200 protein-coding genes, 7 tRNA genes and 3 pseudogenes (2 of these 210 cut by a window edge) are annotated in these 228,268 nt (G+C 64.4%); 130 read left to right on the top strand and 80 right to left on the bottom strand.

The features are described from left to right. The 9 genes from ACYQ00_RS19600 to ACYQ00_RS19560 all read left to right on the top strand — a co-directional run. Positions 1 to 61: the final stretch of an ABC transporter substrate-binding protein gene (locus ACYQ00_RS19600; protein WP_460033748.1), read on the top strand. Its footprint begins 1,085 nt before the window's first position; 61 of the gene's 1,146 nt are visible here — the last part of the coding sequence; its start codon lies beyond the left edge, outside the window; it ends in the stop codon at positions 59 to 61. 79 nt (positions 62 to 140) lie between these two features. Beyond that, positions 141 to 2,720 (top strand): fused MFS/spermidine synthase, encoded by a 2,580-nt coding sequence (locus ACYQ00_RS19595; protein WP_460033747.1) that lies wholly within the window; start codon positions 141 to 143, stop codon positions 2,718 to 2,720. Between the two features lie 64 nt (positions 2,721 to 2,784). Next, positions 2,785 to 3,663 (top strand): branched-chain amino acid ABC transporter permease, encoded by an 879-nt coding sequence (locus ACYQ00_RS19590; RefSeq protein ID WP_460033746.1) that lies wholly within the window; start codon positions 2,785 to 2,787, stop codon positions 3,661 to 3,663. A gap of 1 nt (position 3,664) precedes the next feature. Beyond that, entirely contained in the window at positions 3,665 to 4,678 is a 1,014-nt protein-coding gene (locus ACYQ00_RS19585) for a branched-chain amino acid ABC transporter permease (RefSeq protein WP_460033745.1), read from the top strand. Next, positions 4,647 to 5,507 (top strand): ABC transporter ATP-binding protein, encoded by an 861-nt coding sequence (locus tag ACYQ00_RS19580; protein ID WP_460033744.1) that lies wholly within the window; start codon positions 4,647 to 4,649, stop codon positions 5,505 to 5,507. Before ACYQ00_RS19585 ends, ACYQ00_RS19580 begins: the two co-directional genes overlap by 32 nt. Beyond that, positions 5,504 to 6,289, top strand: coding sequence for an ABC transporter ATP-binding protein (locus ACYQ00_RS19575; RefSeq protein ID WP_460033743.1), 786 nt, complete (start codon positions 5,504 to 5,506; stop codon positions 6,287 to 6,289). Before ACYQ00_RS19580 ends, ACYQ00_RS19575 begins: the two co-directional genes overlap by 4 nt. A 16-nt stretch (positions 6,290 to 6,305) precedes the next feature. Then, complete coding sequence (locus ACYQ00_RS19570) at positions 6,306 to 7,631, top strand: phenylacetate--CoA ligase family protein (RefSeq protein WP_460033742.1); 1,326 nt, start codon at positions 6,306 to 6,308, stop codon at positions 7,629 to 7,631. 33 nt (positions 7,632 to 7,664) lie between these two features. Then, entirely contained in the window at positions 7,665 to 8,144 is a 480-nt protein-coding gene (locus tag ACYQ00_RS19565; RefSeq protein ID WP_460033741.1) for an HAD family hydrolase, read from the top strand. Between the two features lie 119 nt (positions 8,145 to 8,263). After that, a complete protein-coding gene (locus ACYQ00_RS19560; protein ID WP_460033740.1) occupies positions 8,264 to 8,527 on the top strand; it encodes a FeoB-associated Cys-rich membrane protein in 264 nt (87 codons plus the stop codon). 118 nt (positions 8,528 to 8,645) lie between these two features. Here the strand turns inward: ACYQ00_RS19560 and ACYQ00_RS19555 are convergent, their stop codons facing one another. The 6 genes from ACYQ00_RS19555 to ACYQ00_RS19530 all read right to left on the bottom strand — a co-directional run bounded on the left by ACYQ00_RS19555 (position 8,646) and on the right by ACYQ00_RS19530 (position 15,565). Further along, positions 8,646 to 10,109 carry a small ribosomal subunit Rsm22 family protein gene (locus ACYQ00_RS19555; protein ID WP_460033739.1) on the bottom strand — a complete coding sequence of 488 codons (1,464 nt, stop codon included), beginning with the start codon at positions 10,107 to 10,109 and terminating at the stop codon, positions 8,646 to 8,648. Beyond that, entirely contained in the window at positions 10,090 to 11,688 is a 1,599-nt protein-coding gene (locus ACYQ00_RS19550; protein WP_460033738.1) for an ASKHA domain-containing protein, read from the bottom strand. The genes ACYQ00_RS19555 and ACYQ00_RS19550 overlap by 20 nt, the downstream gene beginning before the upstream one ends. Positions 11,689 to 11,692: 4 nt before the next feature. Then, positions 11,693 to 12,562 carry an EamA family transporter gene (locus tag ACYQ00_RS19545; protein WP_460033737.1) on the bottom strand — a complete coding sequence of 290 codons (870 nt, stop codon included), beginning with the start codon at positions 12,560 to 12,562 and terminating at the stop codon, positions 11,693 to 11,695. A gap of 192 nt (positions 12,563 to 12,754) precedes the next feature. After that, complete coding sequence (locus tag ACYQ00_RS19540) at positions 12,755 to 13,549, bottom strand: ABC transporter ATP-binding protein (protein ID WP_460033736.1); 795 nt, start codon at positions 13,547 to 13,549, stop codon at positions 12,755 to 12,757. After that, positions 13,536 to 14,432, bottom strand: a complete 897-nt coding sequence (locus tag ACYQ00_RS19535; RefSeq protein WP_460033910.1) for an ABC transporter permease — start codon at positions 14,430 to 14,432, stop codon at positions 13,536 to 13,538. Before ACYQ00_RS19535 ends, ACYQ00_RS19540 begins: the two co-directional genes overlap by 14 nt. A 170-nt stretch (positions 14,433 to 14,602) precedes the next feature. After that, the gene (locus tag ACYQ00_RS19530; protein WP_460033735.1) at positions 14,603 to 15,565 is read right to left on the bottom strand and encodes an ABC transporter substrate-binding protein; all 963 of its coding nucleotides are present in this window, start codon (positions 15,563 to 15,565) and stop codon (positions 14,603 to 14,605) included. 172 nt (positions 15,566 to 15,737) lie between these two features. Between ACYQ00_RS19530 and ACYQ00_RS19525 the strand changes: the two genes are divergently transcribed. Beyond that, complete coding sequence (locus ACYQ00_RS19525; protein ID WP_460033734.1) at positions 15,738 to 16,415, top strand: flagellar brake protein; 678 nt, start codon at positions 15,738 to 15,740, stop codon at positions 16,413 to 16,415. A gap of 48 nt (positions 16,416 to 16,463) precedes the next feature. On the opposite strand, the gene ACYQ00_RS19520 is transcribed toward ACYQ00_RS19525, so the two are convergent. Both ACYQ00_RS19520 and ACYQ00_RS19515 read right to left on the bottom strand, forming a co-directional pair. Continuing rightward, positions 16,464 to 16,898, bottom strand: coding sequence for a rhodanese-like domain-containing protein (locus ACYQ00_RS19520; RefSeq protein ID WP_460033733.1), 435 nt, complete (start codon positions 16,896 to 16,898; stop codon positions 16,464 to 16,466). A gap of 23 nt (positions 16,899 to 16,921) precedes the next feature. Beyond that, a complete protein-coding gene (locus ACYQ00_RS19515) occupies positions 16,922 to 17,971 on the bottom strand; it encodes a threonine aldolase family protein (protein ID WP_460033732.1) in 1,050 nt (349 codons plus the stop codon). Between the two features lie 213 nt (positions 17,972 to 18,184). On the opposite strand from ACYQ00_RS19515, the gene ACYQ00_RS19510 reads away from it, so the two are divergent. Then, complete coding sequence (locus tag ACYQ00_RS19510) at positions 18,185 to 19,105, top strand: DUF5684 domain-containing protein (protein ID WP_460033731.1); 921 nt, start codon at positions 18,185 to 18,187, stop codon at positions 19,103 to 19,105. Positions 19,106 to 19,182: 77 nt separating this feature from the next. After that, positions 19,183 to 19,272: transfer RNA gene (locus ACYQ00_RS19505), tRNA-Ser, on the top strand. 143 nt (positions 19,273 to 19,415) lie between these two features. Here the strand turns inward: ACYQ00_RS19505 and ACYQ00_RS19500 are convergent. Together ACYQ00_RS19500 and ACYQ00_RS19495 are read right to left on the bottom strand one after the other, a co-directional pair. Then, the gene (locus tag ACYQ00_RS19500) at positions 19,416 to 21,467 is read right to left on the bottom strand and encodes a sensor histidine kinase (protein ID WP_460033730.1); all 2,052 of its coding nucleotides are present in this window, start codon (positions 21,465 to 21,467) and stop codon (positions 19,416 to 19,418) included. Further along, positions 21,467 to 22,207 carry a response regulator transcription factor gene (locus ACYQ00_RS19495; protein ID WP_460033729.1) on the bottom strand — a complete coding sequence of 247 codons (741 nt, stop codon included), beginning with the start codon at positions 22,205 to 22,207 and terminating at the stop codon, positions 21,467 to 21,469. Before ACYQ00_RS19495 ends, ACYQ00_RS19500 begins: the two co-directional genes overlap by 1 nt. Positions 22,208 to 22,381: 174 nt before the next feature. On the opposite strand from ACYQ00_RS19495, the gene ACYQ00_RS19490 reads away from it, so the two are divergent. The 8 genes from ACYQ00_RS19490 to pal all read left to right on the top strand — a co-directional run bounded on the left by ACYQ00_RS19490 (position 22,382) and on the right by pal (position 29,823). Next, positions 22,382 to 23,860, top strand: coding sequence for a vWA domain-containing protein (locus ACYQ00_RS19490; protein ID WP_460033728.1), 1,479 nt, complete (start codon positions 22,382 to 22,384; stop codon positions 23,858 to 23,860). 301 nt (positions 23,861 to 24,161) lie between these two features. Continuing rightward, positions 24,162 to 24,980: an NAD-dependent protein deacylase gene (locus ACYQ00_RS19485; RefSeq protein WP_460033727.1), complete on the top strand. Its 819-nt coding sequence runs from the start codon at positions 24,162 to 24,164 to the stop codon at positions 24,978 to 24,980. Further along, positions 24,977 to 25,663 (top strand): protein TolQ, encoded by a 687-nt coding sequence (tolQ, locus tag ACYQ00_RS19480; RefSeq protein ID WP_460033726.1) that lies wholly within the window; start codon positions 24,977 to 24,979, stop codon positions 25,661 to 25,663. Before ACYQ00_RS19485 ends, tolQ begins: the two co-directional genes overlap by 4 nt. Positions 25,664 to 25,676: 13 nt before the next feature. Next, positions 25,677 to 26,138, top strand: coding sequence for an ExbD/TolR family protein (locus ACYQ00_RS19475; RefSeq protein ID WP_460033725.1), 462 nt, complete (start codon positions 25,677 to 25,679; stop codon positions 26,136 to 26,138). A 12-nt stretch (positions 26,139 to 26,150) separates the two neighbouring features. Next, a complete protein-coding gene (gene tolA, locus ACYQ00_RS19470; RefSeq protein WP_460033724.1) occupies positions 26,151 to 27,365 on the top strand; it encodes a cell envelope integrity protein TolA in 1,215 nt (404 codons plus the stop codon). Continuing rightward, complete coding sequence (locus ACYQ00_RS19465; RefSeq protein ID WP_460033723.1) at positions 27,362 to 27,820, top strand: TonB C-terminal domain-containing protein; 459 nt, start codon at positions 27,362 to 27,364, stop codon at positions 27,818 to 27,820. Before tolA ends, ACYQ00_RS19465 begins: the two co-directional genes overlap by 4 nt. Further along, on the top strand, positions 27,817 to 29,139 hold the full coding sequence (locus ACYQ00_RS19460) for a translocation protein TolB (protein WP_460033722.1): 1,323 nt from the start codon (positions 27,817 to 27,819) through the stop codon (positions 29,137 to 29,139). Before ACYQ00_RS19465 ends, ACYQ00_RS19460 begins: the two co-directional genes overlap by 4 nt. A gap of 174 nt (positions 29,140 to 29,313) precedes the next feature. Continuing rightward, positions 29,314 to 29,823 (top strand): peptidoglycan-associated lipoprotein Pal, encoded by a 510-nt coding sequence (pal, locus tag ACYQ00_RS19455; protein WP_460033721.1) that lies wholly within the window; start codon positions 29,314 to 29,316, stop codon positions 29,821 to 29,823. Positions 29,824 to 29,916: 93 nt separating this feature from the next. On the opposite strand, the pseudogene nikR reads toward pal, so the two are convergent. The 4 genes and pseudogenes from nikR to ACYQ00_RS19435 form a co-directional block, all read right to left on the bottom strand. Then, positions 29,917 to 30,335: pseudogene (nikR, locus tag ACYQ00_RS19450) on the bottom strand (nickel-responsive transcriptional regulator NikR). A gap of 218 nt (positions 30,336 to 30,553) precedes the next feature. Then, positions 30,554 to 31,390 carry a CDP-diacylglycerol--serine O-phosphatidyltransferase gene (gene pssA / locus ACYQ00_RS19445; protein WP_460033720.1) on the bottom strand — a complete coding sequence of 279 codons (837 nt, stop codon included), beginning with the start codon at positions 31,388 to 31,390 and terminating at the stop codon, positions 30,554 to 30,556. A 14-nt stretch (positions 31,391 to 31,404) separates the two neighbouring features. Next, the gene (locus tag ACYQ00_RS19440) at positions 31,405 to 32,076 is read right to left on the bottom strand and encodes a phosphatidylserine decarboxylase family protein (RefSeq protein ID WP_460033719.1); all 672 of its coding nucleotides are present in this window, start codon (positions 32,074 to 32,076) and stop codon (positions 31,405 to 31,407) included. Between the two features lie 356 nt (positions 32,077 to 32,432). Then, on the bottom strand, positions 32,433 to 32,708 hold the full coding sequence (locus ACYQ00_RS19435; protein ID WP_460033718.1) for a phasin family protein: 276 nt from the start codon (positions 32,706 to 32,708) through the stop codon (positions 32,433 to 32,435). A gap of 224 nt (positions 32,709 to 32,932) precedes the next feature. On the opposite strand from ACYQ00_RS19435, the gene ACYQ00_RS19430 reads away from it, so the two are divergent. From ACYQ00_RS19430 to ACYQ00_RS19415, 4 genes are all read left to right on the top strand, one after another. Next, entirely contained in the window at positions 32,933 to 33,424 is a 492-nt protein-coding gene (locus tag ACYQ00_RS19430) for a YajQ family cyclic di-GMP-binding protein (protein ID WP_460033717.1), read from the top strand. Positions 33,425 to 33,568: 144 nt separating this feature from the next. After that, positions 33,569 to 33,883: a hypothetical protein gene (locus ACYQ00_RS19425; RefSeq protein ID WP_460033716.1), complete on the top strand. Its 315-nt coding sequence runs from the start codon at positions 33,569 to 33,571 to the stop codon at positions 33,881 to 33,883. A gap of 50 nt (positions 33,884 to 33,933) precedes the next feature. Then, positions 33,934 to 34,239, top strand: coding sequence for a hypothetical protein (locus tag ACYQ00_RS19420; protein ID WP_460033715.1), 306 nt, complete (start codon positions 33,934 to 33,936; stop codon positions 34,237 to 34,239). A gap of 49 nt (positions 34,240 to 34,288) precedes the next feature. After that, positions 34,289 to 35,176, top strand: coding sequence for a hypothetical protein (locus ACYQ00_RS19415; RefSeq protein ID WP_460033714.1), 888 nt, complete (start codon positions 34,289 to 34,291; stop codon positions 35,174 to 35,176). A 127-nt stretch (positions 35,177 to 35,303) separates the two neighbouring features. Here ACYQ00_RS19415 and ACYQ00_RS19410 read toward each other — a convergent pair whose 3' ends face one another. Continuing rightward, on the bottom strand, positions 35,304 to 38,171 hold the full coding sequence (locus tag ACYQ00_RS19410) for a hypothetical protein (RefSeq protein WP_460033713.1): 2,868 nt from the start codon (positions 38,169 to 38,171) through the stop codon (positions 35,304 to 35,306). A 141-nt stretch (positions 38,172 to 38,312) separates the two neighbouring features. Here ACYQ00_RS19410 and ACYQ00_RS19405 point away from each other — a divergent pair, with 141 nt between their 5' ends. Next, on the top strand, positions 38,313 to 39,602 hold the full coding sequence (locus ACYQ00_RS19405) for a radical SAM family protein (protein WP_460033712.1): 1,290 nt from the start codon (positions 38,313 to 38,315) through the stop codon (positions 39,600 to 39,602). A 20-nt stretch (positions 39,603 to 39,622) separates the two neighbouring features. Here the strand turns inward: ACYQ00_RS19405 and ACYQ00_RS19400 are convergent, their stop codons facing one another. Both ACYQ00_RS19400 and purM read right to left on the bottom strand, forming a co-directional pair. Then, positions 39,623 to 40,192, bottom strand: a complete 570-nt coding sequence (locus ACYQ00_RS19400) for a PilZ domain-containing protein (RefSeq protein ID WP_460033711.1) — start codon at positions 40,190 to 40,192, stop codon at positions 39,623 to 39,625. 488 nt (positions 40,193 to 40,680) lie between these two features. After that, positions 40,681 to 41,739, bottom strand: a complete 1,059-nt coding sequence (gene purM, locus ACYQ00_RS19395) for a phosphoribosylformylglycinamidine cyclo-ligase (RefSeq protein ID WP_460033710.1) — start codon at positions 41,737 to 41,739, stop codon at positions 40,681 to 40,683. Between the two features lie 113 nt (positions 41,740 to 41,852). Here purM and ACYQ00_RS19390 point away from each other — a divergent pair, with 113 nt between their 5' ends. The 4 genes from ACYQ00_RS19390 (at position 41,853) to ACYQ00_RS19375 (ending at position 44,086) form a co-directional block, all read left to right on the top strand. Then, positions 41,853 to 42,152 carry a hypothetical protein gene (locus ACYQ00_RS19390; RefSeq protein WP_460033709.1) on the top strand — a complete coding sequence of 100 codons (300 nt, stop codon included), beginning with the start codon at positions 41,853 to 41,855 and terminating at the stop codon, positions 42,150 to 42,152. Between the two features lie 30 nt (positions 42,153 to 42,182). Continuing rightward, positions 42,183 to 43,208: an AmmeMemoRadiSam system radical SAM enzyme gene (gene amrS / locus ACYQ00_RS19385; protein WP_460033708.1), complete on the top strand. Its 1,026-nt coding sequence runs from the start codon at positions 42,183 to 42,185 to the stop codon at positions 43,206 to 43,208. A gap of 87 nt (positions 43,209 to 43,295) precedes the next feature. Further along, a complete protein-coding gene (locus tag ACYQ00_RS19380; RefSeq protein ID WP_460033707.1) occupies positions 43,296 to 43,511 on the top strand; it encodes a Nif11-like leader peptide family natural product precursor in 216 nt (71 codons plus the stop codon). Beyond that, a complete protein-coding gene (locus ACYQ00_RS19375) occupies positions 43,508 to 44,086 on the top strand; it encodes a cob(I)yrinic acid a,c-diamide adenosyltransferase (RefSeq protein WP_460033706.1) in 579 nt (192 codons plus the stop codon). The genes ACYQ00_RS19380 and ACYQ00_RS19375 overlap by 4 nt, the downstream gene beginning before the upstream one ends. Here the strand turns inward: ACYQ00_RS19375 and ACYQ00_RS19370 are convergent. From ACYQ00_RS19370 to ACYQ00_RS19350, 5 genes are all read right to left on the bottom strand, one after another. Continuing rightward, entirely contained in the window at positions 44,016 to 44,930 is a 915-nt protein-coding gene (locus tag ACYQ00_RS19370) for an ATP-binding cassette domain-containing protein (RefSeq protein WP_460033705.1), read from the bottom strand. The two genes, ACYQ00_RS19375 and ACYQ00_RS19370, sit on opposite strands and share 71 nt — an antisense overlap. Then, on the bottom strand, positions 44,914 to 45,501 hold the full coding sequence (gene modA, locus ACYQ00_RS19365) for a molybdate ABC transporter substrate-binding protein (RefSeq protein ID WP_460033704.1): 588 nt from the start codon (positions 45,499 to 45,501) through the stop codon (positions 44,914 to 44,916). Before modA (ACYQ00_RS19365) ends, ACYQ00_RS19370 begins: the two co-directional genes overlap by 17 nt. Positions 45,502 to 45,528: 27 nt before the next feature. After that, positions 45,529 to 46,287, bottom strand: coding sequence for a molybdate ABC transporter substrate-binding protein (gene modA, locus ACYQ00_RS19360; protein WP_460033703.1), 759 nt, complete (start codon positions 46,285 to 46,287; stop codon positions 45,529 to 45,531). 12 nt (positions 46,288 to 46,299) lie between these two features. Continuing rightward, entirely contained in the window at positions 46,300 to 46,962 is a 663-nt protein-coding gene (gene modB / locus ACYQ00_RS19355; protein WP_460033702.1) for a molybdate ABC transporter permease subunit, read from the bottom strand. Positions 46,963 to 47,069: 107 nt separating this feature from the next. Continuing rightward, positions 47,070 to 50,111: an ATP-binding protein gene (locus tag ACYQ00_RS19350; protein WP_460033701.1), complete on the bottom strand. Its 3,042-nt coding sequence runs from the start codon at positions 50,109 to 50,111 to the stop codon at positions 47,070 to 47,072. 218 nt (positions 50,112 to 50,329) lie between these two features. On the opposite strand from ACYQ00_RS19350, the gene ACYQ00_RS19345 reads away from it, so the two are divergent. Further along, positions 50,330 to 51,889: a cobyric acid synthase gene (locus tag ACYQ00_RS19345; RefSeq protein WP_460033700.1), complete on the top strand. Its 1,560-nt coding sequence runs from the start codon at positions 50,330 to 50,332 to the stop codon at positions 51,887 to 51,889. Positions 51,890 to 52,048: 159 nt separating this feature from the next. Here ACYQ00_RS19345 and ACYQ00_RS19340 read toward each other — a convergent pair whose 3' ends face one another. Beyond that, positions 52,049 to 52,837, bottom strand: a complete 789-nt coding sequence (locus ACYQ00_RS19340; RefSeq protein WP_460033699.1) for a hypothetical protein — start codon at positions 52,835 to 52,837, stop codon at positions 52,049 to 52,051. 163 nt (positions 52,838 to 53,000) lie between these two features. Between ACYQ00_RS19340 and hrcA the strand changes: the two genes are divergently transcribed. From hrcA to ACYQ00_RS19190, 30 genes and pseudogenes are all read left to right on the top strand, one after another. Next, positions 53,001 to 54,053, top strand: coding sequence for a heat-inducible transcriptional repressor HrcA (gene hrcA / locus ACYQ00_RS19335; RefSeq protein ID WP_460033698.1), 1,053 nt, complete (start codon positions 53,001 to 53,003; stop codon positions 54,051 to 54,053). A gap of 138 nt (positions 54,054 to 54,191) precedes the next feature. Then, positions 54,192 to 54,806 (top strand): nucleotide exchange factor GrpE, encoded by a 615-nt coding sequence (locus tag ACYQ00_RS19330; RefSeq protein WP_460033697.1) that lies wholly within the window; start codon positions 54,192 to 54,194, stop codon positions 54,804 to 54,806. Between the two features lie 150 nt (positions 54,807 to 54,956). Beyond that, positions 54,957 to 56,867, top strand: a complete 1,911-nt coding sequence (gene dnaK / locus ACYQ00_RS19325) for a molecular chaperone DnaK (RefSeq protein ID WP_460033696.1) — start codon at positions 54,957 to 54,959, stop codon at positions 56,865 to 56,867. A 110-nt stretch (positions 56,868 to 56,977) separates the two neighbouring features. Continuing rightward, entirely contained in the window at positions 56,978 to 59,080 is a 2,103-nt protein-coding gene (locus ACYQ00_RS19320; protein ID WP_460033695.1) for an ABC transporter substrate-binding protein, read from the top strand. 33 nt (positions 59,081 to 59,113) lie between these two features. Continuing rightward, positions 59,114 to 59,413: an Asp-tRNA(Asn)/Glu-tRNA(Gln) amidotransferase subunit GatC gene (gene gatC, locus ACYQ00_RS19315; protein WP_460033694.1), complete on the top strand. Its 300-nt coding sequence runs from the start codon at positions 59,114 to 59,116 to the stop codon at positions 59,411 to 59,413. A gap of 18 nt (positions 59,414 to 59,431) precedes the next feature. Continuing rightward, positions 59,432 to 60,937 (top strand): Asp-tRNA(Asn)/Glu-tRNA(Gln) amidotransferase subunit GatA, encoded by a 1,506-nt coding sequence (gene gatA, locus ACYQ00_RS19310; RefSeq protein WP_460033693.1) that lies wholly within the window; start codon positions 59,432 to 59,434, stop codon positions 60,935 to 60,937. A gap of 22 nt (positions 60,938 to 60,959) precedes the next feature. Next, a complete protein-coding gene (gene mnmA, locus ACYQ00_RS19305) occupies positions 60,960 to 62,036 on the top strand; it encodes a tRNA 2-thiouridine(34) synthase MnmA (RefSeq protein ID WP_460033692.1) in 1,077 nt (358 codons plus the stop codon). Beyond that, a complete protein-coding gene (locus ACYQ00_RS19300; RefSeq protein ID WP_460033691.1) occupies positions 62,029 to 63,405 on the top strand; it encodes a radical SAM protein in 1,377 nt (458 codons plus the stop codon). Before mnmA ends, ACYQ00_RS19300 begins: the two co-directional genes overlap by 8 nt. Next, a complete protein-coding gene (locus tag ACYQ00_RS19295) occupies positions 63,402 to 63,989 on the top strand; it encodes a hypothetical protein (protein WP_460033690.1) in 588 nt (195 codons plus the stop codon). Before ACYQ00_RS19300 ends, ACYQ00_RS19295 begins: the two co-directional genes overlap by 4 nt. Beyond that, positions 63,979 to 64,896, top strand: coding sequence for a YicC/YloC family endoribonuclease (locus tag ACYQ00_RS19290; RefSeq protein WP_460033689.1), 918 nt, complete (start codon positions 63,979 to 63,981; stop codon positions 64,894 to 64,896). Before ACYQ00_RS19295 ends, ACYQ00_RS19290 begins: the two co-directional genes overlap by 11 nt. A 12-nt stretch (positions 64,897 to 64,908) precedes the next feature. Continuing rightward, positions 64,909 to 65,160 (top strand): annotated as a pseudogene (locus ACYQ00_RS19285) (DUF370 domain-containing protein); the annotation flags it as partial. A gap of 99 nt (positions 65,161 to 65,259) precedes the next feature. Beyond that, entirely contained in the window at positions 65,260 to 65,883 is a 624-nt protein-coding gene (gmk, locus tag ACYQ00_RS19280) for a guanylate kinase (protein WP_460033688.1), read from the top strand. Then, positions 65,880 to 66,623, top strand: a complete 744-nt coding sequence (gene pyrF, locus ACYQ00_RS19275) for an orotidine-5'-phosphate decarboxylase (protein ID WP_460033687.1) — start codon at positions 65,880 to 65,882, stop codon at positions 66,621 to 66,623. Before gmk ends, pyrF begins: the two co-directional genes overlap by 4 nt. Positions 66,624 to 66,839: 216 nt before the next feature. Continuing rightward, on the top strand, positions 66,840 to 67,619 hold the full coding sequence (locus ACYQ00_RS19270; protein WP_460033909.1) for a tetratricopeptide repeat protein: 780 nt from the start codon (positions 66,840 to 66,842) through the stop codon (positions 67,617 to 67,619). Positions 67,620 to 67,637: 18 nt separating this feature from the next. Then, a complete protein-coding gene (locus ACYQ00_RS19265) occupies positions 67,638 to 68,531 on the top strand; it encodes an HDOD domain-containing protein (protein WP_460033686.1) in 894 nt (297 codons plus the stop codon). Beyond that, entirely contained in the window at positions 68,528 to 70,264 is a 1,737-nt protein-coding gene (recJ, locus tag ACYQ00_RS19260; protein ID WP_460033685.1) for a single-stranded-DNA-specific exonuclease RecJ, read from the top strand. Before ACYQ00_RS19265 ends, recJ begins: the two co-directional genes overlap by 4 nt. A gap of 245 nt (positions 70,265 to 70,509) precedes the next feature. After that, positions 70,510 to 71,148: a hypothetical protein gene (locus ACYQ00_RS19255; protein WP_460033684.1), complete on the top strand. Its 639-nt coding sequence runs from the start codon at positions 70,510 to 70,512 to the stop codon at positions 71,146 to 71,148. Further along, a complete protein-coding gene (locus ACYQ00_RS19250) occupies positions 71,148 to 71,426 on the top strand; it encodes a TM1266 family iron-only hydrogenase system putative regulator (protein WP_460033683.1) in 279 nt (92 codons plus the stop codon). Before ACYQ00_RS19255 ends, ACYQ00_RS19250 begins: the two co-directional genes overlap by 1 nt. A 50-nt stretch (positions 71,427 to 71,476) precedes the next feature. Further along, on the top strand, positions 71,477 to 72,889 hold the full coding sequence (hydG, locus tag ACYQ00_RS19245; RefSeq protein ID WP_460033682.1) for a [FeFe] hydrogenase H-cluster radical SAM maturase HydG: 1,413 nt from the start codon (positions 71,477 to 71,479) through the stop codon (positions 72,887 to 72,889). A gap of 23 nt (positions 72,890 to 72,912) precedes the next feature. Next, entirely contained in the window at positions 72,913 to 74,331 is a 1,419-nt protein-coding gene (locus ACYQ00_RS19240) for an aspartate ammonia-lyase (protein ID WP_460033681.1), read from the top strand. Then, positions 74,321 to 74,734, top strand: a pseudogene (locus tag ACYQ00_RS19235) (radical SAM protein); the annotation flags it as partial. The gene ACYQ00_RS19240 and the pseudogene ACYQ00_RS19235, both read left to right, overlap by 11 nt. 40 nt (positions 74,735 to 74,774) lie before the next feature. Then, on the top strand, positions 74,775 to 75,269 hold the full coding sequence (locus ACYQ00_RS19230) for a hypothetical protein (protein ID WP_460033913.1): 495 nt from the start codon (positions 74,775 to 74,777) through the stop codon (positions 75,267 to 75,269). Continuing rightward, entirely contained in the window at positions 75,191 to 76,474 is a 1,284-nt protein-coding gene (gene hydF, locus ACYQ00_RS19225; protein WP_460033908.1) for a [FeFe] hydrogenase H-cluster maturation GTPase HydF, read from the top strand. The genes ACYQ00_RS19230 and hydF overlap by 79 nt, the downstream gene beginning before the upstream one ends. A gap of 53 nt (positions 76,475 to 76,527) precedes the next feature. After that, complete coding sequence (locus tag ACYQ00_RS19220) at positions 76,528 to 77,805, top strand: [FeFe] hydrogenase, group A (protein ID WP_460033680.1); 1,278 nt, start codon at positions 76,528 to 76,530, stop codon at positions 77,803 to 77,805. Between the two features lie 12 nt (positions 77,806 to 77,817). Next, positions 77,818 to 78,195, top strand: coding sequence for an iron hydrogenase small subunit (locus ACYQ00_RS19215; RefSeq protein WP_460033679.1), 378 nt, complete (start codon positions 77,818 to 77,820; stop codon positions 78,193 to 78,195). Between the two features lie 117 nt (positions 78,196 to 78,312). Continuing rightward, positions 78,313 to 79,425 carry a nickel pincer cofactor biosynthesis protein LarC gene (gene larC, locus ACYQ00_RS19210; RefSeq protein ID WP_460033678.1) on the top strand — a complete coding sequence of 371 codons (1,113 nt, stop codon included), beginning with the start codon at positions 78,313 to 78,315 and terminating at the stop codon, positions 79,423 to 79,425. Positions 79,426 to 79,596: 171 nt separating this feature from the next. Beyond that, positions 79,597 to 80,694, top strand: a complete 1,098-nt coding sequence (locus ACYQ00_RS19205; RefSeq protein ID WP_460033677.1) for an iron ABC transporter substrate-binding protein — start codon at positions 79,597 to 79,599, stop codon at positions 80,692 to 80,694. Positions 80,695 to 80,707: 13 nt separating this feature from the next. Next, positions 80,708 to 81,802, top strand: a complete 1,095-nt coding sequence (locus tag ACYQ00_RS19200) for a FecCD family ABC transporter permease (protein ID WP_460033676.1) — start codon at positions 80,708 to 80,710, stop codon at positions 81,800 to 81,802. Continuing rightward, positions 81,799 to 82,554, top strand: coding sequence for an ABC transporter ATP-binding protein (locus tag ACYQ00_RS19195; RefSeq protein ID WP_460033675.1), 756 nt, complete (start codon positions 81,799 to 81,801; stop codon positions 82,552 to 82,554). Before ACYQ00_RS19200 ends, ACYQ00_RS19195 begins: the two co-directional genes overlap by 4 nt. A gap of 43 nt (positions 82,555 to 82,597) precedes the next feature. After that, complete coding sequence (locus ACYQ00_RS19190; RefSeq protein WP_460033674.1) at positions 82,598 to 83,209, top strand: FmdE family protein; 612 nt, start codon at positions 82,598 to 82,600, stop codon at positions 83,207 to 83,209. 78 nt (positions 83,210 to 83,287) lie between these two features. On the opposite strand, the gene ACYQ00_RS19185 is transcribed toward ACYQ00_RS19190, so the two are convergent. Both ACYQ00_RS19185 and ACYQ00_RS19180 read right to left on the bottom strand, forming a co-directional pair. Continuing rightward, positions 83,288 to 84,553 (bottom strand): HD domain-containing protein, encoded by a 1,266-nt coding sequence (locus ACYQ00_RS19185; protein WP_460033673.1) that lies wholly within the window; start codon positions 84,551 to 84,553, stop codon positions 83,288 to 83,290. Between the two features lie 11 nt (positions 84,554 to 84,564). Next, entirely contained in the window at positions 84,565 to 85,899 is a 1,335-nt protein-coding gene (locus ACYQ00_RS19180) for an SPOR domain-containing protein (RefSeq protein WP_460033672.1), read from the bottom strand. Positions 85,900 to 86,156: 257 nt separating this feature from the next. On the opposite strand from ACYQ00_RS19180, the gene rplM reads away from it, so the two are divergent. The 4 genes from rplM to ACYQ00_RS19160 all read left to right on the top strand — a co-directional run bounded on the left by rplM (position 86,157) and on the right by ACYQ00_RS19160 (position 88,400). Then, positions 86,157 to 86,585, top strand: coding sequence for a 50S ribosomal protein L13 (gene rplM / locus ACYQ00_RS19175; protein WP_460033671.1), 429 nt, complete (start codon positions 86,157 to 86,159; stop codon positions 86,583 to 86,585). Positions 86,586 to 86,612: 27 nt separating this feature from the next. Continuing rightward, on the top strand, positions 86,613 to 87,002 hold the full coding sequence (gene rpsI, locus ACYQ00_RS19170) for a 30S ribosomal protein S9 (protein WP_460033670.1): 390 nt from the start codon (positions 86,613 to 86,615) through the stop codon (positions 87,000 to 87,002). Between the two features lie 205 nt (positions 87,003 to 87,207). Beyond that, positions 87,208 to 87,795: a homoserine kinase gene (gene thrB, locus ACYQ00_RS19165; RefSeq protein ID WP_460033669.1), complete on the top strand. Its 588-nt coding sequence runs from the start codon at positions 87,208 to 87,210 to the stop codon at positions 87,793 to 87,795. Continuing rightward, the gene (locus tag ACYQ00_RS19160) at positions 87,792 to 88,400 is read left to right on the top strand and encodes a hypothetical protein (protein ID WP_460033668.1); all 609 of its coding nucleotides are present in this window, start codon (positions 87,792 to 87,794) and stop codon (positions 88,398 to 88,400) included. Before thrB ends, ACYQ00_RS19160 begins: the two co-directional genes overlap by 4 nt. Before the next feature lie 27 nt (positions 88,401 to 88,427). Here the strand turns inward: ACYQ00_RS19160 and ACYQ00_RS19155 are convergent, their stop codons facing one another. After that, on the bottom strand, positions 88,428 to 89,606 hold the full coding sequence (locus ACYQ00_RS19155) for an acyltransferase family protein (RefSeq protein ID WP_460033667.1): 1,179 nt from the start codon (positions 89,604 to 89,606) through the stop codon (positions 88,428 to 88,430). Between the two features lie 168 nt (positions 89,607 to 89,774). Here ACYQ00_RS19155 and ACYQ00_RS19150 point away from each other — a divergent pair, with 168 nt between their 5' ends. Beyond that, positions 89,775 to 90,854, top strand: a complete 1,080-nt coding sequence (locus tag ACYQ00_RS19150) for a tetratricopeptide repeat protein (RefSeq protein WP_460033666.1) — start codon at positions 89,775 to 89,777, stop codon at positions 90,852 to 90,854. A 15-nt stretch (positions 90,855 to 90,869) separates the two neighbouring features. Here the strand turns inward: ACYQ00_RS19150 and ACYQ00_RS19145 are convergent, their stop codons facing one another. Together ACYQ00_RS19145 and ACYQ00_RS19140 are read right to left on the bottom strand one after the other, a co-directional pair. Further along, positions 90,870 to 91,247, bottom strand: a complete 378-nt coding sequence (locus ACYQ00_RS19145; protein WP_460033665.1) for a diacylglycerol kinase — start codon at positions 91,245 to 91,247, stop codon at positions 90,870 to 90,872. 28 nt (positions 91,248 to 91,275) lie between these two features. Further along, on the bottom strand, positions 91,276 to 92,187 hold the full coding sequence (locus ACYQ00_RS19140; RefSeq protein WP_460033664.1) for a metallophosphoesterase family protein: 912 nt from the start codon (positions 92,185 to 92,187) through the stop codon (positions 91,276 to 91,278). Positions 92,188 to 92,295: 108 nt separating this feature from the next. Between ACYQ00_RS19140 and ACYQ00_RS19135 the strand changes: the two genes are divergently transcribed. Beyond that, positions 92,296 to 93,825 (top strand): sensor histidine kinase, encoded by a 1,530-nt coding sequence (locus ACYQ00_RS19135; protein ID WP_460033663.1) that lies wholly within the window; start codon positions 92,296 to 92,298, stop codon positions 93,823 to 93,825. A gap of 124 nt (positions 93,826 to 93,949) precedes the next feature. On the opposite strand, the gene ACYQ00_RS19130 is transcribed toward ACYQ00_RS19135, so the two are convergent. After that, complete coding sequence (locus tag ACYQ00_RS19130) at positions 93,950 to 94,351, bottom strand: Ros/MucR family transcriptional regulator (RefSeq protein ID WP_460033662.1); 402 nt, start codon at positions 94,349 to 94,351, stop codon at positions 93,950 to 93,952. 323 nt (positions 94,352 to 94,674) lie between these two features. Further along, the gene (locus ACYQ00_RS19125; protein ID WP_460033661.1) at positions 94,675 to 95,787 is read right to left on the bottom strand and encodes an N-acetylneuraminate synthase family protein; all 1,113 of its coding nucleotides are present in this window, start codon (positions 95,785 to 95,787) and stop codon (positions 94,675 to 94,677) included. A 310-nt stretch (positions 95,788 to 96,097) separates the two neighbouring features. Here ACYQ00_RS19125 and ACYQ00_RS19120 point away from each other — a divergent pair. Further along, positions 96,098 to 96,192 (top strand) — tRNA-Ser (locus tag ACYQ00_RS19120). 4 nt (positions 96,193 to 96,196) lie between these two features. On the opposite strand, the gene ACYQ00_RS19115 is transcribed toward ACYQ00_RS19120, so the two are convergent. Continuing rightward, positions 96,197 to 97,141 carry a LysR family transcriptional regulator gene (locus ACYQ00_RS19115; RefSeq protein ID WP_460033660.1) on the bottom strand — a complete coding sequence of 315 codons (945 nt, stop codon included), beginning with the start codon at positions 97,139 to 97,141 and terminating at the stop codon, positions 96,197 to 96,199. 111 nt (positions 97,142 to 97,252) lie between these two features. On the opposite strand from ACYQ00_RS19115, the gene ACYQ00_RS19110 reads away from it, so the two are divergent. Together ACYQ00_RS19110 and ACYQ00_RS19105 are read left to right on the top strand one after the other, a co-directional pair. Continuing rightward, entirely contained in the window at positions 97,253 to 98,509 is a 1,257-nt protein-coding gene (locus tag ACYQ00_RS19110) for a YbfB/YjiJ family MFS transporter (RefSeq protein ID WP_460033659.1), read from the top strand. An 18-nt stretch (positions 98,510 to 98,527) separates the two neighbouring features. Further along, entirely contained in the window at positions 98,528 to 98,740 is a 213-nt protein-coding gene (locus ACYQ00_RS19105; RefSeq protein WP_460033658.1) for a tautomerase family protein, read from the top strand. Between the two features lie 24 nt (positions 98,741 to 98,764). Here ACYQ00_RS19105 and ACYQ00_RS19100 read toward each other — a convergent pair whose 3' ends face one another. The 10 genes from ACYQ00_RS19100 to ACYQ00_RS19055 all read right to left on the bottom strand — a co-directional run bounded on the left by ACYQ00_RS19100 (position 98,765) and on the right by ACYQ00_RS19055 (position 110,017). Next, positions 98,765 to 99,499, bottom strand: coding sequence for a class I SAM-dependent methyltransferase (locus tag ACYQ00_RS19100; protein WP_460033657.1), 735 nt, complete (start codon positions 99,497 to 99,499; stop codon positions 98,765 to 98,767). 9 nt (positions 99,500 to 99,508) lie between these two features. Further along, positions 99,509 to 100,483 (bottom strand): YceI family protein, encoded by a 975-nt coding sequence (locus ACYQ00_RS19095; RefSeq protein WP_460033656.1) that lies wholly within the window; start codon positions 100,481 to 100,483, stop codon positions 99,509 to 99,511. Between the two features lie 4 nt (positions 100,484 to 100,487). Further along, positions 100,488 to 100,982: a PilZ domain-containing protein gene (locus ACYQ00_RS19090; RefSeq protein WP_460033655.1), complete on the bottom strand. Its 495-nt coding sequence runs from the start codon at positions 100,980 to 100,982 to the stop codon at positions 100,488 to 100,490. Positions 100,983 to 101,034: 52 nt separating this feature from the next. Then, positions 101,035 to 103,002, bottom strand: coding sequence for a ribosomal protection-like ABC-F family protein (gene abc-f, locus ACYQ00_RS19085; protein ID WP_460033654.1), 1,968 nt, complete (start codon positions 103,000 to 103,002; stop codon positions 101,035 to 101,037). A 159-nt stretch (positions 103,003 to 103,161) separates the two neighbouring features. Then, positions 103,162 to 104,256: a 3-isopropylmalate dehydrogenase gene (gene leuB, locus ACYQ00_RS19080; protein WP_460033653.1), complete on the bottom strand. Its 1,095-nt coding sequence runs from the start codon at positions 104,254 to 104,256 to the stop codon at positions 103,162 to 103,164. A gap of 196 nt (positions 104,257 to 104,452) precedes the next feature. Beyond that, positions 104,453 to 104,947 (bottom strand): 3-isopropylmalate dehydratase small subunit, encoded by a 495-nt coding sequence (locus ACYQ00_RS19075; RefSeq protein WP_460033652.1) that lies wholly within the window; start codon positions 104,945 to 104,947, stop codon positions 104,453 to 104,455. A gap of 21 nt (positions 104,948 to 104,968) precedes the next feature. Next, positions 104,969 to 106,246 (bottom strand): 3-isopropylmalate dehydratase large subunit, encoded by a 1,278-nt coding sequence (gene leuC / locus ACYQ00_RS19070; RefSeq protein WP_460033651.1) that lies wholly within the window; start codon positions 106,244 to 106,246, stop codon positions 104,969 to 104,971. Beyond that, on the bottom strand, positions 106,231 to 107,760 hold the full coding sequence (locus ACYQ00_RS19065) for a 2-isopropylmalate synthase (RefSeq protein ID WP_460033650.1): 1,530 nt from the start codon (positions 107,758 to 107,760) through the stop codon (positions 106,231 to 106,233). Before ACYQ00_RS19065 ends, leuC begins: the two co-directional genes overlap by 16 nt. A gap of 321 nt (positions 107,761 to 108,081) precedes the next feature. Continuing rightward, the gene (locus tag ACYQ00_RS19060) at positions 108,082 to 109,326 is read right to left on the bottom strand and encodes a diguanylate cyclase (protein WP_460033649.1); all 1,245 of its coding nucleotides are present in this window, start codon (positions 109,324 to 109,326) and stop codon (positions 108,082 to 108,084) included. A 22-nt stretch (positions 109,327 to 109,348) separates the two neighbouring features. Beyond that, the gene (locus ACYQ00_RS19055) at positions 109,349 to 110,017 is read right to left on the bottom strand and encodes an HAD family hydrolase (RefSeq protein ID WP_460033648.1); all 669 of its coding nucleotides are present in this window, start codon (positions 110,015 to 110,017) and stop codon (positions 109,349 to 109,351) included. A gap of 232 nt (positions 110,018 to 110,249) precedes the next feature. On the opposite strand from ACYQ00_RS19055, the gene asnB reads away from it, so the two are divergent. From asnB to der, 16 genes are all read left to right on the top strand, one after another. Next, entirely contained in the window at positions 110,250 to 112,229 is a 1,980-nt protein-coding gene (asnB, locus tag ACYQ00_RS19050; protein WP_460033647.1) for an asparagine synthase (glutamine-hydrolyzing), read from the top strand. 93 nt (positions 112,230 to 112,322) lie between these two features. Further along, positions 112,323 to 112,598, top strand: coding sequence for an HU family DNA-binding protein (locus ACYQ00_RS19045; protein WP_460033646.1), 276 nt, complete (start codon positions 112,323 to 112,325; stop codon positions 112,596 to 112,598). A 108-nt stretch (positions 112,599 to 112,706) separates the two neighbouring features. Continuing rightward, a complete protein-coding gene (locus ACYQ00_RS19040; protein WP_460033645.1) occupies positions 112,707 to 113,246 on the top strand; it encodes a chemotaxis protein CheD in 540 nt (179 codons plus the stop codon). A gap of 100 nt (positions 113,247 to 113,346) precedes the next feature. Then, positions 113,347 to 114,279, top strand: coding sequence for a DUF362 domain-containing protein (locus ACYQ00_RS19035; protein WP_460033644.1), 933 nt, complete (start codon positions 113,347 to 113,349; stop codon positions 114,277 to 114,279). Between the two features lie 15 nt (positions 114,280 to 114,294). Next, a complete protein-coding gene (locus ACYQ00_RS19030) occupies positions 114,295 to 116,079 on the top strand; it encodes a 4Fe-4S binding protein (RefSeq protein WP_460033643.1) in 1,785 nt (594 codons plus the stop codon). Positions 116,080 to 116,147: 68 nt separating this feature from the next. Next, the gene (locus tag ACYQ00_RS19025) at positions 116,148 to 118,619 is read left to right on the top strand and encodes a tetratricopeptide repeat-containing diguanylate cyclase (protein ID WP_460033642.1); all 2,472 of its coding nucleotides are present in this window, start codon (positions 116,148 to 116,150) and stop codon (positions 118,617 to 118,619) included. 104 nt (positions 118,620 to 118,723) lie between these two features. Further along, entirely contained in the window at positions 118,724 to 119,710 is a 987-nt protein-coding gene (locus tag ACYQ00_RS19020; RefSeq protein ID WP_460033641.1) for a TIGR01777 family oxidoreductase, read from the top strand. 70 nt (positions 119,711 to 119,780) lie between these two features. After that, the gene (locus ACYQ00_RS19015; protein ID WP_460033640.1) at positions 119,781 to 121,232 is read left to right on the top strand and encodes an HD domain-containing phosphohydrolase; all 1,452 of its coding nucleotides are present in this window, start codon (positions 119,781 to 119,783) and stop codon (positions 121,230 to 121,232) included. Between the two features lie 72 nt (positions 121,233 to 121,304). Then, positions 121,305 to 122,264 carry an NAD(+)/NADH kinase gene (locus ACYQ00_RS19010; protein ID WP_460033639.1) on the top strand — a complete coding sequence of 320 codons (960 nt, stop codon included), beginning with the start codon at positions 121,305 to 121,307 and terminating at the stop codon, positions 122,262 to 122,264. Positions 122,265 to 122,326: 62 nt separating this feature from the next. Further along, positions 122,327 to 124,072 carry an ARMT1-like domain-containing protein gene (locus ACYQ00_RS19005; RefSeq protein WP_460033638.1) on the top strand — a complete coding sequence of 582 codons (1,746 nt, stop codon included), beginning with the start codon at positions 122,327 to 122,329 and terminating at the stop codon, positions 124,070 to 124,072. A 226-nt stretch (positions 124,073 to 124,298) separates the two neighbouring features. Beyond that, positions 124,299 to 125,747 carry an Asp-tRNA(Asn)/Glu-tRNA(Gln) amidotransferase subunit GatB gene (gene gatB / locus ACYQ00_RS19000; RefSeq protein WP_460033637.1) on the top strand — a complete coding sequence of 483 codons (1,449 nt, stop codon included), beginning with the start codon at positions 124,299 to 124,301 and terminating at the stop codon, positions 125,745 to 125,747. Between the two features lie 37 nt (positions 125,748 to 125,784). After that, complete coding sequence (locus ACYQ00_RS18995) at positions 125,785 to 126,192, top strand: SxtJ family membrane protein (protein WP_460033636.1); 408 nt, start codon at positions 125,785 to 125,787, stop codon at positions 126,190 to 126,192. A 36-nt stretch (positions 126,193 to 126,228) separates the two neighbouring features. Continuing rightward, positions 126,229 to 126,378 carry a DUF5989 family protein gene (locus ACYQ00_RS18990; protein WP_460033635.1) on the top strand — a complete coding sequence of 50 codons (150 nt, stop codon included), beginning with the start codon at positions 126,229 to 126,231 and terminating at the stop codon, positions 126,376 to 126,378. 12 nt (positions 126,379 to 126,390) lie between these two features. Then, positions 126,391 to 128,268, top strand: coding sequence for a carbamoyltransferase family protein (locus tag ACYQ00_RS18985; RefSeq protein WP_460033634.1), 1,878 nt, complete (start codon positions 126,391 to 126,393; stop codon positions 128,266 to 128,268). A 159-nt stretch (positions 128,269 to 128,427) separates the two neighbouring features. Further along, complete coding sequence (mtnA, locus tag ACYQ00_RS18980; RefSeq protein ID WP_460033633.1) at positions 128,428 to 129,528, top strand: S-methyl-5-thioribose-1-phosphate isomerase; 1,101 nt, start codon at positions 128,428 to 128,430, stop codon at positions 129,526 to 129,528. 336 nt (positions 129,529 to 129,864) lie between these two features. Further along, the gene (gene der, locus ACYQ00_RS18975) at positions 129,865 to 131,250 is read left to right on the top strand and encodes a ribosome biogenesis GTPase Der (protein ID WP_460033632.1); all 1,386 of its coding nucleotides are present in this window, start codon (positions 129,865 to 129,867) and stop codon (positions 131,248 to 131,250) included. A 167-nt stretch (positions 131,251 to 131,417) separates the two neighbouring features. On the opposite strand, the gene rpoC is transcribed toward der, so the two are convergent. The 19 genes from rpoC to rpmE all read right to left on the bottom strand — a co-directional run bounded on the left by rpoC (position 131,418) and on the right by rpmE (position 149,368). After that, positions 131,418 to 135,572, bottom strand: a complete 4,155-nt coding sequence (gene rpoC / locus ACYQ00_RS18970; RefSeq protein ID WP_460033631.1) for a DNA-directed RNA polymerase subunit beta' — start codon at positions 135,570 to 135,572, stop codon at positions 131,418 to 131,420. 81 nt (positions 135,573 to 135,653) lie between these two features. After that, a complete protein-coding gene (gene rpoB, locus ACYQ00_RS18965; RefSeq protein ID WP_460033630.1) occupies positions 135,654 to 139,784 on the bottom strand; it encodes a DNA-directed RNA polymerase subunit beta in 4,131 nt (1,376 codons plus the stop codon). A 437-nt stretch (positions 139,785 to 140,221) separates the two neighbouring features. Continuing rightward, a complete protein-coding gene (rplL, locus tag ACYQ00_RS18960; RefSeq protein WP_460033629.1) occupies positions 140,222 to 140,620 on the bottom strand; it encodes a 50S ribosomal protein L7/L12 in 399 nt (132 codons plus the stop codon). Between the two features lie 39 nt (positions 140,621 to 140,659). Further along, positions 140,660 to 141,187, bottom strand: coding sequence for a 50S ribosomal protein L10 (gene rplJ, locus ACYQ00_RS18955; protein ID WP_460033628.1), 528 nt, complete (start codon positions 141,185 to 141,187; stop codon positions 140,660 to 140,662). A gap of 281 nt (positions 141,188 to 141,468) precedes the next feature. Beyond that, on the bottom strand, positions 141,469 to 142,182 hold the full coding sequence (gene rplA / locus ACYQ00_RS18950; RefSeq protein ID WP_460033627.1) for a 50S ribosomal protein L1: 714 nt from the start codon (positions 142,180 to 142,182) through the stop codon (positions 141,469 to 141,471). Between the two features lie 18 nt (positions 142,183 to 142,200). Continuing rightward, positions 142,201 to 142,626 carry a 50S ribosomal protein L11 gene (gene rplK, locus ACYQ00_RS18945; RefSeq protein WP_460033626.1) on the bottom strand — a complete coding sequence of 142 codons (426 nt, stop codon included), beginning with the start codon at positions 142,624 to 142,626 and terminating at the stop codon, positions 142,201 to 142,203. 50 nt (positions 142,627 to 142,676) lie between these two features. Continuing rightward, positions 142,677 to 143,225, bottom strand: coding sequence for a transcription termination/antitermination protein NusG (gene nusG / locus ACYQ00_RS18940; RefSeq protein ID WP_460033907.1), 549 nt, complete (start codon positions 143,223 to 143,225; stop codon positions 142,677 to 142,679). 92 nt (positions 143,226 to 143,317) lie between these two features. After that, complete coding sequence (gene secE, locus ACYQ00_RS18935) at positions 143,318 to 143,668, bottom strand: preprotein translocase subunit SecE (protein WP_460033625.1); 351 nt, start codon at positions 143,666 to 143,668, stop codon at positions 143,318 to 143,320. 145 nt (positions 143,669 to 143,813) lie between these two features. Then, a tRNA-Trp gene (locus ACYQ00_RS18930) sits at positions 143,814 to 143,889 on the bottom strand. Between the two features lie 28 nt (positions 143,890 to 143,917). Then, complete coding sequence (gene rpmG, locus ACYQ00_RS18925; RefSeq protein ID WP_021760442.1) at positions 143,918 to 144,067, bottom strand: 50S ribosomal protein L33; 150 nt, start codon at positions 144,065 to 144,067, stop codon at positions 143,918 to 143,920. A gap of 4 nt (positions 144,068 to 144,071) precedes the next feature. Beyond that, complete coding sequence (gene tuf, locus ACYQ00_RS18920) at positions 144,072 to 145,265, bottom strand: elongation factor Tu (protein ID WP_460031785.1); 1,194 nt, start codon at positions 145,263 to 145,265, stop codon at positions 144,072 to 144,074. A 138-nt stretch (positions 145,266 to 145,403) separates the two neighbouring features. Next, positions 145,404 to 145,479 (bottom strand) — tRNA-Thr (locus ACYQ00_RS18915). A gap of 66 nt (positions 145,480 to 145,545) precedes the next feature. Continuing rightward, positions 145,546 to 145,621 (bottom strand) — tRNA-Gly (locus ACYQ00_RS18910). A 97-nt stretch (positions 145,622 to 145,718) separates the two neighbouring features. Beyond that, positions 145,719 to 145,804 (bottom strand) — tRNA-Tyr (locus tag ACYQ00_RS18905). Positions 145,805 to 145,807: 3 nt separating this feature from the next. Next, a tRNA-Thr gene (locus ACYQ00_RS18900) sits at positions 145,808 to 145,882 on the bottom strand. A gap of 106 nt (positions 145,883 to 145,988) precedes the next feature. Beyond that, positions 145,989 to 146,879, bottom strand: a complete 891-nt coding sequence (gene prmC, locus ACYQ00_RS18895) for a peptide chain release factor N(5)-glutamine methyltransferase (RefSeq protein WP_460033624.1) — start codon at positions 146,877 to 146,879, stop codon at positions 145,989 to 145,991. A 2-nt stretch (positions 146,880 to 146,881) separates the two neighbouring features. After that, the gene (prfA, locus tag ACYQ00_RS18890; RefSeq protein ID WP_460033623.1) at positions 146,882 to 147,955 is read right to left on the bottom strand and encodes a peptide chain release factor 1; all 1,074 of its coding nucleotides are present in this window, start codon (positions 147,953 to 147,955) and stop codon (positions 146,882 to 146,884) included. A gap of 39 nt (positions 147,956 to 147,994) precedes the next feature. Further along, on the bottom strand, positions 147,995 to 149,023 hold the full coding sequence (locus ACYQ00_RS18885) for a DUF1385 domain-containing protein (protein WP_460033622.1): 1,029 nt from the start codon (positions 149,021 to 149,023) through the stop codon (positions 147,995 to 147,997). Positions 149,024 to 149,122: 99 nt separating this feature from the next. Further along, positions 149,123 to 149,368 carry a 50S ribosomal protein L31 gene (rpmE, locus tag ACYQ00_RS18880; RefSeq protein ID WP_460033621.1) on the bottom strand — a complete coding sequence of 82 codons (246 nt, stop codon included), beginning with the start codon at positions 149,366 to 149,368 and terminating at the stop codon, positions 149,123 to 149,125. Between the two features lie 299 nt (positions 149,369 to 149,667). Between rpmE and thiC the strand changes: the two genes are divergently transcribed. Together thiC and gpmA are read left to right on the top strand one after the other, a co-directional pair. Next, positions 149,668 to 150,948 (top strand): phosphomethylpyrimidine synthase ThiC, encoded by a 1,281-nt coding sequence (thiC, locus tag ACYQ00_RS18875; protein ID WP_460033620.1) that lies wholly within the window; start codon positions 149,668 to 149,670, stop codon positions 150,946 to 150,948. Positions 150,949 to 150,980: 32 nt separating this feature from the next. Next, positions 150,981 to 151,727, top strand: coding sequence for a 2,3-diphosphoglycerate-dependent phosphoglycerate mutase (gene gpmA, locus ACYQ00_RS18870; RefSeq protein WP_460033619.1), 747 nt, complete (start codon positions 150,981 to 150,983; stop codon positions 151,725 to 151,727). Positions 151,728 to 151,799: 72 nt separating this feature from the next. Here gpmA and ACYQ00_RS18865 read toward each other — a convergent pair whose 3' ends face one another. Together ACYQ00_RS18865 and ACYQ00_RS18860 are read right to left on the bottom strand one after the other, a co-directional pair. Next, positions 151,800 to 152,207, bottom strand: coding sequence for a hypothetical protein (locus tag ACYQ00_RS18865; protein WP_460033618.1), 408 nt, complete (start codon positions 152,205 to 152,207; stop codon positions 151,800 to 151,802). Between the two features lie 3 nt (positions 152,208 to 152,210). After that, positions 152,211 to 154,394 carry a M1 family metallopeptidase gene (locus ACYQ00_RS18860; RefSeq protein ID WP_460033617.1) on the bottom strand — a complete coding sequence of 728 codons (2,184 nt, stop codon included), beginning with the start codon at positions 154,392 to 154,394 and terminating at the stop codon, positions 152,211 to 152,213. Between the two features lie 128 nt (positions 154,395 to 154,522). Between ACYQ00_RS18860 and ACYQ00_RS18855 the strand changes: the two genes are divergently transcribed. The 4 genes from ACYQ00_RS18855 (at position 154,523) to ACYQ00_RS18840 (ending at position 159,184) form a co-directional block, all read left to right on the top strand. Then, complete coding sequence (locus ACYQ00_RS18855) at positions 154,523 to 157,066, top strand: hybrid sensor histidine kinase/response regulator (protein ID WP_460033616.1); 2,544 nt, start codon at positions 154,523 to 154,525, stop codon at positions 157,064 to 157,066. Between the two features lie 93 nt (positions 157,067 to 157,159). Then, positions 157,160 to 158,011: an AraC family ligand binding domain-containing protein gene (locus ACYQ00_RS18850; RefSeq protein WP_460033615.1), complete on the top strand. Its 852-nt coding sequence runs from the start codon at positions 157,160 to 157,162 to the stop codon at positions 158,009 to 158,011. A 104-nt stretch (positions 158,012 to 158,115) separates the two neighbouring features. Next, positions 158,116 to 158,889: an AzlC family ABC transporter permease gene (locus tag ACYQ00_RS18845; protein WP_460033614.1), complete on the top strand. Its 774-nt coding sequence runs from the start codon at positions 158,116 to 158,118 to the stop codon at positions 158,887 to 158,889. Further along, complete coding sequence (locus tag ACYQ00_RS18840; RefSeq protein ID WP_460033613.1) at positions 158,873 to 159,184, top strand: AzlD family protein; 312 nt, start codon at positions 158,873 to 158,875, stop codon at positions 159,182 to 159,184. Before ACYQ00_RS18845 ends, ACYQ00_RS18840 begins: the two co-directional genes overlap by 17 nt. Before the next feature lie 5 nt (positions 159,185 to 159,189). On the opposite strand, the gene ACYQ00_RS18835 is transcribed toward ACYQ00_RS18840, so the two are convergent. After that, positions 159,190 to 160,767, bottom strand: coding sequence for an ABC1 kinase family protein (locus ACYQ00_RS18835; RefSeq protein WP_460033612.1), 1,578 nt, complete (start codon positions 160,765 to 160,767; stop codon positions 159,190 to 159,192). Further along, on the bottom strand, positions 160,764 to 161,546 hold the full coding sequence (locus tag ACYQ00_RS18830; protein ID WP_460033611.1) for an SDR family NAD(P)-dependent oxidoreductase: 783 nt from the start codon (positions 161,544 to 161,546) through the stop codon (positions 160,764 to 160,766). The genes ACYQ00_RS18835 and ACYQ00_RS18830 overlap by 4 nt, the downstream gene beginning before the upstream one ends. A gap of 65 nt (positions 161,547 to 161,611) precedes the next feature. On the opposite strand from ACYQ00_RS18830, the gene ACYQ00_RS18825 reads away from it, so the two are divergent. From ACYQ00_RS18825 to ACYQ00_RS18805, 5 genes are all read left to right on the top strand, one after another. Then, a complete protein-coding gene (locus ACYQ00_RS18825; RefSeq protein ID WP_460033610.1) occupies positions 161,612 to 164,635 on the top strand; it encodes an insulinase family protein in 3,024 nt (1,007 codons plus the stop codon). Between the two features lie 199 nt (positions 164,636 to 164,834). Further along, on the top strand, positions 164,835 to 165,824 hold the full coding sequence (locus ACYQ00_RS18820; RefSeq protein WP_460033609.1) for a chemotaxis protein: 990 nt from the start codon (positions 164,835 to 164,837) through the stop codon (positions 165,822 to 165,824). A gap of 182 nt (positions 165,825 to 166,006) precedes the next feature. Continuing rightward, on the top strand, positions 166,007 to 166,450 hold the full coding sequence (locus ACYQ00_RS18815; protein WP_460033608.1) for a Fur family transcriptional regulator: 444 nt from the start codon (positions 166,007 to 166,009) through the stop codon (positions 166,448 to 166,450). 119 nt (positions 166,451 to 166,569) lie between these two features. Further along, complete coding sequence (locus ACYQ00_RS18810; protein ID WP_460033607.1) at positions 166,570 to 167,604, top strand: zinc metalloprotease HtpX; 1,035 nt, start codon at positions 166,570 to 166,572, stop codon at positions 167,602 to 167,604. Between the two features lie 107 nt (positions 167,605 to 167,711). Further along, positions 167,712 to 168,173 carry a cyclic nucleotide-binding domain-containing protein gene (locus ACYQ00_RS18805; protein WP_460033606.1) on the top strand — a complete coding sequence of 154 codons (462 nt, stop codon included), beginning with the start codon at positions 167,712 to 167,714 and terminating at the stop codon, positions 168,171 to 168,173. A 108-nt stretch (positions 168,174 to 168,281) separates the two neighbouring features. Here ACYQ00_RS18805 and ACYQ00_RS18800 read toward each other — a convergent pair whose 3' ends face one another. Both ACYQ00_RS18800 and ACYQ00_RS18795 read right to left on the bottom strand, forming a co-directional pair. After that, the gene (locus ACYQ00_RS18800; protein ID WP_460033605.1) at positions 168,282 to 169,043 is read right to left on the bottom strand and encodes a substrate-binding periplasmic protein; all 762 of its coding nucleotides are present in this window, start codon (positions 169,041 to 169,043) and stop codon (positions 168,282 to 168,284) included. Between the two features lie 39 nt (positions 169,044 to 169,082). After that, a complete protein-coding gene (locus ACYQ00_RS18795) occupies positions 169,083 to 170,747 on the bottom strand; it encodes a methyl-accepting chemotaxis protein (RefSeq protein WP_460033604.1) in 1,665 nt (554 codons plus the stop codon). A 263-nt stretch (positions 170,748 to 171,010) separates the two neighbouring features. Between ACYQ00_RS18795 and ACYQ00_RS18790 the strand changes: the two genes are divergently transcribed. The 7 genes from ACYQ00_RS18790 (at position 171,011) to ACYQ00_RS18760 (ending at position 180,649) form a co-directional block, all read left to right on the top strand. Continuing rightward, complete coding sequence (locus ACYQ00_RS18790) at positions 171,011 to 172,021, top strand: TraB/GumN family protein (RefSeq protein ID WP_460033603.1); 1,011 nt, start codon at positions 171,011 to 171,013, stop codon at positions 172,019 to 172,021. A 55-nt stretch (positions 172,022 to 172,076) separates the two neighbouring features. Continuing rightward, positions 172,077 to 173,831: an aminodeoxychorismate synthase component I gene (gene pabB, locus ACYQ00_RS18785; protein WP_460033602.1), complete on the top strand. Its 1,755-nt coding sequence runs from the start codon at positions 172,077 to 172,079 to the stop codon at positions 173,829 to 173,831. Between the two features lie 143 nt (positions 173,832 to 173,974). Next, complete coding sequence (fusA, locus tag ACYQ00_RS18780) at positions 173,975 to 176,041, top strand: elongation factor G (protein ID WP_460033601.1); 2,067 nt, start codon at positions 173,975 to 173,977, stop codon at positions 176,039 to 176,041. Between the two features lie 283 nt (positions 176,042 to 176,324). After that, positions 176,325 to 177,701, top strand: coding sequence for a hypothetical protein (locus tag ACYQ00_RS18775; RefSeq protein ID WP_460033600.1), 1,377 nt, complete (start codon positions 176,325 to 176,327; stop codon positions 177,699 to 177,701). A 189-nt stretch (positions 177,702 to 177,890) separates the two neighbouring features. Further along, on the top strand, positions 177,891 to 178,670 hold the full coding sequence (locus tag ACYQ00_RS18770; protein ID WP_460033599.1) for a lysophospholipid acyltransferase family protein: 780 nt from the start codon (positions 177,891 to 177,893) through the stop codon (positions 178,668 to 178,670). Next, positions 178,667 to 180,322 (top strand): ribonuclease J, encoded by a 1,656-nt coding sequence (locus ACYQ00_RS18765; RefSeq protein WP_460033598.1) that lies wholly within the window; start codon positions 178,667 to 178,669, stop codon positions 180,320 to 180,322. Before ACYQ00_RS18770 ends, ACYQ00_RS18765 begins: the two co-directional genes overlap by 4 nt. A gap of 105 nt (positions 180,323 to 180,427) precedes the next feature. After that, positions 180,428 to 180,649 (top strand): alkylphosphonate utilization protein, encoded by a 222-nt coding sequence (locus tag ACYQ00_RS18760; RefSeq protein ID WP_460033597.1) that lies wholly within the window; start codon positions 180,428 to 180,430, stop codon positions 180,647 to 180,649. A gap of 90 nt (positions 180,650 to 180,739) precedes the next feature. Here the strand turns inward: ACYQ00_RS18760 and ACYQ00_RS18755 are convergent, their stop codons facing one another. The 4 genes from ACYQ00_RS18755 to creB all read right to left on the bottom strand — a co-directional run bounded on the left by ACYQ00_RS18755 (position 180,740) and on the right by creB (position 184,787). Then, on the bottom strand, positions 180,740 to 180,964 hold the full coding sequence (locus tag ACYQ00_RS18755) for an AbrB/MazE/SpoVT family DNA-binding domain-containing protein (protein WP_460033596.1): 225 nt from the start codon (positions 180,962 to 180,964) through the stop codon (positions 180,740 to 180,742). A gap of 23 nt (positions 180,965 to 180,987) precedes the next feature. Next, on the bottom strand, positions 180,988 to 182,391 hold the full coding sequence (gene creD, locus ACYQ00_RS18750) for a cell envelope integrity protein CreD (RefSeq protein ID WP_460033595.1): 1,404 nt from the start codon (positions 182,389 to 182,391) through the stop codon (positions 180,988 to 180,990). 210 nt (positions 182,392 to 182,601) lie between these two features. Continuing rightward, complete coding sequence (gene creC / locus ACYQ00_RS18745; protein WP_460033594.1) at positions 182,602 to 184,032, bottom strand: two-component system sensor histidine kinase CreC; 1,431 nt, start codon at positions 184,030 to 184,032, stop codon at positions 182,602 to 182,604. Beyond that, positions 184,029 to 184,787, bottom strand: coding sequence for a two-component system response regulator CreB (gene creB / locus ACYQ00_RS18740; RefSeq protein ID WP_460033593.1), 759 nt, complete (start codon positions 184,785 to 184,787; stop codon positions 184,029 to 184,031). The genes creC and creB overlap by 4 nt, the downstream gene beginning before the upstream one ends. Before the next feature lie 117 nt (positions 184,788 to 184,904). On the opposite strand from creB, the gene hflK reads away from it, so the two are divergent. From hflK to ACYQ00_RS18720, 4 genes are all read left to right on the top strand, one after another. Then, positions 184,905 to 186,080, top strand: coding sequence for an FtsH protease activity modulator HflK (gene hflK / locus ACYQ00_RS18735; RefSeq protein WP_460033592.1), 1,176 nt, complete (start codon positions 184,905 to 184,907; stop codon positions 186,078 to 186,080). Next, on the top strand, positions 186,077 to 186,922 hold the full coding sequence (gene hflC / locus ACYQ00_RS18730) for a protease modulator HflC (RefSeq protein ID WP_460033591.1): 846 nt from the start codon (positions 186,077 to 186,079) through the stop codon (positions 186,920 to 186,922). The genes hflK and hflC overlap by 4 nt, the downstream gene beginning before the upstream one ends. A gap of 947 nt (positions 186,923 to 187,869) precedes the next feature. Next, entirely contained in the window at positions 187,870 to 188,565 is a 696-nt protein-coding gene (locus ACYQ00_RS18725) for a LexA family transcriptional regulator (protein WP_460033590.1), read from the top strand. A 211-nt stretch (positions 188,566 to 188,776) separates the two neighbouring features. After that, on the top strand, positions 188,777 to 189,940 hold the full coding sequence (locus tag ACYQ00_RS18720) for an AAA family ATPase (protein WP_460033589.1): 1,164 nt from the start codon (positions 188,777 to 188,779) through the stop codon (positions 189,938 to 189,940). 29 nt (positions 189,941 to 189,969) lie between these two features. Here the strand turns inward: ACYQ00_RS18720 and ACYQ00_RS18715 are convergent, their stop codons facing one another. Continuing rightward, positions 189,970 to 190,551, bottom strand: coding sequence for a hypothetical protein (locus ACYQ00_RS18715; RefSeq protein ID WP_460033588.1), 582 nt, complete (start codon positions 190,549 to 190,551; stop codon positions 189,970 to 189,972). Positions 190,552 to 190,652: 101 nt separating this feature from the next. On the opposite strand from ACYQ00_RS18715, the gene ACYQ00_RS18710 reads away from it, so the two are divergent. From ACYQ00_RS18710 to ACYQ00_RS18695, 4 genes are all read left to right on the top strand, one after another. Then, positions 190,653 to 191,630 carry a hypothetical protein gene (locus tag ACYQ00_RS18710; protein ID WP_460033587.1) on the top strand — a complete coding sequence of 326 codons (978 nt, stop codon included), beginning with the start codon at positions 190,653 to 190,655 and terminating at the stop codon, positions 191,628 to 191,630. A gap of 75 nt (positions 191,631 to 191,705) precedes the next feature. After that, on the top strand, positions 191,706 to 192,260 hold the full coding sequence (gene rfbC, locus ACYQ00_RS18705) for a dTDP-4-dehydrorhamnose 3,5-epimerase (protein WP_460033586.1): 555 nt from the start codon (positions 191,706 to 191,708) through the stop codon (positions 192,258 to 192,260). Between the two features lie 27 nt (positions 192,261 to 192,287). Further along, entirely contained in the window at positions 192,288 to 193,733 is a 1,446-nt protein-coding gene (locus tag ACYQ00_RS18700) for a mannose-1-phosphate guanylyltransferase/mannose-6-phosphate isomerase (RefSeq protein ID WP_460033585.1), read from the top strand. Positions 193,734 to 193,827: 94 nt separating this feature from the next. Further along, positions 193,828 to 194,568 (top strand): SGNH/GDSL hydrolase family protein, encoded by a 741-nt coding sequence (locus tag ACYQ00_RS18695; protein WP_460033584.1) that lies wholly within the window; start codon positions 193,828 to 193,830, stop codon positions 194,566 to 194,568. Positions 194,569 to 194,584: 16 nt separating this feature from the next. On the opposite strand, the gene ACYQ00_RS18690 is transcribed toward ACYQ00_RS18695, so the two are convergent. The 6 genes from ACYQ00_RS18690 to ACYQ00_RS18665 form a co-directional block, all read right to left on the bottom strand. After that, positions 194,585 to 195,571 (bottom strand): acyltransferase family protein, encoded by a 987-nt coding sequence (locus tag ACYQ00_RS18690; RefSeq protein WP_460033583.1) that lies wholly within the window; start codon positions 195,569 to 195,571, stop codon positions 194,585 to 194,587. Positions 195,572 to 195,950: 379 nt separating this feature from the next. Then, a complete protein-coding gene (locus tag ACYQ00_RS18685; protein WP_460033582.1) occupies positions 195,951 to 196,433 on the bottom strand; it encodes a hypothetical protein in 483 nt (160 codons plus the stop codon). 2 nt (positions 196,434 to 196,435) lie between these two features. After that, entirely contained in the window at positions 196,436 to 197,641 is a 1,206-nt protein-coding gene (locus ACYQ00_RS18680; RefSeq protein WP_460033581.1) for a pyridoxal phosphate-dependent aminotransferase, read from the bottom strand. Positions 197,642 to 197,675: 34 nt separating this feature from the next. Further along, on the bottom strand, positions 197,676 to 199,088 hold the full coding sequence (locus ACYQ00_RS18675; protein ID WP_460033580.1) for a sigma-54 dependent transcriptional regulator: 1,413 nt from the start codon (positions 199,086 to 199,088) through the stop codon (positions 197,676 to 197,678). A gap of 82 nt (positions 199,089 to 199,170) precedes the next feature. After that, positions 199,171 to 200,055 (bottom strand): hypothetical protein, encoded by an 885-nt coding sequence (locus ACYQ00_RS18670; RefSeq protein WP_460033579.1) that lies wholly within the window; start codon positions 200,053 to 200,055, stop codon positions 199,171 to 199,173. 213 nt (positions 200,056 to 200,268) lie between these two features. Beyond that, positions 200,269 to 201,519: a BPL-N domain-containing protein gene (locus tag ACYQ00_RS18665; protein WP_460033578.1), complete on the bottom strand. Its 1,251-nt coding sequence runs from the start codon at positions 201,517 to 201,519 to the stop codon at positions 200,269 to 200,271. 189 nt (positions 201,520 to 201,708) lie between these two features. Here ACYQ00_RS18665 and ACYQ00_RS18660 point away from each other — a divergent pair, with 189 nt between their 5' ends. The 11 genes from ACYQ00_RS18660 to ACYQ00_RS18610 all read left to right on the top strand — a co-directional run bounded on the left by ACYQ00_RS18660 (position 201,709) and on the right by ACYQ00_RS18610 (position 215,711). Then, positions 201,709 to 204,453 (top strand): valine--tRNA ligase, encoded by a 2,745-nt coding sequence (locus ACYQ00_RS18660; RefSeq protein WP_460033577.1) that lies wholly within the window; start codon positions 201,709 to 201,711, stop codon positions 204,451 to 204,453. Beyond that, a complete protein-coding gene (gene cobA, locus ACYQ00_RS18655; RefSeq protein ID WP_460033576.1) occupies positions 204,453 to 205,964 on the top strand; it encodes a uroporphyrinogen-III C-methyltransferase in 1,512 nt (503 codons plus the stop codon). The genes ACYQ00_RS18660 and cobA overlap by 1 nt, the downstream gene beginning before the upstream one ends. A gap of 30 nt (positions 205,965 to 205,994) precedes the next feature. Continuing rightward, positions 205,995 to 206,663 carry a phosphoribosylglycinamide formyltransferase gene (purN, locus tag ACYQ00_RS18650; protein WP_460033575.1) on the top strand — a complete coding sequence of 223 codons (669 nt, stop codon included), beginning with the start codon at positions 205,995 to 205,997 and terminating at the stop codon, positions 206,661 to 206,663. A gap of 127 nt (positions 206,664 to 206,790) precedes the next feature. Further along, positions 206,791 to 207,339, top strand: coding sequence for an AmmeMemoRadiSam system protein A (gene amrA / locus ACYQ00_RS18645; RefSeq protein WP_460033574.1), 549 nt, complete (start codon positions 206,791 to 206,793; stop codon positions 207,337 to 207,339). 100 nt (positions 207,340 to 207,439) lie between these two features. After that, positions 207,440 to 207,946, top strand: coding sequence for a hypothetical protein (locus ACYQ00_RS18640; RefSeq protein ID WP_460033573.1), 507 nt, complete (start codon positions 207,440 to 207,442; stop codon positions 207,944 to 207,946). A gap of 9 nt (positions 207,947 to 207,955) precedes the next feature. Continuing rightward, positions 207,956 to 209,671 carry a sigma-54 dependent transcriptional regulator gene (locus ACYQ00_RS18635; protein ID WP_460033572.1) on the top strand — a complete coding sequence of 572 codons (1,716 nt, stop codon included), beginning with the start codon at positions 207,956 to 207,958 and terminating at the stop codon, positions 209,669 to 209,671. Between the two features lie 146 nt (positions 209,672 to 209,817). Next, entirely contained in the window at positions 209,818 to 210,975 is a 1,158-nt protein-coding gene (locus tag ACYQ00_RS18630; RefSeq protein WP_460033571.1) for a GNAT family N-acetyltransferase, read from the top strand. A gap of 191 nt (positions 210,976 to 211,166) precedes the next feature. After that, positions 211,167 to 211,508: a thioredoxin domain-containing protein gene (locus tag ACYQ00_RS18625; protein WP_460033570.1), complete on the top strand. Its 342-nt coding sequence runs from the start codon at positions 211,167 to 211,169 to the stop codon at positions 211,506 to 211,508. A 233-nt stretch (positions 211,509 to 211,741) separates the two neighbouring features. Beyond that, the gene (gene tgt / locus ACYQ00_RS18620) at positions 211,742 to 212,893 is read left to right on the top strand and encodes a tRNA guanosine(34) transglycosylase Tgt (RefSeq protein ID WP_460033569.1); all 1,152 of its coding nucleotides are present in this window, start codon (positions 211,742 to 211,744) and stop codon (positions 212,891 to 212,893) included. After that, on the top strand, positions 212,890 to 214,767 hold the full coding sequence (locus ACYQ00_RS18615) for a thioredoxin domain-containing protein (RefSeq protein WP_460033568.1): 1,878 nt from the start codon (positions 212,890 to 212,892) through the stop codon (positions 214,765 to 214,767). Before tgt ends, ACYQ00_RS18615 begins: the two co-directional genes overlap by 4 nt. 158 nt (positions 214,768 to 214,925) lie before the next feature. Beyond that, positions 214,926 to 215,711 (top strand): BglII/BstYI family type II restriction endonuclease, encoded by a 786-nt coding sequence (locus tag ACYQ00_RS18610; RefSeq protein ID WP_460033567.1) that lies wholly within the window; start codon positions 214,926 to 214,928, stop codon positions 215,709 to 215,711. Between the two features lie 100 nt (positions 215,712 to 215,811). On the opposite strand, the gene ACYQ00_RS18605 is transcribed toward ACYQ00_RS18610, so the two are convergent. Together ACYQ00_RS18605 and ACYQ00_RS18600 are read right to left on the bottom strand one after the other, a co-directional pair. After that, positions 215,812 to 216,447, bottom strand: a complete 636-nt coding sequence (locus tag ACYQ00_RS18605) for an MT-A70 family methyltransferase (RefSeq protein ID WP_460033566.1) — start codon at positions 216,445 to 216,447, stop codon at positions 215,812 to 215,814. 356 nt (positions 216,448 to 216,803) lie between these two features. Beyond that, positions 216,804 to 221,078, bottom strand: a complete 4,275-nt coding sequence (locus ACYQ00_RS18600) for an acyl-CoA dehydratase activase (protein ID WP_460033565.1) — start codon at positions 221,076 to 221,078, stop codon at positions 216,804 to 216,806. A gap of 380 nt (positions 221,079 to 221,458) precedes the next feature. Between ACYQ00_RS18600 and ACYQ00_RS18595 the strand changes: the two genes are divergently transcribed. The 4 genes from ACYQ00_RS18595 to ACYQ00_RS18580 all read left to right on the top strand — a co-directional run bounded on the left by ACYQ00_RS18595 (position 221,459) and on the right by ACYQ00_RS18580 (position 224,636). After that, the gene (locus tag ACYQ00_RS18595) at positions 221,459 to 221,869 is read left to right on the top strand and encodes a hypothetical protein (protein WP_460033564.1); all 411 of its coding nucleotides are present in this window, start codon (positions 221,459 to 221,461) and stop codon (positions 221,867 to 221,869) included. A 205-nt stretch (positions 221,870 to 222,074) separates the two neighbouring features. Then, the gene (locus ACYQ00_RS18590) at positions 222,075 to 223,142 is read left to right on the top strand and encodes a phosphotransferase (protein WP_460033563.1); all 1,068 of its coding nucleotides are present in this window, start codon (positions 222,075 to 222,077) and stop codon (positions 223,140 to 223,142) included. 167 nt (positions 223,143 to 223,309) lie between these two features. Continuing rightward, entirely contained in the window at positions 223,310 to 224,026 is a 717-nt protein-coding gene (locus ACYQ00_RS18585; RefSeq protein WP_460033562.1) for a superoxide dismutase, read from the top strand. 136 nt (positions 224,027 to 224,162) lie between these two features. Then, positions 224,163 to 224,636, top strand: a complete 474-nt coding sequence (locus ACYQ00_RS18580) for a response regulator (RefSeq protein ID WP_460033561.1) — start codon at positions 224,163 to 224,165, stop codon at positions 224,634 to 224,636. Here the strand turns inward: ACYQ00_RS18580 and ACYQ00_RS18575 are convergent. Next, positions 224,587 to 225,402, bottom strand: a complete 816-nt coding sequence (locus ACYQ00_RS18575) for a glutaminyl-peptide cyclotransferase (protein WP_460033560.1) — start codon at positions 225,400 to 225,402, stop codon at positions 224,587 to 224,589. The two genes, ACYQ00_RS18580 and ACYQ00_RS18575, sit on opposite strands and share 50 nt — an antisense overlap. A 150-nt stretch (positions 225,403 to 225,552) precedes the next feature. Here ACYQ00_RS18575 and ACYQ00_RS18570 point away from each other — a divergent pair, with 150 nt between their 5' ends. The 4 genes from ACYQ00_RS18570 to rfbB form a co-directional block, all read left to right on the top strand. Continuing rightward, positions 225,553 to 226,146 (top strand): hypothetical protein, encoded by a 594-nt coding sequence (locus tag ACYQ00_RS18570; protein ID WP_460033559.1) that lies wholly within the window; start codon positions 225,553 to 225,555, stop codon positions 226,144 to 226,146. A 126-nt stretch (positions 226,147 to 226,272) separates the two neighbouring features. Next, positions 226,273 to 226,623 (top strand): hypothetical protein, encoded by a 351-nt coding sequence (locus ACYQ00_RS18565; protein WP_460033558.1) that lies wholly within the window; start codon positions 226,273 to 226,275, stop codon positions 226,621 to 226,623. Between the two features lie 11 nt (positions 226,624 to 226,634). Beyond that, on the top strand, positions 226,635 to 226,916 hold the full coding sequence (locus tag ACYQ00_RS18560) for a hypothetical protein (RefSeq protein WP_460033557.1): 282 nt from the start codon (positions 226,635 to 226,637) through the stop codon (positions 226,914 to 226,916). A gap of 289 nt (positions 226,917 to 227,205) precedes the next feature. Continuing rightward, a protein-coding gene (rfbB, locus tag ACYQ00_RS18555; protein ID WP_460033556.1) for a dTDP-glucose 4,6-dehydratase crosses the window boundary here: on the top strand, positions 227,206 to 228,268 show its 5' portion. It continues 38 nt past the right edge of the window; the window shows 1,063 of its 1,101 coding nt (coding positions 1-1,063); it begins with the start codon at positions 227,206 to 227,208; the stop codon falls past the right edge of the window.

Raw genomic sequence — 228,268 nt, 5'->3', positions numbered from 1 at the left:
GACCGCCGACGCCTTCGAGATGGTGCTCATCGAGAAGGGGGACTGGAAAATCGTCCAGTAATGCCGTATCGTCCTGCCGGGTGTTCGGGGAGGTCCACCACGGGCCTCCCCTTTTTGTCCCTGCCTCCGGAGCGTCCTGCATGACATCTTTGTCCGATCTGCCCGAGTCCCCCACGCCTGCCGACACCTCGGAGTCTGCCGAATCGCTCGACCTGATGGCGTCTTCCGCAGCGTTCGACCCCTCCCCCACAGTGTCCCTGTTTTCCACCCTGCTGCAGCGGCTGCGCCCTGGCGGCGGCCCGGCGCTCTACGCCGCCTGCTTTTGCGCCGGCGTTTCCAGCCTGATGTTCGAAACGCTCTGGGTGCGGATGCTGGCGCGGTATCTCGGCTCCACCTTCACGGCCACGGCCCTGGTGCTGGGCGCATTCCTGGCCGGGCTGTCCCTGGGGGCGCTGGCTGCCGGACTTTTTGCGGACCGCGTGCGCAAGCCCCTGGCCGTGTTTTCAGGACTGCAGGTAATGGTGGCCCTGCTCAGTTGCTTCTCCAGCCTCATCGCCGTGGACATCTGGGGCAATTGGTTCGTGACCAACGCGGCCCTGCGCGGCATGACGCCCATGACCATGCTCTGGTCCCGCATTGCCTGCGCCGCAGCTAGCGTGATGCCGGCCAGCTTTCTGATGGGCATGGCCCTGCCCATTCTTGTTTCCGCCTGCAGCGCGCGCATGGGCTGGCAGCGGGGATTCGGGCGCTTCTATGCCTGGAACGCCCTGGGCGCAGTCTTTGGCGCCTGGTGGGCGGGCTTTGTGTTCCTGGGATGGCTGGGAGAATCGGGCATGGCCTTTGTGGCGGCGCTGGGCAATCTGGCTGCCGCTGGTCTGGCCCAGTTGCCAACGCCAATCATCCGCACTCCACAGGAAATTGCCGAAGCCATTGCAAGACGCCGGACCACCCGCACCCCCGCGCCCCTGTACCTGCCCTTCCAGCGGCGCATGGCCCTGACCGGCCTGATGGCTGGCGGCGCGATTTTTCTGGCCCTGCAGGCCCTCTGGGTGCGGCTGCTGCTGCTGCCCCTGCAGACCGGCACGTACAGCTTCAGCGCCATGATGGCCACCAGCCTGCTCGGCGCGGGGATGGGCAGCTGGGTCTCTACCCGGTCCGGTCTGGCTCTGCGCCGCCCCTTGGCCTCCCTTGGGCTGGGGCTGGCGGCCATGGGCGCGCTGGCGGCCTGGGGGCTGGGCAGCTTCGGCGCCGCCCTCATGGCCAGTAACGGCTTTGCCGATGGCGGCGTCTCCAGTGTCGCCTTCTGGCTGACCTTTCCGGCGGCCTTGTGCTTTGGCTGGCTCCTGCCCACGGGCGCGCGGGCCTGCCTGCTCTTTCCTGATGCACCGGGCGAGGAGACCGGCCGGCTCTACACCGTGAACACCATTGGCGCCATCCTTGGCGCCGGCCTGGGCGCGGCGCTGCTGGCCCCGCAGCTGGGGGCCGTGCATGGCGTGCAGCTCTGCTGCCTGCTGGCCCTGGCCGCGGGCGGAATGATCCTGGCCGTGGCCCCCAGGGAAGAAGGGCGCAAGCTCCTCTGGGCCGTGCCACTGTGCGTGGTGGCCCTTATTTGGGGACTGGGCCGCGCTGGCGATCCCATTGCCGAGGCCATGACCCTGCGCACCCGCGCCCTGGTGGGGCCAAAGCTGGATATGTACGCCGCCCTCGAAGGCGCTGACGCCACGGTGGTGGTGGCGGGCAGTCCCGAAAATTCCCGGGATCGCGTCCTCATTCGCAATGGGCGCGACGTCCTGCGCGCCGGCGTCAATGGCACGCCCGCCGGCCTGCCCGGGCTCCTGGTCCGGCTGCCCATGGCCATGGTCGAGTTCCCGCGGCGCATCCTGCTCGTGAACCTCGGCACCGGCGACGCCCTGCAGGCTGCCGTACAGTGGCCTGTGCCGCCCACGGGGGTGGTGGTGGCCGATCCCGTGCCCGGCATCTTCAACACTCTGCAATTCTTCCAGACCAACGCCACGGAACTGCTGACCCTGGAGACGGTGGCCACCAGTGCGCGCGACGGCCGCAGCCACCTTCAGATGAACGCCCAGCGGCACGACATCATCGCCATCTCCCTGGCCCGTCCCCTCTGGAACCGGGACAGCATCTCCCTGCTGACCGAGAACTTCTTTGATCTGTGCAAGGAACGTCTGACCTCCAACGGCGTGCTGGCCCTGGAGATTCCCCCAACCAATCCCCGAGCCCTGGGCATGATCCTGGCCACCGTGGCCCGGAGCTTCCCGGGCATTGCCGTCTGGAAAGAGCCCGCCTCGGACGCGCTGCTGGTCGTCGCGGCCAAGCGGCCGTTTCAGTATCTGGATGAGGACCTGCCCAGAATTTCCGCCCGGCTGTCCCTCCTGGCCCGCGAACGTCTGGGCGGTGCCGCCCCCGCACCCGAAATCTTCGCCGGGCTGTTCCTGGCCAGAGACGACGCCCTGCGGCCGCTGCTCGTGAAGTTCCCGGTGCTGACGGACCGGCGCTCAAGGCTTGATTTTCCCCTGCAATTCTCCAAGGATGGCAATTTCCTGGACCTTGGGCCGAAACTGTCCGGCGCGAATTTCGCCGCCGCCCTGGCCGCCGGAACGCTGGCCGATGCGCCTCCTGCCCCTTCAGCGCCATCACATGAACACGGTGCCGGCAGCGCGTCGGGAAACGAGACTGGAGACTTGACAACCCTTCCATAGCCTTGCACAGGATGGGGTTCGCTTCTTTCGCCTGGCCACGCATCTCGGAGAAAACGACCAGACCATGCTCTCCAGCCTGCTGCAGTATCTGCTCACCGGCCTCACCGTGGGGGCCACGTATGGCCTGACCGGGTTGGGCTTCACCATCATTTACAACACCACCAGCATCATCAACTTTGCCCAGGGCGAATTTGTGATGCTGGGAGGGATGCTGGCCGTGGCCCTGATGAGCGGCCTGGGCTGGCCGCTCATTCCGGCCATTGCCGGCGCCGTGGCCGGGACCACCCTGGCCGGCGTGGTGATGCACCAGCTGACCATCCGCCCGGTCAAACGCGGGGACGCCCTGCAGTTCATCATCATCACCATCGGCGTCTCCATCCTCATCCGCGGCATCGCCATGCTCGTTTTCGGCAAGGATACGTTTGCCCTGCCGCAGTTCACCGGCTCCACGCCCATCAATTTCCTGGGCGCGAGCGTTATGCCGCAGAACCTCTGGGTCCTGGGCGTGACGGCGGTGCTGTTGTTTCTGATGAAGCTCTTTTTTGACAAGACCATCCACGGCAAGGCCATGCTGGCCTGCAGTGTGGATCCCAAGGCTGCCTCCCTGGTGGGGGTGAGCGTGCGCAGGATGGCCGTGATGAGCTTTGCGCTCTCGGCCTTCGTGGGCGCGGTGGGCGGGGTCATCCTCGCACCCATCACCCTGACCAGCTACGACCGCGGCATCATGCTCGGGCTCAAGGGCTTTGCGGCCTGCATCGTGGGCGGGCTGGGCAACCCCTTTGGCGCGGCGGCCGGCGGCGTGGCCCTGGGCGTGCTGGAAAGCCTGGGCGCAGGCTATGTCTCTTCCGGCTACAAGGACGCCTTTGCCTTCCTGGCCCTGCTGATCCTCCTGTTCGTCAAACCCAGCGGGCTGTTCGGCAAGGCCGCCATCAAGCGGGTATAACATGCGCCACGCCCGCACCCCCCTGCTCCTGGCCGGTTTTCTGGCCCTGCTCCTGGCCCTGCCCTCCATGCTGACCAACGACTATTACGTCAGCGTGCTCATCCTGGCCTCCATCAACGCCATCGTGGCCGTGAGCATGAATCTGCTCCTGGGCTACGCCGGGCAGATCTCCCTGGGCCACGCCGCCTTCTACGGCCTGGGGGCCTATGCCTCGGCCATCGCCACCGCCACCTTCGGCCTGTCCATGGAAGCCGGCCTGGTTGCGGCCCTGGCCGTGACCCTGGTGGTGGCCCTGGCCATCGGCATCCCCTGCCTCAAGCTCTCCGGCCACTATCTGGCCATGGCCACCCTGGGCTTTGGCCTGGTGGTGCACATCGTTTTCAACGAAGCCCTGGAAGCCACCGGTGGCCCCTCGGGATTTGTGGGCATTCCGCGCCTGAAGCTGCTGGGCTTCGAGTTTGCGGATGACCTGCACTATTACCGCCTCCTGGCCGTCTGCCTCACGGCCATGCTGCTCCTGACGCATCATATCGTGGATTCCCGCCTGGGCCGGGCCCTGCGCGCCCTGCACACCAGCGAGAAGGCCGCGGCCTGCGCCGGGGTGGATGTGGCCCGGCACAAGCTCTTCGTCTTTGTGCTCTCGGCGCTCATGGCCGCCTTTGCCGGGTTTCTCTATGCCCACTACCTGACCTTCGTGGCCCCCTCCAGCTTCAGCTTCCTGTATTCCGTGGAAGTGGTGACCATGGTCGTCCTCGGCGGGCTGGCCACGCTCTGGGGCGCGGTGGCCGGGGCCTTTTTCCTGACGATTCTGCCCGAGGTCCTGCGTTCCTTTGAGAATATCGAGATCCTGCTGTACGGCGCCATCCTGGTCCTGTGCATGATGTTCATGCCCCGCGGGCTAGTGGGCGGTGCGGGCCAGGGATTGCAACGATTGCGCCGGCTGGGCATGCTGGCGAAGCGTGGCTCCAGACCCACCGGAGGCGATGCCCGCCCTGCCGGAGGTCCCCGTGGCTAGCCTGCTTGCCTGCACCGGCGTGGGCGTGCGCTTTGGCGGCGTGGTGGCCCTGGACGGCGTGGATTTTGTCGTGGACGCCGGAAGCGTCACCGGGTGCATCGGCCCCAACGGCGCGGGCAAGACCACGCTCTTCAACGCCATCACCGGCATGGTGGACACCGCCGCCGGAGACATCCGCCTGACTGCCGAAGAAGGCCAGGGCGACCGCAATGGCGACCGAAGTCTGGTCCGCGTCCCGCCGCATCGCCGGGCCGGGCTGGGCGTGGTGCGGACCTTCCAGAATCTGGAAATCTTTCCCAACATGACCGTGCTGGAAAACGTGCTCGTGGGCTGCCACCGCCGGCTGCCCCAGCGCGTTGTGGACGCACTCCTGCGCACGCCGCGCTTCTTCGCCACGGAACGCGAGGCCCGCCGGCTGGCCATGGAAGCCCTGGAGTTCGTGGATCCGGCCCTGGCCGCGGCCTCAGACACTGCCGCCGGAGAGCTTTCCTTTGGCGAACAACGTGCCCTGGAGCTGGCCCGGGCCCTGGCCGCCGCCCCGCGGCTGCTGCTCCTGGACGAACCCGCCGCCGGTCTGAACATGCAGGAAACCAAGGCCCTGGGCGCGCTCATCAAACGTATCCGCCAGGAGCGCGGCGTGACCATCGCCCTGGTGGAGCATGACATGGAACTGGTCATGGACGTCTGCGACGTCATCAGCGTCCTGCAGTTCGGCAAGCTCCTGGCCCGCGGCACCCCCCGGCAGATCCAGCAGGATCCCCGCGTGCTGGCCGCCTATCTGGGCGACGATGACGAAACGGATCCCGACGCCGAGGAGGCCACGGCATGAGCCCTGCCAGCGAGAAAAGCCTCCTGACCCTGCGCAACGTGGACGTGCGCTACGGCGCCATCCACGCCGTGCGGCGCGTTTCCCTGCACGTGCACAAGGGCGAGATCGTCACCCTCATCGGCGCCAACGGCGCGGGCAAGACCACCCTCATGTGCACCATCTCCGGCCTGCTCTCCCCGGCGGCAGGGGAGATTCTCTTCGACGGCAAGTCCATCGCCGGTGCGGCTCCGGATGCCATCGTCCGCCGCGGCATATCCCAATCGCCCGAGGGGCGGCGCATCTTCGGCCCCCTGAGCGTGGCCGACAACCTGCGCCTGGGTGCCTACGTCCGCCGTGGAGATGATGGCGAGATCGAAACAGACATGCAGGCCATGTACACCATGTTCCCCATCCTGCACGAACGCCGCCGCCAGAGCGCCGGCGCGCTTTCCGGCGGGGAACAGCAGATGCTGGCCATGGCCCGGGCGCTCATGGCCCGGCCGCGGCTCCTGCTCCTGGATGAACCCAGCATGGGGCTGGCCCCCAAGGTGACCCGGGAAATCTTCCGCCATGTGGTGACCCTGCGCCGCGAACAGGGCCTGACCGTGCTGCTGGTGGAGCAGAACGCCAAGAAGGCCCTGGAAATTGCCGACCGCGGCTACGTCATCGAAACCGGCCGCATCATCCTGCAGGGCCCCAGCGCCGAACTGCTGGCCAACAGGGATGTGCAGCGGGCCTATCTGGGCCACGATGTTGACCATAATGGCGAGCATGGCGCTCCCCACGCTCCCCCCGCTTCCTAGCCCCAAGGAGGACGCCGTGTACTGGCAGCGCGAACAGGAATGCATGGACCGCGAGGATCTGCGCCAGCTCCAGCTGGAACGCCTGCAGGCCACCCTCACTCGCGTGGCGCGCAACGTCCCGTTTTACAAGAAAATTTTTGACGACATCCGCTTCGATCCCGACGCCTTCCGGGATCTCGCCCAGCTGGCCGCCCTGCCCTTCACCACCAAGGCCGACCTGCGCGAGAACTATCCCTACGGCCTCTTTGCCGTGCCCCTGCGCGAGGTGGTCCGCCTGCACGCCTCCTCGGGCACCACGGGCAAGGCTGTGGTGGTGGGGTATACCAGGAACGACCTGACCCGCTGGTCCGATCTGGTGGCCCGCATCATGACCATGGCCGGGCTGACCCGCGACGACGTGCTGCAGATCGCCTTCGGCTACTCCCTCTTCACCGGCGGCTTTGGCATGCACGACGGCGCGCAGCGGCTGGGGGCCTCGGTCATTCCGGCCTCCAGCGGCCACACCGCCCGACAAATCCAGATTATCCAGGACTATCGCACCACGGCCCTGGCCTGCACGCCCAGCTACGCCCTGCACCTGGCCGACGCCATGGACGCCGCCGGCGTGAACGTGAACGCCCTCTCCCTGCGCTGGGGGCTCTTTGGCGCGGAAACCTGGAGCGAGGCCATGCGCGCCGAAATCCAGGACCGCCTGAAGCTCACCGCCACGGACAACTACGGCATCTCCGAGGTCATGGGCCCCGGCGTGGCTGGCGAGTGCCTGCAGCAGCGCGGCATGCACGTCAACGAGGATCATTTCCTCTTCGAAATCATCGATCCTGCCACCGGACAGCCCCTGCCCGACGGCGAGCTGGGCGAGCTGGTCATCACCACCCTGACCAAGGAAGCCTTCCCCATGCTGCGCTTCCGCACCGGGGATCTCACGCGCATCCTGCCCGATGACTGTCCCTGCGGCCGGACCCTGCGGCGCATCGAGCGCATCCGCGGCCGCAGCGACGACATGTTCATCGTCAAGGGCGTGAACGTCTTCCCGGCCCAGGTGGAACAGGAGCTGGTGACCCTGCTCGGCACGGCCCCGCCCTGGCGCATCGAGTTGACCCGCGAAAGCCACCTGGACCAGGCCACCCTGTACATCGGGGCCACGGAGCAGCTTCTGGGCGACCAGATGAAGGAACCCCTGGCCCGGCTGGATCAGGTCTCCGCCCGCATCGCCTCCTCTCTGGGCGTGCACTTCCAGATCCGTCTGGCCGACCCGCGCCAGGTGGAGCGCGACCTGTTCCCCGATACGCCGGAAGGTCCGGGCAACAAGGCCCGGCGCGTGCTCGACATGCGGTTTTTGTAAGGATCCTGCAGACACTGACAAGGAGCCGGCGCCATGATCGAGATCTCCATCCCCAGTTTCGGCGAATACAAGCTGCGGTCCCTGGCCCTGGACTACAATGGCACCCTGGCCCTGGACGGCACCCTGCTGCCCGGCGTGGCCGAGCGGCTCACGGCCCTGGCCGAGCGGCTCCACGTGGTTGTCCTCACGGCCGACACCCATGGCACGGTGCGGGAGGTTCTCAAGGGGCTGCCCGTGGATGTGCAGATTATCGGCACCGCGCCCGGCAAACCCCGGGAAGATGCGGCCAAGCGCGCGGCCATCATCGGCCTGCAGCGCGATGTGGCGGTGATCGGCAACGGCTTCAACGACCGTCTGGCCCTGGAAGTCGCCTCCCTGGGCGTGCTGGTGGTGGGCCCGGAAGGCGCAAGCGTGGAAGCCCTGGAGCACGCCGACGTCATGGTGACGGACATCCGCCACGCCCTGGACCTGCTCCTGGTGCCCACGCGGCTGCTGGCCACACTGCGGCGCTAGCCCTGCGGCCCCGCGCAGAAGGCCGAACGGTTGACAAGCCGTCCCGCCCGCTATAATTGAAATCAATTCTCAACAACGCCACTCTTCGGCCGCCCCTGCCGCGTGCCAAAGGAGTTCTCGTGGAAACCGTCATCGTTCTGTTCATTGTTGCCACCGCTGCTGTCTATGTCTTCCGCAAATTCGCCAAGCCATTGACCGGCAAGGGTGGGGGGTGCGGATGCGGCAACTCCAGCTGCGGCGCCTCCCGCCCCACTTTCAAGCAGGGGGGCAAGGTGGTGGAGCTTCGGCCACATCAGTCCGGCGGCTGCAGCTGCGGAGCAGGCTGCACCTGCGACGAACCGCCCGCCCCCGGGGACGATTCCCCCACCACGCGGCTGCAGTAGACACTGCAAACAAATGGCTGGATACCTTCCCAGGTCTTCCCAGGTCTTCCCAGGTCTTCCCAGGTAGGCATCCAGCCGTCCCTCCCGCCACAGGCATCTGGAGGGGGCGCGGGGGAACTCAGTTCCCCCGATTTTTTTTCTTACTGCTCCCGGCCGCGGAGGCGATGGGGGGCTTCCGGCCCTTGCCGGGCTTGGCCGGTTTCCCCGGCTTGCCCGGCCTGCCTAGCTTGCCAGGCTTGCCCGGCTTGCCAGTTCTTCCGGGCGTGCCGGAGATCTCTGCCCGAGCCGTCGAACGTTCGGCAGAGCGAGCATTCTCGGACCGTGCTTCCGGGCGGGCCTGCCCTCCCTCATGCCGCCTCGCCGGCGGTGGGGACTGCGGGGAACGGGCCAGGAGCGCGCCGGATTTGACATCCCTTCGAAGCGGGGATTCCAGCACATATTCCAGCGCCTGTCCCCCGGTCCTGAGCGAAGCCTTGCCCTGCTCCACCACCAGCAGCAACCCTTCCCCGGAGCAGGCATAGCGGCCCATGGCGTTCTGGGACGGCAACGGGAAGGAGGAGGACACCACCCGCGCCACCCCGGCAGGCAAGGCCGCCGGCTGACGGGCGGCCAGCAGCAGGGACAGGCTGGCCTGCCGCTTGGGCAGCTTGGCCAGGGTGGCCAGCTCCTGCAGCCAGTCCGGCGCGCCCTCCACATCCATGAGCGCATGGCACCAGCCCGGCGCATTGCGGCCCAGCAGCGGACATTCCGCCTGATGCGTGCAGGGCGCGTGGATGGCGAACCCGTCGTCCAGCAGCGATTCGCGGGCCAGCCCCATGAGCGTCCCACCCAGGCGCGTGCCCGGCTCCACCAGCAGCAGGCGGCCATGCTCGGGGTCCAGGCGGCGGGTCAGGGGGTCCAGCAGCCGGGCCACCCGCTCGGCCAGGGTCTCTTCCCCGTGGCTGTTGCCCACGGCTTCGTTGAGCACATTGGCTGCGGCCACCAGACGGAATGGCGGCGTGTTCTGCAGGATCTGCGGCAGGCCACGCTGCAGGCTCTCGCCCACCAGCTGAATCTCCCAGGGGCTCTGCCCGCCGGTCAGTTTGTCAAAGAGATCGCGGCCGGTCTGCATGGTCTTGCGGGCCCGGTCCAGGCAGATCCAGCGCAGCGATTTGGCCCGCAGCTCGGGCCGGGCAATCCAGAGCGCCTGGGTCAGGGCCAGCGGGCCTGCGCCAACATCCAGAAAGACATCACCATCAGCCACGTCGGTCCAGTCGAAAATCGGGCTGCACAGCAGCCGGCCCAGGCGGTACAGGTTCCAGGGCAGGAAGTGCCAGCAATAGGCGGCGTGAAATCGCGGGGTCTGCAGATAGTCCGGCCGACGCTCGCCGCGCTCACTGGTCAGGAGCAGGGAGAGCTCGGCCACGGCCTTGGGCAGCTCGCGACGGTGTCGGGGGTTGAGGGGCAGCACCGCACCCAGATGCAGGAGATAGCCGTCGAGCAGACGGCGGGCCTCCGGGCTCAGGGGCGGCAACAGACCACGAGCGGGAACAGCCGGCCGCTCTGGCAGTGGGGATTGTGCATCAACAGTGGCGGAAGACATGGCGGAAGGTCATCCTTTCCAAAAAAAGTGTTTGAAATTCCGGGAGTTCCGCCAAATTTCGCACCTGAATGCGTCCGGCGGCCGCCTCAATCCACTCCCGCGATTCGTCATCCTGACACAAAAGCGCCGCGCCTTCCAGGGAACTGTTGCCCACGGCGCGGACCTTCTCCGCCGGCAGACCGGCCGGCAGCCAGCCCGTGCCCTCCAGCACCTGCGGTTCGATGTGCCTGCCCAGCGCTCCGGCCATGCGCACGGCGGCCAGATCCGCCCAGCGCAGCCCGGCATCCTGCAGCAGCACGCTGGTGGCCACGTTGCAGGCAGCCTTGACCTTGAGGAGCTGTTCGATGTCCGAGGCCATCAACCGCGTGCCGCCGACGTCGTCCATGCAGAAGCTGCCCTCGCCCCGCAACAGGCAGACATCCCCCAGCAGCCGCTGACCCAGGGGATGCTGCGCGTCCCGGGCAAAATGTCCGTCCTCGGTCAGCACGCCGGTCTGGATCAGCACATGCACCAGGGCCAGGGCTCCGGAGCCGGAGAGGCCCTCGGGGTGTTCCAGGAGGCGGCCCTGCCAGTCCAGCCAGTCCAGCCCCCGTGGCGTCAGCCGCACGCCGCTGACCACGCCGGGGCCGGCCAGCCGGCCGCAACTCAGGCCCACGCCCTCCAGGGCCGGTCCCATGGCCACGCTGGTGGCCAGGAAGGTCTGTTCGTCCAGGGCCAGGATGCACTCGCCGTTGGTGCCCAGGTCCATCAATAGAAAGGGGTATGGCGTGTGTTCAGCGCGGATCAGCCAGGCCAGTCCGGCGGTGAGGTCCGCACCCATGAACGGGCCGGCCAGGGGCGGAATGTACAGGGGCGGCAGCCCGGGCAGCAGTTCCTCGCGACCGCCGGCATAGTCCAGATGGTATGGCGCGGCAGCCAGGCCGGCGGTGTCCTGCCCCAGGAGCAGGCAGGTCATGACGCTGTTGCCGGCCACGCAGGCGCGTTCCACGGCCAGACCGCGCAACCCGGCCTGACGCACAAGCGCCTTGAGCATGTCCACCACCAGCTGACGCAGGCGGGCAGCGCAGCGGCTGTCCGCAGCGCAGGCCAGCCGGCTCATCACCTCCGCGCCCATGACGCCCTGGGGGTTGAGGGTCCGCCCGTGGGCCAGCAACGTGCCCGGCCCGCCGGGAGAAACGTGCGAAACATGCGAAACGGGGGAAAGCCGGGAAACCAGCCGCCAGTCCAGCGCCGTGGTGCCCAGATCCAGAGCCAGGGCGCAGGGAGCCGACGATTCCCCTTTGCGGACAGTCTCCCACACCGCCTCCCCCACATCCGGGGCCTTGGGAATTTCCAGCTGCGCCGCGGGGGTCTGCAGTTCCGGGTGTCGGCACGCCAGCCGCCAGCCTTCCGCAAGCTCCCGCTCCAAGAACACCTGCCGCTCCGCCTCCACCACGTCCGGCGGCTCGCTCTTGAAACGCACCCGGCAGCGGCCGCAGCGGCCCAGGCCGTTGCACAGGGAACGGGGGGGGCCCTCCTCGCGATAAAACAGCCGGGCCAGGAAGGTATCCTGTCCGGCGGCGCCCTTGGCTCTGCTCATGGTCTCATGCCCACAGTGCCAGCACGGCCGCCCCGGCGCTCATGCAGGCCGCTCCGAGCAGGCGCTGGCGAATCTTGTCCTCGCGGAACAGCATGCCCCCCAGGAGCACGCCCACGAGGCCGTTCAAACGTTTGATGGCCACCATGTACGCGGCGTCCACCAGCATGATGGCCGTGTAGTGCGACAGGATGTGCACAATCCAGATGCCGGCCACGATGCTGCCGGGTTTGGCCCGGACAAGCATCCGCCGCAGCCCGCCGGGCCGTTTGACGGCGACAATCCCCAGCACCACCAGATGATTGACCGTGAAGAAGGCCACCGCGGACCACAATACCGACGACTTGAGCGCCAGATCCTTGCCCTGCACCGCGGAAAGCCCGAAGAGCGCCGCCGCGCCCAGCATGTGCCGCGCACCGGGCTCGCGAATGATGGCCCGGAACGGCCCCCAGATCCCGCCACCGCGCAGGGCGTCCACATTCAGCACGTAGCTGCCCAGCACCACCAGGACGATGCCGCCCAGACCGGCCCAGCTCGGCGCTTCGTCCAGCAGCAGCCAGGCCGGCAGGAGCATGACCAGCGGCGTGAAGCTCTGCAAGGGCATGGTCAGGGACAACGGCGCTTCCTTGACCGCCGCAAACACCCACAGGCTGGCCAGCACGTTCACCGGTACGAGCAGGGCAAACTGCCACCAGAACCCGGGCTTGATCTCCGGCACCTCCACCAGCACCAGCCCCAGCAGCAGCGCCGGCAGGCTCCACAGCAGCTGCACCCCGAGCATCTCCAGGGGGTCCAGCTCGCCGTACCAGCGCTTGGCCAGCGCGACCTCCACCGCCGAGCTGACCGCCGTGGCCAATGCAAGGAAAAACCAGAGCATGTCTGCACCATATGGGAGAAAGAGGGGAAAGAAAAGAAAAGGAAAGAAGCAGGCCGGGGGAACTCAGTTCCCCCGCACCCCCTCCAGCTGTGCAGGCGATGCGTTTCTTTTGTGCACAAAAGAAACGCATCGCCTGCACCATCAAGGAAGTCCGGGGGGAAATTGTCCCCCAGCAATCGTTGTTTCCCGTGCTTACCCCAGCAGCAGTCTGTCCGACGAAAGCGTCTCGCCGCGGATGGCGTAGAATTGCTGGAGCAGGTCATCCACGGTGAGGGCCCGTTTGGCCTCGCCCTCCACGTCCAGGATGACCTCGCCCTGATGGAGCATGACCAGCCGGTTGCCCAGGGCGATGGCCTGCCGCATGTTGTGGGTGACCATCAGGGTGGTCAGCTTCTGGGCCTCGACCACTTTTTGCGTCAGTTGGAGGATTTGCTGCGCGGTTTTGGGATCCAGGGCGGCGGTGTGTTCATCGAGCAGAAGCACCTCGGGCCGGACCATGGTGGCCATGAGCAGGGTCAGGGCCTGGCGCTGGCCGCCGGAGAGCAGGCCGACCTGGTCCTTGAGGCGATTCTCCAGCCCCAGGCCGATGTCCTTGAGGCGCTCGCGGAACAGCTCGCGGTCCTGGCGGGTCACCCCGGGGCCGAAGCCGCGGGTCTTGCCCCGGCGCATGGCCAGAGCCAGGTTCTCTTCAATAGACAGGGAGGCGCTGGTGCCCTTGAGGGGGTCCTGGAACACGCGGCCGATGTACCGGGCGCGCTTCCATTCCGGCCAGCTGGTCACGTCCCGGTCCGAAAGGATCACCCGGCCGGAGTCTGGCAGAAAGCTCCCGGCCATACAGGAAAGCGTGGTGGACTTGCCGGCCCCGTTGGAGCCGATGATGGTGATGAAGTCCGCCCGTTCGACGATGAGATCCAGGTTGTTGATGGCCAGGACCTCATTAACGGTGCCCTTGTTGAAATATTTGACGATCTTTTCAAGAACGAGCACGGGCCTGCACCTTCGCTTTGAGTTGCGGGGAGACCAGGGCCAGCACGACCAGGATGGCGGTGATCAGATTGATATCCGACGGCGTGAAGGAAAAGGCCCCCAGCTTGAGGGACAGGGCCAGGGCGATGGCCAGACGATAGACCACCGAGCCCAGCAGGGCCGCGGCAATGCGCCAGCCGATGGTCCGGCCGCCAAAGAGTGTCTCCCCCACGATGACCGAGGCCAGCCCGGCCACGATGACCCCCACGCCCATGTTCACGTCCGCGGCACCCTGGCTCTGGGCCACCAGTGCCCCGGCCAGCGCCACCAGCGCGTTGGAAAGGCCCACCCCGGCAATGATCATCTTGTGCGTGTCCACGCCCTGGGCGGTGATCATCTGCTGGTTGTTCCCCGTGGCCCGCATGGCCTGGCCCAGCTCGGTATGCAGAAACCAGATCAGTGTCCCCACCACGGCCACGGACAGGCTGCCAAAGAGCACCGGCGCGGCCACCGCCTGGGTCATCCCCAGGGCAAAAAGCGGGTCCAGCACGCTGGGCAGATTCAGGAGCGCCATGTTCGGCCGGCCCATGATGCGGATGTTGATGGAATACAGCGCAATCATGGTCAAAATGGAGGCCAGCAGGTGCAGAATCCTGAACTTGGTGTTCAAAATGCCGGTGATCATCCCGGCCACAAAGCCGGCCAGCATGGCCGGGATGCAGGCCAGATACGGGTCCCAGCCGTTGGTGATGCACACCGAGGCCACGGCCGCGCCCAGGGGCAGGCTGCCATCCACCGTCAGATCAGGAAAATCCAGGACGCGGAAGGTGATGTACACCCCCAGCACCATCAGGCCGTAGACGAAGCCTTGTTCCAGGGCTCCGGAAAATGCATACCACGTCATCATGGGTGTTCCATGGGGGATGCTGTGCCTCCCGGGCCATCTCCCCGGGCATGTGCATGGCGAGCCCCTTCAAACACAAAGGAGCTCGCCATGTGCGTGCAGTCAGAGGAGGGCCGGAGACGCAGTTCCCCGGCAAAGGTCCGGAGGCAGCGCCCCCGTTTCTTGAGTTGTTATTCAATCACCTTGGCCGCGCGGGCGAGGAGCGGCTCGGGGATGGTCACACCAAAGCTGGCCGCTGCCTTCTTGTTGATGAACAGCTTGAGTTCATTCAACATTTCCACAGGCAGGTCCCCGGCCTTGACGCCGTCCGCAAGAATCTTCTTGGCCATGCCGGCAGTCTGCTTGCCCATGCCGTAGTAGTCGAAGCCCAGGGAAGCCATGGTGCCGCGTTCCACAGAGTCGGTATCACCGGAAAACACGGGCAGTTTGTTGTCCGCCCCAACCTTGAGCACGCTTTCCAGGGCCGACACCACAGTGTTGTCCGTGGGCACGTAAATGGCCTGACAACGCCCCACCAGACTCTTGGCCGCAGCCATGACGCCCGCGGAGTTGGCCACGGTGGCTTCTTCCACGGCCACGCCCAGCTTCTTGGCTTCGGCCTTGAGCAGATTGGCCAGGGTGACGGAATTGGCCTCGCCGGCGTTGTAGATCACGCCCAGGGTCTTGAGCTCAGGCAAAAATTCCTTGGCCAGGGCCACGTGCTTGTCCATGGGGGTCAGGTCGGTCATGCCGCTGACGTTGGCGCCGGGCTTCTCCATATTATTGACCAGCCCCGCACCCACGAAGTCGGTAACGGCAGTGGCCAGGATGGGAATATCCTTGATTTTCTGGACCACAGCCTGGGCGGTGGGGGTGGCGATGGCCAGGATGAGATCCGGCTTTTCGCCCTGGATCTGGCTGGCAATCTGGTTGGCCGTGGCGATGTTGCCCTGGGCGATATGCACGGTGAGGGTGGCTTCCACACCCAATTCCTTGAGCCCGTCCTCAAACCCCTTGCGGGTGGCGTCCAGCGCCGGATGCTCCACAATCTGGGTGACAGAAATGGCAAACGGCTTGGCCCAGACCGCAGAGGCTGAACCCAGCGCACCCAGCATCGACACCGCCACGAGCAACAGCACGGCAAGACGTTTCATGCAAACGCTCCTTCAATATGGTTAGGCGAGACAACACCGGCGCGAACGACGCCCGCCAGCATGGAAAACGGGGTGGAAAGTCTTCCCTCTACGACATTTTTATGTCATCCTCAACCCCTATGCCTCAGGAAGGAAACCTCTTTCCATGGATCTGTAACCCCGCTTTTTCGCAATGAAACCTGATCGCGAACCAAGCCCCCCCGTGGCGGAAGAAGCCATCTCCCTGACGCTGCCACTGGGCGGCGAGGCGTTGGTGGAAATCACCAATACACACCGTCGCTTCAAAACCGTTTTTGTCGGCATGGACCGCGGGCAATTTGTCCTCCTCAAGCTGCCGGTCACAAGGCAACTGCTGGACGTGTTGCTGCCGCGCATGGACCTGACCGTGCGCTTTTTGACCGATGGCGGCCGTATTTTCGGCTTCAAGGCCCAGGTGGCCCATCTGACAGTGAAGCCTTTCCCCTTGCTTTTTCTGACGTATCCCAAAAAAGTGGAAGTGCTGAAGCTGCGCAAGCACGAGCGCACAGCCTGCTACCAGCCCATCGTCTTCTACCTCAAGGGCGAGGACCATCACGGGGTGGTGGTGAACATTTCCGCTGGCGGCTGCCGTATTGTGGTGGAGGAAGGCGAGGTCCAGACGCTGCTGGCCACGGCGGCGGGCGAGGAGATTATCTTTCAGTTCCGCCCGTTCGGGTCGGATGACTCGGTGTACCTGCACGGCACCGTCAAAACCGCGCTCATGGACCACGAAAAGCTCTCCATGGGCGTGGCCTTTCATGATCTGGACCCCGATCTCGCCGCCCAGATCGAAAAGTTTGTGGAAACCATGCTGATTTATCAGCAGGCCTGACCCAGCGCGGCACCTGCGGGCAGCACTGCCAGCGTATCCACCGGGCTATCAACCCGGCAGCTTTGCCAATACCCCGGGGGCCTCGCCCTCGGCAAAAGAAAATCCTTCGTCGGCCCAGCCGGCCATGCCGCCACGCATCAGCTTGACAGGCCGGTCCAGGCGGGCCAGGGCCAGGGCGGCGCGGTCGGCTCCATTACAGTGGGGCCCGGCGCAATAGACCACAAACAGCGTGTCCGCAGGCCAGACCTGCATGCGCTCGGCCGTGATCTCGCGGTGCGGCAGGCTGATGGCGCCGGGCACATGCGCCTGCAGATAGGCCGCCCGGCTGCGCACATCCAGCAGCACAAAACCACAGCTTTCGCCATCGCGACGCAAGGCTTCCTGCACATCCCAGCAATCGGTTTCCAGGGCCAGCTTGCGGGCAAAATGGGCCAGCGCCACATCAGAAGAAGCTGCAGGCACGGCCACCACGGCGTTGGACATGGTCAGCATCCTTTAACATACCATCAGCACAGGGATTCCAGACAGGCGACAACACGCTCCACGGTGGTCTCGCTGGTGCTCCAGGAGGTCATCCAGCGGCCAACCGGGCGATCCCCCTGGCCATCATCCCAGAAATAAAAGAAGAACTCCTGGCGCAATCCCTCCAGCACCGCCCGGGGGGCGCGCACAAAAAGGGCATTGGTTTCCACTGGATGAACAAATTCAAGGCCCGGCATCCCCTGCACCCGACGGGCCAGGGCCGCGGCCATGGCGTTGGCATGGCGGGCATTGGCGAGCCAGAGACCCGATTCGTACAAGGCAAGTAACTGTGCAGAAAGATAACGCATCTTGGAGACGAGCTGCATGCCCTGCTTGCGCAGGAAGGGCACGGCTTCGGCCAGTTCCGCTCGAAACACCACCACGGCTTCGCCGAACATCATGCCGTTCTTGGTGCCGCCCAGGGAAAGCGCATCCACGCCCACATCCGCCGTGCAGGCCCGCAAGGAGCAGCCCAGGGCGGCGCAGGCATTGGACAAGCGTGCCCCATCCATATGCAGCAACAGTTCGTGCTCCTTGCAGAAATCGCCAATGGCCCGCAGTTCCTCCAGGGTATAGCACACGCCATGTTCCGTGGGCTGGGTAATGCTCACCACCCGCGGCTGCACGTGGTGCACAAAGCCCTTTGACCCAAGCAAGGGTGCAATATCCTGTGGGGAAATCTTGCCGTGCGCATGCCTGGCCGTGTGCAGGAGCTTGAGGCCGGCCACAGCCTCCACAGCGCCGCATTCATCGCGATTGATGTGCGCCGTGGGTGCGCAGATCACCCCCTGCCAGGGGCGGGTCATGGCCTGCAAACAAAGCACATTGGCCGCCGTGCCCAGGAACACCGGAAAGGCATGGCAGGACGGGCCAAACTGCCCGGCAAGCCGGGCCTCCAGCGCCTGGGTCCAGGGGTCGTCCCCATACGCGATGGCGTCGGCGGCGTTGGCGTCGGCAATGGCTTGCAGAATTATCGGATGGACGCCGGCGTTGTTGTCGCTGGCGATGCTGTGGAGCAAGGTGTCGGGAATCATAGGAATATTATGCCTGTTGAAGACCTGCGCAGAAAGTGGAATATGTACTCCAGTCCTGAAAAATGTGCAATTGCACCGGGGGCAATCCCGGAGAAGCAGTTGCATTTCCCATCATTATTCCTTAAATAATAGTTAATTGTCTTTGCATGCCGCACCACCCGGCGTCCTTGTCGTACGCCGGATGTCTGGGGGCGCTCAATTTTGGAGCTTGCCATGCGCATTTTGCTCGTGACCTGCTGTCTGGTGGTCATCCTGGCCCCGGCGGTTTCGGTGGCCCCGGTGGGCTCATTGGTCCCCTGGGACGCTTCAACCCAGACGGCGCAAGCAGCCCAGGGCCTGCACATGTGGGAAGGCCGGGACGGCTCCGTGACCATCCGGGACACCCGGCCGGAAGAACTCCAGGCCATCCCGAACCAGTATGCCGCCCCCCGCAACGCCACGCTCGCCGGCGGCCTCAATGGCACCCTCAACGGCAACGCCACCGAGGAACCCCACCCCCTGCGCCTGATGCAGGAAGGTCAGCAGGAGCTGGCGACCACCCTGCTCTCCAACGGCACCAATGCAAGCGAATACGAACAGGAAGCGGAAGCCTTCCTGCAACTGATGCGGCAGCATCCTGAATTCAATCAGGAATGGGAAAAAATGCCCGAGGAGGAACGCCAGGCCATGCTGCGCAACATGGGGGCAATGTCGCAGCAGATGCCCATGGATCTTGGCCTGTTCACCACCCTCATGCAGTTCATGTGGATTCTGCAGCTGCTGGGCGTGCTCTCGTACATCCTGTGGGCGCTTTGCATGGGGCGAATCAGCGCGCCCCTGGGCGTGGGCTCCTTTGCCCAGTATCTCATCCCCTTCTGGAACCTGTACCTGCTGGTCAAGGCCGCGGGCATGAGCGGCTGGGCGCTGCTGCTGTTCCTGGTGCCGCTGGTCAACCTCGGCTTCATGTTCCATGTGTATGGCCGCATCGCCGCCCGCCTGGGCAAGGATTACCTGCTCTGGGCCATTGGTCTGGTGGTCGGTTCCTGCTTTATGAGCCTGCTTGTCGGGCTGTATCCCTTCTTCCGCCTGGCCCAACACGCGCGCGCCATGCAACAGGCGGCGCCCAATCAGGCCACCTTCGGGAACGTGCTTTAGCCGGCATTTCCCGCCAGACACCTCCTGAGGGGCTGGCGCAGCGCAGCATTCTGGTTTACATGATGCACCGCACCTGCGGAGGGATGGCCGAGTGGTTTAAGGCGGCGGTCTTGAAAACCGTTGACGGGGAGACTCGTCCGGGGGTTCGAATCCCTCTCCCTCCGCCAGTGCAGATAACTATCTGTCTTCACTGACTTTCCTGCTACCTTGTTAGGTTTTAAGCCGTAGGGTCCAAAGCGAGGGTCCAAATGTGGACGCCTTGTGGAGGCTCTGTCATGGCGTTTGGCTGCTCCGCTTCCTACGCCGATCATCACTCCAGCCGCAGCCAGACCCGAAGGCCGCCTTCGGGGACGTTCTCGGCCCAGACCTTGCCGCCCATGCCTTCGGCCAGCCGTTTGACCAGAGCCAGCCCCAGGCCGGTGCCTTTGGTCTTGCGGGTAAGTGAGTCATCCACGCGGTAAAAATCATTGAAGATCTTTCGCAATTGCCCCGACGGCACGCCGGGGCCGCTGTCTTCCACACACAGAAGCACCTTCCCGTGCTCTTCCGTGGCCCGGATGGCGATGTGCTTGCGCTCCGAGGCCATGGTGAACTTGATGCTGTTCTCCACCAGATTCAGGAGGATCTGGACCATGGCCTCCCGGTCGTACGGGAAGGGGTGCGTCAGACGGATGTCCTCTTCCAGGGTAAAGCCGGCCTGATTCAGGCTCGGACCGAGCACCCGGCGGACCTCGTCCAGCGCATCGTCCAGTTCGCCCTCCTGCATTTCGAAACGGCGGGTGCGCTTCTCCAACTTGGCAAATTCCAGCACGTTGCCGATAAGCCGGGAAAGACGCTCGGCCTCGGCGCTCACGGTGCGCAGATATTCCTCTTCACGCTCGCGGGAGGGGGCCATGCCTTGTTCCAGCATTTCCGCATACATGCGTATGGTGGTCAGGGGCGTTTTCAGCTCGTGCGTCACGGAGGAAACGAATCCGGCCCGACGCTGGGAAAGCTCGTTCAGCGCCCGGGCGGAACGGTACACGGCCACAAAGCCGCCCACCAGCACCACAGCCAGCGCCCAGGCCAGGGTATTCAGGGTGGCCCGGGCCTCGGACACCGGGATGGCCGGGCACAGCAATTCGGCCTGCAGAAAGCTGAACGGCCGCGGGAACTGGCGCGAAACACTCAACGCGGGGCTGCCGTGAGCCACCAGCCCGTCGGCCATGATCTCCACGGTGCGGCCTTTGTCCATCACGGCCAGGGCCAGGCTGGTGATCTCGGGCAGCTGCTTGGCGCGAAAGTACCGATCCATCAGATGTTGCAAGAATCTGGTGCCGTCGATGAGCAGGCCTTGCCGATAGATGCGACCACCGATGACAATGCGGCGGTACAGGAAAATCCGTCCCTCGTTCAGGACCATGGACTGCAGGGGCGCAACTTCCACCTGAATGGAGGCTCGCGGCGGGGCGTTGAGCAGAGCTTCCAGAGACTGTGCCCCGGGCAGCACCTGTTGCAGGGCGTCGCCATACGCGGTGGTCAGACCGGCGTCGGTGTTTTTGTCCAGCGCCTGGGCCAGTTCCTCCACCTTGGCCGCGGCCTCGGGGTCTTCCTCCGGTTTGGGGGGCGGTACGGGCCGCGCGCGACGCTGTTCCTGCCGGGCGATATTGCGAGCCTGATCCTGGGTGACGATCTGGGTGCGGCCGCGATCCTGGCCCAGGTAATCCCGGGAGCGGCTGGAAATCATGCCGGCCACCTGATCCAGGAGTCCCTTGTCCCGCGCAGCGTCCGTCATGGGGGAATCCGAGGTGTTGCGGGAGACGACATCCTTTTGAGTGGACCGGGGCGGGGCGGTGCCTGGGGCAGCCTGCAGGGCCTGCGCCGAAGGGGCAGCCGGAGCCTCCGGCGGATGCTGGGCAATGAAGAATTTTTCGTTGGGCCGCACCGCCGGTTCCTTCTGCCCGCCAGGGGCGGCGGCGTAGGGGCCATCATCCCGGGCGGCACGGGTGGCAATTTCCTCGTTGGCCTGACGCAATACCGTGCGCAGCTCGGCGGAAAAAGCCGCCTGCTGGACGGGCATGTCCATGCTGCCGTCCGGATTATGTTGCAAGTAGCCAATAATCCAGGACGCTTTGGGGAAGCTGACGCCGCCGGTCTGGGATTCCGCCTCCCCGGCCTGCCAAGCATCCACGGGGCGGGTTTCCTCGCGGGCCACAATCTGGGCCAGCTCCTCTTCCATGGCGTCAAAGAGAGCCACGGCCACAAAGCGCATGGCCGCGGTTTCCTCCCGGGTCAGGCTTTCATAGCTGCGCTGGATGAACCAGCCCAGGGGCACGGCCAGCGCCAGGAACACCAGCGCCAGCACCATAGTCACGCGGGACATCAGTCCTTGGCCTCGGCAGGGTTGTCGGATTCCGCCATCAGTTCCGGATCAAGCCGGTAGCCTTCGCCGCGCACCGTGGCGATGAACTGCCGCTCCCCGGCCATGGTGGCGATTTTCTTACGCAGTTTGGTCATGTGGATATCCACGGTGCGGGTTTCGATATCCGCATCGGGATAGCCCCAGACATCGCGCAGCAGCTCCTGCCGGCTGACCACGGCCGGATAGCGCCGGCGCAGGTAGAGCAGAATCTCCATCTCCCGTCGGGTCAGGGGCTCCGCGGCCTTGCCTTCGGCGGACAACTCCAGGGACGCGCCGTCAAACACCAGTCCGCCCAGTTCCAGGCGTTCGTCTCCCATGCGGCGACCGCTGCGGCGCAGCACGGCCTCCACGCGGACCATAAGTTCGCGCAGGGAAAAAGGTTTGGTGACGTAATCATCGGCTCCGGCCTGGAAGCCTTCCACCACGTCGTTTTCCGCGCCCTTGGCCGTGAGCATGATGATGGCCAGGCCGGGCTTCTTCTTGCGCAGGGTTTTGCACACGGTGAAGCCGTCCTTGCCGGGCAGCATGACGTCGAGCAGCACGCAATCAAAGGACTCCAGGAGGGCCATCTGCTCGCCCTGCACGCCGTCTTCGGCGCCCACGGCCTGGTAGCCGTTGAAGATGAGCACGTCGAGCAGCCCGCGCAGGATGGCGGGATCGTCCTCCACCACGAGAATTCTGGCCTTGTGTTGCTGGGACATGATGCAGGGCTCCTTGTGCCATCCTCATAGTGTCTTCCGCCCCGGTTGTCTGCCCCCCTTCTGTAATGAGTATGTAAACGAGCGAGGCAGTGGATTTACCGGGCTTAGTCTTGAGAAAATGTCCTGGCTGGATAGGCTGGCTGACATCTGAATCCTTCTTCAGGAGGCGACTTCATGCAGCGCGCACCCATGCAATGGCTTCTCATGGGAGTGGCAGTGGTGGCGGCCGTGTGCTCGATGCTGGGAATCAGCCATCAGGCGGCCATGCCCTCGGGCGCCCGCAATGCGGCGGCAGCCAGTTCGGCCACGCTTTCCGCCGGGGAGGGGCCTCTGGCCATTTCCGCCACCCTCACCCAGTCCAAACTGGCCCGCGGCTCAGACGGCCGCACCACCCTCTCCCTGACCCTCAAGACCTCTCCCGTGCCGACAGCCGAGGAGACGTCCCGTGCGCCTGCTGCCCCTGCCCCGCAGCGCAGCATGGACGTGGCCGTGGTGCTGGACCGTTCCGGCTCCATGCGCGGGGACAAGCTCGCCGGGGCCAAGGCCGCGCTCAGGACGCTGGTGGCGGCCATGACCGAGCGCGACCGGTTTGCCCTGATTTCCTATGCGGATAGCGTCGTGGTTCACCGTCCCCCCACCCTGTGCACCCCTGCGGTCAAGGACACGCTGCTCCAGGAAATCGAGGCCCTGGAGGCCGGCGGCAACACCAACCTGGGCGCCGGGCTTGAATACGGGCTCCAGGCCCTGCAGCAGGGGCCGCAGAGTTCGAACACCCGGCTGGCCCTGCTCATTTCCGATGGCCTGGCCAATCGCGGCATCACCGACCCGGCCCAGCTGGGTCGTCTGGCGGCCAAAGGGCTGGCCCAGGATGTGATGGTCTCCACCGTGGGCGTGGGGCTGGACTTCAATGAGCTGGTCATGACCCGCATCGCCGACCTCGGCGGCGGCAGCTACCGGTTCCTGGAAGATCCGCGCACGTTCGCTGCCGGATTTTTCGAGGAATTCGCTACCGTTCGTCAGGCCGTGGCCGTGAATCTGGAAATCCGCATCACCCTGCCGCGCGGGGTCCGTCTGGAAGAAGCGTCCGGATATCCAGTGGAAATGCAGGGGCACACGGCAGTCATTCGCCCTGGCAGCCTGAGCGGCGGCGCCTCCAGGACCCTGCACCTGAACCTGCAGGTGCCTGCGGACCAGATGGCAGCCTATGAAATCGGGCCGGTCACGGTGGCGTACGGCGCAGAGCATGGCGCAGAACCCCGGCAACGCGCCCTGCGTCTGGCTCAGCCGCTGGTGGTCGCCTGCGTGGAAGGCACGGAAGAGGCGCGGGCCTCCATCGACAAGGGCAGCTGGGAACGAAAAGTCTTGACGGACGACTTCAACAAGCTCAAGGACGAAGTGGCCGACAAAGTCCGCCAGGGTGATGCGCCAGGCGCAAAGCAGGCCATTGAGGCCTACGTCAGCGAACAGGCCTCCGCCAACCAGGCAGTGGGTTCTTCCCGTGTGCAGGAGAATCTGGACAAGGATGTGCCAACCCTGCGCCAGCAAGTGGATCAGGCGTTCTCTGCCCCGCCGGCAGCACGGCCGGAACTGCAAAACAAGATGGCCAAATCCATGCAATACGAGAGTTACAGCGCCAGGCGCGGCAAGGAATAAGCATATGCATGCAAACAGCCTGGAGAATCTGTAACAGTACGGTGGCGCAGCCTGCAAATGGCGCCAAAGACCTTGGGTTTTCCAGGCTGTTTACTGTCCCCCCCGTCAGGTTGCCTATTTTTCACGTGCCCCTGCACAGGAAAAAAGGCAGAAAGCGCTGGGGACCCTCTTGTGAATGCAATAAAGAAAGTGTAGACAGAGTCTATAGTTAATTCGGGGCAGGAGTACCCCCACCCTCCGCGGCGAAACCCTTCGCCTTGCCTTCCGCCCGCGGCGGGGAAGGCCACCTCTTCGCAATCACATGGTCCATGCGGTTATGGAATCTTGGCGGCAGCATATACCTGCGGCGGCGCAGATGCTTCGTGAGGCGCGGTGTTGCGTGGCTCTGACAGGCGCTGGCGTGTCCGTGGCCAGCGGCATTCCCGACTTTCGCAGCCCCGGCGGGCTGTGGAGCCGGCATGACCCCATGCGCGTGGCCTCCCTGTCCGCCTTGCGCAATGACCCGCGCCGGGTCTGGGAATTTTTGCTTGATGCGAACAAGGATTTCGACTCCGCCGCGCCCAACCCTGCCCACCTCGCCCTGGCCAGCCTGGAGGCTGCGGGCAGGCTGCAGGCTGTTATCACCCAGAATATCGACGGGCTGCACAGTGCCGCCGGTTCCCGTCGGGTGGTGGAGTTTCACGGCAACGCCCGGCGCTACTACTGCATGGCCTGCAAAACGCCTCAATCGGCCGCCGAGGCCGCGGCCCTGACCCGGGACGCCATCCCCTGGATCTGCAGCTGCGGCGGGGTGATTCGTCCGGACATTGTTTTTTTCGGGGAGCACATTCCGCCCCAGGCCCTGGCCTCTTCCCTGGCCCTGGCCCGGCGGGCGGATCTGATCCTCATTGTGGGCACCTCGGGGGAGGTGGCCCCGGCCAGCCAGCTGCCGTGGGAAGTCAAGGACCACGGCGGCAAGGTCATTGAACTGAATTTCGGCGACAGCATGTTCGGCGCGCTCCCGGATTTGGTCCTGCGGGCCAAGGCCGAGGAGGCCCTGCCGGCCGTCGCCGCCCTTGTTTTGAATGCGACGCAGCATGATCTGCAGCACGCCACCGTGGCTTCGGAGAGACCGCAATGAACGAAATGGGGTATTTGGAAATTCTGGGACAGGCCACCCTGGTGGTCAAACTGGTCATCGCCTTGCTGGTGGCCATGTCCCTGACCAGCTGGACTATCATCTTTACCAAGATCTTCATGCTTAAGGGCGCCAAGCGGCGCGCCGTGCGGGACATGGGCGCCTTCCAGGAAGCCCGCAGCCTGCATCTGGCCATCGAACGCATGGGGCTCGACCTGCACTCCCCGGCCTACCGCGTAGCCGTGGAAGGCGTGAGCGAGCTGAACCGGTTCGAGGAGTATGAAGGGCCGGACAAGAGCCAGATCGAAACCGTGGTGGAGAACCTGCGCCGCGCCCTGCGCCATGGCGTCTCCAACGAGGTCAACCGCCTGACCGCCTCGCTCTCCTTTCTGGCCACCTGCGCCAGCGCGGCCCCGTTCATCGGACTGTTCGGCACGGTCTGGGGGATCATGCATTCCTTCCACTCCATTGGCAAGCAGGGCGCTGCGTCCCTGGCCACGGTGGCGCCGGGCATTTCCGAAGCCCTCATCGCCACGGCCATCGGCCTGCTCGTGGCCATTCCCGCGGCCATTGCTTACAACTATTTCAATGGGTTGATCAGCCATCTGGAATCCGAGCTGGTCAACTTCGCCGGCGTGTTCCTCAACCGCGTCCAGCGCGAGCTGCCCGGCATGAGCCAGGCCTAGGCAGGGGACGAACATGGGCATGAGCACCAACGGCGGCAGCCGCAACGGGATGATGGCCGAAATCAACGTGACGCCCTTCGTGGACGTCATGCTGGTGTTGCTGATCATCTTCATGGTTACCGCGCCGATGATGACCCAGGGTCTGGACGTGGATTTGCCCCAGACCCGCAAGGTGGATGTCCTGCCCACGGACGTGGAACACATGGTCCTGACCATCACCAAGGACGGCACCATGATGCTGGACAAGTACACCACCACCCTGCAGACCCTGCAGGACCAGGTGAAGCAAAACGTGGTTGCGGCCAAGAAACAATTGTTCCTCAAGGCGGACAAGGACGTGCCGTATGGCGTCGTCGTCCAGGCCATGTCCGAAATCCGGCTGGCCGGTGTGGAAAAACTGGGCGTGGTGGCAGAGCCGGTCGAATCCCCTGCCCCCGCCGCAGCCCCCCGCTCCACCGCCAAGCCCAAGCAGTAGTCGAGACGCTTCATGCCTGCATCGCGCTGGAAAAGTGCCGCAGCCTCCCTGGCCATCCACCTGCTGGTGGTTCTGCTGGTGCTGTTCGGCCCCACCCTCAGCTCGCCGCCCCCCTTTGACCCCAAAAATGTGGTCATGCTGGACATGGTGGGCGATCCGAGCAAGCCGGCCGGCCCGAATATCGATGGCCGGACCATGGCTGGCGACCCCACCAAGCCTTCCGCCGCCCCTGCCCGAGTGAAGCAGGGCGAACAGCCAGCCCCTCCCAAGGGTGATCCCGACGCCGGCAAACCCGTCAAGGAGCCCGAAGCCAAGCCCGAGCCGCCCAAGCCCGTCGAACAGCCAAAGCCCGCCGAGCAGGCCAAGCCCGAACCGCCCAAGCCGGTGGAACAGCCGAAACCTGTCGAGCAGCCAAAGCCAACACCGCCGGTGCCGGACAAGGCCACGCCCATTGCCGACAAAACCGAGCAGAAAAAGCCCGAGCCCAAGCCCGAGGAAAAGAAGCCCGACCCCAAAAAGCCTGAGCCCAAGCCTGCGGACGTGAAAAAACCACCCGCCAAGCCTGATACCAAGCAGGCGGACGCGGCGGCCAACAAGACTGCGCCCAAAACGGCCGAGGCCAAGCCCAGCTCTCCGGCTGCAGACGCGAAAAAGCCCGACGCCAAGCAGGCGGCCGCAGCCAAGCCGGCGGCCAAACCCGGCCAGGGACCGCAGGGGATCAAACCGGGTGACAAAGGTGCGCCCAAGGGCGACCCCAACTCCAAGGCCCTGGCCGACGCCCTCAAGGACGTGGCCCATCAGGCGAAAAATACCGAAGGCGATGCCGTGGGCGATGCCCTGGCTGAACTGGAAGGGACCCGCTCTGGCAGCGGATTTGCCCGCGATGGTGTCGGGGGAGCCGGGGGCGACGGCCGTGGCGGCGGTGGCGGCACCTCCCCGGAACTGGCCTATGCGCAGTACGTCTCGCGTGTGGTCAAGGAGTTCTGGACCCTGCCCCCCACCGTGGACCCGCGCATGAACGTGCAGACCGAAGTCGTGGTCTCCATTGATGCCACCGGGAAGATCTACAATTTTCAGGTCAAGGCCTCTTCCGGTCGCGGGGATTTCGACTCCTCCGCCCTGCAGGCCATGACCCAGACCCAGCTGAACGCCCAGCTCTCCGCGCCGCCCACGCGCCGGAATATCACCTTCACCATCACCTTCAACGCGCGGGAGCAGACCTCATGACGCGGCACTCCGCCCTGGCCGCCTCCCTGTTGCTGGCCCTGGCCTGCGCGGTGTTTCATCCGGCAGCCAGGGCGCTTGCGCAAGAGGCCCCTGCGCGCCTGCAGGTTCCTGTGGGCAACGCCACCGACGCTGCTGCGCCCCCCTCCTCCCCGGAAGAAGCCGCCGTGGTCTGGGCCGGGCAGGTCTCGTTCTTTATCAAGCAGGAATGGCGTGTCCCGGCGGCCGCCTTGCCCGAGGATAACCGCACGCTGGTAACCCGCGTGCGACTGCAGTTCGATGCCAACGGAACACTGACCGGCCATGCGCTGACCCGGTCCTCTAATAGCTTTGCCTTTGATGATGCCGCGCTGAAGGCTGTGGCCCTGGGATCGTCCAGGCATCCCTTCGGTCCGCCGCCAACCAAGGCCCCCTTTACTTTCAGCATTGATTTCAACTCCAAGGAGCAGCCCCGGTGAGCGTGTCCACCCTGTCCCACACCCTTCCTAGCGCCCTGAATCGTTTGCGCCGGCTGGTGGCGGCCTTGCTGTTCGTGGCGGCCGTGTGGCCGTCTCTGGCATGTGGGCAGAATGCGAACGGCATGATCAATGTCACCATCACCGGTTCCGGGCAGGGCAAGTTCAAGATGGCCCTGGCCCAGCCCATGGGCAGCGACCCGGCCCAGGCCTCCCAGCTGCAGGAGCTGGTACGCCAGAATCTGGCCATCCTGCCCATTGTGGATCTGCTGCCGGATTCGGCCATCCTCGGCGGCACGGCCCTGAACGCCTACCAGGGCGATGGCATCGACTTCAACCGTTTCCAGCTGGCCGGCGCCAACTATGTGGTCACCACTGGCTGGCCGGCCCCCGGCACCGTGGAATTGCGCGTGTATGACGCCTTCAGCCGCACGCTGCTCGTGGGCAAGCAGTACACCGGCGTCAATGCTGCCATCCTGCCCAAGGTGGCGGACCGTTTTTGCGGCAGCTGGCTCGAATCGCTGCACCTTTCGGGCGATCTCTATCGGGCGTCCCTGGCGTACGTGGCCGCGGGTTCCAACCGCAATGTCTTTGCCGCCCGCCCCACGGGCCGTGACAAGCGGCAGATCACCAACCTGAATGGCCAGTGCATGAGCCCGGCCTGGTCGCCCGACACCCAGAGCATCGCCTTCACCCATCTTTCCAACCGGTACAATTCGCTCAACATCTGGTCCGGCGGCCAGGTCCGCTCCCAGCGCTATCCTGGCAACCTGGTGATTGGTCCCTTCTATCTGGCCAATGGGCAGCTGGCCGCCTCCATTGCCATGAAGAAGGTGCCCGGCATCTATATGCTCGGCAGCAACCTGCAGCCTTCGCAGACCCTGGTGGAAGACGCCTCCATCAACACCTCGCCCCGCTTCGACCGCAGCGGCTCGCGCATGGTCTTTGTGTCCGACCGCTTTGGCAGCCCGCAGATCATGCTCAGGGATGGCGGCGGCATTCGCCGGCTCACGGGCGGGGGCTGGAACACCGACCCCACAATCAGCCCGGACGGCACCATGGTGGCCTTTACCCGCCAGACCGGAGACGGGCACCGCCTGTTCCGGATTGACCTGAACGGCGGCGGCGAAACACAGATCAGCTTTGGCCCCGGCTCTGACGAGCAGCCGGCCTTTTTGACCGACAGCTACTTCATCGCCTTCACCTCCAGCCGCGCTGGCGCGAAGCAGCTGTACCTGACCACCAAGGACGGCCTGGATGCCAAGCCCCTGCCCCTGGGCGGCGCGACCTTCCCGGCCTGGGGCCTTACGGAAACGCCATAAAAATGGGCTATTGACTGATGAATCAAACCACTATACCACTCGCCATCTTTTTGCGTGACAAACGGCGCTGCCGTGCTGCGGGAATGGTCCCGGCGTCATCTCGCCAAATGACGGCTTTGCCACGTGCTCATAACCCCCATTCATTTGGACGCGCAATCGCGTAGGAGGAAGGAAATGTCGTTCTCTCGCATGTTGCAACTGGCTCTGCTTTGCGCCCTGGTGCTGGTGGCCGCCGTCGGCTGCAGCAATAAAACCACGGCCGATCCCGCCGGCGCCGGCGGCGGGGGCTATGACCCCGCCCTGGACGCTGCCCGCTCTCTGTCTGAGAGCGAACGCGTGATCCTGGACGAAAAAATCTACTTTGCTTTCGACAGCTATGAGCTGAACGCCGCTGCCCAGGCCGTGCTGCAGCGCAAGGCCCAGCTCATCCGCAGCAAGCCCACCCTCAAGGTCCTCATCGAAGGCCACTGCGACGAACGCGGCACCCAGGAATACAACATCGCCCTGGGCAACCGTCGTGCGCAGGCTTCCGAACGCTACCTGCTGAACATGGGCGTGCCTGCCATGCAGCTGGAAACCATCAGCTACGGCGAAGAACGTCCCGCCGCCGTGGGCCACAACGAAAACGCCTGGGCCCAGAACCGTCGCGACGAGTTCAAGGCCGTGTGGGGCGCCATCCAGTAGCCCTCAGGACGTCGCCTGACGTCGCCAGAAAATGCAAACGCTGCCGGGGATGGCGTCCCCGGCAGCGTTTTTTCATGGCCTTTGAGCAAGGAACTACACGATATCCTTGCCTGTGGTGGTCAGATTCAGCTTGCCGTGCTTCACGCCCTTGGTGGAATGAGCTTTTGCCCCAGGGCCTGCACATCCCGGCCCGGGCCTTTGAGAATAAGCACTTCCAGGCAGTTGTCGTGATCCAGGTGGGCGTGGATGGTGGAGATGATCACGTCGTGGTGGTCATGCTGCAGTTCAGTCAGCCGCTGGGCAAGATCGCTTTTGTGATGGTCGTAGACCAGGGTCAGGGTGCCGGCCACAATGTTGTCCGTGTCTTCCCATTCCTTTTGCACCAGGGCGTTTCGGATGAGATCGCGGATGGCTTCCGAGCGAGTCTGGTAGCAGCGCTCCTCACACAGCGCGTCGAATTTTTCAAGCAAGTCCGAATCCAACGAAACGCCGAAGCGGATGGTCTGTCCCATGCCTTCTTCCTTCGCAGGTTGCGGCCCGCGGCGCACATGCACCGCAGCCAGTGCCAATCGCCATCCCCGCCCCCCCAAGAGCCCTGCCCATCCATCTGGCAAGCGGCACAGGGCCCACCATTCGTATCATCATTGGCGACACGTTTCATCATAAAAAAACCCCGCCGTATGCGCAACAGACGCATACGGCGGGGACAAAGGCAGAGACACACGTCCCCTTAATGGGTCGTGGAACGTTCCTCCACATCGCGAACCGCGGTCAGCAAAAACGCGGTGGGGCCGGAACATACATACGCCATGATCAGCGCAAAGGACACCAGCCAGGGCCGCATGCCCAAGAGGTAGGCCACCCCGGCCACGGCCATGGTCCAGCGGGCCGGGTGCGCCCGCAGCTGCGCGCGGATGAGGGCCGGATTCTTCAGTGACAAGTACGGCACCCGGCTGACCATCAGCACCGCCAGCACCAGACACAGCACCAGACACATTCCAGGCAGCAGCTGCATCACTTCCGCACCTGGATCAATGCTGCGGGTGAACAGGCACAGGGTGGCCAGGGCCAGGGCTGTGGAAGGAATGGGCAACCCGGTAAAATGCGAGGATTTTCTGGAGGTGACGACGTGCCCGCTGCTCTGCAGGTTGAAGCGCGCCAGACGAAACACCCCACAGGCCACCAGAGCAAAGGCCCCGAGCGCCCCGACCCTGCCGAACACATACAGCTGCCATTTGAACACCAGCAAGGCCGGCAGCACGCCAAAAGCCACAGCATCCACCAGCGAATCAAGCTGCGCGCCCAGGGGACTGGTGGAACGTGTGAGCCGGGCCAGATTGCCGTCTATGCCATCCAGAAAGAAACACAGCAAAATGGCCAGGGAGGCATCCACAAACCGCCCGTCCATCACCATCAGAATGCCGATGAACCCGCAACACAGGCTGGTCATGGTGACCAGATTCGGCAGGTGCGCCACCCAGCCCGTTGCGGCGCGCCGTGTTCTGCGCGGCGCTCCCGTTGGGTGCCCGCCCGGCTGATCCACATTGCGGCCATTTGGTTCCTGCATGAGCGTCTCCCCCCTTACCGTGTTGCGTCGCCGCAGGAAGCGGACAGTGTCGCAAGCACGGTCATGCCGGCCAGCGTCACATCCCCCGTCTTCACGACTGGTTCGAACGATTCATCCAGGTACACATCCACCCGCGAGCCGAACATGATGCAGCCAAAACGCTCGCCCAGGGCCAGTACGTCGCCCGGTTCAGCCCGGCAGACAATGCGGCGGGCAACCAGCCCGGCAATCTGCACCAGGGTGGTCCGCCGGCCATCGCCTTCCAGAGAAAGCACGCAGCGCTCGTTGTGCACGCTGGCTTTGTCAAAGGAGGCATTGAAGAACTTGCCGGGGAAGTGCTTGCGGTACACCACGCGGCCTGGCACAGGCGCGCGGTTCACGTGCACGTTGAAGACGTTCATGAAAATGCAGATACGGGTCCGCAGTGAGCCGGTGACGGGATCCGGCTGGCGGTCCACGCCGATGACCCGGCCATCCGCCGGACTGATCACCACCGGGGCATCCTGCTCAGTCACCTGGGGGATGCGGACGGGATCGCGAAAAAAACACAGACTGAAGGCCGTAAAGACCAGCCCCAGCACGGCGGGCACGCTCCAGCCAAGAATGGCCAGCACCAGCGTGACGAACGCCCCCAGGGCAATGACGGGAAGCCCCTCCAGGGCCATCCCGGGACGCGAAAGCTGCACCAGAATCCGCCTTAGCGGCAGGCCGCGTTGCGACAGGCACCCCATGCGCCTGCGACCGGCTTGCCATGCTAAGGATTACACATATGACACTACCTTGTAACAATCAAGGCGAATTCGCAACCCGCAGAGTGAATTCCCTGGTGTGGCGCAGGGCGTAACACACCATACCGCGAGCAGGGGAGCCGCATGCCACGTTGGCTCCGGGGGCATAGCGTGACACGTGCCAGGACAAAAGGCCGCACCCGGCTGTGCCCTGGCATAGCCGGGCACAGCCGGGTGCGGCCAAATACGACGCATTGCGGCCAGTTGTGGCCCTGTTGCACCGGGAAAGTCAGGATGCGGGCAGGCGGAGTTGCCTAGCCTTTGGCTTTGATCAGCTTTTTGAGCGACTCGATATCTTCCTTGGTGGCCAGGCCCAGGTCGGCCACAGCCTCGCGCAGGGCGCCCTTGATGCTGGCCTCCAGATCCGAGCGTTCCTTGGCCGCGCGTTCCTTGGCGTCATCCAGGAACTTTTCCGCTTCCTCGCGAGAAAGTTTGCCGCGCTCTTCCAGGTCGGACAGCAAATCATCCATCTTGTCTTTGGCCATATAGGCTGCGCCCAGGCCAATATAGAGCAGATCCTTGGGTAGCATGCCGGTCTCCTTGCGGTTTTTCCTGGAACAGAACCATCCACGCCGCCTGCGTCCCTGCGCCCCATGCGCATCCCTGAGCACGCCAGGCTGGCCATACTGTTCCTATTTTCCCCCAATACAGTGGTCCGGCCAGGAAGGCAAGCTGCGCTCAACCCTTGCCCTCCCCATCGCTTTGAGGCAAGGAGAAAGACGTTTCACCATCTTTCAGCGCTTCGGGAGACGCCATGCCTTCCTTTGATATTGTCAGCAAGATTGATCTGCAGGAACTCGACAACGCCATCAACAACGTCAAAAAAGAGATCCAGACCCGCTACGACTTCAAAACAGGCAAGGCGGAGATTGATCTGAACAAGAAAGACAAGAAAATCACTCTGCTGGCCTCGGACGAAATGAAAATGCGCGCCATGCAGGAAATGCTGGCCGCCCACCTCGTCCGGCGCAAACTGGATGCCCGCTGCCTGGAATATGCCGACCCGGAAGAAGCCTCCGGCGGCGCCGTACGCGTCACCGGCACCCTGCGCGAAGGCATCAACAAGGAAACCGGGCAGAAAATCGTCAAGCTTATCAAAGCGTCGGGCATCAAAGTGCAGCCTGCCATTCAGGACGAGCAGGTCCGCGTGACGGGCAAAAAGATTGACGACCTCCAGGCTGTTATCAACCTGCTCAACCAGGAAGCCTTCGATCGCCCCCTGCAGTTTGAAAACATGAAGCGATAGCTGCGGTTGCAGTGGAGAAGGCCCCTCCTGTGGACAGGCGCCCTCCCTGCTGCTACGGTGGCAAGGCTGGATTGTCCTGACAATCAGCCCGTGGTCCGTGCAGTCTGGCTGCCGGCCCCTACCCTTTCTTTTAAGGAGGTTCCAGTGACGGTGTCACTGCTTTTTCCCCATGCGCACCTGCTTCGCGCTGTGTTTCTGGCCGTCGCCCTGAGCTGTGCCGCGCTGGCTGCCGGATGCGGCAGCACGCCTGAAATCGACTGGACCCAACGCTACAATGTGTACACGTATGACGACGCCGTGCGCGACTATGGCGAGCCCACCGCCTGCGCTGGCGAAGAAAACGGCGGACGCATTTGCAGCTGGAAGGTGTCCGGTTCTTTTCATTACCGGGATCAGACGGTTATGAAATTCGATGCCATGGGCCGGTTGCTGGAACACCGCCTGGCCAAAATTCGCTGACGTGCAGCCCGGGCGGCCCCTGCTGCCCGGGCTTTGCCAAGGAGAAGGTCATGCCTGGCATTTTTGATATCGCCACCCAACTGACCGCCGTGGAGGAAAAGCTCCACTTTCTCCACCAGACCATCACCGCCTGCAAGGGCGCACCGCTGGACTGCGCCGCACTGGCCGGTCTGGCGCATATCGTCTCCGATCTGGTCGGCAGCGTGCAGGAAGTGCGGCGGGATGTGGACGCCCTGCGGGGACGCGAGGAATTGCATCCGCCGATCCTCCCGGCTGCCACCCACCTCTGCGCGGAGGACGCGGCTGACCTGGATCCGGGAGACGCGCAGGAGCAGCGCCGGCACGGCGCATCCTGACCCCTCCGAACACTCTGCGCCGCAGACCATGCCGAGGAAGGTCGTCCCCATGCCCAAGCCCCGTCGTGTTGCAGCATCCTCTGCCGTTGTTCTCGCCACCGCGCTGCTCTGCCTGGGCCTGTCCGGCCTGCTTCCGGCGCATGCGCAACAAGCCTCCACCATTGGCCGCCCTTTTTCCGGGGACGCGGGCAATGACTTCCGCTATGAGAATCTCGTTGTCGCCCAAAGCCGGGCCCTGACCGGCACCCTGATCAATACGGCCCCCCGCCCCCGACGTGACGTGGTGGTGGAAATCATCGCCATTGGTCTGGAAAGCCGGGAGCAGGTCTGGAGCGCCACGCAACGCTTCCCGGAAATTCCGCCCAATGGCGCGGTTGATCTTGTCTCCAACTACGGCCGCTTCACTGCCGAACCGGGCGCCTTCACATTCAAGATAACCGAATCCACCGCCCCCCCGCCAGCGCCGGAGCCAGCCCCCTCCCCTGCCCCTGCCCCGGTTCCCGATGGTGCTGGCGAGGAATCCCCCATGCGGAACGTCTGCTCCAGCGTGTACACGGAGAACGGGAGCTATGTGATTGAAGGATCGGACAATTGCGACACCGTGAGCTTCCCGCTTGAGCCTGGGACGGCCCGCTTCGAAATCACCCGCAAGGGCAGTGGCCCCATCGCCGCCACCCTGCTGGACAATGAGAAGCAGCCCGTGGCCCCGCTCTCCAGTGGCTCCACCTACCGCACCACCAAGGCCACGGCCAAAATTCCCCAGGCCCTGCGCTACCGTCTGCAGATTGCCCATGCGGGCAAATGGACGATCCGGATTTCCGGTGAGGGCGTGCAGGATCTTGGCGGCCCGTCGGAATCGGCTTCGGGAGGCGGGCCTGCCGCGTCCGGAACCTCCCGGGAGGCCCCAGCCAAACGCTTTGAAATCATCCTGGAATAGCACCAACAGCCAAGCCCCCTTCGGAGTAGCGCAAGGCTTTCCGAAGGGGGCTTGCTTGCGCCTAACGGCCCGTGCGCGCGCACGGGCAGGCGCTTGGAAACGTGAGTTCCCCCGCCGGTGCGGGGGGCTAGTCGTCGAGAATAAAATCCGTAATGTTGCTGTTGGTGCGAGACAGGCTGCCCCGACCGCTGCGTTCGGCCGGGCGTGAAGCTGACGATGCCGGCTCGTCCTCAAAGGTAATCATGTCTTCCAGCGCGGCGATATCCCGTTCAAGCTGGTCTTCAAAGTGAACCGGCCGGGCACGGTCCGGGTCTGGCATGATGGTCGGCTCAAAGGAGACCAGTTCATCCAGCTCGTCATCAAAGAGCGACGAGCCCGCGGTCCTGGAGGTTCCCATGGGCTCCCCTCTGAGCGTGGAGGCCGGAGAGGGCGACCCTCCGGAACCTTCCTGGAATTCCGGCTCGAATTCCAGCAACTCAGAGGTATCAAAGAGCTCCAGGGGAGCATCACCTTCCGCACTGCCTTCTCCCAGGGATGCCTGGGAGTCGAGGAGTGGCGCATCATCCACAAACACCAGCTCGTCGTCCTCAAACTCCAACGCACCGCCCGCCGGGGAGTCGCTGATTGGGCCAGCTGGGCCAATTGGGCCAGCCGCATTTGATTCCCCCGGAGAGGTATCAAAGGACACCGCGCCGAAATCCACCTCCAGCTCCCCCGCGGCAGAAGGCGGGGTGAATGATTCTTCATCGTCGAGGAAGAGCAGGTCATCCTCCAGGGCAGAGTCGGCGGCAATTCCGATCTGTTCCTGGCGGGTGCCGGCCGGAGAGGGCGCTGGCCCCGGCTCTTCAAAAAGCAGATCCGCATCTTCCAGGGCAACTGTCATGGCGGCAGCCACGGCGGCGTCATCAGGGGCGGCATGGGCCGGCGCTGCGGCTGTGCCAAACTCCAGCAGCAGCTCCCCGTCCTCCTCAGCCACAAAGGCGGCGCCGTCCATGGCAGCAGAAGCGCCCAGAGGAGCCCCCTGTCTGGAGGCCTCCTGCTCCGGAGTGGGTTCGACCTCAAAGGCGATTTCATCGTCAAAAGCGGCCGCCAGCTCGTCATCAAGCTCGGCATCCAGATCCTCGCCCAGGTCGCCGCCGCCGAACGCGGTGGGTGCAGCCTTCGCGGAGAGCCCAAGCCCGCCCTCCGCGGCGTCATTAAGAATATCATCCAGCACCCGGGCCTCGGGTGCCCTGGCGCCCGGCACTCCGGAGGCAAGCTGCACGGCATCGACCAGCACCGTCTGATTGGGGGAGGCATCCTCCATCAGCCGGGCCATGATGCTCGCATGCCCGTCGTGCGGGGCCTCAGTCTCGTCGTCGGCATCGGGTTCGGCCGGCAAATCCAGGTCAAAATCCATCACCAGACCAGGGGTATCGGCAGATGCGCCCAGGTCTGCGGCCTGCATGTCCTCGTACGAGACCTCACGCTGCAACGCCACACTGCGATATGCCGGGCCTGCCGCGGACTCCACCTGCAGATCCGCCGCCGAAGGCGGCGCAATGGATGCGGCGTCCCCGGCCTCGGCCTCCTCCGCGGTGTGCAGTCCAGCAGCATCGCCATCCCCGAATTCCCAGGTTCGCAGGTCAGGATCGTTGCCGGCTGCCGGGTCAGCCTCATCGGCAATGCCTTCCATGGCGTCTGGTTCCGGCGCCAGCAGATCCGCGGCAAGGTCTTCGGTCTCGATAGCTTCGCTCAGGGAATCCTGGAGGGTGTCCGGGGCCTGATCGAACTCCATGGCCAGCTCTGCCCCCAGGTCGTCCGGAAGCGCCTCAAGCAAGGCGGCATCCAGGGCAGAATGGGAGGCATCGCCCTCACCAGCCTCCTCGTCGTCCACAAAATCCACGAACTCATGTTCGAGTTCGTCATACTCCGGGGCAGCCGCCTGCCCGGGGTCTTGGGCGAGCGGCGTGTCGGACAAGGCGGAGTCCAGTTGCAGGTCGTCATCGGGCAGCCCCGCCGGGTGGTCCTGTTCCCGGGCAGCCGATTCCAGGGACAGCTGGAACTGCTCGGAGAAAAAGGTGGTATCCTCAAAGGCCATGGAGTCCGCTGCGGCATCTTCCTCGAAAACGAGCTCATCCTCCGCGGGGAAACCGGCCGGGACGCCGGCGGCGCTTCGAGTCATGGTATTGCCCAGGGACTCGGGGGCCTGCTCCCAGATATCGTCCTCCAGAATCTCCACGTCAGGGGATGCCGGCCCCATCTGGTCGAACTCGTCTTCCTGCTCCGCGAATTCATCCCCCAAACGCGTGGAGAATCCTTCCGCATCATCATCCCACAGGGATTCGGCTGTCGCTGATTCGGCAGCCGCTGGTTGCGAGACAGCCTGGGAGCCAGCCTGGGAGCCAGCCTGGGGGACAGCCTGTGCGGGCTCGGCGTACGAGTCGGACAACGCCGGTGCATCGACCGCCGCGCCCCCGCTTTCCTCATCGGCAGCCGTTGCGGCCAGAAACCAGGGCGCAACGGCAGCGGATTCATCCCAAAGTTCAGGAGCCGGCTCTGTCTGCGGTGCGGCGCTGGCGGTGTCCTGCTCCACCTGCTCAAACGACAGATCGGCGAACGCATCCCGGGCGGCAGAGTCGGCAAGCACGGCAGCGGCCCCAAGTGCCGCGCCCGCGGCCGGCTCCATGGAAGCAGCCTCGGCCTGCTGCCGTCGACGCAGTGCCTTGGCGGCGCTGTCGTCCAGGGCCAGTTGTGCAGCCTCCAGCTGGATGCGGGCATCCGCCGGATCGCGTTGCTCCTCGTAGACAGCGTCCTCAGAAGATGCGACAGAGGGAGCGGCCGGGAGTTCCTTGAGCAACGCCACCGTCTCACGTTGCAGCTGGACGAGTTGCTCCATCTGGGAGGCCAGCCGGGAAAGCACGTCCGCCAGGGCATTGCGCTCTGTGTCGGAGCCGTGCAGCACCGCGGTTAGCAGCCCCTGCAACTTCACGTACAACAGGAAGACGGTAGCCAAGCAGGCAATACCAATTACGATACTCAGCACCCCGCCCGGGGGGAGGCCGATCAGCTGGTCCATTGAGTCCTCTCTCCACAAGAGTTCTTTTCGCAGCAACTACCAGTCTTGTATATTAAACCCAGAGAAAACGCAAAAGAAATGGCTTCCAAATCCCTGCGTCCCTTTGCCCTGTTTGCCGATGCTGCGGGAAATATCTACGATCATCCCGAACTGCTCATGGTGTGCCGCCGTGGCGAGGAGCTTGCCCTGCCCCGGCCGGACGAGCTGATGCCCCTGCCTGAGGAGAGCCAGCTGTTTCTGCTGCCTGGCCGTCACGCCCTGGGCCTGGATGCCGAAACCGGCGAACTGGAGCAGCTGGAGGAACAGGCTGTGGCCGCCTTTGTCAGTCCCGGGCACACCTGCACCGGCGTGGCTGCCTATGCGGCTGGCGAGCAGGCCCCGGTGCTGCCCATGTTTTCCTATGGCGCCGTGGGCTATGCGGACGGCAGGTTCTGGGTGGCCGCCCGCCAGGTGGATAGCGAGCCGCGTCAGGTCTTTACCCACATTCCCGAGGCGAACATCCGCAAGGGGGCCGCGGCGCTGCTCAAGGCCATGCCCGGCAACCGGCTGGTGGAACATCTGACCGGCTGCGCCCTGCGTTCACGCTGCCCGGCGGCGCGCAATCTGTGCCTGGGGCGCTACGAATCGCCCTTGCCCACGGCGCGGGCCTGCAACGCCCGCTGCATCGGCTGCCTCTCCCTGCAGGCCGATGAATCCGGCTTTCCGGCCACGCAGCACCGCCTGAATTTCACGCCCACGGCCGAGGAAGTGGCCGCGGTCATGCTGCATCACGATGCCCGTTCCAGCCGGCCGGTGCATTCCTTTGGACAGGGCTGCGAGGGCGATCCGCTGACCGAGGCCACCCTCCTCGCCCGAAGCATCCGGTTGTTCAGGGAAAAAGGGGGCCAGGGCACGGTGAATTGCAACACCAACGCCAGCCAGCCCGACGCCGTGGCCGCCCTGGCCGAGGCCGGGCTGAATTCCATGCGCGTCAGCCTCATCAGCGCCAGGGAACCGTTCTACAACGCCTACCACCGTCCGGCGAACTACCGGTTAACCGACGTGCGGGAAAGCATCCTCGCGGCCAAGCGCGGCGGGATGTTTGTTTCCATGAACCTGCTGTATTTTCCTGGAATCACAGACAGTGAAGCGGAATACGCGGCTCTGGAGGAGCTTATTGCGGCCACCAGGGTGGATTTCATCCAGTGGCGCAATCTGAACCTGGATCCCATGCTCGTGCTGGAAGTGGCCCGGCAGGGGCGCGAAAGCGACATCCCCTCGCCGGCCATGGGCTTCAACACCATGCGCAAGCGGCTCAAAAAGGCCTGCCCCTGGCTGAAGTATGGCTATTTCAACCCGTATCTGGGCGCCAGTCCGGAGGCGTCCTGAGCCGGCCGGCTTCAGCCGGTTCAGGCTACCTTGGCCGCCGGGGGAGCCGCAGCTGTCGTCCCGGCGAGCTGCACTTCGGGCCGGACTGCCGGAGGGATGCGGACATCATTGATCCGACGGGCCGAGCGCACCAGCAGCAACCGCAGCAACCGGCGTTGGGCCATGGTCAGGCCATCGAAAGCCAGGCCGGCATCCCGCCGGCCCAGGCGCACCACCCGGGTTGGCACCAGGGACAGCACCGGCGTGCCGCGCTCCTGCAGCGTAATCAGCACCGGCCCCTTGGACGGCAGCCCGCGCAGCGGCGAGAGCAGGGCAATGCCCGTGGCGCTCAGATTGCCCACGGGCAACTGTACCTCATTGCAGGCCTCGGCGCCCGCCATGGCAGCCGGCAACTGCGCCACGAGCTGAGGGGTGGGGAACCGGGGAGAGTGCCGCCGGTCCTGACTCCCGATGGATGAGGCCGAACGCTCGGCCCGCACGGCGCCATGCGGCCGGGCATCCGCATGGGCCTGCGCATGCATCTGGCTGCGGCGTACATCATGCAAGGCTGTGAGCAAGGCCGCGCCGGATGCACCAACATCGCCAGCCATCACCCATTCGCCGCAGGCCGGGCAGCGCCCCATGCGATGCCGGAATGATTCGGGAAGATCTGTCTGATATCCGCAGGGGCAGACAAAGGCCACACTGCGTTGTACATCGGGAGACGCCGCAGTTGCGACGTGATGCAGTATATGACGGGAACTATCAGGGTGAACAAGATGCGGGCCATTGCCGACTCGTCCGCCCATTTTGCACTGCGGGCACTGTACCAGCAACCCCTCTGGCGCCGTAGCCAGGGCCTGCTGCGCCACATTCCATTGCGCGCCACATCCGGGACAAGCCACGACCATCGCCTTACCCCCTTGCTCTCTGACAGTTGCAAGGGCTTTTGCAAGGCAGATGCGGCAAAACCTGCCGCCACTGCGCCTGCAACGCGCCTTGCCTGCAGAATCAAGCAAGGCGCATGCCAAGTCGATACAGTCTTCCCGGCTGGTCAGTACAGGCGGCCGAGGCAACGCACAAGGCGCAGGGGCGCGTGTTACGGCAGGTGCTCGAACACCACCTGATCGCCACCGGCATCCTTGCGGCGCTCAATACGGCCGATGGTCCAGGCCGGCTGTTTGAGGGCGTCCAGCCGGGAGCGGACGTCTTCCTCCTGGTCCTGCGGCACCACCAGGAGGTAGCCCAGGCCGCAGTTGAAGATCTGCAGCATCTCACCCCAGTGCAGGCCGCCTTGTTCCTTGAGCCAATGGAACACCGAGGGAACAGGCCAGCTGCCGAAACGCAACCGGGCTTCCACCACCTTGGGCAGAATGCGGGGGATGTTGTCATAGAACCCGCCGCCAGTGATGTGCACCATGCCCTTGACCGTGAAGTCCCGCATCACATTGCGCACGGTTTTAACGTAAATGGCCGTGGGCGCAAGCAGCACCTCTTTGACCGACCGCTGCGAGCCGGGGAATTTATCCTCGGGGGCCAGACCGGCCTCGGCCACCAGCTTGCGGACCAGGGAGTACCCGTTGGAATGCAGGCCCGTGGAGCCCAGACCGATGATCACATCGCCCACGCTGATGCCGGCGCCGTCCACAATTTTGGTGTTGTCCACCAGCCCCACGCAAAAGCCGGCCAGGTCAAAGTCCTCGCCCTGGTACACGTCGGGCATTTCCGCGGTTTCGCCGCCGAGCAGGGCACAGCCCGCCTCCTTGCAGCCCGCAGCCACGCCGGCCACCACCTGCTGCGCCCGGGCCACATCCAGCACCCCGCAGGCGTAATAATCCAAAAAGAACAGGGGCAGCGCACCTTGCACCAGGATATCGTTGGCGCTCATGGCCACCAGATCGATGCCGATGGTGTCGTACGCGCTCCAGGCCGAGGCGAGCTTGAGCTTGGTGCCCACGCCATCGGTGGAGGCCACAAGCACGGGCTCTTCCAGATCGCCAAGATCAGGCTTGAACAGGCCGCCAAAGCCGCCGATGTCCGACAGCACTCCCTTGATATGCGTGGAGGCGGTCAGTGACTTCAGCCGCGACACCAGCGTGTCGGCAGCGTCCAGGTTGACTCCGGCCGCCTTGTAGGCCTTGCCGCGCTCGGACTTCATGCATACTCCTTAGCAGGTGAATGTGAGAGTTCCCATGTAGCGCACGCGTCGTGGCTTTTCAAGACGCCAGGAGCAGGCTATCCTGGCCATGTCACTGCATCCAGGAGGCCTTCATGCACGGTACCGCCCGCTTTGTGGCTGTTATTTTGCTAGGTTGTTCAACATTTTTTCAAGCCTCGCCCCTGGCCGCGCAAGGGCAGGAAATCCGTCGCGACAACGAATTCGGCACCTTTCACGAAAACATGCGCATCGAAAGCGGGCCCGGCGAGGATACGGTGATCAGCGTCACCCCTCCGCCCGATCTCCGGGAGGAGCAGGACGGCAACTCCCAACAGTCCTACCCCATCATCGTTGCGCCGCAGGTGAACATGCCGCCCTATGGCCACCGGCCACCGCGCACGCCCGGCCAGTAGCGCGCCGCAACCACCACCAAGGGGAATGCCATGCATCCGGCAAGATTATGGAAACCCCTGACGACCCCACAGCAGGGGCATCGCGTTCAGTGCCGGCTGTGCAGCCATTTTTGCGTCATCCAGGATGGGGAACGCGGCCGGTGCGGTGTGCGCCAGGCCCAGGACGGCGCCCTCTTCACCCTGGTGTATGACAAGGCTGCAGCCATCAATCTGGACCCTGTGGAAAAAAAACCACTGTTTCACTTTTTCCCGGGGCATCAGACTTTTTCCCTGGGCACCATGGGCTGCAACCTGAGCTGCTCATTCTGCCAGAATTACACCCTTTCCCAGCCCCCGCGCAGTGGCGCGGCCATTGAAGGCCATGCCGTCACGCCCGGGCTGCTGGTGGACGCAGCCAAGGCCCACGGCGCCCGCTCCATCAGCTATACCTATTCCGAACCCACCGTCTTCTTTGAATTGATGGAAGACACCGCCCGTCTGGCCAAGGCTGAGGGATTGCTGAACATCATGGTTTCCAACGGCTTCATGAGCCGGGACTGTCTCGACGCCCTCAGCGGGCTGGTGGACGCCGCCAACATCGACCTCAAAGCCTTCACCGAAACATTTTACCAGCAGCGCTGCGGCGCCCGCCTGGCGCCGGTGCTGGAAAACCTCAAACGTATCCGCCAGATGGGCTGGTGGCTGGAGGTCACCACCCTGCTCATCCCGGACGCCAACGACGATGACGACGAGCTCAAGGCCATGGCCGCCTTTATCCGCGACGAGCTCGGGGCGGACACCCCCTGGCATCTCTCGCGCTTCCACCCCACGTACAAACTGACCGACCGCGGCCCCACCCCCCTGGGCACTCTGGAACGCGCCTTCGACATCGGCAAAAAGGCCGGGCTGCAGTTCGTGTATGTCGGCAATGTTCCCGGGCATAATGGCAACAACACCTGCTGCCCGAATTGTGGGAAAACCCTGATCCATCGCCATGGATTCCAGCCTGTTGAATGCCAGATCCCCTGCCCGGCCTGCGGCCTGCATCCCTCTGGCCGATGGCTTGAGAAATCATGAACAAGCTATTGCGATTGCCTGACGCCAAATATGGTGTACAGTGGGCGGCGGTATTTTCAACGACTCACTGTCACCAATGGAGGGGCCATGTCCATCGATGACGCGCTGGCGTACATGAAGCGGATGCGGGAAGATGCTGCCTTCAAACAGCAGGTCCAGGCCTTGCATGATGCGGACAACAAGGACGCTGCCTGGACTTTCGTCAAGGATCACGGCTATGAATTCACGTTTTCCGAATTCATGCAGGCGCAGCACATGAATGCGAACACGGCACACATGCCTCAGGACGCCGAGCCCCGATGACCGAATCTGACCGGCTGCAGCCTGCCGCAGCACCCGAAGGACTGTCGCTCGTCCTGGTGTATACCGGCGATGGCAAGGGAAAAACCAGCGCCGCCCTGGGGCAGGTGCTCCGCGCCCAGGGTCACGGGCGGCGGGTGTGCTTCTGCCAATGCATGAAACGCCCGGGCGCGGCCGGCGAACAGCGCAGCCTGCGCCAGCTGCTGGGAGACGATTTCCTGGCTGGCGGACTGGGCTTTTTTCGCAATGAAGCCGAACGCCAGCGCCACCGTAGCGCCGCCCTGGAGGTGCTGGCCTGGGCTGTGCACCGCCTGGCCAATACGGAAACGCCAGACCGCGATCCCGTGTTCCTGCTGGTGGTGGACGAAGCGCTGTATGCCCTGCACGCAGGCCTTCTGCTACGGCAGGAGGTGGAAGCCCTGCTTGATCAGGCTTCCCTCGCGGGGGTGCATGTGGTGCTCACAGGCCGCAACTGCCCGGACTGGCTTGCGGAGCGCGCGAATCTGGTCAGTGAGATCCTTTCCCGCAAGCATCCGTACGAGGCCGGGATTCCAGCAATTGAAGGGGTGGATTACTGACGCCGTCGCCATTGCGGCCGCCATTGAGGCTGTCCTGTCCCTGGCTGCAGGCCGCCGGAGGCGTTGCGGGGCACGAAGCGCGTCGCGCGGCCAGCCAGCGTTCATCGCGTTCATCGCGGAAGGCTTCGCCCAGGCAGGCGTCCATGGACACTCCTGCGGCAGCCAGGGATTGCCGCGTATGCGTGCCCACCACCTGCCCGGCGCGGTAGAGGACCACGGCCTCGGCAAAATCACTGACCTCTGCCGGGTCATGCGTGACCAGAATCAGCGGGATGTTGAATTTCTCCAGGACCCGCTTGAGCTCGGCGCGCATCACGGCCTTGAGCGGCGCGTCCAGGGCGGAAAACGGCTCGTCAAGCAACAGCACCCTGGGCCGCAGCACCAGGATGCGGGCCAGGGCGACCCGTTGCTTCTGCCCGCCGGAAAGCTGCCCCGGCAGGTTGTGCTGCACCTCGGCCAGGCCGAACAGCTCCAGCATCTCATCCACGGCCCGGGACTGGGCTGCAGTGACCCGCCGCCCCCAGCGTGTCAGCCCGAAGGTGACATTGCGTCGCAGGTTCAGGTGCGGGAACAGCCCGTAATCCTGAAACATGAAGCCGACCCGCCGCTCGCGCGCCAGCAGGTTCACGCCGCGGGCCGAGTCGAACAGGACGGTATCATGAATGCGGATCCGTCCGGCATCCGGCGTCAACAGCCCGGCAATCGCCTGCAAGGTCAAAGACTTGCCCGACCCGGACGGCCCGAACAAGACCAGACGGTCTTCCTCGAACGAAAAGGTGGAGGCCAGTTTGAACCTGCGGCCTTTGCTGGTCAGGGTGATGGCGATATCAACATCCATACTCATGGGGCATGTCCCTTGCGAATACAGCACCGTCAGGGCAGCAGAAACCCATGGCGCTCCAAGATGATGCGGGCTGCAGGGAAGCCCAGGCCTCCTGCTGCAGCGCCTCTTTCACGGAGGATCCCAGCGGAGTGGTGGCCGGGTCCCCCAGCCCCACCTGCCTGACGGGAGCGGTGAACAGTTCCTGCACGGAGCGTACTGCGGCCCGATTGCCGGCAGGCACAGCCGATACCACCACATCCTTGGCGAACATGCGATCGGAGTCTGGCAAGGTCAAGCCCTTTTCCCGGGCCAGCTTAATATGGTTGCGGTCCGCGGAGAGGAAGACCTCCGCCGGAGCGCCCTGCTCCAGCTGGTGCAGGAGCGCTCCGGAGGCGGCGAAGTTCCAGACCACGGCCACGCCGGGGTGCTCTTTTTCGAACAGCGGCCCCAGTTCCTTGCACGCCGCGGTCAACCCGGCAGCGGCAAAGACGCGAAGCTCAGCCGGCTCGGCCGCCAGGACGTCCCTCACCGGAAGCAGGGCCAATACCATCGCGCTCAGGGCGACCGCTCGCAGGATCCAGCTGCCATGCATGGGAAACTCCCTTGATCTGAAACAGCGTTACGGTTTTTGGAAGCCGTAGGATTCCAGAACCTTCATGCCCTCAGCCGAACGCACGAAGCTCACGAAGGCCCTGGCTTCTTCAGGTGCGGCAGCCGCCTTGGTCACGGCGATGGGATAGGTCACGGGCTCGTCCAGGGGCACCGCCAGCACGATGCTCACGTCATCCTTGGCCTTGTAGGCGTCCGTGCGGTAGACGAAGCCGGCTTCAGCCTCGGCGCGGCGCAGGTAGTCCAACACCTGGCGTACGGATTCGGCAAAGACGAACTTCTTTTCCAGCACCGTGTAGAGACCCTGCTTTTCCATGAATTTCTTGGTGTACTGGCCTGCGGGCACGCTTTCCGGGGTGCCGATGGCGATGGTCTTCACGGCGTCGCCCTTGAGGTCATCCACCTTGGCCACCTCGGCCTTGTTGGCCTTGGGCGCGGCGAGCACCAGATCGTTCTTCACAAAGTCGGCCCGGGTGGCTGTGTCGATGAAGCCTTTTTCAACCATCGCATCCATCCATTTCTGGTTGGCCGAGGCAAACACGTCCACCGGTGCGCCCTGCTCGATCTGCTTGGCCAGCGGGCCGGAGGCGGCGAAGTTGCAGGTGATTTTGACGCCGGGATGGGCCTTTTCAAAAGCCTTGCCCAGTTCGGTGAAGGCATCAGTCAGACTGGCGGCGGCGGAAATCGTGAGATCCTTGGCCATGGCCGGAACAGCCAGCACGAGGACAAGGGACAAGGAGAGAAGGGCGAGACTCAGTTTGCGGACCATAGCACTTCCTTTCTAATATCGTGGTTTCAGCAGGCGGGAGGTGGTGACGAGCAATACAATGCAAACCACGGAGACGATGCCCACCAGCAGGTTGGCCCGGCCATCCTCACCGGCCTGCACCGCCGTGTACACGGCGAGTGACAGTGTCTGCGTTTTGCCGGGCAGGTTGCCGGCAATCATCAACGTTGCCCCGAACTCCCCCATGGCCCGGGCCAGGGCCAGCATGGAACCAGCCAGGATCCCGCGCCAGGCCAGCGGCAGGGAAACAAACAGAAAAACCTCCCAATCCCCTGCCCCCAGGGTCCGCGCAGCCTGCTCGCAGCTGGCCGGCACGCCTTCCAGCGCCGCCCTGGCCGTGCGGTACACCAGCGGAAAGGCCACCACCAAAGAGGCCAGCACCGCGCCCTGCCAGGTGAACACAAGGCGAATGCCAAGCTCCTCTTCCAGCAGGCTGCCAATCAGCCCTTTGCGGCCAAACACCACCAGCAGGTAATACCCGAGCACCGTGGGGGGCATGACCATGGGCAGGGTCAGCACGGCGTCCAGCAGGTCCTTCCCCCAGCGCAGCCGCATCACCACCATGGCTGCAAGCGCCCCAAATGCCAGGGCAAACAACGTGGCGATGGACGAGACCTTGAGCGTGAGCCATAATGGAGAGAGAATATCCTGAGGCATGGCCAGGTTCCTACACGTCCCTGTCCTCTTCGGACAAGGAGGTCACGTATTGATGGAGAATCGTGAATACCGCGCCGGCAACGCTGCCCGGGCCGCTGTGTTGGCGCTTACACGAGAGGGGAATGCACCGGCAGCTCCACGATGAAGGCGCTGCCCTGCCCCCAGGCCGATTCAGCCCAGATGGCGCCGTGGTAGTGTTCCACGATCTGTTTGCAGATGGCCAGCCCCAGCCCGGTGCCCTCGGGTTTGGCAATGCGGGTATCGCGCCCGGCGACCTGATAGAACTTGTCAAAAATTCGTTCCAGATCCGCCAGATGGATGCCCTGGCCCGTGTCTTCCACGCGCAGTTGCAGCACGTCGGGCCGTGGTGCGCGAACTTCCAGCCTGATTTCGCCGGCATCGGTGAATTTGATGGCGTTGTGCAGCAGGTTGATGAGCACCTGGGCCATGCGGTCCGCATCCACCTGCAACACCGGCAGATCCGGCGCCACGCGCACCACCAGCTCCACCTCCGGCTTCTGGACGAACTGGGCCGAGACGGCGCGCACGGCCCGCTGCACGAGCGCCTCGGGCGCAATGTGTTCATCGCGCCACTGGACCTTGCCGGATTCGATCTTGGCCAGATCAAGCAGATCATTGATCAGCCGGGTCAGTCGTTCGCCTTCCTGGCTGATGATGTCCAGATTGTCCTGAATGCGTTGGCCCCGTTCCGCGAGCCGGCAGTCCTCCCCGGTCAGGCATTGATAGTGCCGGGCAAAGTCCTTGGCCACCAGCTTGGCAAAGCCCAGGATGGAGGTCAGCGGTGTGCGCAGCTCGTGGGAAACGGACGTCAGGAAGCTGGTTTTCATCTGATCCAGCTCCAGCAGCCGGATATTGGCCGCTTCCAGCTCCATGGCCTTTTGCCCAAGATCCCGGGTCCTGGCTTCCACCAGCTGTTCCAGGCGGCGATTGAGCCGGGCCAGGGCCTCCTCGGCCCATTTGCGCTCCGTGATATCCTGCAAGATGCCGCGCATGCGCTCCGGCCGGCCCTGGGCGTTGCGCGTCACCTCCCCGGCTTCGGCCACCCACCGGATGCCTCCGCCGGCATGCAGGATGCGGTGCTCCACATTGTATCCCACCCCGTGCCGGAACGAGGCGCCCACGGCATCCAGGACCAGTTTGCGATCGTCGGGGTGCACCCGCTCCAGAAAAGCCTTGTAGGTGCCGGCGAATTCCTGTTGCTGCAGGCCGAACAGCGGCGCGATGGCATCGGACCAGAACAGCCGTCCCGAGCTGATGTCCCATTCCCAGGAGCCGATATTGGCGGCCTTCTGGGCCAGGGCATAACGCGCCTCGCTGGCACGCAGCGCGGTGAGCGCCTCGTTGCGTTCCAGCACATTGCCCATGAGTTCCGCGGCCATGCCCAGCAGGGTGGCCTCCTCGTCCAGAAAACTCCTCCGACCCCACTGGCTGCCGGCCACCAGCACCCCGCGCAGGCCCGAAGACGACCCCACCGGCACGGCCATGCAGGATTGCAGGCCCCGGGCGAGCAGGTCATCCCGCACCTCGGCGGCTTCTGGCGGCATGGCGCGAAGATCGGCCACGATCACACTCTTCTGCCCGTGCAGCAGGTTCCAGAGCCATGCGTACCGCCGGGCCGGAACCAGCGAATCAGGCGGACCGGGCGGACCGGGAGAGGCAGGCTCCGACACGGCGGCCACTGCCAGGGGCATGTGGTCCAGGCCGTCCTCCACGCGCCACTCGCAGACGGTTCGCAACATCTGCTCCTCGGCGCCACCCTGCACTCTGATGAGGACGAAGAGCTTGTCCGCAGCCAGAAACTGGCCCAGCATGGCGAGCATGGATTCGATGGAGGCGTCAGCCTCGCCCAGTCCGCAGTCCAGGCAGCGTCTGGAGAGCTGGGCCACCAGCAGTTCCATTTCCAGCCGGCGGATCAGGCGTTCTGTCATGGCGTTAAAAGCCTGGCCCAATTCGCCGACTTCGTCCCCGCCCCGGGCCGGGGCCACGGCGGCAAGATCGCCCGCCGCCACCCGTCTGGCAGCCTGGGTCAGGCGTTGGATCGGCAGCATGATGGACCGGGACAGCGCAGCCCCGGCCAGCACTGCCAGGAGCACCCCGCCCAGCACCGCGCCCCCCATCCAGGCCAGCTGCCGGCGCACCGGGCCCAGCAGGGTGGTTTCCGGTTCCACGAACAGCGTTTTCCAGGGCGCTTCTTCCAGTGGAGCCATGGCAAACACGGCGTTGAACCCGGCATCCAGCCCGTGCTTGCGCAGCCGGACAGCATGCAGGCCAGGCTGGTGTTCGCGCTGCCGCAGCGCCGTCAGCAGGGCGGAGTCTCCATTACCCGGCAGCACCTCCATCCGCCAGGCCGGGTAAAGCTGCAGGGTGTCCGCCTCCACCAGTCCATGGCCGCCGCAGGCCAGCAGCTGGTGCTGAGCGTCCACCAGCATGGCGTAGCCATCCAGCCGGGGCGAAGCTGCACTGCGTAAAATGATCTCCTGAAGAATATTCAGGGAATACTCCACAGCCACCACACCAGCCGGAGCCTCTTGCCGGGCTCCCGCATCCATGAAGGCCGGCGCCAGAAACAGCAGGGTGTGCTCTGCGCGGTGCCGCGTATCGTCCGGGGTGACGATGACGGCCAGTGGTCGATGCCCGGTCAAGACCCGGCGCGGGGGCGTATCCCCCGGCGGCAGATCGGCGACAGGCATGAGGGTGTGCCCCAGCAGGAAAGGCGCGTGCTCACCAGCCAGAGCATCCAGCAGGGCGGCCCGTTCGGCAGCCGGGAGGCATGACCTGGCGCGAGGTGTATCTATATCAAAACAGGCGGCCACGCCGGGCAGCGCAGCCAGCATCCGGGCCTGATCCATGCCCTGGCGCAACAAGGCATCCACCCTGCCGGCTGTCAGGGTGGCAGCGGCGTGCAGCCGTTCCAGGGCAGCGTCCCGTGCGCCTTCCCTGGTGCGGGAATACTGGGTGGCCACAAACAGAGCCAGTGGAGTCAGGGCCACCAGCAGCATGCTCCACAGCAGCCGCTTGCGCCAGGAATGCAGGGCCCGGGGACAACAACGACGCGCCATCCGCCGCCACAAGCGACGGTACAGGCTGCGATAGTGGCCACGATACTGGCCGGTCCTGCGAGCCGGCATACGCCCCTCGCGACCCGCCTGCGCTTCCAGTGGCACCGATGTGTTCCGGTTCCAGCTCATGCACCCCTCATGCCGACTGCCCCCCGGCTCTGGAGTAGTAGATGAGGAAGTGGCCGGACGCAAGCACCCTTCCCCGTTCGGCACACGCGGACACCGTGTTCATTCTTGTTCTGTCGCCCCTCTGGAAAGTCCTGGCAAAGCCTTGTACAAGCGTGGCCATGCCACCTTCATCCCCCTCCCCCATGCCTGCGGGCTCCACGCCTGCCGCGAACCGCACGCCAGCGCTGATGATCCAGGGCTGCAGCTCCAACGCCGGCAAAAGTGTGCTGGCGGCCGCGTTCTGCCGCATGCTCCTGCAGGACGGCTACGCCGTGGCCCCTTTCAAGGCCCAGAACATGAGCCTTAATTCCTACGTCACCCTGCGCGGGGAGGAACTCGGCCGCGCCCAGGCCACCCAGGCCATGGCCTGCCGTCTGGAGCCGGACGCACGCATGAATCCCGTGCTGCTCAAGCCGTCGTCCGCCACGGGTTCGCAGGTCATCCTCATGGGCAAGCCCGTGGGACAGATGAAGGTTTCGGAGTACGTCCGGTTCAAGCCCACGGCCTTCGAAACAGTGACCAGGGCCTACGACGAGCTGGCCGCCGGACATGAAGTGATGGTCATTGAAGGCGCCGGCAGCCCGGCGGAAATCAATCTGAAGTCTCACGACATCGTGAACATGGCCGTGGCCCGCCACGCCCGCGCCACGGTGCTGCTGACCGGGGACATCGACCGCGGCGGCGTGTTCGCGCATTTCGTGGGCACCCTGGCCCTGCTGCCCCCGGAGGAGCAGGAGATGGTGGCCGGCCTGCTGATCAACAGATTCCGCGGCGACGCCTCCCTCCTGGCTCCGGCCTTTCCGGAAATGCGCGCCCGCACTGGCAAGGATGTCCTTGGCGTCGTCCCCTATGTCCAGGAGCTTGGTCTGCCGGAAGAGGATTCCGTCACCTTCAAGGAAGGCGCGCGCGGCAGTTTCTGCGTCTTCAACCCCCTGCTCAAGCAGGGCAAAGTGCTGGCGGTGCTGGTGGATCTGCCGCACATCTCCAACTTTACCGACATGGACGCCCTGCGCCAGGAGCCCGACGTCATCCTCCAGACTGCCCGCACGCCCGAAGACCTCGCCGGGGCCGACGTGATCATCCTCCCCGGCACCAAAAGCACGGCCGCGGACCTGCGCTGGCTGCGCGAAACCGGTCTGGCCGAGGCCATCCAGGCCAGGGCTGCGGATGAATCCGCCATCATCGTCGGCATTTGCGGCGGCCTGCAGATGCTTGGCCAGGCCATCGAAGACCCGGATGGCGTGGAATCCTCCGGCGAAGCCGCGCCCGGCCTGGGCCTGCTGCCCCTGGTCACGGCCATGGGGCGGGAAAAAATCCTGCGCCGCGTCCTGGCCCGGCACGTGGACACCGACCTGCCCGTGGACGGCTACGAGATCCACCACGGCGTCACCCAAAGCGCCGGCAGCGGCGAGCTGCTGGAAGACATCGTGGACCAGGACGGCCGCGCCCTGGGCTGGGGCCTGCCGGGCAACCTCGTCTGGGGCACCTACCTGCACGGGGTCTTCGATGCCGACCGCTTCCGCCGCTGGTTCCTGGACCGCCTGCGCCAGCGCAAGGGCCTGACGCCCCTGGGCAAGGTCATGCAGCACTACAGCATCGACCCGGCCCTGGACCGCCTGGCCGACGTGGTCCGCGCCAACGTGGACTGGCCGCGCATCAAGCGGATGATGGGGCTGTAGACCACGTCGCCGTGCTCGCGGAGGAGAGAAAAAGCAGTTGGGGGAACCCCTTTCTGTAGAAAGGGGTTCCCCCAAACCCCCTCCCAAAAGACTTTTATTAGTTATACGACATAGCAAAAAAGGGGTTTACTTGAAGACCATTGTGCGAGTGCGGCGCCATCAGGATTGCTGCGGCTTCCAGGGCAGTTCCGGCGGGCCGCCGGCCAGTTCGAAGTCCCAGACCCAGACACCGCAGGGCACGAACGGGGCGTGCTCCTTGACCTCCCCGGAATAATACGCCGCCAGGGCCGCGGCCTTGCCGGCATCATCCACCAGCCCGAACTCGTTCAGCGCCACGCCGTGCCGGGTCAGGGTGGCCTCCAGTTCGCCCTCTTCCCACCAGAAGCCCCAGAAGGCGCTGTGGGAAATCCAGTTGTCCGCCACGTCATAGCCGAGGAACTGCCAGCACGGATTGTCTGCCACATGCTTCAGGGCCAGGGGCTGCACCCCATGGTGTTTGCGATACCGGGCCGCGTCCGCCGTCGGGATGTCCACGGCAATCAGCGCCCCCTTCTCTTTGAGCGCCACGGCCACGGCAAAGAGGTAATCCGTATCATAGAACCAGAGGCCATTCGTCCACTGCTCGTATTGCTCCAGGCCCTTGCATTTGGGCCAGGTTCCATGGTCCGGGATGGCCGGATAGGTCTGGCGCCGGGTGAGAAACGCATGCAGCACGGAGAAGCCGGCAAACTCTTTGACATCTTCCGGATCCACCTCCCGCCGTCGTGCGTCCAGCCCGATGAGCACCCGGTCGGACGACGAGGCGGAAAGCTCCCAGGGGGAAGGCGGCCGGCCGGGTGCGCGCCGGCCGGGTGCGCGCCGGCCAGAAGCGCCCCGGCCAGAAGCGCCCCGACCAGAAGCGCCCCCGGTGGAAGCGCCCCCGGTGGGCGGCGCATGCTGTGCAGTCATGATCATTTCTCCTTAAAAACTGGTCCCGGGGCACTCGCTCCCCATGCGTCTGCCTCTGGCTACCATTTCTTCCTCCACCTTGACACCCCTCCCCCGCGTTGTTACCGGCTGTTGACAATCCTGTGAGCCGAATTGCCCGCCGGACTGCTCAAGGTGAACCGCCATGCACGCACTCACGCCGCGCGAACACGAGGTCCTCAAGACCATCATGGAGGACTATATCGCCACCGCCCAGCCGGTGGGCTCGCGGGCTGTTTCCAAACGCTCCGGCCTGGCGCTCTCCCCGGCCAGCATGCGCAATGTGATGGCCGACCTCACCGACAAGGGCTTTCTGGAGCAACCGCACACCTCGGCCGGTCGTGTTCCCACGGCCCAGGCCTTCCGCTTTTATCTGGATACCGGCCTGCCCCCCCGGCCCATCGACGAAGACGCCCGCACCCAGATCCAGACAGCCATCCTCTCCTCGGGGCTGGACCTGCACCGCATGCTCACCCAGGCCTCCCGGCTCATGGCCGGGCTGACGCATCAGGTGTCCATGGTCATTTCCCCTGGTCTGCAGGACGCGCGCTGGAAGGAGATCGACTTTGTGCGCATCAAGGCCGGGCTGGTGCTGGCCGTGCTGGTGCTGGAGGGCGGCGAGGTCTGCAACAAGATTTTGCCCGTGGAAGACGACGTCTGCGCCGATGAACTCCGGCGTTTCGCCAATTTCCTCAATGACTCCTATCGCGGAAAAACCCTGCGCGAGGCGCGCGGCCTGATCCGCAAGGAACTGGCCGACGCCCGCAAACAGCTCTCCAGACTCTGCCACTCCGCCCTGCTCCTGGCCAGGGAAACCTGCGACCGGCCGCCAGGACGCGACATCATCGTGGATGGCGCGGCCAACATCCCCCGACACGTCGAGTTTACCGACATTGAACGCCTGCGCGACCTGCTCTCCCTGCTGGAAGAACGCAGCCGGCTCCTGGATATCCTGGACAAAATCCTCGCCGCCGATCAGGACTCCCCCGGCCTGCGGGTGACCCTGGGGCAGGAAGACCAGTATCTTGGCGAAGGCCTCAAATCTTTGAGCGTGATTTCAACAGGTTATGGAGACAGCGCCACCCCCCGCGGCACCCTGGCCATCATCGGCCCCATGCGCATGGATTACGCAAGCATCGTTCCAATGGTTGACACCATCGCGCAAACGCTTACTTCCATGCTGAAAGCGCGGTTTTAGCGCCTGCTGCGCGGGGCCTGCGCCCGCATGTGGCAGCGTATGACTGCCCCTGCTTGTTTTGGCCGGCCGAGCCGGCCTTGTTTTTGGCCGGCGTGTGCCGCTGGCTGCACTTTTTTGTCCCAGGAGGAGAAAAACACCATGACCAACGACGGCGCCAACGCCAAGGGCCGCACCATCCCCGTCACCGACCTGGACGAGCAGGCGTCTGCCACCATGACTACCAATATGCCCACAGACGAAGCCCCGCCCACCCTGGCCGAAATGGCCCTCTCCGACGAGGAACTCAAGGCCCTGTGCGTGGAACGCATCTGCCCTGCCTGCACCGACAAGACCGTTGCCGACGACGCCCGCCTGCGCATGCTGGCCGAGATGGACAACTACAAGAAACGGCTGCAACGCGAAAAGGACGACTTCGTCCGGTTTGCCAATGAAAAGCTCGTGGCCGACCTCATCCCCGCCCTGGACGCCATGGATCTGGCCCTCAAGCACGGCGCCAATGTCCCCGGCTGCAAGGACGTGGTGATGGGGGTGGAAATGACCCGCAAGATGTTCCTGGACACCCTCTCCCAGCATGGTCTGTGCGCCGTGGGCGCCGTGGGCGAGGAGTTCACCCCCGAGCGCCATGAGGCCCTGGGCGAGGAACCCCGCGAGGACATGGCCCCCGGCCTGGTCTGCCAGCTCATCACCCGCGGCTACCTGCTCAAGGAACGGCTGGTGCGCCCGGCCCAGGTGCTGGTGAGCAAGGGAAAGTAAGTTTTTTTTCCAAAAACCCCTGTACAAAATTTTGACGCGTCTTACCTCAAACCAAGCGCGGCACTGCAGGCGAAACACCGCCTAACGTCGCGTCCGACTAAGACAATACCAAATCCAGATACAGTTCGTTCTTCGAGGAGGACATTCGGCATGGGGAAGATCATCGGCATTGACCTTGGCACCACCAACTCCTGCGTCTATGTAATGGAAGGCAAGGATGCCAAGTGCATCACCAACCCCGAAGGCGGTCGCACCACGCCTTCCATCGTGGCCTTCACCGACAAGGAACGCCTGGTGGGAGAGCTTGCCAAGCGCCAGGCGGTCACCAACCCCGAGCGCACGGTCTTCGCCATCAAGCGCCTCATGGGTCGCCGGTTCGACGCGCCCGAAGTCGGCACGTGGAAGGGCCACTGCCCCTACAAGATCGCGGCCCTGGACAACGGCGACGCCGGCGTGGAAGTGGAAGGCAAGAAGTACAGCCCCGCGGAAGTTTCGGCCATGATCCTGCAAAAACTCAAGAAGGATGCCGAAACCTACCTGGGTGAAACCGTGACCGAAGCCGTCATCACCGTGCCGGCTTACTTTAACGACGCCCAGCGCCAGGCCACCAAGGACGCCGGCCGCATTGCCGGTCTGGAAGTCAAGCGCATCATCAACGAACCCACCGCGGCCTCCCTGGCCTATGGCGCGGACAAGAAAGCCAACGAAAAGATCGCCGTCTTCGACCTTGGCGGCGGCACCTTCGACATCTCCATCCTGGAAGTGGGCGACAACGTCGTGGAAGTGCGCGCCACCAACGGCGACACCTTCCTGGGCGGCGAGGATTTCGACCACCGGGTCATCAATTTCCTGGTGGAAGAGTTCAAGAAGGAAAACGGCATCGACCTCTCCAAGGACCGCATGGCCCTGCAGCGGCTCAAGGAAGCGGCGGAAAAGGCCAAGAAGGAACTCTCCTCCTCCGTGGAGACCGAGGTCAACCTGCCCTTCATCACCGCCGACGCCTCCGGCCCCAAGCACATGCTCATCAAGCTTTCCCGCGCCAAGCTGGAACAGCTGGTCATGGATCTCGTGGCCCGCACCGAAGGCCCCTGCAAAAAGGCCCTGGCCGACGCCAAGCTTTCCGCCTCGGAAATTGACGAGGTCATCCTCGTCGGCGGCATGACCCGCATGCCCCTGGTGCAGCAGAAGGTGAAGGAATTCTTTGGCAAGGAACCCAACCGCTCCGTGAACCCCGACGAAGTTGTGGCCATGGGCGCGGCCATCCAGGGCGGTATCCTGGCCGGCGACGTGAAGGACGTGCTGCTGCTCGACGTCACCCCCCTCTCCCTGGGCATCGAAACCCTGGGCGGCGTGATGACCAAACTCATCGAGCGCAACACCACCATCCCCACCCGTAAGAGCCAGGTCTTCACCACCGCCGCGGACAATCAGCCCTCGGTCTCCATCCACGTCCTGCAGGGCGAACGCCCCATGGCCGCGGACAACATGACCCTGGGCCGCTTCGAACTCACCGGCATCCCCCCGGCTCCCCGCGGCGTGCCCCAGGTGGAAGTGAGCTTCGACATCGACGCCAACGGCATCGTCAACGTCTCGGCCAAGGATCTGGGCACCGGCAAGCAGCAGTCCATCCGCATCACGGCCTCCTCCGGCCTCTCGGAAGCAGACATCCAGCGCCTGATCAAGGATGCCGAATCCCACGCCGAGGACGACAAGAAGAAGCAGGCCCTGATCGAAGCCCGCAACCACGCCGACACCCTGATCTACACCACCGAAAAATCCATCAAGGACCTCGGGGACAAGCTGGACGCCGCCCTCAAGACCGAGATCGAATCCAAGGTGGAAGCCCTGAAGAAGACCATGGAAGGCGAGGATGACGAAGCCATCCGCAAGGCCACGGAAGAACTCTCCACCGCCTCGCACAAGATGGCCGAAATGATCTACAAACAAAGCGCCGAAGGCGCCACGCCTCCTCCCGGTGCCGACGCCGGCGGGGCCGCTGGCGGAGCCGGCGCAGGAAAGGACGATGACGTGGTGGACGCGGACTATACGGAAGTCAAATAGCCCCGCCTTGCCATCACGCGCGCAAATCGGTACAGAAGCGTGGCCTGCATGCGCAGCAGGCCACGCTTTTTCGCATTCTCCCTCCACCTGCGTGCCCGGCCCGTCTTCCTATGCAGCATACTTCAGACGCTCCCCGCCATTCCCGTCCGGCGTTCGGCCCGGCGTTCCTCCCCGCGTTGCTGGCCGCCCTGTTCCTGTTCGCGCTGGCTGGCTGTTCCTACATTGAACGCCCCCCCGTGCAGCAGCCCCGCCAGCCCGAACCCGCGGTGCACGGCACCCCCGGCGTGCCCACCCGGCCCGTTGCGGCCCAAAGCCCACTGGCGGACGCGGATCAGGCCTTTGCCGCCCGCAATTACACCAGCGCCATCACGCTGTACGGGCAGGCCGCCCGCAACGCCTCCCTGCCCCTGGACCAGCGGCGTCGCGCCTGGCAGCGGCTGGCTGAAGCCGCACTGCTGGCCAATCAGGTCACCGTGGCCCTGGACGCCGTCAAGGGCTGGCGGCAGATGGAGCCTCAGGCCGCAGCCAATGCCGACTGGCAGAATCTGTACCTGAAGGCCCTGCGGGCCATGCCGGACTCCCAGGCCAAGTCCGACCAGCTGCAGGCCATGACCCGCGACAGCTCCCTGCCGCCGCGCATGCAGGCCATGGCCGGCGTCTCACTGGCCACCATCGCCTGGCGCATGGCCGACCTGCAGCAGGCCTATACCAGACTGCAGCAGCTGGCGGCCGCAGCCCCGGCGCTCCTGCCGGATCTGGAAGCCGCCCTGTTCGACGAGCTGCAGACCATGCCGCCATCCAACGTGGAGTCCCTGCTGCTGCTTATTCCCCAGGAACGGCAACGGCAGTTCCCGGCCAGCATCATTCTTTTGGACAGGGCCCGCCGGCTGGCCTCGCATGACCCGGCCCAGGCCCGGCAGATCGCCCAGAGCCTGCAGGGCGCGGTGGCCAACCAGGCCCTGGCGACCAGCGTCTTTGGCGGCGGGCCCTCTGCCCCGCCTGCGGCCGCCTCGGGCGGGGTGGCCATTGCCGTGCCCCTGTCCGGCTCCTTTGGCAACATCGGCTGGAAAATCGTCCGCGGAGCCGGCATTGCCCGCGACGCCCTGGCCCGCCAGGGCGTGACCATGGCCGTGGAAGCCATCGATACCGAGCAGCCGGACTGGCTGGACAAACTGCGCGCCCTGCCGGCGACCATCACCGTGGTGGGCGGCCCCCTGCGTGCCGACCGCATCCAAGCCCTGGCCAATGCGCGGCTTTCGGACCGCTTCGCCTTCTTCGCCTTTGCCAACAGCCTGGGCGGCATGCAGGAAGGTCGGGACGCCTGGCGGTTCTTCTCCAGCCCGCAGGATCAGGTCCGGGCGCTGCTGGACTTTGCCGGCAGCCAGTTCAACGTCACCAGTGTGGGCGTGCTCTCTCCTGAGGACGACTTCGCCCTGCGCATGACTGACATCTTCGAGCGCGAGGCCCGGGCCCGCGGCATGGCCGTGCCCACGGTCATCCCCTACTCCCCCCAGGACCGCAACTCCTGGTACGACGTGGCCGGACGCTTCCTCAATTCCGGCGACGTGCAGGCCGTGTTCATGCCTGCGGAATTCAGCCATGCCGAGAGCATGCTGCCCAACTTCATCTACCATCAGCGGCGCGATCTGGTCTTCCTGGGCCCCTCCCTCTGGGGGCAGACGCTTTCGCGCAGCCGGAACATCGTGGAGCGCGACTTCATGCGCGCCGCCTTCCCCTGGGCCTGGCGCATGGACGCCCCGGGCGGTCCGGCCCGCGAGCTGGCCCAGCAGCTGCAGGCTTCCGGCGGCGGCGTGGCCGACCTGTGGTCCGCCATCGGCTACGACTTTGTCCGCTACATGCACGCTGTGGGGCAGGTGCCCGCGCCCATTGACCCGGGCTTCCTGAACCATCGTCTGGCCGCCACCAGCATCGACTGGAGCATGGCCCCCATGCGCTTTGACGCCTCGGGCCACGCCTCGCAGCAACTGTATGTCTTCCGGCCCACCCGGCAGGGTTATGTGCTCTTTGACGCGCCCGTGACCGACCCCGGCGCGCCGCCTGCGCCGGAGGAGACTGACCCGGCTGCTCCGGCGGACCAGGGAACGAGCACCGGGGCGCCCGGTGCCTCCATCCCGGCGCAGGGCGTGCAGCCGGGCGTGTTGCCCGTGCCGCGCCCGCAACCCGTGCCCGCCACGCCGGCCGGCCAGTTTTAACGTCGACACCCTCTTTGTGAGAAGGATCGCGCCATGTCTCAAGACCACAAGGGCCTGAGTGCCCGGGACGCCGCCGCCATCGCCCGGCTGGCCCGGCTCGCTCCCGACGAGGCCCTGCTCGAACGCTTTGCCCGGCAGGCCAACGACATCCTGGCCGCCATGGAAACCCTGGCCGAGGTGGACACCACCGGCGTGGCCCCGCTGTACAGCCCCATGGAGCACGCCCCGGTCCTGCGTGAGGATGAGATCCTGCAGGTCCACTCCCGTGAGGCGCTCCTGGCCAATGCCCCGGAAACCGACGGCCAGTTCTTCATGGTCCCCCGCATCGTGTAACCACGGCACTGCTCTGTTATGATTACCGATCTCACTATTGCTGATCTCCGCGACCGCCTGCAGGCCAGGGATATTACCGCCACCCAGGCGGTGCAGGAAAGCCTCGACCGCATTGCCGCAAAAAATCCGGTCCTCAATGCCTACCTGCATGTGGACGCCGCCCGGGCCCTGGAAGAAGCCAACGCCATGGACGACACCGGCCCCGATCCGGACAAACCCCTCTGGGGCGTGCCCCTGGCGGTCAAGGACGTGCTCTGCGTCAAGGACATGCCGGCCACCTGCGGCTCGCGCATCCTGGAGAACTTCCGTCCCTGCTACGACGCCACCGTAGTGGCCAAACTGCGCGAGGCCGGAGCCATCATCCTGGGCAAGCTCAACTGCGACGAATTCGCCATGGGCTCCTCCAACGAGACCTCCGCCTATGGCCCGGTCCGCAACCCCTGGGACCCGACGCGGGTTCCCGGCGGCTCCTCGGGCGGCTCGGCCGCAGCCGTGGCCGCGAACCTGTGCTTTGGCGCCCTGGGCACGGATACCGGCGGCTCCATCCGCCAGCCGGCCTCCTTCTGCGGCGTGGTGGGGCTGAAGCCCACCTACGGCCGCTGCTCCCGCTACGGCCTCATCGCCTACGGCTCCTCCCTGGACCAGCCCGGCCCCATGACCCGCAGCGTGGCCGACGCCGCGCAGCTGCTCGAAGTCATGGCCGGTCCTGATACCCGCAACGCCGGGCATCCCAAGGACTCCACCTGCGCCCCGCAGCCCGTGCCGGCCGGTGAGCACAGCTGGACGGCCCTGTGCGAGACCGCCCGCCGCGCGAATCTGGCCGGTCTGACCATCGGCCTGCCCGAGGAATACTGGGGCGAAGGCATCGACGACGATGTGCGCGCGCCCATGGAGGCGGCCATCGAGACGGCCAAATCCCTTGGCGCGACCATCAAGCGCGTCTCCCTGCCCCTCACCAAATACGCCGTGCCCACCTATTATATCGTGGCCATGGCCGAGGCCAGCTCCAACCTGGCCCGCTTTGACGGCGTGCGCTACGGCCGCCGCGCCGCGGACCCGCAGGAACTCATCGAGCTGTACACCCGCTCGCGTACCGAAGGGTTTGGCGAGGAGGTCCAGCGCCGCATCCTGCTCGGGACCTACGTCCTTTCCGCCGGCTACTACGACGCCTACTACCGCAAGGCCGCCCAGGTCCGGCGCAAGCTGCGCGAAGACTTCCTGACCGCCCTGGAGGGCTGCGACGTGCTGGCCGGCCCGGCCTCCCCGGTGGCGGCCTGGAAGCTGGGCGAACTGGTGGATGATCCGCTCAAGATGTACCTGCTGGATATCTTCACCGTGTCCCTGAACCTGGCCGGCCTGCCCGGACTGTGCTTCCCTGTGGGCACCAGCCGGGCTCCGGATATGCCCACCGCCCTGCCTGTCGGGCTGCAGCTTTTTGCCAAGGCCTTTGATGAGGCGAGCCTCTTCCGCGTGGCCGCGCCCCTGGAACAGGCCCTCGGCCCGCTGCCCTGCCCCGGAGCGTAAGGGAACGAACGGACCAGCCGCCATGGAGCCTTGCTCCGCTTCTGTTGGGACAGCCCGCCTGGCCGTGGCCGTGAGCGGCGGCATGGACAGCCTCCTGGCCCTGGCCCTGCTGGCCGAGGCCGGCCGGGCCGCCTGCGCCCTCCACGGAACCTTCTTTCCCCAGGACGACACCGCCCGCCGCCGCGCCGAGGCCCTGGAGGCCCAGTGCCGGCGGCTGGGTGTGGCGTGGTACCATGTTGATCTGACCCATGCGTTCGACGAGCTGGTCATCCAGCCCTTTGTGAGGGCCTATCTCGACGGCCGTACCCCCAACCCCTGCGCCCTCTGCAACCCGCGCATCAAATTCGGCCTGCTCCTGGAACAGGCCCTGGCCCACGGTGCAGACGGCCTGGCCACCGGCCATTACGCCCGCCGCCTCTTGGACGCGCACGGCCGGCCGGTGCTGGCCAAGGGCGCAGACCCGGCCAAGGACCAAAGCTATTTCCTGGCTCTGGTGCCGGCGCAGCGACTGGCCCGGGCCGCCTTTCCGCTGGATGGCTGGAACAAGGCCGACGTCCCCGCCGCGTTGGCCGCCCGGGGCCTCACCCCGCCGGAGACCCGCGAAAGTCAGGAAATCTGCTTCGTTCCCGACGACGACTACCGCGCCTTTCTCCGCGCCCGCTCGGCGAAACTGCCCGGCCCCGGTCCCATCCTCCTCAATGGAACCCGTGTGGGCACGCACCAGGGCCTGTGGGGCTATACCCCTGGCCAGCGCCGTGGGCTGGGTGTGGCGCACAGCGAACCGCTCTTTGTCCTGGGCAAGGACCGCGGCCGCAACGCCCTGCTCGTTGGCCCGCGGGAGCACACCCTCAGCCGCCTGTGCACGGCGTCCGACTGCAACATCCTGGTGCCCTTGCAGGAATGGCCGTCCCCGGTCCTGGCCAGAACCCGTTACCGCCAGCAGGAACAACCGGCCACATGGCGGATGGACGATGACACGCTGACCCTGGAATTTCTCGCTCCCCAATCCCTGCCCGCCCCCGGGCAACTCGCCGCGGTGTACGACGAGGGCGGCCGGGTTCTGGCTGGCGGGGTGATCCGCGAGGTGTCTCGTGGCTGAATCTCCCCGATTTCATTTGATTGTGCACGGCTGCCGGGTGAATCAGTACGAAGCCCAGGCCCTGCGCGAGGCCTGGGAGGCCGCCGGCGCCATGGCGACGGCAGAACCCTGCGCAGCGGATGTGATCATCTGCCTGAGCTGCGGCGTCACGGCCCGCGCGGTGCAGTCCCTGCGCCGGGAGCTGCCGCGCCTGCGCCGGCTGGCGCCGGCTGCCCGGCTGCTCTGCGCCGGCTGCGTGCCCCAGGCCATTCCCGGCGAACTCAAGGCCGCGGCCGAGGGCTGGGAGCTGCTGGGCAAGGACGCCAAATCCAGCCTGCTGCAGTTGTTTGACCACACACAATCCCCGCCGCCTCCTTCCCCCTGGCCGCCCTTTGCCGTGGCCGGCAGCGAGCGGGCCCGGGCGCTGTGCAAGATTCAGGACGGCTGCAACCAGGCCTGCGCCTTCTGCATTATCCCCAAGGCCCGCGGCGGGCCCGTGAGCCGTCCCGAGGCCGAGACCCTGGAGGAAATCCGCCGGCTCTTCGACGCCGGAGCCCGGGAAGTGGTCCTTAGCGGAGTCAACCTGGGGCAATACCATGGCAAATCCGGCGATCTCTGGAGCCTGTTGCGGCGAATCGACGCGGAACTGGCCGCCGACTGGGCCGGCCGGGCGCGCATCCGTCTTTCCTCCCTGGATCCCGGGCTCCTGACGCCGGCCGGACTGGAGGTGCTGGCCGGGTCCGGCCTGCTGTGTCCGCACCTGCATCTCTCCTTGCAGTCCGGCAGCCGCCGGGTTCTGGACGCCATGGGCCGGCGGCACTATGCCATCCCGACCATTGTCCGCTGGGTGCAGGACGCCGTGCGCCAGCGACCGGCCCCAGGCCTGTTGGGTCTGGGCGCGGACCTGCTGACCGGTTTTCCCGGCGAGGACGAGGCCGCCTTTGCCGAAACCGAAGCCCTCTTCGACCAGCTGCCCCTGACCTATGCCCATGTGTTTCCCTTTTCCCCACGGCCCGGCACCCGCGCCGCGACCCTGCCGGGCCAGGTGCCTGTCTCCCGCCGGCTGGCCCGGGCCGAACGGCTGCGCACGCTGGCCGGGGAAAAGGCCCGTCGCTTTGCCTCGGCCCTGCTTGCGCACTCCGGACCGGGCGGGGCAAGGCTGCATATGGTGGTGGAGCAACAGGGCATGGACTCAATCGCCGGAATATGTGAATATGGTGTGCGCTGCCGGCATATGCTGGCCGCCGAAGAGATTGGACGGGTTGCCCGGCGGGACTTGGTGCCGGTGCATCCCGTTGCCGTTGACGACGACGGCGCTGGTGAAGGATTATTGACCACATTGGCGGACAATTTCCGCCTCACTCCCTCTACCCCATCCGGAATGCCATGACTAAGCCCATCTTTTGCCGTGCGCAGTGTCCTGCTTTCCTGCCCCGTCCTGCCGCGTTGGTGCTGTTCCTGGGACTGTGCGCCCTGCTGGCCGCCTGCGCCGGGGAGCAGGCGTCTTCCAGTGTGGCAGAGCCCGCTGCGGCCGCCCCTCAGGCCCAGGCTTCAGCCCCGGCTCCGGCTCCAGCTCCAGCTCCGGCTCCGGCCCAGCAGGCCGCTTCCGGCAGCCAGTCCAAACCTCGCGACCTGTTTGAAGCCTTTGCCGACGACGGCGCCGGGTTCAACGCCCTTTTTGCCAACCCGGCCCGGCCCACCCTGCCGGATCTGAGCCAGGCCAAAAAGCTTGGCCAGCAACCGGCCCAGGATATCCTGCCCACGGTGCCCGGCACGGAAACCACCATCGTCGGCTATCAGCTGGGCAAAATTGTCATCGAGCTCTTCACCCTGCCCAATGGCAAGATCTACACATTCACCCTGCGCAACATGGAAACCGGCGAAGAGCGCTCCTACTTTGACCGCGAAGGTGACGGCATTTTTGAACAACAGGGCGATTCCGGCGACGTGAATGAAAAAGCCTATGGCTACTAAGCACTCTTCCGGCCTGCACAGCATGACCGGCTATGGCCGGCATCAGGATCCAGCCGACTCCGCCCGCCCCTTCCGCCAGGAATGGGAAGTGCGCAGCGTCAACTCCCGGCACCTGGACTGCAAGTGGCGGCTGCCGCAGATGGTCCGGGCCCTGGAGCCGGCCCTGGAAAAGGTTCTGCGCCGCTTTGCCTCCCGCGGCCGCATCGAGCTGACCCTGCATCTGGCCGTGGATGATCCGGCCTTTCTGGGCATGCGGCTGAACCGGCCCGTGGCCCTGGCCATGCTGGAGGAGATTGCCTCCCTGGCCCGGTCCCAGGGACACGCCTTCATGCCCGATTATTCCCGCCTGCTGCATCTGCCGGTCTGCTGGGACGAAGATCGCGCCGCAGGCAACCCCGCCCTGCAGCAGGCCCTGGAGGCCGGCCTGGCCGCCGCGCTCACAGCCTGGAACGATTCGCGACGGCAGGAAGGCGCGGTGCTGGCGGCGGACATCACCCAGCGCGTGGCCCTGGTGCGCGAGGTCTCCCGCGAGCTGGCCGAACTGACGCCGCAGGTGGTGGCCCAGAAGCAGCAGGTTCTGAGCGAACGCCTCAGCCAGTGTCTGTCCCAGTGCACCCCGCCTGGGGAGCTGGACGAGGCCCGATTTGCCCAGGAGGCCGCGCTGTTGGCCGATCGCCTGGATGTCAGCGAGGAGCTGACCCGCCTGGGCGCGCATCTGGATCTGTTGGAGCAGATCCTCAAGGACGGCGGCGAGATCGGCAAAAAGCTGGACTTCACGCTGCAGGAGGCCTTCCGGGAAATCAACACCCTGGGCAACAAGTCCCAGCACGCCGGCGTGTCCCGGCTGGTGGTCACGGTCAAGGCCGAGCTGGAAAAGTGCCGCGAGCAGGTCCAGAACATCGAATAGGAACATCTCGAAATGCAGCGCCCCAAACTGCTCAATGTCGGGTTCGGCAACTATGTTGTCTCCACCCGCGTGGTCGCCATTGTCACACCTTCCTCCTCGCCCATGCGCCGCCTGCGCGAGGATGCCCGGCAGGAAGGCCGGCTCATCGACGCCACCCAGGGGCGCAAGACGCGCTCCATCATCATCACCGATTCCAACCACCTGGTCCTCTCGGCCATCCAGGCCGAAACCGTGGGCCAGCGATTCGCCCAGCTGGAGGATGCCGCCCGGCGCGACCAGCCCCAGCCTGTGGACGAGGAACTGCTGGACAACGGCCTGGAAGACGAGCTTGCCATGGACGACGACACGGAGGACGATTCCTAAATGGCTTCCACCACCCGGCCGGGCCTGGCTCTGGTCATTTCTGCTCCCTCCGGCGCCGGCAAGACCACGCTGGTCAAACGGCTGACTGCGGAATTTCCCCGCTTCAGCTATTCCATCTCCTGCACCACCCGCGCCCCCCGCGAAGGCGAGGTGGATGGCAAGGATTACCATTTCCTCACCCGCGAGGAGTTCCTCACCCGGCGAGACCAGGGCTACTTTGCCGAATGGGCCGAGGTGCACGGCAACTTCTACGGCACCCCCCTGGCCGGCGTGTGCAGACAGCTGCAGGAAGGCCGGGATCTGCTGTTTGATATTGACGTGCAGGGCGCGTTGCAGCTCCGGCCCTGGCTCAAGGCCTTCCATCTCTTCATCCTGCCGCCGGACCTGGCCACCCTGCGCCAGCGCCTGGAACAACGCGGCAAGGACACCCCGGAAATCATCGAACGGCGCATGCAAAACGCTGCGGAGGAAATCCGCCGCGCGCCGCTCTTCGACTGTCAGCTGGTCAATGACGACCTGGAAACCGCCTGGCAGGAGCTGCGCGCGCTGTATCTGTATCTCGACCTGCAGGCCCGCAACTCGCCTGACTTTGCCCGGATCATCCTCGAAGGCGGCCGGCTGTGAGCGCATGCCTGCCTGCCCTGATCACCGCCCTGGATGTGGATTCCCAGCCGGCGGCCCTGGCCCTGGCGGCGCAGGTCATCCCGGCCAGCCCCTGGGTCAAGGTGGGGCTGGAGCTCTTTGCCGCGGCCAGCCCGGCCGTGGTCAGCGCCCTGGCCGGGCAGGGGGCCAGGGTGTTTCTTGACCTGAAATTCTTTGACATCCCGGCCACGGTCCGCGCTGCCGTGCGTGAGGCAACCCGGCTGGGCGCGAGCATGACCACCCTGCACGCCCTGGGTGGGGAGCGCATGGCCCACGCCGCCCAGGAAGGCCGGGAGCAGGCGGCCCAGCTGGCTGGCGCCTCCGCCGCTGACACGCTCCTGGTGGCCGTGACCATGCTCACCAGCATGACCGGCGCGGATCTGGCCTGGCTGATGCCCGATGCCCCGGGCCGGGAGGCCGAGCTGGTGGTGCGCATGGCCGAACAGGCCCTGGCCTGGGGGTTGGACGGCGTGGTCTGTTCTCCGCGTGAGGCGGGTCTGGTCAAGGCGGCGTGCGGCCCGGATTTCAAGGTGGTCACCCCTGGCATCCGCCCGGCGTCCGCCACCGTGGATGACCAGCGCCGCACGGCCACACCGGCGGAAGCCGCCGCGGCCGGCGCGGATTTCCTGGTCATGGGCCGCCCCATCCGCACCGCCCCGGATCCCGCCGCTGCCGCGGCAGAGGTGGTTCGGCAGCTGCAGTGCACTCCCACGGTACGGTGATCGCTCATCCCCCCTTGTCCCCACTGGATTTTCCTGACAATCTGATGTACGTTGCAGTACCAAGCAATAACTGACGGCGCACTGTGAGGAAGTTCGGTGACCACGGATCAACACAACGCATCCAAGCCGCAGCCCCCCCAGCGGGAGCAAGGATCCGCCACCTTTGTGGAAAAGGACGACTCTCCTTTTGCCACACGCAGCCCTGGTGCGCCGCCCATTGGCGATGGGCGTGACCGCATTGTCGGCATCTTTTCCACACAATCCATTCAGAAGGTCGGCACCGGCACCACCGTGCGCCGCACCATTCAGAAGTCCTTCTGGATGTGTCGGGAACAACCCGACGGCAGCATCGAAACGCAGCCCCTCAATTCCCACTGCGTGCCCTCCGGCCCCAGGCGGCTCATTACCAAGGATGAGCTGCTGCAGCGGTTTTCTCCGGAACCGGAATTTTACGTCAATTCTGTGTATCCGGCCATGCAGGAGTTGAATAGCAACATCTCCCAGGGCGAAGACCACCGCGAAAAAGGCGAGTACCTGAGCGCCGAGCACAAGTTCCAGAAAGCCCTCAACGTGGATGTGGACAACGTCCGCGCCAACTTTGGCCTGGGGCTGACCTACCTGGAGCGCGGCGAGGTGGACAAGGCGGACAACATCTTCGACCGCCTGGTACGCCTGGACGCCGCCTTTGAACCGGAGCACAAGCACCTGTTCAACGAATTCGGCATCAACCTGCGCAAGAACAAGATGTGCGATCAGGCCCTGAGCTATTACAGCCGGGCCCTCTCCCTCTCCCAGGGGGATGAGCACCTGCACTACAACATCGCCCGTGCGCATTTTGAGAAAGGCCAGGTTGCCGAAGCCTTTGAACACCTGGAAACCGCCCTGTCCATCAACCCCGAGCTTGAGGCCGCCAAGAAATTCAAGGAGTGGCTCAAGGACAAAGGGCTGGTATCCAAGGCAACCCCCGGCGACTCTTCGTCCCGCTCTGCCACCTGATCCCGTTGGGGGACGGCCATGACCCAGACCCAGTACGAACGGGGCCACGAATTTCTCGCCTTCCTGCCATCCATCGGGCAGGAGCTGCCGTATTCCATGACCCTGCTGCGCGACCTGTTCGACATGACTGGCGACAACAGCCTGGCCTCCATGCCCGAACTGGCCCGCACTCTTGGCCAGGATCAGGGCCTCACGGCCAAGGTCCTGACCATGGCCAACTCTGCCTTTTATGGTCTGCAGGCCAAGGTTTCCACCCTGCCGCGGGCGCTGGCCCTCCTGGGGGTGCGCGAAATCCGCCAGCTGGTGCTGGTCCTGGGCGTGCAGTCCATCTGCTCGCGCCGTTCCCTGCCCCGCGCCTTTGACCTGCACGCCTACTGGAAGCACCAGCTCCAGGTGGCCGCCATCTGCAAGGAACTGGGCCTGCTGCTCAAACGCGCCAGCCATGCCGTCCTGGACATCGATCTGCTCTATACGTCCGGCCTGCTTCATGACCTGGGCAAGCTGCTCATTGCCCTGCATCGCCCCCAGGACTGGGAAGCTGTGGAAGTGATGCGGCTGGCTGAAAACCTCCCCTCCTTTGCCGCAGAAGACCGGCACTGGGGCCTGGAGCATGGACTCGTCGGGGCCATCACCCTGAATTCCTGGAATATTCCTCCCGAACTTACCGAGCCCATCAACTGGCACCATGTCCCCGAGCTGGCCAAGGACTGGCGCCCCCAGGCCACCGTGCTCTGCCTGGCAGACACCCTCTGCCACCTCCTGGAACAGCAGGACGACCCGCCTCACCCCCTGCCGGCCCATCTGGCCGCCTGCCTCGCCTCCCTGCAACTGGACCTCGCCGCCACCTGGGACATTGCCCGCGACTGCTTCCACGACGAGCGGCTTGAGGAGATGGCCTCGCTGCTGCAATGACCGCCCTGCACGCCCAAAAAACCTGGGAGCCCCGGCCGCACAAGGCCGAGCCGGACCAGTCCGGACGCCTGGAGGCCATTGCCGCCGAGCTGTCCATCACCCCGGCCCTGGCCCGCCTGCTCTGGCAGCGCGGCTTCACCTCGGCCCAGGCCATGGACCGCCACCTCTCCCCGGGCCTCAAACACCTGGAAAACCCGGCGCACTGGCCCATGCTCGAAGACGCCGCCCAGTGCGTCCTTGCCGCCGTGGAACGGCAAAGCCCCCTGGCCATCTGGGGCGACTACGACGCCGACGGCGTCACCGCCACCGCCCTGCTGACCTCCTTTTTCCGCAGCCGGGACATTCCCGTCACCCCGCACATCCCCGTGCGCATGGAGGACGGCTACGGCGTCAACATTCCCGGCATCGAGCGCCTGCACGCCGACGGGGTGCGGACGTTGATCACCGTGGACTGCGGCATTGCCGACGTGGCTGCCCTGGGCCGTGCCCGCGAGCTGGGCATGGAGGTGGTCGTCACCGACCATCACCTCCCCGGCGCGAGCCTGCCGCCTGCCGCGGCCATCTGCAATCCCCGCCTGGGCGGCTGCCCCTGCGATTCCATGGGCGATCTGGCCGGCGTGGGCGTGGCTTTTTACCTGGCCGCCAGCCTGAACCGGCGCCTGCCCGGCCCGCAGGCAGATGTCCGCAGCCTGCTTGACCTCGTGGCCCTGGGGACCCTGGCCGATGTGGTGCCCCTCTCCGGCGTCAATCGGATCCTCTCCAAAAACGGCCTCCTGCTCATCGCCGAGGGGGCGCGCCCCGGCATGGCCGCCCTCAAGGAAGCCGCGGGCTACGGCCCGGCCGCCGCGCTCACCGGCGGCTCCGTGGCCTTCAACCTGGCCCCGCGCATCAACGCCGCCGGCCGCATGGGCCGGGCCCAGGTGGCCCTGGACTGCCTGCTGGCCCGGGACAAGACCGCCGCCGCCCCCCTGGCCCGGCTCCTCGACGAGATGAACCGCGACCGCCGCGCCGAGGAGGAGCGCATCCTCCAGGAAGCCCTGGACTCCGCCGCCAGCCAGCCTCAGCTTGGCCTGGTGCTCTGCGGCGAAGGCTGGCACGAAGGCGTCATCGGCATCGTGGCCTCCCGCGTGGTGGAAGCCTTCCACAAACCCACGGTGGTCCTTTCCCGGGAACCGGAAACCGGCCGCTGCAAGGGATCTGGCCGTTCCGTCCCCGGCTTTGACCTGTACAAGGGGCTGACCCGTTGCGCCGAGGTCCTGACCCGCTATGGCGGGCACCCCCAGGCCGCGGGCATGACCCTGGATGAATCCAACCTGGAGCGCTTTCGCAGCCTGTTTCACGAAGCCGTGCTGGAGCAGCTGGGCCCCACCCCGCCGGGGCCGCGGCTGCACGTGGATGGCCAGCTGGCCTTTGCCGAGGTGGATCACCTGCTCCTGCGCGAACTGGAGCTGCTGCAGCCCTTTGGCATCGGCAATCCCGAGCCCGTGTTCGTCTCGCCTCCTGTGGAAGTCCTCTCCCGCAAGACCTTCGGCCAGGACAACCGCCATGTCCGCCTGATGCTGCGGGACAAGGCCGCAGGCCTGACCCTGCGCGCCAAGGCCTGGCGCATGGGCGAGGTCATCCCGGAACAGATCATCGGCCAGAAGGTTCGTCTGGCCTTCGTCCCCCGCATCGACAGCTACGGCGGCCTGCCCAGCATTGAGCTGGAGCTCAAGGATCTGGCCCCGGCCTAGTGTCGCGTCCTATGCAATGATCTATACAGAATAGACGCAACACATGGCCGCCTGCAAGGCGGCCCCCGGAGCAGCATGCTCCGCATTTCGTGGACATCACACTAGTCTCCCCGTCTCCCCCCTGCTTCCGATTTCTCCCATGCCCCCGCAGCCCTTGCATCTGCGGACATGTTGACACACCCTTGTCACGGGCGTAGGTAGCACTAAAATGAATTTCATAACACTTTAGCGCTACCAAAATAATAATGATAATCAAAAAAGGTGTCTCGCCCGCTCGCCCCCTGATCCTTGAGCTGGGGGACTATTACTTGGGAGACCAGGGCCTTGGCGGGCATTGTGGCGAGGCCCTGAACGCGCATTGGGCCAGCCTGGGGTGTGATGTGGAATATCTGGATCTGGCTGAGGTCCCCGCCCATGCCGCCACGCGGCTGGTGGAGCGCGAGGCCGTGTTCGGCATTGCCAGCCTGCGCCTGGGGCGGGACCCAGGCCGGCTGTGCCTGCTGGACAGAAACACCGCGCGCTACCGCCTGCTGGCCGCCCTGGAGCAGTACCAGGAGCAGCACCAGGGCCACAGCACGGCCCGGGAGCAAGGGCAGGTCAGGCTCGTGCCATCCATCCTTGCCGCCCTGGAGGGTGCCGCCGCCCTGGCTGAACTGGCCACCGGCACCCCGGTGCGCCTGCGGGTGGCCTGCTTCGAACCTGTGCGCGTTGAAGGCTTCGGCCTCTCCCTCCCTGCCAAGGCCGCCGTGCGGCGCATTATGGCCCTGGCCGGACAGTTCCTGGAGTTGGAACCCGCCGCTCCCGCCACACCTATTGTCCCGTGGACCCACCGCACCCGTCTCACCCGCCTGCACCGTCTGCCGCTGCTCGGGGAGGTGGTCTGATGCACACGCGCGAACTGCCTGCCCGCCTGGGCGTGGTCTGCGTGCTGCTGGGCGACCGGGAACAGGCCGGCCGCGTCAATGGCATTATCAGCGATTTCGAACGGCTGATCATCGGCCGTATCGGTGTGCCGTACCGGCAGCGCAAGGTCGGCGTCATCGCCCTGCTTGTGGAGGGCGATACAGACGCCATGGGCGCGTTCACCGGGCGGCTGGGCGCAGTGCCGGGCGTGAAAATCCGCACGGCCCTGTTCAACGAGGCGGACGCGCCGACGGTCTGATCCGCCAGCCCCCGTCCCAGAACCTGCAGACATCAGGAGCGAGGAACCGTATGAAATCGAGCGAAACAGCCAGCTGGTTGGACGAGGCGGAAATCGCCACGGCACTGGAGGGCGCAGCCAACCCCGAGCCGACCCGGGTGCAGGACATCCTGCAGAAAAGTCTGGAGCTCAAGGGACTGGATTTTCATGACGTCGCCGTGCTCAGCCATGTCCAGGACCCTGCACAGCTCCAGGCGCTCTTTGACACTGCCCGGCGGGTCAAGGAAGCCATTTACGGCCGCCGGCTGGTGCTCTTCGCACCGCTGTACATTTCCAACCACTGCGGCAACGAGTGCCTGTACTGCGCCTTCCGCCGCTCCAACACCGCCCTGAACCGCCGCGCCCTGAGCCAGGAGGAAATCCGCCGGGAGACGGAAATCCTGGTGGAACAGGGCCACAAGCGCGTGCTTCTGGTGGCTGGCGAGTCCTATCCAGGCGCGGGGCTGGACTACATCTATGATGCCATTCGGACCATCTACGACGTCAAGAACGGCAGCGGTGGCGAGATCCGGCGCATCAACGTCAACATCGCCCCCCTGACCACGGACCAGTTCCGCACTCTCAAAGAGACCGGCATCGGGACCTATCAGCTTTTCCAGGAGACCTACCACCGCGCCACCTACGCCAGGGTGCACGTGGCCGGCGTCAAGAAGGACTACGACTGGCGCGCCACGGCCATAGACCGGGCCATGGAAGCCGGCATAGATGACGTGGGCCTGGGTGTGCTCTTTGGCCTGGCCGACTGGCGCTTCGATCTGCTGGGGATCATGTCCCACATCCGCCATCTGGAACAGCGCTTCGATGTGGGCTGCCACACCGTGAGCGTGCCGCGCATCGAGCCGGCCTGCGGCTCGGACATGGCCTCAGCTCCGCCACATGCGGTGAGCGATACTGATTTTCTTAAGATCACAGCCATCCTGCGACTGGCCGTGCCGTACACGGGCATCATCATGTCCACCCGGGAGAACGCCGAGACCCGCCGGGCCACCCTGGAACTGGGCGTGTCGCAAATCTCCGCCGGCTCCCGGACCAACCCCGGCGGCTATGCCGAATCCCTGGAGCAGGCCCGCGATGAGGACGCCGCCCAGTTCCAGCTGGGCGACCACCGCTCTTTGGAGGAAGTGGTCAGGGACATCAGCGCCCTGGGCTACATCCCCTCCTTCTGTACGGCCTGCTACCGCCTGGGCCGCACCGGGCACGACTTCATGGACATGGCCAAGCCCGGGCTGATCAAGGAAAAGTGCGGCCCCAACGCGCTCTCCACGTTCCTGGAATATCTGCTGGATTACACCGCCGCAGACACCCGGGACGCCGGTCTCTCGGCCATTGACCTGGAACTGGCGGACATGGATGGCAAGGTCCGCAAACTCTCCGAGCGCATGATCGAGCGCGTCCACGCCGGCAAGCGTGACGTGTTCTGCTGAACAGAAAGGGGGCAGACAGGGGCATGATCCTCCGCACGGAACACGATCTGCTCGGCGCGCGCGAGCTTCCGGCCGATGCGCTGTACGGCATCCATACCCTGCGTGCGGCCGAGAACTTCCCGCTGACCGGCCGGCCCCTGCACCCTGAACTCATCACCGCCCTGGCGCTGGTCAAGCAGGCCTGCGCCAGGGCCAATGCCATGCTTGGCGCCCTTGACCGGCGCATCGCCGCGGCCATCGACGCCGCCTGCGAGGAAGTCATCCAGGGGCAGCACCGGGATGCCTTTCTCGTGGACGCGCTGCAGGGCGGGGCCGGCACCTCGGCCAACATGAACATGAACGAGGTTCTGGCCAATCTGGCCATCGACCGCCTGGGCGGCCGGCGCGGGGACTATCAGCTCGTCCATCCCCTGGACCACCTCAACCTGCACCAGTCCACCAACGACGTCTTTCCCACGGCCGTGCGCGTGGCGGCCATCCGCCTGGGGCGGACCCTGGAAGCGAACATCGCCGCCCTGCAGCAGGCCTTTCAGGATCTGGAACCGCGCTTCGGCCACATCATCCGCCTGGGCCGCACCGAACTCAATGACGCCCTGCCTCTGGCCTGCGCCTCCACTCTGGCCGCCTGGGCCGAGCCCCTGGCCCGGGATCGCTGGCGGGTGTTCAAGTGCGAGGAGCGGCTGCGGGTGGTCAACCTGGGCGGCGGGGCCGTGGGCACGGGCCTGGGCGCGCCGCGGCGGTTCGTCTTTGGTGTGGTGGAAACCTTGCGCGAGGTGACCGGCCTGGGCCTGGCGCGGGCGGAACATCTGGTGGATGCCACCCAGAACCTGGACGCCCTGGTGGAAGCCGGCGGCATCCTCAAGGCCCATGCCGTGAACCTGCTCAAGATTTCCAACGATCTCCGCCTGCTCGCCTCGGGTCCCTGTGGCGGGCTGGGGGAGATCCATCTGCCTGAACGCCAGGCCGGCTCCAGCGCCATGCCCGGCAAGGTCAACCCGGTCATCTGCGAGGCCGTGGGGCAGGCGGCCATGGCCGCCCTGGGACATGAGGCCATGCTGACCCAGGCCGCCGCGGCCGGCCAACTGGAACTGAACGCCTTCACCCCCCTGGCCGCCGACGCCCTTCTGACCATGTACAGCCTCCTGGCCAATGCCGACGTCCTCTTTGCCGCGCACTGCGTGGCCGGGCTGGTTGTGGACGAATCCGCCTGCCAGACGCAGGTGCGGCAGGCCTGGTCCGTGCTGGCGGCCTTTGTGCCGCTCCTGGGCTACGACCGCTGCACCGCCGCCGCCGCGGCCATGCGCGCCACCGGCCGCAGCCTGCAGGCCGTGCTGGTGGAAGACGGCCACGCCGATGCCGCCACCGTGGCCCGGGTGCTGTCCCCGGCCGCGCTGACGGCCCTGGGCGTGCCGGAAGGGCAGGGGAGGCGGCATGGAGCCTGAGGCCATTCTCCGTCTCTTGCGGGAGGAACCCCTGGAGTCGCTCCTGGCCCGGGCCGACGCCGTGCGGCGCGGGGCGGTGGGAGAGGTGGTGCATCTGCGCGGACTCATAGAGTTTTCCAATGTCTGCGTCCGCAACTGCCTCTACTGCGGGCTCAGGCAGGGCAATCGTCAGGCCCGTCGCTATCGGCTCACAGTGGAGCAGGTGGTGGCCGCGGCCCGGCGCGCCGTGGCCGAGGGCGCGGATACCGTGGTGTTGCAGGCCGGCGAGGATCCCGGCTTCCCGGCGGCGGATGTGGCCCGCATGACGGCCATGATCAAGGACCAGACCGGCGCGGCGGTGACGCTCTCCCTGGGCGATCATCCCGCCCGCGTCTACCGCCAGTGGCGGCAGGCCGGGGCGGATCGGTATCTCATCAAACACGAAACCGCGGACCCGGCCCTCTATGCCCGGCTGCACCCTGGGGACACTGGCAGCGGACATCCGGCTTGTCAAAACACTGGGCGTGGAGATGTGCGGGGCCGGGCCGTTCATTCCCCAGGTTCAGACGCCCCTGGCCGGGCACCCTGTTGGCAGTGCGGAACTGACCCTGCGGGTGACCGCGGCCCTGCGGCTTGCCGTACCCGGCCTGCACCTTCCGGCCACCACGGCCCTGGCCACCCTGGACCCCGAGGCCGGCCAGCTGCGCGCCCTGCAGGCCGGGGCCAACGTGCTCATGCCCGGCTACACCCCGGAAGCCCGGCGCAGAGACTATCGCATTTACGATGGCAAACACGCTGTTTCCATGGTCGAGGCCAGGCGGGTCATCGCCCAGGCCGGGCGGCATGTGGCCGCATTGGTTCGCGACACCAGGAGTTCCCCATGCACGAGACCCCCAAGGGCCTGCGGCTGCACCTCGGCCTTTTTGGCCGACGCAACGCTGGCAAGTCCTCGCTCCTGAACGCCCTGGTGGGTCAGGAGGCGGCCATCGTCTCCCCCACGCCGGGCACCACGACGGATCCTGTGGAAAAGACCATGGAGCTCGCGCCCCTGGGGCCGGTGGTCTTCATCGATACCGCGGGCATTGACGAGCCTGCCGAAGCCGGCGAGCTCGGCGCCCTGCGCACCGCCCGGACCATGGCCGCCCTGGAACGCACCGATGTGGCCATCCTGGTCACCGATGGCGTCTGGGGCGAGTTCGAGGAACAGCTGCACCAGTGCTGCACGGCGCGCAAGACGCCCTGCTTCGTGGCCTGCACCAAGGCGGATCTGGCCCGGCCCGCGCCGGAGTTCCTGGACGCGCTGGCCCGGCGGGGGCTGGAGGGTGTGGCCGTCTCCGCCGTGACGGGAGAAGGCCTGCCGGCCTGCAAGACCCTCCTGGCCGCCAAGACGCCCGAGGAGCGCATCGCCACACCGAGGCTGGTGGCGGATCTGCTGCCCGCGGGGCGCGGTGCCGGGCTGGCCGTGCTGGTGGTGCCCATCGACCTGGGCGCGCCCAAGGGCCGGCTGATCCTGCCCCAGGTCCAGGCCATCCGGGACATCCTGGACGCCGACGGCCTGACCATGGTTGTCAAGGAACGCGAGCTGCGCGAGGCTCTCTCCCGCCTGCGCACGCCGCCGGATCTGGTGGTCTGCGATTCGCAGGTGGTCCTCAAGACCGTGGCAGACACCCCGCCAGCCGTCCCGTTGACCACCTTTTCCATCTGCATGGCCCGGCTCAAAGGCGATCTGGATGCCCTGGCCGCCGGGGCCGGGGCCATCTCGCGCCTCAAGCCCGGGGACAGCGTGCTCATTGCCGAGGCCTGCACCCATCACCCCCTGGCCGACGATATCGGACGGGTCAAGATTCCCCGCTGGCTCCGGCAGCATGTGGGCGGGGAACTGACGTTTGACGTGGCCGCCGGGAGGGATTTCCCGGCGGATCTGTCCGCCTACGCCCTCATCGTCCACTGCGGCGGCTGCATGATCAACCGCGCGCTCATGTGCGCCCGGATCAGGCTGGCCCAGGAGGCCGGGGTACCCATCACCAACTACGGCATGGCCATTTCCGTTTCGCAGGGCGTGCTGCACCGGACCCTGCGTCCCTTCCCCGCGGCCATGCTGGCCTACGAAGCGGCCCTTGCCGGCCCGGAACCGCAAAGGAGGTGCCCCGCCTGCACAAGCTGAGCGTGCAAACCGGCGTGTGTGTCCGACCCATCACCTGTTGCCAGGAGAGCGACATGAAAAAGCAGATCGAGATGGAAGGCGTCTTCTACGACGACAGCTTCCCCCACCCGCAAACCGATCCGGACAAGCTGTTTTTCATCCAGATCAACGAAGAAAAATGCATCGGCTGCGACACCTGCCAGGGCTACTGCCCCACGGGCGCCATCTTTGGCGAAACGGGCGACCCGCACCAGATCAAGTACCGCGAGCTGTGCATCAACTGCGGCCAGTGCCTGACCCACTGCCCGGTGAACGCCATTTACGAGGCGCAGTCCTGGGCCACGCAGGTCATGAACACCCTCAAGGAAAAGAAAAAGAAAACCATCGCCATGCCCGCGCCGGCCGTGCGCTACGGCCTGGGCGAGTGCTTCGGTCTGCCCCCCGGCTCCGTGACCACGGGCAAGATGCTCGCCGCACTCAAGAAGCTGGGGTTTGACCACGTTTGGGACAATGAGTTCACCGCCGACGTGACCATCTGGGAAGAGGGCGACGAGTTCGTCAAGCGGCTCACCAAAAAAATCGACGCCCCCCTGCCCCAGTTCACCTCCTGCTGCCCCGGCTGGCACAAGTATGTGGAGAGCTTCTATCCCGAGCTGTTGCCGCATCTCTCCACAGCCAAATCGCCCATCGGCATGCTCGGCGCCCTGACCAAGACCTACGGCGCCGACACCCGCGGCTATAACCGGGCCGATGTCTACTCCGTCTCCATCATGCCCTGCACGGCCAAAAAGTACGAAGGCATGCGCTCGGACCTGTGGTCCTCGGGCTATCAGGACATCGACTGCACCATCGACACCCGCGAACTGGCCTGGATGTTCAAGCAGGCCGGCATTGATCTGAATGCCATGCCCGAGGGCGCGCGCGACGAGCTGATGGGCGAATCCACCGGCGGCGCGACCATCTTTGGCGTGACCGGCGGGGTCATGGAGGCAGCCCTGCGCTTCGCCTACCAGGCCGTAACCGGCAAGAAGCCGGAATCCATGGACTTCAAAGGCGTGCGCGGCATGCAGGGCCTCAAGGAAGCCACCATCAAAATCGGTGACGTGAACCTGCAGGTGGCTGTGGTGCACGGGGCCAAACGCTTCAAGGACGTGTGTGAGCTGGTCAAGGCTGGCAAGGCTCCCTGGCAGTTCATCGAGTTCATGGCCTGCCCCGGCGGCTGTGTGTGCGGCGGCGGCCAGCCCATCATGCCCGGCGTCATCGAAGCCATGCACCGCTCCACCACCAGGTTCATGGCCGACTGCCGGTCCCGGCTCAAGATGATGTCCGACGCCAAGACCCAACGGGCCTAAGGAGGAACCAGCATGAACACCATCGCGTATGTGACTCGTCGCGCCTTCCTGAAAACCGGCTGCATCCTGGGCGGGGCTGCTCTCATCGGCATCCGCATCACAGGCAAGGCCGTGGCTGCCACCAAGCAGGTCAAGGACTACATGCTCGACCGCATCGACTCCGTGTACGGCGCCGATTCCAAGTTCCCCGTGCGCGCCAGCCAGGACAACGCCCAGGTGCAGGCCCTGTACAAGAAATTCCTGCACGAACCGGGCGGGCATGTTTCCCACCAGTACCTGCACATGCACTTCACGGACCGCTCCAAGAACATCGCCAAACTCAAGACTGAAGGCGTGTTCCCCAACCCCCGGGCCAAGGAATTTGAAGGCAACACCTATCCGTACGAATAGCCCGCTCTCCTGCTAGCGACCGCGCGCCTGCGGCAAGGGATTTGGCTCCTGACCCTAGGGCGACGCATCCGATCCAGGTAATTCCACACTATTTTTCTTTGCTCTCCGGAGGGCCGCATGCCGGTGCATCTGCATCTTGACCCCGTGGGCGGCGCAAGCGGCGATATGATCCTCGCCGCGTTCTGTGCCCTGGGGCTGGACCTTTCGCCACTTGAAGCCGCCCTCCAGTCCATCGGTCTGCCCGTGCGGCTGCGGCCGACAGCCAAAATGGTGGATGACGTGCTGGGCACGCAGCTGTGCATGGACCTGCCCGGCGGCCAACCCCTGCGCCACCTGCGTGACATGCGGGCCATTGTGGAGACACTGGCCGAGACGGGATGCGTGAGCGAGGCCGTCAAGACCCGGACCATGGCCGCCCTGCGTGCCCTGGGCGAGGCCGAGGCCGCAGTGCACGGCATCGCCCTGGAGGAAGTCCATTTTCATGAAGTCGGCGCGTTGGATACGGTCATCGATGTGCTCGGCGCGTTTTGGGGGCTGGAGCAGCTGAGCGTCGCCGGCGTCACCTGCTCGCCACTGCCCTGGTTCCGGGGTGTGGTGGTCTGCGACCATGGCCCGCTGCCCCTGCCCGCGCCGGCCACCCTGCAGTTCATGCTGCAGACGCCGGTCCTGCCCACGGCGGCCATGCAGGAACTGGTCACCCCCACCGGGGCGGTGCTGCTCCAGGCGCTCACCACGCGTTTCACCACCGGCCCCGTGGGCTGCGTCCTGGCCCATGGCGTGGCCTATGGCACGTACTACGTGCGCGGTGTTTGTAACGGCCTGCGCGCCTATTTGTATGATCCAACACCTGATCCGGCCGCCTGCAAGGCCGATCCGGCCGTGCTCCATGCCATGAACAATTGGTTCGTGCCGTCTTTACAGTATCCACCTATGCTCTATGCTTATGACAACCAGGAGGCTGTCATGAAAGGCGATCACGAACACCGGCACGAGCACGTCCACGAACACACGCATCAGCACGAACACGAGCACGAGCACCCCGGCATCGGCAGACATTCGCACCCGCATGCGCACACCCATGCCCATGGGCACGTGCACGAGCACAAACACCCGCATGAGCATCACGGGCAGGACCATACCCACGAGCACACGCACGAGGGAGAACACGGCCCGCATGAGCACGAGCATGCCGACCATGCCGCCGAGCCGCATGACGACCACACCCACTGACCTCACCCTCTGAGGGGCACGCAGCAGCTCGCGTTTCCCGGCCGCCCGCAGCACGAGGCGGCCGGGGTGACGGAGTTCCGTATCCACCCCAAACACCTTGACCTGACGCGGGGATTTCTTTACCCAGATCGTGTTATTGTTGCAAATGACATAGCACGAAGAGGTCCTCGCATGCCGATTCTTCACCGCCTTGTTCTGGCCCTGCTTCCCCTGCTGCTCCTGTTGCCGCAGTCCGCCGCCGCCCGGACCATTACCGACGCCCTGGGCCGCCAGCACACCCTGCCTGACAAGATCGAGCATGTGCTCTGTTCCGGCTCCGGCTGCCTGCGGCTCCTGACCTATCTGCAGGCCCAGGATCGCATCGTCGGCGTGGATGACATCGAGGGCAAGCGCCGCGAGTTCGATGCCCGGCCCTATGCCCTGGCCAATCCGCAGTTCAAGACCCTGCCCGTGTTTGGCGAGTTCCGTGGCTTTGACCGGCCGGAACAGATTCTGAGCCTCCCGACCCAGCCGCAGCTCATCTTCAAAATCCACAATCCCAGCCAGGGCACCGACCCGGTGGAGCTGCAGGACAAGACCGGCATTCCCGTGGTGGTGATTGACTATGGCGACCTGAACGAAGGCCGGCCGCGGCTCTATGCCACCCTGCGCCTGATGGGCGAGGTCCTCGGCGTGCAGGCCCGGGCCGAGGCGGTGGTCAACTATTTCGACACCCAGATTACCGAACTTGAGCGGCGGACCAAGGACATCCCCGAAGCAAGGCGGCCCGGCGTCTTCATCGGCGGCGTGGCCTCGCGCGGGGCCCAGGGCTTCCAGTCCACGGAACCGGGCTACCCGCCCTTTGCCTTTGTCCATGCCCGCAATCTGGCGGCCGGTGGGCACGCCGGCGAGGTGGTCCGCGTGGCCAAGGAGCAGATTGTGGCCTGGAATCCCGAAGTGCTCTTCCTCGATCTGGCCACCCTCCAGCTGGGCGACGCCGCCGGCGGGCTCCACGAACTGAAGACCGATCCGGCCTATCAGACCCTGGACGCCGTGGCCAAGGGGCGCGTCTACGGCGTGTTGCCCTACAACTGGTACAGCACCAACTACGGCTCGCTCCTGGCCAATGCCTGGTACATCGGCAAGGTCCTGTATCCGGAACGGTTCACGGACATCGAACCTGCCGTGGCGGCCGACGGTATCTATCAATTCCTGTTCGGCAAACCAGTCTTCCAGCCAATGACCTCCCTCTTCGGCGGTCTGGCCTTCTCGGCTGTGCCCCTCAGATAATCCGGGAGCCGGAATGCATTTTGCCGATGGCGTTGTCCCCGAAAGTTACCGACGCCATGTGGGGCGGCGGGTGCTGGCCCTGCTGGGCATGGCCCTGGTGCTGTGCGGCCTGCTGGCCGGGAGCATTGCCGTGGGCGCGGCCAATCTGACCATCCTGGACGTGCTGCGCAGCCTGCTGGGGCTGGAGGTTTCGCGTCAGGCCCAGGTCATCGTCTGGAACATCCGCCTGCCTCAGGCCCTGGCCTGCCTGGCTGCGGGCATGGGGCTGGCCGGGGCCGGGGTGGTGATGCAGTCCGTATTGCGCAACCCGCTGGGCTCGCCTTTCACCCTGGGCATCTCACACGCCGCGGCCTTTGGCGCGGCGCTGGCGGTGATGCTCCTGGGTGGGGGGATCATGACCTCCCGGGGCGCCGTGGCCGTGTCCAGCCCCTGGCTGACCACGGGCTGCGCCTTTCTGGCCAGCCTGACCGCGGCGGCCATCATCCTGGCCATCTCCCGACGGCGGGGCGCGGCCTCGGATACGCCGCAAACCATGGTCCTGGCCGGGGTGGCTCTGGGCTCGCTCTGCACCGCCGGGACCATGCTGCTGCAGTTTTTCGCCTCAGACGTGCAGCTGGCGGCCATGGTGTTCTGGACCTTTGGCGACGCGGCCCGGGCCTCCTGGCGCGAGTGTGGCATCCTTGGCGCGGTCACCGTGGCCTCCTTGGTTTATTTCTGGTGGAATGCCTGGAATTACAACGCCATCGACGCCGGCGACGAGACAGCTGCCAGCCTGGGCGTGCGCGTGGGCCGGGTACGCATGGCCGGGATGCTCGTCGCCTCCCTGGTCACGGCCACGCTCATTGCCTTCCTGGGTATCATCGGGTTTGTGGGGCTGGTGGCGCCGCATCTGGTTCGCCTGCTCCTGGGGGCGGACCACCGCTTCCTGCTGCCCGGCGCGGCCCTGGCCGGCGCGCTGCTGCTCCTGGCCTCGGACACCGTGGCCCGCGTCATCCTGGCCCCGCACGTGCTGCCCGTGTCCGTGGTCACGGCCTTTCTGGGTGCGCCGGTCTTCTTGCTGCTGATTTTGCAAGGCCCCCGCCTTGCCCGCAAAGGAGGAAGGGGATGATCCTCGACATTCAGGCCCTGCAGTTCCGCTACCATGGCCAGCCCGTGCTGCACGACGTCTGCTGCCACGTCCGCGCCGGGGAGCTGCTGGCCATCCTTGGGCCCAACGGCGCCGGCAAGACCACCCTGCTCAAGTGCATCAACGCCATCCACACCCCGGCCGACGGAACCATCCTGGTGGAGGGGCGGGATGTACTCCGGCTTTCAGCTGCCGAGATTGCCAAGCGCATCGGCTACGTGCCCCAGCGGGCCGAGGCCGCCCGGCTGACGGTATTCGACGCCGTGCTCCTGGGCCGCATGCCGCATTTCCGCTGGCAGGCCCGGGAGGAGGATCTGCGCATGGTGGATTCCGCCCTCAAACGCCTGGACCTCGCGCCCCTGGCCCTGCGGTACCTGGATACCCTGAGCGGCGGGGAGCTGCAGAAAGTCTGCGTGGCCCGCGCCCTGGTCCAGGAACCGCGCCTGCTGCTCCTGGACGAGCCCACCAGCGCCCTGGACCTGCGCAACCAGCTGGAAATCATGCGCCTTATTCGCCGGGTGGTGGACGAACACCAGGTGGCCGCGGTGATGACCATGCATGACCTGAACACCGCCCTGCGCTTTGCCCACACCGTCGTCTTTCTCAAACACGGGCGCGTGCACGCCTGCGTGCCGGCCGAAGAGGTGGTGCCGGAAACCATCGAGGCGGTGTACGGCGTTCCCGTCACCGTCCATCGCCTGGGCGGTGTGCCCGTGGTCACTCCCGCTGCATGAGCGGCGGACATTTTTTGCTGGATCGTCTTACCTAGGAGCCGTCATGTCCTGCGCAATCCCTGTCGAAACCATCGAACGCATCATCGAATTCCACGGCCACAGCTGCCCTGGCCTGACCATTGGCATCCGGGCGGCGGAATACGCCCTGCAGCACTTCCACAATCCTCCCGGTGGGGAGATGGTCTGCATCGCCGAGACGGACATGTGCGGCGTGGACGCCATCCAGTTCCTCACCGGCTGCACCGAGGGCAAAGGGAACCTGATCCACAAGGATTACGGCAAGATGGCCTTCTCGTTCTATCACCGCCCGGAACGCGAGGGCATCCGCCTGCTGCTCCGGCCGGACTGCCGCGCGGATCTGGATGCCGAACTGGCCCCGCTGCAGCAGGCGATAGTCCAGGGCACGGCCACTCCGGCCGAATTGGCCCGGGCCGGCGCACTGCGGGCGGCCCTGCAGGAACGCTTCATGACCCTGGCCTTGCCGGAGATGTTCGAGCTGCAGCCCCTGCAGGCCCGGCCACCACGGCCGGCGCAGATACTGCAAAGTCTGACCTGCGAAAACTGCGGCGAGCGGACCATGGAATCCCGCACCCGGCGCTTTGGCGGCAGGACGCTGTGCATCCCCTGCTTTGAACAGGTCGAGCAGAAAAGTTGAGGAAGAACTCCTGAACCGAGGTTCAAGGAGCGCCGTGTTTCGCATGGCGTTCCTTGAACATTCCATCAGCATACCGTGTTAATCAAAATCCGCCAGCAGGGCGCCGATGTGCAGATCCTGGCCCAGGGTCAGGTTCTGGTAGCCGCTGCGCATGCGCCAGAGGCCTTCCTGCAACTGGTCTGAGGAGATGCCGTTGCGCAGGGCGGTGTAGGCTTCGATGTAGGCGGCCAGGGTGTCGCAGACCTTGAGGAGCTGGCCGTCCTTGGCGTCGTGGTGGTCTTCGTTGCACAGCTGGAAGAGTTCAACTTCGGAGACGGCGCGGCGCTGACCGGTTTCGGGGTCCAGAGCCGAGGGGACGAACTCGCCGCCAACCTCCAGGCCCAGGTGGAAGCGCAACCCCTCCACCAGCTCGCCAAGGCCGGCCTTGCCCAGGGGCTGCAGCACGCGGCGCTGCAGCTCCTGCTTTTCGTATTGTTCAATCAGTTCAGCAATGTGGCGGACGGATTTCTTGACCGGAGAGATGATATCCCGGGTCAGGAGTTCGGGCAGATCGTGAAACAGGCCGGAAAAGAAGTTGTTCACTCGCCGGGCCCGGCAGGCTCCCACGGCCATGGACATGCAGTAGCCGTAGCAGGCCACGATATACATGTGGCCGAGAACGGAGGTTTCGGGCACGCGCGGGGTTTGGGACCAGCGCTTCTGGAACCGCAACTGGCCGCACAAATGCAGAAACTTGCCCAGGGGCGAGGTGTGCCCGGCCAGGAGCTGATCCACGCCGCGGATGTCCGTGAGCGCGCCCAGGCCGTCCTGAAACGAGGCGTCGATCTCCTGGATTTCGTCGTCCAGGGGCGAGAGTCCCTTGATAAGATTGAATTCCCAGTAGCTGGCATACAGGTGGGCGGCGTTCAGGATACGTCGGGCCGGGTCGCTCTGGGCCGGCTCGGCATCTTCATGCTGCAGCAGATAGATCTGCAGCCGCTGCCAGAAATCCTGCCCCAGGGGCACCACCCGCGGCTCCAGCTGTTCCAGAACCCATTCCGTAAGCTTGCGGTAATGCTCTGGATTTGCCTTCATCTGATAGAAGATGGGCGGCTTGATGTCCGTGATGACCAGGCGGTAGAAATAGTCGAAAAGCCCGCCCTCGACGATGCGCTCGCCCAGGTCCAGGGCCTCTTCGCGGGGCAGATCTGCGGCGGCCATGCGGTACAGCGCCCAGGCCGCAATCATCTTGTGGGCCTGCTTGTCCACCTCCAGCAGCTCCATGGGGCGCAGCTTGTCGTTCCAGCGCTTCATGAACGCGCCGGCAAAGATGAACTGCAACAGGCTCTTGCGAATGGATGGCATGGAGGGGCGGCCTAGTCCAGCACCTGGACGTCCAGCTGCGGCAGGTCGGTGATGCGGATGCGCATGGTGGCCCGCACCGAGCCATCGCCCAGGAGTTCCACATCCCCCACCTGAAGCAGCCCCACGGGAATGGTGGCCTGCATGGTGTAGTTCTGGGGCACCTGGCCACGTTCCTTGCGGTAGCTGTCCACGCAAAGCATGAGGTTGCGGGTGGCGTCCTCGCGGGCCTGCTTCTCGATCATCAACGGCGAGCCTGCTCCGGGCAGGCCCATGCCGGTGGCCTGGATGTGCGTGGGGGTGACCTGGCAGTTGGGGGAGCTGGACGAGGAATGCACAGGCGCGGGGGCCGCTGCAGGCTGGCTGGGCGGAGTGACCACAGGGAGCGCGGCCGGCACAGGGGCGGGCTTGGCCAGAGGGACGGCCTGCGGTGCGGGCTGGGCCACGGGCAGGGAAGCCGCCTGTACCGTGGCGGCCGGGGTATAGGCGCTCTGGCCAGGCGCGGCAGGAGCGGGCGCAACGGGAACGGGCGCGGCAGGGGAGGCATCGCGGCGGGGGCGGGCATTGGGCGCGCCCAGGCCGGTCAGCACGGCGCGGCGTTCCTGCTCCGATCCCTGCAACCGGACCAGCACCCGGGTGTACTGCTGGCCATTGACCATGGCCTCCTCAAAAAAGACATCATGCCCCTTGGCGGCGAGCTGGTCGCGGTAGGACTGCGCTCTGGAGCGATCCAGAAACGCCTGCAGCTGATACACCACGCCCCCTGCCCCACTGCCGGACGCTGTGGCCACGGCGTGCGAGGTGCCGGAAGCCTGCGGCGCCTGCGGTGTGGACGCCGCCGGCGCATAGGGGGCCTGGCTGGCAGCGCGCATGGCGGCAAGCTCTTCTTCGGCAGAAGGCGCCACCGGGCCGCCATCCAACGGTGCCGAAGGCGCAGGGACAGCCGGTGGCGTATACGCTGGCGTGGCATACGTCGTTGCCGGGGCCGTCGCGCCTGGGGTGGCGGAGGTGGTGTACCCGGAGGCGGCCGGCGCGGGAGTTCCCTCCCCCACAATGGGCACGGCTCCAGGAGCGCCCACTGCGGAACCGGAGGCGGGAGCAGCAGCGGACGCGGCCGGCGATTCCGAAAGCGTGGTTTCCTGCACGCCGCCGGGCGCGGGCTGGCCATATCCCTGGACAGCCGTGCCGGACTGGGCGTACGGTTGGCCATTGGACTGGCCGTACCGGGCGGGATCTATGGTGGATTTGCTGCAGGCAGCGAGGAGCCCGGCTCCCAGCACCACACACAAGGCGTGCGCCGCGCACCTGACAATCAGTGCTCCGGCGCGAGTCTTTTTGGATGCATGCATTCTAAGGCCTCCCGGCGTCTTGAGCGGGACTCTACCCTTGCAACGCCCCACGGGTCAACGCGCTGGAGCGTAAAATATCCCGGAGCGTTGCCAGGGATGTGTGATCCATCTCGAAAAAGCGCTTGACACCAGCACCAGGCCGCGGCTATAGAAATCCTCTTTGCGTCACAGACCAATGTGGAGCCCAACTGAACAGTTCCGGACGCTCCCCGCATGTGCCGGGAGCGCCCTGATCGTTTTGCTGCAACGAGGACGGCATGAAGACCTTCACCCCCACGCCCAAGGACATCCGCCGCGACTGGTACGTGGTGAATGCCGAAGACAAGATTCTCGGCCGCCTGGCCACTGAGATTGCCCGCCGCCTGCACGGCAAGCACAAGCCCGAGTTCACCCCGTTCATCGACACCGGGGATTTCATCGTGGTGGTCAACGCCGAGAAGCTCAAGGTCACTGGCAACAAGCTGGAGCAGAAGAAGTACTACCGCCACTCCGGCTTCCCCGGCGGCCTCAAGGAAACGTCCCTCAAGGACATGCTGGACCGCCACCCCGAGCGTGTGCTGCTGCATGCTGTCAAAGGCATGCTGCCCCGCAACCGCATGGGCCGCGCCCTGCTCAAGAAGCTCAAGGTCTACGCCGGGCCGGATCATCCCCACGCCGCCCAGCAGCCCGCCGTTCTCGACATCTAAATTTCGCCCAGCATTCGGAGTGATCTCATGAGCGAATTCCATTACGGCACCGGCCGCCGCAAGACGGCCACCTCCCGCACCCGCCTGTACGCTGGCGCCGGGCAGATCCTGATCAACGAACGTCCGCTGGAAGAATACTTCCCCCGTCCCTCCCTGCAGGTGTTCGTGCGGCAGCCGCTGCAGCTCACCAGCAAGCTGGGCATGCTCGACGTCAAAGCCACGGTGGATGGCGGCGGCATTGCCGGCCAGGCCGAAGCCGTGCGTCACGGTATTGCCCGCGCCCTGATCGAACTTGATCCCGAACTGCGTGGCGTGCTCAAGCGGGCTGGCTTCCTCACCCGCGATGCCCGCAAGAAGGAACGTAAGAAGTACGGTCAGCGCGGCGCCCGCGCCCGGTTCCAGTACTCCAAGCGCTAGGCTGGCAGCCGCCTTGCGCGGCACAGCTCCTGCGCCTGGATCCTGCATCCGGATCAATCAAGGTACCTACCCGGCCCCGTTTTCCGCGGGGCCGGGTTTTGTGCGTCCGTGCGGCAATGCAGTCTTGTGGAATGCATGACAGATTGCCCGCCCCGCAGCACCTTGCCCATTGCCTTCGCCGCCCGCCCCCGCTACAGTGCGCCGCATGCAGATGCCCGCCCTTGCTCCCGCCGAGCCCTCCCTGTTCGAACGGCTGCTGCCCCCGCCCGCTCCTGGCGAGCCGGCGCCGGTGCTCACGCTGATCGGCATGGCCGGTTCCGGCAAGTCCACCGTGGGCACGCTCCTGGCCACCACCCTCGGCTGTGCCCATCTGGATACCGATACCCTTCTCGAAGCGTTCTATGGCCTGCCCCTGGAGCCGCTCTATCAGGCCCTGGGCCGCGAGGCCTTTCTGGCTGCCGAAGCGCGCATCGCCAGCGGCCTGTGGCTGGCCAGGGCAGTGATCTCCACCGGGGGCAGCGTGGTCTATTCCCAGGAAGCCATGGCTCATCTGCGCAGCCGCGGCCCTGTGCTCTGGCTCAGGACCTCAGCCGCCACGGTGCAGCAGCGCCTGGAGGCCTGCGGCACCCGCGGCCTGGCCATTGCGCCAGGGCAGACGCTGGCCGCGCTGGTGGCCGAGCGGGAACCGCTCTACGCCGCCGTGGCCGATCATGTTGTGGAAACCGACGGCCACGCCCCTGCCGACGTGGTCGCGCTCATCATCCAATGGCTCAAGGACCGCCCCCGCCCATGAATCCCGTCCAACGCTCCCGCCGGCGCAAACAGTGCTTTTCCCGGCTGGCCGACCTGTATGCCCGCATGGACGCCGCCTATGCGGCCGCCGCCTCGCGCGTGCAGTTCACCTGCGCCGACTGCGCCCACAATTGCTGCGTCAGCCATTTTCAGCATCACACCCTGGTGGAGTGGGCCTATTTTTTTGAAGGCTTCAAAGGCAATGCCCCGGAGGCGCAGGAACGCTTTCTGACCCTGGCCCGGGCCAATGTCACCGAAGTCCAGCGCGCCCTGACCCTGGGCGAAACGCCCCAGGCCATGTGCCCGATGAATCTGGAGGGCCTGTGCGGCAGCTACCAGCATCGCTTCATGATCTGCAGGCTGCACGGTGTGGGGCATGTCATCACCCCTCCCGGCCGCGAGACCATGGCCTTTCCCGGCTGTCCGCGCTACGAGGCCCTGGCGTCCTCCCTGGTGCAGGGAGACGCAGGCCAACTCATGGACCGCACGCCGTTCTATCAGGAGCTGGCCGCCGTGGACCGCGCCTTTCGGGAAACCTTCGCCGGCCCGCGGCCCAAGGTCGATCTGACGCTTTCCGAAATGCTGCTCCTCGGCCGGCCCCGCTAGCAGCAGGGAGCCCGGCCATAGCAGACCCTATTTCATCCCAAACGCAAAACGCACCCAGCGGAAGGGCCAGATGGCATAGCGGACCAGCAGCGCAATGAGCACTGCGGAAATGCCGCCAATGGTCGCGAACTTTGCCGGGATGCCCCAGTCCAGCGGAATAATGCACGCGCCCACCACCAGCAGCACGGTCTGGTGCAGGATGTACACGGGCATGGAGGCCGCAGCAAGGGTCCGCAGACGCGGGCCGCCAGCGGGCAGATACCGCATGGCCAGGCCCAGCAGCGCCGTCAGCCAGCCGAAGATGGCGCCGCCCCGCACGAGCCGGACGCAGGCGATTTTCCAGTACGCCAGCTCCTGTCCTGTCTGACTGGCCTGGGAGCTGAGGAATTGCGTCACCAGCATCCCCAGATAGACCAGCGTGCACAGTAGCGCCAGACCGGCCAGCCAACGCCAGGCCTTGACCAGGGCCTCCCGCAATGACGGCGCCGCCATCAGGCTTGCGCCGATGCAGAATTCCGTCAGGAAGATGCCGAAACTCTCCCAGGTGAAGCGCCCGGGCATGGGCCGCAGCGCCAGTTCCACCGCACAAAGCAGCAGCAGGAACGGGAGCAGACTGCCCAGGGCCAGCAGTCCCGGCCACCGGGAGGTCATGCGTCCCCCCAACCGTCCCGATAACCGTCCCGACAACCCGGCGCCCAGCCCTTCCAGCCAGGCCTGCGCCCTAGCCGTGCGCAGGGCCAGCACCAGTGGCAAGCCGGCCAGGGAGACCAGAAAGAGGAATCGTAAAAACCACAGATGCCCGGACCAGAACCCCAGGAAGAATGGGGACGGTGCAAGCTGGAATGTCTTGAAGAACTCGGGATAAAAACTGAGAAATCCCTGCTGCAGCCCGGCATTGGTGATGCGGTCGAACCACCATTGCGGCGGCAGAAGGATGAGTATTCCCACCCCGTAATAGGGGACCAGCAGCCGCAGCCCGCGTTCCTTCACATAGCCCCAGGGGCTGCGCCCGCCCAGGGACAGCCAGCTGGCCATGCCGGAAAGCAAAAAGAAGAGCGGCATGAGCCACAAATCGAGTGTTGCCACCACCAGCAGGAGTGGCTGGCTCAGGGTGGCGTTTTTCATGTGCCACTCCACCGGCACAAAGAACATGCAGCAATGGAAAAACACCACCGCCGCCGTGGCCAGCACACGCAACCAGTCCAAGTATCCGAGCCGTTCGCGCTGCATTGATTCCTCGATTTGGTCAGGCAAATTCTCGCATAAAAAAATCTGTTTTCGTATTGCCCCTTTGAACCCTCCGGGCGCTCCTTGTCAAGGGTCGATTTTTTGCCTAGGTTCCTTGCATCCCACCTTGCAAGGACCTGACACTGCATGATCGACACTCCTTTCCGCTCGGTCCTGATCCTGACCGGCAAGCCCATGCACGCCAAGCATGACAGGATGGCGCTGGCGCGCTTCAAGCCGGAGAAGGTGCACTCGCTCACGTCCGGGGCCATGGCCCTGAACCTGCTGCGCACCTATCACATGGATCTGGTGCTTCTGGATTCGGACTTGGAAGACATGCCCGCCCTGGAATTTTTGCGCCGGATGCGCAAGATGCCCGAGCTGCGGCACACCATGGTCATCATGGTCACGGCCGAAGCCCGGCGCGACCGCGTGCTGGACTATATCGGGGCAGGGGTCAGCGGCTATATTCTCAGGCCGTACTCCATCGTCACCTTCGAGCGGCACCTGCGTCTGGCGCGGCGGACCACGCAGTTTACGGAAATCGAACAGGAACAAATCCGCGACGGCAACGAGCTGGTGCAGGCCGGCGCCTTTGATGACGCCATCGAGGCCTTCGAAGAGGTCATCACCGAGCAGGATGAAGCACAGCGGTATTATGATGTCGGCATGCGCTATCTGATGGACGGCATGTTCGGCAAGGCCATCATCTCCTTCAAAAAAGCCTTGCAACTCAACGACTTGTTCGCCGAGGCCTACAAAGGCCTGGCCGAAGCATACAAGGGCAAGGGCGATACCCAGGCCCACACCCGGTACCTGCAAAAAGCTGCCGAAGTGTACGCGCTTTTCGACAAACTGGAGGAGACCAAGGAACTTTTTATCCAAATCCTCAAATACGAGAACAAAACACCCAATCCTTTCAACACACTGGGCGTCAAACTCCGCCGGCAGGGGGACTTTCCCGGCGCCGTGCACGCCTACAAGCGGGCCATCGAGCTCACCCCGGACAACGAAGCCCTCTATTATAACATCGCCCGGGCCTATTTCTTCATGAATGAGCGGGAGCTTGCGGAAAAACACGCCCTGCAGGCCATCATCATGCATGGGGATTTTCCGGAAGCCCTGGCCCTGTACGAGGAAATCACCGGCCGACGCTTTGAGCGCAGAAGCGACGAACTCCCCGCCTCCAGCGTGGACCGCAGCGACGAGCTGGACTGCGACGACTGACCAGACCCCGCCGCATTACACCAGCACCAGCACCACCTCGCCCACCAGCACCGCCACCCAGGCGGCAATGGACAAGCCGGCCGCGGCGGCGGCCATGTCCTTGATGGCACCCACCCGGCGATCTTCCCGGGCGGTCAGATAGTCGCAGACCGCTTCCAGGGCGCTGTTGAAAATTTCGGCCATCAGCATTTGTGCCGTGGCCACAGCCACCAGCAGTACATCCACGGTATCGCGCAGCAGCACAGCCACCACCAGCACCACGGCGGAAAGCCCCAGTTTGTAGGCCACGCTGAAGTCATAGCGCACGGCCAGGGCCAGCCCGTGCAGGCAGACGCGGATTTTCCGCAGGGGATGATAGCCGGGCTGGCCGGTGCCAAGAAACTTGTTGCGCATGCACTCCTCCGCAGGGGCAAAAGGTCCATCAGAAGCTGCGTTCCTCCCAGCCGGAGTCGGAATCGCCGGGCTGGCTCAGCCGGCCCATCCCGTCCTGCCGGGCCAGCGCCTTCGTGAACTGCCGGGTCTCGGCAGGGGCAAAAACGACGTCCTCCGCCACCCAGCGTTGAATCAGGAGCATGGTCCGGGCATTTTCCTGCTCCTTGCGAATGTCCAACAGAAAAAAGCTGTGCGGCTCGCCCCGCAGCCGGCGGGACAGGGCTGTGCCGGCCACCACCTGCAGCAGTCCCGAGGGCGAGGTGGCCGTGGGCAGGAGGTCCACCCGGGAATGATGATCGTGCCCGGCCAGCAGCACATCCACGCCGGTTACCGGCGTTGGCGGCGGATGCGGCCGCCCTTGCCCTGCGCGGGGATCCCAGGCAGGCAGCGGATGATGCACGGCCAGCATCTGCAATGCCTGCGCGCCATGGCCGGCGCGCCAGGCCCTGGCCCGACCGGCTTTCCATCGCCACCGTCGCGTGGAATCCATCCCGCAGAGGAATACGTCATCACTGCGCCAGCAGGGTGTTCTATCTGGTGAAATGGTTTGCCGAAACGCACGGCGCGGGAGCAGCAGCCGCTTCCAGAAGGCCAGCAGGGGCAGGTCATGGTTGCCGGGCACCACCAGCACGGGGCGGCCCAGGCTGTCCATCCAGGATCTGGCCTCGCGGAACTGCCGTACCCGGGCCCGCTGGGTCAGGTCCCCGCTGATCACCACCAGATCCGGGTCCGCCCGGCCCAGGGCCGCGGCCAGAGCCTGGGCCAGTCCGGGGGGTTGGTCGCCAAAGTGCAGGTCCGAGCAGTGTGCCAGACGCGTGGCCCGCTGCAGGCGGTCCGAAAGATTGCGTTCATGATGCCACAATCCCGGGCGGGAATTTCCGACGGTGGAAAGGGGATGCATATTTGCCTGGATGATTTTTTTTGATACGGTCTGGGTCGATTCCTTATACCCTTCCACCCTGAAGAGTCCATGCGCAGTCTGTTCGCGACCCCAATGCGTTGTCTTGCCATGCTGATATGGTGTGGGGCAAGCCTCCTGCTGCTTCCAGGCCTGGCTGCGCCCCTCGCCGCCCAGCCTCGCGGCAATGTGCTTCTGCCTGAGTTGCCCACCGCCTTCGAGCATTATGCCCAGGAACACCTCCCGAGCCTGCTGCTCCTGGGAGTGCTGTTCGCCGGTGTTGCCCTGGCATTGTTTCATTTGTATCTGCTGAATGCCCGGCGCAAACGCCAGGCTGCGGCACTCCGGGCCGCCCGGGCCCGGCTCAAGGCCGTGTTGGACGCCATGCCGGATGCGGCGTTCATCCTGGAGGATTCCGGAAGGGTGGTGGAAGTGCTGAACGACGCCAGCGCCCTGTTCCGGCTGCCGGAGCCTGCTTCGGCCAATGGCGCCGTGGCGCTGGGCCAGGGCCGGTTTTTGGAAGAACTGCTGCCCGTGGAGTGCGCCACCCTGCTGACCGGCGCCAGCCGGGCGGTGATGGCGGCCCCTGCGGGCACGGTGCAGGAGGTGGTGTTCACCCTGCATGGGTCCTGGTACGAGGCCCGGCTGGCGCAGTTTCACCGGCCGATGAACGGTGGGGACGAGGACAACGGGCGGGGTAATGCGCGGGGCAATGGGCGAAGCGGTGTGCGCGACGAAGCGGTGTGCGTCATCCGGGACATCACCGTCCGCAAGGAGATGGAGCGCTCTCTGCAGACGGCGCGCAAGGACGCCGAAGCCATGACCCACCGCCTGATGGACCTGGACCGCATCAAGACCGATCTGCTGAGCGCCGTCTCCCAGGAAATCCGCACACCTCTGACCTCTATTTTCGGCTTTGTGGTGCTGGTGCGCAAGGAATTCCAGCGTCGCATCGCCCCTGCCATCCGGGAAGCGACCTTCCGCAGACCGGCCGAGGAAGCCGCCACCCTGGATGCCGCCTCCAGCCGCATTCTGGACAATCTTCGTATCGTCCAGGAAGAAGGCGCGCGCCTGAGCCGGCTGGTGGACGACCTGCTGGATCTCGCCAGCCTGGAAGCCGGCAAGAGCGAGTGGCACAATGAGGTGGTTGCCCTGCCCGAGGTGGTGGAAAAAAGCCTGGGAGCCCTGGCCAGCCGCATGGCGGATCGCGAGCGGGTCCGTCTGCAGGTGGACATGGCCCCCACCCTGCTGCCGCTCTATGTGGACCGGGAACGGCTGCAGCAGGTGGTGGTCAACCTGTTGGATAACGCGCTCAAGTTCACGCAGGAGGGCGTCATCCTTATCACCGGCAGGCTCCTGGACACCGGCATGGTGGAGCTGGCGGTGGAAGACGCCGGCCCTGGCATCGGGCCTGAGGCCCTGGCGCGAGTCTTCGAGAAATTCCAGCACGATCCCGCGGAATCCCCGAGCCTTCGACGCCAGCAGCGGGGGTCCGGCCTTGGGCTGGCCATCTGCCGCAATATCGTGCACCACTACGGTGGCGAAATCCAGGCCCTCTCCCCTCCCCGGCCAGGCAAGACCGGCACGCGCTTTGAGGTCCGCCTGCCCCCCGCGCCATTGGTGTTGCCCACGGAACAGTAACCCGGGTGCAGCCCCCCCAAAATACAAGGCCGCGCCATGTTACTGGCGCGGCCCGAAACGACATGATTGCGGCATGATGCAAACGCACGCAGCGAGGACGTACAACAGCCCTGGTGCGACGGTGCTATTCTCCCGCCTTCTTGCGCTTTTCCCAGAGTTTCATGTCCTTCATCTTCTTGCGGCGTTCACGCTGCAGCCCCTTGGAAACCAGGGGAGCGCCTTTCTTGTACCCGTACTTTTCACGGTACGATTCTGGCGTCAGCCCGTGGGTGCTGAGATGCTTTTTGGTGAGGATTTTAAAAGTCTTGCCGCATTCAAGGCAGGTCACGGACTTTTCCTTGACCGCCTTTTTGGGATCCATCACCGGTCCTTGCGAACCTTCCTCTTCCACTTCACTATCGCCGCTGATGCCACGGAAACCATCCGCAAGCTTCTGCACCATGGAGGTGATTTCCTCCTCGGTCATGGTGCGCACGCTCGCCTGGGCTTTGACAATTTCCAAGGCTTCTTTCAAATAATCATCCATGGGTCGCTCCTTGCGTGAGATGCTGTATTAACGCCTATACAGCACAAGTGCAGCGCTGTAAATATGCTCCTGCAGTTCTCTTTGCACTTTTACATCCGCGGCAAGGTCAAACATGAAGTTGTCTTCACTAAAACGCGTCCAGCAACGCAGCGCCACGCGTTCCTTGCGTTGTGCTGCAGAGACACTGCATCCTCCCTGGTCCGCGTCATACGCTGCGTATGAGGAGACAGGGGCAGACGCGTCGTTGCGCAACGCATTTTCCCGTTTCGAAGGCGCCCCACGAAGCGCGTACATCCAGCATGGTACAACGGCGGAGCTGCCGCTCACTCGGCCCCGGGGGCGGCGGCGCCGGCGCGCATGGCCCAGGGCGTTTCCCCCCTGAGCATGCTCCATTGCAGCTGCTGATCCCTGCGCACGGCGCACTGCAACCGGCTGCCGACCACCTCGTCCCAGTGTTCGGGCAGCAGGCCGGTGCCGGGGCTCTTGCAGGCGAGGTCCTCTTCGGTCAGCAGGTGGCCAGCCGGGAGGTCGCGTGCGGCGACGATGGATTTGCGCAGCTTCCTGGCTGTTTCCCGCTCGCTGGGGGTAACCACCTTGCCCGAGCCGGTCATGGCCTGTTCCACCTCGCGAATCATCCGCACCAGGGCGGCGAATTCCCCGGGAGCCAGACTGGCCTTGTGGTCCGTGCCGCGCATGGCCCGGTCCAGGGTCATGTGCCGTTCCACCACACAGGCCCCCAGGGCCGCGGCGGCCACGGACGGCCCAAGCCCGAGCTCATGGCCGGAATAGCCCACGGGCAGGCCGTAGCGCGTTTTCAGCAGGCGCATCACCGGCAGGCGCAGCTCGCTCTCCGGGCAAGGGTAGGAACTGTTGCAATGCAGGAGCACGATGCGGTCGTGCCAGGCCCGCAGCTCGGCCACGGCCCGGTCAATCTGCTCCAGCGAGCTCATGCCCGTGGAGAGCAGGACCGGCAAACCGCTGCGACCGATGCGCCGCAACATGGGCACGGCCACCAGATCCGCCGAGGCGACCTTGACGCAGTCCATGCCCAGTTCCAGCATGGCTTCCAGGCTCACCAGATCCCAGGCCGAGGCAAGAAAGGACAGGCCCAGCGCCTCGGCCCGGGCCTTGAGCGCGGCCATGTCGTCCATGCCGAGCTCCAGGGCGTCGCGGTGGGCGCCGTAGGTGGAGCCGAAGCTGTTGGGGCCGGTGTAGGGTGCGTCGCAGCCGGCCTTGGTCAGCAGGGCGCGGGTGTGGCGCTTCTGGAACTTGACGGCGTCCACGCCAGCGCGCGCGGCCGCCTCCACCAGCTCCAGGGCCAGGGACAATTCTCCCTGATGATTGTTGCCGATTTCCGCCACAACGAAGACGGGCCGGCCTTCACCGAGCATCTTCCCCGAGGGGAGCAGAATGGAAGGAGGCGGCAGATGATTCACGGTGTGTCCTGACAAAAAATACAAACGGCGCGATGCCGGCGGCGTAAGCACAGCGGCCTGCTGCGCGCAACGCGTTGCTGCCTCAAGCGGGCACCCTCCCCTTACACGCGCGCCGGGCCAAGGGCAAGGAGACCCGCCAGGACCTGCCGCAGGGCGGGGGCAATGGCTGCAGCATGCCCGGAGCCATGCAAGAATACCACCAGGAACAACCTGCCGCTACGGATGCGCAGAAAAGCCCTTGACAGCATACCGGGCTGCAGCTAAGAGTCTCGTTTCGCATCGTCGCCCAAATGGCGGGGCCATGCGTTCCGGAGAGGTGTCCGAGTCGGCCGAAGGAGCTCGCCTGCTAAGCGGGTATCGGGGCTTAAACCCTGATCGAGGGTTCAAATCCCTCCCTCTCCGCCATATTTCAAGGGGTTGCGTGGTTCACGCAGCCCCTTTTCTCATGGCGCGCCGCGCTTTTTTCCCCGGTTGTTTGCACCGCCATTGCTGCACCCTGCGCCTGGGCCAGACAGGATTGCAGGGCGGTGATGTTCGGTGAGCGCAGGCCCTTGCGCCAGATGAGTTCCGTCATGGCGTGGCCCACTGTTGCCGGGAGGGCATGCACCGAAATGGCGGATCGTTCGGGAAACGCCTCCAGCACCGCGGCTGGCACGAGGCCCGCGCCCATGCCGGCAGCCACGCCGCCCAAAATGGCATGGTACGAAGCCAGCTCGGCGATGCGCGCCGGCTCCTGCCCGTGGGCCCGGAACCAGCCAAGCAGCCGGCTGCGGTACGAGCAGCCATCCCGGAACGTCAGCAGCGTCCTGCCGGCGAGGTCTCCTGGCTGTCGCACCGGTGCGTGTCCCCCCGGCGTTGCCAGCACCAGCATTTCCTGAAAGGCGGCCACGCGTTCCAGTCGCCCATCAGCCGGCGCATCGGCCACGAAGGCCACATCAAGTCGATTTTCCAGCAATTGTTCATACAAAGCCAGACTCGTCCCGGTGCTCAACCCCAGTTCCAGCCGGGGATATTGCGCATGCAGGGCGGCCAGGGGCCTGGGCAGACGGACCGCCGCGGCGCTTTCCATGGCCCCGATGCGAAACACACCGCCGGGCTCCCCATTGCGGACCTGGCGTTCTGCCTCGGCCACGAGGGCCAACACCTGCAGGGCGTGCCCGTACAGCATCCTGCCAGCCTCAGTGGGTAACAGGCGTTTGCCCTCGCGCAGGAACAGCGACGCGCCGAGGGACGCCTCCAACTGAAGAATCCGGGTGGTGACGCCGGAAGGCACCCGGTGCAGCACCTTGGCGGCGCGGCTGATGCCGCCCTGCTCAATCACGGCCACCAGGGTCCGCAAGTCGGCCAGTTCCATAATCTTCACCTCTTCGGAATAACGTTGTCATGCTTATTCAGTTGTCATGACAATGCTTCTACCCTACCCTGCCGCTGGGCCACAACCCCCTTCCGAACTTTGAGGATGCCGATGCACCAGAAACCAGACGCCGTATCTTCCACCAGCCTGCCGCCTGCGTTCTCCCCCTTGCCTGGCCTTCCCATCCTGCCCATTTTGGGAGGCTGGTGCGCCCTGGTGGTGGCCATGGGCATCGGGCGCTTTGCCTATACGGTGCTCCTGCCCGGCATGATGACGGCCCACCATTTTGGCGAGGACGTGGCCGGCATGATGGCTGCCTGGAACTACGCAGGCTACCTGCTCGGCGTCCTGGCCATGCGCTCGCAGCAGCCCGGCCGGCGGCGCTATCTGTTGCTCCTGGCCAGCCTGACCCTGAGCGTGGCCAGCACAGCGGCCATGTACGGCGTGGATACGGTCTGGCTCTGGCACACCCTGCGCTTTGTGGCCGGGCTGGCCTCGGGTGGCTGCTTCGTGCTCGCGTCGGCGATTGTGCTGGATACGCTGCTGGCTGTCCGGCGGCCAGTGCTGGGCGGCCTGCTGTACAGCGGCGTGGGCTCGGGCATTGTCCTGGGCGGGTTGGCCGCTGGCCCGCTGGAAGCGGCAGGCGGACCGGACACAGCCTGGCTGGGCATGGCCATGCTGGCCCTGCCCCTGGCCATCCTGGCCGGCATTGCCCTGCGGCCCGGGCTGAACAGGGTGCCGGAAGCTCTCCATCCTCCCGCGACGGCAGCGGCTTCCCGCCATTCCCATCCGCAGCACGGTACGTACCGGCTCCTGCTCACCGCCTATTTTCTGGAAGGCTTCGGCTATATCATCGGCACAACATTCCTCGTGGCCCTGGTGCAGGAGACGACACAGTCGGCCCAAATCGCCCGCACGGCCTGGCTCGTCACCGGGGCAGCAGCGGCAGTCACCGCGCCGTTGTGGCGGCTGGCCGCACGCAAAGGGTACCGCCCCATGCTGATTCTGGCGTTCCTGCTGCAGGGCGTGGGCGTGCTTCTGCCCGCCGTCTCGAACACCCCAATCGCTGCCCTGGCCGGGGGGCTGCTGCTGGGTGGAACCTTCATGGGCATTGTGGTCCTGTCCCTGCAATACGGTGTTACCCTGAGCGGCCGGGCCAGCGCGCACACCGTGGCCGTGATGACGGCGCTATATGGCGTCGGTCAGATCCTTGGCCCGTTCCTCGCGGGGATGGGGGCCGGGGATGGCGGGAGCAGCGGCCAGGGGCAGGGCTTCGCCTTCGCGTTTATCCTGTCCGCAATCAGCCTGTTCATTGCGGCCGGCCTGCTGCTTGCCGGAGCGATGCGCGCAACGCGCCAACACCCATAGCCTGTGAGGAGAACCATCATGCCCTATGTGAACATCAAGGTGACCGGCGGGAGCGAAGCCCCCACGCCGGCGCAAAAAGCCGAGCTTATCCAGGGGGTCACGGAGCTGCTGGCCCGAGTGCTGCACAAGAACCCGGCCACCACGGTGGTGGTTATCGACGAGGTGCCCATGGACAACTGGGGCATAGGCGGCGAGACCGTAACTGCCCGGCGGGCCAGGGCGAAGGCGTGACGCGGCCCTGTCCGTGCCTGCAATCTACCGCCGGCGGAACTCCCAGAGGCTGGCCGGCACGCCGGCGGCGGGCCAGTTGCGGGCCTTGACGGCGTTGGCATAGACCTTCACGGCATCGAAGCCGCGGCGGTGCATGGCCGCGATGAAGGGCTTGTACACGGCGCGGTCCGGCTCGGCGACCCAGGCCACACCCTCTGCGGCGACCACGCGGTCCAGGAAATCGGCCACGGGCGGGATGAAGCGGTCTTCGTAGACGATGTCCCCGGCCCAGACGAAGTCGAAGGCCTGTTTGCGGAAGGCCGGGGCGCGCCAGTCCATGCACAGCCAGACCGGGGCCGGGCCGTTCAGGTGGATGCGGTTGTCAGCCTCGTTGCGGCGGGCGTAGGTCAGGGCCTCGAACTCGTAGTCCAGGGCCGTCACCCGCGCCCCGAGCCGGCAGCCCACCAGGGCGGTAAAGCCCAGGCCGCAGCCCAGGTCCAGACAACGGCAGCCGCGGATGCGCGCTGCGCTTTGTTCCAGCCACTGGGCCAGGAGGTAGCTCGACGGCCACAGCTCGGTCCAGTACGGCAGGCGTTCATCCTGCTCAAAGAGTCGTTTGCGACGCAGGGCTGCGGGGTCGATGGGCTCAAGCTCGTCGCCATCCCCGTCCTCGGCAGCCAGCCTGTCCCAGAGCGTCTCCAGATCCGCCAGACTGGAAAGCCGCCAGCGCACGCCGGCGGCCTCCACGTCGAATCGTCGCACATCATCCCAGTATTGCATGCCGTGCCTTTAGCGGAACACCAGACGCAGGGCAATGCTCACCGGATCGAAGACCAGATGATAGCCGAGGTACTTGAAATACTGGGCAGACCCATAGATTGCGCCCCAGCGGGTGCGGTCCAGGTCAAAGTGGGCTTCCAGGACGAGGCTGGCCGGGGCCGTCTCCGTGGCCGGGAGTTCGCTCAGAGTGGCCCGCACGCTCAGGGAACGGGTTTTGCCGCGCAGGGTCAGGGCGCCATGCAGCTCGTAATTGGGCGAGGAGGCTGTGGCGTCCTCCAGAAATCCTGCGGAAAGAATCTCGTAGCTGGCTTCGGGGTAGGTGTCTGTCTGGAAGAAATCCTCGGACCGCAGATGGGCCAGGAGCATGGCCCGCAGGCTGTTGTCCTGCAGGTCCAGATTGTCCAGGGACCGCATGTCCAGGACGACCTGCCCGGTAATGCTGCCCTCCTCCACCGCCAGCAGGCCGTGCAGGGGCTGCACCGTGCCCAGATGGCGGCCGGTGCGGTTGCGGCCGATCCATTCGATGCGCGATTCCTCCACCACCAGGGCGCGGCGGCCGTCGGCAATGGAGGGACTGGCGTCGGGGCCGTCTTCCTGGCCCACCAGCTCACCTTCCAGGGGCAGCGCCGCAGCTTCCCAGGCCTTGAGCCCGCCCTTGAGAATGCAGACCTGCTCGTAGCCCAGGCGCAGGAGCTTGTCTGCAGCGGCCAGGGCATCGCGGGTGTGGTGGTCATGCCCGTAGCAGAGCACGGGCGTGGCGCGGTCCGGAATCAGGCTGGCAATGAGTTCGGGAAACACCACCTCAAACACGCAGGCGTTCACGCTGCCGGGCAGGTGTTTCTGGGCGTAGCGCTCCGGCATGAGAACATCCAGGAGCACCAGACCGGGCCGGGTCTCCAGCCAGCGGAGGGCCTCCTGCTGGTCGATGGCCGGAATGATCGGAATACTGGAAGGCTTATGCGGATGGGTCGGCGGATGGGGCATGGGATCATCCTTTGGGTTGAGACATAAGGTAGAACCCGAGATCAATGTCTTTGGCGGGCACGTTGATGAAGCGGCCATGGACCACCTGACGGCTGACGCCGGTGACTTCCACCTCCCGCGAGAATTTCGGATGCAGCGGGGTATCAAGGGTGAAGGCCACCCGCAGCCGGTCACCAACCCGCACCCCGTGCGGGCCGAGGATGGACAGCCGCAAGCCGGTGAGGGAGAGATCCAGGATGACGACGTCATCGGTCTCGAAGGTCTCCAGGTGCGTGTATTCGCCGGAGATTTTGACCCGCTTGCGCGGGGATTGGCGCAGCTCCAGATGGGCCTCGAAGCGATGGCCGCACTGGCAGGTCACCAGCAGGTTCTTGGTGCCTTTCTTGTACTTGGTGGCGTCGATGCGTTTTTCGCGAGAGCAATGCGGACAGACGATACTGGCCATACCGTGGGGATCGGCAAAAAACGGATGCACCCTGACCGGCAGTTCGGACACCATGGCATGCTCCATCCACACAGTTGCGGCGCCGGGAGGGCCTGCAACGCTCCCGTCATGCGCCTTCGAGGGCCTCGATTTCCGCTTCCAGCTGCTCCATCTCGGCAATGCAGCGTTCCGCGCGCTCCTGGCAGACCTTGTATTCCTCCAGCAAGGCCGCGCTGCGGGCCGCATCGGCAAACACGGCCGGATCGGCCAGCTGCTGTTCCACTTCGGCCTGGCGGGTCAGCACGGCTTCCAGTTCCTGTTCCTTGTCCGCGTAGGCCTGCTTTTTGGGGCCCAGGACCTTGGCCATGGCCTTGCGCCGCTCGGCCTCCAGGCGTTTGCGCTCCTGGCGCTCGGCCCGGCTTTCGCCCGGTTTTTCTTCGAATGTCTTCGAATCATCTATTACCACAGCCTCCCGGCCGGGCACAACCGATGCGTTTGCCTGTCGCGATTTTTCGTACGCCTCGAAGCCTTCTTCGTGGACAATAAAGCCCTTGGGCGTGAGTTCCCAGATCTGTTCGGCCACGCGCTGCATCAGCCAGCGGTCGTGAGCCACAAAGAGCACCGTGCCTTCAAAATCTTCCAACGCCTCGATCAGCGCCTCACGGCTCTCCAGGTCCAGGTGGTTGGTGGGTTCGTCGAGCACCAGGACGTTGGAGCGGGAGAGGAAGAGCGTGGCCAGGATGAGCCGGCTCTTCTCCCCGCCGGAGAGGGAGGCCACGGGGCGCTCGAAATACTCCTGCCCCAGGAGAAAGAGCCCGAGCACGCTCATGAGCTCCTCTTCCGTGGTCCGGGGGTCGGAAAGGCGGCGGATTTCCGAAAGCGTGGTCTTTTCCGGGTCCAGAATCTCCAGCTGATGCTGGGCAAAGACGCCGACCTTGGAACTGGAGCTGATCTCCACCCGGCCGGAGAGCGGCTCATGCCGGCCGGTGATGCACTTGAGCAGGGTGGATTTGCCGCAGCCGTTGGGGCCGGCCAGGGCGATCTTCTGCCCGCGGAAGATCTGAAAATCCAGCTTCTCCCAGAGCGGTCCGCCCTTGCCGTAGGCTGCAGAAAGGCCGACCACGGAAATGGGCGTGCGGTCCCCGCGCACGGGCTCGGGCCATTTGAAGGCAAGGGTTCTCCGCTTGGCTTCCGGCTTCAGGCCATCCAGTTCCTTTTCCAGCTTTTTGGCCTGTTTCTGACGCGAGCCGGCCTGGCGGGCCTTGGTGGCCTTGGCCTTGAAGCGGGCCACAAAGGCCAGCTTGCGTTCCAGCTCGTCGTTGATGCGCTTGGCCTCGCGCTGGCGCTGCTCCTCCTGCTCCTCCTGCCAGACCAGGAACTGGGAGAAGGTGCCCTTGCGGAAGACCGGCTTGTTTCCACCAAAATACAGGGTGTGCGTGGCCAGACGGTCCATGAAGATGCGGTCGTGAGCCACGAAGACAAGCACGCCCTGATAGGCGAGCAGGAACTGCTCCAGCCACTCCACGGCTTCCAGGTCCAGGTGGTTGGTGGGTTCGTCCAGGAGCAGGATGTCCGCCCCGGCCACAAGAACCCGGGCCAGCTTGGCCCGCTCCCGCCAGCCGCCGGAAAAGCTCTGCAGGGGCTCGTGGTGCCGGGCCACGGGAAAGCCCAGGCCTTCCAGCACCACATGGGCGCGCTGCTCGGGGTTGTGCCCGTACACGGCTTCCAGCTCGGCCTGCCGGGTAGCCAGGCGGGCCAGGGCTTTTTCGTCATGGGCGGCGGTGGCGGCTTCCCATTCCTTCCAGAAATCGTTCCAGGAAGGCAGCACCTCCAGCACCCAGGTGATGAGCGGCGTGGCCAGGACGTCCTCGTCCATTTCCTGGGCCACGTAGCCCAGGCGGGCGCCCTTGGGCATGGTGATGCGGCCGGCATCCGGCGCGCTGACGCCGGCGATGACCTTCAAAAAAGTGGACTTGCCCGCGCCGTTGGCCCCGACCACGGCCAGCCGGACGCCGGAGGTCAGCTCCAGGGAGAAGTCCTTGAAGAGATCCCGGGCCCCGTAGCTCTTGGTGACGCCTTGAATGGAACAATTCACGTGCGATTCCTGGAAATGCAATAAGAACGTGGCAAAACACCGCCGGATGGCGTTCCAGCCGACGAGTCATGCCACAAACAGCCCACAGTTAAAAGTCTTTGGAGAGGGGGATCTGGGGGAAACCTTTCTCCAGAACGGTGTTCCCCCAGTTCATATTCCTTACCCCAAGGCCTCGACCACGGCATCGCCCATGGCCTTGCAGCCCACGAGGGTCAGCCCGGACTCGCCAGCTTGGGCACTGTTGTAGATGTCTCCGGTGCGCAGGCCCTTGTCCAGGACGCTGGAGACGGCGGCCTCGATGGCCGCGGCCTCGGCTTCCAGGCTGAAGGCAAAGCGCAGCATCATGGCCACGGAAAGGATGGTGGCCAGGGGGTTGGCCTTGTCCTGGCCGGCGATGTCCGGCGCTGAACCGTGGATGGGCTCGTAAATGCCCGGGCCGGAGGCGCCCACGGAGGCCGAAGGCAGCATGCCGATGGAACCGGTGATGGCCGCGGCGGCGTCGGAGAGGATGTCCCCAAAGAGGTTGCCGGTGACGATGACGTCGAACTGGCTGGGGTCACGCACCAGCTGCATGGCGGCGTTGTCCACGTACATGTGGCTCAGTTCCACGTCCTGGTAGTCCTTGTGGACTTCCATGACCACGTCGCGCCAGAGCTGGGAGACGTCCAGCACGTTGGCCTTGTCCACGCTGCACAAGCGCTTGCCGCGCTTTCTGGCCGCCTCGAAACCCACCTTGGCAATACGGCGTACTTCAGACTCGGTGTAGCGCATGGTGTTGAATCCCATGCGTTCCCCGTTTTCTTCCACAATGCCCTTGGGTTGGCCAAAGTAGACGCAGCCGGTCAGCTCGCGCACCACCAGCACATCCAGGCCCTTGGCCACAATGTCCGGCCGCAGGTAGCTGGCCGAGGCCAGCTGCGGGAAGAGCGTGGCCGGGCGGAAGTTGGCAAAGCAGCCGAGTTCCTTGCGGATTTTCAACAGGCCGGTCTCGGCGCGCAGGTGGCGGGGCAGGTTGTCCCACTTGGGGCCGCCCACGGCGCCCAGCAGCACGGCGTCGCTTTTTCTGCAGGCCTCGACCGTGGCTTCGGGCATGGGCTCGCCCACGGCGTCGATGGCTGCGCCGCCAGCCAGAACTTCAGTGTAGGTGAAGGTGTGGCCGAACTTGCGGCCCACCAGATCCAGCACCCGCACGGCCTGGGCCACGATCTCGGGGCCGATGCCGTCACCGGGCATGAGGCAGATGGAGTAATTCATGAGGGACACTCTATGGAGGTTAGAACGTGAAGACTCGGGGCGCTGCCCCGAACCCCGCCAGGGGGCTGCCCCCCCTGGACCCTCCATTCGGTTTTGTCGCTGGGCGGCGCGGGAACGCGCTGCCCAGCGACAAAACCGAATGGAGGGGGTGTGGGGGAACTCAGTTCCCCCACTCTCTCCTGCCGTTGTCTGGCCTTTACGCCGTCAGGCGTTCCTTGACATAGCCCACCAGGCCGCCGGCATTCAAAATGCCCTGCATGAAGGCCGGCACGGGCTGGGCAGAGATGGTCTCGCCGGTGCGCTTGTTGAGGATCTTGCCGGTGACGATATCCACTTCCAGGGGATCGCCATCCTGAATGCGGCTGATATCGTCGCCGACTTCCAGGAGGGGCAGCCCCATGTTAAAGCTGTTGCGATAGAAGATCCGGGCGTAGGAATGGGCGATGACCACGGAAACGCCTGCGCCCAGCAGGGCCACGGGGGCGTGCTCACGGGAGGAGCCGCAGCCGAAGTTACGGCCGGCGACCACGAAGTCGCCCTTGTTGATGCGCGTGTTCCAGCCCGGTTCCAGGCCTTCCATGCAGTGCTTGCCGAGTTCCGCGGGATCGGTGGTCACCAGGAACGGGGCCGGGATGATGGCGTCGGTATCGATATGGTCGCCCACCAGATGGGCAGTGCCGGAAAGGGTCATGATGCAATGCCTCGCTGCAGGTTACAGGGACGCAGGGTGGACGATTTCGCCAGCCACGGCCGCCGCGGCAGCCAGGGACGGGGAGGCCAGGAACACTTCGCTTTCCAGGTGACCCATGCGGCCCTTGAAATTGCGGTTGGTGGTGGCGATGGCGCGTTCGCCCTTGGCCAGAATGCCCATGTGGCCGCCCAGGCAGGGGCCGCAGGTGGGCGGGCCCACGATGCAGCCGGCTTCCATGAAGGTTTCCAGCAGACCTTCCTTGAGGGCCTGGGTCCAGATGGCCGGGGTGGCCGGCAGGACCACGCAGCGCACGGTCTTCTTGACCTTGCGACCCTTGAGGATGCCCGCGGCCTCGCGCAGGTCCTCGATACGGCCGTTGGTGCAGGAGCCGATGACTGACTGGTTGACCACCACGTGCTCGGCGGCCAGCTCGTCCACGCCGCGGACGTTATCGGGCAGGTGCGGGCAGGCGACCTGCGGCGGCATGCCGGCCACGTCAATCTTGATCACTTCGTCATAGGGCGCGCCGGCGTCGGGGTGGATCTCTTCCCTGGCGCCGTGGCCGTGGGCCTTGGCATAGGCCAGGGCCTTGGCGTCGGCGGGGAAGAGCCCGGCCTTGCCTCCGGCTTCGATGGCCATGTTGGCCATGGTCAGGCGGCCTTCCACGCTCAGGCCGGCCACGGTGCTGCCGCCGAATTCCAGGGCCTTGTAGCGCGCGCCGTCCACGCCGGTCTTGCCGATGACGTGCAGGATCAGGTCCTTGGCGCCAACATAGGGGGGCAGCTCGCCGTCAATCTGCACAAAGATGGTCTGGGGCACCTTGAACCAGGTTTCGCCCAGGGCCATGGCCCCGGCGATGTCCGTGGAACCCATGCCCGTGGCAAAGGCGCCCAGGCCGCCGTAGGTGCAGGTGTGGCTGTCCGCGCCGACAACCACGTCGCCAGGGCCCACCAGCCCCAGCTCGGGCAGCAGCGCGTGTTCCACGCCGCAGTTGCCGCCTTCATAATAGTGCAGGATATCCTGCTCCACGGCGAACTCGCGCACCCCGCGCACCTGTTCGGCGGAGGCGATGTCCTTGTTGGGGGTGAAGTGGTCCATCACCAGGGCGATTTTGGTCTTGTCAAAGACCCGGGCCGCTCCCATCTGCCGGAAGCTCTTGATGGCCAGGGGCGCGGTGATGTCGTTCGCCAGCACAAGCGACACGCGGCAGCGGACGATTTGCCCGGCCTCCGTGATGCGTTCGTCACTGGCGGCCTGCAGCAGTTTCATGGCAAGGGTGTGCGCTACAGCGTGACGCATTGACGTTCCTCCTCCTTTTTGGCGAGGCGATTGAGGGCATTGAGATAGGCCTTGGCCCCGGCCTTGATGACGTCGCCGTCGGCCCCGCGACCCACGGCGCTGTGCTGCTCGATGCGCAGCCGGACCATCACCTCGGCCTGGGCGTCCGTGCCCGAGGTGACGGCGTTGACCTGATAACGTTCCAGCACCGGGGTCTTGCCCACGGCCTTGTTGATGGCGCTGAAGGCGGCGTCCACGGGCCCCACGCCCAGGGAGGCCACGCGGATCTCCCGGCCGTCCTCTTCCAGCACCAGCGCGGCGGAGGGCGGGTCGGCGCCAGCCACCACAATGAGATGCATCAGGCGGTACTTGTCCGGGATGCGGAAGACTTCTTCCAGGACCACGGCTTCCACGTCTTCGTCGAAAATCTGTTCCTTTTTGTCCGCCAGTTTTTTGATGGCCTCGAAGACCACGGCCAGCTGCTCATCTGTAAGGGTAAAGCCAAGCTCCCGGCATTTGGTGCCCAGGGCGTTGCGGCCGGAATGCTTGCCCAGTACCAGCTCCGTGCGGGTGCGGCCCACGGCTTCGGGGGTCATGATCTCGTAGGTCCGGCTGTCCTTGAGCATGCCGTCCTGGTGGATGCCGCTTTCATGGGCAAAGGCGTTGGCCCCGACGATGGCCTTGTACGGCGGGATGGGCGCGCCGATGATCATGGAAAGCAGCCGGCAGGTGGGGAAGAGCTGCTCGGTGCGGATGCCGTTCTCCAGACCGTAATACGGCTGGCGCGTGCGCAGGGACATGACCACCTCTTCCAGCGAGGCATTGCCGGCGCGCTCGCCGATGCCGGAAACGGTCACCTCGGCCTGCCGGGCTCCGGCCTTGAGGGCGGCCAGGGTATTGGCCACGGCCAGCCCGAGGTCATTGTGGCAGTGCACGGACCAGATGATCTTCTCGCTGCCAGGGACGTTCTCCAGCAGGTAGGTGATCAGCTCGCCGAACTCCTGGGGCTGGGCGTAGCCCACGGTATCCGGGATGTTGATGGTGGTGGCCCCGGCCTTGATGGCCTCGCCGCAGATGCGGGCCAGGAAGGGCCGGTCGGAGCGCGAGGCGTCCTCGCAGGAGAACTCCACATCGCTGGTGTAGCCGGCCGCGTGTCTGACTGCAGCCACGGCCATCTCCACCACCTCGTCCGGAGCCTTGCGCAGCTTCTTCTCCATGTGGATGGGCGAGGTGGCGATGAAGGTATGGATGCGGGGATGGGCGGCGTCCTTGATGGCCTCCCAGGCGCGGTCGATGTCGGGCCGGATGGCCCGGGCCAGACCGGCGATGCGGGCATCCTTGACCGCAGCGGCAATGGCCTGCACGGCCTGGAAGTCACCCTTGGAGGCGGCGGGGAAGCCGGCTTCGATGACATCCACGCCCATGCCTTCCAACTGCTTGGCCAGGCGGATCTTTTCCTGCTGGTTCATGGTGGCGCCGGGCGATTGCTCGCCGTCGCGCAGGGTGGTGTCGAAAAAAATGACGCGATTGGACATGATGCAGCTCCGCGTTCGGTGGCGATTCCTACCGAAAAGCTGGCGCAAAGGCAAAGCGTTTCGGTGTGGCGAATTCACCCCGCAAGATGGCGGGATGAAACCTGGGCGTGGAATGGACGAAGACCGTCCTGAAGAACGGGGGGTGGATAACGAGCGCGCTACAGCGCCCGTAGCAGGAGGCTGCGGGAAATGGAGGGGCAGGAGGCGATATGGCGAATAAAACAATCCATAGGTGCAAAAGAGGTAGCACCGCGACGTGGGAGCGTCAAGGAAAATTGATCAGAGAAACAGCAGAAATCCGCTCGCGGCGTTCAGAGCGCCCTACCCCACCACCTTGTTGCGGCCGGTCTGCTTGGCTTCGTAGAGTTTTTCGTCTGCTGCTTTGATCATGGCGTCCAGGGAGTCCTGGCGGTCCCGACACAGGCCGATGCTGAGGGTGCATTCAATCATGCGCTTGCCCACCAGGATGGGAGTTTTCTCCACCGTTTTGCGCACGGTTTCAAAAATTTCCACGGCATAGTCCGGATCCATGGAGGCGGCAAAGACGCAGAACTCTTCGCCCCCCATGCGGGCCACCACATCCGATTCCCGGAACCGCCGCCGCAGGATGGCCCCCAGGTGCCTGAGCACGGCATCGCCACCATCATGCCCATAGGAATCGTTGATCTTTTTGAAGAAATCCACGTCCAGCATGGCCACGCAGCAGGGCAGATCCTCCCGCCGGGACTGGGCCAGCAGCTTGGAGGCGATTTCGAAAAAGTACCGGCGGTTGGACAGGCCGGTCAGGGGGTCGGTGTCCGAAAGCCGCTGGATGGTCTCCATATGTTCCAGCAGCTCCACATTGTGGGTCACCCGGCAGTAGAGTTCCTCGCTGGTGAAGGGCTTGGTCAGGTAGTCGTTGGCGCCGCTTTTGAGAAAACGGGCCGAGAGCACATTGCCGCCATGGGCCGAGACGCCAATGATGGCCAGGCGGTTCTTCGGAAATTTGACCCGCACGGCCTTGGTGAACTCGAAGCCGTCCATGCCGGGCATGTTGTAGTCGGTAATCAGCAGCTTGGTGTCCGGGTGCTGCTCCAGCATGGCCAGGCCTGCCTGGGCGGAAGCCGCCTCCACCACCTGAAACTGATGCACACGCAACAAACTACCAATGAGCTGACGGGCGGTGCGGGAGTCGTCCACCACCATGGCCTTGATGCAGCGGTTGCGGCGGAGTCTCTCCAGCAAATCAACTATGTATTCAACCGTTTGTGGACTTTCCTTGACCACATAGTCCACAATCTGCTTGGACCAGATAATGTCGCGGACTTCGTCATTAAACGAGCCGGTAAAGATGATGCTCGGGACGTTGTGCCGCGTGACCAGATCCACCACCTCGCCATTGGGCGCATCGGGCAGGTTAAGGTCCAGCAGCGCGGCAAAGTACCCGCCCTGGCGTGTTTCAAGCCGCTCTTTGGTTTCGGAAAGATCCTTGGCTCGTTCCGTCTGCAATCCCAGCCGGGCCTGCACCCGCTGGGCCAGCAGGGAGGCAAAGAGATTTGAATCTTCTACTATGAGAACAGGCTGCATGTGCACTCCACCGGGCTTTCCGTCATGGCCTTCCCAAAAACGACTGCAGCAGGGGCTCCATCACCAGCAATACGCCGGAGGGGCCGGCTTCTGAGAACACCCGGCGAAACTCCCGGGCAAACTCTGGCAGCTCCTCGCACAGGACCGCATGCAGGCCAAGCTCCCGGGCCAGGGCCACATTGCGCCGGGCGTCGTCCACAAACACGGCCTCCTCGGGTGTCACGTCCAGGACTTCCAGCGCATGCAGAAATGCAGCCTGCTCGCGTTTGGTGGAGCCCGTGTGATAGGAGTTAAAGACGTGCTCGTAATGCATGGCAAAACCGTGCCGCCGTTCAAGCTCGTCCAGCCAGTCGGTGTGGTCCGACAATATGGCCGGCACGATGCCCTCGGCCGCCAGCACCCCGGCCAGGGCCAGCATTTCCGGCCGCGGAGTGCAGTGGGAGAGAATCGCCTCGCGCATGACGGCCCAATCCCCCTTCAGGCCGCTGGCGGCCTGGAACAGGGACCAGAAGTCTTCCTCGGTGGCGGCATTGGTCAGGTAGCCGGAGCCATACATGGCTTCCACGGCTGCGAGCATCACCGCCTGGGGATCCAGCCCCTGGGCCAGGGCTTCGCGGCGCATGACTCCCACGAACCCTTCCTGGGCCACAACGCCACCAAAGTCGAAGAGCACTGCTCGAATTGTCGGCATTTTTGACTGCTTGGGGTTGAGTGGTTAGGGCACGGTGCCTTTTGTACTTCGATGCGGGCCGCAGCACAACCCATTCACCGCATTCCGTAACAATTCCTGAATTCGGGAAACAGCCGCAGGCTTTTTCGCATTTTTTACCCGGACGGATTGGCATTTTCGGCAATTATCCTATAAGAGATAAACCTCACGCCCCGTTGCGTTCCTGCCTGCAGCACCGAGGAGAACCTTGTCCATGTGCGGCTTTGTCGCCTGTTACGCCTGGGATACGCCCTCCCAACACGCCGCGCCCTGGCCGGAGATCCTGCTGCGCCACATGAACAGCCTGCAGGCCAGCCGCGGCCCGGACCACGCCGGTCTGCGCCTGCTCCTGGACGGCCGTCTGGCCCTGGCACACACCCGCCTGGCCATTCTGGATCTGGACCCGCGGGCCAACCAGCCCATGGCCAACGCCGAAAGCCCCGCTGCGGAGGCAGGCCGGCATCAGCTGGTCTTTAACGGTGAGATTTACAACCACGCCGCCCTGCGGCGCGAGCTTGAAACCGCCGGGGCCCGCTTTCACACAACATCCGACACCGAGGTCCTGCTCCAGGCCCTGATGCACTGGGGCGAAGCCGCCCTGCCCCGTCTGGAAGGCATGTTCTCCTTTGTGTATGTCGATTTGATGGCAGGCGTGCTGCTCGCCGCGCGGGATCGCCTGGGCATCAAGCCCCTGGCCTGGACCCGGCTGCCCGGCGGCATCGCCTTCGCCTCCACCATCACCCCGCTCACCCTCCTGCCCGGCTTTGATCCAGCCATCGATCCGCTGGCCCGGCTGGAACTGCTGGCCACCAAATGCGTGCCCGCGCCCCGCTCCATCTATGCGAATATTCGCAAACTGCCGCCCGGGCATTGCCTGCGGGTCCGCTTTGACGGCCACCTGCAGGAACGCGCCTGGTGGGGCATGCCCCAGTGGGCAGACTGGCTGGAGGCTCGACCCGGCAAACTTCGTGGCTATGACGTCCTGGAACACGAACTCGAAGCAGCCCTGGCCCAGAGCGTGGCCCGACAGCTGGAGGCCGACGTGCCCGTGGGCGTGTTCCTTTCCGGCGGGCTGGATTCCTCGCTGGTGACGGCCCTGGCTGTGCAGCACGCACGGCAACAGGGCGGCGGCCGCATTCAGACCTTCTGCATGGGGTTCGCCCAAGCAGGGGCGGACGCGATGAGCGAGGCCCCCTATGCCAGGGCCATTGCCGGGCACCTCGGCACAGACCACCACGAACGCATCGTCACCCCGGCGGATCTGCTGGAGGTCTTTCCCACCCTGGCCGAGGTCTATGACGAACCGTTTGGTGACGCCTCCGCCGCAGCCATGCTCCTGCTGTGCCGCTTTGCGCGGCAGCACGTCACCGTGGCGCTGTCCGGCGATGGCGGGGATGAACAGTTCTTCGGCTACACACGCTACCATCACCTGACCCGGCTGCTGCCGGTGTTGCAACACCTGCCCGCCCGGGCGCGCCGTCTGGCCCGGCTGACGCGTCCCGGCCCGCCCCGCGGGCCGCGCACCAGAATGGACAACTGGCGGCTGGGCCTGCTGGGGTATCATGAGCTGCCCACCCTCTATATCCAATACGTCTACGACTGGTACGCACATCTGGCAGCCTATGCCGGTGCGGGCACGGTGGCGCAGTTTCACGCCCTCTCCCGGGCCATGGAAACAGCCCAGCAGGCCATGCGCCTGGCCCACGGCGATGTGCGCCGGGCGATGATGCTGGCCGACCTGCTCCACTACCTGCCCGAAGACTGCCTGACCAAGGTGGACCGCGCCTCCATGGCCTGCGCCCTGGAAGTCCGGCCGCCGCTTTTGGATGAACTGACGGTGCGTCACGCCCTGCCCATGCCGGTGAGTGTCCACTGGCAGGGCGGCAAGGGCAAGGCAGTTCTGCGGCGCATCCTGGCCCGGCACGTGCCGCGACACTTGTTCGAGCGTCCCAAAGCCGGCTTTGCCGTGCCGCTGAAGCACTGGCTGTTTGGCCCGTTGCGGGAACAGACGGAAAGCCTGCTGGACGGCACCAGCTGCCTGGCCATGGGGCTGGATCCTTCGGCCATAGCCCGCGTGGCTCGTGAACATCGGGAAGGACGGCAGGACCACCAGCACTTCCTGTGGAGCTGCTGCTGCCTGAGCGCCTGGACAAAACGGGAAGCCCGCCGGCGTGTCGAGTGCTCGAAAAAGTAGTTATCCCCTCTTGCCACCATGATGGAAGGCGCGTACTGATGTAATTTATGGTAAAGTCGTTCAACTGTCCTTTAATGTGGGGGTTTTGACACCATGAACAAGAGTGAACTCGTCAAGGCGCTGGCCGAAGAGCATGCGCTGCCCATGGAAGAAGCAGCCATGATGGTGGACACGTTCTTCGACTGCTTGCGCGATGCCATGGTCCGGGGGGAACGGGTGGAAATCCGCGGCTTTGGCTCGTTCAAAGTCAAGGAATACAAAAGTTATCTCGGGCGGAATCCCAAAACCGGCACCAATGTGGAAGTGCCGCCCAAAAAGCTGCCCGCGTTTCGCGCCGGCAAGGAGCTCAAAGACGTGCTTAACGGCTGAGCCATCGCCACGCATTACTGCGCCGGCAGCGGGACCGCTCGTCCGATGTCGGCGCATTGCCTGCAACATGCCGAGTGAGCGCGTTCTTTCCGGGTCCAGGAGCCATTGATGCCTACCCTTAACAGTCTCCTGGATTCCTCGCTGCCTGTTATGCATTTGCGCATCAGCGAATGCATTTTTACCCGGAAACGTTGTCTGGTCACCACAGTGCTGGGCTCCTGCATCTCTGTGACCTTTCATCATGCCGAGTCCGGCATGTCGGCCATCTGTCACGCCATGCTGCCGCAGTCCGACGGAGGTTTCAAAGGCCGGGAACTGGGCGACCACGGCGCATGCCGCTTTGTGGATGTGGCCATCACCGTTCTGCTCAATCGGTTCCGCCGATGCGGCATTGCCCCGAAAACGCTGGACGCCAAGCTCTTTGGCGGCGCCTGCACCCTGCTCGGCCGTTCGCCAGTCTCTGCGGCCCGGCTGGAATCCGGCGCCTACTGGAATCTGAATATTGGCGGCCGCAACGTGGATGTCGCCCGGCGGATGCTGGCCGAGGCCGGCATTCCCATCCGGGGCGAGCATGTGGGCGGTGCGCTGGGCCGCAAGCTGTTTTTTCATACCGAATCCGGGGATGTCTGGCTCAAATCCCTGCGCTGACCAACTGCATGTAACATATTTGTAAGTTGTCCTGGTCCGACGCCGCAGGCTAGTGCTGAGGGTATCAAGTCCCTGCAGTATGTTGCCTGAGGAGGGTCCCATGCGACGTCGCGAGTTTCTTCGCCTCCAGGCTGGCGCAGCGTGCTGCCTGGCGGCCGCCGGATCCGGGCTTGTGTCCCTGAATGCCGCGTTCGCCCAGGCGTCTTCCGAAGTGGCCCCGGAGCTGGCCATGGTCAAGGGCGCACCTGCCGCTGCCACCCGCGCCGCCGTGGAACTCCTGGGCGGGATGCAGGCCTTTGTCAAACCAGGACAAAAGGTGCTCATCAAGCCCAACATGAGCTTTGCCAACCCCCCGGAACTGGCCACCACCACCCATCCCGAGGTGGTTCGCGAGCTGGCCGCCCTGTGCAAGGAAGCCGGCGCGGCCGACGTGCTGATCATCGACCACCCCCTGCGCCCGCCCGAAGCCTGTCTGGAACGCGCCGGCATTCGCGACGCCTGCGCCGCCGTGGACGAGCACATGGTCCAGGCTGTGAACGCCCCGGGCTTCTTTGCCGACGCCGACATCCCCGCCGCCAGGGAAATGCGCAGCAACGCCTTCCTCAAGGCCGCGCTTGACGCCGACGTGCTCATCGCCGCGCCGGTGGCCAAGTCCCACGGCTCCACCGGCGTTTCCCTTTCCATGAAGGGCATGATGGGCCTGATCTGGGACCGCGGCAGCATGCACTCCCGCTACAACCTCGACGAAGCCATTGTGGACCTGTACACCAAACTCACCCCGGCTCTGACCCTGGTGGACGCCACCCGCGTCCTGACCACCAATGGCCCGTTCGGACCCGGCAAGGTCATCACCCCCAATACGGTCATCGCCGCCAGGGACGGTGTTGCCGCCGACGCCCTTGCCGTGGCCTCCTTTGAATGGTGGGGCCGGCGCATGCAGCCCAATCAGGTCGGCCACCTGCGCCTGGCCGCCGCCCGCGGACTGGGGCGCATCGACGTGGAAAACATGCGCAAGCGGGAGCTGGCGCTCTAGCGCCGGAACCGGCCCATGGCCGCCATGCGCCGTCACCGTTCCCCGCGAGGCCTCGCCCTGCTGCGGCGGCTGACGCAAGGGGTGACCCTGCTGCTCTTTGTGCTGACCCTCTGGCTGGCCTGGCCCGGGGCGTTCCTGTTGCGGCTGGACCCCCTGACCGCCCCGGCCACCATGCTGAGCGGACGCAGCCTGCTGCCAGTGCTCTGGCCCGGCGTGGTCGTGCTGGCCTCGGCGCTCCTGGCTGGCCGGTTCTTCTGCGGCTGGATCTGCCCCCTGGGAACGACCATTGATCTGACGGACAAGCTGACAGGCCGCTTCCCGGCCGCACCTGGCGCGCGATGCGCCGCGCCCCGCCGTTCGGACCACAGCCGGCCCCGCCTGAATCGCCTGAATCGGGCCGTGCTGGCCGCCGTGCTGACCGGGGCCGCGCTGGGCGTCTCCTGGGTGTTCCTGGCCGCGCCCCTGGCCCTGGCCACCCGGCTGTACGGCCTCCTGGTCACTCCCTTCCTGACGCTTTCCGGCGATGCGCTCTTGCCCCTGCTGCATCTCCTGGGCAAGGCCCTGGGCTGGAAGAAGCTACAGTTCCTGACCATTGCCCTCCCTCATTACGCCACCCTGTGGTTCCAGGCCCTGTTTTTTCTGACGCTGCTTGGCGCCGGGATCTGGCTCGGACCACGGCTGTGGTGCCGCCATGTTTGCCCGGCCGGGGCGCTGCTGGGGCTCCTCTCCAGAAGACCGGCCCTCTCCCGACAGGTACGCAGCACCTGCGTGGGCTGCGGCAAGTGTCAGGCCCGCTGCCCCATGGACGCCATCCCGGACGATCCGTTCGCCACCCGGCGCGAGGACTGCATCGCCTGCCAGCGTTGCGTGGAGGTGTGTCCCGTCGGGGCGGTCTCCTTTTCCCTGCCTGATTCCCTTTCCGGACAGAAGGACGCGACCGCCTCGCCCCTGTCCTCGGGCCGGCGGCAGTTTCTGCGTCTGGCAGGTCTGGGCGCTGGAGCCGGCGCGTCCGTCTCCATGCTCGCCAGACTGGAGCTGACCACCCCCCTGGCCCCGGCCGGCGTGGGAGAACTGCCCTCTCCGGCAGCCATCCGCCCGCCCGGAGCGCTGCCCGAGCCGGCGTTTCTGGCCCGGTGCGTCCGCTGCGGCCTGTGCATGACCGTCTGCCCCACCAACACCCTGCAGCCGCTGGGAACGCAGGCCGGCGCCGCCGGGCTGTTCAGCCCGGTGCTGACCCCGCGCCGCGGCCCCTGCGAGCCGGACTGCGCCCGCTGCGGCCAGGTCTGCCCGACCCAGGCCCTGCGGCCGCTGCCCCTGCCCGAGAAGCAGGCCGTCAAGGTCGGCACGGCCAGGGTCCGGCGCCAGCGATGCCTGGCCTGGGAAGAGAACAAGGCCTGTCTGGTCTGCGACGAAGTCTGCCCTTACGACGCCATTGAACTGGTCCGTCAGCCCGGCCTCGCCGTGGCCGTGCCCGTGGTGCATGAGGAACGCTGCGCCGGCTGCGGCTACTGCGAGTTCCACTGCCCGGTGCGGGCCGAGCGGGCCATTGCGGTCGAACCTGCGGCGGCCGTGCGGCTGGAGCAGGGGTCCTACCTGGAGGAGAACCGCGCCCGCGGCCTGGATATCCGCCTTGCCATCCATAGGCCCCCGCCGATGCCGGAAGCTGGAATGTTCGGGACAGATCCCTATGGCCACTCCGGGACATCTCCTGCCGAGCCCGCCGCCCCTGCTGGCGGAGCGCAGCCATTCGGGGACCTGCCGCCCGGGAACCTGCCGCCGGGGTTTTCCAGTCCTGAATGAGTCGCCAGTACCTTGTCGGCACATGAAAAATTCTTGAGAAATTGTCTAGACTATGGCACCCTGGGGTCATGTATTCCAGAATGATCCCCACGGCCAGCGCCGTCACCTTGTCGCGTCAGGATTTGGTGGCCCACGAGCCGCTGCTCAAGGAATCCCTCGGGCGGTTCATCCCGTTCAAGGCCGGCCACCTGTTCTTCCCGCAGCACCTGCCTTCGGAGATGGTGGACGAACACGGTCTGCGGGCCGTCCACCTGCCTCGCGAGCGCAAGGTACTGATCCCGCTGTTGTTTGAAGGGGAATGTCTGGGCCTCGTGGTGCTCAAGGGAGCCACCCTCAAGGCACCCAAGACGACTTTGGCCGGTCTGCCGCGGCTGGCCACGACCTGCCTGGAGCAGCTGTTCCTGCACAAGCTGGCCACCAGTGATCCGCTGACCGGACTGACGCACCGGCAGGCGTTTCTGGCCGAGGTGACGCGGGAGATCGAAGCCGTCCGGCAGGCCTCACGGCCGCATCACACCCTGGGCGCATCCTTCGGCGTGGCCGAGACCGGCGAGGACGCGCCAGAACCCGACGCCCTGCCTGCCGTCTCCGAGATTGAACCCATGGCCGCCGGCATTCCCTGGCGGGCCTCCATGGGCGTGGTGGCCGTGCAGCTGGCCGGGCTGGACCGGATCATCCAGCGTGCCGGGCACTGTTTTGCCGAAAACGCCCTGACCCAGGCCGCCCGGACCCTGGCCGCGGCCCTGCCGGAAACCACCCTGGCCGCCCGCGTGGAAGATGGGCTGTTTGCCATCTTTGTTCGCGAGGCCACGCCCAGACTGTGCCGGGAAACGGCCCTGGCCGCGCGCCAGGCCATCGACGCCCTGGCCGTGCATCATGAGATCACCGGCTGCGACTTCCGCCTGGATGTCAGCTGTGGCCACGCCTGTTTTCCGCAGGATATCGACGGCAGCCAGGCCGAACGCAACCCCGCCGAACTGGCCCGCGTGCTCCTGGACCGCGCCCGCAAGGCCGCACAGGCCGCGCGGGAGGCCTCCGCAGAACGCATCTTTTCCTTCCGTCAGGTGCTGGAAGAAGGTGGCGCGGTCTCACGGCTGCTGCCCATGCATCGCTGTATCATCACCCTGGGTTCCTCGCTGGGCGCGCAGGAAGGGCAGCGTTTCCTGGTCTGGGGCAAGGACAAGCCGCGCACCCAGGCCGGCGGCAACGGGCTCTCCCCGCTCTTCAAGGGCGAACTGCTGATTCTGGAAACCTCCCGCGAACAGAGCCAGGCTGAGGTCATGCATCTTTCCGACGCCTCTTGGACCGTGGAGGTCGGCGACCGGCTCACGTTGGTCAAGGACAGCCGCAGTGAAACCATGGCCACCACCGCCGCCACCTCCAGGGACCACGCCCAGGGCCGCGACGCCCTGACCGGCCTGCTGCTGTACCGCGATTTTCTGGAACATCTGCGTAACGCCAGGGAATCCCAGGATGTCTTCTCCCTGGCTCTGGTCCGCGTGCGCCCGGCCGCCGGGCTGGCCCAGGAGCACGCCGAGCAACTGGTGGGCGAGGCCGCCGGGCTGGCCCGGGAAATGCTGGGGCCCGAGGTGGTGGGCGGCCGGTTCAGCCTGAACAGTTGCATCTTTTTCCACCCTGGCCAGACCTCCCAGGACGTGCTGACGGCTCACACCGAGCTGGCCCGGCGGCTGGAGCGGCTGGGCATGGAGGCGGCCGTGGGCGTGGCAGGCTACCCGCAACTGCACTTCCGCAAGGCCGACGTGCTGGAGAACTGCCGCAAGGCCCTGGAATATTCCCAGCTGTTGCCCGCACCGCATGTGGGCCAGTGCGACTCCCTGGCCCTGACCATCCATGCGGACAAACTCTTCAGCCAGAACGATCTGTACAACGCGCTGGAAGAGTACAAGCTGGCCCTGCTGGCCGATGCGCAGAACAATCTGGCCCGCGTTTCCCTGGGGGTGTGCGAGGCCCGGCTGGGCCGGCTGCCCCAGGCCCGGGAACATTTTGAGGAAGCCGTGCGCCGCGATCCGGACGACGCCAAGGCCCTGTACAACCTCGGCTGCGTCTGCCAGCGCCTGGGTGAGGCCCCGGCTGCGCGCAAGGCCTTCCGTCGCTGCATCACCCTGGACCCCTCCCACCTGTATGCCTTCATCCGTCTGGGGCAGATGGCCGAAAGCGCCGGCGCCTCGGCCCAGGCCCTGAGCTGGTACAACAAGGCCGCCGCCCTGCAAGGCGGCCATGCCATCACCCGCCGTCCCCTGGCCCGGCTGCATTACACCATGGGCCGGCTCGACGAAGCCCGGGAATGTCTGCATCAGGCCCTCTCCCTGGATCCCAAGGACGCCCACTCCCTGCACCTGCTGGCCCGGATGTACCTGGACGCCGGCGAGGACCCCGAACTGGCCAAGGTCCTGGCTTCCCAGAGCGTGGCGCTCATGCCCGGACACAAGCCCTTCATCCAGGAGCTGGCCCGCGCCCTGGACGCCCTGGGCCGCTCCCAGGACGCCAAGGACTGCCTGGCCAAGGCCCAGGGTATGTAGCAGCGCCGTCTCCTCTACAGTTCCCCTCTTCCTGCTTGCGCTTTTCGAGTGAAGGTGTACGATGCCTTGACTCCGTTTCCACCATGGCCAAGGGGGGACGAACTATGGACGCAGCAGCGCGCAGCCTTGTTGTCATCGGTGGCACCGGCTTCATCGGCCGGTTGCTGGTGCAACGTCTTTTGGAGCGAGGGGATATTGTCCGGGTTGTGTCCCGCAAGCCGGACGATGCATCGGCCCCCTTGCGGGCCCGTCCCTGGGCTGCAACGGCCATCGCCTCGAACAAATTGGCCTTCTGCAGTTACAAAGAATTGCCCACCGCCTTGAACGGCGCCGCCGCCGTGGTCAATCTGGCCGGGGAGGACATTGCCGCCCGCCCCTGGTCCGCCTCCCAGAAACAACGCATCCGCGACAGCCGTATCTACAGTGTACGGACCATGCTCGAAGCCCTGCGCGCCACGGCCTCGCCGCCATCGGTGTTGCTGCAAGGCTCTGCCGTGGGGTTCTATGGCGACCGTGGAGACGAGCTGCTGGACGAATCATCCCCGGCCGGCCAAGGTTTTTTGGCGGAAACAGCCGTGGCCTGGGAGCACGAATCCCTTGCGGCCACGGATCTGGGCATCCGCCGCGTGCTGGTGCGCACTGGTGTGGTGCTGGACGCAGAAGGAGGCGTGCTGGCCCGCATGCTGCCGGCCTTCAAAACCTTTTTGGGCGGCCAGTTCGGCAGCGGCCGCCAGTGGTTCCCCTGGGTCCATCGCCAGGACGAAGTGCAGGCCATGCTCCACTGCCTGGACACGCCGACCCTGGAAGGGCCGGTGAACTTTGTCAGCCCTGCTCCGGTCACCAACCGGGAATTCTGCAAAACGCTGGCCCGAACCCTGCACAGGACCTGCGTCCTGCCGGTGCCGGCCACGCTGCTCACCCTGGCCCTGGGTGAGATGGCCCGCGAACTGCTGCTGGCTGGCCAGCGGGTGATGCCCACCAGGCTGCTGCAGTCCGGATACAGCTTCATCTTCCCGACCCTGGAGCACGCCCTGCAGGCCACGCTTCAGACGCCGGCCGCCCACCGGCAGGGAGGCGCGGCCCATGCCTGACACGCCTCCCGAGACCCGGGCCGCCGTTCTGTTCGACGCGCCAGCCCCAACAACTTCAAGGTGACGCCGCATGCTGCCTGATATTTTTGAAGATCTTTCCATATCCCCCATGGACACCCGCCCCCTGGGAGGGCGCCCGAAAATCCTGGTGGTGGAGGACGAGCCCATCGTGGCCCTGGATATCCGCCGCCGCCTGGGGCACCTGGGCTATGCGGTGGTGGATTGCGTCACCTCCGGCGAATCCGCCGCCCTGGCCGCCGCAGCCCAGAATCCGGATCTGGTGCTCATGGATATCATGCTCGAAGGGGATATGGACGGTATCGACGCGGCCGCAGCCATCCGCAAACGAGCCAATATTCCAGTCATTTATCTCACAGCCTATGCCGACGAGGAAACCCTGCACCGGGCCAAGATCACCGAGCCCTTCGGCTACATCATCAAGCCCTTCGAAGACAGGGAGCTGGAAACCTGCATCCAGATGGCCCTGTTCAAGCACAAGATGGATGACCGGCTCCAGCGCAGCGAGCGCTGGCTCTCCACCACCCTGCGCTCCATCGGCGATGCCGTCATCTCCACGGACCGCGAAGGCCGCATCCGGTTCATGAATCCCGTGGCGGAACAGCTCTGCGGCGTGCCCAAGGGCCATGCCCTGGGTCTGCCCCTGCACAATGCCATTCGGATTCTGAACGAAGGCACCGGGGAGGACCTGTGCCTGCTGGTGGATCAGGTGCTCCGGCAGCGGCAGAATTTCCGGCTCAAGGAATCCGCCGTGCTTGTTTCCCGGCAAGGCCAGGAGCGACCCATCGACCTCTCCGCCTCGGCCATTGTCGGCGACTCGACCGGCGAGGCCGGAGACGGCGACCTGTTTGGCGTGGTCCTGGTGTTCCGGGACATGACCGAGGCCCGCCGCACTGAGACCGCCCTCAAGGAAAGCGTGCGCACCCTGGCCCGCACGCTGGATGAAACCGTGGCCGCCCTGGCCATGGCCACGGAAAAGCGCGATCCGTACACCGCCGGGCACCAGCTGCGCGTGGGGGTCATCGCCGAGGCCATTGCCCGGGATATGGGCCTGGAAGAGCAACAGATACAGGGGCTGCGCGTGGCCAGCCTGCTGCATGACATCGGCAAAATCTACATCCCTGCGGAAATTCTCTCCAAGCCGGCCCGGCTCACCGAAAATGAGATGAACCTGATGAAGACCCATCCCGAAGTGGGATACGACATCCTCAAGGGCATCTCCTTTCCCTGGCCGGTGGCGGAAATGGTGCTGCAGCATCACGAACGGCTGGATGGCACCGGCTACCCCCGCGGCCTGTCCGGCACAGAGGTGATGCTGGAGGCGCGGATCATCATGGTGGCCGATGTGGTGGAGGCCATGAGCTCCCACCGCCCGTACCGCGCCGCCCTGGGTCTGCAGCTGGCCCTGGAGGAGATTGAGGCCCATCAGGGCACACGCTACGATCCGCTCGTGGTCCGGCACTGCCTGCGCCTCTTCCGGGAGGGCGGCTTCTCCATCGACTAGCCCCTCGCTTCCCCCGTCAATTCCCCCCTTGCGCCCCCTTGCAGCCATCCACAGCCCGGTGTATGGTTCATTATGACACATACTGCACAGGACGCCATCTGTCAGGTGGTGGAAACCATTCGCGCCGTGGAAGTCGTGGACAAACCCGGCGATGAAGAGGCCCGTGACCTTGCCCATGACATGCGGGACTGGCTCAGGGCCCAGGGCGTGGCCGTACGCTGCTGGACCAACCAGCTGGGCTCCAACTCCCGTTCCCGCAGCGTGGAGCCGCAATTCAAGAGCGATCTGGTCCTGGTCATCGGCGGGGACGGCACCTTTCTGAGCGTGGCCAGGCAGCTGCCCCAGCCCTCGCCGCCCATCCTCGGTTTCAACCTCGGCAAGATAGGCTTTTTGACGGAGCTGTGCCCCGGCGCCTGGCGCGAGGCCCTGGCGCAAATCCTGGAAACCGGCGTGGCCGTGCACCAGCGCATGGCCCTGGGCTGGATGATCCGCCGCGGCGGCAATTCCGTGGCCATGGGCAAGGCCGTGAACGATCTGGTCATCAGCCGCGGCAATGTGGCCCGGCTGGCCATGCTGGATATTTCCGTCCAGGGCGAACGCCTGGGCCCCTTGCGCTGCGACGGCCTCATGGCCTCCACCCCCTCGGGCTCCACGGGCTATGCCGTCTCCGCCGGCGGCCCGCTCATCCATCCGGATGTCGACGCCTACTGCCTCACGCCCATCTGCCCGTTTCTGGATACGTTTTATCCCCTGGTCCTGCCCTGTTCCCGGCGCACCGAGGTGACGCTGCTGCCCTGCCGCTCGGAGATCTGGCTCACCGTGGACGGGCAGGAGGGCTGGCCCCTGCACACCGGGGACACCGTGCGCATCGAGGGGCTGCCCAACGCCCTGCGGTTCGCCACCCTGCAAGGCTCCAACTACCTGCAACGGCTGAAGGTGAAAGGATTTCTGCACCGCAATACGGATCCCGGTCTGGCCTGGCAGGATTACGGCTGCGAATCCATTGTGCCCGAGGAAGACGAAAGCGCCTGACCGCGACCTTGCGCCCAGCAGGGCCGCCATTCCCCGCCGAACCTATTGCCGAGATCGAGTGCATGTCCTACAAGCTGCCGCCCATTGAAAACATGACCCAGCTGCGCCGTGGCGAAGACCCCTACGTGGATGCCTGGCTGCTGCATTTCTTTACGCAGAACAATCTGGAATATCTCATTAATCCGCACACCAACGCCTCGCCGGAGCAGTTGCGGTTCATGGTGGATCTGCAGGAGGATCAACCCTTCATCCCCTGCTCGGATGAACTGTTCAGCGACCTGATGGCCCCGGCGCTTTCCCCCGGGCTGTTGCGCGGCTACCTGACCTGCTGGCGGGTGCTGGTCCGCCTGGGACATGCGCACATCAAGGACGCCTACACCCGCCGCCTGGTCTTTCAGTTTGCCCGGCAGCAGTTTCAGAGCGCCCTGCATCACCACATCCTCATTCCCTCCCGGCTGATGAAGCGGCTGCAGAACATCTTCGCCAGCATCACCGGCATGGATGACCCGTATCTGGAGCGCAAACAGGAGTACAACCGCCGGGCCCAGGCCTTTCTGGACAGCCCGCAGCTGGAGTCCCTGCTCTACGCCTGCCCCACCGAGCACCTGGCCTGCGCGCGCATCAAAGACCTGCGCTGGGAGCTGGATCTGCTGGAGCTGCAGCGGCTGTTCATGCTCTCCTCCTGGGCGGATCTCTGGCAGGAAGAGCCCCCCAGCCTGGAGCAGGCCCGCGAACTGCTGACCCAGCCCTGCAGCGCCTTTGAGCGGCTCACGGACATCTTCGGCCCCGGGCACGAGGCCCCGCAAAAGATCCTGTACCTGCCCAATGCCTCGGGCGGAATCCTCTTTGATATCCGCATCATCAACTGCCTGCTGCGGCTGGGGCACAAGGTGATCCTGGCCCTTAAGAGCGGATTTTACTTCCAGACGCCAACCATCTGGGACGTGGACCGCGACCCCGTGCTGGGCAAGGCCCTGGCCGGGGCGCATTGCATCCCGGACAACCGCCTGAGCAAGAACGCCCTGCTGAAGACCCTGCGCGAAAATCAGTTCGTCATCATCGGGGATGGTTCTCAGGAGCGCTGCAACCTGTACCGCACCTCCGTCACCTTCGCCCGGGCCTGGAAGGAGGCGGACGTGATCATCGCCAAAGGGGAACCGCACCTGCGCCGGCTGATCCAGACCGGCCACCAGTTCACCCGGACCATCTGCTGCTTTCATCGCGATGCGGATGGCTTTCATCTGCACGTTCGCAAGCAGCCGGCCCATGTGCACAAACACACGGAAGGCGGGCTGCGGGCCAAGGCGGAACAGATCATCCAAAGCATGCGCGAGGCCAAGAGCCGGGGCAGGCGGCCCATGTTCTACTCGGCCATCATCGGCTCCATCCCCGGGCAGACCCAGATGGCCATCCGCGTGGTGTCGGCATTTGTGAATCATCTGCGCAACAGCCAGACCGGGGCCTTTATCATCAACCCGGCAGAGCATTTCGAGCCCGGCCTGGATGGCGACGACCTGATGTTCATGTGGGAGCTGGTGCAGCGCTCCGGGCTCCTGGAAGTCTGGCGCTTCCAGACCGTTGCGGACGTGGAAAAGAGCTTCGAGCTTCTGGGCGAACCCATGCCCGCAGCCTGGATCGGCAAGGACGCCACCTTCTCCACCGGCTGCACCAAGGAGATGCGCATTGCCCTGGACATGCAGCGCCTGCATCCGGAACTGCAGATCATCAGCCCGCCGCCGGACCACTTCTTCCGCCGCCAGGAATACGGCGTGGGCCTGTATCACGACGCCGGCATCGTGGCGCGATAGACCATTGCGGAGGCGCCATGTGCGCATTGTGCCAGATTGTGTTCAGAAGCGTTAAGCAACCCGTGCTGTCTGGAGAACCTCTTGACGCCGCTTCTTCCGCCGGGTAGATCGTTGGCAAGCGGAGTCCGGGCAGCGCTTGGATTGCGTCTGGGATGCGTCCAGGGTGCAGATATGCATCGTATCGGGCGCGTCCATCCTTAACGCCACTACCCCACCAGATCACCACATGGCAGCATACGAAGCCGTCATCGGGCTGGAAGTGCACGCCCAGCTCTCGACGAAGTCAAAATTGTTCTGCAGTTGTCCCACGGCCTTTGGCGCCGAGCCCAACCGCCACGTCTGCGAGGTGTGCTGCGGCATGCCCGGCGTGCTCCCGGTGCTGAACAAAAAGGCCGTGGAATACGCCGTCAAGGCCGGGCTGGCCCTGGGCTGCACCATCAACCTGCAGTCCATCTTTGCCCGCAAGAACTACTTCTACCCGGACCTGCCCAAGGCCTATCAGATCTCCCAGTACGAGGAACCCCTGTGCCTGGGCGGCGGTGTGGAGATAGAAACCTCCCAGGGCAGCCGGGTGGTGCCGCTCACGCGCATCCACATGGAAGAGGACGCCGGCAAGTCCATCCACGCCGCCCACGAGCACAAAAGCTACGTGGACCTGAACCGCGCCGGCGTGCCGCTCATCGAAATCGTTTCCGAGCCGGCCATGCATTCCGCCGAGGAAGCCACGGCCTACCTCAAGGCCCTGCACGCCATCCTCGTCTACCTGGGCGTGTGCGACGGCAACATGGAAGAAGGCTCCTTCCGCTGCGATGCGAACATCTCCCTCAGGCCCGTGGGCTCCACCACCCTGGGCACCCGCACCGAGCTGAAAAACCTGAACTCCTTCCGCAACGTCCAGCGGGCCATCGATTATGAAATCGAACGCCAGCAGGACGTGCTTGACGACGGCGACAAGGTCATCCAGGAGACCCGCCTCTACGACGCGGACAAAAACGCCACCTTCTCCATGCGCGGCAAGGAAGAAGCCCACGACTACCGCTACTTCCCGGACCCGGATCTGGCCCGCGTGCAGCTGGAGCAGGCCTGGGTGGACGCCTGGAAAACCGACCTGCCCGAACTGCCCCGCGCCCGGAGGCAGCGTTTTGTGTCCGAGCTGGGCCTGCCCCCGGCCGATGCGGACATGCTCACCGCGGACAAACATCTGGCCGACTATCTGGAAGCCGCCCTCGCCGCGTACGGCCCGGCCAAGCCCGAGGCTGCCAAGAAGCTGGCCAACTGGATCATGGGTGAGCTGGTGCGCGAACTGAATGCCGCCGGTGTCACGGCCTGCGCCTCGCCCTTCAGCCCGGCCCAGCTGGCCGAGCTGGTGGACTGTGTGGAAGCCGGGACCATCAGCGGCAAGATCGGCAAGCAGATCTTCCCCGAAATCTTCGCCCAGGGCGCCTCCCCCAAGGCCCACATCGAGGCCAAGGGCTTGGTGCAAATCTCCGACTCTTCAGCCCTGGAAGGCGAGATTCTGGCCGTCATTGCAGCCAACCCCAAGGAACTGGCCGACTACAAGGCCGGCAAGACCAAACTGATGGGCTTTTTTGTGGGCCAGGTCATGCGCCGGACCAAGGGCCAGGCCAACCCGGCCCTGGTCAACGAACTGCTGGCCAAACACCTGAACGCCTGATCCACCGCACGCCCAACTGCCATCAAAAGGACGCCGCATGGCTTCGTCTTCCAAAAAACCTGCCTTTCACCTGGGCCACAGCACCACGGACTGCCTGAACAGCGGGCTGGCCCTCATCTTCATCCTGCTGTTGGTCATGTTCCTGGGCAAGCACGAGTTTCTCATGCTGCCCACCCTGGCCGTGACCCTGCTGCTGATGATCCGGCCCACCATCTTCCTGCCTTTTGCCGCGCTGTGGCTGGGCATTTCCGAACTCATGGGCCGGGTGATGTCCAAGGTGATTCTGGCCATCATCTTCTTCATCGTGGTCACGCCCATTGCCATCCTTCGCGGCCTGACCGGCGCGGACCCCATGAAGAAGAAACAATGGAAAAAAGGCGACGGCTCCGTCTACCGGGCCATCGACAAGACCCTGGGCCCCGAAGACCTGGAACACCTGTTCTAGCCGCCCCGCCCCGATTTTTTAAGGAGTGACAAGCACATGGATTTCATCAAAGACCTCTGGGCCTTCATGAAGGTCCGCAAAAAGTTCTGGCTCTTGCCCCTCATCGTGACGCTGCTGCTCTTCGGCGTGCTTGTCGTGATGACTGCCGGCACCTCCGTGGCCCCCTTCATCTACACCATCTTCTAGCCGGAGCCACGCATGGCCGACGCCATTCTCGGCATCTCCGCCTTCTATCACGACAGCGCCGCCGCGCTGCTGCTGGATGGCCAGATCATCGCCGCCGCCCACGAGGAACGGTTTACCCGCAAAAAGCATGACGAACGCTTCCCGGTCAACGCCGTGAAGTATGTGCTCGAAGAAGCCGGCCTCACCCCCGGCGACCTCAAGGCTGTGGCCTTTTACGACAAGCCATACCTGAAGTTCGAGCGCCTGCTGGAGACGTACCACGCCTACGCCCCCCGCGGCATTGCCAGCTTCGTCATGTCCATGCCCGTGTGGATCAAGGAAAAGCTCTTCATGAAGAAAACCCTGCGGGACGAGCTGGAGGCCATCGGCCCCGGCCGTCCGCGGTTCCTCTTCCCCGAGCATCACCTCTCCCACGTGGCCAGCGCCTTCTACCCCTCCCCCTTTGAGGACGCCGCCGTACTGACCATTGACGGCGTGGGCGAATGGGCCACCACCACCATCGCCTCGGGCGAGGGCAACCGCATCACCCTGCACCGGCAGCTGGACTTCCCTCATTCCCTGGGCCTGCTCTACTCTGCCTTCACCTACTACACCGGCTTCAAGGTGAATTCCGGCGAGTACAAGCTCATGGGTCTGGCGCCCTACGGCAACCCCGAGGCCGAGCGTACCCTGAAGTGGAAGCAGCAGATCCTGGACGAACTCATCGACGTGCGCGAAGACGGCTCCCTGCTCCTGAACATGGAGTACTTCAACTTCGCCACCGGCATGACCATGTGCCACGACCGCGCCTGGGAACGCCTCTTCGGTGTGCCGCGGCGCGAGGCCGAGTCGGACATCACCCAGCCATACATGGACATGGCCCTGGCCATTCAGATGGTCACGGAAGACATCGTCCTGCAGATGGCCAGGGCTGCCCGGCAGCTGACCGGCAAGGCCAACCTCGTCATGGCCGGCGGCGTGGCCCTGAACTGCGTGGCCAACGGCAAGCTCATCCGCGAGAAGATCTTCGACCACGTCTGGATCCAGCCCGCTGCCGGCGATGCCGGCGGGGCCCTGGGCGCGGCCCTGGCGGCGCATTACATCAGCTTTGATCAGCCCCGCACCGTGCCGGAACAGACCGGCCCCCGCCCGCGGGACATGATGGAAGGCTCCTACCTTGGCCCGGTGTACGGCGAGGCCGAGATCATGCGCACCGTCCGGCGGCACAGCGCCCCGCACCAGCGCTTCTCCTGCTTCGACTCCCTCTGCGATACCGTGGCCGAAAAGCTCGCCGACGGCGCGGCCGTGGGCTGGTTCCAGGGCCGCATGGAATGGGGTCCACGCGCCCTGGGCAACCGTTCCATCCTGGGCGACCCCCGGGATCCGGAAACGCAGAAAAAGCTCAACCTGAAAATCAAATACCGCGAAGGCTTCCGCCCCTTCGCCCCCTCCGTGCTGGCCGAGGACGCCGACGAGTACTTCCAGCTCGACGGCGAAGACTCGCCCTACATGCTCGTGGTGGCTCCGGTGCGCGAACACCATCGCCAACCCGTGCCCGAGCACTTTGCCAGCCTGGAAATGTACGAACGGCTCTACCACCAGCGCTCGGACATCCCGGCCATCACCCATGTGGACTACTCTGCCCGCATCCAGACCGTGCACAAGGACACCAACCCCCGCTACCACGCCGTGATCAGCGCCTTCAAAAAGCGCACCGGCTGCGGGCTGGTGGTGAATACCAGCTTCAACGTGCGCGGCGAGCCCATCGTCTGCACGCCTGAAGACGCCTACCGCTGCTTCATGCGCACGGAGATGGACTACCTCGTCCTGGGCGACTTCCTCTTCGCCAAATCCGAGCAGCCTGAATTCAAGGACGCCGGCGACTGGCGCAACGAGTACGAGCTGGATTAAAACATATCTACGAAGGCACCGGGGGGAATAATTCCCCCCGAACCCCCTTGATTGGCGCATGGTGTCGCAAAATCGTGACGTGTCCTGCGGCATGCAAATGAAACAATTCGTCAGCCGAGCGTATCGCCACGCAATTTTTCGACCTGCCCAGGAGACTGTATGACCGAGCATATTCAATACGACGCCGCCCGGCAGGTGCTGGTGCTGCTGGACCAGCGCCGCCTGCCCTGCCATGAGGAATGGTTCGACTGCCGGACCCTGGAAGAACTGGTCTACGCCCTGCAGACCATGGTCGTCCGCGGCGCGCCGGCCATTGGCGTCACCGCCGCTTATGGCTGCCACCTCATCGCCCTGGAAGTGGCCCGGGAGCCCGGCGGCCAGGGTGCCGGTCAGGGCAATTGGCGGCAGACCCTGCGGGACAAGCTCCACACCCTCAAAAACGCCCGCCCCACGGCCGTGAATCTGGCCTGGGCCGTGGAGCGATCCGTGGCTGCCTGGGACAAAAATCCCGACCTGGAGCTGGACGCCCTGGCCGCCCTGTGGCTGGAAATGGGCCAGGCCCTGCATGCCGAGGACCTCGCCTGCTGCCAGGCCATCGGCCGCTTTGGCGGCGCGCTGCTGCAGGATGGCGACACCGTCATGACCCACTGCAACGCCGGCGCCCTGGCCACGGCTGGCTACGGCACCGCCCTGGGCGTCATCCGCGGAGCCATTGACCAGGGCAAGACCATCAAGGTCATCGCCAATGAGACCCGGCCCTTTCTCCAGGGCGCGCGCCTGACGGCCTGGGAACTGCACCGCGACAACATCCCCGTGACCATCGCCTGCGACAATGCCTGCGGCCTGCTCATGCGTCGCGGCATGGTGGACGCCGTGGTGGTGGGCGCGGACCGCATCGCCGCCAACGGCGACGCCGTGAACAAGATCGGCACCTATGGCGTGGCCGTGCTGGCCAGGCAGCACGGCATCCCCTTCTACGTGGCCGCCCCGCTCTCCACCATCGACCGGGCCACCCCCACCGGCGACCATGTGCCCATCGAAGACCGCACCCCGCGCGAAGTGACCCACGTGGGTGAGGTGCAGATCTGCCCCGACGGCGTGCCGGTGTTCAACTACGCCTTCGATCCCACCCCGGCCGAACTCATTGCCGGCATTGTGACCGAACGCGGCGTGCTCACTGCGCCATACACTGACTCCATCAACCGCGTTTTTGCCGAAGCTGCCCGCGATGCCGCGGGATTTGTGGAAGACGCGGAATAAGAATCAGACAGGGGGCCTTTTCTGGCGAATGGGCCCCCCTCCCCATGGCCTGCGGCCTGGGGTATGCTGCCGATGCAACTGGCATTATTGCCCTTGGCACGCCATCCTCAGGCATTGTGCAGGCGCCGGAATCGCGCTATAGCATCGCGTGGAAGGCTGTATTGCACACGGCCTTCGCCCTCCTGCATCCTTGCCAACCATCGTCCGGTGCCTGTATCTTCAACAACACCGTAGGAACGGGAACCGGCCTTTCTGGTCGGCAGCCTCTTTTATTGGAAAGGTATTCCTTCGGGTTATTGTTACGGGTCTCCTCATCCTCTTCCCTTCGGAGCAGCCATGCCGGTTGTCGATTCTTCCCTGCCAGTGGTGGCGCTCATTGGCCGGCCCAATGTGGGCAAGTCCACCCTGTTCAACGCCCTGACCGGTCGCCGCCGGGCCATCACCCATGACCGCCCCGGCGTGACCCGCGACCGCATGGATGGCCTGGTCCGCCGCCAGGGGCTGCCGACCTTCCTGCTGGTGGACACCGGCGGCGTGCACCTGGACGAGGCCGGCGCGGCCTCTCCGGACGTGCCCAAGGGCCTGCAGGGCTTTGAGCGCGAAGTGCTGGCCCAGGCCCAGGCCGCCGTGCGCGAGGCCGATGTGCTCCTTCTGGTGGTGGATGGCCGCGAAGGCCTCTCCCCCCTGGATGAACGGCTGGCCGAGTACCTGCGCGCCCAGAACAAGCCGCTCCTGGCCGTGGTCAACAAGGTGGATGGTGGCGAGCAGGAGCACTCCCTGCTGCCCGAATTCTATGCCACCGGCCTGGAGTTGCAGCCCGTATCCGCCGCGCACGGGCGACGCATCCAGGAAATTCTGGACCGCATCGGCGAGCTGCTGCCCACGGAAAAGACCACTCAGGACGCCGAGCCGCGGGACAAAGTGCTCAAGATCGCCATGCTCGGCAAGCCCAACGCCGGCAAGTCCTCCCTGGTGAACGCCCTGGCCGGCGAGGAGCGGATGATTGTCAGCGACATCGCCGGCACCACCCGGGACAGTGTGGACGTGCGCGTGGAGCGCGGCGGCAAGCAGTATCTCTTTGTCGATACGGCCGGCGTGCGCCGTCGGACCAAGATCACGGACAGCGTGGAGCGCTTCAGCGTCTCCGCCGCCCTGCTCTCGGCCCGCAAGGCCGACGTGATCCTGCTGGTGCTGGATGTGGTGGAAGGCGTCTCCCGTCAGGACAAGAAACTCATCAGCTTCCTGGACGAAGAAAAACTGCCCTTCATCGTCCTGGTGAACAAGATGGACCTGCCCGAAAACGACGCGACCCAGGCCGTGAAGCGCTCCATCAAGGAAGAACTCTCCCTGGTGCCGCATGTGCCGGTCCTCTGGGTCTCCGCGGCCAAGGGCAAGAACCTGAACGCCATCCTCCCGGCCGCCGAATCGCTGTGGGAGGAATGCGGCCAGCGCGTGGCCACTTCCCTGCTCAACAAGTCCATGACCGAGGCCCTGACCAGGCACCAGCCGCCCGTGGTCAAGCGCGTGCGGGCCAAGTTCTACTACCTGACCCAGGCTGACGTCCGACCGCCAACCTTCGTCTTCTTCGTCAACGACCCGGACCGCGTCAAGCCCAGCTACGCCAAATACCTGGAAAACCAGCTCCGCGCCCGACTCGGCCTGCCCCACGCCCCCATGCGCGTGCTCTACCGGGCCAGCCATACGAAGAAAGATAAAAAGTGACGCCCTGAAGCGGGGCGCCGCCCCGCACCCCGCCGGGGGGAAGCTCCCCCCGGACCCCGCATTTGGAAGGGCCGCTGGGACTGACCATGTCAGTCCCAGCGGCCCTTCAACTATTTGGAGGGGGCGCGGGGGAACTCAGTTCCCCCGCTCTCCTGCCTTTTCTTTGTTTATCCGTCGATGAGCAGGGGATTGTCTTCCAGCTCTTCGAGGAACTTGTCGGGGCGTTCGGGCTGGTCGGGGACGGCGATTTCCGCGTCCACGTACTTGCGGTAGCCCGTGCCGGCCGGGATGAGGCGGCCGACGATGACGTTTTCCTTCAGGCCGCGCAGGGGGTCTTCCTTGGCCAGCAGGGCGGCTTCGGTGAGCACCTTGGTGGTTTCCTGGAAGGAGGCTGCGGAGATGAAGCTGTCCGTGGTCAGGGAGGCCTGGGTGATGCCCAGGACCAGCGGTTCGCCCTGAGCCGGCTTCTTGCCTTCCATCAGCACGCGGTTGTTTTCTTCCATGAAGCGGTGCTTGTCCACCTGTTCGCCAAGCAGGAAGGTCGTATCGCCCGGTTCGAGGATGCTGATCTTCTTCAGCATCTGGCGGACGATGACCTCGATGTGCTTGTCGTTGATGTTCACGCCCTGGAAGCGGTACACGTCCTGGATTTCTTCCACGAGGTAGTTGGCCAGGAACTTTTCGCCCTTGATCTTCAGGATGTCGTGCAGTTCGGGGTAGCCTTCGGTCAGCAGTTCGCCGGCTTCCACGAAGTCGCCGTCCTGGACGGTGATGTGCTTGCCCTTGGGGATGAGGTATTCCTTGGGCTCGCCGGCTTCGGGGGTGACCACCAGGCGGCGCTTGCCCTTGGATTCCGTGCCGTGGGTGACGATGCCGTCGATTTCGGAGACCACGGCCAGGTCCTTGGGCTTGCGGACTTCAAAGAGCTCGGCCACGCGGGGAAGACCACCCACGATATCCTTGGTCTTGGACGTTTCGCGGGGCTTACGGGCGATGATATCGCCAGCCTTGACCTCCATGCCATCGCGGACCATCAGGATGGCGCCCACGGGCAGGGTGAAGACGGCCGGGATGGCCGAATCCGGACGCGGCTTAGGCGTGCCCGAGGCATCGCACACGGCAATGGAGGGTTTGAAGTTGGTGGAGCGGTATTCGATGATGGTCTGGGTGGCCATCTTGGTGATTTCGTCGGTCTTTTCCTGGAAGGTCTTGCCGTCGATGATGTCCGTGAACTTGACCACGCCATCGACGTCGGAGACGAAGGGCTCGTTGAAGGGGTCCCACTCGGCCAGGATCTGGCCCTTGCGGATCTGGTCGCCGGCGTGCACGTGCAGCTTGGCGCCCGTGGGCAGGACGTACTTTTCGCGTTCGCGGCCCTGCTCGTCCACCACGCTGATCTGCCCGCTCTTGCCCAGCACCAGGAACTTGCCTTCGGCGTTCTTGACCATCTTCACGCGGGACATGGCCACGGTGCCGGCATGCTGCGCCTGGATGGAGGAGCGTTCGACTTCGCGGGAGGCCGTACCACCGATGTGGAAGGTACGCATGGTCAGCTGCGTGCCGGGCTCGCCGATGGACTGGGCAGCGATGATGCCCACGGTTTCGCCGATGTTCACCAGGTCGCCCCGGGCGAGGTCGCGGCCGTAGCAATGGGCGCAGACGCCGTGGCGGCTCTGGCAGGTGAGCGTGGAGCGGACCATGACCGAGGAGATGCCGCGGTCTTCGATCATCTGGGCCAGTTCTTCATCCACGAGCGTGTTGGCCGGGAGCAGTTCTTCCAGGGTATCAGGATCGAAGATCGGGAAGAGCAGCGAGCGGCCGAGGATACGCTCGGACAGACGGACCTTGATGTCCCCGCCCTTGACCAGATGGCCGATTTCCAGGCCGTCCACGGTACCGCAGTCGATTTCCCCGATAATCACGTCCTGCACCACGTCCACGAGGCGGCGGGTCAGGTAGCCGGAGTTGGCGGTTTTGAGCGCCGTATCGGCCAGGCCCTTTCGTGCGCCGTGGGTGGAGGTGAAGTACTGCAGCACGGAGAGGCCTTCGCGGAAGGACGAGGTGATGGGCGTTTCGATGATTTCGCCGGAGGGCTTGGCCATCAGGCCGCGCATGCCGGCCAGCTGCCGCATCTGGTCCGCGTTGCCTCGGGAGCCGGAGTGGCTCATCATGTAGATGGGGTTGAAGCTGATGTTGGCCTCGGTCTTGCCGGTCTTGGGATCGGTCAGGAATTCCTGGCTGATCTCGTCCATCATCTCCTTGGAGACGGCATTGGTGACCTTGGTCCAGACGTCCACGACCTTGTTGTACTTTTCGGTCTTGGTGATGATCCCTTCGCGGTACTGCTGCTCGATCTGGTCCACTTCGTTGCGGGCGTCTTCCAGCAGCTTGGGCTTTTTGGAGGGGATCTGCAGGTCCTTCACGCCGATGGTCACGCCGGCGCGGGTGGCGAACTCGTAGCCGGTATCCTTCAGCCGGTCACAGAGGATAACCGTGGCCTTGGTGCCGGCGCGACGATACGTCTCGCCCACCAGGCGGGCGATGTTCTTTTTGGTGAGGATCTGATTGACCAGCTCAAAGGGCACCTGCTCGGGAATCATCTGGCCGAGGATGACGCGACCGGCCGTGGTGTCCAGCAGCTCGCCGTTGATGCGGCACTTGATGCGGGCGTGCAGGTCCACGGTTTTGGCGTCATAGGCGGCAATGACTTCCCAGGGGCCGGTGAAGATCTTGCCTTCGCCCTTCTGGAAGCTGCGTTCCACGGTCAGGTAGTACAGTCCGAGGACGATGTCCTGGGAGGGCACGATAACCGGGGAGCCGTTGGCGGGCGAAAGAATATTGTTGGTGCTCATCATGAGCACGCGGCATTCGATGTTCGCCTCCACGGAGAGGGGCACGTGCACGGCCATCTGGTCGCCGTCAAAGTCAGCGTTGTAGGCCGAACAGACGAGCGGGTGCAGCTGGATGGCCTTGCCTTCCACCAGGGTGGGCTCAAAGGCCTGAATGCCCAGACGGTGCAGGGTGGGCGCGCGGTTCAGCAGGATGGGATACTCGCGGACAACTTCCTCAAGGATATCCCACACCACCAGCTCTTCCCGCTCCACCATCCGCTTGGCGGATTTGATGGTGGAGGCCAGCTCTCTTTCTTCCAGCTTGGCGTAGATGAAGGGCTTGAACAGCTCCAGGGCCATCTTTTTGGGCAGGCCGCACTGGTGCAGCTTGAGCTTGGGGCCCACCACGATGACGGAACGGCCGGAGTAGTCCACGCGCTTGCCGAGCAGGTTCTGGCGGAAACGGCCCTGCTTGCCCTTGATCATGTCCGACAAGGACTTGAGGGGCCGGCCGTTGGTGCCGGTGATGGCCCGGCCACGGCGGCCGTTGTCGAAGAGCGCGTCCACGGCTTCCTGGAGCATGCGCTTTTCGTTGCGGATGATGATATCCGGCGCGCCCAGCTCAATGAGCCGCTTGAGGCGGTTGTTGCGGTTGATCACCCGGCGGTAGAGGTCGTTCAGGTCCGAGGTGGCGAACCGGCCGCCGTCCAGGGGGACGAGGGGGCGCAATTCGGGCGGGATGACCGGAATGACTTCCAGAATCATCCATTCGGGCCGGTTGCCGCTTTCCAGGAAGGCTTCCAGGATCTTCAGGCGCTTGGTGAGTTTTTTCTTCTTGGTCTGGGAGCGGGTGGTCTGGCTTTCCTCGCGCAGTTCCACGCGCAGCTTTTCCAGCTCCAGCTCTTCGAGGAGCGAGCGCACGGCCTCGGCGCCCATGCCCACCTTCACGGCGTCTTCGCCGTAGTGGTCAAGGACCTGCATGTACTGCTCTTCGGTGATGACCTGGTACTTCTGCAGGGTGGTCGCACCGGGATCAAGGACCACATACGAGTCGAAGTACAGCACCTTTTCCAGGTCGGCCATGGTCATGTCGAGCAGGGTGCCGATCTTGGAAGGCAGGGTCTTGAGGAACCAGATGTGCGCCACGGGCGCGGCCAGCTCGATGTGGCCCATGCGTTCGCGGCGGACCTTGGAGGCGATGACTTCCACGCCGCACTTTTCGCACACGATGCCGCGGTGCTTCATGCGCTTGTATTTGCCGCAGTTGCACTCGTAGTCTTTCACGGGGCCGAAGATCTTGGCGCAGAAGAGGCCATCGCGCTCCGGCTTGAAGGTGCGGTAGTTGATGGTCTCCGGCTTCTTGACTTCCCCGAAGCTCCATTCACGGATCTTCTCCGGCGAGGCGATGGAGATCTTGATGGCCTTCAGGGTATGGCTGGTCACCGCCTGGCTGGCGGCGCCGCGGAAGGAGAACAAATCGTCCAGACTCATGTATCGACTCCCTGGCGTGACAGGTGATTGCCGTGGGATGGGTTTCGCTCTAGTTGCCGGTCGGGGATCGTGACCCGCCGGTTAGTTATTGGAGATGAACTGCGGTTCCCGCTTGGCCTTTTTGCGTTCTTCCTCGATGAGGGTCACGTCCAGGCCCAGGCTCATCAGTTCCTTCACCAACACGTTGAAGCTCTCGGGCAAGCCGGCTTCCAGGAAGTTCTCGCCCTTGACGATCTTCTCGTACATCTTCACGCGGCCGGCCACGTCGTCGGACTTGACGGTGAGGAACTCCTGCAGCAGGTGCGCCGCGCCGTAGGCTTCCAGGGCCCAGACTTCCATTTCCCCGAGCCGCTGGCCGCCGAACTGGGCCTTGCCGCCCAGGGGTTGCTGCGTCACCAGGGAGTACGGGCCAGTGGACCGGGCGTGAATCTTTTCATCCACCAGGTGGTGCAGCTTGAGCATGTACATGACACCCACGGTGACGCGGTTCATGAACTCGTCGCCGGTGCGGCCGTCGTAGAGCACGCTCTTGCCGTCGTCGGGCAGGCCGGCCAGGGAGAGCCACTGCCAGATTTCGTCTTCATGGGCGCCGTCGAAGACCGGGGTCTTGGTGACGATGCCGTTGCGCAGGTCCCTGGCCATGCCGAGGAGTTCCTCATCGCTGACTTCGCGAACCATGGCGTCGAGTTCCGCAGAGTTGAAGACCCGGGTGATCTCATTGCGCAGGGCCTGGGGGTCCAGTTCCTGCTGCGCCTTCTGGGCCATCTCGGCCAGCTGGGCGCCGAGCTCGCGCGCGGCCCAGCCCAGGTGGGTTTCCATGATCTGGCCGATGTTCATACGCGAAGGCACGCCCAGGGGGTTGAGCACGATGTCCACGGGGGTGCCGTCGGCAAAGAAGGGCATGTCCTGAATGGGCAGAATGCAGGACACAACGCCCTTGTTGCCGTGGCGGCCGGCCATCTTGTCGCCCACGGAGAGCTTGCGCTTCACGGCGATGTGGACCTTGACCATCTTGATGACGCCGGGGGGCAGGTCGTCCCCTTCGGTCACGCGGCCCTTCTTCACTTCGTAGAAGCGATTGATGAAGGCGAGCTGGTTGTCGTACTCATCCAGCATGGTCTGGATTTCGTCATTGGTTTCCTTGCTCTTGAAGAGCCCGGCCAGCTTCTTGACCGGGGCGTCGTCGAGCATTTCCCGGGCCAGGGTGTGGCCGGCCTCGGCGAGGATCTGGCCCTTTTTCTTGCCCAGGAGGTTGGTGACGATCTGCTTGCCCTGGATGATGGTCCAGATCTTGTCGCGCAGGCTGTTGGTCAGGGCGGTGATGTGCTGCCCTTCCATGCGTTCCAGGCGCGCCAGTTCCCAGTCCTCGATGTTCTTGGTGCGCTCGTCCTTCTCGCCGCTGCGACGGTTGAAGACCTTGACGTCGATGACCGTCCCTTCGATCCCCGGGGGCACCTTGAGGGAGGTGTTCTTCACGTCGCGGGCCTTGTCGCCGAAGATGGCGCGCAGGAGCTTTTCTTCCGGGGTCAGCTGGGTTTCGCCCTTGGGGGTGATCTTGCCGACCAGGATATCGTCCGGCTTGACGTTGGCGCCAATGCGGATGATGCCGCTTTCGTCCAGGTTGCGGAGCATGTCTTCGGAGACGTTGGGAATATCCCGCGTCACTTCCTCGGGTCCGAGCTTGGTATCCCGGGCCACGACCTCGAACTCCTCGATGTGCACCGAGGTGTAGACGTCTTCCTTGACCACGCGTTCGGAGATCAGGATGGAGTCTTCGAAGTTGTATCCGCACCAGGGCATGAAGGCCACGAGCAGGTTCTTGCCCAGGGCCAGTTCCCCGCGCTGGATGGAGGGGCCGTCGGCCAGCACGTCGCCGCGCTTGACCTTGGTGCCGGGGATGAGCAGGGGCCGCTGGCCGAAGCAGGAGTTCTGGTTGGACTTGTGATACTTCTGCAGTTCGTAGGCCTTGACGCCGCCGGTGCGCTTGTGCAGGTCGCCCTCATAGCTGACGATGACGCGCTGGGCATCGGCATGGCGGACCACGCCTTCCCCCTCGGCCAGCAGACAGGAGCCGGAGTCCTTGGCCACCACGCCTTCCATCCCGGTGCCCACCAGGGGCACTTCCGGACGCAGCAGGGGCACGGCCTGACGCTGCATGTTCGACCCCATGAGGGCGCGGTTGGCGTCGTCATGCTCCAGGAAGGGGATGAGCGCGGCGGAGATGGAGACCATCTGGCTGGGCGAGATGTCCATCAGGGTCACTTCCTCGCGCGGGCTCATGAGCACATCGCCCTTGACGCGGGTGGTCAGCACTTCGGATTCGAACTGTCCTTCGGCATTCAGGGTGGCGTTGGCCTGGGCGATGACCTCGTCGTACTCCCGGGAGGCGTCCAGGAAATGGATGTCGTTGGTCACCTGCCCTTCCTTGACCACGCGATACGGCGTCTCGATAAACCCGAAGTCGTTCACGCGGGCGTAGGTGGTCAAAGAGACGATCAGGCCGATGTTCGGACCTTCCGGCGTCTCAATGGGGCAGATACGGCCATAGTGGGAGACGTGCACGTCGCGCACTTCAAAGCCGGCGCGCTCACGGGTCAGACCGCCGGGGCCCAGGGCCGAAAGCCGACGCTTGTGCGTGACTTCGGAGAGCGGGTTGGTCTGGTCCATGAACTGGGAGAGCTGGGAGGTGCCGAAGAACTCCTTGAGCACTGCCGCCACGGGCTTGGGGTTGATCAGGTCGTGGGGCATGAGGGTGGCCACTTCCTGCAGGCTCATGCGCTCCTTGATGGCGCGCTCCATGCGCACCAGACCGATGCGGTACTGGTTTTCCACCAGTTCGCCCACGGGACGCACGCGACGGTTGCCCAGGTGGTCAATGTCGTCGGCCGGACCATGGGAATCCTTCAGGCGGCAGAGCAGACGGATGGCGGCCAGGATGTCCTCGTCGGAGAGGGTCCGCTCGTCGCGGGTCTGCGGGAAACCCAGGCGCTGGTTCAGCTTGTAGCGGCCCACGGGGGAGAGGTCGTAGTAGTCCGCATTGCGGAACAGATTCTCGAAAAAGGCCGAGGCGATTTCCGGCGTGGGCGGCGAGCTGGGGCGCAGGCGGCGGTAGATTTCCACCTGGGCCTGCTCCATGTCCTGGGTCTTGTCCAGCATCAGGGTATCGCGCATGGAGGGCGACACATCCGTGCCGCGGGTGTGCAGCGCGGGCAGCCGGTCAATGCCGGCAGCCTGCAGCTTGCCGACCAGATCCACGGTGATGTCATCGCCGGCTTCAGCCATGACCTCGCCCGTTTCGGGGTGAACCATGTCCTTGGCCAGGAAGAGGCCTTCCAGGGTTTCCCGGGCCAGGGGCACGGCCTCAACACCCTTTTCGCCAAAGATCCGCCAGTGGCGCTTGGTCAGGGGCTTGCCGGCTTCGACGATCACCTTGCCCTCGGCATCGGTGATGTCATTGACCGGCACTTCCTTGCGGTACATGTGCTTTTGCACTTCCCAGAGCACGCGCTCGGTATCCAGCCGGTACCACTCGGTTTCGTAGAAGTAGTCCAGGATCTGCGCCTTGGTCATGCCCATGGCCTTGAACAGGATGGTGGCGGGCATTTTGCGGCGGCGGTCGATGCGGACGTACAGGATATCCTTGTGGTCGAAGTCAAAGTCCAGCCAGCTGCCGCGCATGGGGATGATGCGGCAGGAATAGAGCACACGGCGGCTGGAGTGGGTCTTGCCGGAATCGTGCTCGAAGATGATGCCCGGGGAGCGCTGCAGCTGGTTGACGATGACGCGCTCGGTACCATTGATGATGAAGGTGCCCTTGTCCGTCATCAGGGGCAGCTTGCCGAAATAAATGGGCTGCTCCTTGATGTCGCGGATGGTGCGGTTGCCGGTCTCTTCGTCCACGTCGTAGACCACCAGCCGGACCATGATCTTGATGGGGGCCTCGAAGGTCAGGCCCTTGGAAATGCACTCATCCTCATCATACTCAGGGTCGTAAATTTCGTAGCCGACGTACTCCAGGCTGGCCGTCTTGTTGAAATCCTCAATGGGGAAGACGCTGCGGAACACGGCTTCCAGGCCCACGTCGGGCTTGCGGTCTTCCGGCGCCACGCCGATTTGGAGGAACTGCCTGTAGGACTCCACCTGCAGGTCCAAGAGGTGCGGGATGGGCAGGGAGTGGTGAATCTTGCCGAATTTCTTGACGAGCTGACCCATTGTCGATCCTTTGCGTGTGCTGACTGCGGTCTTCCTGGCCGGTCGCCGTGCATCTGTCTGTCTGCTCTGCCTGCAACCCCACCGGCGAGAGGGGCGCGCTGCGGGCGGCGCGAGGGGGAAGGCCGTGCCCGGTGGCGATAAGATGGACCGTTATCGGCGCATTTCCCAAAAATGCAAAAAAGCTGGGCAACGCAAAGCAACCCGTGCGCCTCGTACGGAGGGCTCCGGGTTGTTGACGTTCACGCCAGCAACAAATTTCTGGAATGAAAGCTCATTCGTATGGCACGTTGGCAATGGAGACGCCGTTATGGACGCCATCGCGGGCCGCCGTATCGGAGTCTCTTAGCCCGCGCTGCATGAAAAAGCAAGTCCTTGATGAAAAAAAGACCGGACGCCCTGCACAGGCAGGGCGTCCGGCTGCATGTGCGAGACAGAAGCTACTTGACTTCCACCGTGGCGCCGGCTTCTTCCAGCTGCTTCTTGGCGGCTTCGGCATCTTCCTTGGACACGGCTTCCTTGATGGGCTGGGGAGCAGCGTCCACCTTGTCCTTGGCTTCCTTCAGGCCCAGGCCGGTCAGGGCGCGCACAGCCTTGATGACGGCAATCTTGTTGCCGCCGGCGTCCTTCAGGATGACGTCGAATTCGGTCTTTTCTTCCACTTCTTCGGCAGGGGCGTCGCCGCCACCAGCCATCATGCCGGGCATCATCATCATGCCGCCCATGGGGGCAGCGGCGGACACGCCGAACTTTTCTTCGAGTTCCTTGATGAAATCAGCCAGTTCCAGCACGGTCATGTTGGAGATGAAATCAACAACTTGTTCTTTGGTCACGGACATGGGAATGCTCCTTGGAGGTGAAGAATGAGGCGCGAAGGGTTAGGCCGCAGCCTTTTCCTTCTCGTCTTTGATGGCGGTCAGCACGTTCAAGAACGACCGAGGCACATTGGCCAGCAGGCTCACGAAGTTCTGGGGCACGGCGCGCATGGTCCCCAGAGCCTGAGCCAGGAGCTCGGGCCGGCTCGGCAGCTTGGAAAGGTCTTTCAACCCTTCTTCGCTGATCTGCTTGCCCTGCAGGTTGGCGTAGCGGATGGTGAACTTCTTGTTGGATTTGGCGTAGTCCGTGATGACCTTGGCGGCCAGCACGGGGTCGTCATATCCAATGACCACAGCGCAGTTCTCCTTGAGCACATCGCCCAAGGGTTTGAATGCGCTTTCGGTAAAGGCGATCCGCGCCAGGGTGTTCTTGACGACTTGCAGCTCGATCTGTTGCGCTCTGAGCTTCACCCTGAGGTCGGTCATTTCCTCCACCTTGAGGCCCTTGAAGTCCGTGACCACCATGATCTGCGCCTTGCCTGCCTTGACGCGCAAGGCGTCGATGATGGCAGCTTTTGCGTTTTTATCCATGGTCACTGCTCCTTGTTCCCGGAACGCCCGGGAATTCAGTCCTCAGGCACAGAAAATGAGCCAAAGTCTCGGCAGGACATTTCAGGACCTCGCGGCCCGCCTGCTGTCTTCGACTCGTCCCCGTGTCTGCATTTCGACAGGAAGCCAGCACTGCGCCGGCATCCTTGTCTTTTCACAGTCCTGTTGCCGCGCGCCGGCAACATTGTGCGAAATATGAACAACGCCGGGAGGAGAAGTCTTCGTTTCCGAAGCCCTCCCCTCCCGGCATGATAGCGGTCGTCTTAGTTGGCGCCTTCCAGCATCTTGCGAACGCTCATGGCATCCACTTTCACGCCGGGGCCCATGGTGGTGGCCAGGGCAACCTTCTGCAGGTACGTGCCCTTGGCCGCGGAGGGCTTGAGGCGAACCACCTGATCCACCAGGGCCTTCAGGTTGTCCAGCAGCTTCTCAGCGCCAAAGGACACCTTGCCCAGGGGAGCGTGCAGCACGCCGGCTTTGTCCACCTTGAATTCCACGCGGCCGGCCTTCATTTCCTTGACCGCGGTGGACACGTCAAAGGTCACCGTGCCGGTCTTGGCGTTGGGCATCAGGCCGCGGGGGCCGAGGATACGGCCGATCTGGCCCACCTTGGCCATCATGTCCGGGGTGGCCACGGCCTTGTCGAAATCAAGGAAGCCTTCCTTGACCCTATCGACCAGGTCGTCACCGCCGACCACATCGGCGCCGGCGTCGCGGGCTTCAGCCACCTTGTCGCCCTTGCAGAAGACAGCCACGCGGACAGTCTTGCCAAGGCCATGGGGCATGGTCACAGCGCCGCGAACCATCTGGTCGGAATACTTCGGATCCACGCCCAGGTTCATGGCCACGTCCACGGTTTCGTCGAACTTGGCCACGCGGCTCGCCACGGCGAGCTTCATGCCTTCTTCAACGTCGTAGAGCTTCAGGGGATCAATGGCTTCCGCAGCCTTGCGATAATTCTTGCCGTGTTTGGGCATGACGGGTCTCCTGTGAAACTAGCCTTGGATATCAATGCCCATGCTGCGGGCGGTGCCCATGATGGTCTTCATGGCGGCGGGAAGGTCCGCAGCGGTCATGTCCACTATCTTGAGCTTGGCGATCTCTTCCACCTGCGCCATGGTGAGCGTGCCGATCTTGTTGCGGTTGGGCTCGCCGGATCCCTTGTCCTTCTTGGCAGCCTTCATGAGCAGCACCGAGGCCGGAGGCGTCTTGGTGATGAAGGTGAAGCTGCGGTCGGCATAGATGGTGATTTCCACCGGAATGATCGTGCCGACCTGGTCCTGGGTCTTGGCGTTGAAGGCCTTGCAGAACTCCATGATGTTCACACCATGCTGACCCAGCGCGGGACCAACTGGCGGAGAAGGATTGGCCTTGCCGGCCTGGAGCTGCAACTTGACCTTGCCCGTAATTTTCTTGGCCATGACTTTCTGCCTCGCTTGAACCGTCTCGAAACGAAACCGGCGCCCGGGCCTTAGCCCTTGGTCACCTGGACGAAGTCCAGCTCCACCGGTGTCTGGCGACCGAAGATGGACACTTCCACCCGCAGCTTGCCCTTGTCGTAATTGACATCGTCCACCACACCGTTGAAGCCGTTGAAGGGCCCGTCGATAACGCGCACTTCATCCCCGCGTTCGAAGTGAAACTTCGGCCGGGGCTGCTCCTGCCGGCTGACCATCATATCCAAGATGCGCTGCGCCTCATGATCGTGCATGGGGCTGGGCTTGTTCTTGCCGCCCAGGAACGCCGAGACCTTGGGGATGTTGAGCACCATGTAGGCGGACTCGTCGTTCATCACCATCTTGACCATCACATAGCCAGGATAGAACTTGCGGGTGGAGGTGCGCTTGGAGCCTTGCACCAGTTCCACCACGCGCTCGGTAGGCACCACCACTTCTTTGAGGTAGCCTTTGTCCTGGCCGGTGCGCATCATCTCCAGCAGCGTCTTTTCCACGCGCTGTTCGTATCCGGAAAACGTATGCAGGATGTACCAGCGTGCCTTGGGCCCGGTGGACTCCAGCAGCTCAGGCACGGATGCCACGGCCGGTTCTTCCGACGGGGCCTGCAGCTCCGGGCTGGCCTGGGGGTTGCTCTCGATATCCGTCATGGCGCCCCCTAGGAAAGAATTAGCTCCACAATTTTGGACAGGGTCATGTCCGTCAGCCCAAGGAACACGGCCATCACCGCAGTTAGAATCAACACGGCGATGCTGGTGGCCTGGGCTTCCTTGCGAGAGGGCCAGGTGACCTTCTTGAGCTCCACCTTGGCTTCTTCAAAGAAGTCCTTGAGCTCCTCCACCTTCTGTCCCAGGCCGCCGCTGGACTCAACATCCTTCCTGGCGGCGTCACGACGAGAAGCCTTGCTGGCAGACTGCGCCGCGCGGGCGCTCTTCTCACGAGACTGAGCGCCTTGGGTCCCCTGGGAGCCGGTGGTCTTCTTGCTATCCGTGTCGCTCACATTGGCCATGGTACACAACCTTCACAGCAGTTCAGCTGCCAGCGCGAGTATGCCGGCCGCTGGTTGTCCGCCAACTCCACTCTTGCTGGCTGGCCCCGCAGCACATGGCTGCCCGGGCACCCGACCCGCTCACTTGGAGCGTTGTCAAAAAATATGGCAGGGCAGGAGGGACTCGAACCCCCAACATCCGGTTTTGGAGACCGGCGCTCTACCATTAGAGCTACTGCCCTGCGCTTTCACGCGCCGCGAAACTATGAACTACTTGGTTTCGCGATGCACCGTGTGCTTTTTGTCCCACGGGCAATACTTCTTGACTTCAAGACGGCCCGTGGTGTTCTTCTTGTTCTTTTCCGTCGCGTAGTTGCGGCGTTTGCATTCCGTGCAGGCAAGCTGGATATTAATGCGCATCAGATTACTCCATGATCTCGGACACCACGCCGGCGCCCACGGTGCGGCCGCCTTCGCGGATGGCGAAGCGCATGCCTTTTTCCATGGCGATGGGGTGGATGAGCTCGACCTCGAAGGTCGCGTTGTCGCCGGGCATGACCATTTCCACGCCCTCAGCCAGCTTGATCACGCCGGTCACGTCCGTGGTGCGGATGTAGAACTGCGGACGGTAGCCGGTGAAGAAGGGCGTATGCCGGCCGCCTTCTTCCTTGGAGAGCACGTACACTTCGGCCTTGAACTTCTTGTGCGGGGTGATGGAGCCCGGCTTGGCGAGCACCTGACCGCGTTCCACGTCTTCACGCTTGATGCCGCGGAGCAGCGCGCCGATGTTGTCGCCGGCCTGGCCCTGATCCAGCAGCTTGCGGAACATTTCCACGCCCGTGCAGGTGGTCTTCACCGTGTTCTTGATGCCGATGATTTCCACTTCTTCCCCAACCTTCACCACGCCGCGTTCCACACGACCAGTCACCACGGTACCGCGGCCGGAGATGGAGAACACGTCTTCGATGGGCATCAGGAAGGGCTTGTCCACGTCGCGCACAGGCTCGGGGATGAAGCTGTCGCAGGCGTCCATCAGTTCGTAGATGCAGTTGTTGGCCGCGTCGTCGGCGGTGTCGGACTGCAGCGCGCCCAGGGCGGAACCGCGGATGACCGGGATGTCGTCGCCGGGGAAGCCGTACTTGGAGAGCAGCTCGCGCACTTCCAGTTCGACCAGTTCCAGCAGTTCGGCGTCGTCAACCAGGTCCACCTTGTTCATGAACACCACCAGCGTGGGCACGCCGACCTGACGGGCGAGCAGGATGTGCTCACGGGTCTGGGGCATGGGGCCGTCCGTGGCGGCCACCACGAGGATGGCGCCGTCCATCTGGGCTGCGCCGGTGATCATGTTCTTGATGTAGTCGGCGTGGCCGGGGCAGTCCACGTGCGCGTAGTGGCGCTTGGCGGTCTCGTACTCCACGTGGGCCGTGGCGATGGTGATGCCGCGTTCCTTTTCCTCAGGCGCCTTGTCGATCTGGTCGAAGGCCACGAACTGGGACTGGCCCTTCATGGACAGCACCTTGGTGATGGCGGCCGTCAGCGTGGTCTTGCCGTGGTCGATGTGGCCAATGGTGCCGATGTTGACGTGCGGCTTGGACCGTTCGAATTTTGCCTTGCCCATGCTATAACCCCTTGCAGCGTTTGCGTTCAATTCGTTGGCACGCGTTGCCCGGCGTTTCTCCCGGCTAGGCGGTCTATCCTGGCGGCCAACAGCCGGAGACTTCGCCACATGGGCCGGGCTTGCCCAAAAAAACATCTATGGAGCCCATGACCGGATTTGAACCGGTGACCTCTTCCTTACCAAGGAAGTGCTCTGCCGACTGAGCTACATGGGCCCGTGTACCTGGAACTGAAGGATCGGTGCGAGATGCACGACAGCGGGACGGTAAAGGCGGGCGTGGTGGAGCGGGAAACGGGACTCGAACCCGCAACCCTCAGCTTGGAAGGCTGATGCTCTAGCCATTGAGCTATTCCCGCGTCCTGCTACCCTGCTCCGTAGTTCCGCAACGGTTCTCGCGTTGACGTTTTCACGCCAAGCCCCGTCTCCTACAGCGTTCAGGCTTGCAATGCAATATGGTGGTGGGGGGTGGATTTGAACCACCGAAGGCGTGCGCCGACAGATTTACAGTCTGTTCCCTTTGGCCACTCGGGAACCCCACCACGTGGAGCTGGCGATGGGACTTGAACCCGCAACCTGCTGATTACAAGTCAGCTGCTCTACCATTGAGCTACGCCAGCACATCTTTCAAAGAACGCAGCGCGTTGGTTGCGCGCTGCAGAAGAGGTCTAATACGTGTGTGACCTGCGATCGTCAAGCAAAAATCTTCCGCAGCCGCAAAAAAGTTTACCGCGCCTTTTTCCGGGCCCGGAGCATGCGGTCCAAGCCTGCCAGATCCGGCACGACCTCCAGTGCTTCGAACCATCCCGCCTGCTCCAGCATTCCCCGGCCCTGACGCCCCTGCAGCCAGCCGATTTCACAAACAAAAAGCCCACCCGGCCGGAGCGCCCGGCCGGCCTCCGTCGCCAGCCCGGCCAGGGCTGCGAGGCCGTCGTCCATTGGCGGGGCGTCGCGCGGGACCAGAGCCGCCAGGGGCTCAAACTCCCGCACTTCATGCCCTAACGCGGCATACTCCGCAGGCGAGACGTAGGGCGGATTGGCCACTACGACATCGGCCCAGGCGTCCGGCACAGGAAGGCACGCGAAGTCCGCCTCCACCAGCGCCACGCGGCGCGTGAGGCCGTGGCAGGCCAGATTCCGGCCGGCCCAGGCCAGGGCCTCCCGGGAACGATCCACGGCCACGCCCCGCGCCTGGGGGAACTGCAGGGCCAGGGTCGCAGCCAGGCAGCCGCTGCCGGTGCCGCAATCCACAAAGTGGAGTGCGCTCTCCGGCGAAAACGCCGCCAGGGCCGCCTCGATGAGCAGCTCCGTTTCGGGCCTGGGCACGAGGCACCCGGGACCAACCTGAAATTCGATGCCAAAGAACTCTTTCCTGCCGGTGAGATACGCCACCGGCTCCCCTGCGCTGCGACGCAAAGCCAACGCCAGGAGCCGGGCCAGCGCTTCTGCCGGCACGAGTCTGTCCGGCGTCATGTAATGGATGCTTTCATCCGCGCCAAGGGCATGGGCCACGAGGATCCGCGCGCTCAGGCCCGGCGAATCCACGCCGGCGCGCTCAAATTCGGCAGCCAGGGCCAGCCGGGCCTGGCGCACGGTGCAGCCAGGCGGCAGGACCATCGCTAGGCCGCGTCGGCCTGGGATTTGAGGGCCTCGGCCTGATAGTGGGTGACCAGCGCTTCAAGCATCTCGTCCAGATCGCCATCCAGGAAGTTCGGCAGCTGATAGATGGTGACGTTGATGCGGTGGTCGGTCACGCGGCCCTGGGGAAAATTGTAGGTCCGGATGCGTTCGGAGCGGTCCCCGCTGCCCACCAGGGCCCGGCGGCTTTCCGCTTCCGCGGCGTGCTGCTTTTCCTGCTCGGCCTGCAGAATGCGCGAGCGCAGGACTTTCATGGCCTTGATTTTGTTCTTGGTCTGGGATTTTTCGTCCTGACAGCTGACCACCACACCCGTGGGGATGTGGGTGATGCGCACGGCGGAGTCCGTGGTATTCACGCTCTGGCCACCGGGTCCACCGGCGCGGAAGACTTCCACGCGCAGATCTTCCTGGCGGATTTCCACGTCCACTTCCTCGGCCTCGGGCATGATGGCCACGGTGCAGGCAGAGGTATGGATGCGGCCCTGGCTTTCCGTAGCCGGGACGCGCTGGACGCGGTGCGCACCAGACTCGAACTTGAGCCGGCTGTACACCCGTTCGCCGCTGATGGTGGCGATGACTTCCTTGTAGCCGCCCGTGGCCGATTCGCTGGCCGAAAGGATCTCGTACTTCCAGCCTTTGCGTTCGGCGAAGCGACAGTACATGCGGAAGAGATCCGCGGCAAAGAGCGCGGCTTCCTCGCCACCGGTGCCGGCGCGGACTTCGAGGATGATGTTCTTTTCGTCCAGGGGGTCCTTGGGCAGGAGCAGGATTTTCAGTTTCTGCTCCAGCTCTGGCAGAAGCTCCTTGAGGCGGTCCACTTCCTCTTCGGCCATGGCCCGCAGTTCAGGGTCGCTCTCCTTGAGCATTTCCTTGTTTTCGTCCAGCTCCTGGGAGGCCTTGCGATGCTGGCGATAGGTCTCGACGATTTCCTTGAGGTCGGAATGCGCCTTGGTCAGGGAACGATACCGCGCCTGATCGTTGTAGATCTCGCTATCCGAGAGCTGTTGTTCCAGCGTTTCGAACTTCTGCTCGATGGATTCGAGTTTGGCGAACATGACAAAATACCGTCCCTGGTGGGCTGGCGCACGCAGGCGCTAGGAGGCGGAAGGAATGACGGACGCCTTGTGGGGCGTGTCGATGAAGTAGCCGTCGCCGTCTTCAAGGCCTGCCGCACCGGCATCCGGTGTGGCGGCCAGCGCTGCCGTCAGGGCGGCGGCGGCCACTTCGAGCTGGCTGTCGTCCGGCTCAAAGGTGGTCAGGCGCTGCAGACACATGCCCGGGCCGGACAGGAAGCGGCAGAAGGCGCTGCCGTCGTACCGGCTGGCCAGACGGATGGCCTCATAAGCCAGGGCGCTGATGGGCGCGAGCATCAGAAACTTGCCGGCCACCACATACAGATGCTTGAGCACGCTGTTGTCCGGCGTGTAGATGGCCAGCAACTGCGGCACCAGAATGGTGTGCATGCAGATGGACAAACTGAGCACCAGCAGCAGGAAGGTCGTTCCGCAGCGGGGGTGCAGCCGGCTGTAGGCCCTGGCGTAGGCCGGCTCCAGGGGCTGGCCCTTCTCGTGCGCCCAGATCATCTTGTGTTCCGCGCCATGGTACTGGAAGACGCGGCGGATGTCCGGCACAAAGGAGATGGCGACAATATACCCCAGGAAGATGCCCAGCTTGAAGATGCCGTCCCAGACATGGAAGAGAATCCCGTCCATGTCGCTGCCCAGGCCCAGGGCCTGCATGCCCAGGGAGAACAGGTGCGGCACCACCACAAACAGGCCCAGCGCCAGCCCGATGGACACGGCCAGGGTCAGCGCCAGATGCCAGGGCTTCAGGCCGCCTTCGACAGGCTTTTCGCCAGTGGCGCCATCCGCCGCAGCCGGCCCGTCCAGATCCTCGGCCGCCAGGGAGGCGGAGTGATTGAGGGCTTTGACGCCATTCACCAGCGTCTCCAGCAGCACAGGAAAACCGCGGATCATGGGTTTGCGCAGCCAGGCGGCCTTGGTCAGGCTGAACCAGGGCCAGGTTTCCACCTGGATGGTCCCGTCGGCCCGACGCACGGCCAGCGCCAGCTTGTCCGCATGGCGCATCATCACCCCCTCCATGACCGCCTGCCCGCCAACCATGGGCACCTTTGGGGCACCCAGGGGACGCGAAGCGTTCAGAAGGAGCGAAAGAAGCTTGCGCGGACCAGGACCTGTGAGCATGAGCGACCCTCTCCCGGACTAGCGCTTGCCCTGCTTGGGAGCCTTGGCGGCCTTGGCGGCGTCCAGATTGGCGTACTTCTTGCGGAAGCGGTCGATGCGGCCGGCGGTATCCACAAAGCGCTGCTTGCCGGTGTAGAAAGGATGGCAGGCAGAGCAGATTTCCACAGTCACTTCGGTGCCCTTGGTGGAAATGGCCTTGATTTCGTACCCGCAGGCGCAACGGATGGTGGCCTCAAAGGTCTTGGGATGGCCTTCTTTTTTCATGACACGTCTCCTGACGAAACTTGGCGGAAGGATGGAAAAGAGGACTTCGATACTCGATGCCCGCGCCGTTGGCAAGTGGAATCTTCATCCCCTGCGACAGATCGGCGCATCCTTCGTCTTGCAACCATAGATCTCCTTTTCCTCCCTGGCAAGCCGTGAAATATGGAACAATCGTTTCGGGACTGGCATTTTCACCGCGCCTGGGTTAGGTTGATTGCTCGTACAACACCGTTCCGCCGGCCGGACCGTTTCATCACCCTCATGCTGCGCATCTGCCCGTGCTCTTGGAGAACTTAATCATGTCCGCCTTCACGCCGAATCCTGCCTTGCAGAAAATGCTCGATGCCCACCTCCCCCAGTTGGCCGCTGCCGAAGGCCTGCCGCTGGATCTCGTCTCCCAGGCCATTGCCGAGGGGACCATGGTCCTGCTCGGCAACCCCAGCCATCCCGGCATCAAGCCCATCCTCGTGGGCCAACCGGCCACGGTCAAGGTCAATGCCAATCTGGGCGCCTCGCCCCTGGCCTTTTCCCAAAACTCTGAAATGACCAAGCTCGACGTAGCCCTGCAGGCCGGTGCGGACACGGTCATGGACCTCTCCACTGGTGGCGAGCTGACTCCCATCCGCGTGGAAATGCTGGCCCGCTGCCCTGTGCCCCTGGGCACCGTGCCCCTGTACGGCGTGGTGCAGCGCCGCCTGGACGCCAAGGCCGACATGCATTCCTGGACTGCTGACGATCTGGTGGAGGAAATCCGCCAGCAGGCCGAGCAGGGCGTGGACTTCATGACCCTGCACATGGGCGTGACCCGCCGCGGCGCGGATCTGGCCCAGGACGAAGGAAACCGCGTGCTGGGCATCGTCTCCCGCGGGGGCTCCATCACCGCGGCCTGGATGCGCAAGCACCAAGTGGACAATCCCCTCCTCGACCGCATGGATGAGGTCATGGACATCTGTGCCAGACACAATGTGGTCATCAGCCTGGGCGACGGCCTCCGGCCCGGCGCAGGCGTGGACGCCGGCGACGCCGCCCAGTGGGAAGAGGTGATCGTCCTTGGCGAGGTGGCCAAGATCGCCCGCTCCCGCGGCGTGCAGGTGATGATCGAAGGCCCCGGCCACGTGCCGCTCCATCAGGTGGGCGCGCAGATCCAGGGCATCAAGCGCCTGTGCCACGGTGCGCCGCTGTACGTCCTCGGACCGTTGGTGGTGGACTGTTCCCCCGGCTACGACCACATCGCCGCGGCCATCGGCGGCGCCCTGGCCGTGCAGCACGGGGCCGACTACCTCTGCTACGTCACCCCGGCCGAACACCTGACCCTGCCCGAAGCTGACGACGTCCGCCAGGGCGTCATGGCCTCGCGCATTGCCGCCCAGGCTGGCGAAGTGGCCCTGGGCCGGCCCCACGCCCTGGCCCGCAACCTGGAAATCTCCAAGGCCCGCGGCCGGCTGGACTGGCAGGGCATGGCCCAGAGCGCCCTGGACCCGGCCATGGTCTGCCGCCGCGGCCCCAGCGATACCAAAAAAGCCTGCGCCATGTGCGGCGATTTTTGCGCCGTGCGGCTGAACGAGCAACTCTTCAAATAATCCGCGCACTCACAATCCGCAGGAGTTCTCGCATGTTCACCCTCGTCCTTGTGCGTCACGGCGAAAGCGTCTGGAATCTCGAAAACCGCTTCACCGGCTGGACCGATGTCGGCCTGACTGACAAGGGCCGCCAGGAGGCCATGGACGCCGCCCGGCTGCTCAAGGACGGGGGCTACACCTTTGACGTCTGCTACACCTCCTACCTGCGCCGGGCCATCGAGACCCTGCACCTCATCCAGGGCGAGATGGACAATCTCTGGCTGCCGGTGCGCAAATCCTGGCGGCTCAATGAACGCCATTACGGCGCGCTGCAGGGGCTGAACAAGAGCGAGATGGCCGCCAAATTTGGCGAGGAGCAGGTCTTCATCTGGCGGCGCAGCTACGACACCCCGCCCCCGGCCCTGACGCCCGACGATCCCCGCCACCCCGGCAAGGATCCCCGCTACGCTGCCCTGACCGCCGACGAACTGCCGCTCACAGAAAGCCTCAAACTCACCGTGGCCCGCGTGTTGCCATACTGGGAAAGTGAGCTTGCCCCGGCCATCCGCAGCGGCCAGCGGCTCCTCGTCGCGGCGCATGGCAACTCCATCCGCGCCATGGTCAAGCATCTGGATCAGATGTCCGACGAGGCCATCGCCTCCCTGAACATCCCCACCGGCGTGCCCCTGGTCTACGAACTCGACGACACCCTGGCCCCCCTCCGCCATTTCTACCTGGGCGACCCCGAGGCCGTGGCCGCCAAGCAGGCCGCCGTGGCTGCGCAGGGGAAAAAGGGATAGGAAAACAACGCACCGGGGGGCGCCATTATTTCAGAAACAGCGCCCCCCCTTCCAAATAACCAAGTCCGGAATCTATTCCCGCCAGCATTTGATCAGCTTGCCGTTCCAGTCACCGCGCCAGTTCTGGTCCGAGGTATAGTTCCATTTGCCCGTAAACCCACGCTCATGGAAGCGGAACAGGAAGGACCCACCGCCGTCGGACTGGGCCCACTGGCCTTTGCCCTGATCAGTACCAAAAAGCACCCCGGCCACGCGGCCGTTCTTGTGTGGGTAATTGCCGGTGAAGGTGTCGTTGTCATAATTGAATTGCAGCGTCAGCACGCCCCATTCGGTGGTGTACTGACAGGTCTCTGCCCAGGCGGGCCGGCCCGGCAAGGCGGCCAGGAGTAGCGCCGCCATCATCGCCAAGACGGCCAGTGCCCGCAATGCCCCGCCTGCAGTCCTGCCCACTCTTGTTTCCAGTGTGTTCCTTGGCGCCATGGGTCACTCCTCTTTGAATCGGAACGTGGCTGGGCCGTCTCCAGGTGTCCAGGTTTCCTTGAGCACATTCTGCCCGTCGCGAAAAACAAGCACGCTGTAGCGGCCATAATGGGAGAGCAGGAAGGCCGTCCTGGCCACGCCCTGCACGGAGGCGCCGGCCGGGATGTCCAGCAGGCTGCGCAGGCCGTGAGCCGGTCCGGGCGTTGCGGCCGGGCCGTGTACCCAGAAGGTCACTGCCTCCTGAGAATCGCCCCCTGCAATGGTGGAAGGGTTCGGAAGCCCGGGGACCTGCCCCAGCAAGGTCTCGGCCAACGGTGTGGTTGGCCTGCCAAAGAAAAGCAGATCCCGATGCGCCAGGGCATGCAGATCAACCTCCTGAAGAGATTGCTCTTCCACCACCCTGGTCCGCGGCTGGGCAATGCCGGCCAGCAGGGTGGCCAGCGCTTCGTGATATTCGGCCGGCACGCCCGCGCCAAGCACGGCCGTGAGGCTGGAGGAGCCTCTCAGGGAATCCACGGTGGCCGGAATCTCCTGCGGGGTGAGCAACCGGAAGCAGTTGGCCTCGGGATCCACGGCCACGGCGTGCGGTTTGCCAGGAGTTTCCACACCAAACGCGGTTCGCCCCTGCTCCAGGAGCACCGCGCGGCCCACGGCGGCGTTGCCCATATCCACCCGGACGCGCAAGGGAAGGAAATATGCCGGCTCACGCTGGGTCAGCTGGGCCTGCACCCCCCAGCCCTCCCGGCCTGAACCGCCATCCCGGCGTTCGCGCCGTACATGCTCCAACGCCAGGGCCGGTGCGCCGGACCGGGCGATCCACTGCTGCAGGAATCGGTGGCTTTCCGCCTCGTCCCATCCCCCTGAGCGGACGAAGGCGGCGCGCAGTTCCTCCCAGCCGGCTTCCTTGAACAAATGGTTGCGATAAAAGTCCCTGAGCGATTGCCAGAAGGCTTCATCGCCCAGCCGGATGCGGATCATGTGGAAGACGAACATGGCCTTGCCGTAGCCCACGGCCTGGCTGGCCGGACTGAAGCGCGAGGCGAAGCGGGCCAGCGGAAAATCCTCTTTGCCGGCAGCCAGCTGGGCATAACGCCGCAAGGTGCGCAGGCGGTATTCCCGGGCCGCTTCGGGGGATTTTTCCTCCTCGCTCAGGTAATCGGCCACATACGTGGTCAGGCCCTCGCACCAGTTGCCCTGGCTGTAATCCACGTAAACGCCGTTGCCCCACCAGCAGTGGGCAATTTCGTGCCTGAGGCTGGTATCAGGAATGAATGGCAGCCGCAGCACCGCCCCGCCAAGCAGGGTGAAGCCGGGGAAGCCGTAGCCTGTGGGCAGGAAGTTCTCCACCACCATGAACTGGGCAAAGGGATACGGCCCGTGCAGGCGTTCGTACAGGGTGATCCAACGCGCCGAGGCCTCCAGGTACCGGGGAGCCAGGGCGGTGTTTTCCTTGGTCAGAAACGTGAGCACGCGGACGCCCCCGGGGGTGGCCTCCTGAACGTCCCACCACCCTGCCGCCAGGGGGAGCGGCCCCATGTTGGAGGCTGCCGGCGGGCTTTCCCACACACTCACGCTCTCCTCCCCTTCGTCCTGCAGGGAGAGGAGCCGGCCGGTGGTCACGGCGCGCATGCCTTGCGGCGCGCGCACAGTCACGCGGAAGACATCTCCCCCCGCATGCAGGGACATGGGATGCCAGCCGCTGCCAGCCAGAAGCATGACGCCTTTTGGATGAATGACCCCTTCCACGCCAAAGCCGGGGTTGTCCATGTTGGCCGGGGCCTCTTCCACATCCTCCTGAAAGAGACAGCTGGCCTGGAGCAGGATGTTCCGGCCACCGGCCGCCTCGGGCAGGGCAATGCGCAGCCGGCCGGATTCGTTTTCCACGGTCAAGTCCACTGCTGCGGCCTGGGCACCATCGGGTGGCAGCATGCGGGCTGTCACCTGCTCCAGCTGACGGGCCATGCGCAATTCCAGGGCAGCCGGGGGATGAGCCGGCAGGGTGATGACATCCTGCATTTCCAGCCGTCCCTGCTGGGGAAACAGCCGGACAGTCAGGGTATGGACCAGGGGAACAGAGTCCGTCTTGTTCCGAGCAGGCGCAGGACTGTCCGCCAGCGCAGCGGAAGTCAGCAGCACGCTCAGGATCATCACTCCAAGGGCGCAAGGGGAAAAGACAGGTCGGCGCATGGAAGCAGCATACACGTTTCCTGCCGTGACGGAAGCAAAATCCTTCGCGCCCCATTTTCTTTTTCCTCTCCCTGTGCAATGCTGCAACCGTCTCTGCCTCTCCCACCTGCAACCATTCCGGCGCGCACATGCTCCAGCCTCTGGACTTATCCACCCTGGCCGCGCAGCTGCCGTCGGCAGGAAGCGAGACGGCAGCCATCCTGCTGTTTGTCCTGCTGCTGGGTCTCGCTGCCGGTGCGGTGCTGCTGCACCGGGAACTGGGCCGGCGCCGGAGCACTGAGGCCGCCCTGCGGCAGGAGGCCGACCGATTGCGCACCCTTGTGGCCGCCGTGGTGGATGCCCCCTGGGAGTTTGACACCATCAGCGATGATTTCACCCATTCCCAGGCCTGGCGCCCGCTGCTGGGCTACCCGCCGCGGCAGCCGGGCAAGCCGGACGCGCCCCACAGCCTACTGGCCCTGGTGCACCCCGAGGACGCAGCCAGTTTTCGGAGCGCCCTGACCGGTGTGCTCCAAGGGCAGGCACTCCGGCTGGACCTGCTCCTGCGCTGCAAAAATGCCACAGGCAGCTGGCAGTGGTGCCGCCTGCGCGGTGCGCCCTCGCAAGTTGGCCCCACCGGGCAGGTGCTCCGCCTGACCGGCGGTCTGCTTGATGTGGATACCGGCATGCAGACCGAGAACTCCCTGCGCGAGCAGCTTCATCTCCTGGAACTGGCGCTGCAGGATCTTGGCCTGCATGTGTACTGGAAGGATGCCAGCCTCCGGCAGTTGTGGAGTCTTGGCCCTCCGCCCCTGCCAGCCCTGCCGGCCCTGTACGGCGCAGCCGGCAGGTCCGATCCGCGCCGGGAACTTCTGGAGCGGCAGGCCCTGGCGACGGGGGCTCCCATGGTGAATGTGGTGGACGTGAAGGATGCCCAAGGGGGCGCACACAACATCGAACTCCGCTTCATGGCTGTGCCGGATGCCCAGGGCCGCGCCCGCGGCGTGCTCGGCGTGTGCCAGGATGTGACCGCGCGCCAGCGCATGACCCGCGAACTGCAGGAGGCCAGCCGCCAGGCCCGGGAGGCCGACCAGGCCAAGTCCCGCTTTCTGGCCGCCATGAGTCATGAAATCCGCACCCCCATGAACGCCATCCTGGGCATGGCCGAAGTGCTGGGAACCACCCGGCTGGACCGCGAGCAGGAAGGCTTCGTCCAGGTCCTGCGCACCTCAGGTGAATCACTCATGGCCATCATCAACAACATCCTGGACCTTAGCCGGGCCGAGTCTGGTCGCATGCTTCTGGAAAAAGCTCCTTTCCGTCCGGCGGACCTGCTCTCCCGGCTGCGGGATCTCTTCACCCAGCGCTGTCAGGCCAAGGGCTTGCGCCTGGAGTGTATCCTGGATCCGGGTCTGCCTGACCGGCTGCTGGGAGACAGCCTCCGTCTGCAGCAGATTCTGTCCAACCTCCTTGAAAATGCTGTAAAATTCACCCAACAGGGGAGCATTCGCGTCCAGGCCACGCTGCTGAGACAGCAGGACAGCACCGTGGAGGTGCTTTTTGAGGTGGCCGATACCGGCCCTGGCATCCCCGAGTCCAAGCAGGATCTGGTCTTCCATCGTTTTGTCCAGGCAGATACCTCCACCACCCGCCAGTTCGGAGGCAGCGGGCTGGGGCTTGCTCTGTGCCGCGAGCTGACCCGGCTCCTGGGCGGTCGCATCTGGCTGGAAAGCGAACCCGGCCAGGGCAGCACCTTCTATCTGGCGCTGGAACTGGAGTTGCCCGAGGACACCGGCCTGCGCACCTCGGCAACCACCTCGACTCACGCCCCGCCCCCAGGGGAACCGGAGCTGGAAAACCTGCCCTCCTCTGCGCGCACCCCCTCGGGCACCTGCCGCATCCTGTTGGTGGAAGACTCTGAATTCAATGCCTTTGTGGTAGCCTCCTACCTCAAGGGAACCCCCTGCAGGGTCACGGTGGCGCAAAATGGTGAAGAGGGGCTGCGTCTGTTTGGGGAACACCGCTTTGATGTGGTGCTGATGGACATGCAGATGCCGGTCATGGACGGGTACACCGCCACCCGGGCCATCCGGGAGCTGGAGGCGGTGGAGGGCCTGCCGCCCACGCCCGTGCTGGCCATGACCGCCCATGCCCTTGAGGAGGAACGTGACCGCAGCCTGCAGGCCGGCTGTTCCGCACACCTGACCAAACCTGTCACCCGCCAGGAATTGCTGGACGCCATCGGCCGGCATGTGGGCCTGGAGCTACGGGGGGTGACGGCCGAGTTCGGCCTGGTACCTCCGATCTCACCTCATGAGCCGGTGTGTCAGATACCGCCGGCTGATGGCGAGTATCCCCAGGACGGCAGCCCCATTCCTGTTTGCGTGGATCCGGAACTCAAGAGTCTGGCTCCCACGTTCCTGCAGTCCGTGCGCACCAAGATTGCGCCGTACCGTACAGGGCCAAGTACCGAGCCAAGTACCGGGCCAGATGCCGGGCTGAACGCAGCGCAGGCGGAGGCCCTGGTCCGGCTGGGGCATCAGCTCAAGGGCGAGGCTGCGGCCTTCGGTTTTCCGCCCCTGGGCATTCTGGGCGCACGGCTGGAGCAGGCCGCCCGATCCGGGGACACCGCCGCCGTCACCACCCTGCTCGACCGCATCCAGGACGTGCTGGACCGCATTGTCGTTGTCTGACCGTCTAATCCCCATGGCGGTCAGACCCTCGTGACGGCCCGATCCCCGCGGCGAACAGTTGCCTCACCGCCCGGCCGTGACTACACTGCCCCCATGCCCTCGCCCGCCACTGCCACCCCATTGCTCAACGACGCCCGGCTCTGGACTCCGCCGGGACATCCCGAGTTCCGGCTCTTCAAGGCCCGCTTCACCTCCTTTGCCTTCGACCGCCACACCCATGACGAATTCGCCCTGGGCGTGATCGAGGAAGGCGGCCAGCGCTTTGTGCACAAGGGCGCCCGGCACGAGGCCCCGCCCCTGTCCATCATCAGCGTCAACCCGGACGAGGTGCACGACGGCGAGGCCGCCTCCCGCACCGGCTACGCCTACCGCATGGTCTACGTCGGCCTGCCCGCCCTGGAGGCGATATTCGGCGAGGCCTTCCGCAGCCGGGATCTGCACGCCTTTCGTTCCCCCGTCACCGTGGACGCCCCCCTGGCCCGCCGGCTGGATCTGTCCCTTCGCCTGGCCGAAACCGAACCCGAGCGCATTGATGATCTGCTGCCCGCCGTCCTGCACGACCTGTTTTCCCGTCACACCTTCCCAAAGATGACCCTTCCGGACGCCCGGCACGCCCACCATGCCCGGGCCGTGCGCCTGGCCCGGGACTATCTGGAAGCCCAGGTGCTGGAGCACCCCGGCGAGAACCCCTCCCTGGAAACCCTGGCCGCCCTGGCCGGGCTCTCCAAGTTCCACTTCCTGCGCGTGTTCAAGGACGCCACCGGGCTCACCCCCCATGCCTGGCTGCTGCGGCGCCGGGTCCGCCTGGGCCGTCAGGCCCTGGAACGCGGCCTGAGCCCGGCCGAAGCCGCGGCCGAAGCCGGCTTTGCAGACCAGAGCCACTTTACCAGACGCTTCAAGGCCGTCCATGGCCTGACCCCCGGCGCCTTCCTTCGCGGGCTGTAGACCGGCCCCGCCGCCCGGCCGAGCAATTTCGTTCAAGCCGCCGCCCGCGCCCTTGTGGCACAAGCGCCGCATGGAACGGACATTCATCAGTTGAGGAAGCATCCATGGCATCGGAATTCAGGCGCGGCGTCACGGCCATGCTGCCCGTGGCCGCCAGCGTGGGGGTCTATGGCAGCGTGCTCGGCGTACTGGCCGCACAAAAGGGACTGGGCTGGCTGGAACTGCTGGGGATGGATCTGGCCATCTTTGCCGGGTCCGCGCAGTTCGTGATGGTGGAAATGTGGAACAGCACCGCGGCGCATGGCCTGCCGGTCATTGAGATGGCCGTGGCCGCGCTGGTGATCAATCTGCGCTATTTGCTGGTGGGCGCATCCCTGGCCCCGCTCTTCCGGGGCGAGCCGCTCTGGCGCAAGCTGGGCATCATCCATCTGGTGGCCGACGAGAACTGGGCCGTGACCATGGCCGAAACGCGCCGGGGGCGGGGATCCACGCAGTTTCTGCTGGGTGGCGGGGTCTGCCTGATTCTCATCTGGACCCTGGGCACCCTGGCCGGACTCTTAGGCGGATCCTTCATCGAACATCCCGAGGCCTATGCCCTGGATTTTGCCTTTACCGCGGTGTTCACGGCCCTCACCGTGGGGCTGTGGCGCGGCAAACGGGACGCCCTGCCCTGGCTGGCCGCGGCGGTGCTGGCCGTACTGGCCGAGCGCTTGCTGCCGGGCAAATGGTACATCGTCATTGGCGGACTGGGCGGCGCAGTGGCGGCCATGCTCCAGCCGGACAGGACAGCCTCCGATCAGACCTCGTCTGGTCACCCAAGGCCAGCACATTCCCCGGAACATTCCCTGGAGGAACCCAGCCATGCCACTCTCCAGTAATATCCAAGTGATGCTGGCCATCGGCCTGGCTGCCGCCGGCACCTATGCCCTGCGGGCCGGCGGGTTGCTGCTGGCCGAGCGGCTCCCCCGGACCGGGCGCCTGCGGCGCGGTATGGACGCCCTGCCCGGCGCGCTGCTGCTCTCCCTGGTGGTGCCTTCCATCGCCAAGGCCGGCCCCTGGGGCCTGCTGGCCGCGAGCATCACCGCCCTGGTGGCCTGGCGCAGCCGGAACATGCTGGCAGCCATGCTCCTGGGCATGGCCGTGGTCTTCATGCAGCGCCAGCTGGGGTGGTGAGCCACCTACCGCAACGCCAGCCAGCCGCGCAAAACGCCCGCCGCAAAGGCCGCCACGGCCCAGCCGCGCGAGATCTCTTCGAACTGCAACAGGAAAAAGCCCGCCGCCACCAGCAGGGCGCTCTGTGCCAGGGGCCGGCAGCGGGCGGCCAGGGCATCCAGCAGGCATTCCAGTGTGTGCGGGGAAAGGCGGACTTCCAGGTTCGAGTCCGCCAGCTGCAACAGCACCTGCTTGGCCCGCCGCCACTGCAGGGGCAGGCCGAGGATCTCGGCCTTCAGCGAGGGCCAGAGCGCCTCGCCACCGCCCAGGGCACGGTCCAGATTGAGGAAGAGCACGGGCAGGATGTCTTTGACGCCGTTGAAATTATCCAGATAGGTCGCCCCCAGCCCCTCCACCAGACTGGAGACGCGGGTGACGTACACGATTTCCTGCGGCAGCTTGAAAGGCAGTTCCTGCATGCTGGCCAGGACGTCAAAAGCCAGGGTCTGCATGTCCGTGGCGCTCAGGTTGTCATTGCCGAAGATGGCGAACATCCGTTCGGCAAATTCCAGCATCAACGTCTCGGACGCGCCGGGCGCGATGATGCCCAGGCGTTTGCAGGCTGCGACGAAGGTTTCCAGATCCCGCTCGTGCGCGCTCTTGACCACCTCGATCATGGCCACGCGGGTGGTTTTGCCCAGGCGGCGGACCATGCCAAAGTCCAGGAGCACCAGGGTTCCGTCCTCGCGCACCAGGAGGTTGCCGGGATGCGGATCGCAGTGAAAGAACCCGCGGACAAGCATCTGCTCCACATAAAATTTGACCAGCGTTCCCATCACCCTGGCAAAGTCGATATCCGCCGCTTCCAGGGCCGCACGGTCGTCAATGCGCATGCCGGGTTCAAAACTCATCACCAGGGCATCGTGGGAGCACAGTCCCCGGAACGGCCGCGGCAGCACCACGCCGAGCTCCTCGCCCAGCCGGGCATAGGCCTCGCGGAACTTTTCCAGATGTTCCAACTCCACGGCCATGTCCGCCTCCTTGACGACCATGGCTGCGAACTCCGCGATGAGGGCCTCCAGGGAATTGCGCGTATCCCGGCTGAAAAATGGCGAAAAGCACCACAGCAGCCCCTTGAGGATGCGGATATCCTGCCGGACCTGCCCCTGAATCCCCCGCCGCCGGAGCTTGACGGCCACCACCTCGCCCGAGGGCAGCACGGCCCGGTGCACCTGGCCGATGGAGGCGCTGGCCAGGGGTGTTTCCTCGAAAGAAATAAATGGCCCCGACGGCGAGCCCGGCACCCCGCCGAACGCCGCGGCATACACCTGCAGAAAATCCTCCCGCGGCATGGGCGCCAGCTCATCGTGAATGGTCTTCAGCTGGGCCAGGTGTTCCGGCGGAAAGAAGTCCGGCCGCGTGGCCAGCACCTGGGCCAGCTTGAGAAAGGCCACACCCAAACCGACAATCTGCGCCCGGAGCGCCTCCGGTGACAGGGGCGCCAAGCCAAGGAACCGTGTGCGCCTGCGCACCACCAGAAACACGGTGTGCAACACCCGGAAGGCCTGCCACACCCGCAAGGGCGAAGGAACGCGCACAATCACGGCTTGTCCGCAGTCTGAGCCGGCAGCACCTGATCCACCCGCACCACCTGCCCGTGCCGCGCGGCCAGATCCCCTTCGCACAGCAGCCGGGCCAGCCAGGCCGCCGAGGCCTGGGCCGAGAGCAGCACCTTGTCCTCCTTCCAGGGCCGGAAGACCGCATGGACCCGCTCGGCCGCGCCGCCCACTGCCTCGCGAGCCTGCTGCTGCATGCGCGTCTCCACCTTGCCCGGCTGGTAGGCAAAGCAGGTCACCTTGTCCGTCTCTGCAGCCAGCTGGCGCATGAGGTGTTCCTCAAAGGCCTTGGCCGCGCAGTACAGCCCAATGCCCGGCATGGCGATGGAGGCCGCGCCCGATCCGAAGACCACAAAAAAGCTGCCCTCCTGGCGCATGAGCAGCGGATACGCCGCCCGGGCCAGTTGCCAGGCGGCCTTGCAGCTGGCGCCCACCACCTCGTCGTAGCGGCGCTCGTCCAGCTCCCAGAGCGTGGGGCCGGGATGCAGCACGCCGGCGGCATGCACCACCCCATTAAACCCGCCCAGGGCCGTGGCCGCCTCCATGCAGGCGCGGACGGTCCTGGCCTTGGCCGCGTCCCCTTCCACCACAGCCACCTTGATCTTGTAGCCGGCTTCGAGGGTTTTTTTGGCCTCCTTGAGGGGGGCCTTGCTGCGGGCGTTCAGCACGAGATTCGCGCCCTGCATGGCCAGGGCGTCGGCCAGGGCCCGGCCGATGCCGTGCGACGCCCCCGTGAGGACAATGGTTTTATTTGTCGGACAACTCATGTATACCTCGCGGGATCATGGCTGCGGTGCATCCTTCTGTCGCGGCCCGTTTTTGGAGGAACAGCATGACATCTTCGCGCATCGTGCACGGTTTTGTTCTGGAGCGTGACACCACGCTGCAGGAATATCATACGCAGGTTCATTTGTGGAGACACGAAAAGACAGGCGCGCGCTATCTTTCCTTGTGCAATGCGGATGACAACAAGGTCTTTGCCGTCTCGTTCCGCACGCCGCCCAGAAACTCCACGGGCGTGGCGCACATTCTGGAACATTCCGTCCTCTGCGGCTCCAGAAAATATCCCGTGAAAGAACCGTTTGTGGAACTGATGAAGGGCTCCTTGCAGACGTTTCTGAACGCCTTCACCTATCCCGATAAGACATGTTATCCTGTGGCCTCCACGCATGCCAAGGATTTTTACAACCTCATGGACGTCTATCTGGATGCGGTGTTCTTCCCTCGCATCACCAGGGAGATCTTCATGCAGGAAGGCTGGCACCTGGCCCCGGCTCCTGCCGATGGCGGCGCTGTCGAAGGCCGGCCGGCCCTGCAGTTCAAGGGCGTGGTCTACAACGAAATGAAGGGCGCGTATTCCTCGCCGGACAGCGTCTTCCGCGAGCTGGTCCAGCATTCCCTGTACCCGGACACCCTCTACAGCCTGGATTCCGGCGGCGACCCCGCCGTCATCCCCGAACTGACCTACGAGGAATTCAAGGACTTCCACGCCCGCTACTATCATCCGGCCAATGCCTTTTTCTTTGGCTACGGCGACGATCCCGAAGACGAGCGCCTGCGCCGGGTGGCGGAGTACATCGACCAGTTCGATCCCCGGCCGGACGCCCTGGCCGGCTCGGCCATCCCGCCCCAGCCCCGCTTTGACGCGCCCCGGCAGGTGCAGGACGTTTACGCCAGCGGCGAGGAAGGCGGCCAGAAGGCCTATGTCTGCTGCAACTGGCTCCTGGGCGAAACCCTTGCCGATGACAGTGTGGCCGCCGCAGCGGAAAACCTGGCCTGGAACATGCTGGACGAGCTGCTTGTCGGCCTGCCCGGCGCGCCCCTGCGCCAGGCCCTGCTGGACAGCGGCCTGGGCGAGGATCTGGCCGGCGGCGGGCTTGAATCCGAACTGCGGCAGATGTTCTTTTCCACCGGCCTCAAGGGCGTGGCTCCCGAGGACGCGCCGGCCGTGGAGCCGCTCATCCTGGAAACCCTGCGCACCCTGGCGGACGAGGGCTTTCCCGAAGAATATGTTGCCGCGGCGGTGAACACCGTGGAGTTCGACCTGCGGGAGAACAACACCGGCAGCTACCCACGCGGGCTCAATCTCATGCTCCGGGCTCTCTCCACCTGGCTGTATGACAAGGATCCCCTGGCCCTGCTGGCGTTTGAGGCCCCCCTGGCCCATCTGAAAGCCCGGCTGGCCGCGGGCGAGCGCGTCTTTGAGGAGATGATCCGCACCCAGCTGCTGGACAATCCCCACCGCACCACCGTGTTGCTCACCCCGGACCCGACCCTGGCCGCCCGCCGCGAGGCCGAGGAAGTTGCCCGACTGACGGAAACGGTCGCCGCCCTGCGAGCCACAAACCCGGACATTGAGGCAGACGCCGCCCGCGAGGCCGCCCTGCTGGAGGCCGCCCAGGCCGAACCGGACGACCCGGAACTGCTCAAGCGCATCCCTCACCTTCAGGTGGCTGATCTGCCACGGGAAAATCACATCCTGCCCATCGAGGAGAACACCCTGTCCGGCGTCACGGTCTGGACGCATGGTCTGGACACCGCCGGCGTGGTCTATCTGGACCTCGGCTTCCACCTCGATGGCCTCGGCCGGGACGAGCTGGCCCTGCTCCCGCTCTTCGGCCGGGCCCTGCTGGAGACGGGCACGGCCTCGCGGGACTTCATCTCCCTGGGCATGCACATCAACGCCGTCACCGGTGGCATCGATCCGGCCACCTTTGCCGGCACCCGCCTGCCCGATTCCGGCCCGGGCGCATCCGCCAATGGCCGGCCGGTCCAGCTGCTCTTGTTGCGCGGCAAAGCCACCGTGTCCAACCATCAGGCTTTTTTCGATATTCTGAAGGAAGTGCTCCTGGAGGCCACCCTGGCGGACCAGGACCGCATCCGGCAGCTGATCCTGGAAGAAAAAGCCCAGATGGAAGAAAGCCTGGCCCCGGCCGGGCACGGCATCGTCGTCTCCCGCCTGCGGGCCGGGCTCAACGCCGCGGGCCGGGTCGGCGAGCTCATGGGCGGCCTGGAGCAGCTGTACGGCCTGCGCCGGCTGGCCGAGCAGGTGGAGGCCGACTGGCCGGCCCTGCGGCAGGCCCTGCTCTCCCTGCGCGAGCGGCTGCTGCACCGCGGCCGGATGGTGGTGAACATGACCGCCGATGCAGATGCCCTGGCCCGCATGGAACCGGCCCTGGCCCGGCTCGTTGCCGCGTTGCCCACCCCTCCTGCGGGCGAGGCGGCGTCAGGCAACGCAGGCGCTCCGCTCCTGGACATCCCCGCGGCCGAAGCCCTGTGCATCCCCTCCCTGGTGAATTTCGTCGGCCTGGGACTGGACTGCTACGGCCAGGGGCTGGCTGCGCACGGCTCCCTGCAATTGGCCGCACGATTCCTGCGCTCGGGGTATTTGTGGGAAAAAATCCGCGTTCAGGGCGGGGCGTACGGTGCCTTCTGCTTCATGGACCGGCTCTCCGGGGCCTTCAATCTGGTCTCCTACCGCGATCCCAACGTGGAACGCACGGTGGAAGCCTTCCTGGCCCTGGGAGACTGGCTGGCGAATGTGGATCTGAGCCCCGCGGGCATGGAAAAGGCCATCCTCGGTGCCATCAACGAGGTGGACAGCTACATGCTGCCCGATACCAAAGGCTACGTGGCCACCCTGCGCCGCCTGACCAATGACACCAACGCCGGCCGCCAGCGCATGCGTGAGGAGATCCTCACTGCCACCGTGGAAGACCTGCGCCGGCTCGGCCGGTTCCTGCAGGGCGCGCTGCCAACGGCCCGGTTCTGCGTCATCGGCTCACGACAGACCCTGGAACCCCTTGCGCAAACGGGGTATTTGTCACGCAGCTGGGCCTTGCAGTCTCTTTTGTAAGACAGTTGCCGTCATACTGCAGTAGATTTGTCGCAAAATCTCTGGTAAGAAACGGTCATGCGGCAAGTTCCCACCGGCTTGCCGCATGACCGTTCTTTTGCTGCCACGCGCCATGCGCCGCCGGCCCGTTGGATGTTTCAAGGGGGAGAGCCGGGGCGTCAACCTCAGGATAGTCACGGCCAGGAGCGTGAGGGGATCCATGAGCCAAACCAATATTCTTTTGGAATCCGGCACCAATGAGCTGGAAATCGTCGAGTTTTATCTGACGGAAACCCTTGCCAACGGCAAGAAATACACTGGCTACTACGGCATTAACGTGGCCAAGGTGCTGGAGATTATCCGGGTGCCCAAAATCACGGAAATGCCCAACCTCCCCCACCCCTCGGTGATGGGCGCCTTCAACCTGCGCGAACGCATCATCCCCCTGGTGGATCTCTCGCAATGGCTGGGCAAAACCAAAGCCGGCGTGGAGGCGGAAAAGGTCATCGTCACGGAGTTCAACCGTGTCACCAACGCCTTTCTCGTCAGCGGCGTCACCCGCATTCACCGCCTGAGCTGGGAGCAGATCCGGCCGCCGAGCCCCCAGATGCTGCACTTCTCCGGCGAGTCCATCACCGGCGTGGTCAATCTGGAAGACCGGGTGCTCTTTATTCTGGACATGGAGAAGATTGTCAGCGAGCTTTGTCCCTCCCTGGCGTTGCAGGAAATGGATGCCTTTGACCTGCCTCCCTCCCCACCCAACGCCGCCACCCCGGAAGACTCCGGCCGATACAAGGTCCTCATTGCGGACGACTCCGGCACCATCCGCAGCATGATGGCTGGGAATCTCTCCAAACTGGGTTTTGAAGTGACGGCCACCGAAGACGGCGCCAAGGCCTGGGAGCAGCTCCAGCTCTGGAAACGCAGCGCCGCCGAACAGAACCGGCCCATCCACGAATTTGTGCAGGTGATCATCTCCGACATCGAAATGCCAGAAATGGACGGCCATTCCCTGACCAAACGCATCAAGGATGATCCCACCCTCAAGCCCACGCCCGTGCTGCTTTTTTCTTCCCTGATTACCGAAAGCCTGCGCCACAAGGGCGAAGCTGTGGGCGCGGATGATCAGATTTCCAAGCCGGATATCAAAAGCCTGGCGGAGCGTACCCGGGCCCTGGGCCAGCGGTATATGCAATCCCTGCGCGCCTGACCTATGGGCGGGGCGCGGTGCTGCAGCCTGCCGGCACTGCGCCCCGCCCCGTATGCCGGCAACTCACACACGCACCGCACTGCAGCAGGCGTGTCAGGACTTCATCTGCCGCAACGGTTGCAGCCTTGGCAGATTGTGTGTATTGTATCCGGTAAAGGGAATGCATACCATTAGAGTGAAAAATGTCCACCAAGAAGCCTCCTGCCCATCACGTGTTCCAGGAATACCTGGCCAAGAACCAGCTTAAGCTCACGCCGCAGCGCATGTGCATTCTGGATGTGTTCATGAAGCATCGCGGTCATGTCGCCTCTGAAGAATTGTACGAGCAGGTCAAAAAGCGCGACCCACACATCGGGCAAGCCACGGTGTACCGCACTCTCAAGCTGCTTTCAGATTCCGGGCTGGCCAAGGAAGTGCATTTTGGCGACGGGCTTACGCGCTATGAAAGCAATCTTGGCGAAGAACACCACGACCATCTCATCTGCGAACGGTGTGGCAAAAATCTGGAAGTGGTGGATGAACGCATCGAAGCTCTGCAGGTGGAGCTGGCCGCCCGCCATGGCTTTTCTCTGACCTCCCACCGCATGTACCTCTACGGTCTGTGCGAGGAGTGCCGCGCCCACTAGCGTTTTTCGCCAACCCTTGTTTCCGACGCGCCAGCCGGACCCCGCCGAAGCGTGCGCCTCGTCTCCCTCTGCCGCGGTTGCGGCCTGCAGGTTCTGCCCTGGCATTCAGGCGACATGTCATGAATCGTCTTTTCGCTTCCCCTCCCGTCAGCCCGTTGCTGGAGCACCGGCAGCGCAATCTTTTGCACTCCCTGCTTCTCCTGGCGTCCAACGCCGCCCTGGCTGGTTTTGTCGGCTGGGCCGTGGCCGGGCGCGAAGGGCTTGTCTGGGCCGTGTTGCTCATGGCCGGACTGCTGTTGTTCATGCCCCGGCTGGCCCCGCGGGCGGTGCTGCGACTGTATGGCGCTGTTCCCCTGGCGCCTTCCCAGGCTCCGGCCCTGCATCTGGTGCGCGACGCCCTTTGCTCCCAGGCCGGCATCACCTCCCTGCCCACGCTGTTCCTGGTGCCTTCGCCACAGCTGAACGCCTTTGCCGTGGGAGGCACTGGCCACACCGGCACAGCCGGCGGAGAACCTCCCGCCCTGGCGCTGAGCGAGGGGCTTTTGCAGGCCCTGCCCCTCCGGGAGCTGGCCGCCGTGATGGCCCATGAGATTTCCCATCTGCGCAACAACGACATGCGCGTCATGGCCATGGCCGACGTGGCCGGTCGCGTCACTTCCAGCTTTTCCTTCATGGGCCAGTTGCTGTTGCTGCTGCACATACCCTGGCTGCTGGTGGAAAAGCACCCCGTACCCTGGCTGCTGATCGCCATCCTGCTGGCCGCGCCCATGGCCTCGGCCCTGTTGCAGCTGGCGCTCTCACGTTCCCGGGAGCTGGAGGCGGATCTGGAGGCCGTGCGTCTGTGCGGCGATCCTCTGGCCCTGGCCAGTGCGCTGGCCCGCCTGGAACGGGCCCAGCAACCCATGCTGGCCCGCGTGCTGTTCCCCGGCCGGCAGGATCCCAACCCCTCCCTCTTCCGCACCCATCCGGACACGTCCGCCCGCATCAGGCGGCTGACGGAACTGGCTCGCAGCCAGGCCTTCACCCCGTTGCTGGAGGATCCGGCCCTTCGGCAGCGCATCGCCCAGGCCCTGGACCTGCAGCCCGGCCCCGAGGCCACTGCCGTCCGCCGTCTGGCCCGCCTGCCGCGTCCCTGGACCCTGTGGCGCCGCTAAGGACTTGCGTATTTCCGGCACCCTGTTATGCTGCGGGCATACCGTGTTTGCCAGGTCATGAACCGGCAGCACCTGTGCACGCACCTGCAACGCTGCGAGCTTTGCCTGTGAAAACCACCGCCGAAATCGCCAATCTGTTTGATGAAACCAAGTGGGGCAAGGATTTCTCCCGCGAGGAAGTGGAAGTCATCGCCAAGTACCTTTCCATGCATTCCTACTCCAAGGGCGAGGAGATTTTCCGCCAGGGAGACAAGGAACGTTACATGGCCTTCATCACTGAAGGCCGTGTGGACATCATCAAGGAAAGCCACGACTGCCTGGAAAAAATCGTCGTCACCCTGAGCCCGCGCACCCACTTCGGGGAGATGGCCTTCATCGATGAGGAGCCCCGCTCGGCCTCGGCCATTGCGCGCGACAATGTCAGCATGCTCGTGCTCTCCCGCGAAAGCTTTGAGCACATCGCCTCCACCTACCCGGCCATCGGCATCAAAATGCTCAAGAATATCGCCAGGATGATCAGCCAGCGCCTGCGCATGACCACTGGCAAGCTGGTGTACACCCGCGAATAGTCTGTTTTGGTCTTCAACACGCCAGCGCCCCGGTTGCCTGCAGCAGCCGGGGCGTTTTCGCGTGGTGGCGCACTGGTGGTGTGTCGGGCGCCGTTGCGCCGACTTGGCTTACTGCACCCCGGCCTCGGCTTGGTATTTGTCCTTGAGCTGTTGGACAAGGGCAGCCTCGTCCTTGAGGAACTGGTTGAATTCTTCAATAATCTGCGGATGCCTGATGGTGGAGAGCTGGTAGCCGGACTTTGTGTGCGGCAGGCTGGCGTCCAGCACCAGCGCCTCCGGCTGCTTGAGCACGTCCCGCAGCTGATAGTTGGCCACGGCCACGCTGGAATACGCGGCATCCACCCGGCCCATGATGGCCTTTTGCAGCATGGCGCTGTATTCGGTGCTTTCGTCCACGGTCATCGCACCGGATTTGATTTGCTCCAGATATTCGAACGCCGTGAACCCGCCGATGATGCCGAGAACCTTCAGGCCCTCCGGACCACCCCCCTTGCGCTCGGGCAGGACCATGACGCCATCGATGTACTGCACGGCCGGCTCGCTGTACCGCACCTCCAGGCCCTGACGCATGTCCTGGCTCCAGTAGGGGTTGTCCGGAAATTTGAAATCCAGGGCCTGTTCCGTCAGGAAGGCCTGGAACAGCCGCTTGATGGGCAGCGGCTCGTACTTGAAGACATATCCCTGCTTCTTGGCAAAGGCGTCCAGCAGGTCGCGGGCATAGCCCCGATACTCCCCGCCGTCGCCGGCGTAGAGAGGGTAGTAGTCGATGGCTTCCACGCCGACGGTGAATTGCTGCCCCTGGCCGTGCGCGCTCAGAGGAAAGAGGATGAACACTGTTGCCAGCAGCAACATCCGGCCGGTCATGCGCATACAATGCTCCATTCTGCGGTTCATGAGGATAGGTGGCGCTCAGTTGGCGCTTTTGAGTTGTTGGGTCAGGGCGTCCAGCTCCTGGGCCAGGGCAGCCAGATCGGCCAGGGAATTGTTGGCGTGGTCCATCTTGCGGGCGGTGTCCTCGGCCACCAGATTGATGGATTCCACGGCGCGCTGGATTTCGTCCGAAGCGGCGGACTGCTGCTCCGACGCCGAGGCGATGGACTGGATCTGCCCGGCGGAGGTCAGGGCCAGCTGGACGATGGTGTCCAGCGAGGTCCGGGCCTGGCTGGTCTGGGAGGTGACCTGGGTGACCGTGACGCCCACCCCCTCGGCCACCTGCAGGCTGGACCGCGTCTCCTGCTGGATGGCCGTGATGGAGCCCGAGACTTCCTTGGTGGCGTGCATGGTCTTTTCCGCCAGTTTGCGGACTTCGTCGGCCACCACGGCAAAGCCACGGCCGGCGTCCCCGGCCCGGGCCGCCTCGATGGCCGCGTTCAGGGCCAGCAGGTTGGTCTGGTCGGCAATGTCCTGAATCACCGTGATGACACCGCCGATGTCCGCCGCGCGGCGTCCCAGGCGGTCCATGTTCTCGCGCAGGGAGCCGACCTTCTGCTCCAGTTCAGTCACGGCCGCGCCGGCCTGGGCCACGATGCGGTCGCCCTCGCTGGCTTTTTCCTGGCTGCGCTCGGCCTGGGTGGCGGCTTCCTGGGCATTCCTGGCCACTTCGAGCACCGTGGCGGTCATCTCGGCCACCGCGGTGAGGGTCTCGGCAATCTTGGTCCGCTGATCCTGCGCGCCGACAGAAACCTGCTCCACCTGCCCGGCCAGGGAATGTGAGGAGGTGGCCAGATGGGCCACGGCTTCTTCCAGGACTGCCGCGGCTTCCATCATCCCCTGCTTGCGTGAGGCCACGGCCGCCTCCCGGGCCTCTTCAGCCACGGTGCGGGCCTCCTCCGCGCTCCTGGCCAGGGCCAGGGCCTCCTGCTCCTTGGCCTGGACCTGCTGGATGGTCTCGCCCAGGTTGCACACCATGCCGGCCAGGGCGTTTTTCAATCCCAGGAGCTCGCCCATGTACCGCCCGGCCGGCTCGGTGCAGGTCAACTCCCCCGCCCCGACGGTGCTGGCGTATTTTTCCAGCCGCTTGAGGGGGGTGAGCAGCACCTGTTTGAGGGCCAGGAGCAGCGCCAGGACGATGATGGCGTCCGCCGCAAGCACCGCGCCCACGGTGATGAGCAGCAGATCCCAAAGCTCCTGGCGCAGAAACTTCGAGGTGAGATACACATGCGCCATGCCAATCTGCTTGTCCCCGCGCAGGACGGGGTTGGAAAATTCCAGGATCTCATCCCGCGGGATCTCGTCCAGGGCGTTCAGGGAGGTTGGCTTCCAGTCCTGCCCGCGGCCCAGGCCGGTAAATACGCGCGTGGCGTTACCCTCGGTCACCGCTATGGCTGCCACATCGCGGGCCAGCATCTCGCTGGCGATGACCTCCTCGGCCTGCTTCTTCTCCAGATTCCAGAGCGGCCCCACCAGCCCCAGGGCCAGCCGGGAGGCCACCTGGGCCCCCATGGCCTGCAGGGCGGCTTCCTTCTCCTGCTTGTTGAACGAATAGTTGGCCGCGCCAAGGCCGCCAAGGAACAAGGACAGCGAGGAGACCAGCAACAGAGTGACGGCCAGGCCAATGGAGGTGTTTTTGAACATATCGAACTCGTTCCTTTGTTGACGGGCACGGTCCGCCGCGCGGGGGAGCGCGCTACGGCCCAGACATCGCCTGCAACGGCAGGCCCGGGGCCTCGGGACGCGCCTGCGGCATTGCCCCCGACAGCTTCCGCGGGTATGCTTCTTGCGTATCTCCATCTTGGGTGAAGAATGGGTGACGGCGGCATGACATGTTCGTGGTTTCCCCCCAGCGTTGCCGTCAGAAGAGGATATTCCCTCGCAATCTTTCAGCAAAGGATGTCCGCATGGGCCGTGCTCGCGCCCCGTTTGTCTTGCTGGGTCTCGCCCTGCTGCTGTGCAGTGGCCTCATAGCGCCTTGCGGGGCCTTTGCTGCGGAGCCCGCGTCAGATCAGCCGGCCCGCACGTTCATGTGGCGGATCAGCAAGGGCCAGGCCGTCGCCTATCTGCTGGGCAGCCTGCACATGGCCGATGCCTCGCTGTATCCGGTGGATCCGGCCGTGAACCGCGCCTTTCTGGATTCCAAAACCCTGGCCGTGGAAGTGGATGTTTCCCCGGAAAAACTGGCCGAAATCGCCCCCAAGCTGGACGCCTTCACCCGCCTGCCCGAGGACCAGACCCTGCGTGACGTCCTGACTCCGGACGGCGAGGCCAAGGTCTCGGCCTTTTTGTCCAAAAGCGGCCTGCCCTCCCGCCTGATGACCCTCAAACCCCTGGGACTGATGGCCGTGCTCTCCAACCAGCGCATGGAGGCGATGGGCTATTCCACCAACTACGGTGTGGACGAACACTTCCTGCGCCGGGCCCGGGCCGCTGGCATGCCCATCCGCGAGCTGGAAACGCTGGAGTTTCAACTGACCATGGACCAGGAGCTCTCGCCCGCCGTGCAAGAGGCCGTTCTGCTCCAGGCCCTGGAGGAGATGGATGACATGCCCCGCTTCACCAAGGCCACCCTGGAAGCCTGGAAACGCGGCGACGCCGGGGAAATGGACCGGCTCACCTTCGAGGACCGTCAGGAACGCCCGGAGCTGGAGCCGTTTTACGCGCTGCTGTTCGACCGCCGCAATCAGCACATGGCCAAGGGCATTGAGGCCCTGCTGGACCGCAATGAGCACGCCTTTGTGGTCGTGGGCGCCGGGCACCTTGTGGGCCGGGAATCCATCGTCAAGATCCTCAGCCGGCGAGGCCTGGTCTGCGAGCAGGTCCCGGCCATGGCGCCGGGCAACCACACGCCGGCCCGCAACGCCGGTGGTTCGCCGCGGCAGCAGCCGGCCCGCCTGCAGGCTGCCCTGCCCTGATCCTGACCTGACCTGACCTGGCCCTGACCTGGCCCTTGCTCTGATCTGGCCCGCCATGCCCTGCCGAATTCTGCTCTCAAGCCATTCCCGCCACACCGGGCCGGACTGGTCCGCCGCGTTCGAGGCGCCCCTCGCTGTCCGGCAGGCCCGCCGGCTGGACGCGGTGCGGCCGGTGCTGGAGTTCGCCGAGGCGGCAGCCATGGCCGGCCGTTGGGTGGTGTTCTTTTTGACCTACGAGGCCGCGCCGGCCTTTGATCCGGCCATGCAGACCCATGCGCTTCCCGCTGACAGCCCCCTGCCCCTGGCCTGGGCGGCGAGCTTTGCCGCGCCGTGCCAGCCCTTTCACCCCAGCGGCCTGCACTGCCACGGCCCCTGGCGGCAGCAGGTGGATGAAGCGGCCTATGCAGATACTTTTCGCCGCATCCGCGAGCAGTTGCGCACGGGGGAAATCTATCAGGTCAATTACACCCTGCCCTTTTCCTGCAGCAGCCAGGGCGATGCCCTGGCCTGGCACCAGGCCCTGCTGGCCGCCATGCAGCCGGGCTTTGGCGCATTCCTCGACCTGGGTGAGGTGCAGCTTCTTTCCTGCTCGCCGGAATTGTTTTTTCATCGCCTGGGGGACGAACTGCTGGCCCGGCCAATGAAAGGCACGGTCCGGCGCGGCCGCACCCCCGCGGAGGATGCCGCCCTGGCCAACGCGTTGATGACCTCCCCCAAGGAGCGGGCGGAAAATGTGATGATCGTCGATCTGTTGCGCAATGATCTCGGCCGGGTGGCCCGACCCGGCGGCGTGTGGGTGGACGCCTGCTGCAGGGTGGAGGCCTACCCCACGGTCTGGCAGATGGTTTCCGACGTCCGCGCCACCCTGCGCCCTGGCGTGCGTCTGGCGGAAATCCTGGCCGCGCTGTTCCCTTGCGGCTCCATCACCGGCGCGCCCAAGCTGGCGGCCATGCGGCTGATCCGGGAGCTGGAACCCCAGCCGCGCGGCGTGTACTGCGGGGCCATCGGCCTGATCCGGCCCGGCGGGGAAGTCATCTGCAGTGTGCCCATCCGCACTCTGACCCGGTACGTGGAGCCTGCTGGAAGTGCCGGTCGGGCGACGTGCTCCGTGGGCGGCGGGGTGACCTGGGACTCCACCGAATCCGGCGAATTTGCCGAATGCCAGCTCAAATTGCAGTTTGCCGACCCGGCGGCCGCGCCCTTTGCCCTGCTGGAAAGCCTGCTCCTGCACCGGGGCCGCATCCCCCTGCTGGAGGACCACCTGGCCCGCTGCCGGACTTCGGCCGCGGCCTTGGGATTCGCGTTTCCCGAGGAGGCCATCCGGACGACCCTGGCGGACCTGGCCAAGCGCTCCGACACGCAACGGGCCAAACTGCGGCTGCTGGTGGAGCGTGAAGGCAGTTTTCGCATCGAGTCCCATGCCCTGCCGCCCGTGCAACGCGAGGTGCTGCGGCTGGCTGTGGACAGCTGCCCCGTGGACACCGCGGATCCCCTATTGCCTCACAAAACCACCTGCCGGGTGCGCTACGACGCCGCCCTGGCCCGGTTCCCCGAGGCCCATGACGTCATCCTCTACAATGCCCGTGGCGAGCTGACGGAATGTTGTTACGGCAATCTCGTGCTCGATCTGGAGGGCCAGTTGCTGACGCCCTCCCTGTGCTGCGGCCTCCTGCCGGGCGTGCGGCGTGCCCGGCTGCTGGCCTGCGGCGCCATCCAGGAAGCGGTCCTCTCCCGTGCGGATCTTCAGACGGCCACAGCCGTGTGGCGCATTAACGCCGTGCGTGGCTGGCAACGCTGCCGCCTCGGCTGACGGTGGAATTGACTGGCCGATCAACGGACCATGGCTTGACAAGCATTGGCCCGACGCTCTACGCAAGTGACAGTGTCACCAGATTGTCGCGCAGTCGGCCGTTTTGTCACCGTTCACTGTCCTCCAACAGGAAGGAGCGACCCATGGCCAAACGTCTGGACGCCCACCGCACCTACGCCCTCGCAGGCGCGGGCGGTTCGGGCAAAACCTCCCTTGCCGAAATGTTGCTGCACACCGCGGGGGCCTTGTCCCGCCTCGGGTCCATCGAAGAAGGCGCCACCTGCCTTGACTACGAACCCGAGGAAATAAAGCGACGCGGCAGCATCCAGCCTGCCGTGGCCCAGTTCGCCTGGAACAAGAGCCCGCACTACCTGCTGGACACCCCCGGGGAAAACAATTTTATCGGCGACATGCCCCTGCTGCTGACCGCCGCGGACGCCGTGCTCTTTTGTGTGGACGCTGTGGACGGTGCGCGCCCCCTGGCCCGCAAGCTCTGGCAGCAGGCCGCCGCAGCCGGCCTGCCGGGCATGATCTGCATCACCAAACTGGATCGCGACCGCGCTGATTTTTCCATGGCTTTCGCGTCCTTGTCCTCTGTCCTGGGCGTGAGGCCAGTTTTGCTGCACCTGCCCATCGGCCAGCAGGACCATTTTGTGGGCGTGGTGGATCTGATGGCCAACAAGGCCCTGCTGTTCCAGAAGGACGGCACGCTCAAGGAAAGCGACATTCCCGAAGAGCTGGCTGACGAAGCCGCCACCCTGCGCGAAACGGCCATCGAAAACATCGCCGAAAGCGATGAAACCCTCATGGAACGGTATCTGGACGCCGGCGAGCTCTCTGCCGAGGACATCCAGAGCGGCCTGCGCGCGGGCGTGCTCAATCGCTCCCTGGTGCCTGTGGTGGTCAGCGCTGCGTTGCAGAACAAGGGCGGTGCGCTCATTCTCAACGTCGTGCAACAACTTTTCCCCTCGCCCCTGGAACGGCCGGGCTGGCTGGGCCAGGACGCCTCGGAGCGCCCTTCTTCCGACGAGCAGCCCGCGGCGGCCTTTGTCTTCAAGACGCTGTCCGATCCCTTTGCCGGGCAGCTGTCGTTGGTCCGGGTGCTCTCGGGCTCCTTCACCGCGGACACGCAATACCTGAACAGCCGCACCGGCGAGCTGGAACGCGTGGGGCAGCTCCTGCAGCTCCTGGGCAAGACCCAGACCCCCACCAAGGAGGCTGCCGAATGCGGCGCCATCGTGGCCGTGGCCAAACTCAAGAACACCGCCACCGGGGACACCCTGGCTGCTGAAAAAGCCCCCTTTGCCCTGGCCGCCCCGGCCATCGCCCCGCCACTGCTGACCTACGCCCTCGCCCCCAAGGAAAAGGGCGAGGAAGACAAGGTCTACCAGGCCGTGCACAAGCTCCTGGACGAAGATGTCACCCTGCGGCTTTCCCGCGACGAGGAAAGCGGGGATATCCTGCTCTCCGGCATGGGCCAGATGCACATCGAAACCGCCGTGGAGCGCGCCAAACGTCGCTACAAGGTGGAAATTATCCTCAAAACTCCCAAGGTCCCCTACCGCGAGACCATCAAGGGCACGGCCGATGTCCAGGGCCGGCACAAAAAGCAGTCCGGCGGCCGCGGCCAGTTCGGCGATTGCTGGGTCAGGTTCGAGCCCCTGCCGCGCGGCGCGGGGTACGAATACGTGGATGCCATTGTCGGCGGCGTCATCCCCCGGCAGTACATCCCGGCCGTGGACAAGGGCGTGCAGGAAAGCGCCCAGCGCGGCTTTCTGGCCGGCTACCCCATGGTGGACTTCAAGGCCACCTGTCACGACGGCAGCTACCACACCGTGGACAGCTCGGAAATGGCCTTCAAGATTGCCGGCTCCCTGGCCTTCAAAAAAGCCATGGAGACCGCCAAACCCGTGCTGCTGGAACCGATCATGCTGGCCACCATCTCCATCCCCGACGAGAACATGGGTGACGTCATCGGTGACCTCTCCTCCCGGCGCGGCAAGGTCCTGGGGTCAGACTCCACCGCGGGCGTCACGGAAATCAAGGCCCACGTGCCCATGAGCGAGATGCTGCGCTACGCCCCGGATCTGCGGGCCATGACCGCGGGCCAGGGCACCTTTGCCATGGAGTTCGATCACTACGAGGAAGCCCCGCCGCCGGTGGCCGAGAAGGTCATTGCTGAATACCAGAAGGAACGTGCAGCGGACTAGCTTGCGTTATGGAACGTCCTGCACCGTGCAGGCGCAGCACCCCGGAACCGAGGCTGGTTCCGGGGTGTTTTTTTGCCGAACGGCAGTTTCCCGCATCGCCTGAGTGGATTTTTATTGACATTTTGTAATGTTTTTCATATACGTTTGTCAGAATTCACCTTTTCCCTGGCTTACCACAAGAAATCCTGTGCAGCTATGGGCACGGGACGCCAGGGCGCAGAAACAGGGGGCTGTCGTGAATGCTGAAAATGTCCGTGGGGTATCTGGTCGCAGGTCTGGATGGTTGTCGAAATGGCTGTGGCTCTGCCTGGCGGCCGCACTGCTCTCCGGGTGCGCCGGGGCCAAAACCAAGGCCCATGAGATGGCCGAAGCTGCCGTATACAAGCCCGTTGAATATCAAAATGCCAATATGACCGGCCCGCCGGTGGTGGTCCTGCCCGGCACGTTCAACACCCGTTCCGCGGCCTACGTGCATAAGTATTGCAAGAACAGCCTCTGCGACTTTGCCGAACTCGAACTGAGCAAGGCCAACTTCACTGTGCTGGAGAATGCGGACCAACAGCCGCTGTTTGAGGAAATTGCCCTGGCCGCCACCATGAGCGACGCCGATGCCCTGCGCCTTTTTCGCAAATCCAGCCTGCCCACGGCCCGCTATCTGATGGCCTTTGATGTGCTCAAGGCCGAGCCCATCGCCTGGGAGGCCAAGGGTGGCGACGGGCAGATCCTGGGCGCCATTGTGGAGCTGGGCATCCTCCTGGCCACCCGCGGCGACGATTCCGGCCTGGGCAAAAGCGCCAATGCCGCCATTTCGTCCATCAAGGCTTACGACTACAACACCACCTGGCAAGTGACCCTGGGGTACAAGGTCATCGATCCTGACACCGGGACAATCGTGCATTCCGGTTCTGTGGAAGAAAAGCAAGTGGCCCAGGATGAGCTGAACGCCGCCCTGGGCATCTCGGAAAAGACCACCTCCGCCTTTACCGTGGATTCGCTGGTCCAGCGGCTGATCCAGAAGGCAGTGGCCGACCTGGACAAGACCATCAAACCCATGGCCGGCCCGGCCGTGGCCAACGCGGAACCGTCCGGCAAGGCCGGGAAAAAGCCCAGCAAGGCCGAGGAACGCAAGCAACAGGCCCTGGCCAAGGAATATGCCAAAAAGGTGGCAGAGCGGAAGATGGAGCAGGACAAGGATAACGCCTTGCTAACATTGAAGGCCTATGACTTTGCCTGGAGTAACATGGATGGCCCAGCCATGTTAGCGCTTGCTGATCCTGGCATCAAAGACGTGATGACCAGGGCATATGTCCTGACATACAATCAGGTGAATGAAAACAATCCCAACTGGCGCCAGAAACTCACTTTTGACATCTCCCGTTTAAGCTACGAAGTGGCTGAGTACAGCCCGGAACGATGCAAAATCAAGCGGATGGGGGAATGTGTCTCAACTATGAAAAAGGGCAAGACTACCGAGGAAGGCAAATTCGATACAACCGATGAGTTCGACTTGGTCAAAGCCGATGGCCGGTGGCTCATCGCCAACTCCAATGGATTGGCCAAAGAGAAGGAAGCACAAGCCAAAGAGGATGCCGCCAAGCCCCAGCCGAAATTCAAACCGGCGGCCAAGAAAAAGAAAGCCAAGGACAACGAGGACGAATAGTCCTTCTCCCCCTGCGTGGTTCGCGTACCTCCTCAGCCGGCCCCGCCTTCACGGTGGGGCCGGTTTTTTCCGTCCCGCCCCCGCCCTTCCCTTCGCGCCCGATCTGCTTTATATCTCCTCAGGCAATCCGAAATACTTGCCTCGCCCTTTGCATTGATCAACGTTCCACAGACCAACCATCCTGACGCCATGCAGCAATTTTTTGCGTTCCTGCGATCCCTGCGGTTCCATGCCTTGTTCATCCCCGGCACCATCCTCTTCAGCATCCTGTGCATGGCCATTGGCAGGCTGGGCCTGCTGCGCTACCGGGCCTGGGCCACCTGGGGCTGGGGGCAGTGCGGCCTGCTTGGCGCCGGCGTGCGGGTGGAAACCCACTTGGAGCATCTGCCCCCGCCCGGGCCGATGATCATCATGGCCAATCATCAGAGCCAGCTTGATATCTGCCTTTTTTTCACCAAACTGCGAAAATACGACTGTTGTTTCGTTGCCAAGAAGCCCTTGTTCGCGCTACCCTTCCTCGGTAAAGCCATGCATGCCATCGGCAATGTGTGTGTGGACCAGGAAAATCCACGCCAGGCCATGAAAGCCATCGATGAAGCCATCGAAAAAGCCAAAGCCGGGCAGGCGGTGGTGATTTTTCCGGAAGGCACCCGGGCGTTTACCTTTGACACGCTCCAGGAATTTCAGGTCGGGGCGATGATCCTGGCCCTGAAATCCGGGCTCCCTGTGGTCCCGGTGCTCATCCACGGCGCGGGCGACGTCTCGGCCCGCGAAACCATGAAGATCAATAAACCGAATGGGCCGCTGCGCTTGACGGCCCTGCCGGTCATGCACCCGAGCAAGCGCTACACCATGAAGGACCGCGACGCCCTGCGTCAGGAGTTGCAGTCCCTCATGACCACCGAATATGAACGGCTGCGGGGCGTGTATTACCCCATGCTCGCAGCCAACCCTCAGGAGGCACGATGACCCTGGATCCCCACGTCCGCCTTACCCCCCTTGGCGGCCTGGGAGAAATCGGCCGCAACTGCATGGTGCTTGAAACAGAAAAGACCATGCTGGTAATCGACTGCGGCCTCATGTTTCCCGACGACTATCTGCTGGGCATCGACATTGTCATTCCCCGTTTCGACTACATCCTCGAACACAAGGACAAGCTCAAAGCCATCCTCCTCACCCACGGGCATGAGGATCACATCGGCGCCCTGCCCTGGCTCATGAGCCATCTGGACGCCCCCATCTATGGCTCCGGCTTCACCCTTGGCCTGGTGCGCAACAAGCTGCGCGAACACAACCTTGAGCGATTCACCACCCTGCATCGTGTCCAGGCTCGCGACCGCATTGTCTTTGATGACGTGGCCGTGAACTTCTTCCCGGTCTGCCATTCCATTGTGGATGGTTTTGCCCTGGGATTCGAGACCAGCCTGGGCCGCATCCTGCACACCGGCGACTTCAAGATCGATCCCGCACCCATGGGCGACCTCGCCACGGACATGGATGCCATCCGCGACTTTGCCGCCGATGGCGTGCTCTGCATGCTCTCGGACTCCACCAACATCGAGCGAGACGGCCACTCCCTGAACGAACGCCAGATCATGAGTTCGCTTTCGGAAATCTTCAAGGCCGCCCAGGGGCGGATCCTCGTCACGCTCTTTTCCAGCCATATCCAGCGGATGCAGGAAGTGTTCGAACTGGCCTGGCAAACGGGGCGCAAGGTGGCCGTGGCCGGCAAATCCATCTCCTCCAACATCGAACTGGCGCAGGAGCTGCGCTTTCTGGCCGCCAAGGAAGGCGTGCACATCCCGCTGGAGGAAGTGCCCACCGTGCCAGACCGCGAGCTGGTGCTGCTGGTGACCGGCTCCCAGGGCGAACCCCTCTCGGCCCTGACCCGCATCACCGCCGGCGAGCACAAAAGCCTGCGCATCCACGAGGGCGATACGGTCATCATGTCCTCGCGGTTCATCCCCGGCAACGTGCGGGCCATTTACCGGGTGATCAACCAGCTCTACAAGCTCGGCGCGGATGTCTTTTACGAAAGCATCCACAACATCCACGCCTCCGGCCACGCCTACAAGGAAGAGCTGCGGCTGATGCTGGAAGCTGTCAAACCAAAGTACTTCATCCCCATTCACGGGGAGTACCGCCATCTGGTCAAGCATGCGGACCTGGCCCGCCACTGCGGCGTGGCCGGGGAACGGGCCATTGTCCTGGAAGACGGCCAGCCCCTGACCTTTGTCCAGCACGGCATCCGCTTCGAGGACGCCGTCCCGGCCGACGCCATTTACGTGGACGGCAAGGGCGTGGGCGATGTGGGCCACACCGTGCTCAAGGAGCGCCAGCTCCTGGGCGGCGAGGGGTTGGTCATCGTGGTCCTGGTGCTGGAAGAGACCAGCTGGGAGATCATCCACGGCCCGCAGGTGGAGTCCAAGGGCTTCGTCTTCACCCAGCACTACTCCCATGTTCTGGAGGATGCCCAGTGCATCATCCTGGATATCTTCGAGAATGTTCCCCCCGGCGAGGTGGACAAGCTCAAGGAGCGCATCCGCAGCGCCCTGCGGCGTTTCTTCCGCAAGGTTCTGGACCGCGACCCCGTGGTTGTCCCGCTGGTGATGGTGGTCTAGGCCGCCGAGGATTCCCCGATTGTGTGTTCGCACTGCGCCAGCCTGCCGGACTGCGGCAGGCTGGCGCGTTTGTCACGTCATTTCCGCCACAGGATGGTTTGTTTTATGAGCGACACCCCCGTCAAAGACAGCAACGGCACGATTCTCAACAACGGCGACAACGTAACCATCATCAAGGATCTGAAGGTCAAAGGCTCCTCCGTGACCCTCAAGCGCGGCACCTTGATCAAGAATATCCGGCTGACGGACAATCCTGAAGAAATTGAATGCAATGCGGACAAGGTTAAAGGTCTGGTCCTCAAGACCTGCTTTCTGAAGAAGGCCTGAGCCTTCCGCCACGCAGCATGCGCAAGCCCCCGGCATCCGCCGGGGGCTTTTTTGTGCGCGGAGTGCTCCGTCGCGATGGCGGACGGGGGATCAATCCAGCCAGGACCAGATGGCCTCGGCCGGTCTGGTCTGTTCGGGCATCCGGTCGCCGGGCATGGTATCAAGCTCCTCGCGCCGGCCGGCCACAGGGCGCAGCAGCAACCCCTCGGGCCGGAGTTCCAGTTCCACCACCTCGCCAAAGCCGCCGGCATCCAGCAATGGCTGCGGCAGGCGGATGACCTTGGCGTATCCGATTCGACTGATTGGTGTTTTCATAGTCTTTCCTCACGTTCCGTAATTCACTCACTGCCCAGGGCAAATTCCGGCTCCTTGCCCAGCTGGTGCCAGTCCAGACTGCGGGTGACGTAGATCGTCACCGCCAGGGCCAGGAAGACCAGCCCCGAGCCCAGAAGCAGCGCGTTGTCCTCGGACTGCAGGATGGCGTAGAGCGCGCCGTACAGCAGGGCCAGTCCCAGGCCAAAGAGTCCGCCGCGCACCCGGCTGCGCAACACGTGCCGTGCATAAAAGCCAAAAAGCGCCACACAGGCCGCGCCCGCCGCGGCGTAGGCCGTGGCAAATCCCAGGTGTTCGGACAGGGACAGCAGGAGCAGGAAGAACACGGCCAACACACTGGCAACCAGCAGATATTGCATGCAATGCACCGGCGGCCCGACAAGCAGCTCCACGAGGAAAAAGCACACGAAGGTCAGCAGCACAAAAAGCAGGCCGTATTTCACCGCGCGGGTGGTTTGCTGATAGATATCCACGGGATCATACAGCTCCACGCCAAAGGCGTTGGTCGAGAGCCTGCCCCAGTTGCCCGAGGAGTCGCCTGTTGGCATCCCTGCGATAGTTCCCGCGGCCCCCATGGCCAGTTCCGTCACCTGCCAATCCGCAGTAAAGCCGGCCTCGGTCACGGACCGCTCGGCTGGCAGAAACGCGCCCATGAACTTTGGATGCGGCCAGGAGGAGGTCAGATCCACCGCATACTCCCGTCCCAGCGGAATAAACTTCAAGGATTCCGTCCCCCTGAGCCTGAGGGACAGGGAGAAGGGCAGTACCAATGGGGCCTCCGACGTTCCACCTTGAGCCGCCAGCGCCCCGGCCGGCAACTCGGCGCGGAACCCGGCACTGAACACGAACTGGGCATCCGGCATCCCCGGAATGAGGGCCAGCGTCTCATCCCCCGCCGCCAGCACCGGCGCGCCTTCAATCCCGCGCGGTTCGCGCACGGCCACCACCAGCTGCGGGCGGCCCACTTCCACCACGCGTTCCCCGCGGAACACCACGCCCGCCACCGGCGGTTCCACTGTAAACCGCCCTTTGGCCTCCAGTGTCGCGATGTAGGTGTTCACGGTATAAATGCCCCGGCTGCGCACCGATGGGCTCAGGACACCGTGCACGGCGGTGCTGGCTGGCGCAACCACCAGCCGCCGTTCCACAATCTCGTGCTCCACCACGGTTTCAGACTCGTTTGCGGTACTGCGGGTGGTGCTTTTGTTGCGCAGCTCCACCTTGTACGGGATGAGCAGTACCGGCCCTGCCAGTTCCTGTGCACCGCCCCAGTTGGCGCTGATGTCGTTGCGCGCCTGCCAGCTGGCATCGCTCCGCTCATCCACCAGGGATTCCAGCATGGCCAGGACCAGGGCGCTGATGACCAGCACCGCGCCGATGATACTGAGTTTTCTCAACAATGGTTTCACAAGTTCCCTCCTGATTCGCCACCGGCCTCGCAAAAGGCGCGCCCAACGGCAGTGCGCCGGGCAGTTCGGATCGTGTGGGATGCCGGGGCGTCGGGACAGACAATGCCCCCGCCATGCGAGGGCTTTGCGAGGCCTTGTGGTGGGAAGCGTGTGGATTGTGTGAAGAGTTGGTGGATGAAGACGGGGAGAGGGAGACGGGGAGGATACTATTCACCCCAATGGCAGCCGCAGCACGGCCATGACGCCGCCGGCGGGGTCATTTTCCACGGCGATGGCCCCGCCGTGAAGTGCGGCGGCCTCCTGGGCCAGGGCCAGGCCCAGACCGGTGCTCTTGCGGCCCGTGTCCGGCCGGGGCAGGGAGTAGAATCTTTCAAAAAGCCGGTCCCGGGCGTATTCGGGAATGGCTGGGCCATCATTATGGATGCGCAGGGCCACCATGCCCTGCTCCACGCCGCCTTCCAGACGGATGCCACCACCGCGGGGGGTGAATTCCAGGGCGTTTTCCAGCAGCACATCCAGGGCCTGCCGGGCCAGCTGGGCCTCGCCGAGCATGGGCAGGGCGGGCGGCAGCTGGTCATCCACCCGAATCTCCCGCGCAGCCACCAGCCAGTGCCGCTCTTGCAGCACGCCGCGGGCGATGGCCGCCAGATCCATGGCCTCTGGCTCGCGCAAGGCCGGCCGCGCCTCCAGCCGGGCCAGGGTCAGCAGGCGTTCGATGATCCTTCCCATGCGCTCGCTCTCCCGGCGGACCTGCTCCAGAAAGCGCACCCGATCGATCTCGGGCATGGCCGGGTCTTCCAGCAGCTCCATGGCCGCGGTCACGGCTGTGAGCGGGGATTTGAGTTCGTGGGCCAGGGCCAGCACCGTGCGTTCCACGTGGGCCCGGCCTTCCAGCTCCGTGCGCATGGTTTCCACCAGCCCGCCCAGCTGGCGGATTTCCTTGGTGCGCAGGGAAGGCAACGCCGTGCGCCTGCCCTGGGCCACGGCCGCGGCATAACGCCCCAGCCGGATGACATCCCGCCCGTGCCACCAGGCCAGCACCAGCGAGAGCAACACCGCCGCGCCGAAAAGCAATACCCCGGCCCGCAGCAGCCGGGCCCTGGTGGCGGCGAAATGCGGTTCAATGCTGGCGGCCGGCTTGCCCACACTGAGCACGCCAAGGAGCGTGCCATTCCCGGCCAGAACAGGCGCGGCCACGTACATCACCGCCCCGGTGTCGGGATGCTGGGGCGAGGTCCTGGCGCCGTAGCGCCCCTGGAGCGTCAGGTGGACGTCGTTCCACTGGGAATAATCCTTGCCCACATCCTGGCCGCCGTCGGAATCGAAGCGGACGATGCCCCGGGCGTCTGTGATGTAGACGCGATGGTCAGTGCGGTCCTTGCGCACGCCCCAGACCACGGCATCGGGCTGGCGGGTGGTGTAGCGGGTCAGGGCAGCCACCAGCCTGCCATCCTCCAGCTGCCCGGCAGCCATGTCGTCCCGGGCCAGTTCGGCGAGCATGACCGAGGTGTCGATGAGTGTCTCTTCCACGGTCCGGCGCATGGCCGGCTTGAGTTCGTCGAGGACGATATCCAGCAGGAAGACCAGACTCAGGCCAGTCAGAAAAGTCAGAGCCAGGAAGAGCTTGCGGCGCAGGCTCACGGTTTGCGTTCCTGCAGGGAGTAGCCGAAACCGCGGTGGGTGATGATGGGATCGAACTCCGGATCCACCTGCCGCAGCTTGGCCCGGAGAGACTTCACATGCGTGTCCACACTGCGCTCCAGGCTGGTGTCCGCGCTCTGCCAGGCCTGTTCCATGATCTGCCCCCGGGAAAGCACCTGCCCCGGGGCTTCCAGGAGGCGCAGGAGGAGCAGGTACTCATACTTGGTCAGGGCCAGGGGGACATGTTGATAGGCGATGTGGCAACGCTGGCGATCCACCTGAAACAGGGAACCCGTGCCCTGCTCAGGCGGGGATGCCGGCACAGCGCCTGGCGCGGCAGGTGGCGGCAGCGGCGCCTCGGGCGGCAGCACCCGGCGCAGCACGGCCCGGACCCTGGCGGCCAGCTCCCGCGGGCTGAAGGGCTTGGTGACGTAATCGTCCCCGCCAAGCTCCAGGCCCACCACGCGGTCCACCTCGTCGTTGCGGGCGGTGAGAAAGATCACGGGGACGCCGGAGGGCTTGAGCTCGCGGCAGACGTCCAGGCCACTCATGTCCGGCAGGCCCACGTCCAGGATGACAAGATCCGCACCGGCTTCCCGGAAGAGCGCCAGCCCCTCCCGGCCCAGGCCGCGCCAGGAGACGGCGAAGCCCTCGCGCGAAAGGGCATAGACCACGGCGCTGGCGATGGACTCTTCATCCTCGACAAGCAAGATGCGGGGGCCGGAAGTCGTGGTGGCAGAGATGGCGGCAGTCATGGGGCGAGTATCCTATGGAACAGACACCCTGTCCAGAAGGAGAACCGCAACATCAGGCTGCTGTTAATTTTCCCTCACTTGACCTGGTTCTGCAAGTCCTCTAGAACCATGCACACTATGAACTGGGATTGGGACAAACTCAATGCGCGAAAGCCGCAAGGCCCCTGGGGCTCCCGCCCTGGAGGTTCCGGCGGCTCTGGTGGCTCCGGTGGCTCTGGCGAAGGCCCGGATCTGGACAAATTCAAAGACACCTTGAAGCAGCTCAAAACGCCCGGCGCCAAGGTTGTGCTGGCCGTCATCGTCATGCTGTGGATGCTCACGGGGTTTTACATCGTGGAGCCTGCCGAGGTTGGGGTGGTGCTGCGTTTTGGCGCCTACCATCGGGTGACGGATCCGGGCTGGCATTACCACCTCCCCTACCCTGTGGAGCGGGTGCTCACCCCCAAGGTGACCGAATTCCGCCGCGTGGAAGTCGGCTTTGTTTCCCTGCAGGGCGGCCGGCAGTACCAGCAGGGGCAAAACCGCGCCAAGCCTGAAGAAAGCTTGATGCTGACGGGCGACGAGAACATCGTGGACGTACAGTTCATCGTGCAATACCGCATCAAAGAGCCCGTGGAGTTTCTGTTCAACGTCCAAAACCAGGACGACACCGTCAAGCATGTGGCCGAGGCAGCCATGCGCGAGGTGGTGGGCTACAACCTCATCGACAGTGTGCTCACGGACAAGAAGGAATCCATCCAGGCCGATACCATGCGCCTGATGCAGGGCGTGCTGGACCGCTACCGGGCCGGGATTCAGGTGGTGGCCGTGCAGTTGCAGGACGTGCATCCCCCCAAGGAAGTGGCTGACGACTTCAAGGATGTGGCCAGCGCCCGCGAGGACAAGAACCGCTTCATCAACGAAGCCCAGGCCTACAGCAACGACATCCTGCCCAAGGCCCGCGGCGAGGCCGCCCGCATCGTCAACGATGCCAAAGGCACACAGCAGGGCGTGATCCGCAAGGCCCAGGGTGAGGCCGCCCGCTTCTCTGCCGTGCTGGAGGCGTACAAGACGGCGCCGGATATCACGCGGGAGCGACTGCGCATCGAAACCATGGAAACCATTCTGTCCAACCCGCAGATGGACAAACTTCTCATGGAGGGTGACATCGCCAACCGGACCACCCCGTACTTTCAGCTGGTACCCCCTGAAGCCCTCGGGGCGTCCATGGCAGCCCCCGCCGCCGGGGCTGCGCCGGCTCCCGGCCAGAACCTGACGCCTGGGACGCAAGGCTCCCGGGGGGGGCAGCCATGAAGAAGTCCCTCCTGTTGGGCCTGATGGTCTTTGTCCTCGTGCTGGCTGCGTCGCTGTCGTGTTACACGGTATCCCAGGTTCAGACGGCCATTATTCTTGAGCTTGGCCGGCCTGTGACGGTGGTGTCCGCCCCGGGTCTGCATTTCAAGCTGCCGTGGCAAAACGCCATCTGGTTTGATGCGCGCATCCTGGATTACGACGCCCGGGCCCGCGAGATTCTCACCAGCGACAAAAAAACGCTCCTGGTGGACAACTATGCCAAGTGGCGCATTACCGACCCCCTGAAGTTCTACCAAAGCGTCCGGACCATGGATGGCGCCCTGCAGCGTCTTGATGATGTCATTTACTCCGAACTGCGCGAAGCGCTGGGCCGCTACTCCATGACCGAGGTGGTTTCCGCCAAACGCGCAGCCATCATGACGGAAGTGACCGAGCGGTCCTCCCGGCTCATTTCAGAGTACGGCATTGAGGTGGTGGACGTCCGCATCAAGCGCACCGACCTGCCCGAACAGAACCAGAAGTCCATCTACAATCGTATGTCTGCCGAACGAAAGCGGCAGGCCAAGCAGTACCGCTCCGAAGGCGAGGAAGAAGCCGCCAAGATCCGCTCCGAGGCAGACCGGGAACGCACGGTGATTCTTGCTGAGGCCCGGCGGGAGGCCGAGGTTCTCCTGGGCCAGGGGGATGCCGAGGCAGTCCGCATTTATGCGGATGCATACGGCGCAGACCCGGATTTCTACGCGTTTTCCCGCAGTCTTGAGGCCTATGCGTCCGGCCTCAAAGGCCGCACCCGCATGGTGCTTACGCCAAACGCGCACGGCTTTTTCCAGTACCTGCCGTAACCATCTCCAAAAAACCGCGGCGCCCCCCTGCGCTGGCTGAGGGGTCGCCGCGGTTTTTTGGATATTGCCAACGCAAACTAGATATTGTATTGTTGTTTGCACCTTCGCTCTGCCGAATCCCCGCATCTTCGTTCCGGCAATGCGGGTTTTCCCTAGTCCGTGTTTGGCAAATACAACCTCCCTCGGATCACTGAAAATATTACCAAGAATCCATCTACACCCAAACAGGCTATCGCCCAACTGTAACATGTGACAAGCTTTGGTACGCTATTGTATCACCCACAGCAGAAATCGCATCAGCCGAAGCCCCTTCACTTTCCGGGCGCGAGGCCTAGCGGTGCATAAACTTTACTCTTTTTTTCTCGTCTCGCCCGGTGTGCGCTGGCATTGAATTTGAATTACGTATGCACTTGCGTGTGTGCGAGCGTGCAGCACACAGGCAAGAGGGTACATTGCCCTTCATTGCTTCAAGGAAGATGATTTTTGTTTCGTTGTTCCTTTTGGGCGGCCAGGTGGCCGCGACGGGGACGGGAGAAGTTGTGCGGGAATGCCTAAGGCAATCAGTTGCTCGATGCGTTCCTTGGGAGCCCGGTCTCCCTTGATGATTCTGGATATCATCGAAGGATGGACACCCAGATCAACTGCGAGCCGGTTTTTCAGAATCCGATGGTAGGAGAGCCAGGCCTCGAGCTTATGCTGGCGATCTTTGTGAGGATCCGCAAGCAATGCCGCGAGGAAGCTGTCTCCCGAAGAAGAAGGAGGGGGGGCGCTTGAAGGAGGAGAGTCTGTCATGAGCAGGTCAAGAATTTGAATTGTTTCTTCGATTATATTATAATTACCAGAACAGCTTGAACGAACTACTGCCTAGATATAGGGCAGTTTTTTCTCTGTCAAGGTGAATCGGGAGTCAGCCTCCCTTTTCTCCACACACCATAAGGAGTTGCCGCGTGCCTGGTTTTGAAGAAATTTTCGATCGCATCAAGGTTGCCACCAACACTCGTACCCAGGTGGAGCTCGCAGAAGTGCTCGATATTCGGCAATCGAGCATTTCCGATGCCAAACGCAGGGATTCCGTGCCGTCCGACTGGTACCTCAAGCTCTTTGAAAAATACGGGCTGAACCCGGACTGGCTGAAAAGCGGCCTCGGGCCCATGTACCTCAAGAGCGAGCAGGGCTACGAGCCGTATGACGGCCCCCAGGCTGCCAGCTTGCGCGAAGAGGCTGCCAAGTATGCCGAGCCGGACAGCAAGGCCCAGATCGTCACCGTGTTTGGCATGCAGGGTATCGACGCCGCCACGGGCAAATGGATGCCCAAAAGCATCGGCAAACTGTCCATCCCCCTCTCCCTGGCCAGAACCAGCATCACCGTGGTAAAAATGGATGCCTCCTCCATGGAGCCGCTCATTCGCCGTGGTGCGTATGTGGGATTGGATACCGACCAGAAAAACATCCTGTCCGGCGAACTGTACGGCGTGTTTATCCCGTTCGAAGGATTGGGCATCCGCCGTATCTTCCTGGATGAGGAAAAAGGCCGCTTTGTCCTGCGTACGGAAAATCCCGACCACCCCGAGCAATACCTGCCCGTGGAGAAACGCGACGAACGCGTGGTCGGCCGGGCGGTGTGGGTGCTGCAGCAGCTGTAGCCTTCGCCAGAGTCCTTGCTGACGCGCCTAATGCGCCACACCCAGCCGCGGGGGGGAGTCCTCCTCCGCGGCTGTTGCGCGCCCTGGCGCCGGCAGATGAAAAACTCTGCAAAGCCGACCGGTTCTTCGTTGCCTCCTGCGCGCATTTGCTGCAGGATTGCCGGGCTGCAGAGTTTGGCTGCCGGCCCATCCCGCCACTGGAGGTCTCCGCATGGTCACTGCGCCACCCGCCTCGCCTCAGGGGCTTATGCCCCAGCATATTTACGATTTTCTTGCCGCTCGCGTGCTAGGCCAGGAAGAACCCCTGCGCGGCGTGGCGGTGTCCATTTACAAGCACCTGCGCGGCATCCGTGGCGGGCGGGTCTTTCTCATCGGCAGCTCGGGCACAGGCAAAACAACCCTGATGCGGGCCATTCAGCAGTTTTTCATGAGCCATGAGGCCTTCCGCCCGTTTGCGGCCATGTGCATCGTCAATGCCCGCACCCTGGTGGATGAGAATGGCGATGTGGACGTGCTGCGCGTGTTCCAGCATCTGGAGGTTGATGCCCGGCGGCTGCTCGGCCCCGATGCCCCGCCTCAGGCCCTGATAGCCCAGATGGAGCGCGGGACCATCTGCCTGGATGAGGTGGACAAGATTTCCGGCCGCCTGGCAGGAAAGCCCGACGTGACCGGCCTCTCCCTGCAGCAGGCCCTGCTGACCTTTATTGAGGGGGAACAGGTCCGCTATGTGTTGCGAGACCCGGCCGGGCAGCGCATGGAGGCGGCGCTGAATACCGGTCGCATGTTCTTCCTGTGCGGCGGGGCCTTTGAGGAACTGTACAATCAGGTGTACCACCGCGTGGAGAACAAGGAGGACGAGCGCCGGCTCAAGGAGGTCCGCACCTACGATTCCCGGCTGGGCATGCGTACGGACATTCTCTTTTCCCTCAAGGAATACCTCAAGCTTTCGGACCTGTACGCCTATGGCATGGCCCCGCAGTTCATCTCCCGCTTCTCAGGCGTCACCCTGCTGGACGACCTGAACCCCGGCGTGTTGCGGGACATCCTGCTCAAAAGCGAAGACTCTCCCTACCGCATCTCCCGTCAGTACTTCAAAACCATGCGCATCGATCTGGCGCTGACTGCCGACGCCGTGGATCTCATCGTGGACAAGGCCTATGACAACGCGCGCATCGGCGCACGGGCCCTGCGGGAGGTGTTTTCCAAGGTGATCACCGCGCTGGAATTTGATCCCTTCGGCAGCGGGCTCCTGCAACAAAAGGACGACGGCTGGCAGCTGGTGGTCCGGCGGGAACTGGCCCTGGCCAAACTGCACCAGCACCAGGAAGAGGACGCGCCCGAAGCCCTGCGGCAGGCCGCCGCCGAGCTGGGGTGAGTCATTGGTGAGGACGCCGGCCGGAACCGCTATTGCACCGGGATGATGCGCTGGGAAAGTGCCGCCACCTGCAGCTGGTAGCTCGTGAGCCTGGCGATGAGATTTGCAAATCTGGCGTCCTGGGCGTATGGGGATTTGCCGAGATTCGGACCCAGCTCCGCGAGCAGATCTTCCATGTTGTGGCTCAGGTGCCGCAGCCGGTTGCCCACGTAGCCAGCCATGATATTGCTGACGGCATCTGCCTTCAGAAAATGGTCAAAGTACAGAAACACCAGATCAAAGCAGTTTTCGGCCTGCAGCCTGGCCTGTTCGATCTCGCTCAGAAAGTAGTTGGCCACACCAGCACGGGCCGGGGAGCTTTTCTTGTCCTGTCCCATGAACTCACTGGCCTCGGCCAGGGTCTGGACAAGGAGCTTGTGCATGTTCATGTACGCTTCCATGTCAAAAGGCGGAGGCGTGTTGCGGTCTGGCTTGTCCTTTTTGGCCGGGGGCTTGGCTGGCTGGGCGGCAGGTTTTTTGGCCGGGGCAGCGTGGGCGCCCTCCACGGCGCAACACCACCCCGCGAGGACCAGGGCCGGGAGCAAGAGGAACAGGAGCGTGCGTTGGAGCATGCCATGACCACTAACGCAGTCGCGCCGGGCAGACAAGATCTCCCCTGCGGGTGTGCCACAACTTTCACCCTCCACCGACAGCTGCCACAACGCCAGCCAGTATGACCCACCCAACCGATCCCCTCTCCCTGGATGCCTTGTGGCGCGGTCTGGCCGTGCCGCTCGGCTCGCTGGTGTTGTTCATGTCCATCAGCCTGCTGGTGGCCAATGTGCTGGAGGCCATGAACTGGACACGCGTGCTGGCCCGGCTGGCTGCACCGCTGGTACGGCTGGGGCGACTCAAGGACATTTCCGGCGCCAGTTTTTCCATGGCCTTTGTCTCCGGCTTTGCGGCCAACACCCTGCTGGCCGAGAGTTATGAGCAGGGCCGGCTTTCGCGACGCGAGCTCGTGCTGGCCAATCTGTTCAACAGCATGCCCACCTATTTTCTACATCTGCCGACCATGTTCTCCCTTGCCGCCCCTTTCCTCGGTCCTGTGGCAGGGTTGTATGTGGGCCTGACCTTCCTGGCGGCCATCCTGCGCACTGTGGGCATTGTCCTGGCAGGGCGCCTGTTGCTGCCCCCCATTCCCGAAGGCTGTGTTGTGTGCCGGTTGGACGAACGCAAGGCCCGCACCCCCCGGGAGGCCCTGGCCACGGGCTGGCGGCGGTTCCAGAAACGTATCCGCAAAGTGGTGCTCATCACCGCGCCCATCTATTCCGCCATGTATTTTGCCAGGGTCTACGGCCTGTTCGATACCATGGAGACCTTTTTGGCACGTCATGTGGGCGACCTGGGCGTACTGCCGCCGCAGGCGCTGTCCATCGTGGCCTTCCATCTGGTGGCCGAAACCACCTCGGGGCTGGCCGCCGCCGGCGCCGTGCTGCAGGGCAGCGAGTTGCCCGTCCGCACGGTGGTGCTGGCATTGCTCATCGGAAACATCCTCTCCTCCCCGATGCGCGCCTTCCGCCACCAGTTCCCGTATTACGCCGGCATCTTCAAACCGGCGCTGGCCGCGCGTCTGATTGTGTACAGCCAGACCCTGCGCGCCGCCAGCATTGCCCTGGTGGCGATTTGTTTCGCCATTTTTACGTCCTGAGGTCTTCAAAATCCGGGCGGCTTTGGATATGGAGCCTGGAGCATCTTTGATCAACGTTACAGCAGGAGCGCGACAGTGCAGTTCACACCCACGGACCTTCCCGGGGTTTTTCTGTTAAAGCCCAAAGTGTTCGGCGACGAGCGGGGCTTTTTCATGGAAAGCTACAACGCCCGTCTGTTTGCCGAGCACGGGCTGGATTTTTCCTTTATCCAGGACAACCATGCAAAATCCGCTGCCGGTGTGCTCCGCGGACTGCATTTTCAGCTCCCGCCCATGGACCAGACCAAGCTGGTGCGGGTAACGGCCGGCAGCGTGTACGACGTGGTGGTGGACCTGCGTGTCGGTTCACCCACCTTCGGCCAGTGGCGCGGCTTTACCCTCTCGGCCGAGAACTTCCTGCAGCTGCTCGTTCCCCGCGGCTTTGCCCACGGCTACGTGACCCTTGAGGACGGTACGGAGTTCCAATACAAGGTGGATAACTGGTACGCCCCCGAACTCGACGGCGGCATCCTCTGGAACGATCCCTCCCTGGGCATCGACTGGCCCGTGGAGGCGCCCATGCTTTCTGCCAAAGACAAGCTTCTGCCCCGCCTCAAGGATTTCAAATCCCCTTTCACCTTCAAGTCCTGATCCGCCCCGTCACCAAGGAGACACGCGATGAGCGACGCCACCGTCCCCCAGTCCACCACCCGCGACCACCCCTTGGGCCGCTGCCAGGCGGTTATCCTTGCCGGCGGATCAGGCACCCGGCTGTGGCCGCTTTCCCGGGCCATGCTGCCCAAGCAGCTGCTGGCCCTCAAGGGCAGCCGCACCCTGCTCCAGGAAACCGTGGACCGCTCCCTGGCCGCCTTTCCCCAGGAGCGCATCCATGTGGTGACCAACGAAGAACATATCTTCGAAGTCAAAAAGCAGCTCAAGCCCATTGGCCAGGAGCTCACGGCCAACGTGCTTTCCGAGCCCATCGGCCGCAACACCCTGCCGGCCATCTTGCTGGCCATGGCTTCCATTGCCGATCGCGACCCGGAAGCGCTGGTGGCGGTGTTCCCGTCGGATCATTTCATTCACCATCCTGAAAAGTGGACCACCGCCCTGGCCCGTGGCTGTGAACTGGCCGCCCAGGGCTGGTTCGTTACCTTCGGCATCATTCCGGACAAACCGGAAACCGGCTACGGGTACATCAACAAAGCCGAAGCCCTGGGCGAAAACGCCTTCCGGGTGGCCGGGTTCGTGGAAAAACCGGATCTGGAACGCGCCAAGACCTTTGTTAGCAGCGGTGATTTCTTCTGGAACTCCGGCATGTTTGTCTTCAGCCTGCCGGCCTTCCTGGAAGCCGTGGAGCGCTACCAGCCCGAGCTTTTCAAATGGTGGCAGCAACGCGGCGAGCGGCCCCTGGTGGCCGGCTATGGCACGCTGCCGGATATCTCCGTGGACTACGGCATCATGGAGCAGGTGGATCGTATTGCCATGGTGGCCGGCGACTTCGGCTGGGATGACCTTGGAAGCTGGGAAGCGCTCTACCGCCTGGGCATGAAGGATGAGCAAGGCTGCGTGGTGGAAGGCGACGTCCTGGCCGTGGACTGCAAGAATTCCCTGCTCTTCTCCCGCGGCGCCAAGCTGGCCGCCGCTGGCGTGGAAAACATCATCGTCGTCCAGACCAAGGACGCCACCCTCGTCTGCAGCATGGAGCAGGTCCAGAAGGTCAAGGACGTGGTCCAGCTGCTCAAGACGCAGGGCTCCCCGCTGGTGACCACCCACGTCACCGTGCATCGCCCCTGGGGCAGCTACACGGTGCTGGAAGAATCCTCTTTCTACAAGCTCAAGCGCATTGTGGTGTTGCCCGGGGCCAAGCTTTCCCTGCAGATGCACCACCACCGCAGCGAACACTGGGTGGTCATTTCCGGCACAGCCCTGGTGCAAGTGGGGGAAGAAGAAAAAATCCTGGTGGAAAACCAGTCTGTGGACATCCCCAAAGCCACCAAGCACCGGCTCTCCAACCCCGGCAAGGTGCCTGTGGAGATCATCGAAATCCAGAACGGCCCGTATCTGGAAGAAGATGACATCGTCCGCTTTGAAGACGTGTACGGCCGCAAGCCCGCCGGCTAGCCCGGCACCGGCATCCAACAATCGGCATCCAACCATCAAACGCCCCTGGCGCCATGTGCGCCAGGGGCGTTTGTCCTTTTGACCATTTTGCCCTATGAATCCATGTATGTCGCATCCAATGTGCCAATTTTCCTCCAGGGACAACAGACAGAACCCCACACTGAAGGTTTCACTAGTATTGATTATCCTATTGTGCGCCGCAACGCCCCTCGTCGCTCCCCCTGGGAACGCCACTTGGGAAAAACTTCAGCAACGCCTGGGGACATATTCGCAAGCAGACGTGGTCCTCTTTGGCGATTCCATAATGGCACAAATAAATACCGCTCGTGAATTCGGGATGTTACCATTTCGGAATCGCGCTGTCGCGGGCCGTCAGGCAACAATGGCTTTTTCGCAGTTCACCGCCGCCCTTACTCCCCAGACCCGCAACGTGGTGGTATTGCTCGGAACAAACGACCTTGGTCATGGCACGCCTTTGCCGAATATTGTAGCCTCCCTTGCACAACTAGGAGCGTACGCTGAACAACACCAGCACGGCCCCGTGTTCTGCAGTGTATTGCCAGCCACGATAGGACTTAACTCTACCCGAACTCCTGTTGTGGTACAAAGCCTCAATGCCATGATGCAGGATATGTGCGCACGATATGGCTATGGCTTCATCAACATCTATCCACAGTTTCTCGATCACTCTGGTGGACTGCGAGAAGACCTCACGTATGACGGCCTTCACCTTAATCGCAAGGGGCGAGCAATCTTGGCGTCTGCCATCAAGGCTTATTTCAGCCCACTCCGGCAACACCCCTACAGCACCAGCCCGGCCCATGCATCACCCTGAAATCGCAGCATCGCTATCACGCGACGCCAGAGAGCGACTTTTTCGGCACGTGGCGGCCAATGCTCCACGGAGCATACCGATTGATGCCCACGACTATTGGAATTAGTAAAGCAATATTTAACGCAACTTGAATAAGTGTAACCAGCGTGGGGTGCGACCAAGCCATCACACCTGTCCAACGCAATAGACGGGAGGAGAGGAATCCAGGATATCCGTGCAGTAGATATAATAGCAAACTGTTTTGCCCCAGAAATACGAGCAAGCTGTTGACTGGTAATTTCGCGCATAACGCGTTCATGGCAAGGATACCCGAAAAAGCTAAACTATACGCATATGGAATATTTGACACCGAAACAATTGTCTGAAGCCCAAATTTCCCATCTCCTAAATAAAGAACCACAGAATAAATAAATGCGTATATAAGACCTGACCAGGCAGATGGCCTCCCTACATATCGTTTAAAGTAATAACCAAATAAAAAATAGAGCACACCTGGAACAACATGCACGAAAATTCCAATTCCCAGGATTTGACGATATGGCTGTACAAACCCATGCAGCAGCCCTAAAAGTAAAATAAGTACTGGATACCACTTGATGTCCACTATGTGGCAAATTCCATACGCGGCAAGTGTCGTGAAAAACAGAACTGGCAGAAACCAAAACATACCGCCTGTTAAGAAATTGACCAGGCCGGCATATGCCGCTGACTCCAGGTTGTTTGCAAGGGCACCGCGCAGCAGTTCAATGCCAAAAAGCATCAAGCCAAACACAACATACGGGAGCAGCAGTGATTGCGCTCGAACAGCTAGCAACCGCTTGAATTCTTTATCCTTAGGAAAGAAGTATCCTGACAGAAAAAAAAACCACTGCATGTGGAAGCTATAAATTATATCCTTCCACAGCTCCGGAATCTCCAGATGACCCAAGATAACCAATATAATAGCGACCCCTTTGGCATGGTCAACCCACACAATTCTGTTTTTATATTCCAGTTTATTCATATTTATGACCTATGCCAATATGCGCCCCTGCTTTCTAACAGGAACTCAGTCAGTTATGAGTGAGAATTTGTGTAGTTCACTCAAATGGGCCCCACCCCGCGCCCCTCGCGCAGCCTGCGGGACCTCCTCACCTTGTTGCGTCTAGAATATACATAACACGACGTCAAAGGTGATATCCCCTACTTACGGCGGACAACACCTGATGACCAACTTTGCCACGAATAGTCCTTGAAGGGCGCAAAGAACTTGAGGCGCGGACAACCCAACAAAGGCGAGGCCGGAACGCTCTGCCAAGCGAGGACAAAAAAAGGCTTCCCCCCCGGTTAGGAAGGAAGCCCCGACGTAAAGACGATTGGCCTGAGTTGACTTTCGTATCAGCTTACTCCGCTGGCAGGGTGAACGGCGTCAGGGAGATGGCATCCTTGGGCAGCCAGGTGATGCCAAAGGACTGCCCGTCGGTGGTGGTGATCAGCCCGACTTCCACGGCAAAGGCGTTTTCCGCTTCCAAATCCGGGTCTTGCTCCACGATCAGGAAGCGTTGGAATGCGCCCATGTCCACACCCTCTGCGCCCTCCTCGGCTGTGGCGTTCATGGTGCTGTGCCAGGGAGGAGTCTGCACGATGAAGTTGCGAATCACCGTTTCCCAGCCCTTGGGCAAAAGCGGCGCCACCAGCACGCTGCCGCTGCTGATGCGCACATCAAAACCCATGACGGTCGCCTCGGGGCTCAAATTCGCATTGTTCACCGAGACAACGAACATGGGATTCTGTTCGGCGGAAGCATTCTCGGAGGCTGTTTGGCCAAAGGCCACCGCCGGCATGAAGAAGCACAGCATCACCAGAATCATGGCGCGCATTTGCATGATCATCCTTCCTTGCTGACGTGCAGGAATCCTTCCCGGGAGCCTTCGATTACTGCCTCATCCACACAATACGCCAGACGAATATATCCAGGCAAGCCAAATCCACGTCCAGGGACGGCCAGAATGCGCTGGGCCTGCAGTTTGGCCACATAGGCCAGGTCGTCTCCGCCGGGTGCCTTGGGGAAGAAATAGAATGCGCCCTTGGGCAACACGAACTCCACGCCAGCCTGCCGGAGCACATCGGCCATCAGATCCCGCCGGCGTTGATACAGCGAAACATGGTCGGTGTTGGCCAGGGCATCCAGGCACCCCGCGGCCAGCAGCTGCCCCAGGGCCGGAGCATTGACGTAGCCCAGAATCCGGTTGGCCAGGATCAATCCTTCCATCAGCTGCTGTTTGCCCGGCATGTCCGGGTGCACCAGCACATACCCGACCCGCTCGCCAGCCAGGGCCAGATTCTTGGAAAAACTGGTGATCACCACCGTGTATTCATAGAACGGCAGGGTCGAGGGCACGGGCAGGCCGTCGTACGCCAGAAACCGGTAGGGTTCATCGCACAGGAGGAACACCGGCCGCTGCTGGCGTGCGCTGGCCTTGCGAAGCAGCTCACCCAGGGTCTTGAGCTCGTCGGCACTGTACACCTGGCCGGTGGGGTTGTTGGGGGAATTGAGGATTAAAGCCCGGGTTTCGCCCTTGGCCAGTGCTGCCTCTATGGCTGCGAAATCAAGGCTGAAGTCCTCGGGATTGCACAGGGCCGTATCCAACACGCCGCCATGGTTGGCCACATAGGCGCCGTATTCCACAAAATAGGGCGCAATGGCCAGCACGCGCTCCCCGCGTTCCAGCACGGCGCGGAAAAAGGCGTTGATGCCTCCTGCGGCCCCGCAGGTGACCACCAGATCCGAGGCGGCGCAGGTCACACCCTGCTCCCGCGAGGCGTGGGCGGCCAGGGCCTCGCGCACCTGGGGGTAGCCGGCGTTGGGCATGTAGCCCAGCGCCATGGGTTTATCCATGGTATCCGCGAGCTTGTGCAGCATGGCCGCCACCTGTGGTGGGGGCGGCAGGTCCGGATTGCCCAGGCTGAAATCGTACACGTTGTCCGCGCCGTATTGAGCCTTTAACACCGCGCCGGCTTCGAACATTTTGCGGATCCAGGACGAATTGGCCAGCGCATCGGCAACTGCCGACGCCAACAACGAAGCACTCACGCTGCGCCTCCCGCAGTGCACCCCGGGTGGATTATCAGGGGATATCCAGGCCCAGGGTACGGTATTCGTTAAGTTTATTCCGCAAGGTACGCACGGAAATGCCCAGCAGTTCCGCAGCCTGCGTGCGGTTGCCGGAGGTTTGCTCCAGCCCGCGCATGATCATGATCCGCTCCATCTCCTGCAAGGGGATGACCTTGCCGCCCAGCATGTGCTCCAGGGCCTCTCCGGAAAAGGGCGAGGGAGCAGCATCGCCGTCCGCTTCCTCTTCCGCGACTTCCTGGGTGGTCATTTCCGGGGACCAGGAATCGTCATCCAGCAGAAAATGCATGGTATTGATGGGACCGCGGCCAGCCAGAAGCACGGCGCGCTCCATCAGATTCTGCAGCTCGCGCACGTTGCCGGGCCACTGATAGTCCCGGAGCCAGTCTGTGGCCTCGGGTGCGAAGTCCAGCCTGGGCATGTCGTACTGCTTGCAGAATTTGTGCACAAAAAAATGGGCCAGCAGCAGGATGTCCTCCCCGCGTTCGCGCAGAGGCGGCAGCTTCAGGGGGATGACATTGAGGCGAAAGTACAGATCCTGCCGGAATTTGCCTGCCTCCACCCATTCCTGGAGGGAACGGTTGGTGGTGGCCAGCACGCGCACATCCACCTTCACGGTCTCGGTGCCACCCACGCGGTCCAGCTCGCCTTCCTGCAACACGCGCAGGAGCTTGGCTTGCAGACCGAGATCCATTTCGGAGATTTCATCCAACAGGATGGTGCCGCCGTGGGCCAGCTCAAATTTGCCGGGCTTGCGGGCAATGGCGCCGGTGAATGCACCCTTTTCGTGGCCAAAGAGCTCGCTTTCCAGCAGATGTTCGGGCAGGGCCGCACAGTTCACAGCCACAAAGGGCCCCTGGGCGCGGTCGCTGCACACATGCAGGAACCTGGCAAACATTTCCTTGCCCGTGCCGCTTTCGCCGGAAATCAACACCGTGGCCTTGGAGGGCGCCACCTGCCGGGCCAAAGCCAGCACGCGGGAAACTACGGGGTGCTTCCCAATGATATCAAATGCTTGGACCTTGCCTGGCGACTTTTTCTGTGCTGCCGTCGCAGGCTCTCCCCGGGGCACGGCCGCGATAATCTTGTCGGCATCCAGAGGCTCCAGCCAATAATCGTGGGCACCCAGCTCCATGTAGCGCTGGGCTTCGTCGGGCGAGCCTTTGTCCGTAATGATGATGACCGGCGGGAAACTGTCCTCGCCCTCCGCCTCGGCCAGCAGTTCCTCCACACGGTACCCGGACATGCGAGGACGGGAAAAAACCAGCGCCGGGCGACGCTTTTGAATCAGGGCCAGGGCCCCGCGCAAGGACTCTGCCAGACCGGGCTCCAATCCCTCTTCCTTCAGCGGCGTGAAGAGTGGGGAAATGGTGGCTGCCGGGGCCAGAAACAGCAACGTTGCGGACATGCCTGTGTCTTATCCTCATTCCCGGTCGCTTTCAACGGGCTGGAAGCCTTTGACATCAACCGGACGTTGTTTTCTTTCTCGATCATGCATCCATTTCGGCGAACCGGGCGAGGCTGCATGGCTTGCGCTGTATCTGTCTCGCCATCTCTTTGCAGTAGCCGCAGGCGTGGCAATGCTTGTTGCAGATGGAGACTCTTTCAAAGAAATCGAGGGGGAAGGCGCGATTCGGCACCTGCAGCCGCCCGCGCAACGCCTCGGTGGTATCGAGCAAATCCAGCAGGTTGCCCGCATAGTGCCCTGCGAGATAGGCCAACACAATACGCTTCATGGCGACCGGCCCGCGGGAGCGGCCGCTGAGTTTGATCCCGTCCACCAACCCTTCGAGCGCGTCGGCATCCTCCGGCCGAATGAAAGGTGACGCCAGCACCCGCCAGGGTTCCTCCCAGAACCGTCGGAGGCAGGCAGCGTCCTTAACCATCTCGAATCCGTCCACCATCGCGGCTGCAGTGGCGTCCACCCGCCCCAGGGCCAGCAGGCTCTCATGGGTGAGCCGGTACGGGCATTGCCAGAGGCAGCCTTCATTGGCCAGCAGATGCAGCGCCGCCTCAGGCAGTTCCGTCTGTTGCGCCTCCCGAAAGGCCCGCAGCCGGGGCAGGTCACGGTTCAAGGCTCTGTCCGGAACGATGCAGCGCGGCGGTCTGAACCCAAGCTCCACCGTCATCTCCAGATGTTGCCGCATCTTGTCCCAACTGTCGAGCCCGCAATTGATGCTGGGGGTGGCTTCCAACTCTTTCGCCAGGGAGGGCGCCTGCCGGGCCAGCCTGGTGAGCAGCATGGCGTCCGCATAGACGATACCGGCCACAGTCGCGGAAGTCATGACTGCTTCCAGCGTCTGCACCACTCCGGAAATTCCTTCAGATACATATTGTTGCGGACGGTGAAACCGACTGTTGAGCAGCAGATACACCGGTGCCGGAGCAGCCGCGAGCATGGCGGCATGAGCGCTTGAATCCAGTGGCGTGTTGCAGCTTCTGGCGTCCGGCACCTCAGGCCGATGCAATGAGGCATACACACTGTGCACCCTGGCGGCTTGCGCCTGCAACAGGGCAAGATATGTTGCGTCGGGCAAAAGCGGCAGGTGCAGGTACATGGCGTCGGGGCTTCAGTTGTCTTCCGTACGTCAGGTGGCGGTGGTGGGGGTAAGGTGACAAGCCACCTCGTCCAACACGGCCAGCAACGGGGCAAAGCTGCCGCCGGGCTCCATGCTGGTGCCGAAAATGGCCTCGCGCCGGGCCTTCAGGGCTTTTTGCGAGACCATGCCGGGCACGGTCCTGGCCAAAGTCATGGCCAACCGCTCGGCCAGCAGATAGCCGTGAAGCTCCCGGACGAAGGCCTCCAAATTATGGAGGTACGCGTCGTGATTGTCCTCCAAAATTTGCAGGGCTCCATTATTTGGAGCACCGGCGAGGCAGTGTCGTGTTAACGCGTTGAGATGATTGAGGTGCGATCCAGGCAGCCCGGCCCGCCAACCCAGGAGCCATTCATTGCGCGGGAAAAGCAGCATGTGTTCACGGCCCAGGGCCAGGCATTCATCCAGCAGGAGTCGGGTGCGCAACAGCAGGGGATGTTCCCACTGGACGGGTTCAAGCTCCAGATTCCAGGCCGGCACATCATGCCGCGAGGGTTTGAGCCCGCCGAATTCCTCCAGCACATGCGCCAGCCAGGCATTGGCCTGGGGCGAGGATGGCGTTTCCAGATGCGCGTAGCTCAACAAATAGCGGCCGCGGCCGGCCCGGCCATGAATGATGCAGGGCTGACCAGCCAGAAAATCCGGACGCAGGGAGATGCCATAGGCCTGTTCCCACTCACCGAAGGTTTCCATGGGCAGGTGGGAGAGGGGCAGATCGGCAATCCAGAAATCCGGGCCAGGGGTGCCGTAGGTGGCCAGAATTTCGACCTCTTGTGAAGGAGTGGGGGCAAAACGGGCCGGCCACCAGATTGGCGCCAGGGGTGTATCGGGCAGAGTGGCCGGCACCAGCCCGTTGCGGTGCTGGCGATCCTGCAGATGCACATGAATGTGCCCGCTGACCAGATGCAGGAGCCGGTCGCCAATGGCGGCGCGGGTCCAGGGGCAAAGGGCCAGGCCGTATTCGCCCGTCAGCCCCAGGCCCGACCCGCCGCAAAATCCCACATAGCTGCCGCCTTCATGAATGTACTGGCGGATGGCGGCCATGCCGGTCTCGCCCAGGGCCAGGGCTTTGCGGCGCGCCACCCCGCCCGGCACCAGAAGCACATCCGGCGGGTTGCGCCTGAGCAGACCTTGGGCTATGTCTTGGCACCGCACGAGACGGTGAGGAACTTGAAAGGCGGACGCCGCCCGCCAGGCCAACAGACCCCACAGATGGGATTCGTCCCAAAGAATATGCAGCATGTTCAGTTAGGTATGACGAAGGTGCTTGGTGTGGGCAATCCGGTGCGCTGTTCCGGGTAACCTTAGCAGGCCAATCGCCCCGGAGGCAAGCGCGCCGGGGCGGATGTTTTTTCCCTGCCGCCGGCTCCGCCGGAGCGGCTTTGTTCGTCATGCATTCACCCTTCATCCTGTCCTGAATTGGAGCCGCAAATGGCTGCGAATGCCTCGTCTACTGATCAAGAACCCATTGCCCTGCCAAAGGGATACGAGCCTGGCGACGTGGAAGCCCGCTGGAGCGCCTGGTGGGAGGAGCGCGGATCCTTTGTTGCCGATCCCGATGCCCCCGGCGAACCCTATTCCATCGTCATCCCGCCGCCCAACGTCACCGGCTCCCTGCACATGGGCCATGCGCTCAACCTGACGTTGCAGGATATCCTCTGCCGCCATCATCGCCAGCTGGGCCGCAAGGTGCTCTGGGTTCCCGGCATGGACCATGCCGGCATCGCCACCCAGAACGTGGTGGAACGCATGCTGGCCAAGGAAGGCGTCTCCCGTCACGACCTGGGCCGCGAGGCGTTCATTGAGCGTGTCTGGCAGTGGAAGGAGGAATACGGCGGCCGCATCCTGAATCAGATCAGGCGGATGGGCGCATCGGTGGACTGGTCCCGCCAGCGCTTTACCCTGGATGAAGGCCTGTCCCGCGCCGTGCGCGAGGTCTTCGTTTCCCTCTACGAAGACGGGCTCATTTACAAGGGCAACTACCTGGTGAACTGGTGCATCCGCTGCCACACCGCCCTGGCCGACGACGAGGTGGAATTCGCGCCCAAGAAGGGGATTCTGTATCAAATCAAGTATCCTACGCCCGACGGAAAGGACGGCTTGGTGGTGGCCACCAGCCGACCCGAGACCTTGTTGGGCGACACGGCCGTCTGCGTCCACCCCGAGGACGAGCGCTACCTGCACCTGCATGGCAAGACCGTGCGGCTACCGCTGACCGACCGAGAAATCCCCGTCATCACAGATAACTACGTGGAAAAGGACTTCGGCACCGGGGCCCTCAAGGTCACTCCGGCTCACGACCCCAACGACTGGGAACTGGGCCGCCGCCACGGGCTGGAGGTCATTTCCGTCCAGGATGACGAAGGATTCATCAACGAAAACGCGCCGGAACGCTTCCGCGGTCTTTCCCGTGAAGAGGCCCGGGCCAGGGTCCTGGCCGAGCTGGCCGAGCTGGGCCTGCTCATGGGCCAGACAGAATACGACCACAACGTGGGCGTGTGTTACCGTTGCAAGAGCGTCATCGAGCCGCATGTTTCCTCGCAATGGTTCGTCAAGGTCAAGCCCCTGGCCGAGGAGGCCCTGAAGGCCGTGGCCGACGGACGGACAAATATCCACCCGGAATCCTGGACAAAAACGTACAATCATTGGCTGGAGAACATCCGCGACTGGTGCATCTCCCGCCAGCTGTGGTGGGGGCATCGCATTCCGGCCTGGATTTGCGAAGACTGCGGCGAAATGATCGTCGCCCGCGAAACGCCCACGGCTTGCTCCAAGTGCCAGGGATCAAAGCTTATTCAGGACGAAGACGTGCTGGACACCTGGTTCTCCAGCGCCCTGTGGCCCTTCTCCACCCTGGGTTGGCCGGACAAGACCAAGGATCTCGCAGCGTTTTACCCCACTTCCGTGCTGGTGACTGCCTTTGATATCATCTTCTTCTGGGTGGCCCGGATGATGATGATGGGCACGCGCTTCATGGGCACGCCGCCCTTCAAGGATGTATACATCCACGCCCTGGTCCGCGATGCCGAAGGCAAAAAGATGAGCAAATCCACGGGGAACGTCATTGACCCCCTGGATATGATCGACCGCTTCGGCACGGATTCCCTGCGCTTCACCTTTGCCGCATTCGCAGCCATGGGCCGGGATATCCGCCTGTCTGAAGAACGCATCGAAGGCTACCGCCATTTTGTGAACAAGCTCTGGAATGCCGCGCGGTTCTCGCTCATGCACCTGCCCGAGGCGCCGGCCATGCCTGCGCAGCCCCTGCATGAGACGCCCGGCGTGCACCACGCCTGGCTTTTCCATCGGCTGGAAGAGCTGAAAGTCCAGGTGCAGCAGGCGCTTGAGGGCTACCTCTTCAATGAGGCCGCCCAGGCGCTGTACAGTTTCATCTGGCACGAGTTCTGCGATTGGTATCTGGAAATGATCAAGCCCGAGCTCTCGGGCACGGACGAGGCCCGCAAGCAGGCCTGCCGCGCCTGCCTGTGGACCGGGATCACGGAGACGCTGACCCTGCTGCACCCGTTCATGCCCTTCGTGACACAGGAGATTTGGTCCTATCTGCCTGGCGTGGCTGGCGAAGACCTCTCGGCTCAGCCCTACCCTGCCCGCCGGCCCGAGTGCCTGAACCCGCGCGCGGCCCATGCCTTCTCCCTGATTCAGGAAACCGTGGTGGCCGTGCGGGCCATCCGCGGCGAACTGAACATCAGCCCCTCTCTGGAACTGACTGTGCTCATCCAGCCGGCCAATGCCGAGGACGGGCAGCTGTACGCCGAAAACGCGTCCATGCTCTCGCTTCTGGCCCGGTGCAAGGCCCCGACCCTGGGCACCGAGGACGCGCCCATCCATGCCCCCCGGGCTTCGGCCACGGCCGTGGTCCAGGGCAATGCCATCTCCGTGCCCCTGGCCGGCGCCGTGGACTTTGAAACGGAAATCGCCCGGCTGGACAAGGAACTGGCCAAGCTGGACAAGGAAATCACCATCGTCAACAAAAAGCTGGCCAACGAGGGTTTCCGTTCCAAGGCCCCGGCCGAGGTGGTGGCCAAGGAGCAGGAAAAGGTGGATATGATGTCCGACAAGTCCGCCACCCTCCAGGCCCGCCGCGCCCGGCTGGTGGAAGCCCGCGATGACGCCCAAACCGCCTCCGGCACCGCCGGGCAAGGGGGGAACGCATAATGCTGGTGTATCTCATCGGCGCCGGTCCGGGCGATCCGGGCCTCTTGACCCTCAAGGGCAAGGCTGTGCTGGAAACCGCGGATGTGGTGGTCTACGACTATCTGGCCAACCAGAGCTTCCTGAATTTCTGCAGGAAGGACGCGGAGATCATTTACGTGGGCAAGAAGGGCGGGGACCACACCCTGCCCCAGGACCAGATCAACCAGCTACTGGTGCAAAAAGCCAAGGAAGGCAAGGTCATAGCCCGGCTCAAGGGCGGGGACCCGTACGTCTTTGGCCGTGGCGCGGAAGAGGCCCAGGAACTCCTGGCCGCGGGCGTGAATTTTGAGGTCGTGCCCGGCGTCACCTCCGGTGTGGCCGGGCTGGCCTATGCCGGCATTCCGGTCACCCATCGCAGCTATGCGTCTTCGGTCAGCTTCATCACCGGGCACGAGGATCCCACCAAGGCCGCCACGGCCCTGCACTGGGACGCCCTGGCCAAGTCCGCCTCCACGCTGGTTTTTTTCATGGGGATGAAGAATCTGCCCGACATTGCCAAAAACCTCATGGCCGCAGGCCTGCCCGGCAGCACCCCGGCCGGGCTGGTCCACTGGGGCGCGACCTGCCGGCACCGCTCCTGCGTCGGCACCCTGGAAACCCTGCCGCAGCTGGCCATCGAGCAACAGTTCACTTCGCCCTCGCTCATTGTGGTCGGCGAGGTGTGCCAGCTGCATGATGAGCTGAATTTCTTCGAGAAACGTCCCCTGCTCGGCCGGGGCGTGGTCGTGACCCGGGCACGGGAGCAGGCCAGCGATCTGGCCAGCCTCCTGGAGGCCCAGGGGGCCTGCGTGCACCAGTTCCCGACCATCGCCGTGACCCCGCTGACTGATTGCTCGCATCTCGACAAGGCCTTGGATGCACTGAGCAGCTACGATTGGCTGGTCTTCACCTCCATCAACGGTGTGGAGCATTTCTGGAACCGACTGCTGACCACAGAACGCGACGCCCGTGCCCTGGCCGGCTGCAAGGTGGCGGCCATCGGCCCGGCCACGGCCCAGGGGCTGAAAGACCGCGGCATTGTGGCGGATTTCATCCCCGAGCGTTTTGTGGCCGAATACGTGGCCCAGGGCATGCTGAACCTGGGCGTGGCCGGGAAGAAAATCCTTGTGCCCCGCGCCAGGGAAGCCCGCGAGCTGTTGCCCGACGAGCTGCGCAAGGCTGGCTGCACCGTGGATGTGGTGGCTGTGTACGAAACCGTGCGCGCCGACTCCGACGCCGCAGCCCTCCTGGAAGTGCTGCAGGCCGGCGGGGTGGACTGCGTGACCTTCGCCTCCAGCTCCACGGTGGACAACTTCTTCTCCCTGGTGCCGGCGGACGAGTTCCGTCGTCTTGCACCGGAGGCCAAGCTGGCCTGCATCGGGCCAGTCACGGCCAACACCCTGCAAAAATACGGATTTGCCGTGGACATTCAGCCGGAGGACTACACCATCCCGGCGCTGGTCCAGGCGGTTACCACCCACTTCGCGCGCTGAGCCAGACCGCGCACAGCAAAAAGGACCAGCATGCTCAAGCTCGCCGTGTTGATCTCCGGCTCCGGCTCCAACCTGCAGGCCATGCTCGATCGCAAGGCCCAGGGGGCGCTGGATGTCGATTTCCGGCTGGTCCTCAGCAACAATCCCAAGGCCCAGGGGCTGGAGCGGGCGCGCCAGGCCGGCGTGCCCGCCCTGGCCCTGGACCATCGCCAGTTTTCCAGTCGGGAGGCCTTTGATGCGGCCATGGTCGCCGCCATCAGGGAACACGGCGCAGACACCATCGCCCTGGCCGGCTTCATGCGTCTGCTGACACCGGTGTTCCTGGGCGCGTTTCCCGGCCGGGTCCTGAACATCCACCCCGCCCTGCTCCCTGCCTTCCCCGGCGCGCGCGCGCAGCAGGACGCGGCGGCCTATGGGGTGGCCATTGCGGGCTGCACCGTACATTTTGTGGATGAGCAGATGGACCACGGCCCCGTGGTCATTCAAGCCGCGGTGCCCGTGGCTCCGGGCAGCGACACCGACACCCTGGCCGCGGACATTCTGACCTGGGAGCATCGCATCTATCCGCAGGCCTTGCAGTGGCTGGCCCAGGACCGGCTGCGGCTGGACGGCCGGCGCGTCCGGCTGGAACCGTTTTCCACCGCGGGCGCCCCCTGCGCGGGGGCGCTGGTTCATCCTCCTTTGGAACCAGGATTCTGAGTGATTTGAGCGGTTGCGTCGCAGGCGCCCGGCGTGCTAGCCTTGCTTGCAGCGGGCCCATGTGGCATACGGCCCACGGAAGCCATGGACACTATGGATGCCGCGGGGCCAGACACGGGAGGCGGTCATGACATTCCAATTCTCCCTTTCCGACACCGAACAGCGCTACCTGAAGACCATCGCCCGGGAGGCCATCGAGGCCGGACTCAAACATCAGGCCTACACCCCACCCGAGCCGCCCACGGCCACGTTGACGGAACCCCTCGGCGCCTTTGTCACCCTCACCCTGGATGATTCCCTGCGCGGCTGCATCGGCCATGTGATTGGTGATGCGCCCCTGCATACCACCGTGGCCCAGATGGCCAGGGCTGCAGCCTTTGATGACCCGCGCTTCCCGCCCCTTTCTGTGCGGGAATTTGCGGCCATGCATCTGGAAATCTCCATTCTCTCCCCGGTCACGCCCTGTCCGGACCCGCAGCAGGTGGAGATTGGCCGCCACGGGCTCATCGTCAGCCGCCAGGGCCGCAGCGGCCTGCTGCTGCCCCAGGTGCCCGTGGAATGGGGCTGGGACCGGGAGACCTTTCTGCAGCAGACCTGCCGCAAGGCCGGCCTGCCCACGGACTGCTGGACCCGCCCGGACACGCAACTGTTCTGGTTCGAAGCGGTTGTCTTCTGAACATCGTCAATCTTCGTCAGACTCTGTAAACATCATTGCGGTCCGACTTCTGGAAGGCTATTGTCGCCGCATCACGTCGATCAATGGAGCGAGGAACCCCATGCGTTTCGTTTCGATCATCGCCACGCTTGCCGTGTTGTTTTCTCTGGTCTTCCCGATGGCGCTCCTGGCCCAGAACGCGCCCGCAGCCGCCAAACCCGAGGCGCAGCAGCAAAAGCCCGCGCCGGCCCCCCCGGCCACTCCGGCCGCGGCCAGCAAACCCGGCGTGCCCCTGGCCGTGGAGCATCAGGGTGGCGATGCCGTGGGCGGCTCCCTGGCGTACAAACTCAAGGATCTGGCCGGCCGCTCCAGCCTTTTTCAGCTGAGCACTGTTGATGAAAAACGCATCAAGCTGCTGATCCGCACCCAGGAAGAATTCAAGGACCGCCCCAACGACGCCTCGATTTACAGCGCAGTGTGGGTGTATTCGGAAAGCGAGTCCACCCTCAAATACTTTCTGGATGTGGAGAGCGGCCTTGTCTTTGCCGGCTCTGCCGATGCCAAGGCTCAGGCGTTGCTTTCTAAAACACAGGAACTCGCCAGCCGGTACGGGTACCTTTTCGAATAAGGGAAGAGCATGGCCTGCATCCTGGTCGTGGATGACGAGGAATCCATCCGCATTACTTTCCGGGCGTTTCTGGAACGCGAGGGCCACACCGTCCTGGTGGCGAATGGCTGTGCCCAGGCCCTCGCCCGCCTGGAGGAGCGCACTCCCGATCTGCTGTATCTGGATATCCTGCTCAACGGGCAAAGCGGGCTGGATGTCCTGAAATACGTGCGGGATAAGCAGCTGCCCTGCCTGGTGGTGATCATCACCGGCGAGCCGTCCCTGGAATCGGCCACCGATGCCTTGCGCCTTGGGGCCTATGACTACATCTCCAAACCCATCAACCGCGATTCCCTGTTACACAGCGCCCGGGTGGCCCTGAACCACAAGTCCCTGCAGGACGAAAAGCGCCGGCTGGAGACGGAAAAGGAGTTGCTGCGCCTGCACCTGGAAGCCATTTTCCAGAGCATCTCCGCCGCAGTGCTGACCTTTGACAAAGACTTGCAGATCCTGAGCGCCAATTCCGCCACCCACACGGTGTTGCGGCTCAACCCGGACCGCCTGCCCGGCCAGAGTTGCGCCCGGGCGCTTGGGCCGCGGCACGAAGCTTTTTGCCATGTGGTGGAACAAACGCTGCAACAGGCGCCGGTGCGCGAATTCCGCGTGGAACTGCCTGCGGGCGAGTTTCCGGCCCAGACGCTGATGCTGGACTGTTCCCCCCTGCAGGACGCCGGGCAACGCCGCCTGGGCGCCGTGCTGCTGGTCCGGGACATCACCCGGCTGGCCGGCCTGGAACGCGCCCTCAAGGACCGCCAGAGCTTCCGCAAAATCATCGGCAAGAGCAAGCAGATGCAGGACATGTTCCAGCTGGTGGAAGAGCTGGCCAAAACGGACACCTCCGTCCTCATCACCGGCCCCAGCGGCACGGGCAAGGAACTGGTGGCCGAGGCCCTGCACATGAGCGGGCCGCGAGCCTCGCAGCAGCTGGTGAAGGTGAACTGCTCTGCCCTTTCCGAAAACCTGCTGGAAAGCGAGCTCTTTGGCCATGTGCGCGGGGCCTTTACCGGCGCGGTGCGCGACAAGATCGGCCGCTTCAAGCTGGCCCATCGCGGGACGATTTTTCTGGATGAAATCGGCGATATTTCCCCGCGCATTCAGCTGCACCTGCTCCGCGTACTGCAGGAAAAGGAATTTGAACGCGTGGGGGACACAGATACCATCAAGGTGGATGTCCGGATCATTGCCGCCACCAATGTGGACCTCCGGGAAAAAGTCCGCCGCGGGGAATTCCGGGAAGATCTCTTCTACCGGCTCAAGGTGGTGGAGCTGCAGCTGCCGGCCCTCAAGGACCGCCGCGAGGATATCCCGCTGCTCCTGGACCATTTCATGGCCCTCTTTGCCCGGCAACTGAACAAACACATCCACGGCATCTCGGAAGAAGCCCTGGCCCTGATCATGGACTACCACTGGCCGGGCAACATCCGCGAACTGAAGCATGCCCTGGAGCACGCCTTCATCCTGTGCCGGGGGGAGCGCATCGAGCTGGAGCACCTGCCCAAGGAACTGCGCGAGGCCGCAGGCGCCGGGGCTGCTGGCATCAGCAGTCCCGCTGTCTCGCTGGACGTGCAGGCCCTGCGCGATGCCCTGGTCCGCACGGGCGGCAACAAGGCCAAGGCTGCGCGGTTGTTGGGCATCAGCCGTCAGACCATCTACCGCAAGCTGGAGGAATTCGGCATTGCGGAATAGCCGTCTTCCATGGCGTTGCCAGCCCTGTGGTCTCATGCTAGGGAATAGTACCCTGCACCCCGTCCCCATATGCCGGGCAGGAGGCGTTGTCCGATCTCCGGCCAGTCCCTCCAGCCCGCCAGCACCCCCGGTGGTCCGGACCGCACATGCCGCACATTGAATGCATCAACACGCTGGAGGCGTTCGAAGCCCTGGCCGAGCCCTGGGATGCGCTGGTTCTTGCCTCGCGGTTTCCCGCTCCCATGCTGTTGCATGATTGGGCCAGCTGCTGGTTCCATACCTGCGGCAAGGCCTATCAACCGGAAATTCTGGTCGTCTGGGAGGAAGGAAAGCTCGTTGCCGCCGCGCCCCTGTGCCGCCGTCGCCTGTGTGTCGGCCCGGCGCCGGTGTGCGATGAGCTGCGCACGCTGGGAGCAGTGGGGGTGGCGGGATTGTATTATGACTTCCCCGTGCATGCCCAGGCCAGCCCCGACGTGTTCCACCTGCTGGTGGAGGCCCTGACTGGTCAGGAACACTGGCACCGTCTGCGCCTGGAACGCATGGTGTCCGGCTCCGGCGTGCTGGAGGCCTTTCGGTCGCAGCACCTGCTGCCCAAGGGGATGATTGCCGAATGCGCGGAAGCCACGCCCTGCCCCGTGTTGCCCCTGCCAGACAGCATGGAGGCCCTGGAGGCCGGCATGGATCCCATCTTCCGGACCATGCTGCACCGCAAGAACCTCAAGCTTGCGCCGTCCCGCCATGCGGTGGAGTTCGTGCCTGCCATCGGGACTGAAACGCTGGAGGCGGATCTGCACCGGCTGTTCGAGGTGCACACTGTCCGCTGGGCACAAGCCGGGCATGCCGGGGAATTTGCCCTGGAGGACCGCAAACAGTTTTTCCGCCAACTGGCCCCCCGGCTGCTGGCCAAGGGCTGGCTGCGGTTTTCCAAACTGCAGCTGGATGGCCAGGGGCATTGCTACTACTACGGTGTCCAACTTGGGGATCAATATTTCGCCCTGCAGACGGGCATCAGTCAGGAAGGGCTGGCCTGCCACGCCGGCATCTTCACCATGTACCAGCTCATGCGGCAGCTCGTGCCTTCGGCAGCGGCGTTTCACTTCATGGAAGGCGGCGAGGCGTACAAGTTCAAGTGGGGTGCCCGGCCACAGATGGCATATACCATGCAAGCGTGGCAGGGTGTGCGCGGGCAGGCCATGTGGCAGTTGCGTCGGGTCCGGCAAACCATGCAGGATCTACGGCACTCTGTCACCAGCCGGCTGCACCGCCCCGGGCCGATGACGGGGAAGGAACACCTGTCACATTGACAATAATGCATGCGACACATTTGTCTCCGGACGCCCAAAAAATGTGTCACAGGCGTGCATGGTTTTTTCAACTACCTGGAATTTTACATTTTTTAACACAGCTCTCCGCAGGACTGCCCTCCTGCCGGTTGGCATTCGTTTTGCTTAGCAATTGCGGTAGGTTTCATCATACAACACTCCGACGAATCTTGATGCCTATGCTACCCTTGGTAGGAGTCGACGCCCTGCACCAAAGCGGCCCTGATCAGGCCGCCTCCATTCTGCTCGTCTTCCTGCAGGATGATGCCCGAAATGAGATTGAGGACATGCTTGAGGCAGCAGGGGCGGCCTTTCCCGGGCAACTGGCCATCTGGATCGTCGAGGAAACCGCGCTGGCCGATCTGATGCGCCGCTATTTTGTGTCTGGCACGCCGACGTTTTTGCTGTTACGACATAAGATTGAAGCGGCCAGACTGCTCGGCAGGATTGACGCCCACGCATTGCATGCTTTTTTGCGCAGGCACCTGCCCCAGGGGACGACGGTTTCTGCGTAATTGACATTTCCTTCGCCATGCGCGAAGGGTAGTATGAGCGGCCTGTGTTTCCTATGGATTGCCCCCCAATACGCCAGGGATATTGCAGTGCCGCTCACCAATTTCCTGCGGGGACCAGCCTTGGTCCCCGCTCTTTTTTTGTCCTTCCCCTTCGCTGCTGGCAGGCAGCCCAGCCCGCATTTCCGCCCGCCGCAGCCTTTACCAACCCCCAAGGTTCCGGCTATGTTCAGCGGATGAAACCGCACCTGAACCCCGGCGAATTCTCTCTGCTCCATCAACACGGCCACGCCCGCGCCGGCCTGCTGGCCACGGCGCACGGCATCCTGGAAACTCCCGTCTTCATGCCCGTGGGCACCCAGGGGACAGTCAAGGCCCTGGGCCCCGACGACCTCCAGGCCCTGGGCCCGCGCATCATCCTCGGCAACACCTACCACCTCTACCTCCGCCCCGGGGACGAACGCATCGCCCGCCTTGGCGGCCTGCACCAGTTCATGGCCTGGAACGGCGCCATCCTGACGGATTCAGGCGGCTTTCAGGTCTTCAGCCTCCAGGGTCTGCGAAAAATCAAGGAAGAAGGGGTGACCTTCCAGTCGCACATCGACGGCTCCCGCCACCTCTTCTCCCCGGAAAAGGTCGTTTCCATCCAGCGCAATCTCGGCTCGGACATCATGATGGTCCTGGACGAATGCGTGCCCTATGGCGCGGACAAGGAATACACGGCCAAGTCCCTGGAGCTGACCACCCGCTGGGCCCGCCGCTGCCGCGAGGCGCATCCGGCCATGGACTGCGGGCAGATGCTCTTCGGCATCGTCCAGGGCGGCTTCTTCCCCGAATTGCGCGCCGAAAGCGCCCGCCAGCTGATGGACATCCCGTTCGAAGGCTACGCCATCGGCGGCCTTTCCGTGGGCGAATCCCGCGAACAGATGGTGGACATCCTGGCTGGCGTCACCCCGCTCCTGCCCACGGACAAGCCCCGCTACCTCATGGGAGTGGGTACGCCGCAAGATCTTTTGGATGGCATCGCCCTGGGCGTGGACATGTTCGACTGCGTCCTGCCCACGCGAAACGCCCGCAATGGCACGCTCTTTACCAGCTTTGGCAAGACCAATATCAAGCTTTCCAAGTATGCCGAGGATTCCCGGCCCCTGGACCCGGCCTGCAGCTGCTACGCCTGCCGCACCTTCTCCCGCGCCTACCTGCGGCACCTGTACATGGCCCGGGAACTCCTGGCCTACCGGCTCAACACCATTCATAATATCCACTATTACCTCGACCTGATGCGCCAGGCCCGCGCGGCCATCCTCGAAGACCGCTTCGACACCTTCCGCCGCGACATTCTCGCCCGCTACGAAGACGAGACCACCCCGCCAGGAGATGATGCATGACGCCCCAGCCCAATGCGTTGATCCGCGAAAAAAGCCCCTACCTCCTGCAGCATGCCCACAACCCGGTGGCCTGGCTGCCCTGGGGCGAGGAAGCCTTTGCCCTGGCGCGCGAGCAGGACAAACCCGTCTTCCTCTCCATCGGTTACTCCACCTGCCACTGGTGCCACGTCATGGCCCATGAGAGTTTTGAGGACGAGGAAGTCGCCCGCCTGCTCAACGACTGGTTCATCCCCGTCAAGGTGGACCGCGAGGAACGGCCGGACATCGACTCCCTGTACATGACTGTCTGCCAGCTTATGACCGGCGCCGGGGGCTGGCCGCTCTCCATCTTCATGACGGCGGACAAGATGCCCTTCTTCTCGGCCACGTACATTCCCAAGATGACCCGCTTCGGCCGCACGGGCATGCTGGAACTGCTGCCCCGCGTGCACGAGATCTGGGGGCAGCGCCGGCGGGATGTCCTGCAGTCCGCGGCCTCCATCCTGGATCATCTGCGGCAGTTCGTCAGCGGCGATCTCCTGCGCCAGCATCAGACCCAGGACACGCTGACTCCGGCCGTGCTGGACAAGGCCCTGGAACAGCTGCTGGAACGCTTCGACCCCGAGCACGGCGGGTTTGGCGGCGCGCCCAAGTTCCCCTCCCCGCACAACCTGCTCTTTCTGCTGCGTCGCCATGCCCACGCCACTTCCGGTACAGGTTCGGCCGACGCCCTGCACGCCGTGGAGCGCACCCTCACGGCCATGCGCCTGGGCGGTATCTTCGACCAGCTGGGCGGCGGTTTTCATCGCTATTCCACAGATGAACGCTGGCTCCTGCCGCACTTTGAGAAAATGCTGTACGATCAGGCCACCCTGGCCCGGGCCTACCTGGAAGCATACGCCGTGACCGGCACCCCCCTCTTTGCCGAAACGGCCCGCAGTATCTTTGCCTATGTGCAGCGCGACCTGCAGGACCCCACTGGCGCATTCCACGCCGCCGAGGACGCCGACAGCGAAGGCGAGGAAGGCAAGTTCTACGTCTTCACCACAGAGGAACTGGTCGGGATTCTTGGTGAGGAGGACGCCACCCTGGCCGCCGAACTCTTCAATTGCCAGCGCGAGGGCAACTTCCTCGAAGAAGCCACCGGGCACGCCACCGGGGCCAACATCCTGCACCTGACCGCCCCCCTGGAACAGCTGGCCCAGGCCATGGATCTGACTGCTGAAGAACTCCGGCTGCGCGTGGATTCCCTCAAGGCCCGGCTCTTCGCCGCCCGTGGCCGCCGCGTCCGCCCGCACAAGGATGACAAGATCCTGGCCGACTGGAATGGTCTGATGATCGCCTCCCTGGCCTACGGCGCACGGGTGTTGCAGGCGCCCGAACTGGCCGACACCGCCGCCCGCGCCGCAGACTGCATCCTGACCCGCATGGCCATGCCCGACGGCGGTCTCTACCACCGCTACCGCGACGGCGACGCTGCCGTGCCCGGCCTGCTGGACGACTACGCGGCCATGCTCTGGGGCCTCCTGGAGCTGCACCAGACCACCGGGAACGCCGCCTGGCTGGGCCATGCCGTGCGTCTGGCCGGACTGCTGGAGGCCAAGTTCCTGGACGCCGAACGCGGCGGCTTCTTCCTCGCCGCCAGTGATGCTGAGCCCCTGCTGGTCCGGACCAAGGACGTTCACGACGGCGCCATGCCCTCGGGCAACTCCCTGGCCTTTTTTGCCCTGCTCCAGCTGGCCAAGGCCACGGGCAACGCGCATTGGTCCGCGCTGGCCCAGGGCATGCTCGCCGCCTTCGGCAGCGACATCGCCGCCATGCCCCTGTCCTTCACCTTCTTCTGCTGCGGACTGGAAGAGCTGTACCACCCGGACGTGTCGGCACCCACCGCATAACACGGGAGGCAGGAACAACACGACGAGAGAGGATTTCCCATTGCCGATTCCTCTCTCGTTCCAGTTCGCTTTGGTTGATGGCGCGACGATGGGTCGGCTCAAGTTGCCCCGCGGGACCTGCTCTCGGACTTGTCATCGGCGCTGCCAGCGGAGTCTCCATGTTTGAACGCCTCGCCAGCGCCGGCTACGAATGCCTGCTCGTCTCCCACGCCCGGGCCATCCTGGCCGGGGACTTTCCCGCGGCCGTGGCCGAGATTGAGCACGCCCTGGAAGCCTTCCGCATTCCGGTCACCGAGCTCATCGGCTCCGGTGGCGGCGAGGCCGGCAGCACCCAGCGCCTGCGCCGGGCCCTGAACACCCTGGGCTGGGAAAAGCGGCGTGTGGAAATCAAAAAGATCGTCAACGGCGTGGAGCGTGAGAGCATCTCCCACGAAATCGACCACATGAAGTCTTTCCAGGTGGAGGACCGGGCCGCGAGCATTGCCCTGGAAATCGAATGGAACAACAAGGACCCGTTTTTTGACCGGGATCTGGAGAACTTCAAGCGCCTGCATGCCGAGGGGGCCATCTCCGTGGGCGTGATCATCACCCGCGGCAGTTCATTGCAGGATCAGCTGATCCCCCTGGTGCAGCGCTTCGTGGCCGACTGCGGCATCCACACCTTCGAGGATCTGACGCCCTACGGCATCTCCCCCACCCCCCGCCAGCGCGAGCACGTCCTGCGCAGCATGGCCCGCGGCAGGCCCTTTGCCGAAAGTTGGCCGGCCCAGTTTGTGAGCGACAAATACGGCGCCGCCACCACCCACTGGAAAAAGCTCATCGACCGCGTTCACCGCGGCGTGGGCAACCCCTGCCCCCTGGCCCTGATCGGCCTGCCGGCCACCATCATCTCCTCCGCCCCCCACGGCCCTGCAGAGGCCGAAGCCTCGGGACAAGAGACGTAATTTCCGCTGGTGGTTACTCCGGCAGATCAGCCCTCCCCAACCATCTTTGGCAGGGGGCGAGGGGATACCTTTCTCCAAGAAAGGTATCCCCCCGATTCTTTTACTCTTCCCCTCCGGCCTGGGAGTGATTGGCATAGGTGTCCCAGGTAGGGGTGTAGTCGTCGGCGGCCTGGTTGCCCCAGCAGTCCCAGCCCGGGCGCACGCCGCGGGCAAAGAGTTCCAGGAAGGGGCCCGGGGAGCAGGCCTCAATGAGCGGGTATTGCTCATCGGGCTTGCGGCTGTGTTCGCGCTTGCGGGAGCTGAGGTAGTTGACCTGACTGCGGCCGGCCTCCAGGGTGCGGGCGTTCTTGCCGCGCACGCCAAAGAGGATCAGCTCGGTGACGTTGCGGAAGTAAAAGCCCACGCCGCGGCCGTCGGAGCCACCGTCCTTGCGGACCTTGTGCCAGACGAGGTTGGACTTGTACGTGAATCCCCAGGCCTCCAGCACCTGCAGGCCCTCGGGCAGCAGGGCATTGGGCACCCAGAGGTACAGATGGGCCACCTCCGCGGTGATCTCGGCCACGGGCAGGGCCTTGATCTGCGGCAGGGTCATGGTGGGATAGCGGGCGAGACGGCGGTGCTCCGGGGCGACCTTGCCGGTGCGGTTCTGGAACTGCCACGGCGGATCGGCCAGAATCGTGGCGTACCGCTTTCCCGTGCCGGCCACGAACTGGAGCAGATCGGTCCCTGGATCCATGCCTCGCACCATAGTCTTCAATGATTCCACTTAAAAAAAGGAAGAGCGCCGGGGCCAGCACTCCGAAAACGACAGCGCTCGTTGTGGCCTGCCTGCGGGGGGTCTGTCAACGTGTTGTCGCCAGACGCCCCTGTTGAACTCGACCTGGAGCTATTTGATGCGTACGACCTGTGCGAGAAAAGAAACTTTTTGAAAAGTCCTCCTCCCCCGCACTCTCCCTTTCCAATAGGCTGATCGCATTGTGGAACACCCATAAAAAGTCTTTGGAAAGGGGGGGGCGGGGGAAGAACCTTTCTCCAGAAAGGTTTTCCCCCGAAAAGTCTCTGCTACAAAAGCCTTAGTCCCGCTAGTCCCGTTTAGTCCCGTTTGCCGCGGTGCAGGCGGTCGAAGCGGGTGTGGGCCTGCTCCATGAAGGTTTCCAGCTGCAGCCGCGAGGTGGGCGAGGCCGTGCCGTCAAAGGGCATGGCCACGGCCGGCGCGCCGAAGCGTTCCGAGAGCCGGCGGAGCATGGCCGAGACGATGGAGCCCGGCATACAGCCAAAAGGCATGGCATTGACGATGCCCACGGCGCCCCGGTTGAGCATGTCCACGCTCTTGCCCACGGAGAGCACGGCCTCGCCGCGGAAGGTCGGGTGCAGGTAGTGCATGGCGTTGTCCAGCACCTCATGCACGTCCGGCTCCTGCATGGTGGGATGGAAGGCCGCCACCACGCTCTCCTGCTTGTGAGCAATACGGTCCTGGAACCAGTGCTTGAGGGAGAGCTTGAGGAAGCGGGACCAGTCCTTGGCCATGCGGGCATCCACGCGCGCGCCCCAGTTGATGTATTTGACCCATTCATCAATGGGCGCGGTCCAGACCTCGCCGCCCATGGCCTCGATGCGGCCGATGAGTTCTTCGTTGGCGAAGCGGTTGGAGCGGACATAGATTTCGCCCACCACGCCGACGCGCGGCTTGAGCGGGGCGTTTTTGTCCCGGATGTCGTCGAATTCCTGGCGGAACTGATCAAGCAGGGGCAGGAAGTCCACCTTGCCGGGGGTGGCGATGTGCTTCTTCAACCGGGCAAAGGCATCGTCATAGAGCTGGTTGGTGGAGCCGGCCACCTTCTCATACGGCCGGGTGGCGTAAAGGAACTTGAGCAGGATATCCACGGCCACCAAGCCTTCCCAGCTGCGCTTGGCAAAGCCTTTGCCGATGGCGCCCAGGGTCTTGTACAGGTTGGCGTCCTGCACCGGGGAGACCATGGGCACGTCGCCCAGGCCGGCCTTGGCCAGAAGCATGCGCTGCAGCACGTTGTACTGGCCGAAGCGGCAGGGGCCCGTGCCGCCCCACATGAGGAAGGCCGCGCGGGAGGGGTCGAAGTCCTTCTGCATGCCGCGGTGAATCATATCCCCCAGAGTGACGCAGAAGGGGTAGCACTCCTTGCCCGAGACGTGCTTGCGGCCCACGGCCAGGCTCTCGGGCGTGGTTTCCGGCAGCACCTCGGATTCCACGCCGCAGGAGGCGAAGGCCGCTTCCAGGGCATAGGCGTGGTTGCACATGTGCGGGATATACACCGTGCGGCGCACGCCCTCGGCCAGGCCGGCATGAGAGCCGGTGACCGGCGCGGGAGGGGTGATGCGGCGGGAGGTCTGGGCCCGCTCCTGCATTTCCAGGCTGTCGAGAAAGGCTTCGCAACGGGTGACCACGCCGGCATCGGCAGAGTGCTCGTCAATTTCGATGTGCAGGGAGGGTTTGCCGCCCAGCTCGCGCTCCATATAGGGCTCGATGAAGGAGTCCGGCCCGCAGGAGAAGTTGCCGATGATCAGCGGGTGCAGCTTGGGATGCTTGCGGATGTGCCGCACAGCCGAAAGCATGCGCTGGCCGGAACGCCAGTACATCTCGGGCCAGTCGCCGTGAATGTCCTCTGGAGGAAGGAAGTCCATGGGGATGGCCTGGACATTCAGCGTGGCCAGCTTCTTGGGAATCTCCAGGTTCAGGCCCATGTCGAAGGCATTGTAGGGCCGGCCGACGATAACCAGGGTCCGGGCCGAGGAGGCGTCGGCCTCTTCCAGGGCCTGACGGCCGCGAGCCTGGATGCGTTCCTTGAAGGTCCGCTGGGCGTGCTCGGCGGCGTCCATGGCGTTCTGCAGCTCGTCATCCTTCACCCGGAAGGGGGCCAGGGCTTCCCTGAGCCCCTGCAGCAGCTGCTTGCGGCCAAAGCGGTGGGCCTGCACCGGGGCCAGGATGTTGGCCGCGGGCAGGGCGTCGCCCTCGCCTTCCGCCAGGGCCTGCCGGACCTGATAGGGGAAGCTCTGGGTCAGCGGGCAGGCGTGACCGTACTGGAACGGCCCGTGTTCCTCGGCCATGTTGGTAAAGCTGGGCAGGAAGATCTGGTCCAGCCCTTGGGCGATGAGGTGCCGCACATGTCCCAGGGCGGCCTTGATGGGGAAGCAGGTGTCGGCCATGGTCGCCTGCACGCCCAGGCCGATGACCTGACGGTTGGTGCGCGGCGAGAGCACGGGTTCAAAGCCCAATTCCCACAGCAGGGTGCTGTAATAGGGCAGAAAATCGTGAAAAAAGAAGACCCTGGGCAGGCCGATGCGGCCGCGTCTGGCCGGCCGGCCCACGGCCTCGTGCCGGCTGGCATAGGCCTGATGCGCCGCCTCCAGGGCTTCCTCGCGGAAGCCGAAGAGATCCGGCAAGGTGGATTTGACGGACTTGCGGACGTCGTACTTCTCGCAGCGGCCGCCATAGAAGAGGAACCCCTCTTCGCCATCGATCTTCAGCCTGTTGATTTCACACTGGTTATCGCAGGATTTGCAGGCAAAGCTCGTCTGGGTGTAGCCGCGGTCAGCCACGGCAAAACCCTTGAAGGTGGAGTCCTGGCCCGTGATCTGATGGTTTTCCCGTGCGATGAGGGCCATGCCGATGGCGCCGGTATTGTCGTGATGCGGCGGGACGGTGATCTGGCGGTCCAGGAACTTCTCAAACGCCGCGACCACGCCCTTGTTGAAGGCCGTGCCGCCCTGGAAGAAGATGTTCTTGCCCACGGGCCGGCCCTGGACCACGCGGTTGATGTAGTTCTCCACGATGGAATAGGAGAGCCCGGCCAGGAGGTCATCCTTGCCCGCGCCCTGCTGCAGGGAGGCCTGCAGGGAGTTTTCCATGAACACAGTGCAGCGTTCGCCCAGGCGGCAGGGGTTGCCCGCGCCCAGGGCCATGGGCGAGAACTCCGTCTTGACGCACACGCCCAGCTTTTCGGCCTGTTCTTCCAAAAAGGAGCCCGTACCGGCGGCGCAGGCCTTGTTCATCTCAAAGTCAACGATGACGCCGTCCTTGAGCTGGATGTACTTGGAATCCTGCCCACCGATCTCGAAAATGGTATCCACCGTGGGATCAAGGTGCACGGCGCCCATGGCCTGGGCGGTGATCTCGTTCTTGACCACGTCGGCAGCGATGTAGTCGGCAATCATGTAGCGGCCGGAACCGGTGGTGCCCACGCCCTTGACCACCACCTTCGCTCCCTTGCGCGCGGCCAGCTCCTGGCCAATCTCGCGCAGCCCCTGGCGCACGGCTTCGATGGGCCGGCCGGCGGTGCGCAGGTAGCGGGTGGTCAGCACGCTGCCGGCGTCGTCCACCAGGGCCAGGCAGGTGGAGATGGAGCCGATGTCGATGCCCATATAGGCCGGCAATTCACCGGTGACGGTTTCGTCCACCGGGGCCAGCTCGTGCCGGCCGCCGTTCAGGTGGCGGTTGCCAAAGAGGTCGCCATGAATAACCAGCGGGGTACGGCCGCTTTCGGAGAACTCCTCGGCCGCGGCCAGATTGGTCAGCAGGGCCGGCTCCAGCACCACGGCGGTGTTCTCCTGCAGGGCCTTCAGGGCCACGCCGGCAGCGCCGTAGATGGTGGGCGGATCGGGCACAAAGAGATCGGGCTGGCCCAGCACGTCGGCCATGGCCGCGACCACCCCGGCGTTCAGGGCCACACCGCCCAGAAAGGCCACGCGCGGCAGCACGGTACGGTTGCGGATGATGGCGCCCAGATAGTTGCGGGCCACGGCATAGCACAGCCCGGAGACGATGGCCTCCACGGGCGTGGCGATCTGCTGCAGGTGAATCATGTCCGACTTGGCGAACACGCTGCAACGGCCGGCAATGCGCGCAGGCACGCCGCCCTTCTCCAGATAGCTTTTGGCCATGGCGGAGAAGGATTCGATGGTCAGCTGCAGGCGCTCGGCCTGCTGGTCCAGGAACGAGCCCGTGCCGGCGGCGCAGACGGAGTTGAGGGCAAAATCATGCACCTGCCCATCGCGCAGAAAGATGCACTTGGCGTCTTCCCCGCCCATTTCGATGATGGTCTGCACGTCCGGGTGCAGGGTCTGCATGGCCAGGGCCAGGGCGGCCAGCTCATTGACGGCGGGAGCATCCAGCTTTCTGGCAATGAAGGCGCCGGCCGTGCCGGTACAGGCCAGTCGGGCGCCGGGGAACCGGGCGGCGAAGTCGGCCAGCAGCGTGGCAGCCAGATTCAGGGGCTGGCCTTTGTGGCGCTGGTAGACGGTCTCCAGAATCCGGCCGTCTGCTGAAAGGGCGGCGAGCTTGACGCTGACGGAACCGGCGTCAAGACCAAGGATCACGGGTGCGGGCACATCCATGGAAAACGTCCTTCCTCAATGAAAGTCGGGTGATACGGCTGGTTCGTGTGCTCTGGGGCATGGCGCTGGCCAAGTGCCGGGGAGGCTGCAGCCCGGTGTGACCAGGCGGTCAACAGCGATCCTTCGGCAGGCAGCAGGACCATATCCACAAGCCGGCCGGTGTGCAACACGAAAAATGACCGAGTGGTCATAGTGGTTCTTGTCAATTTTCCGCCGCCGTTCGGCCTGCCACTGCCGCAATATTCGTGCGAGCCCCGGCCAAGGCAGTGCTTCCCTTTGCCGGACGGGACTCTTCAGCCATTGGCAAGGGTTTTGCTTCTGCCCAATCGCTTCCCGTAAGCGTCTTCATGCAACCCGCACTACCCCCGAGGAGAGGCGCCATGCTCTTCCTGATGAACGGCTCCGACAAGGCAAAGAAGCAGAAAGAATCCTGCGTTGACGAAACCACCGTCCGGGTCAAGGAACTCTTTGGCGCGGGCCGGTTCCCCGTGGTGACCACCAACGATCTCGAAGGCCGCATCATTGAACGCGTGCTCGGCCTGGTGGCCTGCCGCGGCTATGATTCCGAAGAGGCCTTTTTCGGCATGGCCTCGCGCGCCGTGGCCAAGGGCGCCCAGGGCATCGTGGGCTACAAGGAAAACGTGGCCTTCCATCCGGACGGCAGCAAGTATTTTTCCTGTTATGGCACAGCCGTGCAGTTTGCCCGACCCAATGCCACCCAGGGCCAGGGCGCCCAGGCCCTGCCCGGTGCCCCCGGCACCTCCGGCACCATGCTGCGCCGCAACGCCTGAGCTGGCGGCAGGCGCGGCCTTCGGCGTTCCCGTCCCCTCTGCCCGGGTGGATCATTCCGGAGAGAGATTCCGGCCGATTCATCCCGCCAGCCGGGGACGGGCGCGGGCCGTGTGTACCGCCACGCGATCCATTGCAGGGTTGGGGCCTGCTCTTGACCAACAGGATGGTCCTGCGTCATGCATGGTGGCAGGAGATTGAACCGCCATGCCCACCTTGCATGACCAAAGCCGCGCCGTGGCCGCCTTTCTGCAACATGCCGCCTGGATTCCGGGAGCGCTTTCCGCGCCCCTGGCCCCGGGTGACGTCCGCTTTCTGGCTGCTGGCGAATACAATGAGAACTACCAGGTCATCGCGCCCGACGGCGCGTGCTACGTGTTCCGCCTGAACCACGGCAGCCAGATTGGCCAGGACCGGCAGATCGAATACGAATACAATGTGTTGCACGCCCTGCAACACTCCGGCGTCACCCCCAAGCCCCTGATGTGCGACCCCCGGCCCCACGGGCTGGTCCATGGCGCGCTGCTCATGGAGTTTTTGCCCGGCCGCCCCCTGGACTACCGGCGAGACAGCGCCCTGGCGGCCTGGATCTTTGCCCGCATCCATACCCAACCCGTTCCCGCCCCCGGGGATTACGACCCGCCCATCCTCTGCCAGCCACGGCCCGTGGCGGCCATTGCCAAGGAAAGCCTGGGCCTCTTGTGGCGGCACCCCGAGCATCCCCGGCGGGATCTGTTCACCCGGCTGATGGCCTATCATGACGAGGTGATGGAGCTGGACCGGACCATGGGCGACCTCTTTGACAACGAGCCCCTGACCCTGGTGAACACCGAGGTCAACTCCGGTAACTTCCTGATCGACCCCAGCCCCTACGGCGACCCCGAGCAGGACCGCGGCTGGCTGGTGGACTGGGAAAAAGCCGTCATCTCCGTGCGCTATCAGGATCTTGGCCATTTCCTCGTGCCCACCACCACCCTGTGGAAGAGCGATTTCCGCTTTACCCCAGACACGCGCCGGGAGTTCCTGAAGGCCTATCGCGAAGCCCTTCTGGAGGCTGGCGGGCCGGACATTCCCCTGGACGAGCTAAGCGCCAAAACCAGACTGCTGGAGCGCACCATCCTGCTGCGCGCCCTTTCCTGGTGTTATATGGCCTGGTTCGAGTATGTGCGCATGGACCGCGGGCTCAAACACCCCGCCACCTTCCAGGTCATTGAGCGCTATCTTGGCCAGATGGAAGACTTTCTGGCCCTGGATCCGGCCCTTGACGCCGCGTGAGGGAGGGGGAGACTGCGGGAGCGCAAGAGGGTGATGCCGCGGGATGTACGGTTCTTTTCCGGACCGGCTTGACAGTTCGCACCGATGCCGTCAAATAGAAGATGCTGAAGATCTCTCGTGTGACCTGTTCACACCTTTCGCAACACGCAAGTTAAGGAGACGGCATCATGCATCCCTGCTCTTCCGCCTGTCTGCCCCGCCGGGAATTCTTCAAAACCGTGGCCGTGGGAGCCGCCGTGGCTGCCGTGGCCACCTCCGGCCTGTCCTCCATTGCCTTTGCCCAGGACGGGCCCGTGACCCTGCCCGCCCTGCCCTATGCCTTTGACGCGCTGGCTCCGGTCATCTCGGCCAACACCATCAGCTTCCACTATGGCAAGCACCACGCCGGCTACGTGGCCAACACCAACAAACTGCTCAAGGACAGCGGCATCACGGCCACCACCCTTGAGGAGATTGTCCTGGCCGCGGCCGAGCAAAAGAAGCAGGGCCTGTTCAACAACGCAGCCCAGGTCTATAATCACAATCTGTACTGGCAATCCCTTTCGCCCAAGGGCGGGGCCATTCCGGCCAAGATGCAGGAAGCCCTGACCAAGAGCTTCGGCTCCGTGGACGATGCCAAGAAAGCCCTGGCCGCCTGCGCCGTGGGCCGCTTTGCCTCGGGCTGGGCCTGGCTGGTGTCGGACAAGGGCGCCCTGAAAATCGTGGACACCATGAACGCCGACACGCCCCTGACCCAGGGATTAACGCCGCTGCTGGTCATCGATGTCTGGGAACACGCCTACTACCTGGATTATCAGAACAAGCGCGCGGATTACGTCACTGCGGTCATCGACAAGCTGCTGGACTGGGACGGCGCGCTCACGCGGCTGGAAGCAGCCGCCTGAGCCGGCGTATTGTAAAGTTGCGCAAAGGGGCGGGATGGCGCGCCACGGCACGCCCCCGCCCCTTACGGATCGTATTGACCATGACGCCGGCCGGGGCTATGGTTGGCCATCATCAACGATGCTGGCTTGCACGCCTATGATAATGCCTATCAAATACCCCCCGCCCGGCCATGCTGCCTGCCTGGCCTTTCTTGTGGTGGACGATTCGACCGTCATGCGTCGCGTCGTATGCAATCATCTCAGGGAGATGGGGGTGCAAACCATCCACCAGGCCGGGGATGCCCAACAGGCCTGGAACCTGCTTGCCACCACCCCGGTGGACTGCGTGCTGTGCGACTGGAACATGCCGGGGATGACCGGCATTGAACTGCTGACCAAAGTCCGCGCCAGCCCGCAGCTGCGCGCCCTGCCGTTTCTGATGGTCTCTGCCGAGGCGCAGCCGGAATACATTCTGGAAGCCATCGGTCGCGGGGTGACCAATTATCTCACCAAGCCCTTCACCGGTCCGGCCCTCAAACGCAAGGTGGCCGCCGTGCTGCAGCATATGCACTGCCGGCCGCTCATTGCGGCAGGGCAATCTGGAACAGACGGGGCCAGCGTTTCCCAGTGACAAAAAGCCGGCGGCCGGCGGCGTCCCAGGCCACGCCGTTGGCCACGTCGTCCGGTCCTATGGAACCGGCGGGCATGGCCCGCTGGCAGGGGGTCAGATCCAACAGCCGTTCCACCACGCCTGTGGCCGGGTCCACGATGGCAAGATACGGCGCCTGCCAGATGTTCACATAAAGCTTGCCTTCCACCCATTCCAACTCATTGAGCCGAGGCAGGGGCCGGCCGTTCAAGGTGACGGCCAGGGTGCCTTGTTGCTGAAACGTCTGCGGATCCAGGATGGCGATCTCCGGGGTGCCCTGACTCAGGTACAGCACTTCGCCCTGTGTGCCGCGCATGTCCCGTCCCAGGGCCAGCCCCCAGCCCTCGCCCTGCACCGCAAAGGAGCCGGCCGGCTCCAGGGTTTGCGCATCATATAAAAAGCCCCGGCCCTCGCGCCAGGTCAGCTGGGCCAGCCGCCCATGCACCAGGGTCAGGCCCTCGGCAAAGTAGCGGTGTTCCAGGGACCGTTCGGCCAACACGCGCCCGGAGGACGGTTCCACCTTGCGCAGCCGGGAACGGCCATAGAGCCCGGTGCTTTCATAGAAGATGCCGTCATGAAACAGCAGCCCCTGGGTGAACGCCTCTGGATCATGCGGAAAGCTGGCAAGTATCTCACATGGTGTGATCGGCACGGCAGTGTGCCCCGCCTCCTGGGCCAGGGCAATTCCGGATACGCTGAGCCAAAGATACAGGGAGAACCCCCACGCCAACAATGTAATCTGCCGCATCTGCTTTACGTCCTTCGAGAAATTGCTTAGTCTCATCAGATGGACTCCGTCTTCCTGCCCTGGACTCCCGCCACACGTTTTTTTCACCAGCGGCCCAGGCGAGGCCATCGCGCCTGCCCGGGCCCCGCAACCCATGACAGGACCCTGCCCATGCCCATTCTGCCTGCCCGAGTTTTTCACACGTTCCGGCATGCCATCTTTCCGACGGTCTCGTCCTTCTCCCTGCCAGCACTTCTCCTGATGGCCCTGCTGACAGGCGCCGCATCGCCGGCCCTGGCCGGGGAAGACCCGGAAATCCTGCAGCTCAAGCACCGCATCCTCAACATCCAGAACAACGGCACCCTGGGCATCCAGAACCTCACGCTGTGCAGCAAGGTGGATGGGTTTTCGTCCTTCACCCCCCTGAGCGGTGGCATCATCCCGCCCGACGGCAAGTTCATGGTCTACTACGAGCCCATCCACTGGCGCACCAACGCTGCCGCCGACGGCGGCTACGAAATATCCGTGGTCCAGGACATGCGTATCAAGCTGGGGGAAGAAGTCATCTACTACCGGGAAAATCTGTACTCCCACTCCCTCAGCTCCAAAAGCCCGGTACTGGACTTTTTTGCCACCAACACCCTGGATTTGCACGCCCTGCCCGCCGGCAACTATACCTATGAGGTGATTTTCAAGGATCTGCTCAAGGCGCAGGAAGTCACCGTGGCCACGCCGTTCCAAATCGTCAAGCCGCCGACTCCCTAGTATTTTTTCCCTCCTGCGCATCCGGCCAGCACCGGACGCCCAAAAGCCGCGCCAGACGAGACCTCTCTTGGCGCGGCTTTTGCTTCCTCCTGGCATCCTGTCAATTCGATGTCAAGGAGACGTCCCATGTCCCACGCCATGCCTCCTTTCTTCCTGCCTGCCCGCAACGCCAGGCAGCCCCTGCACGAGCAACTGCGCCGTCAGATGCTGCAACATATCAAGGACGCCGGCCTGCGCGAGGCCATGCTCTCTGAATACAAGGAGATGGCTTCCACCATCAGCGCCCTTCTGCACCTGCTGGCCGGGGAAGGCGTGCCCGACAGCCTCAGTGCCGCGGCCCAGGCGGTATACGGGGAATGCATGGCCCGGCTGACCCAGTCCAGCATCCGCTGCCAGTCCCTGGCCCTGGAATCCAGCAATGTGGACGCCATGCTGCACCTGGCCACCGCCGACGCCAATGGCGACCGGGTCCAATAAGGAGAACTGCCATGTCTGCCATTACCAGCGTCGCCAGTGCGACCGCCCAGCAACCTGCCGTCCAGCAACACGAAATCCAGGAGTCGGTTGCGGCTCAGGAAGAACGCCTGCTCCAGCGGCCCGATACCATCACCCTGCAGGGCAAGGCCCTGGCCGAAGAGGCCGAGGCCATGGACGGCAATGACGCCCAGGCCCTGCTGCAGCGTATCCAGGACGAGCCCCAGGCCCTGCTTGAGGCGCACAATGCCATCTCCCCGGCCCGCCTGGCCCGCCTGCTGGAACTGACTGTCTGATCCCGTCCGCGCGCTGCATCCGCATGCCGCGTGCGTGGAACCTGCCAGGGAAGGCGGGTATCCTCGCCCCGCAACCCCGATGCTGCCTCAGCCCGGCAATGCGCCCGTCGCTGCCGCTCGCCCCGCAACCCGCGCGGGACTTGCATTCCCTGCATTTATGGATTAGATCGCCTAGCCTTGGGTGCAGCCCAACACGCCCCCGGGCCCTGGCGCTGCACCGAGGACCGGCCTGGCGCGCATGCCCAGCGCCTCCACATCTGATTCATTTTTTCGCACCAAGAGGCAACGCATGCATACGCTGCTCGTCACCGGCGGGGCCGGCTTCATCGGCTCCAACTTTGTCCGCTACTGGCACGCCGCCCACCCGGCCGACACGATCATCGCCCTCGACGCCCTGACCTACGCCGGCAACCGCGCCAGCCTGGCCGACCTGGATGCCTCCCCCCGTTTCCTCTTTGTCCACGGCAACATTCTGGATCAGCCCCTTGTGGAAAAACTGCTGCGCGAGCATCAGGTGGACACCATTGTCCACTTTGCCGCGGAATCCCATGTGGATCGCTCCATCCTCGGCCCGGATGCCTTCATCGAAACCAACATCGTCGGCACCCACAGCCTGCTCAAGGCCGCCCGGCAGGTCTGGCTCGCGGAATGGGAGGGCACGCGCCCGGTGCGCTTCCACCACGTCTCCACGGACGAAGTCTACGGCACCCTCGGCCCCACGGACCCGCCCTTCGCCGAAACCAACGCCTACCTGCCCAACTCCCCCTATGCCGCCAGCAAGGCGGGCTCGGATCACCTGGTCCGCGCGTACATGGAGACCTACGGCCTGCCCGTCACCATCAGCAACTGTTCCAACAATTACGGCCCCTACCATTTTCCCGAAAAGCTGATCCCCCTGATCATCACCAACATTCTGGAAAACAAGCCCCTGCCCATTTATGGCGATGGCAGGCAGATCCGGGACTGGCTCTTCGTGGACGACCACTGCCGGGGCATCGAGCTGATCCTGCAGTCGGACAAGGTGGGGGAATGCTTCAATATCGGTGGGCACAACGAGTGGACGAACATCGACATCGTCACCCACGTCTGCCGGCTGATGAACCAGGCCCTGGCCGAGGAGCGCTGGCAGCAGGCCTACCCCAATGCCGTGGCCGCCCGAGAGGGGCGCGCCGAATCGCTCATCACCTACGTCGCCGACCGGCCCGGCCACGACCGCCGCTATGCCATCGACCCGCGCAAGGCCATGGACGTGCTCGGCTTCAAGCCCAGGGAAAGCTTTGAAACCGGCATCGCCAAAACCGTGACCTGGTATCTGGAACACGAGGCCTGGTGGCGCGCCGTGCAGAGCGGCG

Source organism: Megalodesulfovibrio paquesii (assembly GCF_054653055.1).
The sequence above is the reverse complement of the archived record's forward strand: the minus strand, read 5'-3'. Positions and strand labels throughout refer to the sequence as shown.

Bases quoted from the DNA above. Each gene is read 5' to 3' on its own strand.
- ACYQ00_RS19595 (WP_460033747.1), top strand. From the start codon at position 141: ATGACATCTTTGTCCGATCTGCCCGAGTCCCCCACGCCTGCCGACACC.
- ACYQ00_RS19590 (WP_460033746.1), top strand. From the start codon at position 2,785: ATGCTCTCCAGCCTGCTGCAGTATCTGCTCACCGGCCTCACCGTGGGG.
- ACYQ00_RS19585 (WP_460033745.1), top strand. From the start codon at position 3,665: ATGCGCCACGCCCGCACCCCCCTGCTCCTGGCCGGTTTTCTGGCCCTG.
- ACYQ00_RS19580 (WP_460033744.1), top strand. From the start codon at position 4,647: ATGCCCGCCCTGCCGGAGGTCCCCGTGGCTAGCCTGCTTGCCTGCACC.
- ACYQ00_RS19575 (WP_460033743.1), top strand. From the start codon at position 5,504: ATGAGCCCTGCCAGCGAGAAAAGCCTCCTGACCCTGCGCAACGTGGAC.
- ACYQ00_RS19565 (WP_460033741.1), top strand. From the start codon at position 7,665: ATGATCGAGATCTCCATCCCCAGTTTCGGCGAATACAAGCTGCGGTCC.
- ACYQ00_RS19555 (WP_460033739.1), bottom strand. From the start codon at position 10,109: ATGTCTTCCGCCACTGTTGATGCACAATCCCCACTGCCAGAGCGGCCG.
- ACYQ00_RS19550 (WP_460033738.1), bottom strand. From the start codon at position 11,688: ATGAGCAGAGCCAAGGGCGCCGCCGGACAGGATACCTTCCTGGCCCGG.
- ACYQ00_RS19545 (WP_460033737.1), bottom strand. From the start codon at position 12,562: ATGCTCTGGTTTTTCCTTGCATTGGCCACGGCGGTCAGCTCGGCGGTG.
- ACYQ00_RS19535 (WP_460033910.1), bottom strand. From the start codon at position 14,432: ATGACGTGGTATGCATTTTCCGGAGCCCTGGAACAAGGCTTCGTCTAC.
- ACYQ00_RS19530 (WP_460033735.1), bottom strand. From the start codon at position 15,565: ATGAAACGTCTTGCCGTGCTGTTGCTCGTGGCGGTGTCGATGCTGGGT.
- ACYQ00_RS19525 (WP_460033734.1), top strand. From the start codon at position 15,738: ATGAAACCTGATCGCGAACCAAGCCCCCCCGTGGCGGAAGAAGCCATC.
- ACYQ00_RS19520 (WP_460033733.1), bottom strand. From the start codon at position 16,898: ATGTCCAACGCCGTGGTGGCCGTGCCTGCAGCTTCTTCTGATGTGGCG.
- ACYQ00_RS19515 (WP_460033732.1), bottom strand. From the start codon at position 17,971: ATGATTCCCGACACCTTGCTCCACAGCATCGCCAGCGACAACAACGCC.
- ACYQ00_RS19510 (WP_460033731.1), top strand. From the start codon at position 18,185: ATGCGCATTTTGCTCGTGACCTGCTGTCTGGTGGTCATCCTGGCCCCG.
- ACYQ00_RS19500 (WP_460033730.1), bottom strand. From the start codon at position 21,467: ATGTCCCGCGTGACTATGGTGCTGGCGCTGGTGTTCCTGGCGCTGGCC.
- ACYQ00_RS19495 (WP_460033729.1), bottom strand. From the start codon at position 22,207: ATGTCCCAGCAACACAAGGCCAGAATTCTCGTGGTGGAGGACGATCCC.
- ACYQ00_RS19490 (WP_460033728.1), top strand. From the start codon at position 22,382: ATGCAGCGCGCACCCATGCAATGGCTTCTCATGGGAGTGGCAGTGGTG.
- ACYQ00_RS19485 (WP_460033727.1), top strand. From the start codon at position 24,162: ATGGTCCATGCGGTTATGGAATCTTGGCGGCAGCATATACCTGCGGCG.
- tolQ (WP_460033726.1), top strand. From the start codon at position 24,977: ATGAACGAAATGGGGTATTTGGAAATTCTGGGACAGGCCACCCTGGTG.
- ACYQ00_RS19475 (WP_460033725.1), top strand. From the start codon at position 25,677: ATGGGCATGAGCACCAACGGCGGCAGCCGCAACGGGATGATGGCCGAA.
- tolA (WP_460033724.1), top strand. From the start codon at position 26,151: ATGCCTGCATCGCGCTGGAAAAGTGCCGCAGCCTCCCTGGCCATCCAC.
- ACYQ00_RS19465 (WP_460033723.1), top strand. From the start codon at position 27,362: ATGACGCGGCACTCCGCCCTGGCCGCCTCCCTGTTGCTGGCCCTGGCC.
- pal (WP_460033721.1), top strand. From the start codon at position 29,314: ATGTCGTTCTCTCGCATGTTGCAACTGGCTCTGCTTTGCGCCCTGGTG.
- pssA (WP_460033720.1), bottom strand. From the start codon at position 31,390: ATGCAGGAACCAAATGGCCGCAATGTGGATCAGCCGGGCGGGCACCCA.
- ACYQ00_RS19435 (WP_460033718.1), bottom strand. From the start codon at position 32,708: ATGCTACCCAAGGATCTGCTCTATATTGGCCTGGGCGCAGCCTATATG.
- ACYQ00_RS19430 (WP_460033717.1), top strand. From the start codon at position 32,933: ATGCCTTCCTTTGATATTGTCAGCAAGATTGATCTGCAGGAACTCGAC.
- ACYQ00_RS19420 (WP_460033715.1), top strand. From the start codon at position 33,934: ATGCCTGGCATTTTTGATATCGCCACCCAACTGACCGCCGTGGAGGAA.
- ACYQ00_RS19415 (WP_460033714.1), top strand. From the start codon at position 34,289: ATGCCCAAGCCCCGTCGTGTTGCAGCATCCTCTGCCGTTGTTCTCGCC.
- ACYQ00_RS19405 (WP_460033712.1), top strand. From the start codon at position 38,313: ATGGCTTCCAAATCCCTGCGTCCCTTTGCCCTGTTTGCCGATGCTGCG.
- ACYQ00_RS19400 (WP_460033711.1), bottom strand. From the start codon at position 40,192: ATGGCTGGCGATGTTGGTGCATCCGGCGCGGCCTTGCTCACAGCCTTG.
- purM (WP_460033710.1), bottom strand. From the start codon at position 41,739: ATGAAGTCCGAGCGCGGCAAGGCCTACAAGGCGGCCGGAGTCAACCTG.
- ACYQ00_RS19390 (WP_460033709.1), top strand. From the start codon at position 41,853: ATGCACGGTACCGCCCGCTTTGTGGCTGTTATTTTGCTAGGTTGTTCA.
- amrS (WP_460033708.1), top strand. From the start codon at position 42,183: ATGCATCCGGCAAGATTATGGAAACCCCTGACGACCCCACAGCAGGGG.
- ACYQ00_RS19380 (WP_460033707.1), top strand. From the start codon at position 43,296: ATGTCCATCGATGACGCGCTGGCGTACATGAAGCGGATGCGGGAAGAT.
- ACYQ00_RS19375 (WP_460033706.1), top strand. From the start codon at position 43,508: ATGACCGAATCTGACCGGCTGCAGCCTGCCGCAGCACCCGAAGGACTG.
- ACYQ00_RS19370 (WP_460033705.1), bottom strand. From the start codon at position 44,930: ATGAGTATGGATGTTGATATCGCCATCACCCTGACCAGCAAAGGCCGC.
- modA (WP_460033704.1), bottom strand. From the start codon at position 45,501: ATGCATGGCAGCTGGATCCTGCGAGCGGTCGCCCTGAGCGCGATGGTA.
- modA (WP_460033703.1), bottom strand. From the start codon at position 46,287: ATGGTCCGCAAACTGAGTCTCGCCCTTCTCTCCTTGTCCCTTGTCCTC.
- modB (WP_460033702.1), bottom strand. From the start codon at position 46,962: ATGCCTCAGGATATTCTCTCTCCATTATGGCTCACGCTCAAGGTCTCG.
- ACYQ00_RS19350 (WP_460033701.1), bottom strand. From the start codon at position 50,111: ATGCCGGCTCGCAGGACCGGCCAGTATCGTGGCCACTATCGCAGCCTG.
- ACYQ00_RS19345 (WP_460033700.1), top strand. From the start codon at position 50,330: ATGCCACCTTCATCCCCCTCCCCCATGCCTGCGGGCTCCACGCCTGCC.
- ACYQ00_RS19340 (WP_460033699.1), bottom strand. From the start codon at position 52,837: ATGACTGCACAGCATGCGCCGCCCACCGGGGGCGCTTCCACCGGGGGC.
- hrcA (WP_460033698.1), top strand. From the start codon at position 53,001: ATGCACGCACTCACGCCGCGCGAACACGAGGTCCTCAAGACCATCATG.
- ACYQ00_RS19330 (WP_460033697.1), top strand. From the start codon at position 54,192: ATGACCAACGACGGCGCCAACGCCAAGGGCCGCACCATCCCCGTCACC.
- dnaK (WP_460033696.1), top strand. From the start codon at position 54,957: ATGGGGAAGATCATCGGCATTGACCTTGGCACCACCAACTCCTGCGTC.
- ACYQ00_RS19320 (WP_460033695.1), top strand. From the start codon at position 56,978: ATGCAGCATACTTCAGACGCTCCCCGCCATTCCCGTCCGGCGTTCGGC.
- gatC (WP_460033694.1), top strand. From the start codon at position 59,114: ATGTCTCAAGACCACAAGGGCCTGAGTGCCCGGGACGCCGCCGCCATC.
- gatA (WP_460033693.1), top strand. From the start codon at position 59,432: ATGATTACCGATCTCACTATTGCTGATCTCCGCGACCGCCTGCAGGCC.
- mnmA (WP_460033692.1), top strand. From the start codon at position 60,960: ATGGAGCCTTGCTCCGCTTCTGTTGGGACAGCCCGCCTGGCCGTGGCC.
- ACYQ00_RS19295 (WP_460033690.1), top strand. From the start codon at position 63,402: ATGACTAAGCCCATCTTTTGCCGTGCGCAGTGTCCTGCTTTCCTGCCC.
- ACYQ00_RS19290 (WP_460033689.1), top strand. From the start codon at position 63,979: ATGGCTACTAAGCACTCTTCCGGCCTGCACAGCATGACCGGCTATGGC.
- gmk (WP_460033688.1), top strand. From the start codon at position 65,260: ATGGCTTCCACCACCCGGCCGGGCCTGGCTCTGGTCATTTCTGCTCCC.
- ACYQ00_RS19265 (WP_460033686.1), top strand. From the start codon at position 67,638: ATGACCCAGACCCAGTACGAACGGGGCCACGAATTTCTCGCCTTCCTG.
- recJ (WP_460033685.1), top strand. From the start codon at position 68,528: ATGACCGCCCTGCACGCCCAAAAAACCTGGGAGCCCCGGCCGCACAAG.
- ACYQ00_RS19255 (WP_460033684.1), top strand. From the start codon at position 70,510: ATGATAATCAAAAAAGGTGTCTCGCCCGCTCGCCCCCTGATCCTTGAG.
- ACYQ00_RS19250 (WP_460033683.1), top strand. From the start codon at position 71,148: ATGCACACGCGCGAACTGCCTGCCCGCCTGGGCGTGGTCTGCGTGCTG.
- hydG (WP_460033682.1), top strand. From the start codon at position 71,477: ATGAAATCGAGCGAAACAGCCAGCTGGTTGGACGAGGCGGAAATCGCC.
- ACYQ00_RS19240 (WP_460033681.1), top strand. From the start codon at position 72,913: ATGATCCTCCGCACGGAACACGATCTGCTCGGCGCGCGCGAGCTTCCG.
- ACYQ00_RS19230 (WP_460033913.1), top strand. From the start codon at position 74,775: ATGCCCGGCTGCACCCTGGGGACACTGGCAGCGGACATCCGGCTTGTC.
- hydF (WP_460033908.1), top strand. From the start codon at position 75,191: ATGCACGAGACCCCCAAGGGCCTGCGGCTGCACCTCGGCCTTTTTGGC.
- ACYQ00_RS19220 (WP_460033680.1), top strand. From the start codon at position 76,528: ATGAAAAAGCAGATCGAGATGGAAGGCGTCTTCTACGACGACAGCTTC.
- ACYQ00_RS19215 (WP_460033679.1), top strand. From the start codon at position 77,818: ATGAACACCATCGCGTATGTGACTCGTCGCGCCTTCCTGAAAACCGGC.
- larC (WP_460033678.1), top strand. From the start codon at position 78,313: ATGCCGGTGCATCTGCATCTTGACCCCGTGGGCGGCGCAAGCGGCGAT.
- ACYQ00_RS19205 (WP_460033677.1), top strand. From the start codon at position 79,597: ATGCCGATTCTTCACCGCCTTGTTCTGGCCCTGCTTCCCCTGCTGCTC.
- ACYQ00_RS19200 (WP_460033676.1), top strand. From the start codon at position 80,708: ATGCATTTTGCCGATGGCGTTGTCCCCGAAAGTTACCGACGCCATGTG.
- ACYQ00_RS19195 (WP_460033675.1), top strand. From the start codon at position 81,799: ATGATCCTCGACATTCAGGCCCTGCAGTTCCGCTACCATGGCCAGCCC.
- ACYQ00_RS19190 (WP_460033674.1), top strand. From the start codon at position 82,598: ATGTCCTGCGCAATCCCTGTCGAAACCATCGAACGCATCATCGAATTC.
- ACYQ00_RS19185 (WP_460033673.1), bottom strand. From the start codon at position 84,553: ATGCCATCCATTCGCAAGAGCCTGTTGCAGTTCATCTTTGCCGGCGCG.
- ACYQ00_RS19180 (WP_460033672.1), bottom strand. From the start codon at position 85,899: ATGCATGCATCCAAAAAGACTCGCGCCGGAGCACTGATTGTCAGGTGC.
- rplM (WP_460033671.1), top strand. From the start codon at position 86,157: ATGAAGACCTTCACCCCCACGCCCAAGGACATCCGCCGCGACTGGTAC.
- rpsI (WP_460033670.1), top strand. From the start codon at position 86,613: ATGAGCGAATTCCATTACGGCACCGGCCGCCGCAAGACGGCCACCTCC.
- thrB (WP_460033669.1), top strand. From the start codon at position 87,208: ATGCAGATGCCCGCCCTTGCTCCCGCCGAGCCCTCCCTGTTCGAACGG.
- ACYQ00_RS19160 (WP_460033668.1), top strand. From the start codon at position 87,792: ATGAATCCCGTCCAACGCTCCCGCCGGCGCAAACAGTGCTTTTCCCGG.
- ACYQ00_RS19150 (WP_460033666.1), top strand. From the start codon at position 89,775: ATGATCGACACTCCTTTCCGCTCGGTCCTGATCCTGACCGGCAAGCCC.
- ACYQ00_RS19145 (WP_460033665.1), bottom strand. From the start codon at position 91,247: ATGCGCAACAAGTTTCTTGGCACCGGCCAGCCCGGCTATCATCCCCTG.
- ACYQ00_RS19140 (WP_460033664.1), bottom strand. From the start codon at position 92,187: ATGCATCCCCTTTCCACCGTCGGAAATTCCCGCCCGGGATTGTGGCAT.
- ACYQ00_RS19135 (WP_460033663.1), top strand. From the start codon at position 92,296: ATGCTGATATGGTGTGGGGCAAGCCTCCTGCTGCTTCCAGGCCTGGCT.
- ACYQ00_RS19130 (WP_460033662.1), bottom strand. From the start codon at position 94,351: ATGGATGATTATTTGAAAGAAGCCTTGGAAATTGTCAAAGCCCAGGCG.
- ACYQ00_RS19115 (WP_460033660.1), bottom strand. From the start codon at position 97,141: ATGGAACTGGCCGACTTGCGGACCCTGGTGGCCGTGATTGAGCAGGGC.
- ACYQ00_RS19110 (WP_460033659.1), top strand. From the start codon at position 97,253: ATGCACCAGAAACCAGACGCCGTATCTTCCACCAGCCTGCCGCCTGCG.
- ACYQ00_RS19105 (WP_460033658.1), top strand. From the start codon at position 98,528: ATGCCCTATGTGAACATCAAGGTGACCGGCGGGAGCGAAGCCCCCACG.
- ACYQ00_RS19100 (WP_460033657.1), bottom strand. From the start codon at position 99,499: ATGCAATACTGGGATGATGTGCGACGATTCGACGTGGAGGCCGCCGGC.
- ACYQ00_RS19095 (WP_460033656.1), bottom strand. From the start codon at position 100,483: ATGCCCCATCCGCCGACCCATCCGCATAAGCCTTCCAGTATTCCGATC.
- ACYQ00_RS19090 (WP_460033655.1), bottom strand. From the start codon at position 100,982: ATGGTGTCCGAACTGCCGGTCAGGGTGCATCCGTTTTTTGCCGATCCC.
- leuB (WP_460033653.1), bottom strand. From the start codon at position 104,256: ATGAATTACTCCATCTGCCTCATGCCCGGTGACGGCATCGGCCCCGAG.
- ACYQ00_RS19075 (WP_460033652.1), bottom strand. From the start codon at position 104,947: ATGACCCTTTCCGGCACTGCCCATCTGGTGGGCGACCATATCGATACC.
- leuC (WP_460033651.1), bottom strand. From the start codon at position 106,246: ATGCGTCACGCTGTAGCGCACACCCTTGCCATGAAACTGCTGCAGGCC.
- ACYQ00_RS19065 (WP_460033650.1), bottom strand. From the start codon at position 107,760: ATGTCCAATCGCGTCATTTTTTTCGACACCACCCTGCGCGACGGCGAG.
- ACYQ00_RS19060 (WP_460033649.1), bottom strand. From the start codon at position 109,326: ATGCAGCCTGTTCTCATAGTAGAAGATTCAAATCTCTTTGCCTCCCTG.
- ACYQ00_RS19055 (WP_460033648.1), bottom strand. From the start codon at position 110,017: ATGCCGACAATTCGAGCAGTGCTCTTCGACTTTGGTGGCGTTGTGGCC.
- asnB (WP_460033647.1), top strand. From the start codon at position 110,250: ATGTGCGGCTTTGTCGCCTGTTACGCCTGGGATACGCCCTCCCAACAC.
- ACYQ00_RS19045 (WP_460033646.1), top strand. From the start codon at position 112,323: ATGAACAAGAGTGAACTCGTCAAGGCGCTGGCCGAAGAGCATGCGCTG.
- ACYQ00_RS19040 (WP_460033645.1), top strand. From the start codon at position 112,707: ATGCCTACCCTTAACAGTCTCCTGGATTCCTCGCTGCCTGTTATGCAT.
- ACYQ00_RS19035 (WP_460033644.1), top strand. From the start codon at position 113,347: ATGCGACGTCGCGAGTTTCTTCGCCTCCAGGCTGGCGCAGCGTGCTGC.
- ACYQ00_RS19030 (WP_460033643.1), top strand. From the start codon at position 114,295: ATGGCCGCCATGCGCCGTCACCGTTCCCCGCGAGGCCTCGCCCTGCTG.
- ACYQ00_RS19025 (WP_460033642.1), top strand. From the start codon at position 116,148: ATGTATTCCAGAATGATCCCCACGGCCAGCGCCGTCACCTTGTCGCGT.
- ACYQ00_RS19020 (WP_460033641.1), top strand. From the start codon at position 118,724: ATGGACGCAGCAGCGCGCAGCCTTGTTGTCATCGGTGGCACCGGCTTC.
- ACYQ00_RS19015 (WP_460033640.1), top strand. From the start codon at position 119,781: ATGCTGCCTGATATTTTTGAAGATCTTTCCATATCCCCCATGGACACC.
- ACYQ00_RS19010 (WP_460033639.1), top strand. From the start codon at position 121,305: ATGACACATACTGCACAGGACGCCATCTGTCAGGTGGTGGAAACCATT.
- ACYQ00_RS19005 (WP_460033638.1), top strand. From the start codon at position 122,327: ATGTCCTACAAGCTGCCGCCCATTGAAAACATGACCCAGCTGCGCCGT.
- gatB (WP_460033637.1), top strand. From the start codon at position 124,299: ATGGCAGCATACGAAGCCGTCATCGGGCTGGAAGTGCACGCCCAGCTC.
- ACYQ00_RS18995 (WP_460033636.1), top strand. From the start codon at position 125,785: ATGGCTTCGTCTTCCAAAAAACCTGCCTTTCACCTGGGCCACAGCACC.
- ACYQ00_RS18990 (WP_460033635.1), top strand. From the start codon at position 126,229: ATGGATTTCATCAAAGACCTCTGGGCCTTCATGAAGGTCCGCAAAAAG.
- ACYQ00_RS18985 (WP_460033634.1), top strand. From the start codon at position 126,391: ATGGCCGACGCCATTCTCGGCATCTCCGCCTTCTATCACGACAGCGCC.
- mtnA (WP_460033633.1), top strand. From the start codon at position 128,428: ATGACCGAGCATATTCAATACGACGCCGCCCGGCAGGTGCTGGTGCTG.
- der (WP_460033632.1), top strand. From the start codon at position 129,865: ATGCCGGTTGTCGATTCTTCCCTGCCAGTGGTGGCGCTCATTGGCCGG.
- rpoC (WP_460033631.1), bottom strand. From the start codon at position 135,572: ATGAGTCTGGACGATTTGTTCTCCTTCCGCGGCGCCGCCAGCCAGGCG.
- rpoB (WP_460033630.1), bottom strand. From the start codon at position 139,784: ATGGGTCAGCTCGTCAAGAAATTCGGCAAGATTCACCACTCCCTGCCC.
- rplL (WP_460033629.1), bottom strand. From the start codon at position 140,620: ATGTCCGTGACCAAAGAACAAGTTGTTGATTTCATCTCCAACATGACC.
- rplJ (WP_460033628.1), bottom strand. From the start codon at position 141,187: ATGGATAAAAACGCAAAAGCTGCCATCATCGACGCCTTGCGCGTCAAG.
- rplA (WP_460033627.1), bottom strand. From the start codon at position 142,182: ATGCCCAAACACGGCAAGAATTATCGCAAGGCTGCGGAAGCCATTGAT.
- rplK (WP_460033626.1), bottom strand. From the start codon at position 142,626: ATGGCCAAGAAAATTACGGGCAAGGTCAAGTTGCAGCTCCAGGCCGGC.
- secE (WP_460033625.1), bottom strand. From the start codon at position 143,668: ATGGCCAATGTGAGCGACACGGATAGCAAGAAGACCACCGGCTCCCAG.
- rpmG (WP_021760442.1), bottom strand. From the start codon at position 144,067: ATGCGCATTAATATCCAGCTTGCCTGCACGGAATGCAAACGCCGCAAC.
- tuf (WP_460031785.1), bottom strand. From the start codon at position 145,265: ATGGGCAAGGCAAAATTCGAACGGTCCAAGCCGCACGTCAACATCGGC.
- prmC (WP_460033624.1), bottom strand. From the start codon at position 146,879: ATGGTCCTGCCGCCTGGCTGCACCGTGCGCCAGGCCCGGCTGGCCCTG.
- prfA (WP_460033623.1), bottom strand. From the start codon at position 147,955: ATGTTCGCCAAACTCGAATCCATCGAGCAGAAGTTCGAAACGCTGGAA.
- ACYQ00_RS18885 (WP_460033622.1), bottom strand. From the start codon at position 149,023: ATGGTTGGCGGGCAGGCGGTCATGGAGGGGGTGATGATGCGCCATGCG.
- rpmE (WP_460033621.1), bottom strand. From the start codon at position 149,368: ATGAAAAAAGAAGGCCATCCCAAGACCTTTGAGGCCACCATCCGTTGC.
- thiC (WP_460033620.1), top strand. From the start codon at position 149,668: ATGTCCGCCTTCACGCCGAATCCTGCCTTGCAGAAAATGCTCGATGCC.
- gpmA (WP_460033619.1), top strand. From the start codon at position 150,981: ATGTTCACCCTCGTCCTTGTGCGTCACGGCGAAAGCGTCTGGAATCTC.
- ACYQ00_RS18865 (WP_460033618.1), bottom strand. From the start codon at position 152,207: ATGGCGCCAAGGAACACACTGGAAACAAGAGTGGGCAGGACTGCAGGC.
- ACYQ00_RS18860 (WP_460033617.1), bottom strand. From the start codon at position 154,394: ATGCGCCGACCTGTCTTTTCCCCTTGCGCCCTTGGAGTGATGATCCTG.
- ACYQ00_RS18855 (WP_460033616.1), top strand. From the start codon at position 154,523: ATGCTCCAGCCTCTGGACTTATCCACCCTGGCCGCGCAGCTGCCGTCG.
- ACYQ00_RS18850 (WP_460033615.1), top strand. From the start codon at position 157,160: ATGCCCTCGCCCGCCACTGCCACCCCATTGCTCAACGACGCCCGGCTC.
- ACYQ00_RS18845 (WP_460033614.1), top strand. From the start codon at position 158,116: ATGGCATCGGAATTCAGGCGCGGCGTCACGGCCATGCTGCCCGTGGCC.
- ACYQ00_RS18840 (WP_460033613.1), top strand. From the start codon at position 158,873: ATGCCACTCTCCAGTAATATCCAAGTGATGCTGGCCATCGGCCTGGCT.
- ACYQ00_RS18830 (WP_460033611.1), bottom strand. From the start codon at position 161,546: ATGAGTTGTCCGACAAATAAAACCATTGTCCTCACGGGGGCGTCGCAC.
- ACYQ00_RS18825 (WP_460033610.1), top strand. From the start codon at position 161,612: ATGACATCTTCGCGCATCGTGCACGGTTTTGTTCTGGAGCGTGACACC.
- ACYQ00_RS18820 (WP_460033609.1), top strand. From the start codon at position 164,835: ATGAGCCAAACCAATATTCTTTTGGAATCCGGCACCAATGAGCTGGAA.
- ACYQ00_RS18815 (WP_460033608.1), top strand. From the start codon at position 166,007: ATGTCCACCAAGAAGCCTCCTGCCCATCACGTGTTCCAGGAATACCTG.
- ACYQ00_RS18810 (WP_460033607.1), top strand. From the start codon at position 166,570: ATGAATCGTCTTTTCGCTTCCCCTCCCGTCAGCCCGTTGCTGGAGCAC.
- ACYQ00_RS18800 (WP_460033605.1), bottom strand. From the start codon at position 169,043: ATGCGCATGACCGGCCGGATGTTGCTGCTGGCAACAGTGTTCATCCTC.
- ACYQ00_RS18795 (WP_460033604.1), bottom strand. From the start codon at position 170,747: ATGTTCAAAAACACCTCCATTGGCCTGGCCGTCACTCTGTTGCTGGTC.
- ACYQ00_RS18790 (WP_460033603.1), top strand. From the start codon at position 171,011: ATGGGCCGTGCTCGCGCCCCGTTTGTCTTGCTGGGTCTCGCCCTGCTG.
- pabB (WP_460033602.1), top strand. From the start codon at position 172,077: ATGCCCTGCCGAATTCTGCTCTCAAGCCATTCCCGCCACACCGGGCCG.
- fusA (WP_460033601.1), top strand. From the start codon at position 173,975: ATGGCCAAACGTCTGGACGCCCACCGCACCTACGCCCTCGCAGGCGCG.
- ACYQ00_RS18770 (WP_460033599.1), top strand. From the start codon at position 177,891: ATGCAGCAATTTTTTGCGTTCCTGCGATCCCTGCGGTTCCATGCCTTG.
- ACYQ00_RS18765 (WP_460033598.1), top strand. From the start codon at position 178,667: ATGACCCTGGATCCCCACGTCCGCCTTACCCCCCTTGGCGGCCTGGGA.
- ACYQ00_RS18760 (WP_460033597.1), top strand. From the start codon at position 180,428: ATGAGCGACACCCCCGTCAAAGACAGCAACGGCACGATTCTCAACAAC.
- ACYQ00_RS18755 (WP_460033596.1), bottom strand. From the start codon at position 180,964: ATGAAAACACCAATCAGTCGAATCGGATACGCCAAGGTCATCCGCCTG.
- creB (WP_460033593.1), bottom strand. From the start codon at position 184,787: ATGACTGCCGCCATCTCTGCCACCACGACTTCCGGCCCCCGCATCTTG.
- hflK (WP_460033592.1), top strand. From the start codon at position 184,905: ATGAACTGGGATTGGGACAAACTCAATGCGCGAAAGCCGCAAGGCCCC.
- hflC (WP_460033591.1), top strand. From the start codon at position 186,077: ATGAAGAAGTCCCTCCTGTTGGGCCTGATGGTCTTTGTCCTCGTGCTG.
- ACYQ00_RS18720 (WP_460033589.1), top strand. From the start codon at position 188,777: ATGGTCACTGCGCCACCCGCCTCGCCTCAGGGGCTTATGCCCCAGCAT.
- ACYQ00_RS18715 (WP_460033588.1), bottom strand. From the start codon at position 190,551: ATGCTCCAACGCACGCTCCTGTTCCTCTTGCTCCCGGCCCTGGTCCTC.
- ACYQ00_RS18710 (WP_460033587.1), top strand. From the start codon at position 190,653: ATGACCCACCCAACCGATCCCCTCTCCCTGGATGCCTTGTGGCGCGGT.
- ACYQ00_RS18700 (WP_460033585.1), top strand. From the start codon at position 192,288: ATGAGCGACGCCACCGTCCCCCAGTCCACCACCCGCGACCACCCCTTG.
- ACYQ00_RS18695 (WP_460033584.1), top strand. From the start codon at position 193,828: ATGAATCCATGTATGTCGCATCCAATGTGCCAATTTTCCTCCAGGGAC.
- ACYQ00_RS18690 (WP_460033583.1), bottom strand. From the start codon at position 195,571: ATGAATAAACTGGAATATAAAAACAGAATTGTGTGGGTTGACCATGCC.
- ACYQ00_RS18685 (WP_460033582.1), bottom strand. From the start codon at position 196,433: ATGCAAATGCGCGCCATGATTCTGGTGATGCTGTGCTTCTTCATGCCG.
- ACYQ00_RS18675 (WP_460033580.1), bottom strand. From the start codon at position 199,088: ATGTCCGCAACGTTGCTGTTTCTGGCCCCGGCAGCCACCATTTCCCCA.
- ACYQ00_RS18665 (WP_460033578.1), bottom strand. From the start codon at position 201,519: ATGCTGCATATTCTTTGGGACGAATCCCATCTGTGGGGTCTGTTGGCC.
- ACYQ00_RS18660 (WP_460033577.1), top strand. From the start codon at position 201,709: ATGGCTGCGAATGCCTCGTCTACTGATCAAGAACCCATTGCCCTGCCA.
- cobA (WP_460033576.1), top strand. From the start codon at position 204,453: ATGCTGGTGTATCTCATCGGCGCCGGTCCGGGCGATCCGGGCCTCTTG.
- purN (WP_460033575.1), top strand. From the start codon at position 205,995: ATGCTCAAGCTCGCCGTGTTGATCTCCGGCTCCGGCTCCAACCTGCAG.
- amrA (WP_460033574.1), top strand. From the start codon at position 206,791: ATGACATTCCAATTCTCCCTTTCCGACACCGAACAGCGCTACCTGAAG.
- ACYQ00_RS18640 (WP_460033573.1), top strand. From the start codon at position 207,440: ATGCGTTTCGTTTCGATCATCGCCACGCTTGCCGTGTTGTTTTCTCTG.
- ACYQ00_RS18635 (WP_460033572.1), top strand. From the start codon at position 207,956: ATGGCCTGCATCCTGGTCGTGGATGACGAGGAATCCATCCGCATTACT.
- ACYQ00_RS18630 (WP_460033571.1), top strand. From the start codon at position 209,818: ATGCCGCACATTGAATGCATCAACACGCTGGAGGCGTTCGAAGCCCTG.
- ACYQ00_RS18625 (WP_460033570.1), top strand. From the start codon at position 211,167: ATGCCTATGCTACCCTTGGTAGGAGTCGACGCCCTGCACCAAAGCGGC.
- tgt (WP_460033569.1), top strand. From the start codon at position 211,742: ATGAAACCGCACCTGAACCCCGGCGAATTCTCTCTGCTCCATCAACAC.
- ACYQ00_RS18615 (WP_460033568.1), top strand. From the start codon at position 212,890: ATGACGCCCCAGCCCAATGCGTTGATCCGCGAAAAAAGCCCCTACCTC.
- ACYQ00_RS18610 (WP_460033567.1), top strand. From the start codon at position 214,926: ATGTTTGAACGCCTCGCCAGCGCCGGCTACGAATGCCTGCTCGTCTCC.
- ACYQ00_RS18605 (WP_460033566.1), bottom strand. From the start codon at position 216,447: ATGGATCCAGGGACCGATCTGCTCCAGTTCGTGGCCGGCACGGGAAAG.
- ACYQ00_RS18600 (WP_460033565.1), bottom strand. From the start codon at position 221,078: ATGGATGTGCCCGCACCCGTGATCCTTGGTCTTGACGCCGGTTCCGTC.
- ACYQ00_RS18595 (WP_460033564.1), top strand. From the start codon at position 221,459: ATGCTCTTCCTGATGAACGGCTCCGACAAGGCAAAGAAGCAGAAAGAA.
- ACYQ00_RS18590 (WP_460033563.1), top strand. From the start codon at position 222,075: ATGCCCACCTTGCATGACCAAAGCCGCGCCGTGGCCGCCTTTCTGCAA.
- ACYQ00_RS18585 (WP_460033562.1), top strand. From the start codon at position 223,310: ATGCATCCCTGCTCTTCCGCCTGTCTGCCCCGCCGGGAATTCTTCAAA.
- ACYQ00_RS18580 (WP_460033561.1), top strand. From the start codon at position 224,163: ATGATAATGCCTATCAAATACCCCCCGCCCGGCCATGCTGCCTGCCTG.
- ACYQ00_RS18575 (WP_460033560.1), bottom strand. From the start codon at position 225,402: ATGCGGCAGATTACATTGTTGGCGTGGGGGTTCTCCCTGTATCTTTGG.
- ACYQ00_RS18570 (WP_460033559.1), top strand. From the start codon at position 225,553: ATGCCCATTCTGCCTGCCCGAGTTTTTCACACGTTCCGGCATGCCATC.
- ACYQ00_RS18565 (WP_460033558.1), top strand. From the start codon at position 226,273: ATGTCCCACGCCATGCCTCCTTTCTTCCTGCCTGCCCGCAACGCCAGG.
- ACYQ00_RS18560 (WP_460033557.1), top strand. From the start codon at position 226,635: ATGTCTGCCATTACCAGCGTCGCCAGTGCGACCGCCCAGCAACCTGCC.